We start from the raw sequence: 230,686 nt of genomic DNA, 5'->3' as shown, positions 1-230,686 counted from the left end.
TTGCGGAGTTAATCTTACAGACCAGGTTTTTTCATTAGTTAAATTATTCACTTTTATTCCTGCTCTGAAGTTTTTATGATCATAAAATAACGTGGCATCTAAAGTCGTATATGCGGGAATGATTACCTTTGAAGTTGTTGTATTTGTCTGGAAAGAATGATTTCCTTTATTTCCTCCAAAACCAATTCCCAACCCTTTCAGTTCTCCGCTCATCATCTGATAACTCATCCAAAGATTATATAAGTTGGAGGGCCCTGAAAGTGCAGGACGAAGACCATTGATTTTATCATCTGCCTTGGTCATTTTACTGTCATTATACGCATACCCTGCAATAATATTCAATCCTTTTAATGGGTTGGCAGCGAACTCCAGCTCGAACCCTTTGCTTCGCTGACCTCCATCCTGAATAGAATATAAACTGTTGAAAGGATCCTGACGGACCATATTCTTAACATCAATATCATAATAGCTAATGGTTCCTACGAGTTTGTGGCCGAAAAGGTCTCCTTTTACTCCCAGCTCTTTCTGATTCGCCTGTTCCGGCTTAAAGGTATTACCGGAAATATCGGCGCCACCTTTATTGGTAAAGCCGTTCATATAATTCCCGAAAACTGAAACCTTATCTTTTACCACTTCATACACCAATCCAAATTTCGGAGAAAAATTGGTCTGCCAATAATCTCCCGTAGTTACATTTTGAGCAATATTGGTCACTCCCATATTTTGATAGCGGTCTGCCCTTACACTTACCATGGCCAAAAACCTGTCTGTAATATTAAAAACATCTGATACATAAACAGCATAACTGTTGTCGCCATTTTTCTCAATTCTTGGAGTTCCCGATGCCGCAAGATTATCAATAGCGGCCTGGTTTACGGAGTAAGGGGTAGTTCCAGTAAAATCAAAAGGTGACCCATTGATGGTGACCCTGTCAAAACTATTGGCATTATTATAATAATCCAAACCGACAATCAGCCTGTTCCGGTGCCCTAAAATCTTGAAATCCCCAATAAAGTTCTGCTGAATATTGGTAGCAATGAAGTTGGTATTTCCTTTCATTACCTGCAAGCGGGCAGTGGTATCAGAAGCTCCGTTAATGGCTGTAATATATCCGTCGATGGTAGATTTTGCACGGGATACAAGCGTCTGTGAAGTCCAATTGTCAGAAATTTTATAATTCATCTGGGCAAAAATATTCATCATTTCAGTTTCATAAGGAATGCCGTTGCTTCCAAATAATCTGTTGTAAGGAAATCCCATATCTGCAATAGACTGTACTTTATTACTACCCAGGAAAGGATTAAATCTTACCACCGATGTTGCCTTTTCGTGCCCGTATTCTATATCAAATAAAAGAGAAAGTCTGTCATTGATCTGATATGAAATTGACGGAGCTATCGAAAGTGCGTTGCTAAAACCGAGATCCTGAAAACTCTTTTGAAAAGTAGCTGCACCATTTAATCTGAAAAGAATTGTTTTATCAGTATTCACAGCCGTATTCACATCCACTGCAAAACGATTGTAGTTCCAGCTTCCGGCGGTATAAGATATTTCACCGCCAAAACCGTTAAATGGTTTTTTGGTCACCCTGTTGAATAAACCTCCGTACGTAGAAAGATTAGAACCGAATAATGTGGCAGAAGGTCCTTTTATAGCTTCTATCTTCTCAAGATTGGCAGGATCAATGGTGGTATAAGCAAAACCGGAGATCCCATTTCTCACCATAGGCTCAGTGGTAAATCCACGGGAAAGAAAAGTAACTCGTCCCTGATTGGCCAGCATAGGAATACCAGCACCGGGAATATTTTTGGAAATACTTCCGAGATTAACCGCAATCTGCTCCTGGATCAGTTCTTTAGGAACGCTGATGTAAACCTGTGGTGTTTCTATATTTTTTAAAGGAAGTTTTGATACATAAGGGCTTTCTTTTTTAGAAAACTTATTGACATTGCTCGACAGTGTGATTTCCTGAATGGCAGAAATATTTTCTTTCTCCAGTTGGTAATTGACTACAGCAGGCCCGTTCTGAACTACTTTAACTTCAATGGTCTTCTCTGCCGAACCGATCACCTGGATTTTGATGTGATAATCACCATCAGTAAGATGCTCAAAACTAAATTTTCCGTCCTGGTCGGTAAGCGTATGTTTATTGATCTCTACCAGTTCCACTGTTGCTTTCCGAAGAACTTCTCCGTTATGTTGTTTGAGAACACCAGAAATATTTCCGGAGTTTTGGGCAATGGCCCATCCTAAACCTCCAAAAAGGAAGACTGCAGTAGCTATAAATTTCATTCAGTACAATTTTTCAGGTGCAAATCTATAGCTTTATTTATACTAAGTAAAAATAATAATTCACTTTATTGATTAATATCATATTTAATCCTGACCTGAATAACTCTAAAATTTTGAATTACCGCTCTTGATTACAATTAAAATATAACTCACACACTGTATGAAAATTATCTTTTATTTTCTTATCTTAAATCATAAAAACCTAATCTTTAATTTTTATTTTGATGCTAAGAAATTATGTATTCAGTATTATCAAATGCTTAGTTATTGTGCTTTTTATTTCCGGCTGCAAGGAAAAGAAATTGACGCTGGGTAAGGGCATCAGTTTTGAGAAGGAAGAAAATGTCCGTTATGGAAATAATCCCGAACAGGTCCTGGATCTTTATATACCTCATCAGGAAACATCGGAAAAGAAAGATGTTTTTCTTATCATCCATGGTGGAGGCTGGCGTGGTGGGAATAAAACTGAACTTACTTTTTTCACACTCTCGATGATGCAGAAATTTCCGGATCATATTTTTGCAAATATCAATTACAGGCTTGCAACAGCAACCAGTGCAGGGATACCAAACCAGACAGATGACATCGGGACTGCTATAAAATATTTAGAACAAAAGCTGAAGTACAATCCCAGATTTATCCTTCTTGGTAACAGCGCCGGCGCTCATTTATCAATGCTATATGCTTATCATTTTAATGCTCAAAAAAAGATAAAAGCTGTAGTAAATATTGTAGGACCTTCTGATTTGTCTGATCCCGGTTTTGAAAAATATCAGGATTACTCCTTTGTTAAAAACTATCTTATCGATCCCAAAGCCGTTCCAACAAAAATGTCTAAAACCCTTTTCGCAAGTCCGGTCAGCTGGATAGAATCTGCTTCAGCGCCTACCCTTTCGTATTACGGAAACAGAGATCAGATCATACCTTTATCTCAAAAAAGAATATTGGATTCTGTTTTGATCCGAAATAAAGTCATACACGAAACCTATGAGTTCGACGGCGGGCATCTGGATTGGGACAAAGCTCCTAATGATCTATTTTTAATCGATAAAATTGCTACATTCTTGAGGCAGTTGGACAAAAAATAAACGCTTTGAAAGTTTCAAAGCGCTTATTTATATTTTATTCAGATTTTGAAATCTCCGTTCTCTCTGAAATTCCATTGGCATTGAAAGCTTCAATCTGGAAATAGTAAGCATCCGTTCTATCGGCTCCGGTAAAGAAATATTCATTCTTTCCATACACCATTATGCTTCCGTATAATTTGTCAGGAGATTTCCCCCAGTAAATTACATATCCGTCAGCATCCTGATTCTGCTGCCATTTCACCCAGATACTTCTTCTTTCTCCATATTTTTTAGGATCAGCCCGTAAAGGAACAAATCCTTCCACTTTCTTTGGCTTTTCCCCCGCTCCTTTTCCAAAAACCCTGAAACCGCTCAATGCGAATTTTCCTGTAGGCATTTTCAGGTTTTCCATTTTAAGGAATCTTGCCTTTGCCGGTTTTTCAAGTTCTACATAATCGTGGGGAACATCTTTCGTATTTTTGCTTTTATCTACAACAACGTTCCATTTTTTACCGTCATTCGATCCGTAAATCTTGTACTGATGCATTTTGCCTAAAGTTTTACCCATAAATTCTGCATCCTGATCCGCATAGTTGATCTGAATCGCATTAATGGTAGAAACTTCACCAAGATCGGTCTGAAACCATTCTCCTGAATTCCCTGTTTTTGCACTCCAATACGTCTTGATATCTTCATCTACCGCCAGATTGGGTTGATAGCCTCCTAAAGTTGAGGAAACCTGCACGGGTTTATTGTAATTCAGCAGCATCCAGCCTGCAAAAAGGCCTTTTGAAAAATCTTTGCCCTGTGCATACTGCGGAAGGAAGGTTGGATAATCTCCATAAGCTGTATTGGTATACATCACATCATCTTTGTCAAAACCTGCAGGCCAGATCCCAAGTCTTCTTTCAAAATTATTTTTAGTGGAAATAAAAATGGTCGAAACATGCCACCAGTTCTTAAAATTATCTTCAAAAGTAGCGCCATGACCTGCTCCTCTAGCAAAGCCTCCCGGCTTGTAGGAAAAGGGATTGTGCTGCTGATACTCAAAACCTTCCAGAGGATTTTTGCTTACATATACTCCATCAGAATATCCGCTGAATTCAGTGGCAGGAGCACCGTATTGCATATAATACTTTCCATTGTGTTTGGTCATCCAGGCTCCTTCTACGAAAGGCTGGAGGAAAACATTATCATTATACTCCCCGAATCTTTCCCAACCATGGTCTTCAGGTTTTAATTTTATAATGGGTTTTGTAAAACCTTCAGACTGGAGCGTTTTAACCTTTACTTCGGTTCCAAGCAGTGGCCATTCGTTGCTGGATCCCCAGTACAGATAAAGTTTGTTTTTATCTTCATCATAATGGAACGCCGGATCCCACGCACCAACTTTTAAAGTGTCTACAGCAATTTTCCAGTCATCTTTCGTAGGATTGGTACTTTTCCAAATCGGAAAATCCTGTTCCCAGGTAGATCCGTACACATAGAGAGTATCTTTCATGGCCCAGACTGCCGGAGCATTCAGGTCATGGATATATTTATTGTCTCTCAGAAATTTTCTTTTCACAAATTTCCAGTCCAGCATATCGTCGCTATACCAATAGCCTTCCTGATTAGTGGAAAAAAGAAATAATTTATCTTTAAAATTGACAATTACTGGGTCCGCTGTTGCCCGGTGTTTCCCTTGTCTTGAGAAAACTTCGAACGGTGTATAACCATAATCGATATTAATTGGGTTACAGAATGTTTTCTGCTGGGCACCTACCCATATCCCGAACAGAACAGCGAATGTTAAAAAGTACTTCTGCATCTTCATAATTTTTGCTTAATGAACAAATTTAGGTAACTTTTTTGTCTTTTATCTCAGGTTGAATAAATAGAAACTGATCAAAAAAATTCCGGCTTTAAAACAAAGCCGGAAATAGAGTTTAAAATAGAGTTTTATATCTCTTACTTTTTCGGAAGAAAAACCTCAGCAAGCATACATCTTGCGCTTCCTCCCCCATTCACTTCGATGGTATTCAGATCTGAGTAAATGATCTCACAATATTTTTCTATAGCTGCAATCTGTTCAGGGGCCAGAGACTGATAAGCAGTCTGGCTCATCACCAGGAATTTCTGTCCATCTTTATTCTGAACCTGAAGCATATTTCCTGCAAACTGCTGCATCTGCTCTTCTGAAATTTCTATGATCTGTTTTCCTGAGTTTTTGATAGCTTCTATTACCTTTTCTCTTTCAAGTTCATCATCGATACAGTCCAGACAGATAACCACAAATTGGTCGGCTACACACATCATTACATTGGTATGGTAAATAGGAAGCCTTTCCGTTCCTACTGTTTGATAAGAATGGAAAACCACCGGTGCAAAACCATACTTACTACAAAATTCTCTGAATAATTTTTCATCCAGACGTAAAGAAACTGAACCATAGGCGATTTTATTATCGTGATCGAAAATCATACTTCCGGTTCCCTCCAGGAAATGACCCTGAGTTTCCGGGAAAGACCAGTCATCAATTTCAGATACTTCAAATCCTTGGTTTTTTATAGTTTCCAGGATGTCTTCCCTTCTTTCCACTCTTCTGTTTGAAGCGAACATCGGGTATAATACCACTTTTCCATCTTTATGGAAACTTACCCAGTTGTTTGGGAAAATAGAATCCGGTGTGTGTGGGTCCAATGTATCTTTTATGGTGATCACATTCACTCCTTTACTTCTCAGCTTTCCAACAAAAGTGTTGAATTCTGCCAAAGCTTTAGATTGAATATCAGAACCTTTCTGTTCAACCTGGAAATAATTGTTTTCCGCTGTTTCAGCGTTGTAACCGAATGCAATCGGCTCTATCATTAATACGGTATCTGTTGTTTGCATTGTCTGAGTTTTTTGAGTTGAAGAGTCAGAGAGTATTAGTGTTTATGAGTTTTCTTCACGCTTATTTTCCGGAGAAAATGAACACCAGCTTTCAGACTGATTCATCATATTGACTAACATCCCTATTATTTGATTGTATTGATTATTTAGATTATTAAATTGTTCTTCATTAATATAATTATAAGCTAAGGCAAATTGAAGCCAGGTTTGAGTTTCTCTAGCCTCTCCTTCTGAATCTGTAAGTTTAGCAATAAAAGATTTTTCATATTTTCTTTTTCCCCAGGCTTCACTTATATTAGCTGACACTGATCTTGATGATCTCCTGATTTGATCTGTAAGGGAGTAGAGCTCTTCTTTAGGAAAGGATTTTGAGAGTGTATAAATCTGCATTGCTATCTCAAAAGATTGTTGAAAAACTTTTAAATCCTGGTGAAACTTAACTGTCAGCATAATTATAATTTATTTTAATTAAATGTAAAACAAAAAATACTCCCACACTCCTACTCTAAAACCCTTTTACTCCCTCACGAGTGGCATTGTAGAACATCTCAACAATCCGCCCATTTTTGAAATTTCTCTGTAAGGGATTTCTTCTACAGTCATTCCCCACTCGTTTCTCAGGTGGTTATTCATTCTTGTGAATGTTTTATCTGATACTACGACCTCCGGGGAAATGGAAAAAATATTCGGGAACATTTCAAACATTTCCTCATCATTGATGTGAAAACAGTTCTCTTCACCGAAAATATCAATGATCAGGCGATAATCGCTTTCATCAACAAAACCGTTTTTATAAATAAGACATTTATCTTTTCCTACCGGATTGAATGTGCAATCAAGATGTAATATCCCTTCAAACGGAATTTTATCGTTTTTCTTAAGCTCAAGATCGATGATTCTTTTCTTCGGAAAGTATTCTTTTAAAATTTCAATAGCGTATTCGTTGGTCCTTGCTGTTTTATAGTTTCTGTAGTCTTCGCTGAAGCAGGTTCCTATAAAAAGAAAATCGTCCCAAACGATCACGTCTCCACCTTCGATGTGTGCGGTTTCCGGAAGGTTGATGATTTTTCTCCAGGCTACTTTTTCAAATACTTTTTTGTAAGCCTCCTGCTCGTCTGCTCTGTCTGCGATCACGTTTGAGATGATCATTTTATCATCGATCACAAAGGCTACGTCTCTTGAAAACACCTGGTTGTAATCTTTGATAATGCTTGGGCGAAGTACTTCTACATCATATTTCTTCAGCACTGCTTCAAAGGCGTTCATTTCGTTGATGATATCCTCTTCTACCGGATACATATTGTGTTCGATTGAGTAATATGACTTGGCGTCATAGCTTTCCTCAAGTGTGGGAATGGGTCCCATTGAATTAGGCTGGCCTAAAACTACCGATTTTAGCCTGCCCGTTTCATTTTTAATATTTAGTCTCATAAAGATTTATGCAATACTACAAATATAAGTAAAGGTCTCTATCTGGAAAACTTTTGAATTGTTTTATCTATCAAATTTGCTTTTTATCCGCTTAAACATTCAAGCAATACAATCTATTTTATGCCTAAATTTCATTTTAAATCCAACAACAACATTATATTTTAACTCCAAATCATCTACAACTGACTATTTTTCATCTACATAAGTAATAGAAAATTATAAATCATATAAAATAAATTCCTAACTTAGTGATATAATTCAATGGAATTATACAATTAAAATTTACTTATTAACATCAAAAAATCAAAATCATGAACAAGAAAAATCCAGTGCTGAAAAACGCACAAAAATTAGGAAGAAACGAGCAAAAATTAATCACAGGAGGAGGGATAAACAGACCTAGATACTGCTGTGAATGGAATGACGATGGAAGCTGCAGAATCTGGACCTGTGGAAACTGCGTTTGTCCTTAGCCCAATTAAAAACCTGCTTTTGATAAGCAGGTTTTATTTTTTTTTAACGGGCTCTGTTTTCTTCTTCTGTTTTTTGAAGCTCTTTGGTCTGGTATTTTGAACTTCCAAAGCTATAACCTATTGACAAAATCAGACGACTGCTGTCCCACCAATGAACCAAACGGTTGTCCATGATCTGTTTATGCCTGAATTCTAATTGTTGATTATAAGAATCAAAAATATTGTTATACCCAATCTTTGTATTCAGTGTATTGTCAAACCATGATTTTTGAATTGACAGATCTACAGTGTATCTCGGTTTTATAATGTACAGACTATTTCCGGTTTTAGATTCGTAGTTGGCAAAGATATTAACGGTATATACTTTTGGTAAAGAGAAAACCTGATTTACTCTTACTTCATAATTATAGACCTTTAAAGCAAAAACTTCATCGAGGTACGGTCTATATTCATCATTATAATATCCTGCAAGCTGAGTAGTAACATTCCACCATTTTGTCAACTTTACAGGAAAGCTGGTTTCTATAGAAGCAAATTTCCGGTAAGGAAGATTGGCTCCAAGATATTCCAGTACATTGGTTTCCGGATTGTAAATGGGGTAACGCGTCATGGCATCTTTTTCTTTTCCCGCAGTAAAGCTTGTAACCCAACTCTTATAACGATAAGTAAGTTTGATCTGACTGGTAAAAGATGGCTGCAGATAGGGATTTCCTATCCAATAATTGAGAGGGCTGTAATAAACCCTGAATGGATTAAGCTGCGAAAATACAGGCCTTGTTATTTTTCTGCTGTATGAAAGCGACAGCTCATTAGATTTATTAAAAATATAGGATGTACTGAGAGACGGTAGCCATTCCAGGTAATTTCTTGACACTACGGAATCTTTAGTAACAGCATCTGAAGTGCTGTGGGTATTCTCAAATCTTAATCCGGCATTCACCTGAAGTTTCCCAAAATTTTGCCTGTACGAGAGATAGCCTGCCCATATTTTTTCTTTATATGAAAACATATTGCTTCGCTCGGGATCAACTACAAAATGGTCATTTACAGACAGCGTATCATATCGAATATTATTATTCGTATCAGAACTGCTATACTTTATTCCAGCTTCAATATCTGCGCTCTCTATTTTTTGAGAAACATCAATCTGGGCGGTTTGGATAGCAATATCATTACGCATGTCAGATTTCCAGTAAGATAAAAGCTGAGTCGTGGATCTGTCTCTATTGATAAAATCATCTTTCTGCCTATTTTTAACGGTAAGATAATTTCCTAAAAAATTGAGTTTAAATCCTTTATTTTGAAATGAATAATCAGAGGTAAGACCATAGTTTTCCTGGGAATAATCTATCGGATTTTCACTTTCCGTATTAAAGATCTCTTGCGAACCATATTGATTGGTTGTATAAAGGGAACCTGAGCGGGTTCGTTCACTTCTTCTGAAGTTCCCTCTTACATTCATGCCTACCCTATTTTTATCATTAATCCTGAAATCGGCTCCTAGCTGAATACCGGATACTTTCCCTTCATCTTCCTGATTTGTGCTTGTCCGCATCACATTGGTATTCGCCAGTCTCTGTAATGCATTGTACCGATAGGTTGAAATCCCGTTATTATAATTTGCCTGCAGGCTATACGCTGTTTTTTTAGAATTATAATAAATATTTAAAGCGTTTTCCCGGTAACTAAATTTATTGACATAAGTATTTCCATTGTAATTTCCTTTCCAGCCAAGGTTACCATTCCTTTTCAGTTTAATATCGATAATTCCTTTAAATTCGGCATCATATTTTGAAGATGGATTGCCATTTACTTCAATAGACTCTACCATTTCAGGAGACAGTGACTGAAGATAAGCCTGTAGTTCCTGGGCGCTCATGACAATTGGTTTTCCATCAATAAAAACTGCAGGAGTAATTCTTCCACCAAGAAAAATAGTGCCTTCCTGATCTATAGATACGCCAGGTGTCTTCCTTAAAACTTCCAGAAGATTAGCGGATGTTTTAAAATCTTTATTTCCGGAAACACTCATCACTATATTTCCTTCATTCAGTTTTATGCTTCTGGCTGCTCCCCGAATTACTACTTCGGAAATATTCTGTGATGCAGGTTTCAAATGAATTAATGAAAGTTGCTCTGCCGCTTCAAATTCTTTCGTTTCATAATCTTTTTTCTGAATGATAAAGTAAGAGTTGGGAGCTAAATGATGAAGCTGAAAAGATCCTAAAGAATCTGTATAAACTTTTTGAATGATTCTTTGATCTGATTTATTTAATACTGAAATTTCGGCAAGAAAAATTTCTTTTTTCGTCTCCGAATTCAATATTCTTCCTTTTACCGTTTGCTGAGCTTTGCCTGAAAACGCAAGAAATAACATCAACAGGAAAATCCATAGTTTGATATTCATAAATTTAAAATTTTATGAAACCAAAAGTATCCGGTTGTCAAAAAAATAAGGTTTTGAAGTTTAAATTCCGCAGTGCGAAATTATAATTCTGAACTCTGAAACCTGGTCTCGGAAAGAATTTGAGACTGTTTGTACAAAAGAGGAGTTGTGTTTTTTATTTTTTTGAATGTGGAAAAGAATGTAGATTTGGAGTTAAACCCAACCTCATAACCAATCTCTTCAATCTTCAGGAAAGAACCGTTTTCTATTTTTTCGCAAGCTTCGTTGATCCTGTATTCATTGATATAGGTTGAAAAGCTTTTACCCAGATTGTCATTCAGCAGTTGGGAAAGCTGGTGGGCAGATATATTCATTTTAGTGGCCAGATCACTTAATTTCAGGTTTGGGTTTTTGTATAATTCTTCGGCATTCATCAGTCGTTCAAGTTTTGAAACAAAACTATCTGCCAGTTCTTCTGAAATTCTTTTATTGGTATATTTTGGAGCTTGCTTCACATATTCCCGATCATTCTTTTTACTGAATATAATTAAAAAATTAGCATACAATACAAATGAAAACACAAGACTTCCACCAGCGCAGTAAATTTGGACCCAACCTGTAGAAATTAACTGATATGTCAGGAAAATAATCACATTGCTAGCGAGTACCGGAAGAATAAATTTATTAAAATGGTTAGTCGTCTTCTTTGAAAGAATATAATACTGATATACAGAAAGCAAAACATATACTGACCAAACGGTATAAATAAGGGTTCCGAAATATTTGTCCCAAGAAACCGGAAAGAATAAATACAGTACACCTATCACAGCAAGAAACAGTGTTAACACCCCGAAAGAAATTCTGCATTGTTTTAAATCAAACTCTTCCTGCAAAAATGATGATCTGATGTAATAATATAAAGCGGGACCTGTAAAAAACAGTGCTGCCATTCCGAAATGGGGAATAATTCTCGGCAAGTCCGGATAGAAATAAATACAAACGGAAATCCCAACTCTGATGCTTAACGTCAATAAAATTAAACCTAGGAAGAAATCCGGAAGGTATTTGAGCTTTTTGACAAACAGAAGATAAATCCCGAGCAGCAACCCATTAAAGGCTCCTACCGCGCTGAAGAAAAATAACATCTGCTGTCCGAAAGTCATTGTATTTATTTTTTAATAAAGAATTATTATTGGGTTGTAGCTAAAACTTATTGAAAGGTAACAGCTTATGAGGGTAAATTTAATAAAATTATCAATCCCATTCTCATAAAAATAAAAAAATCCCAAAGTAAGCTTTGGGATTTTAATTATGATAAAAACAGTGATTATCTGTTTGTAATATCGATATAATCTCTTTTCTGAGCACCTTGGTAAACCTGTCTTGGTCTTCCGATAGGGTCTCCTTTTATTCTCATTTCTTTCCACTGAGAAATCCATCCCGGAAGTCTTCCTAGCGCAAACATTACAGTAAACATTTCTGTAGGAATTCCTAACGCTCTGTAGATAATACCTGAATAGAAATCTACGTTTGGATATAGTTTTCTTTCGATGAAGTATTCATCTTCAAGAGCTACTTTTTCTAACTGCATTGCAATATCAAGTGCTTTATCCTGAATTCCCAATGCGGCAAGGATGTCGTCTGCTGCTTTTTTAATGATCTTCGCTCTTGGGTCAAAGTTTTTGTACACTCGGTGTCCAAAGCCCATTAGACGGAAGCTGTCATTTTTATCTTTTGCTTTCGCTACCCATTTATTAACGTCTCCTCCATCTTTATCGATCAATTCAAGCATTTCAATCACCGCCTGGTTAGCACCTCCGTGAAGAGGACCCCAAAGTGCGGAAACACCAGCAGAAATAGAAGCGAAAAGACCTGTGTGAGCAGAACCTACCATTCTTACAGTAGAAGTAGAACAGTTTTGTTCGTGGTCTGCATGAAGGATTAATAGTTTATCAAGAGCATCTACCACTACAGGATTCATTTCAAATTCTTCATTTGGTAGTCTGAATGCCATTTTGTAGAAGTTCTCTACATAGCTCAGGCTGTTGTCACCGTGGTTAAGCGGAAGCCCCTGAGTTTTTCTGTAAGTCCATGCACACAGATGAGAGAATTTAGCAATCATCAGTTCTGCAGCATGATCCATTTCTTCTTTAGAGTTTACATTAACTGCTTTCGGGTTGAAAGCTGTCAAAGCGGAAGTTAAAGAAGATAAAACTCCCATAGGATGAGCAGAACGAGGAAAAACATCAATGATCTTTTTCATTTCGTCTGCTATAAAGTTATATTTTTTAATATTGTTGTTAAAAGAAGTAAACTGATCCTGAGTAGGTAGGTCACCATGAAGTAAAAGGTACATTACTTCTGAAAAGTTAGATTTCTCAGCAATCTGTTCGATTGGATAACCTCTGTAGAATAACTCCCCCTGGTCTCCGTCTAAGTATGTGATGTCGCTAATGGTAGCTCCGGTGTTCTTGTACCCTAAATCCAGAGTGATCAAACCTGTCTGGTCTCTTAATTTTGAAATATCAATCCCTCTGTCTCCGATAGTACTATCCACGATTGGATATTCATATGAATTACCGTCGTAATTCAATATTACTTTGTTGTCTGACATTTATTTATTTTTTTCTAAATATACTACTTATTACAAAATACGGCAAACAAAAATTATCGTTTGCCGTCATTTATAAATTCAATTATCTTTTAATTTTAAATGCTTCTAAGCCTGGGAAAATTGCAGTATCACCTAATGCTTCTTCGATTCTCAAAAGCTGGTTATACTTCGCCATTCTGTCTGATCTTGAAGCAGATCCTGTCTTGATCTGTCCACAGTTCATCGCTACTGCTAAGTCTGCAATCGTTGAATCTTCCGTTTCTCCTGATCTGTGAGACATTACTGAAGTGAATTTGTTATTCTGAGCCATTTGTACCGCATCCATTGTTTCAGAAAGGGAACCGATCTGGTTTACTTTTACAAGGATTGAATTGGCAATTCCTTCTTTTACCCCTCTTGATAATCTTTCTACATTGGTTACGAATAAATCGTCACCTACAAGCTGTACTCTGTCACCGATTTTATCAGTAAGCATTTTCCAACCTTCCCAGTCATTTTCCTGCATACCGTCTTCAATAGAAATGATTGGATATTTAGCAGCCAATTCAGCAAGGTAAGAAACCTGCTCGCTGCTTGTAAACTGAGCTGCATCCGGAGTCTGGAATTTTCTGTAATCGTAAATTCCGTCTTTATAAAATTCTGAAGCTGCACAGTCAAGAGCTAACATGATATCGTCACCAGGCTTATAACCTGCTTTTTCGATAGCCTGAAGCAAGGTATCCAAAGCATCCTCAGTTCCTTTGAAAGTTGGCGCAAAACCTCCTTCGTCACCTACAGCCGTAGAAAGACCTCTTGAATGAAGAATAGCTTTCAGATTGTGGAAAATTTCAGTTCCTTTTCTCAATGAATCAGAGAAAGATTCTGCTTTTACCGGCATTACCATAAATTCCTGGAATGCAATAGGCGCATCAGAGTGAGATCCTCCATTGATTACATTCATCATGGGAACAGGAAGTGTGTTTGCATTTACACCTCCTACATATTTATATAAAGGAATTCTTAATTCAGCAGCAGCAGCTTTTGCCACAGCTAAAGAAACTCCTAAAATTGCATTGGCACCAAGGTTTCCTTTGTTGGCAGTTCCATCAAGATCAATCATGATCTGGTCGATAAAGTTCTGCTCAAAAACCGGCTGCCCGATTAAGTTTTCTGCAATTACTTCTTTTACATTTTCAACAGCTTTCCTAACCCCTTTTCCCATGTATTCTGAACCACCGTCACGTAATTCCACTGCTTCATGTTCACCTGTAGATGCTCCTGAAGGTACAGCAGCACGTCCCATGGCCCCGCTTTCCGTAAATACATCTACTTCAATGGTAGGATTACCTCTGGAATCCAAAATTTGTCTTGCTTCTATGAAAGAAATTGCACTCATATTGTTTAGTTTTAAACCATCCGCAAATGCTTCAGGTTGTTTTATTAATAATTATACTTGAACACAAATTTAATGAAAAAACTCACCTGATGAAAAAAGTGAGCTTTAATATTTGGTAATAATTCAAAAATTCTCCAATCTTATTGATCGGAGAATGGGTATTTAAAATTTGGGGTTAATTTCTTTACTTTATTTATTGCTTTTTTCACTTTTTATCCAAAAGCTTTAGCATTTCCTGAAACTCCTTTTTTTCATCTTCATTAAGGCCACTAAGCTTGTTTACGATTTCTTTTTCATCTTTTGCTTTGGCTGCTTCATTTTTACTTATCTCAGAAATTTGTTGCTGAAGTCTTGTAACGGATATCACAACTTTTCCAATACAAATCTTTAGGACAATGATCAGGAAATTGACACAATGTTCTTCCATTCTATACAAAGCATCTCTAAGCATATTAACAGGAGCGGTTCGTTCTCCGGGTTTAGATAATATTTCTGTAATTTTAGTCCTATTTTTTCCTGAGACACTGTCTCCTGATTTCAGCTTAGCCATTAGTTTGGTGGTAATTTCCCGCTTTGTTGCGATCGCAGCATCGGGCTGAACCTCTTGCATGAAGATCCCAATGAAGTAAATACGATGTAATTGTTTTCATGATTATTAGTTTTTACATTTTGTTACTCAAAGTTATTCTTTAAAGTAAATAAAGTCAGTTACATAAAAGGATGATTAACAAAAAGCACCACTTAAAGTGATGCTATCTATTTATAATTATAGTTAAATAATTGTTTTAAAAAGAATTTCTGTTCCTGGCTTTTCTTTTAAAATATGACATTCACCGTTCTGCTCCTGCATTCTTCTTTTCATATTCCGGAGACCGTTTCCTTCAGTATGTCCCTCCGGTATTCCATCACCATCATCTGAAATTCGCATAGAAAAAACATTCTTTTCCTGTAAGAAAGAAAGCTTTAATGAACTGGCGTGGCTATGCTTATAAGCGTTATTAATAGCTTCTTTTAAACATAGAAACATATTCCGTCTCAATTCGGTTGAAATGGGAGTATCTGAGATGATATCAATACTTTCTGACCATAATTTTATTTTCGTTTTTTTTAGAAAACCGTCTGCATACGGTATGGCATAATCAATAAAACTTCCAAGGGTATCATTTCCAGAATTCAGACTCCACAGCATTTCGCGCATGGAAAGGTTCATTTCTTCTGAGGTTTTTAAAAGCTCATCTATGTCACTTTGCAGATCATCATTTCCAGCCTTTTGTTTGAGAAATTCCGCCTGTAACTTCAGCGCTGAAATACCTGCTCCGAGGTCGTCATGCATATCGTGGGAGATGCGTTGTCGTTCCGTTTCAATGGATTTCTGTTTTTCGAGTTCTTTCTGGAGAAGCTGATTTTGATATTCTGCTTCTTTGAGCTGCTGCTCTTTAATATAAATTAGCTGCTTCCTGTTGTAGGTAATAATTACAAAAATTATAAAAAGAATTATTAAAATTAATATACAAAAAAATATGGCAAAGGTTAATTTAACTTCATAGGGTAGATTTTTCATATTCATCAGGTTTTTTTATTGATTTTAAAAGACTAATGAAAACTAAAATATAGAAAATTATATTTACAATATAGAATATACCACGAAGCATCCTCTGAAATTCCTCATCAACCTTTTCAAAAAGATACATTGGAATCGATCTGAAAATAAAAAAGGAACTCCAAAAAATGAGCCCTACCGATATCCAGAATTTAGGATGATCCGTAATTCTTCTCCTGTCTACATTTATAATTCGATAAGCCATCCAGAAGAGTGGAGCACAGATATAAAATAATGACAGAACAATACCTATTTTATAATCATATTCAAACTTAAAAAAATTCGTAAAAAGAAGGGTGTATGATAACGCCAAACAAAATAGTCCTAAGAAAATATATTTGCTTTTTCCAATAAATGACCCGGCATAAAAGGAGTAAAAAAAGCAGAGACAAAAGAGAGAATAAAAATTATAGATAATCCCATTGGTTGACAAATTAAAATATGATTTTCCCAATAAAGATAACAGCTCTGTAACATTTGTAATTAATAGGTAAATAAAAAGATATTTTTGGACAGCATTTTTACGTATGCCGCCCAAAAATATACTGTACAGAAATAATAATACAATTTCTATCTGATAAATAATTGATAAAGTCTCCATACTTATGGATACAGATGTCCCATATTGAAAAAATAGTTATGATCTTCTACTTTTTCATAAACAGTTATATCTACTCGGTTTTCGTTTATTTTAAGAATCAGGTTCGGCCTTTCTATGTTGTATGCGTAAGGCATTGCTCCTACTAAAATTTCAGTGTCATCATCAAAACTTTTGAAATTCTTATCAACAAGTTCCATAGTAAACATCAAATACTTTGTAAACTTATTGTCTGGGCAACTCTTATTAAAAAAATCTTTAAAATTTTCAACAGCTGTCTCAAATCTTGAATGCTGTGTTTTGTCCTTTATCACTAGCGAGTTTTTTTCAAGTATATAAAGGACTTCATTGTCTTTAATCGTAGAATCATCTCCCTTATAATTATCATTTGTAAACACAAAGGCTATATTAATATTAACTTTTATATCGGTATTTATTCCTTCATACAAAAAATAAACATACATATGTTTCTTTGTCTTTCTATAGAGATCAATAATATCTCCAACTTTCTTAATTATAAAATGGCTAGGAAAGAGTGGAAAAGTTTTTGGGAGTGCATTAATTTGTCCATTCTTGCTATCGGGTGATATTGCGTGGTCTCCAACCGGAGCTCTAAAATACTTTGTATTAAAAAGAGGAATCTCATTTTTTTCAAAAAGAAGTAATTCTTCGCAATCTAGATTTTTAATCTGTTTGATTAATTTTCTTTTAATCTCGTCACAATTCGAATTCTCAATTGATAATTCATTTTCCATAGTTTCTTAGTTTTTAAAATGGTTAAATTTATTGATGGCTTCAACTTTATTGCTGACATGCAGCTTTCTGTAAATGTTTCCTACGTGTTTTTTTACGGTATCAATACTGATGAACTTTCTGTCGGCAATTTCTTTGTACAGAAGGCCTTGAGAAAGGAGTTCCAGAATTTCTTTTTCACGCGAAGTAAGTTCATCAAAGTCTTTAATTTCAGGAAGTTTTTTTTCAAAGTGGCTTAAAACTTTTCGGGCAATAGAAAGGCTCATAGGAGCTCCACCATTGTATACATCACGGATGGAAGAAAGGATCTTGTCCATACTTTCTCCTTTGATGAGATAGCCCATTGCCCCAGCTTTTAAAGAATTAAAAATCTTTTCATCATCTTCAAAACTGGTACACATGATAAATTGTGTCTTTGGCATATCTTTCTTAAGCTTTTCAATAATTTCAATACCCAGCATATCCTGTAACTGTATATCCATCATAACGACATCAGGGGAAATATCGGAAAGATTTTTCAGCGCAGTATTCCCATCAAAAAATTGACCTACGACTTTCATATCATCCTGATAATTGATGATTTTCTTCAACGCATTGTTGTAGTTTTTTTCATCTTCTACTATGGCGATGGAAATGCTCATTGTTTTTTTGTTTAAGACAAATTTCAGCAGAAAACAAGACGGAAACAATTACACTTTTGTGTAATTTAGGGGCTTGAGTTCAGGGTTATTGGTTTGTTTTTTGTTTCTATTAATTTACTTAAATTTCTGTTACAATAAAACAACAATTAATATTCCTATACATTAAAAAATAAATATCATGAGAAAAAGCCTTTTAATCGCAATTTCAGCTGTGTCATTATTATTAACAAGCTGCAAAAAAAGTGAGAGCGGAAACAAAAGCGTAATCAAAACGGACAGTTCAGAAACTGTAATTACTGATAACAACGGAAAAATTGATTCTGTAACCCAAAGTTCTTCAACCACTGAAGTGAATGGCCAGAAGACAGAAAAAACAGATTTTGTATATAAAGCAACAGACGGAACACTAGTAAAAGTAGTATTTAAAAATGATCCTAAGGAAAGTAACGTTGCCATCACCAGCAACAAAAAAACTTTTACATTACCTAAAACGGAGGCAAAAGATGGTGAAACGGTTTATAAAAAAGATGGCATGACCGCAAGGGTAAAAGGCGATAGCCTACACCTTGAGCAGGGGAACAATGTGATTGAACTGAAAAGAACAAAAATATAGCCAGCTTCTGATCTGAGATAACAGAGCTAAAGTTCCTGATTTAGAAAATAAAAAAACCGTTCAGAAATCTGAACGGTTTTTTATGTATATCTGAGAATATATTATTCTGCAGTTTTTTCCTCTGTAGAATCAGTTGCTTCTGCCTTAGGCTCTTCAACTTTTTCTTCTACTTTAGGAGCGTCAGCAACTACAGCTTCTTTTTTAGCAGTTGTAGCTCTTCTACTTCTTCTAGTAGTCTTTTTCTCTTCAGCATTAGGATTGTAAAGTTCGTTGAAATCAACTAGCTCGATAAGAGCCATGTCAGCAGCATCACCTTTTCTGAATCCAGTTTTGATGATTCTTGTATAACCGCCGTTTCTTTCTGCGATTTTAGGCGCTACTGATCTGAAAAGTTCAGTAACCGCTTCTTTACTTTGAAGATATGAAAAAACAATTCTTCTATTGTGTGTAGTATCTTCTTTTGCCTTTGTTAATAGAGGTTCAACATATACTCTTAAAGCTTTAGCTTTAGCTACAGTAGTGTTGATTCTTTTATGCTCAATTAGAGAACAAGCCATATTAGAAAGTAAAGCACTTCTATGAGAAGTTGTTCTTCCTAAGTGATTGAATTTTTTACCGTGTCTCATTATTAATTATTTATCAGCGTCTAACTTATATTTTGCAACGTCGAAACCGAAGTTAAGACCTTTTGAATGCACTAATTCTTCTAGTTCTGTCAAAGATTTTTTACCAAAATTTCTGAATTTCATCAAATCAGACTTACTGTAAGAAACCAATTCTCCAAGAGTTTCTACTTCAGCTGCTTTTAGACAGTTTAGGGCTCTTACAGAAAGATCCATATCTGCTAATTTAGACTTAAGAAGTTGTCTTGTATGAAGTGTTTCTTCATCGTACTGGATAGATGCTTTTACAGCTTCGGTTTCCAATGTGATTCTCTCATCAGAGAACAACATGAAGTGATAAATTAATATCTTAGAAGCTTCTGTTAAAGCATTTTGAGGACTGATGGAACCATCAGTTTCTATATCTAGTACAAGTTTTTCGTAGTCTGTTTTTTGCTCTACACGATAATTTTCAATACTGTATTGTACTTTCTTGATTGGAGTAAAAATAGAGTCAATAGCAATAGTACCTACTGGTGCATTGTTTGACTTATTTTGTTCTGAAGGAACATACCCTCTACCATTTTCAATATTAAAAGTAATTTCGAAAGTTACATCACTGTTTAGGTTGCAGATCACAAGATCCGGGTTTAGCACCTCGAATCCGTTGATAGACTTGCCTAAATCACCAGCAGTAATAACCGTCTGACCTGAAACTTTAGCAACTACCTGCTCGTTGGCCTGGCCTTCTGCTGAAGCTTTTAATCTTACCTGCTTAAGATTAAGAATAATTTCGGTAACGTCTTCGATTACTCCTGGAATAGTTGAAAATTCGTGCTCTACACCTTCTATTTTGATAGATGAAATAGCGTATCCTTCCAGAGAAGAAAGCAACACTCTTCTCAAAGCATTACCGATTGTAAGCCCGAAACCTGGTTCTAATGGTCTGAATTCGAATTGACCTTTAAATTCATCAGAGTTAAGTAAAATTACTTTATCGGGTTTTATGAATTGTAAAATTGCCATATTATTGGGTTGAGCAAAAATTTGATTAAAAAATTATTTAGAGTAAAGTTCGACGATAAGCTGTTCCTTGATGTCTTCCGGAATTTGGATTCTATCAGGAGCAGATATGAAAGTGCCTTCTTTTTTCTCGTCGTTGAATTGTAACCACTCATAGTTTGCTTTAGAAGCTAATGCGTCAGAAACAACTTCAAGAGACTTAGACTTTTCTCTTACAGCGATTACATCACCTGCTTTTACTAAATAAGAAGGGATGTTAAGAATCTCACCATTCACAGTGATGTGTCTGTGAGAAGTTAACTGTCTTGCACCAGATCTTGTTTTAGCAAACCCTAATCTGTATACAACGTTATCCAATCTTGATTCACAAAGCTGTAATAGAACTTCACCTGTTACACCTTTACTTCTGTGTGCTTTTTCGAATAGGTTAGCAAACTGTTTTTCTAAAATACCGTAAGTATATTTAGCTTTTTGTTTTTCAGCTAACTGAACTGCATATTCTGATTTTTTAGCACCTCTTCTTTTGTTAGGACCGTGTTGTCCTGGCGGTTGGTTTTTTCTTCTTTCGAAGTTTTTGTCATCTCCGTAGATTGCAGCACCAAACTTTCTAGCAATCTTAGTTTTAGGTCCAATATATCTTGCCATAATGGGTAAATTCTAAAAATTAAACTCTTCTTCTTTTCGGTGGTCTACATCCATTATGTGGCATAGGAGTCACATCAATGATTTCGCTAACTTCAATACCTGAATTGTGAATTGTTCTGATAGCAGATTCTCTACCTGCACCAGGACCTTTCACATACACCTTTACTCTTCTTAATCCAGCTTCATGAGCTACGTTAGAGCAATTTTCAGCTGCCATTTGAGCAGCAAATGGAGTATTCTTTTTAGAACCTCTGAAACCCATTTTACCGGCAGAAGCCCAAGAGATAACTTCTCCGCTTTTATTTGTTAAAGAAATGATGATGTTATTGAAAGAAGCTTGAATATGCGCTTCACCAATAGCCTCAACTTTTACTTTTCTTTTTTTAACTACTTTACTTTGTTTTGCCATAATTCCTAACGATTATTTACTTGCCTTTTTCTTGTTAGCAACAGTTTTTCTCTTTCCTTTACGGGTTCTAGAGTTGTTTTTCGTTCTCTGGCCTCTTAAAGGTAGTCCTAGTCTGTGACGTATTCCTCGTTGGCATCCTATGTCCATCAATCTCTTGATGTTCAATTGCACTTCAGATCTTAATTCTCCTTCTACTTTTACGTTTTCTAAGATATAAGTTCTGATTGCAGCCAATTCATCGTCATTCCATTCGTTGACTTTCTTGTCTTCGCTGATACCGGCAGCCTTAAGGATTTCAGAAGAAGTACTTCTTCCAACTCCGTAGATGTAAGTTAAACCGATAACACCTCTTTTGTTTTTTGGTAAATCAATACCTGCAATTCTCGCCATAATTTAATGTTAGCCTTGTCTTTGTTTAAATTTTGGGTTCTTCTTGTTGATTACGAATAGCACACCTTTTCTGCGTACAATCTTGCAATCAGCGCTTCTTTTTTTAATTGATGCTCTAACTTTCATTTGAAATATTTATTTTTTTTACTGACCAATGGAATCATACGATTTCATTTTGATAGTATTTATTTTTCAACAAGAGCCAAATGGAACATACATTCCATCTGGCATTTTGTTTTAATATCTAAATGTGATTCTCCCTTTCGTTAAATCATAGGGAGACATTTCTAGTTTTACCTTGTCTCCAGGTAAAAGTTTAATATAATGCATTCTCATTTTACCGGAAATATGAGCTATAAGTATATGCCCATTCTCCAGCTCTACACGGAACTGGGCGTTCGAAAGTGCTTCCGTTATAACGCCGTCTTGTTCAATATGTTTTTGTTTCGCCATAAATTAATATCCAGTCGTTCTTGACAATTTAGACTGCATTAAGCCATCATAATGATGGTTCAGCAGATATGTATTAATCTGTTGAACAGTATCTAAAATTACTCCCACCATAATTAATAGTGATGTTCCCCCGAAAAATAGGGCAAACGCATCTGTCTGAACAAAGCTTCCATGCACTATTGCTGGAAGGACTGCAAAGATAGATAAAAATATTGCACCTGGCAAGGTAATTTTTGATAAAATATCATCTAAATAATCAGCTGTCTCTTTACCGGGTCTTACTTTCGGTACTAAACCTCCATTTCTCTTCAAATCATCAGCCATTTGGTTTACCGGAATTGTAATTGCAGTATAGAAAAATGAGAAGATAATAATTAATAGCGCAAACAATACATTGTACTGCCAGCTAAAAACATTCTTGAAACCTGCAAGAAAAGTATTGGACTCATCGAATTTGGTCAATAATCCTGGTACGAACATCAATGCTTGCGCAAAGATAATCGGCATTACACCAGCAGCATTCACTTTCAATGGGATCCATTGTCTTGCTCCCTGCATAAGATTTCTGTTTACACCTCCTCTTGCTTGAGCTCTGCTTACATACTGAATTGGAATTTTCCTAACAGCAACAGATAATACTACTGCTAAAAGAACTACCAGCATCCAGAATATTACTTCAATAAGGATCATAATAGATCCCATTCCTCCTTTTCCGTTCTGCACGGCCATTTCCTGTACGAATGCTTCCGGTAATCTTGAAAGGATCCCCACCATAATCAGGATAGAGATACCGTTTCCGATACCTTTGTCGGTGATTTTCTCACCTAACCACATTGCGAATACTGAACCGGCAACCAAGATTACAATACTTGGCAACCAGAACATGATGGAATTTGGCTCTACAAAATATGCAGACTGGAACTGAGCATACGGTAAGAATAATTGAGTAATAGATGTTAAATAAGAAGGTGCCTGTACTAAACAAACTCCGATCGTTAACCATCTTGTAATTTGATTCAATGTATTTCTACCTGACTCTCCATCCTTCTGAAGTTTCTGAAGTTGAGGAATAGCCATCCCCATCAACTGAACAATAATAGAAGCAGAAATATAAGGCATGATTCCCAACGCCATTACGGAAGCGTGGCTGAAAGCTCCTCCCGTAAACGACGAAAGCAAGCCAAGGAGACCTGCTCCTTGCTTGTTACCGCCTTGATTTTTATAATGCTCTAAGAGATCTCCCACCTCTGCAAGGTTAATTGCGGGAAGTGAGATATAAGATGCGAATCTATACACAAGGATAATACCTAACGTAAAGAGAATTTTATCTCTTAATTCCTTTAGGCTCCAAATATTTTTAAGTGTTTGTATAAATTCTTTCATTAGTAAGTATTATAAGGTAATTGCTTTTCCACCTGCTTTAGCAATAAGCTCTTCAGCAGATTTAGTGAACTTGTCAGCAGAGATTGAAACCGCAGATTTCAATTCTCCTCTACCCATAATTTTCACTAATTCATTTTTAGAAACTAAACCGTTTTCTACTAAAACTTCTTTCGTGATATCTCCAGTGATGGATTTGTTCTCGATTAAAATTTGGATTGTATCAAGGTTTACTCCTCTAAACTCTTTTCTGTTTACGTTTTTGAAACCGAATTTAGGTAATCTTCTTTGTAAAGGCATCTGTCCACCTTCGAAACCGATTTTCTGAGAATAACCAGCTCTAGCTTTTTGACCTTTGTGACCTTTCGTAGAAGTACCTCCTTTTCCTGTACCTTGTCCTCTACCAATTCTTTTTGAATTGAAAGTAGATCCTGCAGCAGGTTTTATATTATTTAAATTCATTTTAATTTCTTTTTTAAAAATTATTTTTGAACTTCAAGTAAATGACTAACTGCAGCTATCATTCCTAAAATAGAAGGCGTAGCTTCGTGTTCTACAACTTGGTGAAGTTTCTTAAATCCTAATGCTTCAAGCGTTCTCTTTTGGGTTTTTGTTCTTCCAATAGCGCTTCTTACTTGCTTTACTTTGATTGTTGCCATTGTTCTAATATTAACCGTTAAACACTTTACTTAGAGAAACTCCTCTCATTCTTGCAATTTCTTCAGGTCTTCTGATATCCAATAACGCTTTGAAAGTAGCTTTCACCACGTTGTGAGGGTTAGAAGATCCTTTAGATTTTGAAAGGATATCGTGAATACCAGCAGACTCAAGTACCGCTCTTACCGCACCACCGGCGATAAGTCCTGTACCGTGAGAAGCAGGTCTCATGAAGATATCTGCACCACCGTATCTGGCAGTAGTCTGGTGAGGAATAGTGTGGTTCATTACAGGAACTTTCACAAGGTTTTTCTTAGCATCTTCAACTGCTTTAGCAATTGCAGAAGCAACTTCCTTAGATTTTCCTAAACCGTGACCGATGATACCGTCTTCGTTACCTACTACAACAATAGCAGAAAATCCGAAAGCTCTACCTCCTTTGGTTACTTTTGTTACTCTGTTAACAGCTACGAGACGATCTTTTAATTCTAATCCTCCCGGTTTTACTCTTTCTATATTATCTAGTCCTAACATATTTTCCGAAATTTTTATGATTAGAATTTAAGTCCTCCTTCTCTCGCTCCATCAGCAAGAGCTTTCACTCTTCCATGGTAAACGAAACCGTTTCTGTCAAATACAATACTTTCGATTCCTGCAGCGATAGCTTTAGCAGCGATAGCTTTACCAACAGCAGCAGAAACTTCAGTCTTAGTACCATTAGCATCAACCCCTTTCTCTCTTGAAGAAGCCGAAACTAAAGTTGTACCATTTTTATCATCGATTAACTGAGCGTAAATTTCCTTATTACTTTTATATACAGATAATCTTGGCAATTCAGAAGATCCAGAGATTTTCCCTCTTACTCTTCTTTTTATTCTTATTCTTTTTTCTAATTTACTTAATGCCATAATACTTATAATTTATTAAGCAGATTTACCAGCTTTACGTCTAACAATTTCTCCTAGGAATCTTACACCTTTTCCTTTGTATGGCTCAGGCTTTCTGAAAGAACGGATCTTTGCAGCCACCATTCCAAGAAGTTGGTTGTCGTGAGACGTTAAAGTAATAATTGGGTTTTTACCTTTTTCAGTCAATGTATCTACTTTTACTTCACCAGGAAGTTCTAATACGATACCGTGAGAGAATCCTAAAGCTAACTCAAGTTTTTGACCTGTGTGTGAAGCTCTGTATCCTACTCCTACTAGTTCCAGTTTCTTTTCGAAACCTGTATTAACACCAGTGATCATGTTATTGATCAACGCTCTGTAAAGACCGTGAAGTGCTTTGTGTTGTTTAGAATCAGATGGTCTGTTTACATTAAGCTCGCCATCTTTTTGTTCTAAAGTAATTCCTGCTGTAAGCTCCTGAGAAAGTTCTCCTTTAGGACCTTTTACCGTTACAACACCGTTATTTTCAGTGACTGTAATTCCAGCTGGAATTGTTATAATTGCTTTACCAATTCTTGACATTTTCCTCTGATTAAAAATTAATAAACATAGCAGATTACTTCACCGCCTACTTTCTCTTCTCTAGCTTTCTTGTCAGTCATTACTCCTTTAGAAGTAGAGATGATAGAAATACCCAAACCGTTTAGTACTCTTGGAAGTTCAGTAGAACCTTTGTACTGTCTTAGACCTGGTCTTGAAGCTCTTTGAATAGACTTAATTGCAGGTTTGTTGGTTTGCTTGTCGTACTTTAAAGCGATTTTGATCGTACCTTGAACAGCGTTATCTTCAAACTTGAAGTTTAAGATATACCCTTGATCAAATAAGATCTTAGTAATCTCCTTTTTGATTTTCGATGCAGGAATTTCCACCACTTTGTGGCCTGCGCTTTGTGCGTTCCTTACTCTTGTTAGGAAATCTGAAATTGGATCTGTTACCATTTTTCTATTTTAAATTATTGGTTAAAGACAATCAGTTTTGCAAAGACTTGAAGAATAAAATATCAGACTTCAGAAATTCTTGGGTCTGATATTTTTATCTTTAGTATCTGAACAACTTAATTGTCCTGATTAATTAGTAATTATTACCAACTAGCTTTTCTTACACCCGGGATAAGACCGTTGTTTGCCATTTCTCTGAAAGTTACTCTGGAAATACCAAACGTTCTCATGTATCCTCTAGGTCTACCTGTTAGTTTACATCTGTTGTGTAATCTTACAGGAGAAGCGTTTTTAGGAAGTTTTTGAAGTCCTTCGTAATCACCTGCTTCTTTAAGAGCTTTTCTCTTGTCAGCGTATTTAGCAACTAGTGCTTCTCTTTTGCGCTCACGCGCTTTCATTGATTCTTTAGCCATTTCTTAGTTCTTTTTAAATGGTAAACCGAAGTGAGTTAATAATGCTTTCGCTTCTTTATCTGTTTTCGCACTTGTAACGAAAGTGATGTCCATCCCTTGGATTTTTTTCACTTTGTCAATTACGATCTCAGGGAAGATAATCTGCTCAGTAATACCTAAGTTGTAGTTACCTCTACCATCGAACCCGTCTGCTTTGATACCAGAGAAATCTCTGATACGTGGTAAAGCAGAAGCAGTAAGTCTGTCTAAGAATTCATACATTTTATGAGCTCTCAATGTTACTTTAGCACCTACAGGCATACCTTTTCTCAATTTGAAAGCCGCTTCGTCTTTCTTAGAGATAGTACCAACTGCTTTCTGGCCAGTAATCATTGTTAATTCTTCTACAGCATAATCAATGATTTTCTTGTCTGCAGTGGCATCACCTAATCCTTGAGATAGGATGATTTTTTCCAATTTAGGTACCTGCATTACAGATTTGTAACCAAATTCTTCCATCATTGCAGGAACAATTTTCTCTCTGTAAATATTTTTGGGTCTTGCTATAAATTCCATGTGTTAATTCAAATTATAAAGTTTCACCCGTTTTTTTATCGATTCTCACTTTCTTATCTCCGTCGATTTTATAACCAACTTTCACTGCTTTACCGTCTTTACCAACTAAAGCAATGTTTGAGATATGAATAGAAGCTTCTTTTTCAGTGATTCCACCTTGTGGGTTAGAAGCTGAAGGCTTAACGTGTTTTTTAACGATGTTTAGTCCTGCAACGATAACTCTAGGATCTCTTCCTTCTTTTTTGATCACTTCAATAACTTCACCTGTTTTACCTTTGATATCTTTCTTACCAGTAGTAATGATGACGTTATCTCCTCTTTTTATTTTTAACTTTGACATTTTCTTTTAAAAATTTTTAAAATTAAAGTACTTCAGGAGCTAATGAAATGATTTTCATATATTCTTTGTCTCTCAACTCACGAGCAACCGGTCCGAAAACACGTGTTCCTCTCATTTCTCCTGCTGCGTTTAGTAATACACAAGCATTGTCTTCGAATTTGATGTATGAACCATCTTTTCTTCTAACTGCTTTTTTAGTTCTTACTACTACAGCTTTAGATACCTGACCTTTTTTAGCGTTTCCTGATGGTGTAGAATCTTTGATAGTAACAACGATTTTATCACCAACTGAAGCATATCTTCTTCTAGTTCCTCCTAGAACTCTGATTACTAGTACTTCTTTCGCACCAGTGTTATCAGCAACTTTTAGTCTTGATTCTGTTTGTAACATTATTACTTAGCTTTTTCAATGATTCTTACTAATCTCCATCTCTTGCTCTTGCTCAAAGGTCTAGTTTCAGTAATTAAAACTGTATCTCCTTCTGTGCATTCGTTATTCTCGTCATGTGCAGTATATTTTTTCGTTTTTAGAACGAATTTACCGTACATCGGGTGCTTTACTCTCGTAGTCTCACTTACAACAATGGTCTTTTCCATTTTATTGCTGGAAACTATTCCGATTCTTTCTTTTCTTAAGTTTCTTTCCATAATGTATGAAAATCTTATTGTTGTTTAGTGGTTAACTCTGTGTTTAGTCTAGCGATCGATCTTCTCAAATCTCTGATTTGAATCGGGTTTTCAATTGGACTGATCTTGTGAGCCAATTTCAGTTTTGAATATTGAGTTTTCAATTCAGCAAGTTTTGCTTGAATATCACCCGCGCTTAAATTTTTAATATCAGCTTGTTTCATTGTATCAAAGATTATAGAGGTTTAACAAAATCGTTAGCAACTACGAATTTAGTAATTACCGGTAATTTCTGTGCAGCAAGTCTTAAAGCTTCCTTAGCGATTTCGTAAGATACTCCTCCGATTTCGAACATAATTTTACCTGGTTTAACTACAGCTACCCAATATTCCACAGCACCTTTACCTTTACCCATCCTTACTTCGGCTGGTTTCTTAGTAATAGGCTTATCCGGGAAGATTTTGATCCATAGCTGGCCTTCTCTCTTCATATATCTTGTCGCAGCGATACGAGCAGCTTCGATTTGTCTTGCAGTAATCCAAGCACCTTCTATAGCTTTGATTCCAAATGTTCCGTAAGCCAGTTGATTACCTCTTTGAGCAATCCCCTTCATTTTCATCTTGTGAACTCTACGGAATTTGGTTCTTTTTGGTTGTAACATAATTTCTAAATTTTAGATTTTAGATTTTAGATTTTAGATTTTTTATATTTTAAAAAAGTAACGGTAATTTAAAATTCAAAATTTCTAACCTAAAATTTTTAATTATTATTGTTATTATTGTTATTATTCTTTCTAGGTCTTCTGTTATCACGGTCTCCACCTCTGTTTCCACCTCCTGCAGGACCTCCTTTCTTCTGTTGTCCCACTAGTGGAGAAAGTTCTCTTTTACCGTAAACTTCTCCTTTCATGATCCAAACTTTCACTCCTAATCTACCGTAAGTAGTATGAGCTTCAGCCCAGTGATAATCAATATCAGCTCTGAAAGTAGACAAAGGAATTCTTCCGTCTTTGAAAGATTCGCTTCTTGCCATTTCAGCACCGTTCAATCTACCAGAGATTTGAACTTTGATACCTTCAGCACCCATTCTCATTGTACTAGCCATTGCCATCTTCACAGCTCTTCTGTAAGAGATTCTGTTTTCGATTTGCTTAGAGATACTGTCTGCAACTAATACTGCATCAAGTTCAGGTCTTTTGATTTCGAAAATATTGATTTGAATATCCTTACCTGTAAGTTTCTTCAATTCTTCTTTCAATTTATCAACTTCCTGACCTCCTTTACCGATGATAAGTCCCGGTCTAGCAGTAGTGATTGTAACTGTTACTAATTTTAATGTTCTTTCAATATAAATTTTTGAAATCCCACCTTTAGATAATCTTGCTTCAAGGTATCTTCTGATTTTGTAGTCTTCAGCGATTCTGTCTCCATAATCTTTTCCACCAAACCAGTTTGAATCCCATCCTCTGATGATACCTAATCTGTTACCAATTGGATTTGTCTTCTGTCCCATACCTTGATTAATTTTCTTTATTACCTAAGATTAGTGTAATGTGGTTTGATCTCTTTCTGATTCTATACCCTCTACCTTGTGGAGCTGGTCTTAGTCTCTTCAATTGTCTTGCACTGTCTACAAAAATTTCTTTAACGATAAGATTAGCTTCTTCGATATCAGCACCTTCGTTCTTAGCTTGCCAGTTGGCCATTGCTGAAAGTAAGACTTTCTCTAACTTGTTAGATGCGTCTTTCTTTGAATATTTTAGGATGTATAAAGCTTTGTCTACTTCTACCCCTCTGATGATATCAGCTACTAATCTCATCTTTCTTGGAGAAGAAGGGCAATCGTTATGTAATGCTTTTACTACATCTTGATTTGTTAATTTACGTGCTAATGCACTTTCTCTTTTTCTTGATCCCATGATTATCTACTTCCTTTGTTTTTATTACCACCATGACCTCTGAAAGATCTTGTTGGAGAAAATTCGCCTAACTTGTGACCAACCATGTTTTCTGTAACATAAACAGGAATAAAAGATTTCCCATTGTGTACAGCGATAGTTTGTCCTACGAAGTCTGGAGAGATCATAGACGCTCTAGACCAAGTTTTAATAACTGTCTTCTTACCAGACTCTATGTTTGTCTGAACCTTCTTATCTAAAGTATGATGAATGAATGGTCCTTTTTTAAGTGATCTTGCCATAATTATTTACGTTTAGATATGATATGACGGTTAGACGCTTTATTTTTCTTTCTGGTTTTGTAACCTTTAGCAGGCATACCATTTCTAGATCTTGGGTGACCTCCAGAAGAACGACCTTCACCACCTCCCATTGGGTGATCTACAGGGTTCATTACTACTGGTCTAGTTCTAGGTCTTCTACCTAACCATCTGCTTCTACCAGCCTTACCTGAAACAGTTAACTGATGATCAGAGTTAGAAACAGATCCAACCATTGCATAACATTCAGTAAGGATCATTCTAGATTCTCCTGAAGGCAATTTGATGATTGCATATTTTCCGTCTCTTGAAGTTAATTGAGCTGAAGAACCAGCACTTCTTGCTAAAATTGCACCTTGTCCAGGTTTCATTTCAACACAAGAAATAACAGTACCCAATGGAATGTTTTTCAATTTCATTGCGTTACCGATATTCGGTTCTACGCTTTCTCCTGAAACTACTTTTTGATCTACTTTGATACCGTTTGGAGCGATGATATATCTCTTCTCTCCGTCTGCATACTCTAATAAAGCGATAAATGCAGTTCTGTTTGGATCATATTCTACAGTTTTTACCGTTGCTTCAACATCATGCTTGTTTCTTTTGAAGTCGATAATTCTGTATTTCTTTTTGTGTCCACCTCCGGTGTAACGCATGGTCATTTTACCAGTTTGGTTACGTCCACCTGACTTACTAATACCAACTGTTAGAGATTTCTCTGGTTTGTTGGTAGTAATTTCCTCAAAATTGTTTACAATTCTGAATCTCTGTCCTGGGGTGATAGGTTTTAATTTTCTAACAGACATTACTATTATTTATAATTAATAATTAATTTACAGCAAAAATATCGATTACTTCCCCTTCAGAAAGAGTGATAACCGCTTTTTTCAATTTGTTTGTCTTTCCTACTTGAAGACCTTTCTTAGTATGCTTTGAAGAAACTTTAGGCGCATAAATCATGGTTCTAACGTCTGCTACTTTCACACCGTAAGCTTGTTCTACCGCTTTTTTAATCTGGATTTTATTCGCCCTAGGATCAACTAGGAAAGAATAAGCACCTCTTAAATCTGTAAGATAGTTAGCCTTTTCTGAAATAACTGGTTTAATAATAAGTGACATGATTTATTTCTTTAAATTTTCCTGGAATTTTTCAACTGCACCTTCTAAGAATACGATCTCACCTGCATTCATTAAGTCATATGAACTAATTTCGTTGAAGTTCATTACTTTAGTTTTAGGTAAGTTTCTTGAAGATAAATATACATTCTTGTTAGCTTCAGGAAGAACGAATAGAGACTTCTTATCATTCAATGCCAATGCATTCAAGATAGAGATGAAATCTTTAGTTTTAGGAGCGTTTAAGCTCATATCTTCCATTACTCTGATGCTGTTGTCTCTCATTTTCTGAGATAAAACAGATTTTTTAGCTAATCTCTTAAGAGCTTTATTCAATTTGAATCTGTAGTCTCTTGGTTTTGGTCCGAATACTCTACCTCCACCTCTGAAAGTTGGAGATTTGATATCACCATATCTAGCAGAACCAGATCCTTTTTGCTTCTTAAGTTTTTTAGTAGAAGCAGTAATTTCGCTTCTTTCTTTTGATTTATGAGTCCCTTGTCTCTGAGCGGCAAGGTACTGCTTAACTTCTAAGTAAACCGCGTGCTGATTTGGCTCAATTCCGAATACTGTTTCGTCTAGAGTTACTTTTCTTCCGGTCTCTTTTCCTGATGTATTTAATACTACTAGTTCCATTTTCTGATAATTACATAAGAATTTTTAGCTCCCGGAACAGCACCTTTTACTACTAAAAGATTTTGTTCTTGATCCACTTTTAATACTTGAAGGTTTTGTACAGTTACCTGCTTACCTCCCATTCTACCCGCCATTCTCATTCCTTTGAATACTCTTGAAGGATCCGATCCAGCACCGATAGAACCTGGAGCTCTAAGTCTGTTGTGCTGACCATGAGTAGCTTGCATTACACCTCCAAAGCCATGTCTTTTAACAACACCCTGGAAACCTTTACCTTTTGAAGTTCCTGTTACGTCAACAAATTCACCTTCAGCGAATAGATTAACTTTTACTTCTTCTCCTACTTTTACTTCGTCTACGAATTCTCTGTAGAATTCTACCAACTTAGCTTTTGGAGCAGAACCAGCCTTTTTGAAATGGCCAGCTAACGCTTTACCTACGTTCTTTTCACTCTTGTCATCGAAACCTAACTGAACTGACTTGTAGCCGTCCTTTTCTATGGTTCTGACCTGTAAAACCGAGCACGGACCGGCTTGGATAACTGTACAAGGAATATTCTTTCCTTCTTCGTTAAACAAAGACGTCATACCGATTTTTTTACCAATAATACCTGACATTGTTTATGTATAATAAAATTTATCTTTCTAATTTCTACATTTTTAGGAGGTCTGAAGTAATTTCTACTTTTGATATAGGCATACTACGCCCCTAAAATGGAGTGTGCAAATTTATGAATATTTTTATAACTGACAAATATTTAGAGTAAAATATTTTGATTTTTAATCAATTAGCCATTACTGATCAAAAACTATCCGAAATTTTGAAAATGTTCTTTGAAGTTTAAAAGAAAATCATTAATGTACTTTTTTCCGAAATCCGATTTTCTCACTACCAGGTAATGCTTTCTTTTTAAGCCTTGTTTTCCAATTTTTTTAAAACTCAATTCATCTGACAGCTTAAATGATCTCAACGTCCATTTTGGCATACAGGTTATTCCTATGTTAGCCTGCACCATTTCCAAGGCAACTTCCGTTAAAGGAACCGCAGAAATTTTCGCAGGCATTACCCTGTTTGGGTTTAGAAATATTTCATAAACTGAAACCGTTTTTAGTGGAAAAGAATGAATAATCAAATGAAGATCCAGAAAATCATGAACATCCAGATATTCAGAGTCATTTAATGGATTCTCCCGATGAAGCACAGCAAAAATCTCATCTTCAAAGATTTCAATACTTACCAATTCCTTATCAGAAGGTTTTGAAGTAACAATTGCAATATCAATTTCATTGGCCATTACTTTCAAAACAGGGTCATGAGTAGCTTCCAACACCAAATCCACCTCAATTTCCGGATACAGAACACCCAATTTCTGAATAAAGAAAGGCAGCCCCTGATAAAATGAATAACATTCTGTACTTACCTTAATTTTACCTGAAGCTCCTACCCTGATTTGTTGAATAGTACTTAACCCATCCTCTATACTGTCAATGACTGTACATGCAGTTCTGTAAAGCACATTCCCTTCTTCAGTCAATTCCCATTTGTTTCTTGTTCTGTAAAACACCTTAAAACCAAGCTGAATTTCAAGATCCTTAAGCTGATGGCTTAATGCCGATTGCGTTAAAAAGAGTTTTTCAGAAGAATTGGCAATACTTCCCTCTTCTGCAATTGTTTTAATAAGTCTTAAAAACTTGATTTCCATAATGCAAAGTTAGCAATCTAATGAAAACTGATATTTGAAAATATTTCAATTAAAGCTGTAAAGCAATCAATTCCAACTTTAGCAAAAGAAAATCCTTGAGTATAACTTTGCATATAAACAAATTTAAAATTATGCAAGAACAAATTGAATTCTATCAAAGAAAATTAAAGTATGAAATGGACCCGTCAGATCTATATGAGGCATTTCAAAACAGCACAGATTATATCGCAGTAGATACACGGAAAACAATCGGATATGACAAGGAACACATTCCTTCTTCCATTAATCTGCCACACAGAGAAATGACAGAAGCAAGCACTCAACATCTCAATAAATCAAAAATTTATGTCTGCTATTGTGACGGGATTGGCTGTAATGCTTCTACAAAAGGAGCTTTAAAAATGACACAATTAGGCTTTAAAGTAATTGAACTGATGGGAGGAATTGAATGGTGGAAGTTTGACGGCTATGCCACAGAAGGAATCACCCCCACAAAAGGAAACCAATTTGAATGTGCCTGTTAATTCAAAAAAAACATGAAAATAAGATTTGCAGAAAAGAAAGATCTAAGTTCTATTATTGAGCTATGTAAAGCTCATGCCCTCTATGAAAAAAGTAATTTCAATGAAAACAACAAAAAGGAACAACTCTCCAATCATCTTTTTGAATCAGAATCTAATTTAAAGTGCTTGGTTGTTGAATCCGGTATTGAAATTGTTGGTTACGCCACATTTTTCAAACAGTTTTCAACATGGGATGCAGGATATTACATTTATCTCGATTGTCTGTTTCTAAAAGAAAAAGCAAGAGGAAATGGAATTGGCCAGCAAATAATGGAAGTGGTGAAAAAATATTCAAAAGCGGCAGATTGCTCAATTATTCAATGGCAGACACCAGACTTTAATACAAAAGCAATTAAGTTCTACAGTCGTCTCGGAGCAGAAAGAAAAGCCAAAGAAAGATTTTTTTGGAAAATATAGGTTTACTTATCCTTATTTATAGTAGAGGCGTTCTGTTTTCAGAAGGTCTCTATTTTAATAATATCAATTCTTAAACTTCACAACTATCTTACAATTACCGTAACTCCTTTTTCCTCTAAAGCCACTCTATTCTCATCACAAATATCACTATCTGTAATAAGATAATCAACCTTATCTAAAGGAGCAATTTTCCCAAAACCTTTCTTATTCAGCTTAGAAGAATCACCAAGAATAACAACTTTTTCAGAGCATTCTATCATCAGCTGATTCAGATGAGCCTCTGCCGCATTGGACGTACTGATCCCAAAATCAATATCAATTCCATCAACGCCCAGAAAAAGCTTATTACAAGAGAACTGCTTGAGAATTCCTTCAGAAATAGATCCGACAATAGATGTAGAACTCTTCCGGACTTCTCCCCCCAATTGTATAATATTAATATTTGGATTATTACATAACTCTATAGCGACCCTTAAAGAAGAGGTCAAAACAGTAAGCGGACCAAAATTCACAAGCATTCTGGCAAGATAATGCATCGTAGTTCCTGAAGCCAGAATAATACAGTCATTCTCCTGGATAAGCTGCAAAGCTGCCTTGGCAATATTCTGTTTAGCTTCTACATTAATGTTTTCTTTCTCATCTACGTTCCTTTCATATGCATAGCGTACATGCTTGCTTGCCCCTCCATGATTTCTGAAAAGCAGCCCTAAGCTTTCGAGATAGTTCAGATCCTTTCGGACCGTAACTGACGAAACATTTAATTTCTCGCACAGATCCTGTACAAGAACATGCCCCTTTTCGTCCAGTTCCTTTAATATATCGTTATGCCTTGGTATTAACTTTTCCATTCTGATTCTTTCATCAAAAATACCATTTTTTTCCGAGACCAATAAAATTTCATTTATTTTCTTTTTAGTTTCATTTTTAATTTATACATTTGAAAACGAAACATAAACGAAACATTTATGAAACGAAACGAAGAAATAAGTAAATTAGCAGTTATCCAGGAATGGGACTTTATTGTTATTGGTGGTGGTGCCAGTGGTTTAGGATCTGCATTGGATGCAGCCAGCAGAGGATTTAAAACTCTTCTCCTGGAATCACACGATTTCGCAAAAGCAACATCCAGCCGAAGCACAAAACTTGTACACGGCGGTGTAAGATACCTTGCACAAGGGGATGTAGGACTTGTAAAAGAAGCCCTGAAAGAAAGAGGACTGCTGGCTCAGAATGCAGCACATGTAGTCAAAAATCAGTCATTTATTATACCTAACTATACTTGGTGGGGAGGAATTTATTATAAAATAGGATTGTCTATCTATGATTTCCTTGCAGGAAAATTAAGCCTCGGGAAAACAAAATACATCAGCAAAGCTAAAACTGTTGAAAAACTTCCAACGATTGAACAACACAACCTTGCGAGCGGTGTAGTTTATCAGGATGGACAGTTTGACGATGCGAGATTAGCCATCAACCTATCCCAGACTCTTATAGAAAAAGGAGGAAGTGCAATTAATTACATGAAAGTAACCGGACTTCTGAAAAATGATTCCGGAAAAATAAATGGTGTAAAAGCGGAAGATCAATTTTCAAACCAGCAATATGAGCTGCGTGCGAAAGCGGTGATCAACGCAACGGGTGTATTCACAAATGATATTCTGAATATGAACAACCCTAAGCACGGTAAATTTGTCGTTCCAAGCCAGGGTATTCATTTGGTTTTAGATAAATCTTTCCTGAAAAGCGATGACGCTATCATGATTCCAAAAACTTCTGACGGCAGAGTTCTCTTCGTTGTTCCTTGGCATGACAGAGCATTAGTAGGAACTACAGATACTCTTTTGGAAAGTCCTAGTTTTGAACCGCACGCTCTGGAATCTGAAATAAGCTTTGTTTTAAATACAGCCAGACAGTATTTAGCAAAGAAACCGACAAGAGAAGATGTAAAATCTATGTTTGCCGGACTAAGACCGCTTGCTGCTCCAAAAGAGGGAGGCAAAAGCACCAAAGAAGTTTCCCGAAGTCACAAAGTCATTGCTTCTGATACAGGATTGGTTTCCATTATTGGCGGAAAATGGACTACCTATCGTAAAATGGCAGAAGATACTATTGACAAAGCGGTAGATATACTTCATTTAAAGGGAGGTCCTTCACAAACAGAAAACATGTCTATTCATGGAAATATGAAAGCAGAACTGGTTGACCGCAGCAGTCACCTGTATGTTTACGGATCAGATATCCCTGCCATAAAATCATTGCAGAGCAGCGATCCTCAATATGCACAAAAGATTCACCCGGATCATGCTTTCACAATTGCAGAAGCAGTTTGGGCTATAAGACATGAAATGGCCGAAACTATTGAAGACATTCTTGCCAGAAGAGTCCGTCTGTTATTTTTAGATGCAAGAGCCGCCATCGACAGCGCCCACACCATCGCACAGCTTATAGCCAAAGAAAAAGGACATTCCCAGGAATGGGCAAATGAACAGGAAAAAGAATTTATTGAATTAGCAAAAGGATACTTATTGACTCCTTACTCTCCCAAAACTATTACTCCTAACTAAAAATTTGCAGTATGAAGGAAAAATTAATTCTCGCTCTGGACCAGGGTACAACTTCCTCTAGAGCCATCTTATTCAATCACAGCGGAGCTATAGAATATGTCTCCCAGAAAAACTTTGAACAGATCTTTCCTACTCCGGGATGGGTAGAGCATGACCCCAACGAAATATGGTCATCTCAGATATCTGTTGCCGCAGAGGTTATCGCTAAAGCTGGCATTTCCGGATTGGAAGTAGCTGCCATTGGCATCACCAATCAACGTGAAACAACCATTGTTTGGGATAAAGAAACCGGCGAGCCTGTTTATAATGCTATTGTATGGCAGGACAGAAGGACATCTAAATATTGTGATGAACTGAAGGACCAGGGCCATGCTGAAGTTATTAAAGAAAAAACAGGACTTGTTCTGGATGCTTACTTTTCGGCAACCAAATTAAAATGGATTCTCGATAATGTAGAAGGCGCAAGAGAAAAAGCAGCAGAGGGAAAATTATGTTTTGGAACCGTTGATACATGGCTGGTATGGAAGCTTACCCGTGGAAAAATGTTTATCACCGATGTTTCCAATGCCAGCAGAACCATGCTTCTGAACATTCATACGTTAGAATGGGACCAGGAACTTCTGGATTTGTTTGACATTCCAAGATCTGTTCTTCCTGAAGTAAAGCAGAGCAGCGAAATCTACGGAGAAACAGCAACCACTTTATTTTCCACTAAAATTCCAATTGCAGGAATTGCAGGAGATCAGCAAGCAGCATTATTCGGGCAGATGTGCATCACCCCGGGAATGGTAAAAAACACTTACGGAACAGGATGTTTCTTATTGATGAATACAGGAAAAGAAGCTGTTTCATCTAAAAATAATCTGTTGACTACCGTTGCTTGGAAGATTAATGGAGAAGTAAACTATGCATTGGAAGGAAGTGTATTTGTAGGCGGTGCAGCAATACAATGGCTAAGAGACGGACTGAAACTTATCCGTACATCTGAAGAAGTAAATGATCTTGCAGCAAGCGTTGAAGATAATGGAGGGGTTTATTTTGTTCCTGCACTCACAGGATTGGGCGCACCTTATTGGGACCAATACGCCAGAGGAACTATCGTAGGAGTAACCCGCGGAACAACGAACGGTCACATTGCGAGAGCGACTTTAGAAGGTATTGCATTTCAGGTTTATGATATTGTAAAATCTATGGAAGCTGATTCCGGTAGACCAAGTTTGGAACTCAGAGTAGACGGCGGTGCTTCTGCCAGCGATCTTTTGATGCAGATTCAATCTGACCTTTTCAGTGTTAAGATCACCAGACCGAAAACTCTTGAAACAACAGCGTTGGGAGCAGCTTATCTTGCAGGATTAGCAGTAGGATATTGGAAAGACATCAATGAGATTCAGTCTCAATGGGTGGTAGACAAAGATTTTCATCCTCAACTGGATAAAGAAAAAGCAGACCATATGATCCATTTCTGGAATAAAGCTGTGAAGCGTTCCCAAAGCTGGATCGAAGATTAAATCCTAAAAAAACTATTTATGACCCCATTTACCGCAGAACTTATAGGAACAATGCTTCTTATATTATTAGGCAACGGCGTTGTGGCCAATGTTGTCTTGAAGGATACTAAAGGAAATAATTCAGGATGGATCGTCATTACGACCGCCTGGGCACTTGCAGTATTCGTAGGTGTTACAGTTGCCGGCCCGGCAAGTGGTGCCCACCTGAATCCAGCCGTAACATTAGGGCTCGCTGTTGCAGGAAAATTCTCATGGGATCTGGTTCCTACTTATATTGCAGCGCAGATGCTTGGCGGAATGCTGGGAGCTTTCCTTGTATGGCTGTTTAACAAAGACCATTTTGCCATTACGGAAGATGAAGGTGCTAAACTGGCCTGTTTCAGTACAGGGCCCGCAATCAGGAATACTTTTTCCAATCTTATCAGTGAGATTATCGGAACATTTGTACTGGTGTTTGTCATCTTTCATTTCTCTGATCCCAGTATTTCCCTGAATGCTGATCCCACGGCTAAAGTAGGACTAGGTTCTGTAGGAGCACTTCCTGTTACTTTACTCGTGTGGGCTATCGGCTTATCTTTAGGTGGAACGACAGGTTATGCCATTAATCCGGCCAGAGACTTAGCCCCCAGAATTATGCACGCTATCCTTCCCGTAAAAGGAAGCAGTGATTGGGGATATGCCTGGATTCCGGTAGCAGGTCCAATCCTGGGTGCTGTTGTCGCCGCTGTACTTTTTGGAATAATACATTAAAAATACCCGATGAAAATTTTAAAAATTGCATGCCTGATTATTTTAGGCACAGGAAAGCTATTCTCTCAGGAGAATGAAGAACCTAAAGAGAACAACAGGCTGGACTTTACCGTAAACATTCAGAATAACCATTTGTGGAGAGGCTTAATTATTACAGATAAACCTGTAGTGATGGGAAATCTTTCTTATGCTTTAGATTCTGAAAAGAAATGGAAAGTTGGTATCTGGGGGGCTTCGGCATTAGCGGATGATAAAGACGGCACTCATTATAAGGAGATCAATTATTACGTTCAATATTCTCATAACCGTTTTTATATTGGATTGTGGGATCTGTATAATTCAAGAAATATTAATACAGCTGTTGCTGCAGACGATATTTTCAGTTATTCACAGAGAAGAACAGCCCACATCATTGATCTTAGAACCAATTACACTTTCGGACCTTCTTTTCCGCTTAATATTGAAGCTGATATTATGCTGTACGGTGGAGCTAATGCGGGAGAAGTGGTGTTGGAGCCTGATGGAAGTTATAAAAAGAATAAATATTCTACCTATGTTCAGGTAAGTTACCCGGTGATTGCAGGACAGAAAGTGAATTTAGATGCTTTTGTAGGTGCAGGATTTGCCCTCAACGACACTCGCTTTCTTTACGGAAACGGAACAAACAGTTTTGATATTGTCAATGTAGGGGTAAAAGCCGGCAAGACGCTTAAAATTACAGATCACTACAGCCTTCCGGTTGCTATGATGGCCATGTGGAATCCTGCTAATAAATATGCAAGAATTCAGCTGGCGGCTACTGTTTTCTAATGTGAATTTAACTTCACTATATAAAGACCATTCCATCTCGGAGTGGTTTTTCTGTTTCCAGTGATTAAAAATTTAACTACAAAAGCTTTTTCACTTCATTAAGTTGCCACTATTATCCGAAGGCATTACCTCGAAATTGTTCTCATCTAAATAAAAAATTGCAGCAGTTTACCTCCAACAGGCAATCACCGGGTTTTTACGGTTTAATTTTTGCTTAAATATTTTTACTTTTGAAAAAAATTATATGAAAAAGATTTTAACCTTAATTATCTTATGCATCAGTATTTTATCTTTTGCCCAGACCACAGCACCATTTGTGGGGCACAGAAGTTTTGATATTGTTCAGGGATTCAGTGGATCCGGAACCCCTCATTATTATCTGGATGCCAAGAAAAACGGAGATATTTATTTCGGGTTTGTTCAGGTGAACCAGGCAGACGGAAATGAAACCATGGAAGAAGTAAACGCCGGACCATATAATCCAAAAGTAATGAAGGTGGAGTTCAAAAAATGGGGCGAAACTTTCTATGTTAAATTTGACAAGGACAATATTTACCTTACTGATAAAGAAGGTACAGTTCAGAAATCTGAGGATTGCTGTTCTGCAAAGGAAAGCGCTACCAGCAATACCTGTACCTGTGAAAGTAAACTGTATTTCAGGGAATGAGAATACTAAAGTTTCTGCTCGTTTTCCTTCTCGTAATTTCGTGCAGCAGGAAAGAAAATCATCCTTATACTTTTTATTACTGGAAAACACATCTGAAGCTGGATCAGGAAGAGAAAAAAATATTGGATCATGCCCCAGTTCCATATGTATACACAAGATTTTTTGACATAGACAAAGCTGCTGGAAAATTTCAGCCGGTTGGTGTTATCACTAGAGACAAGAGTTTTCAGACAGAGAAGCAGATCGTACCGACAGTTTTTATTACAAACCAGTCGATGTACCGTATCTCGGCAGAAGAAATCCGGTTTCTTGCGAAAAACATTCATGATCTGGTTCAGAAAAAAGCCAAAGAATACCAATTAAAAGTAAACAATGAAATTCAGATCGACTGTGACTGGACAGCAGGAACAAGGAATGATTATTTTAAATTTCTAAAGGAACTGAAAAGGGTTTCCGGAAAAGAGATCACCTGCACGCTCCGCCTCCATCAGGTAAAAGATAAGAGCCAGACAGGAGTTCCGCCTGTGGAGAAAGTATACCTGATGTGCTACTCTACTTCTTCACCTTTGGAGAATTCCAATAAAAATTCTATTCTGGATGTTGTCACTTTAAAAAACTACCTCTCAAAACTGGAAGATTATCCTGTAAAAAAAATGGATGTGGCGCTGCCCATTTATTCCTGGGGAATTGTTACCAATCATCTTGAGAAGCATAAACTGATCAATGCTTTATCGCGAAAAGATCTGGAAAATCCCGGTTTTAAAAAAATCTCAGATAACGAGATTGAAATCATTAAAGACGGTTTTTACTTTGGAAACTTTTTAAGCAAAGGTTTTAAAATAAAGGTGGAAGAAATATCCGATGAGCAGCTTGAAGAGGTAACCCGTTTTCTGGAGAAAAAAATACCACATTTTAATTTAATTTATTATCAATTAGATAGTAAATTTGTAAGTAACCGAAATTTTTAAAGTTTTAAATCACGATAATTGAACATATTATGAGATTGAAATTTTAGAAATATTTAATTATAAATAAAACACCTATCAACTATATGAAAAAGTATATCCTTTCATTGGCGGTTCTATCACTCTTTTACACGAAATCTGACGCCTGTGCGTGGTCGGATCCCGATTATGAGTATTTCAACCTCTTTACACAGAGTATCATCAAGGATAAATCTTATCTCCCTTTCCTGCTTACGTATTCCAATGCGTTCTATGGTAATTATAAAAGCAATGTGATTCCTGATGATAATATCGAGACGTGGAAGAGATTCTTCAACAACCAGCTGAATTATGCAGAAACAGAAAACCTGGTGTACAAAATAAGTATGAACGACCTTAATGCTTTGAAAAACGGAGCTCCCTCCAATCCTCTTTTACAGAAATTGGGCACGGGATTCTACCAAAAGTATAAGGAAGGAATAGATTATTTAATTGAAGCGAAATATCTGGAGCCTTATATGAGCATTAATTATGTGGAAAGCCCGGATTCATTTTATAACAACGGACCGTCAAAGGATGTCAATGCTACTTCGATTGACTATGCAAAAACTGTGAATGCGCTGACTTCTTTATACAACGCTACCAGAAACCCGGAGATTAAGCAGCGTTACGGATATCAGCTGGTACGTTTCAATCACTATACTAGAAATTATGATGCCGCACTGGAGGCCTTCAAAACATATATAGAACCGATCAAGCAAAAAGGAACAGTGTATTTTATGGCACTTGACCAGCTTGCAGGAGCACAGAGGGGAAAAGAGATGAACAGTGATGCGAACTGGAACTTTTTCCAGGTTTTTATGAACAGTAAAGACCGTAAGGAATCTGCTTTTGTATCGATGAAGCTTTCGGATACGGCTTCTTTCAGCAATATCATGAAAAGAGCGGGTACCAATGATGAAAAGAATATGGCCTATTTCCTTTTAGGCTATCAGGGTTTCAACAATCCTATTCCGATCATGGAAAAAATGTATGACATCAATCCGGATTCTGAGATTCTGAAGGTCATGGCAGTGAGGAGCATCAATGAGCTTGAAAGAAGCTATCTTCCGATTTATTATTATAATTCTGATGCCTCAGACAATGTGTATATGCAGAAAGGAAATGCAGATGATCACGACAAAACTTCCAAGGATACAAAATCCGAAACTGTAGAAGTGAAAAAGGAGGAGAAGCTTTCGTTTTGGCAAAAGATCGTCAGGTTTTTTAAAAATCTTTTTGGAGGTTCTAAATCTGACAGTGCGAATGGAGATAAAAATGATCTAAATGATGATGAACTATTGAACAATCCGGACAGAATTCCATTCTATACCAAATCCAGCTATGGCTATGATGAGAAAACGAAAGATTACCTGGACGACCTGGAAAAATTCACAGAGAAAACTAAAAAGGTATCTAAGGATGAATACTGGCAGATTGCAGATGCCTATCTTAAATTCCTGAAGAAGGATTATAAGGCAAGCTCGGAAATTCTGGAAGACATCAAAACGACCAATCCGGAATATCTTGAGGAGATAAAAAGAATGAAGGTGTTAAATGATATCGTTTCTCATCCTAAAATAGATGCAGAATTTGAAGATCATCTGATGAAAGATTATGCTGATTATTTTGTAAAAAAAGAAGTAAAGAAAGACAGTACTGCAGGAAATGACTATGATTATTACGGCGAAGTTCCATCTACAGTAGATTTCCTTAAAGATGTTCTTGCGAACCGGTATTTTCTGCAAGGTGAAGACGGAAAATCTTTCCTGATGAGCAACAAGCTTTCAGACCTTCAGTATAACCCTAATTCAAGTCTGGTCAAAAGTGTTGAAGAGTTCTACAGAAAACCAAATAAGACACAGTTTGAACAGCAGATTATTGCCAAGAATATGGATAATGTAGGAAACATAGATGCGTTCTTCAGTACAATCTATGGAGACCGGGCCATGAAGCTGGCAGATTTTGAAAAGGCCAAATCTTATTATGAAAAAGCGAAAGGCTTTGCGGGAATTCCAAGAATGGATTATGAATGGACGGATAAGGGTGAAAAAATCACTCCAAAACAATATACGCCAGGAGAATATGATGGGTTCAAAGGTATTTCAAATCTTGTTTTCGGGCACAATGTATGGGAAAGTTTCGGAAGTGCAGAAACAGAAAGTATGGAAGCTGAAGACTATTCTGTTTTCCCTTTTATCAAGCCAAGCATGAATAAACTGGAATTGGCAGATGCTCTGATTCAGCTTAAAAAATTGAGTGCCGGAACGGATGAAAAGGCAGCCAAGGCCAGTCAGCTGATTGGAAATTTACTGTACAATACTTCCAGTTTAGGATATTACCGTCAGCTGTTCGTAATGGATATTGACAACAGCAACGGAGGGAAATATGATTTCTGGAATACAGACAGGAAGAATCCTTACAAGTATTATTATAAGAATTTCCTTTATACAACTTATATTGAACCTGATAATTTTGATCTGGCGATCAATTATTACCAGAAAACATTGAAGCTTTCCAAAGACAAGGAACAGAGAGCAAGAGTTCTTTTCCAAATGGCCAGCGCAGAACAGGGGAAATATTATCAGTATGAAGCTAAGAATGCAGCTAAGATTGATTATTCTGATCCTAAATATTCCGAAAAGGAGCAGGCACACCAAGCTGAACTGGATAAAATCAGAAATGAAAAGTACAGAACTTCTTTTGCCCAGCTAAAATCCCAGTATGCAGATACGGAAACAATGAAAAGTCTGGCAGGAAGCTGCAGTTATTTCGGGTATTTTCTGAAGAAATAATTTTTGACATTTAATTAAACAAGAAAAAGGAATCATTACGATTCCTTTTTTTGTTCTTTTTTCTGAAGCCATTCTTCATGTTTATGCTTAAAGAATTCATATTTATAATCCTGATTTCTCTGGGCAGCATCTATAGAATGGGAAGTGTGGATATCTGCATCTTCTTTGGCGAACTTGGCCAGTTCTTCATAATAGCAGTGAAGCTGATCCAGCTCCTTTTCGGTAAGATCTTCAATATCTACAATTCTGTTGCTTGCTTTTTCATGGGCGGCAATCAGCTCGTTCAGTTTGATCTGTATGGCTTTTGAATCTTTGTTCTGTGCTTTCTGAATAAGGAATACCATGAGAAAGGTAATAATAGTTGTTCCCGTATTAATCACAAGCTGCCATGTTTCCGAATAGTTAAAAACAGGTCCGGAAGCTGCCCAGACTACGACTACAAGCACTGCTCCGATAAACGCATATGAACTTCCTGTAAATTTGGTTGCCCAGTCTGAAAATTTTTCAAACAGATTATTGTTTTTATGGCTCATAATTTCAATTCTTTTAATGAATAAATGTATTGAATTAACTTGAATCGGGAAATAAGAAAGTTCAGATTTAAAAGAAGTACAGGAGAATGATCATGAAACTTTTGAATGGATTAAAGAGGTATAGCATCTCTCTCTTAACTTGTCATTTAATATGGATGGAAAAAAACAAAAACATTAAGACAGAAGTACTGCCTTAATGTTTTCTAATTAAAATTTGATATGAATGAATTGTTTTTATCTTTCCTAAATATTAGTCTTTCGGGTTATTGAAAGCTTTGTAAATTGGCTGAAGGAAGATCTTTCCCGAATTGTATCCTTTTTGTGCCATGCATTCCATTATTCCAGGTATTCTGTGGCCAGTTGTTCCATTGGTATGGATTGTGATATTTCATTGCTTCATTGGCTGCTTTTATTTCTTCCTCTGAAAGATCCGTATCGGAAGAACATGAAACCGGCGCTATTGCCAATACCAGAGCGGATGCTATTATTTTTATGTTTTTCATAATGAATAATTTGTGGTTAGAATTTATAGTTTACCTGTACAGCAAAGTTCCTAGGCTGGATCTGGTCTATATAACCGCCTCTGAAGTAAGAGCTGTATCCTACAGAATCAAAAATATTATTCATAAATACTCTTAAGCCCATTCCATTTTTAAGGGTATATCCTACCTGGGCATCTACGGTAGTATATTCCGGCATATCGAAAGGTTTGTCTCCTGCTTTTACGCTGTTAAGGTGACCTGCAGTAAATGTTTTCTGAGTCCATTCGTCAACCGGTCTTTTTCCTACATAATAAATTCCGGCTCCAACATCCAGACCTGTTAAAGCTCCTGTAATAAATTTATAATTCAACCATCCGTTTGCAGTATGCTTGGGAGCATTCATCGGAGCAGAACCGTTGATGTAAGCAGGGCTGTCCTGATATTGAGCATCCAGATACGCCCATCCGGACATTACCTGAAGATTGGGTAAAATTCTTCCGATAAGTTCTACCTCCATCCCCTTTCTTCTGAGATTACCGGCAAGTCCGTAAAGAATATTGTTTTTATTGTCCTTTATCGGCTGATAATTGGCGTCCAGAATCTGGAATGACAGGTTATCTGTATTAATATCAAACAATGTAACATTGAATCTTAAACGTTCATTGAACCAGTCTGATTTAACACCGGCTTCCCATTGTTTTGTATGCGACGCTCCTACCAGTCCGCCTACCTGCAGGACATTATTGGAAGCTCTTAAAGAAGTGGTGGTAGTGTATGATCCGAAAACGTTGATATTCTGAATGGGTGAAACAATCAATCCAAAAGAAGGGTTCCAAGTATCCACCGTTTCATTAGCAGATCCGTTCAGTCTGCTGTATCTTATTCCCAAATGGGCTTTCAAATATTTACCGATAGACATTACATCCTGCGCCATGGCTCCGATGCTTGGTGTAAGTACAGGATTGGAACGGCCAAGGTTTTTATAGATCACATTTCCTGGAATCTGGTTCGGTATTGTTCCGTTTACAACATCAAAAATATCCAAAGGATTGGCATCATAGTTTACACTTCCTATTTTTGTAGGACGTGCAGTAATTAAGTTTTCCGGAGCAATAGAGTTTTTATATGCTTCATAAGTCACAGAAGATGTTTCCGTCTCTCTCCAGTCGAAACCAACCTGAAAAGTATGATTAATGAAACCTGTTTTAATCTGTTCACCGATAAAGTCCAACTGTAAAACTTTATTGATATCTTCTCCCTGAGATTTTCCGATGGTGTGCTGTCTTATATTATAATTCGTTTCTCCGGTTGGTAACGATATTGAAGAAGCCTCACTGTCTGAACTGCTTGTAGAATTAATAAATGCTGCTCTTACCTTTAATTTATCAGTAAGTTTACGAACCACAGTTGTAGCAAAATTAAAGGTTTCTGTTTTTGAGTAATCAGAAGTGTAACCTAAGAATTTACCTTTGGGCATATGATATAATGCTTCTACATCGCCAGGTGCCGTATTAATCGTTCCTCTGTCCGGAGTACGGTTATCATGAAGATAATCCATCTCTACATTGATTTCAGTTTTATCATCAGGACGGTAAGATACGGATGGATTGATGTAAATTCTCTCTCCCTCAACATGCGATCTGAAAGAATTGTTCTTCTGATAAGCTCCATTGAACCTCACGGCTACTTTACCCTGAGAATCAAGAACTCTTTGAAAATCTACTGTTGGTCTGTAAAAGTCCCAGCTCCCATAACGAAATCCTACGTTAGTCTGATCAATAAACTGGGGTCTTTTGGTTACCACGTTGATAACCCCTCCTGCAGAACCTAATCCGTTTCCGATTCCCTGACTTACGGCTGCTGACCCTTTAATCACCTGGATGCTTTCAACACCCTGCATATCCGTGATCATTCCTGCAGTACGGAAATCTGAATCCATCTGAACTCCGTTTTTCAATACAGGTACTCCCCGGTATCCTCTGACAGACATACTTTCACTGCCTCCTCCATAGCTTGAGAATAGGGTTACACCCGGTACGTTTTTAGCAACATCAGTTACGGTAAGCGCTCCCAGCTCTTCAATTGCCTTATGGGAGATCACTGAAATACTCTGAATCTGATCTCTGGTTTTCAAAGGGAGCCTGGTAATAGCTTCCAGACCTACAGGCTGCTTCTTTTTTTCACCAAATAGTTCTACTTCATCAATCTCTTTTGATTTTTTAATAGAATCATTCACTTGCTGTGCGTTTACAAAAGCCCCACCCAATACAAGCAGAGAAAAGGATACTACTTTATTCATCTGATATTTTTTTACAAAATTATTATTTTTATTAATTCTAAATAAATAAACACAGGTGACATATCTCACATTGATGGGGCCAATCATTATCAGATTATAAATGGGTCTGGAGATGTTGTAAAGATCCCTTAATGATACCGGAGCATCATTAAAAGGTAGCCTATAAAGTAGACTTTTCTGTAAAAAAGGCGAAATGAAAAAGAAGAATAAACAGTAACAAGTTTACTTTTAAATATAAGTCCTAAGTTTCAGAAGTTGGAATATCTTTCTTCCTCAAACTTTACACAAAAAAAATCCGTCCCTAAAAAGGAACGGATTCTATAATTATTGCAAGTATGCAATTATCACACTTTAATTTCAACGTCTACACCGCTTGGTAACTCTAACTTCATTAGAGCATCAACAGTTTTAGAAGAAGAAGAGTAGATATCCATCAATCTCTTGTGAGCAGAAAGTTGGAACTGTTCTCTAGCTTTCTTGTTTACGTGAGGAGATCTCAACACAGTGAAGATTCTCTTATTAGTTGGCAATGGAATTGGTCCGTTTACAACAGCACCAGTAGCCTTTACCGTTTTTACGATTTTCTCAGCAGACTTGTCTACCAAGTTGTAATCGTAAGATTTTAGTTTTATTCTGATTCTTTGTGACATTTCTTTAGTTTAAAAAATTAACCTTTTGCTTTAGCAATGATTTCTTCAGCAACGTTTTGTGGAGTAGCCTGGTATTTCTCTAATTCCATAGAAGAAGTAGCTCTTCCTGATGAAAGTGTTCTTAGAGTAGTTACATATCCAAACATTTCAGAAAGTGGAACAGAACCTTTGATTACAACAGCTCCGTTTTTCTCTTCCTGACCACTGATGGTACCTCTTCTCTTGTTAAGGTCACCAATGATATTACCCATATATTCTTCCGGAGTTACAACCTCCAGTTTCATAATAGGCTCCATGATTACTGGCTTAGCAGCACGTCCCGCTTCTTTAAATCCTAATTTAGCAGCCATTTCAAAAGAAAGTGCATCAGAATCCACTGCGTGGAAAGATCCGTCTTTAAGAACTACTTTAATACCTTCAACTTCGAAACCAGCCAAAGGACCGTTTTTCATTGCAGCTTTAAAGCCTTTTTCAATAGCAGGAACAAATTCTCTAGGAACGTTACCACCTTTGATCTCGTTAATAAATTCAAGACCTATTTTACCTTCGTCAGCTGGTCCAAGTTCGAATACGATATCAGCAAATTTACCTTTACCACCAGATTGTTTTTTGTAAACTTCTCTGTGCTGAGCAACTCTTGTAAGATTTTCTTTGTATTCTACCTGAGGCTGTCCCTGGTTAACTTCTACTTTAAATTCTCTTTTCATACGATCTACAAGAATGTCAAGGTGAAGTTCACCCATTCCTGAGATAATCGTTTGACCAGAAGCTTCGTCAGTTTTAACCTGGAAAGTAGGATCTTCTTCAGCTAGTTTAGCTAGAGCGTTACCCATTTTATCCTGGTCTGCCTTAGTTTTAGGCTCAACAGCGATACCAATTACCGGATCAGGGAAAACCATCGATTCAAGAACGATAGGGTGTTTCTCATCACACATTGTATCACCAGTTTTGATAGATTTGAAACCTACCGCTGCACCAATATCTCCTGCTTCAATATATTCTACAGGATTTTGCTTGTTAGCGTGCATCTGATAGATTCTTGAGATTCTTTCTTTATCTCCTGAACGGGTGTTCAAGATATAAGAACCTGCATCTAGTCTTCCAGAGTATGCTCTGAAGAATGCCAGTCTTCCCACGAATGGGTCAGTAGCAATCTTAAATGCCAAAGCCGCGAAAGGCTCGTTTACGTCTGGTTTTCTTGTAATATCAAGATCTGTTCTTGGATCAGTACCTTTGATATCATCTTTATCTAATGGAGAAGGCAAGTATTTACATACTGCATCCAACATAAACTGTACTCCTTTATTCTTGAATGAAGAACCACAAGTCATTGGGATAATAGAAAGATCAATAGTAGCTTTTCTAAGAGCTTCGTTGATTTCGTCTTCTGAGATTGAATCTGGATCTTCGAAGAATTTCTCCATCAAAGTATCATCATAATCAGCAACAGCTTCAACTAATTTCTCTCTGTATTCCAGAACTTCAGCCTTCATATCTTCAGGAATTGGCACTACTTCAAAAGTAGCTCCTTGTCCTGCTTCGTCCCAAACGATAGCTCTGTTTTTAATTAAGTCTACAACACCTTTGAAATCTTCTTCAGCACCGATTGGTAAAACGATTGGAACTGCATTAGATCCTAACATAGTCTTAACCTGGTTTACCACGTTAAGGAAGTCAGCACCTTGTCTGTCCATTTTGTTTACAAATCCCATTCTAGCAACTTTGTAGTTGTCAGCAAGTCTCCAGTTTGTTTCAGACTGAGGCTCTACTCCATCTACTGCAGAGAACAAGAATACCAATCCATCCAATACTCTTAAAGATCTGTTTACTTCTACTGTGAAGTCAACGTGTCCCGGTGTATCGATGATGTTGAAGTGGTAAGATTTACTTTCAGGTAAGATTTTACCCTGGTCAGTTGGGAAGTTCCAGTTACAAGTAGTCGCTGCAGAAGTAATAGTAATACCTCTTTCTGCTTCTTGCTCCATCCAGTCCATTGTAGATGCACCATCGTGAACCTCACCAATTTTATGGTTAACCCCTGTATAGAATAAAATTCTTTCTGTAGTGGTAGTTTTACCGGCATCAATGTGCGCAGCAATACCAATGTTTCTTGTAAATTTAAGATCTCTACTCATTTTCTAATTAGAATTTAAAGTGTGAGAAAGCTTTGTTAGCTTCCGCCATCTTGTGAGTATCAGATTTCTTTTTGTAAGCAGCACCTTCTTCTCTTGAAGCGGCTACTACTTCGTTAGCTAATTTCAAAGCCATAGACTTATCATTTCTCTTTTTAGAGTAGCTAATTAACCATTTCATTGCCATAGAAATTTTTCTATCAGCTCTGATTGGCATAGGGATCTGGAAGTTAGCTCCACCTACTCTTCTAGAACGTACTTCTACGTGAGGCATAACGTTTGTTAATGCATCTTTCCAGATTTCAAGGGCTGTTTTCTCAGTTTCACCTTTTTTAGTTTCTACGATATCTAATGCATCATAGAAAATTTTGAATGCGATTGACTTTTTACCGTCAAGCATTAAGTTGTTTACGAATCTCGTTACCAATTGATCATTAAACTTCGGATCTGGTAACAACGGTCTTTTTTTCGCTTTTGTCTTTCTCATTGCTTCTGTACCTTATTTAATGATTACTTTTTCTTTCCTTTTGCAGGGGCAGCAGCTGCTTGTCCTGGTTTAGGTCTCTTAGCTCCGTACTTCGATCTTCTCTGTGTTCTTCCACTTACACCTGCAGTGTCTAAAGCACCTCTTACGATGTGGTAACGTACTCCCGGTAGGTCTTTCACCCTTCCGCCTCTAACCAATACTATCGAGTGCTCCTGTAGATTATGTCCTTCGCCCGGGATATAGGCATTCACTTCTTTACCGTTAGAAAGTCTTACCCTTGCTACTTTTCTAAGTGCAGAGTTAGGTTTCTTCGGTGTAGTAGTATATACTCTCGTACATACACCACGTCTTTGTGGACAAGAATCAAGGGCAGCCGATTTGCTCTTCTTGGCAAGCGTGGCTCTTCCTTTTCTTACTAATTGTTGAATAGTAGGCATTTAATTGCTTTTTATTTTAGGGTGCAAAAATAGGAATATTTTTCCAATCTACAAAACTTATAGAAAAATTAAAATCAAACACTTAGATGAAAAAGATCTTGTGTCTTAACAGCCAAATATGAGACTGCTGATGTATATTGAGAAAATGCAAAAAAGAAACGACATTTTCTCTTTAAAGACTATCTATTAAATAATTGTAAAATTTTATTCTATTATTTTTACCTGTATGTTTTTGTTCCAGTGAAAGCTCTTTACATTTTGTTTTAAGGAATAATGAATATTGGGGTCTACTGAATAAATAGACAAATGATCCCTCCCTAAAACAGCATTTACATCTTTTATTTTTAAAATAGCGACCTTCTTCCAGTTCTTGGGAACATGGCCATTCAACCATTCATCATATATTATAGCAAGCTGATAATGATTTTGTGCAGAAAACTGCTTCAGGAATTCTTCAAATTGATCATCTAGTCCTTTTCGTTTTACTTTAAAAGGAACCATTTCTTTTGAGCCTAATCCAGCAACATCCAGCAGATGAATATCTGTAAAATAACATATAGCCCCTATATCATTGGCAACAACTTTTGAATTGTTGTAATATTTTTTTAAAAATCTTGTGGACTGAATCTGCTGTTCGTAGATATTCTTGCTTCCTGTTATAATCAGCTTATTGACCAGATTTACTTTAAGAACCAGTGTCATCAATATTAATACGATTAAAATTACAGGAATCCTGTATCGTTGTAATAAAAAGTTTTTCTGAACAAACAAGCTCTTTACTTTTGGAATAATAACCATTGAAAAACCAACCAACAAATAAGCTTCATATCTATAGAAATTAGTAAACTGTCCAAAAACAGCCTGGATAAATAAATTAAAAATTAATACAATCAGAAGAAAGTTATTTAAAACTATATCATGGAAGGTTAATTTATTTTTATAATCCTTAAAAAGCAAAAAAGCAGCAAGACATAGTGGAAAAAAAGCTGCTAGCTGAAAATAAGGTTGTTTTATTAATTTATATAAAATGATATCGGTTATCTGCTGCAGTAAATCTCCGGTTAAATCCAGCTTGGTTCCTTTAACCATCACAGAATTAGGAAGAAGATAGCCAGTTTTCTGATAAGTAAAATAACAAAAAACCAAAACCGGAAGAAAGCCAAAGAATAATAACAGGCCACTTTGCTTAAATTTTCTCAGTAAAAGAAAAACAAAGGCAAGCGATAAAAAATAGAACATACTTTCAAAACGGATCAGCCCCAGTAAAGCAAGTGTACAATAGAACCAGGCTGAATAGGATGATTTTTTGAAATCACATATTCTCCACTTTTCAAAGAAGTAAATATTAATAATAAAAACAAGCACCTGAAGCACATGCTCCATTCCCGAAAAAATAAGCAAATGAATGGAAGCAAATAAAAAGGTGAAAATACTCGTAAAGACAATAGACTTATTCTGCTTAAAAAGATCAGAATAATATCTGTTCAGAAAATAAATAATAAAAAAGGTACACCCAAAGTTAAATATCAATGGTAAGAGCTCATGATTTCCAAAAATAAAAATCAAAGCACTTAAAACAAATGTAAATAAGGGTGATGATGAAGACGAAGAATAAGAATATTCCGTTATACCCCACATACCATGAAAAGCAAAATTTTTAGCCATTGCCAGATGAATATAGGCATCATCTAAAACATAGGTGAAATTGTTTTCAGTTCCGGAAAGCATTAACAGAATATAGATGAAACATATTCCCAAAAAAATTGATGCTGTTATTAAAAAGCTTTTCATAACCTGCAATATTAATACTTCCAAACTGTTTTTAAAAATTTTCTTATAGTTATCTTCTATTAGGATCAGGAGCTCTTTGGCATAAAATTCACTAAATTTGTAATACACATTAATAAACTACTTAGTAATATGAAAAATGCAAGCATTATAGGCCTGAAAGAAGCCGACTGTAAAAACATTTCAGAAAAATTAAATATTCTTTTAGCCAATTATTCCGTATTCTATCAAAACACCAGAGGTTCGCACTGGAACATAAAAGGAGATCAGTTCTTTACTCTTCACCCAAAGTTTGAAGAACTCTATAACAGCCTTGTTCTGAAGATTGATGAAATAGCAGAAAGAATCCTCACATTAGGTGCAACACCAGCTCATAATTACTCCGATTATCTGAAGGTATCTACCATTAAAGAAAGTAAGGAGGTTACCGATGGTACAAAAAGTGTTGAAAATATTTTAAATTCTTTTAAAGTGGTTCTGGATCTTCAAAGAGAGCTTTTAGACATTACGGATGCCGCCGGAGATGAGGGTACCAATTCTCAAATGAGTGATTACATTACAGAACAGGAAAAAGAAGTATGGATGTACAACTCTTATTTAGGGAAGTAACCTGGAAAAATCACCCAAATAATAAAAAATCGTCTTACATTTAGACGATTTTTATTTTAAATCACTATATTTGCGTTAAAATTACACATATTATGTACGACGTTAGATTAAACTCTATTCTGGATAACGATTTCTATAAAATAACCATGCAGAACGCTGTGGTGAAATTATTTCCTAGCTCTATTGTAAAATATGAATTTATCAACAGAGGAAAGCATCAGTTTCCGGAAGGATTTGACGCAGCTTTAAAAGAAGCTGTAAATAAGATGGCAGAGTTAAAGCTTACGAAGGATGAAAAAAAATTCATGGCGAAAACCTGTCCTTATATAGACCTTCCCTATCTTGATTTTCTGGAAGGCTATCACTACGATCCGTCTGAAGTGAAGATCCATCAGGAAGGAAGTGAACTTTCAGTAACCGTGGAAGGACTTTGGTACAGAACAATTCTTTGGGAAGTTCCTTTACTTGCCTTAATCAGTGAGCTGCATTATGAGATGAATCATATGGAAAGAGATTCCAATGATATTGTAATGAGCAGAACACTTGAAAAAGCAGATGCATTGGCAAGGCTTGGGGTGAATTTTGCAGAATTCGGGACCAGAAGAAGGCATTCCTATAAAGTACAGAACCTAGTCATGGAAGCAGTGACACAGAAAAAAGACTCCACCTTCATAGGAAGCTCTAATGTCCATTTTGCCATGAAATATGGTGTAAAGCCAATCGGCACCCATGCCCATGAATGGTTTATGTTCCACGCAGCAGAATACGGTTTCAAAATGGCTAATGAACTGGCACTTGAGCATTGGGTAGATGTATATAGAGGCGATCTGGGAGTCGCATTATCAGACACCTACACTACCGATGTTTTCTTTCAGCAGTTTGACAAGAAATTTGCAAAACTGTTCGATGGTGTTCGTCATGACAGTGGTGATCCACTGGAATTTGCAGACAAAACAATTGCTCATTACATCAACAACGGGATTAATCCTTTATTTAAATATATTATCTTCTCTGATGCTTTAAATCTGGAAAAAGTAGAGGAAATCACCAATTACTGCAAAGGAAAAATAGGTGTTTCATTCGGGATCGGAACTAATCTTACTAATGATGTAGGTTTAAAGCCTATGAATATCGTAATGAAACTCATCGGCGTACAGGCTCCGAACAAAGAATGGATCGCTACGGTAAAACTTTCTGATGAACATGGTAAATATACGGGAGATCCTAAAATGATCGAACTGGCAAAGGAATTTTTGAGGATAAAAAATTGATTGTTTTAAGATATCAGAGGTGAGATTTTAGATACTATCTTTACAATAAAACCATTGCTATGAAACTAAAAATTTATTTGTCCCTAAGTCTTTTAATGGCAATTTTATCTTCCGGCCAGCAAAAGAAAGCAGAAAAAGTGAAATTTAATCAGGAACTGGCCACATCCCTTGGAGCAGATCAGTACGGAATGAAAGCCTACACTATGGTAATGCTTATCACGGGCAGCACAAAAATTGATGACAAGACCAGAATGGACGAACTGATGAAAGGGCACATGACCAATATTAGCAAGCTGGCCGATGAAGGGAAAATTGTAGTATCCGGCCCATTTTTAGAGAAGAATAAAGAAAACTACCGCGGGATGTTTATTTTCAATACAAAATCTAAAGATGAAGCTGAACAGTGGGTAAAAAACAGATCCTGCAGTACAGGCAGGCGTTTTCAGCTATGAGATCTTGCTGTGGTATGGATCTGCTGCCTTGCCTTTATATCTGAAACATCATAAAGAAATATCTAAGGAAAATCCATAGACATGGGTTTTTACCGTAATTTTTCAGAACAAGACCTTATGGACTCCTACACCAATCAAATGGATTATCAGGGTAAGGCAGATCAGGAAATTTTAGACGAAATCTTAAGCAGAAGCTCCCTTGAAAATTTTCAAGCTAAAATCAAGGTACAAAAGCTCCTCATAGATGAACAAAACCGGGTAATAAGAGAAATTCATGGACATTATATGAACAGTAGATCAAAAGAAGAATGCTTAACATTAATCACTTCTGATCTACTGCCCAGTGAAAGCATCAAATTTCTGATTGAAAAAAAATACATTCAAATCCATCAAAATGTTGAAAATCTAAAAGTTGATTCAGATACTTTAATGTACAGCATTTTCGGAACTATAGTAGCTTCCGTTGCCAGCTCAATTATTATACTGGTGGTTATTTACAGTTTTCCATTCTTATCAGTTTTCGCTTTTAACCTTCTTATTCCGGTTTACATCATTAATTATTGGATCATCAGATTATTTATGGGCAAAACACGGGCAAATTTAGCGGTATTTATTGCATCATTTGTGGCTACGGTACTTAATTGCCTTTACTTCTTTTTCTTCATTACATAAGCATAGCTGACTATTGGAGAAAATTAAAAAAAACAAGTCTATCAATACATCACTAATTAAACCCTGATAAGTCATTATACTGTCAACTAACAATTAATCATTATATTAGACAATCCTTTCAGAACAGTCAAATTCATATTAATTAAGATAAATCTAATGAACATAAATAAGCTTGGTTTTTTATTTATTATATGTAATGCCATTCTGTTTTCCTGTTCTGCAATAAGGAGATCCAATGTAGTAAAGAAAGAAGATATCCTACAAAAAAGTTCAGATCCACTGTATCAGGAAATTCAAAAAGTCGGGGTAGAAGCCTCCAAAAGAAATCACGTTCCAGGAGTAGCAGTCGCTGTGATCCAGAATGGAAAAATAGCATGGATACAATGCATAGGCTATGCTGATGCAGCCAGCGGAAAACCCGTAACAGCACAGACTATTTTTAATATAGGCTCTATTTCAAAATTAGTTTCTTCATGGGGCTTTATGCAATTGACAGAAAAAAAACTAATTACATTGGATGAGCCTGTCAATCCTACTTTAACCCGCTGGAAGCTTCCTTCATCTCCATACGATGTATCTAAAGTTACCTTAAGACGGATATTAAGTCATACAGCCGGACTTTCCGTACATGGATATGGAGGATCAGAACAAGGCACTCCTCTCATGGCCCTGGAAGAATCTCTTAACGGAAAAACTAAAAGAAATGGCGAAAGTGTACACCTTATAAACGAGCCGGGAACACAATGGAAATATTCCGGCGGTGGCTATACACTTGCACAGCTACTTCTTGAAGAAAAAACAAAAGAAAGCTTTGCTGGTTATATGAGGGAAAATGTCTTCCAACCCTTAGGACTAGCTCACACCAGTTATGAATGGACTGAGGAGATGAAGGCCAACTCTTCAACAGCTTATGACACCCTGGGAAACCCGGTTAAAAACAGAATATTTACAGAACAAGCTGCTGCAGGGCTACAGACAACAATAGCAGATCTGGCCCATTTTGCAGAATTATCTATTACAACTGATCCCAAGGCATTAAACAACGTTTTAAATCCAGAAACCATCCACCTGATGGAGCTACCCGTCGTCCCCTTGTCTAACGATGGAGAAAGCGGTCTGGGATACAGGTTCATGAATTTTGAAGGACTCCGAACTATAGGCCACACAGGTGAAAATATAGGCTGGAGCGCCGGAATGTTTTTACATTTACCCACCAAAAGCGGTTTGGTAGTACTCACCAATGGCTCTAAAGGTGATAATGTCTGGTACTCTGTCTATATGAGTTGGGCAAAAAACAATAAAGGAGATACAAACCCATCATTAAAATAAACATTATTTTTCACTCCTACATCTGCACGACCTGAAGTTTACTATTCTTATTTCTAAAAAAAGCCACACTGTTAGTGAGAAAAATCTCTCTGCGAAAATATTCTATAATTTAAAAATAAATCACTATATAACCTCATAGTGATTTATTTTTATTATATTAGTCTTTCATTTTCAGAGCAATACAAATTACTAACAAAAAAATTAAACCATGAAAAAAACAAACTTAACAAAGATTTCAAGAACAGAACTGAAAAATGTATTCGGCGGGTATTTATATCCAGCACAATGCCCGGGAGGATGCCCTGGCGAGGCCATGATCAGATGCCCCGATGGCTCCACCACAATGACCAATTTTATATGCATGGGGGGAAGATGTGAAGTCGCTGCAATGTGCAAACCATTGGTTCTCGAACCTTTTCCAGATCCGATTACCATCACTCCATAATCTGATCAACAAAATAAAGTGAGCTTTCCGGCTCACTTTATATCAGGTTAAAATAAACCATTATAATTGCAAAATTCAAAATATAAACAATTGATAATCAAATAAAAAAAATAAATTTTCCTCTTCTATATATACAAATTATTATTATATTCGATAAAACTTTATTATATGAAAAAAATATTACTTTTTAATTTTATGGCACTTGCCACAATGAGCAGTGCCCAGGTTTTAGTTTCGGAAAGCTTTGAAAATGCAACGTATCCAAACTTTGCAATAACCGGTGGTTATACAGCTACAGCCGGAACATATATTGGAAGTACTTGTGATGGCAACGTATTCATAGGAGCCGAGGCTTATGGAACAAGTTTAGCATTCAGGACTATTAATTTAGTCTATACAAAACCCGCTAGTGTAACTGCTAACGGAAAAAAAATTGATGTTTCCTTTTCATTTACAACACAGCCTTATGATGCAGCCAGTAGTATTGGCGGCACTATTACTGCAGCATACTCAACAGACAATGGAACTACTTATACCACAGTAGGTACACCTATTACATTAACCAGTGCTGCACAGACATGCGCAACATTTTCAGGAACAATTCCAGAAAGCGCTAATGTAAACGGAAACTTTATGCTGAGAATCCAGACTTTAGGAACTACGGGTGGAACTTATGATTTTTATAGCTTTATAGATAATGTAAAAATCAAACAGGAAGTAACAGCTATTCCTGGATGTGCGACAATAAGCAGTCCTGTGGCCGGAGCAACCGGCGCTTCAGTGCGTCAGCAAATCACCTGGGCAGCTGTGGCAGGAGCAGAATCTTACAAAGTGAAAATAGGAACAACTCCCGGAGGATCCAATGTATACTCTGGAACCACTACTAATACGTTCTATGCGCCTACATCATCCAGCGTTTTCCCAGAAAGCACAACCCTTTATGCAACAGTCACTCCATCCAATGCTTTAGGAGATGCCACAGGATGTACTGAAATATCTTTCACGACAGGTACCAATCCTTTTACTCCTTATTGTGGACCGCTACTTGCTAAACTAGGAATATATCCTATATCTAATGTTGTGTTTGCTAATATGACCAATGCCTCAAGCGCAACAGCAAATACAGGTGCGGCACAAGAAAACTTTATCAATAAGATTGCTACCGTTACCAGAGGAACTTCCTTCCCAATCTCTCTTACCGGTACCGGGGTAGGCACTAATAGATTTGCATTTACAGTATTCATTGACTGGAATAAAAACGGAAACTTTACAGACGCTGGAGAATCTTACTTTGTCACTTCTGATTTTGCAGGAAGTACAGGTAATACGGTAGTTGTAAATAAAAATATTGCTGTGCCTGCAACTGCAAGCCTTGGGAATACAAGAATGAGAATTAAATATCATTTTAATAGTTCTACAACTTCTGTACGAACAGAGTTATCGGATCCTTGCAGTGACTTAAGCCAAGGACAGGCAGAAGACTATACTATTACCGTACAAGATGTATTAGGAACTTCAGATGTTAATTCTAAAAAAACAGATCTGTCCGTTTATCCTAACCCATTCAAAGACATTGTAAAACTTTCTGATATCAAAGATGTAAAATCAATTATTGTAAGCGATGTTTCTGGCAGACAGGTGAAAACATTAAAAGCCAATACTGAACTTGATCTTTCTGATTTAAATGCTGGTCTTTATCTTATTACCCTTCAAATGGAAGATGGTACTGTAAGAACAGTAAAAGCAATCAAAAAATAATAATTTAAATAGAATTCTATTTAAAATAATGAAGCGGCGGTTTTACTGCCGCTTATTTTTTTCACACTAAAGGCATTCTGGAAAACCTTGTTACCAGTTCTTTAAATTTTGATGGGTTCCCGTAAAAGAAATCAATTTTTCTTTTTGTAATTTTGAAACATGGAGATGACCTATTTAATTATCGGATTTTTTGTCGGCGGACTTTTGGGAGCCGTTATTTTATATTTTATTTTAAAATCGTCTACGATTTCAAGAAGTTCTTATGATGAGCTGAATAATCTGCACATCAAAAACAATTCTGACCTGGAAAACCTTAATCTGAAAGTTCAGGAGCTAAGCCAGAACATCAATAAGGAGAAGGAGCAAAATCAACAGCAGGCCGACCTAATGAGCGATCTGAAAAATGAATATGCAAAGATTTCTGCAGAATACGTTTCCTTAAATTCTCAATTTCTGGAACAGAAACAGCTGAATTCTAAACAGACTGCACAAATAGAGAATCTGATTTCCGAGAAACAGCATATTTTTGCTAAAAATTCTGAGCTTTCCGCTAAAAATGATGGGCTTCAACAGTCTCTTGATAACCAGAAAGAAGAAATTACCAAAATTCAGGAAGAATCCAAACTACAGTTTGAAAACCTGGCCAATAAAATTTTAGAAGAGAAAACAGAAAAATTTACTACTCTAAATCAGAATAATTTAAAAAATATCCTTGAACCCTTCCAGGAAAAAATTACCGACCTTAAAAACAGGGTGAATGAAGCCTATGAAAAGGAAAACAAAGAGCGGTTCTCCCTGGCTGAAAAAGTTAAAGAACTGGCAGAACTGAATCAGCAGATCTCTGAAGATGCAAAAAAACTGACGAGAGCATTGAAAGGAGAAAGCAAAACCCAGGGAAATTGGGGTGAAATGATCCTTGAAAGCATTCTTGAGAAATCCGGATTAGTGAAAGGCAGGGAATATTTTCTCGAACATGAATTGCGTGATGAGGATAATAAAGCGCTATTTTCTGAATTCTCCGGCAAAAAAATGCGTCCCGATGCTGTTATAAAATATCCCGACGAGAGGAATGTAATTATCGATTCTAAAGTATCCCTCACCGCCTTCACAGATCTGGTAGATGAGAACGATCCTGATGTTTATGTAATGAAGCTTAATCAGCATTTAGGTTCCATTAAAAACCACATCCTCCAGCTAAGCCAGAAGGCTTATGATGATTATGGAAAATCTTTGGATTTCGTCATGATGTTCATTCCGAGTGAACCCGCTTATATTGCTGCTATGCAGGCGGACCAGAATCTTTGGAATTTCGCTTATGAAAGAAGAATTCTGCTTCTTAATCCAAGCAACCTTATCACTTCCCTGAAACTTATTGCAGACTTATGGAAGCGTGAATATCAAAACAGAAACTCTATGGAAATTGCAGACCGCGGAGCCAAGTTATATGATAAGTTTGTAGGTTTTGTGGAAAACCTTGAAAAGGTAGGGAAAAATCTTGACCAGGCTAAAAACGTATACAACGATGCTTATAAACAGCTTTCTACCGGAAATGACAACTTGGTCATCCAAACCCAGAAACTGAAGTCTCTCGGCATTAAAAATAAAAAAGACTTACCCCAGAGTCTTATTGACAACAGCAACTTTTTAGAGACGGAAAACTAAGAAACACATTATTTTGCATAATTTTGCAGCATGTTGATAGAAAGTTTTCAAAACGAAAAAATAAAAAACGTCACCAAATTACTGGCTGACAACAGGTTCCGTAAAAAATCAAAAGTTTTTGTTGTTGAAGGACAACAGGAAAATGAAAGAGCCATCCAATATGACTTTGAACCTGTAGAATTTTTCATCTGTGAAAATATCTTTAAAGGGAAACTTCCTGAAAGCAAAATCCACTATGTAAGTGAGAAAGTTTATGAAAAAATAGCCTACAGAGGTAGTTCTGAAGGTATTATCGGAATATATAAAACCAAAGACAATCTTCTTTCATCATTTATTCCAAAAGATAATTCCACTGTCATTATCGTGGAAGGAGTAGAAAAACCCGGTAATCTTGGAGCTATTTTGAGGAGTTGCGAGGCATTTGGAGTTGATGCTCTGATTGTTGCGGCCGGAAAAGCTGACTTTTACAATCCAAATGTAATCAGATCGAGTGTAGGTTGTCTCTTTGGAATGGAAGTGTATGATGCTGAAAATGAAGAAACGCTTGAATTTTTAAAGAAGAACAACTTCAACATTTACACAACATTAATGGATGAGACTGCTGAAGACCTTTATAAAAGAGATTTCACACAGCGCTCTGCCGTATTATTCGGAACTGAACACTCGGGACTAAGTGATTTCTGGTTAGGAAAAGGAAAAAACACTTTAATTCCGATGGCCGGAAGTATTGATTCTTTAAATCTGAGTAATGCAGTAGCGATTACCTGCTACGAATCTTTGAAACAGAAAAAAAGATAATAACTTTTGTAATGGGAAGCTTGAAGTACGAGGCGGTAGTTTTTTAGTTTAGAGATCAATATAAACCGGCTTTGAAACATTAAAGGGTGAATAGTAACACTCATCTTTCTTCCTCAAATCTTCCATCACCTAAAATATAAGGCATAAAAGAACCGTCTCACTAGGTGAAACGGTTCTTTTATTGTTAAGCTTATGCTAGAATTATTTCTTAGCAGCATCTTTAGCAGCATCAGCAGCTCCTTTAGCAGCATCTTTAGCAGCGTCAGCAGCTCCTTTAGCAGCATCAGCAGCTCCTTTAGCAGCGTCTTTAGCAGCATCAGCACCAGCAGCAGTTGTAGCAGCAGCAGCATCTTTAGTAGCGCTTACAGCAGTAGTAGCAGCAGAATCGATTACTTTAGCAGCAGAATCAGAAACTACAGCAGCAGAATCAGCTACGTTAGCAGCAGCAGAATCAGTTGCTCCTTCAGTAGAAGTAGCTTCAGTTTTTTTACAAGCAACTAGAGAGATTGCAGCGATAGCAGCTACGAATAATGACTTTTTCATAATAAATTAAATTTAATTTTGTTAATATTGTTTTATAAATTTCTTTCTGTTCTGTTATTTGAACAAGACAAAGGTAGACCAGATACAAAAGTTGTTTATGAAAAATAATTGTAATACATTTGTAAAATAGTTTTACAAATAAATAAAGCTGATAATCAACAATTTAATTATTTAATAAAAATTGACAGATTTAGATCTATTGCATTTTGAACAGCTGAAAAAAGACGTTCAGGCAGAATATTTAAAAGAATCTACTCCTTCCTATGATGATATTTCAAAATGGAAGGGGATAGATATTATATATTTCCAGGAAGACCTTCGCAAAAAAGCCAAAGGCAACATCAGTGAAAAGTCGTTTTACACCTATTTCAAAACTTCACCGGTTACCAAATTACCCAGAATAGATATGCTCAACTTATTGAGTATTTATGCTGGATACGACTCATGGTATGACTTTAAGAAACAGCATCTTTTTGCAGGTGAATTGCTTCAGGAAAATGAAGATTCTGATACTGAAGAAATCCAGGAACTGGAAAAAACAGTTTCCAATGCACCGGAAATTCAAAAAACTGAAATTCCTGCCAAAAAAATTGAATTTCAGCCTCAGGAAAATATTGATTTACAAAAATCAAATACTGATAATCAACTAAATACGCAAAAATCAATTACAACATACGACAACCAAATACAACCTATTGCAGCTAAGAAAAATTTCTTCAAAAAAAATGCATGGGTAATGGTTACTTCTATATTAATTAATTGCTATTACCGGGGTTCTTGGTTTTAAAGACGAAATTTTTTCCAAAACTTATAAATACTGTTTTACGGATAAGGACCGTGGTGTTTCTGTGATCAATACACTTGAAATAAGGGTGATCAAAGAAAACGAATCTCCCCTCCTCTATAAAATAAAGCCAGGCGAGTGTTTTTATTATTCCACGAAAGATAAAAATATCAAAATGCAGATCAGCGCACCTTTCTACGAGTACCTTGAGGTGAACAGAAACCTGGAGAACGCCCCGGAAGAAGAAATGATAGAACTGAAACCCGATGATTATAAAATGGCAGTCAATTACTTTTCTGTAAAAGATGCCAATGGAAGCCCGGAACTGATCAGGCAGAAGAGAAATCAACTTGAAAATTTAATAAGCAATAGTGCGGTTATTTATCAGGTCTATGACAACAAAACCTACGGCATAGAAAGACTTGATAAACAGAAATACATCACTTTGGTAACAACACCTACCACTTCACTAAAAAACCTGAATGTTATAGAAATGAAGAAAGACATTAAAGGAAAAATCATATCTATCAAATTTAAAATTGCATCTACAGATGAAGAGAATAAATAAGTTTTTAATGTTCACCGTACTTTTTTTAGCATTTGTTTCCTGCAATAATAAAAAGACGGAAATAAGCGATCTGGACACCCTGAGAAACAGCAACAACGTAAGAAGTTATCCTGTTGTTCAGATGGATAGTATGCAGGCCATCAACTCTATTACCAAGCAGAAAGTACAGGAACTTCTGGACCTTTCTACGCTATACCTGTCCGGAAAAAGAAATACGGAGGTCGATACGTTTATTTATTCTCAAATGGAAAGCTATTTCCATAAACCGGATTCTCTGACGTTCAAAAACCTGTTCAGAGAATTAGATAGTCTGAAAGTGAAGTCTGTAAAGGTAAACAGCCTGAATGTTTATAAAGAATTCTATAAAAAGGACACTTTGGATTATGCCAGATTTAATGTAGAATATTTCGATGAAAAAAATAAATCATTGGGAGCCTTTGAGAAAAATGCTCAGTATATTCTAATGTCGACCCCGATGATTAAGAAAGAATTTAAATTCTATTTCCTGGACTTCTACTCTGCTCCTTTGAAAAAAGATACCACTTCTGTAGGCGTTACGAGATAATCTAAAGGAATATCATTTTCCCAGACATCATCGATATTTTCATCAGGACTGAAGTAATTGACGCCAATTTTTTGGCAAGATGCAGATATACTCCGGAAAAATGCATCATAAAACCCTTTTCCGTAACCTATTCTGTTGCCATTGTGGTCACAGTATAACAAAGGAGTGATCACATAATCAAATTGAAGTTCTCCTGAATCTTCATGGGAAACCGGTTCCTCAATTCCCCAGCTGCTGGTTTCAAATACTGAATTTTTATCAATTTGCACTGAGATCAGATCATTTTCAACAACCTTAGGCACAAATACCTGAATGTTTTTGTTTAAAAAAGCATCAATAAAAATCCCGGTATGGATCTCATTAAATTTCCTTATTGGCATAAATAGGTGTATCTTCTGCCCTTTCTCAGGTTTAAAACGGCCCAGAAAGTTGTCCAATATTTTTTCAGATAACAGGAAAGCCTCATCATTGGACAAGGCTTTTCTTTTTTGCATATATTTTTTCCTAAGCTCAGCTTTCAGCATACTTATGATGCGTTTTAAGAAGGTTGGATAATTTTATATAATTTGTCAGACAAACGAACTCTAAATGGAAGTTCAAAAGTAATCTGATCTCCTTTTTTAGCCGTTTCACAGGGTTTTCCATTAGCGAAAATTTCAGTGATCTCAACTTCCTGTTCACCGGTTGTAGGTCCTGAAATCAACACTTTATCACCGACTGAAAGTTCTTTGTTTTCAATTAAAAACTGAGCAATTTGTGATTTTGTATAATAATGTTCTGCCTTTCCAACCAGCACTTTCTTTACCGCTATTTTCTTACGAATATTTTTTGTTTCAACTTTTGCTAAAGGCGCGTCCGGCAATTCTCCTGAATTTTTAAATTTCAGAGCCTCAGATTTTCCTTTTCTAAAAACCTTATTTCCAACCTGCAATCCTTTTCTTAGGCTTAATTGTTCCGCTAAAGGTAAGTGAATCGTTTCTAAACATTCTGTAGAACAACAATTTTCCATTGCTGTTTTACATTCGTCACATTGTATAAACAATAAATGACAGGCATCATTAGCACAGTTGGTATGGTTGTCACAAGGCTTGCCACACTGATGACATTGAGCAATAATATCGTCTGTGATCCGCTCTCCTAACCTGTGATCAAATACAAAGTTTTTACCGATGAATTTACTTTTTATGCCTTCTTCTTTAATCTGGCGGGTGTATTCAATAATTCCGCCTTCCAATTGGTAAACATTTTTAAAACCCTGATGCTTGAAGTAAGCACTGGCTTTTTCACAACGAATTCCACCTGTACAGTACATTAAAAGGTTCTTATCTTCTTTGAAATCCTGTAATTTTTCGTTGATGATAGGTAAACTTTCTCTGAAATTTTCTACATCAGGAGTAATGGCACCTTCAAAATGGCCTACTTCACTTTCATAGTGATTTCTAAAATCTACCACAATGGTATTAGGGTCTTCCAACAGGTTATTGAATTCCTGCGCTTTTAAGTGAATTCCTTTATTGGTAACATCGAAAGATTCATCATTCAAGCCGTCAGCAACAATTTTATGTCTTACTTTTATCGTTAGTTTCAAAAAGGAATAATCGTCCTGATCAACCGCTACATTTAAGCGGATGCCTTTCATAAAGTCGTAAACTTCCAATGTATTTCTAAATGCTTCAAACTGATCCGCAGGAACACTCATCTGAGCATTGATACCTTCATGGGCAACATAAATACGGCCAAGTGCATCCAGTGCATTCCAGGCTATAAATAATTCGTCGCGAAATTTTTTGGGATCTTCAATTTTGGCATACGCATAGAAAGATAATGTAAGGCGTTCCTTACCGGCTTCATCAATAAGCTGAGCTCTTTCTTCTGCGCTTAAGGTGTTATACAGTTGCATGCTATAAACGTTTTAAGTGAGAAAAATATTTCTGCAAAGATACTCATTTTTCAATTGTGCTCATTGATGAGAAAAATCACAATAAAGGAATAGATAAGATAAGTGGCAGACTTAGGATTAATTGTCGTAACTTTTACTTTCTTCAAGTACAAAATGTCACATTTTTAATTTAATTTTTTTTTAAGTTGTGTTAATACAGAGTCCATGATTATGACATAATGTATAAAATGACATAATAGCCGTTAAATTTTAGTTAAAATTGAAACATCACATAATAACTGACTACTTATTTAGCATTAAATTTGCTTAGTATAGAACAATTAATAATAAAATAAAAAGAAAGATATACAATGAAGAATACTTTAAAAAAACTATTACCATTTGCAGTGGTGGGAGTTGTCTCCGGAGCTACTACCGTTGGGACAATACAATATTTCGGTCAGCATTCCAATAATGGGGACCAGTCTTTTTTCACAGCAGCTGCGCCCAATACCTCATTCGTAGGAATGAATACAGGAGTTGTAGGTGATGATTTCGTGAAAGCATCAAAAACTACGGTTCCTGCCGTGGTAACTATTAAAAATTATCAAAGTAGATCAACAAGCAGAGCTTCAGAACAGGATATGTTTGATTTCTTCTTCGGAGATCCTTTTGGAGGAAGAGGACAACAAAGACAGAAGCAGATGCCTGACAATATGCCTTCAGGAATGGGATCTGGTGTAATTATTTCTCCGGACGGATACATTATCTCGAACAACCACGTTGTGGCCGGAGCCAATAAACTGGAAGTTGTACTGAGCAATAAGAAATCTTACATCGCAACGCTTGTAGGAACGGATCCCAATACAGATATTTCCTTATTAAAGATAGAAGAAAAAGGTCTCCCTTATTTAAATTTTGCCAATTCTGATAATATAGAAGTGGGACAATGGGTACTCGCTGTAGGAAATCCACTTGGATTAAACTCTACAGTAACGGCCGGGATTGTTTCTGCTAAAGGTAGAGGAATAGGCATCTTAGGAGGCCAAGGGAAAGCAACCAACCCTATTGAAAGTTTTATTCAAACTGATGCGGCCATCAACCCGGGTAACTCCGGAGGTGCACTGGTCAACGTTAATGGTGATCTTATTGGGATCAACTCTGCGATCCAGTCTACTACAGGATATTATCAGGGTTACGGATTTGCGGTTCCATCTAATTTAGCAAGAAAGATCGTTGAAGATATCAAGAAATTTGGGATTGTACAAAGAGGATTCTTAGGTGTTTCTTCTTTAGATTTATCTAATGATCAGCAGGTTGCAGCATATAATCAGCAATATAAAACCACTATTAAAGCAGGTTCTGGAGTTTATGTAACAGGGTTTGGAGATAAAAGTGGCGCCGAGGATGCAGGTCTGAAAAAAGGTGATATTATTACTAAAATAGATAACTACGAAATTACAGATTTTGCTGATCTTTCTATGTCTATCGGAAGCAAGCGACCTGGTGATAAAGTACAGGTGACTTATACAAGAAACGGCAAGGAAACGACGACGACGGTAACGCTTAAAGATCAGAAAGGCGGAACAACTACAAGAACAAAAGACGACCTGAGCATTACTGAAAAAATCGGGGCAGATTTTGATCCGCTTACCGAGAAATTCAAAACAGAATACGGATTAAACAGTGGTGTTGTTGCTAAAAATGTAAGTGAAGGAAGTGAAATGGCGAAGATCGGGATTGTAGATAATTATATCATTATTGAGATCAACGGTAAGCCGGTGAATTCACAGAAAGATGTAGAAAAGATTCTGGATAAATACCAGGGAAATGTACAGGTGAAATTTGTGGACGACTACGGAAGAATCTATACCAAAGGATTTAAAATGCCTTAATAAACAGAGACAACAGTCTTTTCATATCAACAAAAAACGCTGCAAATTGCAGCGTTTTTTTTATTTTGATTTATTCATTTTCTCAGCGATCCTCTTTTTCTTATTCCGCTCATAAATGACCTCTACGATCTTTCCTCCTATCCATGAAAATGGGAAAAAAGTAAGGAAAATAGAGATTTTATAAAATGTAGGATGATAAGGAAAAACGATAACATCCAGCATGGCAATGAACAGCATGATAAAGCCTATAAGAATAGCATAGGCCACTTTAGCATACTTCACGATGAGAGCAGTAGCAACTCCCCCAATCGTCGTTCCAAGGCCAGAAATAAACAGCAGAAAACCGAAAAATGCATTGTCGCCTCTCATACTGTAAAGAAATCTCTGCCAGTGCTCAAAAGGAGCAAAAGCCTCGAAAGTGATCCATTGCGGAAAAACTCTTATACCAAGAGTAATAATAAGCCCGGCTATACCAAGGCCTACAAGAACCGCAATTGTATTTCTTATAAAATTCATTAATCCTGATGTGCAATCATAGAAATTTCGATGTCAACGTTTTTAGGCAGACAAGAAACCTGTACGGTTTCACGTGCCGGGTAACTTTCTGCATCAAGATAAGAAGCATAAATATCATTCATTACTGCAAAATCGTCCATGCTTTTAAGGAAGATAGTAGCTTTCACAACGTTTTTGAAAGTCATTCCGGCCTCTGTAAGAATTGCTTCCAGGTTTTTCATCACCTGGTGTGTTTCCTTCTCAATTCCTTCTACCAGCTTACCGGTTGCCGGATCTACAGGAATCTGTCCTGATATATATAAAACTCCGTTAGCCATGTTAGCTTGTGAATAAGGTCCGATGGCTGCAGGTGCATTAACTGTGTTAATTATATTTTTCATTAGAATTTATTTTGGTTGCAAATATAAAATTTATATTTACAATTGTCAATCTGATATTAGAAAGGTGCATTAGGCTGCGTAAAACTTCTGTCTTTATACTTCAACGCGTCGCTTAAGATGTTGGCCTTGATCCCGATAAAGAAATCATACACTTTATATTGTCCGAAAGGAACCCAGTTGAAATTGATGGTAAAACTTCGCTGATCTCTTGAGAATCCTATTCTGGTATACGCCAGATCTTTCGTCACAAGGTCAAAGTGGGTACTTCCGTTGATATTCCAGTAAGGAGTAAGCTTGATGCTTCCATCCAGACCTACAGACGCAATTTTGTTTCCAAGTACAGATAAGCCTTTTGAATATGCATAATTGGCATTGATATTTAATGTCCAGGCCTGATCGAAATGAGCATAATTATCATCATCAAAGTAATAGTTCTCATTTCTTACCTCTCCTTTTGCAGGATATTTTTTAGCATAATCTGTTTTTTCGCCGAAGAGCTCGCTGCTCAAAGGATAAGATAACTGTACATTGAATCCCTGTACACTGAAATACCCGAACTGCTCTGTTCTTATCCCCTGGGTAGCTCCCGGTGCAAAAGTAATTTTATAAGGATCCAGGGAAAGACTTGTATTAACACTCAATTTATTATTGAAAAAAGATGACTGTCCGTTGATACTGAATACTGACCATGGGTGGTCTTTAGCTGCGAAGTTATAATTCCCGGAAAGGTTAAGAGATTCAAAGATTTTTATTTTCTTCACTCCCGTAGAGTCACTTTTAGACTTCACCTTCATTTCAATATTATTTCCGATATTAAAACCTAAGGCCCCTACCACACCGCTTGACGGACTTCCAACAATTCCTTTTTCAAAAATAGAATAGGGCGTTATTGCTCCTGCTGCATTATAATAGTTTTTATAGTAACCGAAACCTGGGCTTGAGAAATCAGGAGAATAGGTAAAACTAAGACTTGGCGTCATCATATGTCTTACCGCTTCCACAGCAGATCCCTTTTTAAACTTCAGCATTCCGTAAAGTGTTGTCTGAAGACTGGCTGATGTAGAAAATGTAGAGTATCCCGCAAAATTCTTCTGGATCTCATCTACATCTACATTCTTTACAGGGTCATAATATTTTTTAAGTGTTTTGGTCGTTAAGGCATTATCAATATTTGCACTTAAACTGAATGTAAAATATTTTGCAACCGTTGTATTGGTTCCCAGAGCGATATTATTTTTAAGCCCTGTCTGCATTTTATCCCACATTGCTTTTGTAAAAAGTTCATTTTCCTGAGTGTTTACAAAATTGGTAAGGTTAAAACCTGTATTTACCGTAATATTTTCAAGAAGCCCCTGTCTTACACCTGTTTTTGATTTGAACAGATAAAATTGATTGATCGCCACATTCATTTGAGGAAGACGAAGATCTGCCAGTCCTGTAGCAAAGTTTTGTGCGTATGATGCCGTTCCGGTGATGGTAATAGGCAGCTTCAAAAATCTTTTGGTAAGGGTCACTGTTGAATTCTGCTGGGTGTTCAGCACATTCTGGTTGAAAATATAATTATTGTTAAGATTATTATTATAAAACTTCGTGCTTACCATATCTACTGAAGCACTGAAAGTCAGGAAAGGATTGGATTTGGAATCCTGTGTGTGTGTCCAGGCAATTCTGTAAGTGCTGTTTTTAGTATAATCATCCAGCCCTTTAATTCCTCGTACCATCGTTCCTATATCTGCCGTGAAGGTTCCGGAATAGCGATACTTCTTTAGATAATTCATCTGAGGCCTCAGGTTCCAGCTTCCTTTGGTATAAATATCAGCAAGTACTTTCAGGTCAAAATGTTCGCCGATTGGTTGATAATAACCAAGTCCGTTCAGGAAAAACCCTACGTCCTCCCTTTCTCCGAAGCTAGGAATCAGGATACCGGCAGCTCTTTTGCTCGAAAATGGAAGAATAGCAAACGGCATGATAAGAGGCGTGGGAACCTGTTCTATGTACATCTGGATAGGACCCGTAACAATCTGTGATTTTTCTTTAGTCTTGATCAGCTTAATATTGGATGCACGCATAAAATAATCTGCTGCTGTATCTTTTTTCTTGATATAATATTCGTCAGTCGTATAATCTGCATTCCTCATCGCAAAGACGGAATCGTTATACTTTTTAGTTTTCTGCGCCGTGATCACCCCTTCACTTTCCTCTGTTCTGGCATTAAAAGCGATGGCCTGTTTTGTTTTCGTGTTATAGCTGAACTCGTTGGTTTCGTATTTTTTACCAGCCTGTGTAGTAATTACGGGTTCAATGATCTTTCCTAAGGAATCCTGCTTTCCGCGGGCGTAGATCAGGTTTTTATTGTCATCGATGGAAATATAGTCTGCATCAATCTGCATATCCTGATATTTCACCTGAGCATTTTTGTTCAGGAATGTCATCTTTTTTGGGACGTCTCTTCGCTGGTCATCCGCTTTTGTGCGGAGAACATCATCTAAAGCTTCCTTTTTTACAACAATGGTATCTTTTTTGGAAATAGTATCATTAACCACATTTTTAGGCAATTTTTCAGGAGTTTTCTGTGCTAAAAAATTGTTAAAAATTAGGATAATTAAAATTTGTAATATATTTTTGAGGACGGTTTTGGCCAATTTGTTCTATATAATTAAGGCTCAAAATTAATATAATTTTTAAAACTGTAAGATGCACAAACAAAATTTTAAAATAATTTTATCATTTCTCCTTATTATTTCCAGCAATTTATTTTTCTCGCAAAAGAAATTCACAATCGTTTTAGACGCTGGACATGGGGGAAGTGACCATGGAGCTAACAGATCTTATGCGGATATAGGAAGGGTTGCAGAAAAAGACGTTACGCTTGCCGTTACCTTAAAAGTAGGGGCAATGTTGGAAAAAAACAGAGATTTTAAAGTAATATACACCCGTAAGTTTGACGAATACCCATCTCTTTCCGACAGAACGAACCTTGCGAACAGAAGTAAGGCCGATCTTTTTGTCTCTATTCATTGTAATTCTTCACAAAGACCTACAGCCTACGGAACTGAAACTTATGTACAGGGACCTAACCAGAATGACGAAAATCTTGAAGTTGCCAAAAGGGAGAATGATGTGATCTTTCTGGATGAAAAGGATAAGCAAACCTTCGGTTCTTATAATCCGAGTTCTCCGGAGTCTCTCATTGCACTGAAACTTCAGCAAAGCAAATACCTAGAGTCCAGTTTACTGCTGGGCGGACTGGTGGAAGATAATTTCGTAAATAAAGATAAAAGATTCTCAAGAGGGGTTTTTCAGAAAAACCTTCACGTACTGCGTATGAATGCAATGCCATCTGTACTGATAGAAACAGGCTTCATCAATCATCCTGAGGAAAGTCATTATCTGGCATCAGAAAAGGGACAGAACGAAATTGCTGAGAGTATTTACAATGCAATCATCGATTATAAGAAAGCAATTGACCGTAAAACCGGAGGATCGTCTATCGCCACAAGAAAACCTGAACCGGAAAAACCGGCTGAAGTTCCCCTGAAAAATGATTTCAGGATTCTATTACTGAGCTCACCTATCAAATACAACGACGGAGATCCTGCCCTGAAAGGATTAAATTATATCCTTCCTCTCAAAGATAATGGCCTATATAAATATTATTATGGAGTAACTAATATGGCTTCCATAAAAGATATCAATCTTAAAACAGCTAAAGATGCAGGCTTCCGGAATGCCTATGCGGTAGGATTTATGCCTAACCAAAAACTCCTTACCGGCTACTACACTATAGAAGTCTATACAGGCGAAAAACTGAATGGCAACTCATTCATTCTCCAGACTTTGAAAGATGTGGAAAGAAATAAAGACAATGGGGTTTTCTATTATACTTTTGGAAAAGTTTATACTTTAGAGGATGCCGTGAAGCTTCAAAAAGAGATCGAAGCCAAAGGAATTAAGAATACAATTATTCAAAAAGTTTTCAAATAACGAGAAAAATAATTTTGAAGTTAAAAAGTTAATTACTACTTTTGCAACCTCAAAATTTGGCCTATTCGTCTAGTGGTTAGGACTCAAGGTTTTCATCCTTGCAACAGGAGTTCGATTCTCCTATAGGCTACCAATTTGATATCATGCCGGATTTAAAAATACAAGAAGCAAAACTTCTTTTTAAGAAAATCCACTCTAACCCAAAAAGTTACGATTTACAAATCAATGAAGACGGGATTACAGGCAGGGATGATAAAATAAGTTTCAGACTTTACAGGACTGGAGAGAGGGTCGCCTTTGAAGTAACAATTGATGGACTAATCTTCACCAATACGACTGGAGAATGGAACAATGCGATGATCATGCTAAGCAGCACGATCAAGAAAATAGAACGAGAACAAGAGAATTTAAAAATAGAACAAGCAATAGATAAACTGAGAAAATACCTGTCAGAAGAAAATTGAAAAATTTTAAAAATAAATTTGGCAGATTAAAAAAAAGTTTATAGTTTTGCACTCACATTTGAACGATATGGCAAATCATAAATCAGCATTAAAGAGAATCAGACAAAACGAAGTTAGAAAAGTTCGTAACAGATATTACCACAAGACTGCAAGAACTGCTCTTAAGGTTTTGAGAAATGAAGAAAACAAAGCTGCTGCTACAGAGCAACTGCCTAAAGTTATCGCTTTATTGGATAAATTAGCTAAGAAAAATATTATCCACAAGAACAAAGCGGCTAACTTGAAAAGCAAATTAACAAAGCACGTTAATAAATTAGCGTAAAAGTATAGTAGGCCCGTTCGTCTATCGGTTAGGACCTCAGATTTTCATTCTGGTAAGAGGGGTTCGACTCCCCTACGGGCTACAAATTTAATCATTACTAACCGGGTGGTTAATAAGAGTTGAAACTTATAAAAACAAAAATCTAACCCATTGATTTTATCAGTGCTAGATAGATGGCCCGTTCGTCTATCGGTTAGGACCTCAGATTTTCATTCTGGTAAGAGGGGTTCGACTCCCCTACGGGCTACTTAAAGAGAGATTCTATTTTTTAGAATCTCTCTTTTTTATTTACTGTTTCTGTTCTTTACCTTCATATTATAATCTACCACTAAATTAAGTGAGACTGTCATTAAGTCTCCATGCTATAAATCTGTGAAAATGACAGATCATTGGTAAAATTGATTTAAAAAGCCTATCTTTGCATTCATCAGATGATAAGATGTTATTATGCAAATTCAAAGAAAAACATTAGCACAAGAGGTTGCGGACAGATTAATTGAAGGAATAACCAATGATGAATATGCTATTGGTGAAAAGCTTCCGACTGAACCGGAGCTTATGAAAATCTATGGTGTAGGCCGCTCAAGCATCCGTGAAGCTATAAAAATCTTATCGATAAAAGGAATTCTCAGCGTACAACAAGGTGTAGGCACATTTGTAATTTCAAAAAATATTCAGGAATCATTAGAAGCTCAGATGAACAATGCCGAATTTGATGAAGTATATGAAGTACGTTCACTCTTAGATTCAAAAATTGCAGCAAGAGCAGCAATGTATCGCAGCAAAAAGGAATTAGAAGCTATTAAGGTGTATTTAGACCTCAGACATCAGTTTGCTGAAAGTAATCAGGCACTGGAATGCTACCAGGCAGATATCAATTTTCACATATCTATTGCTGAAGCCTGTGGGAATGCTCTTTTAAAAGAAATTTATAAAATAGCAAGCAAGCATATTCTCAAAACTTTTGAAAGCAGTCATAACAACAATACAGATTCTTTTAAGCTTTCTCAAAAGATACATACTGATCTTTATGAATGTATAGAAAGAAAAGATGCTGATCAGGCAGGAAGAATTGCACAGCTGATTGTTGAAAAAGTATATTAATTACTAAACCTATCATAAAATTCATCAGATGACCTGATGAATTTGAAATTTAAATTTTATGGAAAAAGTACAGACCCAAACCATTGACACGACTAAAATTGTTTATCCTATCCTATTTATGATCAGTTTTTCACATTTTCTGAACGACCTGATCCAATCGACTATTCCTTCACTATACCCAATTCTGAAAGGAGAATTTAGTTTATCATTTGCCCAGATTGGTATTATCACCCTGGTATTTCAGTTGACCGCTTCTATTTTACAGCCGTTCGTTGGAATTTATACAGATAAAAAACCCAAATCCTAGATCTTTAGCGATAGGAATGGGACTATCGATGGCCGGCCTATTGCTTTTGGCAGCGGCTCATCAATATTATATGATCCTGATTTCTGTTGCATTAATTGGAATGGGATCATCCATTTTCCATCCTGAAGCTTCGAGGGTGGCACAATTGGCATCTGGCGGACAAAAAGGACTTGCCCAATCTATTTTCCAGGTAGGGGGAAATTCCGGAAGCGCTATTGGACCTCTGTTGGTTGCATTAATTATTCTTCCTTTAGGACAAGGCTATGTGAGTCTTGTGGCAATCGCCGCTTTTATAGGGATCATTGTATTGTGGAGAATCGGAAACTGGTATGCAGAAAGACTTTCACTAAAGAAATCTGCTAAACACCCGAATGATATTATTGAGATTCAGCTGTCCAGAAAAAAAGTTATATTTTCAATCAGTGTTCTTTTGGCTTTAGTATTCTCGAAATACATTTATCTGGCTTCAATGACGAACTACTTTACGTTCTTCCTCATTGATAAATTCCATATTTCTGTGAAGGATTCCCAGCTCTATTTATTTATGTTTCTTGCAGCGGTTGCGGTAGGAACTATTTTGGGCGGGAAATTAGGAGATAAATACGGCAGAAAAAAGATCATCTGGATTTCTATTTTGGGAGCCGCACCATTTACGCTTTGCCTTCCTTATCTTTCTTTAGTTTGGACGATTGTATTTGCTGTTTTAATTGGTTTAATCATTGCATCAGCCTTTTCAGCGATCCTAGTTTATGCGACGGATCTTATGCCTAATAAAATAGGATTGGTAGCGGGATTATTTTTTGGTTTTATGTTTGGAATGGGCGGAATTGGTTCAGCCGTTTTGGGAGCAGTAGCCGATGACACAAGTATAGAATATGTATTTAAAATCTGTGCGTTTCTACCTCTTATGGGAATCATAACCGCTTTTTTACCTAATATTAAAGGACGGAAGAAATAAGGTCTTTATATAATTCACATTAAATGGAAATAATATTGCTCACCCATACTTTTATGCTTAAATTTGGGTAAAACATTAACCAAAATTATCATAGCATGAAATCTATTTTACTTTCAAAGAGACGTCTGTTCCAGGCGGCATTATTTCTAGGCTTTATCTTCCAGTCAAACGGTTCACAGGCACAAAGCAGAATCTACGCACACGATCAGCTCTCCAACGTATATGGAGTATGTCTGGCATGTGCCGTACAGAATCCTCTGAATGCCGTAGGAGATAATGAAGACAACTATTCTACCATGGTCATGGGTACCGTTTTGCTGGGTGGTGTTGAGCAAACTTTGAGATTTCCTGAAGTGAGAACGAACACTAAATTAGTGATTGGCATCGGTACGAATAATATTCCTCTTACCGTTCAGCTTCTAAGCGGTATATACATCGAAACATTTAGCGGAACAACTGCTAACAATGACAGCCAAATGGTAAGCGGCAGTTTACTGAAGCTCGCAGACAATCCTTCCAGAGCAACTATTGAACTTACTCCTGCCAGCTCTTATAATGCAGTTAAAATAAGACTGAGCGGAGGTGTATTAAGCCTTGGCGGCGGATTCAGAATTTATTATGCTTACCAGGATCCACTGATCAGCATAATGGCTCACAGTGAAAACGGTCAGGTTAGTCTTGGAGGAAATGTTCCGGTAGAAGGTTCAGAAGTAACCTTGTTCAATATCTACGGAAAAGAAGTCTTTCGTTCTACATTAAAATCAAACACTTTTGAACCCAGACAGCCTGAAGGTGTTTATATCATGAATGTACAAACTAAAGAAGGAAAAACATATTCAAGAAAAATTTCAATCAAATAATTAAATCAGCAATACAATAAATACGGCAGATTTTAAGTCTACCGTATTTTTTTTCAGCCATTTTTCAGAGAAATATAAAAAATAAGTGATTAAATTAAAACAATTCATAATCATAAATATAAACAAACTATTAACAATTCACATAAATATGAAATAAATTAAACAACATAATCATTTTATTTATAAATTTATAAAAAACTAAAACCCAAAATTTATACATATGAAAACTTATTTATTACATGCCCAACGCACGATGAAAGCAGCAGTTCTGACATCATTCCTACTTTTAACAAGCACGATGACTTTTGCACAGATTGTGAAGACCTATGCAAGCAGTCAAACCAATCAGGTATTCGGAGTATGCTTAGGCTGCGGAGTATTGAATCCTCAAAATGCAGTAGGAAGTAACGAAACTGACTACTCAACTATCCAGGTTTCAGTAGGCCTTTTGGCGAGAACGGAACAGACATTGATCTTTCCAACGACTAATATTGCAAACAACACCAACAAGCTTGTGATTGGAATTGGTTCAAATGGCACTCCACTATCTGCTCAACTATTGGGAGGAGTATCAATTGAAACATTTAACGGTAATGTTTCCAACAACGATTACCAAAGTCTTAACAATGGACTGATCAACCTTGGAGCCGGAGACCCAAGCAAAGGTGAAATTGAGCTTACCATGAACATTCCTTTTGACCGTGTCAAAATCAATGTGAATTCAGGATTATTGAATGTAGGCGGTGAGCTTAGAGTATATTATGCTTATCAGTACAAAGATCCGTTCATCAATTTCCTAGCTCACAGTGAGAACGGACAGTTTACTCTTAACAAAAATATTATTGCAGCAGGTTCGGAAGTTACTTTAACCAATACTTCAGGAAAAGAGGTATTCCGTTTCAGGCTGACATCAAACACGTTTGAAACAAAACAGCCACAAGGAGTATACATCATGAACCTTACCACAAAAGAAGGAAAAACATATTCTAAAAAGGTAATTATCAAATAATAAAAAGATACATAACAGATTGGTTCCGGCAGGCTTTCAGCCTGCCGGAACCTTTTTCCACTCCTGTTTAAAGAAAAAACCGGCGGCCCAAATGGGCCGCCGGTTCATTGAAATATATAGACTGTGATGGTTATTTCTTGATCAGCTTTTGCTGATATGCTGCTTTATCTGTTACAGCTTTTAGAATATACACTCCGTTCGGAAGCATGCTTACATTGATCTGTCCGTTGTTCAGCTGTGCATTTACTGATTTTCCGGAAGCATCATAAATGGTAACATTCAGGATTTTTTCCTGAGTTTTAAGCGTTAAAATATCTGTCACCGGATTCGGGTAAATACTGAATTCAATTTTCTTCACTTCCGCGGTAGCTAGAGTAGAAGTTGTACTGTTGACAGTAAGCAGTTTTTCTATTACTTTCCCATTTGAATTAAAACTGATCTTAATATCTGCCGTTCCTGAAGCAACCGGAGTTAAAACCAATTCGTCATTCGCATTAATCACTGCAGAAACTGCCACAGGATTAGAATTGGATTTAATTGATTTTACAATCGCAGATGAAAGATTATCTTCGTCAGAAACTACTGTTTTCAGGTCAATTACAGAAGCACTGCTTAGATTAACCTGTGATGGGAAGGTACTGCTCACCGTCGGAAGTGTATTATCCGGGAATACTGCCATAGCCGGGAACCAATAATAATCATCAAGTGTTTTTGTATTGGTAATGGCTCCGTTAACACCAATAGTATGGATCCAGTTTTTCTGGTAGTGTGCCCCAAACCCACTTTCAGTAGTGTTAAGAATTAGCTCATCAGTTGTTGGGTTCACACGAAGTCCGGCTCCGTATGGAATCTGCTTATAAGTTCCTGTCTGGCCGGGAATTGCCGCAAAATTTTCATTGAATGTTTTTGTCGTTACATCAAATTTTACAATCTGTGTTCCTGAAACGAAACTGTTAACTGAATTGATCCAATATAAAACATTCTGCTTGCTGCTCGCTGAAAAGCTTCCTGCATTCCATGCTCCCCAGGAGCCTAAATATTTAGTGGTTGGAATAGTATATGAAGTAGTAACAAAAGTCGTTGGATGAATATTCACCACTTTCTGATCCTGGATCGCCCAGATGCTACCGTCTTTTGCCTGAACAACAGAATGGAAAGATCCCGGAATTGTACTGATCAAAGTATCAGTTGCCGGATCAATTACTAAAATCCCTGCAGACTGCTTCACGGCAAATACATATTTAGAGGAACGGATCATATTTCCGATCTGCCCGGCATATTGGCCGCCACCACCTGTTCCGGTGATGAGACTTCCCACCTGTAAATTGGCAATATCAAATACATAAACACCGTTAGACGCTCCGATATATCCTTTATTTTCATTAACTCCTACGAATGATCTTCCGTCACCGCCGCCGATATTATTAAATCCTGCAATTTTCTGCATCGTTTGCACATTCGCTACGACCAGTCTTCCTCCCGGAGTATATTGTGTATCTCCCCCATCTGCAGCCTGCTTTGAGATAAAATAGAATTTATCTCCGTAGATGGTTCCATACTGCGTTGTAGCACCAAAAGCCTGGTTGTTATTGGCATTGCTGTACACACGGTAATTAACCTGTCCATTATTACCGATGAAATTTACAGACCCGTTGGTATGTCCGAACCATTCTTCATTCACCATAAAAAACCCGTCAGTAAAATTGGTAGAAGCAAAAGAAGCAGAAACAGATACTGGCGTCAGCGTTGAAGAAATAGGAAAAGAAGCCAGTCCTGGGCTAAAATTCCAGACATCCCATGAACCATTCTGAAGCACACGGGAAGAAGCACCTACTCCTGAATATCCGAAATCTGCATCCGTAGGATCTTTTACCCAATAAGACCAGTAGCTGTTGTACCATCCTGATCCCCAATGATCACCGGCATCTGCAGCTGTAAAATCATCGAAATCATACGCCCCGGTATTTACAATACCATTGACAGGGTAAAGAGGATAAGTTGTATTGCCATTTTTGTAAAGTGCATTGGTATTCTGTCCGTTCAGGTCAAATCCCATTCCTCCGATGGCTGTTCCAAACTGTGTGCCCGGATAAAGCAATGTAAAAAACCTGTGATCTGCCTTTGCAATAGCTTTCATCATATCTTCTCCGGTAGCATTGCCGTTCCATCGGAATCCCCATACCAAGGCATCAGGATTTTTACTGTCATTCCACTGTACTGCAAAAGCAGCTTGATTGGTACCGCTTCCTACCCAAAACTGGATGTCAGAGAAATTGATGTTCGTGGTTACAGTCGTATTCAGCTGGTTGCTGTTGCCCTGAATATCATTTCGGGGCACACCCTGCACTTTTACCTGCGCATTCGTAAAGAACGCAAACAGAAAGAGCATGGTAAAAAGGTAAAACTTTTTCATTTTTGAACTTTATTTATTAAATTTTGTTGTCTGTAGTCTTAATTGAGATGTAGGTCATAGGCTCCCGCCACCTCTGTGGAAACTTCTCCAAGCCAGCCGGCCTCCTGATTGATTCCCGTATACACCTTAATAAAATCGATACCCGGAAGTTTTACATACTTCCCGTTTTTGTCCACTGCCCAGGAAATATCGATGTTTGAAGCTTCATCATTATTCGGAGCGTTGTCTGCATATCCGTATTCGTAAGATGTTCCTACCCAATAAGCCCCCGTTCCGCTCTGGTCGTAAAAATTATCCTTTAGTCTGGTTCCCGTCAGGCTGTAAGAAGCATTTGAGAGCCATAAAGGATAATAGCTTTGTGCATGGAAGGTATTTTTAGTTTTAAATCCTGAATTCCCAAAATTATCCTGCCATTTGATGTACTCCACATCAGTCTGCCAAAACTCACTTCCGGGAACGGGGGGCTTGTTTTCATTGGGTTTGAAGTAGGTTATGCTGTAGTTTTTATTGGTTGTATTTTTAAAGTATTCGCTACCGGCAATTTCGTACCATTCATCTTCATCCGGCTTGCCGTTTTTGTTTTTATCGTAGCCGACCATTATAATCCCGGGTTCGCAAGATCCCGATCTGGTGGTGCCGGCATTATTTCCCCAGAATGCATTTCCGAGAATTTTAAAATCCCTTCCCTCAAGATTGGGAATGGTATGATCAAAGCCGAAAGCAACATACCCTCCAAAGCCTCCAAGCGTAATCATGGTGGAATTTCCTCCAACCAGTGATTCTTTTGCTTTTTTGATCATATCCGTCTCTGTATTTCCGTTCGTATATTCCGGGATTTCATTCATGAACTGGCCTACAGCGGGACGAAATTCAAAGACATCTGAAATATATTTGCTGTAAGGCGTAAGCTCTTTATTAACAATGACCGTCGATTTATAAATTTTCTCGGCTCCTTTTACCTCTACCTTTAAGGTCAAAGGATAAGTTTTTGCATAAGAACTCACAAAATCCAACTGCAAATCATTTGAAATGATAGAATCATTGATACTCCATGTCAGCTTTCCTTCAATTTTAGGATCTATACTTAAAAGTTTGAGTCTGTCAACAGTATAGGATTCTTTAAGCGCTTCCGCAGGAAAAGTCACTTCCTCAACAACTTCTTCACTGTCACTTTTACAGGCTGCAGTTCCCAGCATAACTGAAGAGAGAAGTACCGTTTTTAAAATAAGTTTCGTTTTTCTTTCCATTCTTTCTGATCTGATTATTTATATAAAAAAGCAAAATGAGCAGGGATATTTCCGCCTTCGGTTTTCCACTTGAATTTCCCGGTCTTGTCGAAACAGTATACATATCCGGTGGTTACGTAGTTTTTCGCATCCGTTAGATAAATGTCTTCTGTATAAGGATTTACCGCAATTCCGTAAGGTGCTTTGATTTCGTCAACATATTGCTGATCGATAATTTTGTTGGCAATGACCTGCTCTGTTTTTACATCGATGATTCCGAAGGTTTTGACGTATGTATGGGTATTGTAATTAAATTCATTCCCATAATAATACAGCTTGTCATTTACGATTGTCATTCCGCTGACAGCAACATGAAAGTCTTTTTTCACGGTTCCTGTAGCAGCATCCACCAGGAAAAGGCTGGACGGAATATTGTAATAATCACCTCTGGAACTCACATACAGATCTCCGTAATTATCTTTTTTTATACGGTGAAGGTTGATAGCTACATCAATTTTTTTAGTTTGGGTAAAGCTGTTCAGATCAATAACAGAAACAGTTTTATCATAATTCGGAAACATATATCCTCCCGAGTTGGCCACAAAAAGCTGATTTCCTATCACTTCTATTTCTTCCGGTTGATATCCTACTACAACCTGTCTTTCAATGTTCAGTGATGTGGTATCAATTTCCACTACTTTCCCCGGAGGAGAGTTTGGATTCAGCTCAACGGGTCCGGCATAGCTGCTGGCATAGACTTTATTGCCTTTAAAAGCCAGATACCGGCAGTTCTGCAGCTGTATGGTTTTGATTCGTTTGGCTGTTTTCGCTTCCAATACCTCAATTTTATTGGAAACGTTCACCACTACATACATTTTGCTTCCGTAGATCATGATATGATTTCCCACATCACCCAGTTCTTTTACCACATTCGGGTTGATTTCTCCATAAATATTCTTGCGGTACTTTCCTGTCGCATAATCGAAATAATCGAGCGTACATTTGTTGCTGCCCATATTTCCTTCATTCAGAAGATAAAAGCCTTTAATAGGAGTATCTTCTCCGTTGCTTACCTCTTTTGTTTCCGAAGGAACTATATTGTCATCTGTCCTGCATGAGAACAGGAAGAAAAGAGTAAAAGCCAGCAGGCAAAAGTTTAGTTTTTTCATAATGTAAAGCTTACAATAAGTTTAAAATTTCTTCCGGGCATCGGATAATTCCTGACCATATCATAGTATTGATTAAGGACATTATTGACCTCAAAACCGGCTTTAATCTGACGAGAATGCCAGTTGAATTTTTTCTGAACGGATAAATCATGCGTATACCATGGCTGAAGATAATTGGCTTTGATATTATTCAGCTGGGCATCATAGCGCTCTCCGGTGTACATAAAACTGTAATTGAAACTCCAGTCTTTATAATCTGCCATCATGGTAAAGGTCAAGGCATGCCACGGCACATAGGAAATCTGGTCGCCATAATAGTCGTCAGTTTTATCGGTATAATCTCCGGCGCGCTGATAGGTATAGCTTACCAAAGGTTTCAGTTTCACTTTATTAATATCAAATTCAGCCTGAACATTCACGTCCGCCCCGATAATTTTCACTTCACCCAAATTCACCATCATCCATCTGAAAAGATTGGTAGTAGGAACGGCGATAATCTTGTTCTCTACTTCATTATAATAGCCATCCACTTTCACATAGATGCCTTTAAAAAATTGATGGTCATAGAGTTTCTCATAGGTAAAACCTGCGTCGTACTGGTTTGTGTATTCAGGTTTCAGCATCACGTTCCCGATCATGGTGTAATACAGATCATTGAAAGTAGGCATCCTGAACACTCTTTTGTAGAAAGCCCGAACAGTGAATTCTTTTGATTTGAGGGGCTGATAGCTCAGGAAAGCGGAAGGAGTCCATTCGGTTTTATCTGGAGATTTTGAATTCATTTTCACTTCTTCGTGGACAAAAGTTCCGAGAAGGCTTCCCAAAAATTTAAACCGGTTCCACTGGTAGGTCGTAGCAAAAGCAACGAGTGAAGTATATCGTGTAGGATATGAAAAATCCCTTAAACTGGCATCGAGATTATTATACTGAAAGTCAAAGCTTGCACTTACATCCCAATTTTGAGTAATAGAATAGATATTGGAATTGGAAAAATAGAGCTCTCTCTGAACATACGAATTATCTATCGGCAGAACAGTTGTTGCCACATTCACCGTATCTAAAAACCGGGTATAGTCATAGGCAAATTTAGCTTTGACCTGCGTTTCGAATTTTGGAAATAATTTTTTACGGAAACTGGCCTGAACAAAATAGTTCTCATCCAGCATCTGCTGACCTTTAGGCGTGAAATTATTATTAACAATGGCTGTGGGAACTCCACGATCGGAAATATAGCCATAACCACGTACGCTCCAGCTTCCGTCATTAATGGTCCCGTTTAAGGCCCCTTCAAAACGCTTCGCACGGATATAGGAATCATATCTTCTCGCAATGGTATCGTTGGCAACGGAGCCGTCAGAATTTTTCTTTTCGTATTTAAACTTATACAATCCATCACTCTGTACAAATTCTGAACTGAAACTTGCAGAAACTCTATCTGAAAGCTTCTGTTCCACACGGAAGGAAGGATTAAATAAACTGATGGAGCCTAATTTCAGCTTCACCGCTAAGTTGGTCTTCTTATCTCCTTTAAAAATAGGTGTTTTAGGCTGAAGATAAATAGATCCGGAAGATCCGAAATCCTTTGCAGGCTGGAAAATTTCACTTTTCTGACCGTTGTATAAAGAAATGGCTTCAAGATCATCCAATGAAAACTTTCCAAGATCCACGATTCCGTTCTGAACATTTCCCAGCTGGATACCATCATAGAAAACACCCACATGCTGGCTTCCCATACTTCGGATATTCACTGTTTTCAAGCCGCCCATCCCGCCATAATCTTTGATCTGAACTCCTGAAAAATACCTTAATGCATCAGCTACCGACTGGCTGTTCAGCCTTTCAAGCTGTTCTCCGGAAAGTACCTGTGCGGGAAGAATTTCTTTAAAATCTTTTTTGTAAAGCTGAATAGGAAGAATGGTTTTCTCTCTTATGGTGTCCCCGGATTGGGACAATAGAAATTGAGATGCTGCCACAAATAATGTGATAACACTTTTTTTAAACTGTGAAGCAGCAAATTTTCTGACCATTAGCTCATTTAGAATAATGTAGACGCTAATGGATATAAGATAGCAAAGACAAAGCACAGTTCTCACTGCACAAAATCATTGTTGTCCTAAGCTTTATTCCACGAAAGCATCAAACGTTCATCCTCCGGCAGGTCTTCTGACTTACTCCGTTTTTGAAATCCTTCCCATTAAAAAACAGTGGATATACTCTTCAAAAACTTTGATGTGGAGCTTACAGCAGCGGGTCTGTTCCGGATTTTCACCGGATTCCCTTTTAAGTGCTTTTTACAGCGCACCAGATTGCGGCAAAGATAGAAAATAACTTAATATATGCAACAATGGCATAATAAATTAATTCTCAATACTTTGAGAAATAACAGGTAGTTAAGAATATATGAAGAAGGTGGCTTCGAACCTCAGCCACCTTTTTTTGAAATATTATGAAGTGTACAAATTTCTATTGCAATAAATTAAATAAGCTGCATTTGGTGGCTGAGACTCCCGAAGCCACCATGATATTAAATTCCAAAATTGATAAAAATACTGAATCTGGATTTTGCTTCAATGTCGCCTCCCGCCAGATTGGAATACGCAGGCAGCATGACTTCCCCTCCCAAACTGAATTTTTTATAGGAAGCTTCAAAACCCAGTTTTCCATACAAGGCACTTCCAGCGGTATTGGGCAACTCTTCATCAAACTGTTTATTTTTATCGTAGACTTCGCCCTGAAGTCCGGCTTTGGCAGAGAAAATGGTGTTTTCATTGGCCGCAAGCTGGTAAAAACCTGTCGCTGCATAATTCCATTGGTTTCCGAAACGGTAATTCTTTTTATTTTCGGTTTTTACCGTATAATCTGTATTGACCAGCACAGCAAGCTTATTTTTTTGAAATTTATAATTCAAAGCGGCCTGATAATCCCAGCTTCCTGTTCCGAGCTGAAAACTTGGATTGACGCCGGAAGCTCCTTTTTCATCAAATTTCCCTAAAGGAATTTTCACACCCAAACCACCGTTAAGCTGATGAAAATTATCTTTGGAACTGATGATCCGGTAAATTCCCATCAGGTTCATATCTCCTATTCCATTAATGTTGATATCGCCCTGCATTGTTTTCTTCTCATGAAAATGAAATGGAAGGCTGGCGTATACACTCAGTTTTTCTGACAATGGAATCTTCCCCCAAACCTGCAGTGTATTGAAATACTGATCCTGAGTGAGATCTTTTACAAAAAGATTTTCTTTGGCTTTATAATGCTGGGCAAAATATTTGATTCCGATAAACTGAGGGTTCAGCAAAGATTCAAACCCGGAAGACCCGTTTCCTGCTGCGCAACCGCACGCATCGCAATCTTCCAGTACGATTCTATTAATTTCGTCTGCAATATAAATACTGTCATTGATTGTTTTAGCCTGACAGACTAATGAAAAAGTCAGGCTTAATAGTAAAATTATTCTGTTCATGGTCATTCTGCAAATTTTGGATTGGAAATAAAGGTTTTATCGGACAGGGTTTTCAAAAAGGCGATGATGAACTGCTTTTCCTGGGTATTCATGGGAATTCCGAGGTGTTCGTCCTGCTTCAGCTGTGGATCAAGATTCGGATTGTCTTCTACATTATCCGAATAGAAATTCAGAACTGCTTCCAACGTGTAAAATCTTCCATCATGCATGTAGGGTGCAGTATATTCTACATTTCTCAGACTTGGCACACGGAATTTCATCCAGTCTACCTGATCAAGGGTAACCCGGTAACGCCCGGCATCTTTGAACTGGGTATTGTAGTACATTCCTGTATTCCTAAAACTCTCGTCGGTAAATAATTCTCCGCTGTGGCAGGAGGAACATTTCTTCTGAAACAGTGTCATTCCCTGGATTTCTTCATTGCTAAGAACTGTATTCCCTTTTTTGTACCGGTCATATTTGGAATCCGCAGAAACCATTGTTGCCATAAACTGTGACAATGCTTTCAGAATTCTGTCGCCTGTAATATTTTCGTCTCCAAAGGCGGCTGCGAACATTTTTTTATATTTTGCATCAGCATTAAGCTTTCCTGCTGCTTCCGGCAGAGAACTGTCCATTTCAAAATCGGTTGTAATGGGTACCAGTGATCTTTCATCCAGATGGTGGCTTACTCCGTCCCAGGTATAATTTCTAAGAAAGGCCATGTTCTGAATGGGTGGCGCATTTCTGATTCCCAGTTTATCATCAATTCCATGACTTACAGGATGTCCGTGATGGGTAAAAGCGTATTCCTGGATATGACAGAATCCACAGGAAATGGTATTGTTTCTTGATAATCTTCCTTCATAAAATAGTTTTTTTCCTAGCGCTACTCCGTTTACCGTGATGGGATTTCCCGTAATATCAAATGTTATTTCAGGAAAACCAGAAGGCATTTCCATATTGTACGCTTTATCTTTTTCCAAAGGCTCAATAACCTCATCGGAACAAGATGAAAATGTCAGTACGATAAAAATAAAGGAGATCCAAAGAGGACGGAACTGCCCCCTTTTGGATATTGCTGCTGCATTAATCATTATGAACATGATCTACTTTGAACATTCTTGAAATATTATTGGTCACATTAACCAAATGCTGGTTAGATCCCATGACCATATCATTGGTGCCATTTAATGTTAATGCAGTGGTCCCGCTTAAATACTGATTAAGATCTGCCAGAATATGAATGGAAGGTGTAATGTCTTTGGTCACTCTTGCCGTTGTTGGCAAATCAAGGGTGATTTCACGATAGAGATCTGCGGTATTGTTAGCCGCTGTATTCCCCATATTTCCACAGTGATTCATAAATTCAGTGGACGGAGAAGAGCTTCCATATTTACCTTCCAACTTGGTAAATATATAACCTGCAGCCCATGACCAGGCCATTCCTGCAGTTTTAGCCTTTTGCCAGAATACCCCCCCCTGACCGTCCTGACCGATAAGGTAAGCTGTCTGACTGATTCCCAAGCCTATCCTGATTTTCCTGTAATTGTTTTTAGGAATCTCCGTAAGGTTGATGTAGTTGATTCCGGCCACAGCTTCTGCCTGATCTACGATGAAAGCCCCTTTATCCGGATCATTATAGTGGTATTTGAACTCACCCCCGTTTTCATCAATTAATGTGATATTGCTGACCACATATTTCAGGGTAGAAAACTGATGCTTCTGCCCGCCTGAAGAGTTCTGGGTGGTTTGATTGAGAACGATATCTCCTAAATTATTAAAGCCGTTTTCAAATTTTACCTGGAGCTTTCCCGGAGTGACATCTGATACCGTATCATCGTCGTCATTATTACTACATGATAAAACAGTGAAAAAGGTAAAGGCAATAAAGAATAATGATAAAAATTTATAAATTTTCATTTTGATTTTTTAAGTTGATTTTTTTAAATAGAAATACTTTTGAATGGGTAAACATTCATTTTTCAACCACAAAAGGCACAAAAGTTTTTTGACACTGTAGTTGTTTAAAGTGTATTGAAAAACCATAAAGGACACTGGATTCCAGAGAACTTGATATGCCTTCTGTAGTTTTGTAATGATAAAAGTTGAACTTAAAAAACCGGTGGTTTGAAAATGTGTTTGAGAAACAGAAAAGAATAGGCTGTTTCGTAGAGAAAATTGGAGTTTAAAGAAAGAAGATTCTCTGCTTTTTGGATGGATGTAATTTCAGGAAGTGTACAGATATCAAGAATTTTCTGTCCTGAGTTTTTGGTTTTATTTAAAGGCGAAGAATCGGAATCATTCGTCTTTGCTAATTCTTTGCTTACGTAGCATTTTCCGTTACAGTGAAGTTCCGGTTTGCTTTTGTTGATGCAGAGAACGGTGGAAATATAATCATAATTTACAGCATACTCCACCAGTGGGATCAGAGGTCTGAACACCATATAAAGCGTGAGGAATATGCTGCAAATTAAATTCATCTGTTATTTCTTGCTTAGAGCTTCATCGTATCTTCTGCTCACTTCTTTCCAGTTAAGCACATTCCAGATGGCATTAAGGTAGTCTGCTCTTTTATTCTGGTATTTCAAATAATAAGCGTGTTCCCAAACATCAATTCCTAAGATCGGTGTTCCTTTTTCTTCTACAACATCCATCAGAGGATTATCCTGGTTAGCTGTAGAAGAAACGAATAATTTCCCGCTCTTATCCACAGAAAGCCATGCCCATCCTGAACCGAAACGATCTGCACCAGCCTTGCTGATCTTTTCTTTGAATGCATCCATACTTCCGAAAGTTTCCGTAATCGCCTTAGCCAGCTTTTCAGAAGGCTGCGTGTTTTTTACGGGTGTAAGAACCGTCCAGAAAAGCTCGTGGTTGTAATGTCCACCAGCATTGTTTCTTACTGCTGGCGTCAGTTTAGAAACTCCGGAAAGGATCTGGAAAAGCGTTTGTTTTTCCTGTGGTGTTCCTGCAATCGCTTTATTCAAATTGGCCACATACGCTGCAGCATGTTTTGAATAGTGAATTTCCATCGTCTGTGCATCTACCGAACCTTCCAGTGCATTGTATGCATACGGAAGCGGTGTCTGCTTAAACTGCGCAAAAGCAAACTGTGCAGCAAATACGGCACTTAAAGCTGCTACTTTCAAAATCTTCATAACGTTTTGTTTTTATGGTTTAACAATATTTTTATACTTATAGAAGGGAAGCAGGATGACGGAAGCACGAAGACATTTCTGCCTGAAGATGACTCTCCTTCATTGATACTTCTTCATCTCATCTTTTTAACCATCTGCATTCATGAGTTCCGTCAATCATTATCCCCGTCATTATCTTCTGCATGAAGACTCCTCTACTCCATGATCTCAATTTCATTGGTCTTTTAATCATTTACATTAATGACCATCATTCATCATCATCATTAACTTCCAGCTCCATTCTTCCATCTTCATTTCCCAACTCTATTTCAATAATTTCTTAATATCCTCGATCAATATTTCCCTGTCGGGATGGTATTTCCCGTTGAGTTTCGGGGTCTTTGCTTCCGGATCTTCGTAATTCAATCCTGAATAATACAGGATCGGCATATTGTCCTTATTGTATCTGCATCGGATATTTCCTTCTTTATCCACCAAAGCGATCATTCCGCTGTGGTTAAGACTTTCACTGTCGTCCTCTTTATCTCCTACATAGATATTGAATTGGTCTGCTAGTTTTCCGATATAATCTCTGTCTCCGGTAAGAAAATGCCAGTCAGGAGATTTTGCACCTACACTTTTAGCATGTTCTTTCAATGCGGCAGGTGTATCATTTTCCGGATCTATACTTATTGAAATGATCCCGAATTCAGGACTGTTCACCTCATCTTCAATAAATCTCATATTCCGGTTCATCACAGGACAAATCGTAGGACATCTGCTAAAGAAAAACTCTACCAGATACACCTTTCCCAGCATATCTTTATTGGTGATTTTTTTATTATTCTGGTCGGTGAGTTCAAAATCGGGAACCTTCATTACGGTGTACAGGTTCTTCTTGAAATATCCCATTCCAACACCTATTCCCAGAAACAGCAGGGCAAAAATCGCAATCGGAATGATCACCTTTCTCTTTGCTCCGTTTTTGGCCTTATTATTTTTGGACATATTTCTCAGGATTTTTTTTGAACTCGTCCTTGCATAGGCTACTGCAAAAACCGTACGTTTTATTTTTATAGACTGCCGTATCTTTCATATCATCTTCTGTTTTCATGTGACAGATAGGATCTTCCGCGTTGGCAAATTTTACTTTCGCAGCAGTCGATTTTGAAGATGTGGCGCTTTTTTTATGCTTTACTTTAGGGGTTTCCTGACCACAGGCTAATAATGAAACTGACAATAGTGCAGTTAAAATAATTTTTGATTTCATTTTAATTATAAATTGAAATTGATAGTATGATGAATGTGTACATTAATTTTTAACACAAAGATAAGCATCGTTTTTACCATCTATTGCTTAAAACAACATCAGGCCACATAAAACGAAGGTGCTTTGATAAAAACTAAAAGAATAGTTGAAACTAAGCTAAAGGAGGATGGAATATTCTGGAAAAGTATTCTGAAGTATGATCAATTCTATAATCTGAATGGATAGCCTCATCTTCAGAATCGGATTCTTTCTGACCTAAAAATGAAAGGGTATCGTGAGAAACAAAAACATCCAGAACGGATATTTTGATGACCTGGGAATTATTGGACTGCTTTTCTGTTTTTGCCAGTTCTTTGCTGACGTAGCACTTTCCCTTACACGTTGACTGAGGAATATTTCTGTTTTCACAGAGGTTTTTCACAATATAATCATAGTTCACGGCATAGTTAACCAATGGCAAAACAGGGCGTAGTGCAATGGTAAAAATGATGAATATGGATATAAAAAGTCTCAATGTTCAGTTCTGTTGTACAAATATACTACTCAAATTGATTTTATAGCTTAGTATATGATGAATGTCATTGATTATTTTTAGATTAGGGAAAATAAGGTTTCTTGTAGTTGTAATAGTTTTCCTCTCGCGGATTATGGGGATTTTGCAGATTTTTTATTATTATAAAAAAACCTTATAGGTTTTGGAAACCTATAAGGTTTGGTGTTTCATATTTTTTTAACGGATAATGTATTGTTTTTAATCGCAAAGGCGCGAAGAATATTACAAAAGGATGCTGTAAGGCGCAAGGATTTTATCTCCGATAAACTTTTATAATGCTAATAATTGTCGTTTTATCTTACAGCCTAAAACCTATTATTTGACACCTGCTAACTGCAACCTAAAACCTACCATCTGCTACCTTACCCCTGCTACCTAACTAAATTTCATCCTCTGAATCCTCACCGCATTTAATATGGCTAGCATCGCTACTCCTACATCAGCAAATACAGCTTCCCACATCGTTGCCAGACCTCCGGCTCCGAGCGCTAAGACTACAGCTTTTACGGCAAAGGCTAAGACAATATTTTGCCAAACGATCTTTTTGGTTTGTTTACCAATATTGATGGCCATTGGGATTTTGCTTGGCTTATCGTCCTGGATAACGACATCTGCAGTTTCAATCGTGGCATCGCTTCCGAGTCCTCCCATAGCAACTCCTACATCGCTGAGTGCCACTACCGGAGCATCATTCACGCCATCACCAACAAAGGCTACGGTTTGATTTTTCGCTTTGATCTCTTTTACTTTATTGACTTTGTCTTCCGGTAATAGATCTCCAAAAGCTCTGTCGATACCCAATTGGTCTGCCACATATTTGACAACGGTACTTTTATCACCGCTGAGCATAGTGGCTTTTACGCCCATTCTGTGCAGGTTGTCAACGGTTTCTTTGGCATCACTTTTTATACTGTCTGCAATGGTGATGTAGCCTGCAAACTTTTGATCATAAGCTATGGCAATAAGCGTGTACACCATATTGGCGTGATTGGTATCGTAGCTGATATTGAATTTATCCATCAGCTTAAAATTACCGACCAGCAATTCTTTTCCATTGACTGAAGTTTTTAAGCCATGCCCTGCAATTTCTTCCACATTTTCCATGGGAATAGTATGATCAATATCGCCTACATAATTATGGATCGCTGTGGCTACCGGGTGGGTACTTTTGCTTTCCAAAGCGTTGACCAGTTTCAGGATTTCTTCTTTACTGAATTCAGGTTTGATGTTTACTTCCTGTACTTTGAATACGCCTTCCGTCATCGTTCCGGTTTTATCCATCACCACATTCTGGATTTCCGCAATGCTGTCTAAGAAATTACTTCCTTTAAATAAGATCCCGTTTCTGCTTGCCGCTCCAATTCCTCCGAAATATCCCAGCGGAATGGAAATTACCAATGCACAAGGACATGAGATCACCAGGAAGATCAAAGCTCTGTACAGCCAGTCTCTGAACTGATAATCATTCACAAAGAAAAAAGGCAGAAGACAGATTCCTATGGCTAGAAATACGACAATCGGCGTGTATACTTTTGCGAATTTTCTGATGAATAATTCGGTCGGGGCCTTCTGCGCGGTAGCGTTTTGAACCAGTTCCAGAATTTTACTCAGCTTGCTGTCTTCATAAGCGGTATTTACTTTTACGAGAGCAATGCTGTTCATATTGATCATCCCTGCCAATACTGCTTCTCCTTTTGTTTTAGTGTCCGGTTTGCTTTCACCTGTGAGCGCTGCGGTATTGAATGAAGCCGATTCAGTCATCAGTTCACCGTCAAGAGCTAGTTTTTCTCCGGGTTTCAATTGGATGATGTCTCCTATTTTGGTTTCTTTGGCTTTAATGGTTTTTGGTTTGCTGTCTTCAATGATGGTTACCTCATCAGGACGTTGATCCAATAAGGCTTTGATATTTCCTTTGGCTCTTGAAACAGCCATTCCCTGGAATACTTCCCCTACGGAATAAAACAGCATTACAGCAACTCCTTCGGGATATTCCCCGATTGCAAATGCTCCTACTGTGGCAATTCCCATCAGGAAAAATTCAGAAAAGACATCTCCATGAACGATACTTTCGTAGGCTTCCTTTAATACGGGAAATCCTACAGGAATATAGGCTGCCAGATACCAGACCAAACGCACCCAACCTGTAAACCATTCCGTTTTTATATAATTGTCCAATGCTATTCCTATCAGCAACAGCACGAAAGAGATAATGGCAGGAAGGAACATCTGAAAAGGTGTTTTGTCTCCTGTATCGTGAGAGTGATCATGTCCGTCTCCTTCGGAATGATCATGTGTATGCTGTTCTTTCTTTTTGGGTTTTGTACTGCAACATTCTTCCATAAATACTATTTTGATGTAAAATTAAGGTTATACTCAATGCAATACTATTGCAAACTTTCAAGACAGTTTTCGCAGATTCCTTTGGCAAAAAGTCTTATTTCATCAATTCTGAAATGGGTCTGAATATCTTCCGGGAAGGAAATATCTTCTCGGCAGGTGGTCTGCTTGCATATTTTACAGTAAAAATGCAGATGCCAGTCTTTGTGGGTTTTCTCATCGCAGCCGTCATCGCATAATTTGTATTTTGTAGTGGCATTTTCCTGTATACTGTGGACAATTCCTTTTTCTTCAAACGTTTTCAGCGTCCGGTAAATGGTCGTCCTGTCTGCATTATCAAAATGATTTTCCACTTCCGAAAGGGACAGCGCCGCTTCCTGGGTACTCAAAAAATCATACACCAGAATCCTCATGCTGGTGGGCTTGGTATTTTTATCGATGAGCTTGGTTTCTATATCTTTTTTCATTTGTAAATTAATTTTTAAAGATTTCACTACCCTTAAAACTACCATAAACACCTCTAATTTAGGCATAAAAATCGGTAATTCTCCGGCCTGTTTCTATAAATAAATGATCATTTCCTTTAATGCTCATCGCCGGAATTGGAAAGTTTAGCATTAACGAAAAAAGCTCCTTTCACTACAATTCTGGCATCAGCAGGAATTCCCTTTACAGCTGTAATGGCTGTATAGCCCATATCTGAGGTACCTTTTATCACTTCTACCTTTTCAAAATTCAAAGTTTTTTGCTGTTGTGCAGGCTTTCCTTTTTCTTCTTTTTGACCGTTGCCAGGTTCTTCTTCATATTCCTCCGGCTTTTTATCGGTACGGATAAAAATATAATATTTTCCGTCTGCTTCCACAATGGCTTCGTTAGGAACGGCAGGGGTTGTATTTTTATCAAGACTGACAATTCCAGTGATATTCATCCCGTCGATGAGGCCTGCTTTATTACCCGTCACTGTGCCATGTACTGAAACCGTCTTGCTTTCGTTTTCAAAGGAAGATCCTACACTGTACACCATAGCATCATATTCGATTTCAGGATTATTGGTCAGTTTGAAATGGACGATCTGCCCTACTCTCATTTTAGGAAGGTCTTTTTCAAAAACCTGCAGATCAAGATGGATAGAATTATTGTCGATAACCTCCGCCACAGGCGACGAAACATCTACATAACTTCCGATCTGTGCTGAAATACTGCTTACAGTTCCGCTAATGGGTGCTGTAATCACCAATCCTGATCTCATATTGCCATTATTTACTTTCCCCGGACTGATTCCCATCATCTGAAGCTGTCTCAAAAGGGAAGCTTTTTTTGTTCTCAGGGTTTTAAGCTCTGCATCTGAGCTCTGCAGGTTTTTCTTGGCGCCTGCATCGTTATCAAAAAGCTCACGCTGTCTTCTGTATTCCTGCTCTGCATAGGTAATTCTGCTGTTTGTGGTCAGGTATTCTTCCTGTAACCGGATAAATTCAGGATTGGCAATGGTTGCGATCACCTGTCCTTTTTTCACAATGCTTCCTACCTGTACATTCAGGGTTTTGATTACTCCGCCGTATAGAGAGGTGATAGTAGCTTTATTGTTATTGGGAACTCTCAGAAGACCGTTCGCTTTGACAGTGGACGTCAGCTCCTTCATTTCTATGGAGCCTAAAGATATTCCGACCGATTTGATCTGATCTTCCGTTAATGAAGCAATAGTCTGTGGTGCTTCTTCATGGCCGGCCACAGCTTTTTCAGTCATTACTTCCTGTTTTTCGGCCCGTGCTTCTTTTTTTCCGCAGCTTACAAGTAAAAGTGCTGTGACGGTCAGATATATGATATTGTGTTTTATTTTCATGTTATTTATTGATGATTGAATTAATGGTAACTACAGATTGATTGACCTGCTGAATGGATTCTAAATACTTCAACTGAATATTGGTGGCGGTCTGCAGGGCAAAAAGATATTCTACATACGAGATTTCTCCTGTTTTATAGCCTAACTGGGCTGCTTTTACAATTTTTTCCGCGTTCGGGATGGCCTGACTTACATAATATTCATACTGCTGTAGATCCTGCTCATACTGTGCAAAAGCATTTTCGAGTTGTGCCGAAAGCTGATTCTGCTTCATCTTTGCATTGGTTTCAGCGGCCAGTTTTTCATACTCCAGAGACTGCATTCTTGCTTTTGTCGCTCCAAACGTCAACGGAATAGCAACACCCACAGAGAAAGAGTTGAAACGGTCTCCTGCATTATAAAATTTCTCCTGTCCGTTTTTGGTATGAAAACCTATGAGCGACTGGCTCGTCAGACCAAGACTGAATTCGGGAAGTCCCTGTGATTTTTCTACATTTTTATTCTTTTCAGCGATTTCCATTTCGTTATAGAAAGCTTTAACCATAGGATTATTAGCGACAGATGAACTGTCAAGGATATTTTCTGTTCTCAAAGGCCCGTAATCACTTTTGAGCGGCACTTCAAAATCTTCGGAAGTATTCAATAATGTCTTTAAATTTTTATAAGCATTGTTTAAATACACCTCATTCTGGTTCAGCAGCAGACCGATCTCTCCTTTCTGCGTTTCTGCTGTATTAATTTCAATCTTCTTGATATCTCCCGCTTTAAATCTTACTGTTGCAATCCTGATAAAATCCTGATAAAGGCTGTCAAGATCTTTCAGTTTAAATTTATTGTACTGAAGATATTCGATCTGATAATAATAGGTTCTCACTTGCCTGGTCAGTTCATTCGCCGAAACTTCTTTATCAATCTGTCTGGTTTTTATATTTTCAGTGATCAATTCTCTCCTTGCTTTGAACAGCGTAGGAAAAGGAATGCTCTGCGAAATGGCAAATGATTGGTCGAATTTCGGACTGTTGTATTGTCCAAGCTGTGCTTCAAAGTTTAATTTGGGAAGTTCTTTTGCCGTTCCTTTCAAAGCTTCTGCTGATTTTATATTCAGATCTTTTGATTTCAAAACCAAATTGTTTTCGGCAGCCATTTCTACTGCCTGATCTACGGAAATCTGTCTGGTCTGCGTATTGAACGTCTGTCCGAACATCAGAAATCCAAGAACAATAACTGTAGTGATGGGCTTAATTCTATTCATCTTTCGTGGAATCTTTGAATTAAAAATAATATAGAGCATCGGCAGAACAAATAAGGTAAGGAATGTAGCGGTTACCAATCCTCCGATGACTACAGTTGCCAATGGTTTCTGTACCTCTGCTCCTGCTCCTGTAGAAATTGCCATCGGTAAGAATCCTAATGAAGCTACCGTTGCGGTCATGAGAACGGGTCTTAATCTGGTTTTCGTTCCTTCATATACTCTCTTCAATACATCCGTCTCGCCGTCTTTTTCAAGTTGATTAAAGGTTCCGATTAAAACAATCCCGTTAAGAACCGCGACTCCAAAAAGAGCGATAAACCCGATTCCGGCACTGATACTGAAAGGCATGTCTCTTAAAAGTAGAGCAAAAACCCCTCCGATGGCACTCATCGGAATCGCTGTAAAGATCAATGCAGCCTGCTTAAACGAGTGAAAGGTGAAATAGAGCAGCATAAAAATCAGAAACAGGGAAACCGGAACTGCGATCATCAGACGCTTACTGGCTTCCTGTAGATTTTCAAACTGTCCGCCATAGGTAAAGTAATATCCGGAAGGTAACTTGATCTCTTGATCCAGTTTCGCCTGAATATCTTTCACCACACTTTGTACATCACGACCTTTTACATTAAACCCGATCACGATTCTTCTTTTTCCTTCTTCACGGCTGATCTGTGCCGGCCCCAGTTTATAGCTGACATTAGCCACTTGGGAAAGTGGAATCTGAGCTCCTGTTCCGGTCGATATCATTAAATTATTCACATCATCGATATTCGTCCTGTGAAGGCTATCGAGACGCACGACAAGATCAAAACGTCTTTCGTTTTCAAAAACCTGACCTGCTGCTTTTCCGGCAAAGGCTGTACTTACGGCATTGTTTACGTCTTCTATATTTAAACCATAATTGGCCATTCTCGTTCTGTCATATTCTACATTGATTTGAGGAAGTCCGCTTATCCTTTCAATCTGAGGAGGAGTGGCACCATCCACGGTCTGGATGATCTTTCCTACTTTATCTGCATAAATAGACAGTGAATCCAGGTTTTCACCGAAGATTTTAACGGCAACATCCTGTCTGATCCCCGTCATCAGCTCATTGAAACGCATCTGAATAGGCTGGTTCTTTTCAAAGAACACCCCAGGAATGGTTTCTAATTTTTCACTGATCTCATCGGCCAATTCTGTGTATGATTTTTTGGATTTCCATTCTTTTTGTGGTTTTAAAACGACGATCAGGTCGGTGGCTTCCGGAGGCATAGGATCGGTAGGAACCTCAGCAGAACCAGTTTTTCCTACAACCATTTTCACCTCATCAAACTGTTTGATAATTCTTGAAGCCTGCATGGAGGTTTCGATACTCTGACTTAACGAACTTCCTTGTGGCAGGATACAGTGGAATGCATAATCACCTTCCTGTAACTGCGGAATAAATTCGCCACCCATATTTTTGAAAATAAAAGCACTGATGACGAAAATAAAAATCGTGGCCGACACAATGATATATTTTACTTTAATTGCTTTGTGCAACATCGGCTGATAGATCTTCTGCAGGAAGTTCATCATCTTATCTGAAAAAGTTTCTTTATGCGAAATCTTTTTGGACAGGAACAAGGCGCTCATCATCGGAATATAGGTCAGTGAAAGGATTAATGCTCCTAAAATGGCAAATCCCACTGTTTTAGCCATTGGCGTAAACATTTTCCCTTCTACTCCGGCCAGTGTAAGGATCGGAATATAAACGATAAGGATAATAATTTCACCAAAAGCTGCACTGCTCCTGATTTTTGAGGCAGAAAGGAAAACTTCCTCGTCCATTTCAATTTGGGTAAGATTCCGCACGGATTTCCTTACGCCTAAATGATGTAAAGTGGCTTCAACAATGATCACGGCACCATCTACGATTAATCCGAAATCTATCGCTCCCAGGCTCATTAAATTGGCACTGACACCAAAAACATTCATCATTCCCAAAGCAAAAAGAAGGGATAATGGAATGGCTGAAGCTACGATAAGTCCGGCTCTCAGGTTTCCAAGGAAAACCACCAGAACGAAAATAACGATCAGCGCACCTTCAATAAGGTTTTTTTCTACGGTATTGATTGCTCTTCCAACGAGGTCTGTTCTGTCTAAGAAGGGCTCTATCACCACATCATCGGGAAGGGACTTCTGAATGGTTGGAATTTTAGCTTTAATCAGACTCACAACATCGTTACTGTTGGCTCCTTTCAGCATCATGACGACACCGCCTACGGCATCTACTTTTCCGTTGTAGGTCAGTGCTCCGTAACGCACAGCGCTTCCGAGACGTACATCTGCAACGTCTTTTATAAAAATGGGAACGCTTCCTGTCTCGTTTTTAACGGAAATATTTTTAATATCTTCCAATGAGGTGACAAAGCCAATTCCACGGATGAAATAGGCATTCGGTTTTTTGTCTATATAAGCTCCACCCGTGTTCTGGTTGTTTTTTTCTAAGGCTGTAAAGATGTCGGAAATGCTTACGCCCATTGCTTTAAGGCGGTCTGGATTTACTCCTACTTCATACTGTTTCAATTCCCCTCCGAAACTGTTGATTTCTGCTACACCCGGCGTTCCGTTCAGCTGTCTGCGGACAATCCAGTCCTGCATGGTGCGGAGTTCTTTAGCGGAATATTTCTTTTCACTTCCTTTTTTCGGGTGGAGAATATATTGGTACACTTCCCCAAGACCTGTACTTACAGGGGCAAGTTCGGGAGTTCCCACTCCTTTGGGGATTTCTTCCACGGCCAGCTTCAACTGTTCATTAATCAGCTGTCTGGCGAAATAAACGTCTACATTTTCTTTGAATACCACAGTGATCACGGAAAGTCCGAATCTTGAAATACTTCTGGTTTCCTGGATATCCGGAACATTGGCAATACTCTGCTCTATGGGAAAGGTAACCAGCTGCTCTACTTCCTGACCTGCGAGTGTAGGACATGCTGTGATGATCTGCACCTGATTGTTGGTAATATCAGGAACCGCATCTATAGGAAGTTTTGTAGCACTCCATACGCCCCAGATGATGAGAAGCAGGGTCATGATACCAACCACAACCTTGTTTTTGATACTGAATTTTATGATTTTATCTAACACGATCTGTATTTAATTTTTTATTGGTAATAACTGCATACGGCAGTAATGCCGTTGCAAAAATATCACGAAGACCTCTGCAATGGTATTGCAAAGCTCAAGAGATAGAAAGCCTAACTTTCTAATAATCAACAAAAATTAAATCTTAGGAGGTTGCCAGATATGGTCATACATCTGGTAAGCGAAATTATTTTTCTGAAAAAGAATTTTTTTTGAGAAATAAGCCTGAACCTGGCTCTGAACTTCAAACAAAGGATCCATTTTGAAAGAAGACACCGTTATCTGACAGCAGCTGCAAGTACATAATGGTGAACAAATATCACCTTTGTCCCTTGAATGAGATTCCTGAATATTGAAGGACAATTTAGTCTCTGCCTTTCCTGAACTACTGTGTACATCTTCGCAGGGCATCAGAGACAGTGCCATGAAATAGAATGCAAGTATCCATCTTAACAGGTTCATATGGGCAAAGGTAAAGTTTTTTTCTAAAATGGGAAGCTTATATAAGTATTAATATATTCCTGACATTATATTTAAAAATTATTTTAAGGACTGGAATAAAAATGAGAAAGTTGTTTGTGCAGGAATAATTTAATTCAATACCTAAGCTATTCATCTTTAATAATTTTAGCACAATAAAGAGTTTGTTTCTTATTACCCTCTATTTTCCAACTTTCTTACTCATTCGATGTCATTAAAAATGAATTGAATAGCAGAACTACCGGAGGAGACTTTAATATTGTAGAATCATTCGATTATGATGATAATAACACATTGATAAATTGGACAAATCCTGTAACTGGAATTAAGCCACAAGTAGCAGAAACGTTTATGATGTAAAAGGAAGAATCACCCATAACGATCAGGTAGAACCATCAAGTTTGAAAATTCTGCGAAGATTTACCAGCCAACTGGAATGACCCTCATTGCCTATAATGAAAACAATGACCCGGTATTCATTGATGGAGAAAAAGGAGATGTTGCTTTCCAATATGGGTTAACAAGCATGAGACAGCGAGTAACTTACGAAGGTAACTTTAGTGTTGATGGATATGGAAAATTCACCAAATTCTACAGTGAAGACGGAAGTTATGAAATTGTAAAAGACAATACAACCGGAAAGGAAAAGCATATTTTATACATCGGAGGAACAGCTTATGAAAGTAATATAGTATATTTAAAGAACTTTACAGAGGACAGTGGTTCTTATAAATTTCTGCACAAGGATTATTTAGGAAGTATTCTGGCCATTAGCGATGAAGCTGGAAACAAACTTGAGCAGAGACATTTTGATGCGTGGGGGAATTTTACCCATCTCCAAATAGGAAACGGTGCTATTATCACTGATAAAAATGTTATTGCCAAAAGTTTGTTACTAATAGAACGAGGATATACCAGCCATGAGCATTTTATGGAAGTTGGCATTATCCACATGAACGGAAGATTGTATGATCCGTTACTAAGAAGATTCTTAAATGCAGATGAAAATATTCAGGATCCTTACAATACCCAGAATTACAATAAGTATGGGTATGTGATGAATAATCCGTTGATGTTCAATGATACAAGTGGAGAATTCTGGCAGTTTTTAGCGATTCCTATTGTTAAAGCGTTACTTTTTGCTGTTGTCAGTTATGCTGCTACAGTTTTGATTACCGGTGCAAAGTTTAATATTCTGAACTTATATTCTTCCATCGTAATGGGACTGATAAGTGCGGGGATAACAACTGTTATAGGAGATGTCTTTTCTACTGCTACAGCAAGTATAGGTAATGAGGCTTTAAGAAGTCTCGTCCACGCAGGAGTACAGGGAACACTGAGCTTTATGCAGGGAGGTAATTTCTTTACTGCGGCAGCGAGTGCATTTTTATCAAGTGCGGTATCTTTTGGGTATGGGCAGGCTGTTGGAGCTGCAGCGTACAACGGTGCAAGCCAGGTAGCATTGGGGATGCTTTCCGGGGGTGTAGGTCATGCTCTTGCAGGAGGCAACTTTTGGGAAGGTGTGAAGATTGGAGGTATTGTTGCGTTGTTTAATCATACGATGCATAAAGTTTCTACCTCTATTGAATATAAAGAAAAACTTACACAGTTTTTAAAAGATAATGGTGTTAATCCAAATGATAAAGCAAATCAAACAAACCTTAGATACATATAAAATTATATTTAAAGAATATTGGGAAAATAGTGCACAATGGATAGAATTTGCGAATGCGAAAACAATAAAAGAATGGGAAGATAGCACTAATAAGGTTAGCTTAAATAAAGATGATACATTCAGTACAGCAAAAGGGCCCGCTGTTGGTATAACAAATGACAGATCTGGAAAAGTACTGCTTTCAACAAAATTATTTAAAAAAACCAATTGGTATTTAGCAGACCGCTTTATACACGAACAAGTACATTCAATTGATATTATTTCTGGTTTCTCTAAAAATCTTTAGGGATATCCAATAGAAAATGATATAACTGAGTTCAGAGCCTATGATAAAGTTAGAAAATGGACAGGTACTTTAGATCTACTAGGGGTAAGACATCTTTTAAATATTACAACTTTTTTCACAAATAATTTTAAATAATATGAGAATCAATATATCTAGCATTTTTTTTATCCTTTTGATAGCTAGTTCATGTCATTCACAAAATAAAATAGATAAGAATGAAATAGAAATAGTATTTCCAGAATCAGTGGATATGAATATGGTAAGAGTTGGGCAAGAAGCAGTAATAATTAATAAGTCAGATCACACCTATATTATTGATCCCTATTCTTTTACTGTAAATGTAAAAGTAATTGAAAATAACAATGAAATACAACCTTATCGGCAAAAATTATATGGTTCCTACTTAAGAGATGTGGATGATTGTAAAGAAGAAATATTAATAATAAAACCTAAAGGAAAAATTACAGTTAAAGTATTTTTCTTCCCTCTTAATTATTATAATTTTTCTGCAGATAAAAAGTATGTATTAAAATCTATGGTTTCATTTAACAGAAATTCATTAATTGGCTGTACAGAATATATTGACCAATTAGTAAGAAAAGGATATAAAATTCCTGATATACAGTTGAATATTACCTCTAAATTAATTTTAGATAACTAATTGGAATAGAAAAATAAAGCCGTAATGTTTAAATATTACGGCTTTTTAAAAAATCAAATCTAATAATTTTTTATACCTCAGTTTCGATTAGATAAAATGTTTTAAAACTCTTAGATTTTGTCAGACAAAACTTAATAGAAACATCTTATAAGAAGCTTATGCCAGTTTTTCAATGTTTAATGAAATAATTATCTTATGAAAAATTATATATACTTAATAATTTTATTTATTGTTTTCCAAGCTTGTACAGTTCAGAACAAAGCAAACACAGAGTTTATATATCATACCTCAGATTATGACTTGGGAACTATCTATGATGAACGTATTTATAACAGTTCAACCGGAATATATGAATACAAGAAATACTCTAAAAATAATTTAGAGAAAAATATAAAATTATATATAAGATTTACACAAGAAGATTTAAAAACCATTTATGAATTATATCCTTCTTCAAAGTCAGGAATGAGTGATTGTTATTTTAAGAATTATGTAATTGTACGTAAATCAACGTTAACATTCAATTCAGAGAAAGATAATTTCAATGAGATAGAATGCAATAATAATGGTAATTCTATTTTTACTAAAATTGAAAATAAGATTGAAAGTCATATTACTTCCTCTGAAACCTATAAAACGAATTTTTACTGGGAGTTTTATAAAAAATAAAAAATCATGATAAAACTTAGATGGAAAGATTACACAACATTAGAGTTGAGGTATCTGCTATTAGCCATTATTAGCTTCTTTTTAGGTTGTAAAAACCCAAAACATAGCAGCATAAATAGACAGCAATCAAATACATCTGTTGAAAAAAAATTCATTCCAAAGTATGGAAAAGTATACTTTGATTATGATGCGATAGATCATTATCATATCAATATGGATGAAAATTCCATAATGGCTTTAGATACTATTCCGAATCGCTCAAAAAAAGATCAGTTAAAACTCGACATACTTATTAACAAAACTCCCAAGGATATAAATGATACGCAATTTATAAAAAGTCTGGATAAACTTGGTTTCAAACAAACAGTAATAAGATCTCACAACTTTAAAAAGATCAATGAGATATTTATTGAGAAGACTGTAAGTGAGAATATTGAATATGCCTGTATTCCTATTTATCGGGATATTTTGATTTTCAAAAGACAAAAAAAAGTTATTGGAATAGCAAAAATATGCTTTGAATGTAATCAAAAGCATATAGTCGGAACGAATGCAAATACAGAAAATTTTGGGCAGGACGGTGACTATCCGAAACTCCTTCAAATTCTTAATACCAATTAGTTTAATATAAAAGCCGTAATATTCAAACATTACGGCTTTTAAAAAAAATCAAATCTAAATAAACTATAAATTCGGATTATTCTCAATCTCCTTCTGCGGAATACTAAACAGATAATACTTACTGTTTGGTGCAAAAGCAGACTGGTCAGGGAAATTAAAGACCGAGTGTCCTCTTCCGTTCACTGTTTTTACTGTTCCGTCCGGAGTGGTAATCTGTACTTTTATCGGCTGGCCATTAGCATCTACAAATGGTTTTCTTACCACTGTCCCCTGCGTTCTTATGATATCTGAAAGAGAGAAACCTTCTCCAAAAAGTTCTTTTCTTCTTTCAATCAGGATTTCTTTGATAACATCATCCTGAGCTAGAGATCCGGTGTAAGGATTGGCATTTCTCGCTGTTTTCAATTGATTTAAAGCTATAACCGCATTGGTAACATTTCCGTTTCTGGCTTCTGCCTCAGCTTCGATCAGGTACATTTCTGCGGCTCTCATTAACACAATATCTGCGATAAGTCCGGTTTTAAATTTAAACTTGGAATATCTTAACAGTCCTTCCCTACCTGGGAGTCCATCCCACTGAAATAGCTGGGATCTGATATCATTGGCATCAAATAAACTTTTGAAAAAAGGATCCGCCATAAAGCTGTAGTAATAACTTCCTGAAGAAGATACATCAAGAAAATGGAAAGCATAGCTTGCCCCCGACTGCTCCTGAGTCTGTCCGTGTCCCCAGATCCATTCTCCATTATTGATATCATTGAAACCTTCTTTGTATTTTTCAGAGGTCATTAAAGCGTAACCTGTTCTGGCTGCTTTTGCCGCTGCTGCTGCTTTGCTCCATTCACCGGTATTCAGATAAGCTCTTGCTAGAAGTCCGTTGACTACTGCTTTGTTGATCTTATCCTTATTATTTCTGGTATAATTGGTCAGTAGATTATCCGCTTCTGTCAGATCGCTTTTAATCAAAGTATAAATTTCTTCCAGGCTTGCTCTTTTCTTTGGCACAGAACTGATTGTTGATGGTTCCGTATAAATTGGGGCTGTAAGCGCCGTTTTGTCTTTCAGATAACTAAACTGGTAAAAGCTTGCCAGGTTTAGATAGCAGAATGCACGCAATGCTTTAGCCTGTCCCTTTACCTGATCCTTCTTCGCCTGGCTTCCTTCTGTCTGGTCAATACGGGTGATTACATTATTCATATTATTGATCGTAGAATATAGGGCTGACCATATAAACTGCGGTCGGGAAACTGTATTATTGATCATCTCTGTGAAAGCGTAGGTAGAAGCGTAGCCGTATTTATTCGTCAGAACAGCAACATCACTTCCCATCGCATCACTCGCTCTAAGCACTGTTGAATAACCGAGATTCGCATAGGTAGGTCCATCATCATTCAATTTTGCCCAGGCACCATTGATGACTGTTTCAGCACTTTCCGCTGTTTTGAAAACCTCTTCCCCACTAGCCTGATCTGTAGGAGCCGTTTCCAGCTCGTTTTCACAGCTTGTCAGCGACCATAGGGCAATCAAAGCAAAAGATATATATTTTAATTTTTTCATTATTCCAATTTTAAAAGTTTAAAGAGTTGCCTGAAGACCGAAAGTTATCGTTCTCATCGCAGGATATCTGTAATAAGTGGTCCCATCCAGAGCCTGTTCCGGATCCATTCCTTTATGCTTATAGAAGGTCAGAAGGTTTTCGGCCTGAACATAAATCCTGAACTTTTTTAGACCCAGTTTCTCAAAATAATCCGAAGGAAGTGTATACCCCAGACTCACATTTTTAAGTCTTGCATAGGTTCCTGAATATAAAAACCTTGAAGAAGAAGAATTCCAGTTATTTGTTGTTGTGCTTAACGCAGGAACATCTGTGTTCGGGTTTTCCGGAGTCCATCTGTTTAGCATTTCTGCACTCCAGGCACGTCCGCCAGCGCTTCCGTTAGACATTAACGAGGTGTAATCAGTATCAAGAATCTTTCCGCCAATGCTGAATGTCAGCAATCCTGAAAGATCAAAGTTTTTATAAGATACACTTGTGGTAACTCCACCCGTTACTTTAGGTAATGCGGATCCCTGCAGGGTCCGTGTCGCTTTTGCATATTCAGAAGTGGTCCCGTCTACCGTATTTCCGTTGGCATCCTGGTAAATGTATCTCCAGAGAGGTTTTCCGTTGGAAGGATCTACTCCTTTCCATTCCTGAAGATAAAAATCATAGATAGAACCTCCTACTTCTAGGCGCTTAGTGCCGGATATGACAGCTCCCTTTGGCAGCTTTGTAATCTTATTATGTAAAGTACTCAGGTTGACATCCACATTCCACTGGAAATTATCATTTCTGATGGGTGTTGTGAATAATGAGAATTCAAAACCTGTATTCTGTATGGTCCCGACATTAAAAGGAAAATCACTGATTCCAAGAGATGGTGCAACCGGCATATTAAAAAGAAGATCCTGGCTCTTTCTTTTAAAATATTCTACATTCCCTTTAATCCTGTTATTAAGAATAGCAAACTCTAAACCTACATTTAAATTAAGATTGGTTTCCCATTTCACATCATTGGTCTGTATTTTTTCAAGAACCGTTCCCGGCTCGCCAAGGTTATTATAAAATTTATACAGTTCCTGGTAAGCGTAATAAAGCGAAGATCCGTTAGGTCTACGTAATTTATCATTCCCTTGACCTCCGTAACTCGCACGAAGCGTCAGTTGATTAAAGAAATTCAGATCCTTGATAAAACTTTCATTTGAAACTTTCCATGAACCTCCTACTGACCAAAATTTTCCCCATCTGTTATCTGTATAAAATCTTGAAGAACCATCTGCTCTTCCGGATACGGATAAGAAATAAGTATTGTTAAAATCATATTCTGCTCTTCCCAGGAAACTCAACAAAGAGAATTTATCACTATTTCCACTGAAGCTCCCTAACAGGGCAGCCGCATCAGGTTCGTAATAGTAAGGCAGCGAAAACTGGCTTCTGGAACCGGAAATCGTTTGATAATCATATTTATAAAACTCCTGACCTCCTAAAATATTGATATGGTGTTTTCCGAATTTTTTGTCATACGTCAGAATATTACTGGTGGTATAAGAAAGTGTCCTGGTATTTGATCTCGTAACAGATCCTCCAGTCTCACTTCCCTCTCCGATAAGCGGATTGGAGTAATAATGTCCATTGTAATTCACTAAATCAATTGAAAAGCTGGTTTTAAATTTCAGTTCCGGAAGGAAAGTAAACTCCAAAAATCCTTTTCCTGAGAAGTTATCCTCTTTGTTTTCATTTTTGTCTAAAGGAAGCGTTGCTGCAGCATTCTGATTCTGCAGTGCACTTGTAGGTCTGTATTTTCCGAAATCGTAAATTCTGTTTCCCTGTGCATCCAGTCGGTAGCTTCCATCTTCATTTCTCTCATAATAAGGATAAAAAGACGGAATTACCCTTGCTGCATTGATGATATTGTCTGTTCTTGAATCCGATGATGGCGGTGCATTCTGGATACTGTTGGTATAGCTTAAATTCACTCCTGCATTCAACCATTTTTTAACTTCAGTATTAACCTTCAATCTGGTTGCGAATTTTTGAAAACCAGACTCAATGGCAATTCCTTTATCATCCAAATACCCTAATGAAAAAAAATAATTACTTTTTTCGCTGCCCCCGCTGATATCAAAATCAACCTGACTTCTGGATGCTGTTCTTTGAAGAATATCTCGCCAGTCGTCATTCCATAAAGGTTTTGCTCCAGGAAGAAGTTTTCCGTCTGCTCCCACAGGATTTGGAAATCCGGCTCCGTAAGGATTGATCCCAAGTGCATTGACAAGATTATCACTTGCCATCTGTCCTGCCTGTTGTGAAGAGATCTGAGGAGACTTGTAACCATTTCTCAATGCTTCCCAATACAGCTGGAAATACTGATCCGTACTCACCTGCTTATAATCTTTGACCGCTCTGCTGGAAAATCCCTGACTGAGATTAAAATTCACTCTGGATTCTCCTTTCTTGCCGGATTTTGTGGTAATGATGATAATTCCGTTAGCTCCTCTTGAGCCGTATAATGAACTTGCTGTAGCATCTTTCAGAACACTGATGGATTCAATATCATTGGGGCTGATGGAATTGATGTTTCCATCAAAAGGAATTCCATCCACAACATATAAAGGATCACTGGAAGCACTTATAGAGCCCACTCCTCGAATCCTGATAGATGCCGTAGAACCCGGCTGTCCTGAAGCACTTACTGCCTGAACACCCGGAACCTGCCCTTCCAGAGCCTTTGTAATATTGGTAACAGGCCGGTTATTGATCTTATCACTTGAGATAGTGGCTACTGAACCTGTGTAGCTTGTTCTTTTGGCTTTACCATAAGCAATTACTACCACCTCATCAATTTCTTTTTCGGTGATTGTATCTTTTTTTGGCTTAATTTCCTGTGCCTGTACACTGATAATACCTAAGAAAAATACAGCGACTGGTGGAATCCAGATCTTAGAATTAAATAAACTTTTACTAATCATAATCAATTTTATTTATCATATATTAAAAATTAACCCCTTGCAGAAAAGTCAACAAAGGGCATCGATAAATACGATTAACCAAATGCTTATTTTTCCTTTAAGGCTGAATGTAACACCTTGCGCAGAGGCAGGTTGTTAAGATTTCACAGGGTCAGTTCCCTCCATCTTTCTTTATAAGCCGATCGAAATATGTTTGCAAATCTAAAAACAATTAGTCTACAAAACAAGTAGACTTTAAAATTTATTATTAATTTTTATCAAAATTTAAGTTAATTTTTAATTAAAGAATGTTATAACAGCTATTTATAGAATTATGAAAATATTAAACATGACAAATATCATTATCAATAACACAATAACATTCAAGTACAATTAAATTCAAAAAAAGTTCTATAATCAAACTAAACTTTTTAAATTTATACAATGAAAGTTTTAATTGTAAACGGCCCCAACCTGAATCTTTTAGGCAAAAGAGAACCTGAGATCTATGGTAGTATAACCATGGAAACCTGTTTGGAAGAACTGAAATCTGAATTCACTTCTCATGATCTGGAATATTATCAATCCAATATTGAAGGAGAAATTATTAACAGGCTTCAGGCAGATGATTTTGACGCAGTCGTAATTAATCCCGGTGCTTATACGCATTATTCGTATGCTATTGCAGACTGTTTAAAGAATATCAGTAAACCAAAGATTGAAGTTCACATCAGTAATATTTACAAAAGGGAAGAATTCCGTCAGAAATCTGTGACCGCTGCCAGTACAGATGCGGTGTTGTCCGGGTTTGGAATGGACGGATACAGATTAGCAATTTTAAGTTTGAAATAATAACAGAATTTCAGTGCTTTAACAAACGTGACATCCATTACTAGAATAGTACAAAACAGGCACTACAGAAAATATTGCATCGAACAAAAACCAAGTTAAGAAATAAAAAAGCCTCATCGTTGATGAGGCTTTTGTTGTATTAAGTAGTCTGCTGCTGAAGCTGAGGTCCTGAAGCAATTAACTTCTTCCCTTCTTCAGTATTACAGTACTGCTCAAAGTTTTTGATATATCTTGCAGCAAGATCTTTTGCTTTTTCTTCCCATTCTGTAGCATTGCTGTACGTTTCCCTAGGATCAAGGATACCTTCAGAAACATTTGGAAGCTGTGTAGGAATTTCAAGGTTCATGATTGGAACCTGAGTTTTAGGAGCATTTTCGATAGAACCGTCGATGATTGCATCGATGATTGCTCTTGTATCTTTCAGAGAAATTCTCTTTCCAGTTCCGTTCCATCCTGTATTTACCAAATAAGCTTTAGCTCCGTGCTCCTTCATTTTTCCGATCAATGTTTTAGAATACATTGTTGGGTGAAGAGTGAGGAAAGCTTCTCCAAATGCAGGAGAAAAAGACGGTTCCGGTTCAGTAATTCCTCTTTCGGTACCTGCCAGTTTGGAAGTATATCCACAAAGGAAGTGGTACTGAGCCTGGTTTTCATCCAAAATAGAAACCGGAGGCAATACCCCGAATGCATCAGCAGAAAGGTAAACGATCTTTTTAGCATGTCCTGCCTTTGATGGAAGAACAATCTTGTTGATATGGTAAATTGGGTAAGATACTCTTGTATTTTCTGTAATAGATCCGTCTTTATAGTCAGCTACACCATTGTGTACCACTACGTTTTCAAGAAGCGCATCTCTTTTGATTGCTCTGAAAATATCCGGTTCTTTTTCAGCTGAAAGATCAATTACTTTCGCATAGCATCCACCTTCGTAGTTGAATACACCATTGTTGTCCCAACCGTGCTCGTCATCACCAATCAGGAATCTTTTCGGATCTGCAGATAAAGTTGTTTTTCCAGTTCCGGAAAGACCGAAGAAAAGAGCAACATCTCCTTCTTCTCCTACGTTTGCAGAACAGTGCATAGAAGCCATTCCTTTCAGTGGAAGGTAATAGTTCATCATGGCAAACATCCCTTTTTTCATTTCACCTCCGTACCATGTACCTCCAATGATCTGTAGTTTTTCAGTAAGGTTGAACATGATGAAGTTTTCAGAATTCAATCCTTGAGATTCCCAGTTCGGGTTGGTAGTTTTAGAACCATTAATTACTGTAAAATCCGGTTCTCCAAAGTTTTCAAGCTCATAATGAGAAGGACGGATAAACATATTCGTAACGAAATGCGCCTGCCATGCTACTTCAACAATGAATCTTACTTTTAGTCTTGTATCTGTATTGGTCCCACAAAAGGCATCCACTACATAAATTTTCTTAGCCTCAGAAAGCTGGTTCAGCACTAATCCTTTACAAGAATCAAAATTTTCCGCTGTGGTAGGAAGGTTTACTTTACCATCCCAGAAAATCGTGTCTCTTGTAACATCATCCTGAACTATATATCTGTCTTTAGGTGAACGACCTGTGAAAATTCCTGTCTGCACTGATACTGCACCGGATTCTGTAAGTTCAGCTTTCTCAAAGCCTTGATTTTCAGGAGAAATTTCAGCCTGATATAATTCCTCGTAAGAAGGATTATAGACTAATTCATAACTTCCTTTAATCCCTAATTTTTCTAAATCCTGGATGATTTTAGCGTGTTTCATTTTACTTATATTTTCTATTTCTTTATTGGGCTCAACAAAATTAATATTAATTATTTGTTAAAGGTGGTTTAAATATAATGATATAAGTCAGAATGACAAATAAAAAAAAGGGATTGTAAATTACTGATTACAAATTAATTATATCAGACCATTGAAAAACGGCATTAAAACCTTTTCCCCAAAAATAGTCCTCATAGCCGTGAAATTTAGCACTCATCACAAAATCTCCACCCCATGCCCCCAGACTTTTTACAAAAACGGGACAGTCTGCGAAAAACTTCTCTTTAACTGTAGGAATTTCAAGGAATTTTGAAATTTTTTGTTCATGAATCATCATCAGTTCCGAAAAACTTTCCAATTCGTTGCATAACAAAACTTTCTTTGTGATATCCGAAAATTCATCAACAAGTATTTGGGACTTCTCTTTTGACTTGTAAAAAGTGATTCCTTCTCTACTGTCCTGCTTCTGATTTAAATGAATAAAAATCAGCTCATTTTTGAACGGTGGATTGAAATTTACCTTTTCATAAATAATCTCAGGTTTACTTCTGAAAAGGACCGCTGATTTTTCTTTTGCAACAGCAATATCATAACCGCTTCCGCCCAGACTGATGCTGTTCAGATAGAAAGGATCAATCTCTGCCCATTCTGCAAGGTTGTTCATTAAAGTGGAGCTGCTGCCAAGTCCGTAATCTGCGGGAAACTGGAGATTGGTTTTAAGATGATAAGTACAATCGTTTTTGAACTTGGTTTTAGAAAGCTGCTGAACATTCTTTAAGGTTTTAAGAATAAACTCAGCGCCTGAAGGAAGATTGGTCTCAAGAATCTGCCAGTTTTTATAATTGATGACAGCCTTCAGCCATACTTTTTTCTGATGATGGGCTTCCCAAAAAATCAATGATTTTTCATCATCTTTTTCATCAAAAAAAAACTCTTGTCCAAGCTTGGTAGGTACCGCCAGGACAAGAGCTCCGTCTATTGCGAAATATTCTGAAGTAAGCATAAGCTTTCCCGGTGAAAATATTCCGCTCATATTTTTTTTAATTAGATTGCAGAAGCAACATCTACAGAACCGTCAATTTTTTTGATCAGCCCCTGAAGTGTTTTTCCAGGACCGACTTCAACAAAGTTTGATGCGCCATCTTTGATCATATTCTGAACAGACTGCGTCCATTTTACAGGACCTGTAAGCTGAGCGATCAGGTTTTGTTTGATCTCCTCAGGATTGGTCACTGCTGTAGTTGTGATATTCTGGTATACCGGAATTGTTGCTTTTCTGAATTTCGTTGTTTCAATAGCGGCTGCTAGTCTTTTCTGTGCCGGCTGCATCAGTGGGGAGTGAAATGCCCCATTCACAGGAAGCAATAATGCTCTTTTTGCACCAGCTTCTTTAAGTTTTATGCAAGCTTCTTCTACTGCAGGAGTTTCTCCAGAAATAACAAGCTGTCCGGGACAGTTGTAATTGGCTGGCACCACAATACCACTGATCTGTGCACAGATCTCTTCTACTTTAGCATCATCAATACCTAAAATAGCAGCCATAGAACTTGGATTGGCATCGCAGGCTTCCTGCATTGCTTTTGCTCTTTCGGAAACCAATTTTAAGCCGTCATCAAAAGATAAAACTCCGTTGGCCACTAAAGCTGAAAATTCTCCTAAAGAATGTCCTGCAACCATTTCGGCCCCAAGACCGTTTACTGCTTTTAAAGCAGCAACTGAATGTATAAAGATGGAAGGCTGGGTAACCTCTGTTTTCTTAAGATCCTCATCCGTCCCGTTGAACATCAACGAAAGAATATCGAAACCTAAAATTTCATTGGCAGATTCCATTAAGTCCTTAATGTCTTTTCTAGAATCGTACAATTCTTTTCCCATTCCAACGAACTGAGAACCCTGCCCAGGAAATACAAGTGCTTTCATGTAATGAATTAAATATTATGCAAATATAAAGATAATGTTAAAAATACTCCTTTAAAAAGGCATAAATCGGTTAAGGAACTAATCTAATTACACGGTATCCTGTGTTTACATAAGCTCCGTTTGCTTTGGATTTTACAAACTCAAACTTGGTAGCAAGCTGAGTCTGAACTTTATTCATCTGCTTAAATATCTCTCCTTTTCTGTTTTCTCTGGTCAACATGTCATTTACAACATCAAAACCTACGATGGCATATTTGGGAGGAGTTTTGCAGTATTTACTTTTATAGGCAGCCAAAATCTCTTTTTCAAAATTTCCGTCTGTATTGATTTTTCTATCCATCACATAGACCAGACTTGCCTGGCTAAGCTCATCTACTTTTTTCTCGAAAACCGGAGAATAATACATACTGAATGCTTTTACTCCCTGCACTTCTTTTGAAAGAGCTACTACTTTATTGGCAAAAGCTTCACCGGCAGCATCATTATCACTGGCCAGGATAGCAATAACGGGAGCAGACTGTCCTGTCATCATATTCTGATCCAGCTGGATTTCTGCAGGAGCGTTCACAACAATTATATTAGGGTTTTTAACAGCTTTTTCAAGACCCCCTTTAATATAGCTGGCAATTTCTTTTTTGCTGTCTGCCACTATGTATATTTTCTGATCTGAATAGACCGTTTTTACTTCCTCAATGATCTTATCTGCATAAGTTTGGTCATTGGTTTCCACAATGATCAAATTGCTGTAATTGTACAGTTCCGGGGAGTTGGCAAACGGTGCAACTACCGGAATTTTCTGATTTTTAGTAAAATCAAGGACATCAATAACATTGGATTTAAAGAATGGACCAATGATAAGATCTGTATTATCCGGATTGATCTGGGTCATTGAGTTTTTAAATGAAGCCTCGTTTCCTGAATCTACAATTTTGACATCAAGTTTCTGACCTCCTCTGGCATTTCTTTCAATAGCCAGTTTTGCCCCGGTAAGGAAATCCAGTGCCATCCCTCTGTATTGGGTTTCGTTGGTACTATACCCGAAAGGAAGCATTAAAACAACACTTAATGCATCTCCGCTTTTCTTTATGTAAGCCGGATCCTGCTTTTTGATCTTTAAAACCATTCCTGTTTTCAGTCCTTTGGAAAGATCAGGATTCAGTGCGATCAGTTCGTCTATTGAAATTCCAAATTTGTTGACAATAGAGAAAACGGTGTCTCCCTGCTGCACAGTATAGGTCACAAAATCATCAGCCGTTGCAGTTGTAGCAGTTTCGGTTGTGGATTTATCGTTTCCTGAGTCTATTTTTGTTTTCGGATTTACCGGCTCAGCGACTGAATTGGTATCCGTTTTGACATTTTTTACAATAATGGTTTCGCCCGGCTTCAATCCTTTTTCTTCCAATCCAGGATTTAAGGCATATAATTCCTGCTGGCTGATTCCAAACTGTTTTGTTATTCTGTAGTAATTATCTTTGGCCTGAATGACATACGTGGCTCCGTCTACAGATGCTGTTGCAGGGGTTGCGCTATGCGGTTCTGCCGGTTTAGCATCTACCGTTACCTGAGCAACCTGCTGGTCTCCGCCATATTTTTTAATGCTGTCGAGTGGTAAAGTGATCTCATCACCAATTTTTCTATGGTTATCAAGATCAGGATTCAGTTTTCTAAGATCTGTTTCGGAGATACGGTATTGCTTTGTAATTCCGTAAACGGTCTGTTTAGGCTGTAAAATAATTTTTCCAACTTTCTGGCCTGCAAGATTGGGCTTCACGCTTTCAACTGCTGCAGGTTTGGAAACTACAACTGTTTGTTTTTCCCCTTTTACGGTAAGAACGTCACCAATTGCCAGCTTACCGTCTTTGAATTTAGGATTCAGCTTTAACAATTCATCTACAGTTATCCCGTATTTTTTTGCAATATTATAAGGATTATCTCCTTTTACAACGGTGTGTGAGCTCTGGGCAGATACACCCAAAACCATACATAAACTGGACAAAATAAAAAACCTCTTTATCATACTCGGTAATTATAATTTACAAAAATACTTCTTTAAAATTAAATGGCAACAATTATTAATTTGGATTCTTGAACCACCATTTCTTCCCAACAATTTTCAAGCCATGAATAGCCATAATCTGAAAAGAGCACACTGAAATTGTAGACTCTTTCCTGCCAGGTTTTTGACGGATGTACATCTAAAAACAGTTTCTCCAATCGCTCAAGCAATTCATTCTGTTTTATTTTTTCTGCATGAAGCAGGCGTTTTTTCATTCTTTTAAATGATTTCAGCTGTCTTACCTCTTCTGCCTTCACCATATTTCCGAAGGAGTGCTCCGTGGTTTCAGCTATAGTTTTCAGTTCGGAAAAACCTTTTTCCAAAAGCCTTTCTTTCTCTTCCAGCAATTCCAGGACGGAACTGTCTTTTAAAATTTTCTGATTGGTAATGGCTGTAAAATTCCCAAAGAAGTCTTCAATATTCAGATCTAACTTTCCAATTTTACCCACTGTTTTTTCTTTAATGAAAAGCATAGAATTTCTTGGGATCAAAACAGGAAAAGGAATCTGGACAGCTGTAAAGTAATCTTTGAGCTCGAGCCAGTACATGATCTCCGCATTTCCTCCAATATAGGCTAAATTTGGAAGTATTTTTTCCTGATAAACAGGGCGCATCAACGCATTGGGACTAAATTTTTCAGGATGGTTTTCCAGCTCATGGAGTATTTCTTCCTTAGTAAATTTTTTATCTGTGTCTACAACAATATAATTTTTACCGTCAAAATCAATTCTGTCTCTGGTTTCGGAAAGATAGAAAAGATTAATATCACGTGGGTTTACCTGTACTTTTCCATATTTCTCTGTGAGAAAATCAACTTTTTCTTTTGAATTTTTCTGAAGGCTAAAGTTAACCAGCTCATCTTTGAAAATATCTTTGATCTGGTTTTTAAGTTCTTTGGAATCACCATCTACGATCAATAACCCAAACTCAGAGAAAAGACGATTGACCAAAATTTTAATAGCCTCCGTCAATGTATTTCCTACTTTATAAGCTTCTTTCATCATAAGAATCAGCTCAGTCCCAAACACGGAATCTTTAAATTCTTTTTCAAATTCCGAGATGAAAAAGGTATCACTGATGGTAATTCTTCCTACCGGACCTCCTGACTTTTCATTGATCTCATAGTAATTGCTTTCGGTCTTAAAATGATTGATCTCTGCAAAATCGTGGTCTTCTGAAGCCATCCAATATACGGGAACAAAATTAAAATCCGGAAAATTCTCTTTAAGATAGGTACAAGTTTTAATGGTCTGTAAAATTTTATAGACAAAAAAAACAGGACCTGAGAATAGATTCAACTGGTGTCCTGTGGTAATGGTAAATGTATTCTGTTGCTTCAGATTGACAAGATTTTCTTTCTGCTTTGATGAAAGGGTAAGCCCTGAAAGCTGTTTTTCCAAAACATCAGTTAAGATCTGCCTTTGATCTGGTACGAAAGAATTCTGTTTGAGGTGGATCTGATCTTTAAAGTGATCTAAAGAAAAGGTATTATTTTCAAATCCTTCAATTTTTTGGTTCAGAAAATCTTTTACCAATTGAGGAATGCTTTCTATATCGTTAAATGAGATTTTATTTATTGTTTTCAACTTTGTTTGGCTTTTAGTTGAACAAATACCACACAATTCCGATGTTCAGTCTAAAATCGTAAACCGGATAATGTGGAAATGCGTATGCTTTATTGTTGGAAAGGAAGGTCCCTATCTGCTGTCCCTCTACATAAAAGAACATTTTTTTGACTTTCATGTTAATATAAAGATCTGCAATAGGCTGTCCCCCGATTGAGAATGAATCTGCACTAGGAAGAATATATTCGTTCAGGATCGGAAAGTAATCTCTTGATGCAAATTTTGAAAAGTAATACACCTTCACACCCATCTGAACTTCTGCCGCTTTTTTGAAAGCTTTGCTCTGAAAGAAAAAGTTTGCTCTTCCGATAAAACTTGGCATTGGAAGGAGTTCTTTATTTGTTAACGCATTCTGGAAATGCAGTCTTGTATTAAGGTGGAATTTTCCGAAGCTGAAGGTAGCATCTCCCCCGATCTGGGAAATGTTCAGTGAATTGCTGCTTTGTGCCGGAGCTCCATCCGCATTGAAATAAGTATAGTTATCTATTCTGAAATAATTGGCGAAAATTTCGGTTTTGAACCATTTCAGGTTGACACTACCTCCTATTTCTGTTACAGTTTGGTTTTTGGCATTTTCCAGGTAATAATTGTACTTATTGTAAACAGAAGTATTCAAAAGGTAATTAAATGATGGGTAAGCACTCTGGAAGTTGACTTTCGCATTCACAAAATAATCTTTTATTGGTTCAAACTTTATATTATTGGCCGTTCTTAGGTAGCTTCCAAATTGACTTCCGTTTGAAAATTCTAAAAAGGACTTCAGTTGGAATTTGTCCCAAAGCTTTACCTGTAAGTTTCCAACCGCTCCAATTCTGTTTTCTTTAAGTTCTCCCGGAAAAGCGGTTCCGTTCACTGTAGCAAGATCTCTCACTCCGAATTTCAGCATCTGATAACGTACACCGCCATCCAGCTTGAATTTTTCATTATTAAAGACAAGGCTTACCGTATTGCTAAAATTTTCTGAATATTTTTTTGTGGTTAGCGGAAAACCGTTCGTCAGTTCAGTAGCAGCATCATCAAACCAGTAAGGCTCTACTACTCCCTGATTATAAAAATATTTATTTCCCTGGTGTGATAAAGTATGTCTTATACTGAACGGAAATTTTTCTGAATTGAATGGAGTAAACTGATGGGTCAGATAATATCTTCTGTAAGAATATTGGGAACTTGACGAAGCCAGATTAACCTGAGCATTTTGTCTGTTCTTATAATTGCTGTCACCACTCTGGAAAAGATCGTCTTCTACAATACCCCCACTTTCCTGATTGTTTACATTCTGGTGAAGGTAGTGGGCAAACAATTCATAATTTCCACTCTTGGAAACATAATGTCCGGAGAATAGAGTGTTATTATTGGATGCTAATGAATTCCTATAAAATCCCTGGGAACGAAGTCCCATATACTCAATAGCAAAATTGAATCTTTTCCCGATATTCTGTGTGTAAGTGGAGTTCAATGCAGCTCCATTTTTCATGGCGGTATGATAAATGAAAGTTGCCGTTGGTGTTTTTACATCGTAATATTTTACATCATCAGCACTAATAATCATATAGGATTTGTTGGAGGGCAGTAAAGACAAGTTCTGCTCCGGATTCACTTCATACACCAAAGGATTGAATCCTGCCCCTATATTAGCAACCTGAGCCTTTCCAAAATTATCCCTATTGTTGTACTGTGAATAGATATTAGTTTTATCAAAAGTCATCACGGTATCAAAAATCTTCTTTTCAGAAAACTGGGTCTGATACTGATAATCATTGATGGTAGGTTTAAAAATTTTCAAGGAATCTTTCTTCCCATTGTCTATGACAAGAGTGTCTTCCTCTTTCTGTGGACTCTTGATATCTGTTTTATTGACAACTTGAGCCTTTGAGACAAAACCGAAGAAAATTATTATAAAAAGGATGTGCTTCATTTTCTGCTATTGTGAAGCAAAAATACATGTTTTTTTTATAATTATTATTTATTAATAAAGTCAACTAATTTTATAAGATCTGCTTCCTTATTAAAATTAATTTTATTGGATTTAACAAAACTCTGTATTTCCTTTTTATCTAATGATAACTGTTCTGCAAGTTCATCAGCATCTTTAGGAACTTTATAAAACTGATCTCCTTTTGAAATTAAATAAATATCCTTTTCTTTTGCAAAGTAATCATTTGCATCTTTCCCATATGCATTAGGGCTTTTTTCACCAGGAATTAACTCAACTTTTTCTCTTTTAAACAACCCATATTTTGCATCTTTTTTATTCAAAAGCACTAAGTAACCTAATTTCTGATTTCCTAAATATGTATAGTTTTTAACTATATAGGTTTTATTTAATGTTGGAAAATAAATCATTAGTCCATCAACTTTATTTACAAAATAATTTTCATTATTCTGAGAAAACTCCATTTCATCGTCATATGCATTATATCTGAGATCCTGAATATTTTTTGAATATCCTTCGATAGAAACTTTTTCGAATTTCTTACCATTTGCATATGGATTCCCATCTATTTTATACTCTCCACTTTTGACTCTTTTACCAAGGGTGAAAATTTTATCACTGGACATAAAAACATTATCATTACCTGATTGAGCAAAGGCAGTTGTGATCATTAAAAATAAACCTACAACTAAAAATATCTTTTTCATATTAATTTAAACATTTATGTAAATATAATATTTTTTTCATTTGTATTTTAACAAAAAAACCGCCAATGGCGGTTTTTTTGTTATTTAAAATAAATTTATTAAATTCTAGTTATCATAACCTGGATTAGATTGTACTGCACCAACGTTAGTTTCTGATAAAGGAATAGGGAAAGCATTTAATAATGGACTTGTGCTTGCCGTAGTAGGTCTAGGAACAGCATCTCCCCATCTTCTAAGATCCCACTGTCTTAAACCTTCTCCTAGAAGTTCTCTAGTTCTTTCTTTTTTCAGCTCTACCATATCAACAGTTGTCGCAGCTGGTAGATTTCTATTAACTTGTATTTGATTAAAATAAGACAATGCTTGAACAGCACTACCCCCATTAAGCTCAGCCTCAACACCATCTAATAAAATCTCTTCATAACGAAGCATTTTGATATTATCAGCACCTGAAGCATTTAAATATTTCCCTTTTACTCCATTAGCATTAGACAAATAATTTGTAGCTCCTGTAGTAATAAGAGATCTTCTAATATCTGCAGTAGAGTATAAGGCTACAGTAGCTGGCCTTATGACAACATTTGCATATCCTCCATTACTTAATTTATGTCTATAAGAAGCCGTTCCAAGAGCAGATGCATTTCCTACAGCTAACTCAAACATGGAGTTTGCAGCAGATCCATTCATTGCGAAACTGTATGAAGACTGTAAGTTAGCAGCTCCAACAACTTGGTATCCTCCATCAGCAACAATATTGTTTACTAGCTGTCTAACCTTAGCATAATCACCTTTATAAAGATAAAATCTTGCCATTAATCCTCTTACAGCTGAAAGTGACAGTTCAGTTCTGTTAGAAGGCCCTGAATCCCAATCAGCATGCTCGTCCATTAGTTCCTCTGCTTTGGCAAAATCAGCAGCAATTTGTGCTTCTGTTTCTGCAATAGTACTTCTAGCCTGCTTAGCTAGCGGATCATACTTAAGCGGTAAAACTATACCTAAGCTTGTTGGTGATCCAGTATATTTTTGTCCGTATAAACGAAGTAAATCAAAGAAGCCTAACGCTCTCATGGCATATGCTTGCCCCTGCAAAAATCCGGCATAATCTTTATCATCAGAATTAAATGAGCTAAAATCTGTATTAATTACAACATTTGCTAATCCAACTGTTTTATAAATATGATTCCAAGTATCTTTTGCATATGCATCAGCAGACGTCTGAGTATAGTTCATCACATTGACATAGTAACCGCTTGCTCCATTGCTAAGCATCTCATCAGATCTCACTTCACCATAGGCTAAGAAATCACATCCATAATAATACTGGCTTCTCATTGCGGCATAACCACCTCTTACAAAAGATTCTACTTCTTGAACAGATTTCAAAGGAGCCTGCTCTACTTCCTGATAGAATTCTCTATCAACAAAATCATCACTACAAGAGACACTTAATGTCAAAAGCCCTATAGATAATAATGCTACTTTTAATATTTTATTTTTCATTTCTTCTTTTTTTAAAAACTTAAATTAACACCAAATAAGAATGACTTCAATACTGGTAAACTTAGATCTGTATAACCCGAGATATTCGTTTCAGGGTCAAATTTAAGATTCTTATCGAATCTGTATGTATAAGCATTATTAGCCATTACATATACTTGTAATGAACCAAAACCAGATCCTTTAAGGAAATCACTGCTAAACGTATATCCAAATCTAGCATTACTTAGACGAATATAGTCAGAATCATATAAGAATCTTGTTGAAGCACTGTTTGATAATTTATTTCCTCCAATCACCGGTCTTGGATTTGACGCAGTCGTGTTAGTTGGTGTCCAATAATCTCCCATTACATCACCATATCCTGGATAGTTAACTGAATATTGTCCATCTGAATAAAGATAATTTGCCCAGTTATCATAAATCTTACCTCCAAATCCATAAGTGAACTGTAAATCAAGAGAGAATCCTTTATAAGAAAGGGTTGTATTAGCACCACCAAAAACATTACTTAGGAAAGATCCCTGTACAGCTTGTTTAGCTAAGTTATAGTTATTTGTTGTTTCGCCATCCACACCATTAATATACCAAAGCGGATCACCATTATTTGCGTCTACACCAGCCCATTTTCTCAAATAAAATGTTCTTACTCCTTCACCAACTCTAACTGTGGTAGTAGATGTATTAACGTCTGAACCATACAATTCAGTCACTTCATTCTTTAGAGTAGATAAGTTAGCTCCAACTGACCAGTTCAATTGATCTCTGTCTCCTTTAAAGATATCGCCATTTACAGCAAATTCAAATCCTTTATTTACTAATGTACCAATATTATCAACGTAATATGCATTTCTAGGATCATCAGGGTTATTAACACCTTGTGCTCCAGATAATGGAATATTATAGATCAGATCTTTAGTTTTCTTGTTATAGTATTCTGCAGTAACTGTTAATCTATTCTTGAAGAATCCAAAATCAAATCCGACATTTAAAGGATTTACAGTTTCCCAAGACAAATTAGGGTTAAAAACTCTATTCATAGTTGCCGCTGCGAAATCGTTATAGTTTGTTGTATAAGAATAGGTAGCATATGGGTTAGCAGTTACCTGGTTTCCTAATTTACCATAAGATGCTCTAAACTTCAACATAGAGATCGCATCGATATTTTTAATCGTTTCAAAACGAGCTAAATCTAATCCAACCCCAACAGACCAGAAATTACCCGCTTTTTTACCCGGAGTAAACTGAGAAAGTATGTCACGTCTGTAAGATCCATCTATTAAAATTAACTTGTCATAATCATAATGTGCAGTAACTGCGTAACCATAACGAGACGTAAGCACTCTATCTCCAGCATATCCAAACGGCACTACAAAATTTGTAAGAGTCTGAAGTGTTGGAGTACCCACAGTAATACCAGTTGCAGTTAAGTATTTATTATCTCTTTTATAAGCTTCCTGAATTAATGAAGCTCCAAAATTATGACGATCAAGTCTATAAGAATAATCTAAGATGTTCTGAACGTTAAAATTAAAATAACGGTTCACACTTGTCTGCTGATATCCTCCATAACCTGCTCCATCTCCGTGTATTGGGTTCCAGTATGTATCTTCTTCTAGATTAATATATTCTGGAGAGAAAACAAATCTATAAGTAAGATTATTTAATATCTTATACTCAGCATTTAAATTAGCGAAAGCTCTGAAGTTACCTCCTCGTACATAATTCATATCCTGAAGAGCTGCAGAGTTAAAGTTACCATTACTTAGTCTACCTCCACTTCCATAATTCCAGCTTCCATCCGGATTTGTTACAGCGTCGGTAGGTCTGTTAAAATATTGTGTAAGAATTGGGTTTGAAAAAGCCCCTGCATCACTTAGTGTACTAATTTTACCATAAGAAAATTGAAAATCTGTATTAATTTTCAACTTATCAGTGGCTTGGTAACCTATTTTATTAGTAAACGCAAGTCTATTAAAATAAGATCCTCTAACAACACTCTCCTGATTATAATAATTTATGGATGAATAATATGTAAATTTCTCATTACCTCCAGAAACATTAAAATCTATATTTTGCTGATAACCAAATTTTTGTGTTGCCTTCTGCCAGTCAGTATTATTTGTCGATTGAAAAACACCTGCAGCATTTCCCCCTACAGCTCCATTTGCAATTTGTTCAGCAGTATAAGCTTTATTATCACGGTTTGAATATGCTTGAACTAAATATGTCTGCCAGTCAGGAGTTGAAAAAGATGCATGTGGTTTTACTGCTCTGTCATTAAATCCGCTGTTGAAACCAAAATTAAATCTAGGCTTCCCTCTTTTACCTGATTTTGTTGTAATTACAATTACACCAGCTCCAGCATCAGCACCATATACTGCTGTAGAAACAGCGTCTTTTAACACAGTAACATTTTCAATATCGTCTGGATTCAATCCAGCCAAAGCATTCGCTGTTGTGGTTTGTCTAGACAAGTCACCAGAGGAAATTCTTACACCATCAACAATATAAATTGGTGAAGAAACTCCATTAATTGATGAAATACCACGGACACGGACATTAGTCATACCTCCAGGCTGCCCTGAAGCGCTACCAGTTTGTACCCCAGCAACTCTACCTTGTAGCATCTTATCTACAGAAGCTACAGGAACATCTGCAATAGCTTTTGCCGTCATTGTACTTACTGACCCAGTCATTTCCTGGATTGTCTTCTTTTGTCCGAATCCAACCATTACCACTTCTTCAATCTCCGTAGGAGTAGTAGTAGTGTCTTTTTTCGTCGTTTGTGCAAAAGCCACCTGTCCTAAGAAAAACAGAGCCCCAGCACTTAATACACGTAGTTTAACATTCATATTAACAAATTTTAATATATTTAATTCGCAAATATGTTAATAAATTTTAACACTCGCAAGTATTATAGTTATACAAGAAAGAGCTTTTTTTAATATGATCTTTTTAATTATTCTATGAAATAACAAAGATTAAACAATTATATACGGTTTATTTGTATAAATATATTATTTCTACGCATATTATTTTTTTTAACAAATTATTAGCAGTGTTAAAAATGTTATTTAGAATTAATACAAATTATATTTTTGAATAATAAACCAAAAAAACCACTTTATAAAAAAGTGGTTTTCATGTATTTATAATAATAAAAACTATTATTTTAGCTTCTTCTTAACAGCTACTTGTTCGTAGACTTCAAGAATGTCTCCGATTTCAATATCGTTATATCCTTTCAAATTCAGACCACATTCGTAACCTTTTGTTACTTCTCTTACGTCGTCTTTGAAACGCTTCAAGCTTTCCAACTCTCCATCAAATTTAACAATACCGTCTCTAAGTACTCTTACTTTAGAACTTCTGGTTACTTTTCCTGAAAGAACCATACATCCTGCAATTGTTCCTACTTTAGAAATTTTGAATACTTCTCTGATCTCAACATTACCAATCACCTGTTCTTTGATCTCTGGAGAAAGCATGCCTTCCATAGCTTCTTTCACTTCATCAATAGCAGCATAAATTACAGAATATGTTCTGATTTCGATTTCTTCTTTATCAGCTAGCTCTTTTGCATTAGCACCAGCTCTTACGTTGAATCCGATAATGATTGCATCAGAAGCTGTTGCTAAGTTAACGTCAGATTCAGTGATCTGTCCAACTCCTTTATGAAGGATATTAACATTGATCTCTGCCGTAGAAAGTCTCTGTAACTGATCAGATAATGCTTCTACAGAACCATCCACGTCACCTTTTAAGATAATGTTCAATTCCTTGAACTCACCTAAGGCAATTCTTCTTCCAAGTTCTTCAAGAGTAGTATGTTTCTTGGTTCTGATTGAAAGTTCTCTTTGCAGCTGTTCTCTCTTATTGGCAATCGTTTTAGCTTCACCTTCGTCTGCATAAACTTTAAATTTATCACCAGCGGTAGGTGCACCATCTAATCCAAGAATAGTAACCGGAATTGAAGGACCTGCTTCTTTTAGGTTTCTACCTCTTTCGTCAAGCATCGCTTTAACTTTACCGTGGTTTTTACCTGCAACTACATAATCTCCAACTCTAAGAGTACCTGTCTGTACTAACATGGTTGCCACATATCCTCTTCCTTTATCTAATGAAGCTTCAATAACAACACCTTGTGCACCTCTATCAGGATTAGCTTTAAGATCAAGCATTTCTGCCTGAAGCAACACTTTCTCCAATAGAACATCCATATTATTACCAAACTTTGCAGAAATTTCCTGTGCCTGAACATTTCCCCCCCATTCTTCTACTAAGATGTTCATTCCGGAAAGCTGCTGACGGATATTATCCGGGTTAGCACTTGGTCTGTCTACTTTGTTCAATGCAATAATCATTGGTACTCCTGCTGCCTGAGCGTGAGAAATTGCTTCTCTCGTTTGTGGCATTACATCATCATCCGCTGCAATCACAATAATTGCAATATCGGTAATCTGAGCACCTCTGGCTCTCATCGCTGTAAACGCTTCGTGACCTGGTGTATCTAAGAATGTTATTCTTTGTCCGTTTTCTAGTTTTACATTGTATGCTCCAATATGCTGGGTAATACCTCCTGACTCACCGGCAATAACGTTGGTCTTTCTGATGTAGTCAAGTAAAGACGTTTTACCGTGGTCAACGTGTCCCATTACTGTTACAATTGGTGCTCTAGGAAGAAGATCCTCTTCTGCATCAATTTCCTCTTCAGAATCAGCTTCTTCAAGATCTGCATCTGAGAATTCAATTTTATAGCCAAATTCATCAGCAACCAACAATAAGGTATCTGCTTCCAGTCTTTGGTTCATGGTAACCATTACTCCAAGAGAGAAACAAGCAGAAATAACTTCTGTAGGAGAAACATTCATTAAGCTGGCCAATTCACCTACTGTGATGAATTCGGTAACTTTTAACGTTCTGTCCTGAGCATCAATTTCTTGTTGACGTTCATCCTGTTCTCTACGGTATGTTCTCTTATCTTTTCTATGTTTTGCAGATTTAGACTTACCTCCTTTATTGGTAAGCTTCTCAAGGGTTTCCTTAATCTGGTTTTTAACCTGCTCATCAGTAAGCTCAACAGGCATAGTTCTTTGACCTGGTCTGTTATTTCCAGCACCTGGACCTTTTTTGAACCCGCCACCCTGACCTGGAGGACGATTTCCTTGATTATTTCCAAAACGGTTTCCACCCTGACCACCTTGTCCCGGTGGACGGTTTCCACCTGGGCCACCTTGACCTGGAGGACGGTTTCCACCTGGGCCACCCTGACCTGGCGGACGGTTTCCTTGCCCCCCTTGGTTATTGTTGTTATTATTTCCAGAGTTTTGATTATTTCCTTGCCCTTGTTGATTTGGGCCTCCTGGTTTCTCAATTCTCTTTCTTTTCTTTTTAGCTCCAGCCCCAGGCTTTGGTGCAAACTGTGTTAGGTCAATCTTTTCACCTACGATCTTAGGACCGTCAAGTTTCTGATAAACAGTTTCAATTTTCTGAGGTTCCTGAGATTCAGGTTCAGCTGGTTTTTGCGGTTCTACCGCCTTTGTTTCAGCAGGCTCTGGCTGCTTTGGAGTTTCTTTCACAGGTTCTGCCGGTTTTTCCTCTTCTTTTTTCTCCTCCATTTTGGGTTTATCTTTTTTTACAGGTCTATTTCTAGACTCTATCTGGGACAGATCAATTTTATCCAGAACTTTGAATTCCTGCTTATCAGGAGCTGCTTTAATTTCCGGTTCAGCTGCTACTTCTTTTTTCTCCTCTACCGGTGCTTTCACAGGTTCCGGAGTTGGAATTGGATCAGGAACAGATACTGGCGCCGGTACTACAGGTGTTTCTTCAACTTCAGGAGCTTTAGACTCAAGATCTATTTTACCTAAAATTTTAGTTTCTGGTTTGTTTGCTTTAGCTCTTATTACTTCAGGGGTTTTCTTTTCTTCAATTTCCAGTTTTTCTTCCGGAACTTTAGTGATCACCACCTCATGGGATGCTTTTCGCTGTTCGCCGTCTTTGGCAAACTCAGCCTCCAATGCAGAATATGCCGCTTCTTCTAATTGAGCGTTAGGATTGCTCTCAACTTCGAAATCCTTTGACTGTAAAAACTCTACTAATCTGGACATCGAAATATTGAATTCCTTAACCGCTTTATTTAATCTTATTTTTGGCATCTATATTATTTACTATTTTTTTTAATTCTTAAAATTAAAGTATTTCTTTTTTACTGTTTATTAAAATTTATTTAAAAATCTTAATCTTCAAATTCTTCTCTCAGAATACGTTTTACATCTTCAATGGTTTCCTCTTCCAGGTCAACCATTTTTATAAGACTTTCAGTATCCTTATCCAATACAGATTTCGCAGTAGTAAGCCCTACTTTCTTAAATTCATCCAAAATCCACTGTTCGATATCGTCATTAAATTCTCTCAAATCAACGTCGTCATCCTCACTAGCTTCTCTATATACATCAATTTCATAACCAGACAGCCAAGAAGCCAGTCTGATGTTCTGTCCCTGCTTCCCGATTACTTTGGAAATCTCTTCAACCGGTGTATAAACTAATGCATAGTTTGAATCCTCGTTGATGTCAATTTTATTGACCGTCACATTTCCTAAAGCTCTCTTCACCATAATTTCAGGGTTTTTAGACCACTGAATCACATCGATGTTTTCATTTCTCAACTCTCTTACAACGCCATGAATTCTGGATCCTTTCACACCCACACATGCTCCTACCGGATCTATTCTGTCATCATAAGCATCTACTGCAATTTTCGCCTTCTCACCAGGAATTCTCACTACTTTTTTAAGCATGATGGTACCATCCTGGATCTCAGGAATTTCCAGCTCCAATAATTTTTCTAAGAATTTAGGTGCAGTTCTGGAAATAATAATCTGTGGTTTTGAACCTTTAAAATCTACTGTTTCAACAATAGCTCTGATATTTTCGCCCTTTTTAAAGAAGTCGGACGGGATCTGGTTTTCTTTCGGTAAAATGAATTCGTTCCCTTCATCATCCAATAAGATCACATGTTTGTGTCGGATGTGGTGGATCTCTCCAATTACAATTTCCCCGATCTTGTCTCTGAACTGTTCATAAAGCATTGCATTATTATGTTCCTGAAGTTTTGTAGCCAGGATCTGCTTTAAGGTAAGGATATTTCTTCTTCCCAGCTGGGCAACAGGAATTTCCATTGTAAAATCTTCACCTACTTCAAAGGTAGGATCTATTTTCTTAGCTTCAGAGATTTCAATTTCCAGATCATCATCTTCAGACATTTCGTCTTCTACAATCGTTTTATTTAAAAATATCTGAAAATCTCCTTTATCAGGGTTCACAATTACATCAAAATGATCATCTGAATCAAATCTCTTTCTTAAAAGAGTCTTCAGTGAATCTTCAATAATTGCCATAAGATCAATCTTACTGATCCCTTTTTCGTCTTTAAAATCACCAAAGGATTCAATCAACGCTATATTATCCATCTATTCTTTTTTCTTTTAAAATTTAATTACTACTAACGCCTTTTTTATCTCAGAGTAAGGAATTTCTTTTTCCTCCTCTACATCCACTTTCCCTTTTCCGATATCTTTCGGCTTCCGGTAGCGTAAAATAAGTGTGATCTTTTCATCATCCACTTTTGCCAATTCGCCTTCAACTTTGGAAGAATCATTCAGCAATACTTCAATTTCTCTTCCGAAATTTTTCTTGAACTGTCTGGGAGCCGAAAGTGGCTCACTTAATCCTGCAGACATCACTTGAAGACTGAAGTCATGCTCTTCACGGTCCATATTGAATTCTATGGCTCTGCTTGCATCAAGGCAGTCCTGAAGAGTCACGCCATTATCACCGTCAAGAATTACCGTAATATCATCTCCTGCAGAAATCTTCAGATCAACAAGAAACAAATCCTCTCTGGTATCAAGGAATTCGTTTAATAATTCTTCAATTTTCTTTCTAAACTCCATACATTAATTATCTTGATTTACCAGTACGAAAAAAGGCTTTCTTCCGAAGCCTTCCCATTTTTTCCTGTAAATCCAGTGCAAATATACATATTTTTTCTGAAAAAGCAAAACCTACTTCGTTATCAGATAAATAAGATAAAATTTTCATTAAAGTAAATTAAAGAAGCGGGTGAAGGTATTTTTATTATTTTTGTCTTTAAATTTAAAAACAGACATTTTGAATATAACAATTGTAGGAACAGGTTATGTAGGGCTGGTTACAGGCACTACCCTAGCAGAACTTGGCAATTCAGTATACTGTGTTGATATTGATGAAAAGAAAGTAGAAGGTTTGAAAAACGGCATTGTTCCCATCTATGAGCCGAACCTTGAAGAAATGTTTCTTAGAAACATACAATCCGAAAGATTATTTTTCACCACCAATCTAAAAGAAGCTTTAGACAAAAGTGAGGTTGTCTATCTGGCACTGCCTACTCCTCCCGGGGAAGATGGTTCTGCAGATCTTTCGTACGTCATTCAGGTTGCCAATAATATTGGGGAAATGATGACTGAATATAAAGTGGTAGTCAATAAAAGCACAGTTCCCGTAGGAACAGCAGATAAAGTAAGAGAAGTAATTGCTTCTAAAACAAACCTCCCTTTTGATGTGGTTTCCAACCCTGAGTTTTTAAGAGAAGGCTTTGCTGTGGAAGACTCAATGAATCCGTCAAGAGTTGTTGTAGGGAGCAAGTTCTGAAAAGGCAAAAAATATCATGGCTCAAATTTATCAGCCATTTACGAATACCGGGATTCCTATCATCTTTATGGATGAAAAATCATCCGAACTTACGAAATATGCTGCCAATTCATTCCTGGCTGTTAAAATCACATTCATGAATGAGATTGCCAATTACTGTGAGAAAGTAGGGGCAGATGTAGATAAAGTAAGACTTGGGATGGGAAGCGATGATAGAATCGGTCACCGGTTTTTATTTCCAGGAATCGGATATGGAGGAAGCTGTTTTCCAAAGGATGTAAAAGCTCTTATAAAATCGGGCATACAGGAAGATTTTAATTTCCAGATCCTTGAAGCTACAGAAAGAGTAAATACAACTCAAAAAGTGATTTTAGTATCAGAAATCGAGAAATATTTCGGTGGTGATATCAAAGGAAAGAAAATCGCCATGTGGGGTCTTGCTTTTAAAGCGAATACAGATGACATCCGGGAAGCATCTTCCTTGGACAATATTGATCTTTTATTGGAAAAAGGCGCACAGATTGTGGCTTATGATGCAGTGGCAGAAAATAACGTACAAAAACTTCTGGGAGACAAAATACAGTATGCAAAAGGAATGTATGATGCCCTAGAAGATGCAGATGCTTTATTTATTGCTACAGAATGGCCAGAATTTAAAAATCCTAACTTTGAACTGATGTCCAGAAAAATGAAGAATAAGGTCATTTTTGATGGAAGAAATATGTATCCACTGGAAATTCCGCAGCAGAATGGATTCCACTATAAAAGCATAGGAAGAAAAACCATAGAAAATAAATAGATGAAAAATATAATTATTACCGGGGGAGCCGGGTTCATTGGTTCTCATGTTGTAAGAGAATTTGTAAAAAACAATCCAGATACTAAGATTATTAATCTCGATGCTCTTACGTATGCCGGAAATTTAGAAAACCTTAAGGACATTGAAAATGAGCCTAATTATGTTTTCGAAAAAGCAGATATTACAAAACCGGAAGAACTGAGAAAAGTCTTCGAAAAATATAACCCGGATGCAGTAGTACACCTGGCAGCAGAAAGTCATGTAGACAGAAGCATTACAGATCCTATGGCATTCATCAATACGAATGTAAACGGAACCGCCAATCTTCTTAACTTATGTAAAGAATTCTGGACACTGAATCCCGATCATACGCACGGAAGATTTCCTGACGAAAAAAGAAACAACCTATTCTATCACGTTTCTACAGACGAAGTATATGGAAGTCTTGGTGAAACAGGATTCTTCCTGGAAACAACCGCTTACGATCCACAATCTCCATATTCAGCTTCCAAAGCAGCTTCTGACCACTTGGTAAGAGCTTATGGAAACACTTACGGAATGCCTTTTATCGTATCCAACTGTTCAAACAACTATGGGCCGAATCATTTTCCTGAAAAGTTGATCCCGCTTTGTATTTCAAATATCATTAATGAAAAGCCATTACCCATTTACGGTGACGGAAAATATACAAGAGACTGGCTGTATGTGATAGACCACGCTAAAGCCATTCATCAGATATTCAATGAAGCAAAAACCGGGGAAACTTACAATATCGGAGGTTTCAACGAATGGCAGAATATTGATCTTGTCAAGGAATTAATTAAGCAAATGGATGAAAAATTAGGCAAGCCGAAAGGTTATTCTGAAAAACTGATCACATTTGTTAAAGACAGACCCGGACATGACAAACGTTATGCTATTGATGCAGACAAGCTGAATAAAAACCTAGGATGGAAACCATCTGTTACTTTCGAGGAAGGTTTAGGAAAAACGATTGACTGGTATCTGGAAAATAAGGAGTGGCTGGAAAATGTAACAAGCGGAGACTATCAGAAATATTACGAAAATCAATATTCATAAATAAATGAAAAAGGTTCTTCTGATTTTTTATTGTTTCACTTCAATTTTGATTTTTTCTCAGGACACCTTACCTCCTCCCATGGCGACACCAAATAGTCAACAGGAAAAACTAATTGACGAGCTTATTACTGTAAGCCATTACAAAGAAGCACTTATCAACTATTCCAGAGTTTATTTTTGGGGAGAACAATACAAAGGTGGAAAAAGAAGATATGAAAACACTCACATTGATCAAGTATTGAAAAATTTTGATTTTGAAAGATTCAAGAAAGGTACAATCTATAATAGTTTTTCATTTATTTCTGAGAAGAAACTGAAGAATTTAATTGAATTTTATAAAGATAATGAAGGTAAAATAAATGCTGAAAATGATATGATTTTAATTACAGCTTCTGTTTCACACAATCTTCAATCTCAATTAAATTCAGAGATGAACGAGATCTTAAAAAATTAAAAGTTAACACAAATGGATAATTAAAATCCAATTATTCGCCTAATTATAAAAGTATGAAAGGAATAATATTAGCCGGAGGTTCCGGTACCCGACTTTATCCTCTTACCATCGCCGTAAGCAAACAACTAATGCCTGTTTATGACAAACCGATGATCTATTATCCCCTGTCAACACTATTACTGGCAGGAATTAAGGATATTTTAATTATCACTACTCCGCATGACCAGCCAGGATTCATTAAACTTTTGGGTGACGGATCTCAGATTGGCTGCAATATAGAATATGTGGTACAACCAAGCCCGGACGGATTGGCACAGGCTTTTATTTTAGGTGATGCATTCATAGGCAACGATCCTGTTGCTTTAGTTTTGGGAGATAATATTTTCTATGGTTCTGAAATGGGCACTTTACTGAAAAACAAAACCAATCCTGATGGTGGTGTAGTATTCGCATATCATGTTTCTGATCCGGAAAGATACGGTGTTGTAGAATTTGATGCTGATTTTAAAGCAGTCTCCATTGAGGAAAAGCCTTTAAAACCAAAATCAAACTATGCTGTACCCGGCCTTTACTTTTATGATAATGAAGTCGTGGAAATTGCAAAAAACATTAAGCCCTCTCCAAGAGGAGAATTGGAAATCACTGATGTAAACAATGTTTATTTAAGTAAAGGAAAACTTGAAGTAGGTGTTCTGGACAGAGGTACCGCATGGCTTGATACCGGAACTTTTGATTCCCTGAATGATGCTTCTGAATTTGTAAGCGTCATTGAAAAAAGACAGGGCTTCAAGATCGGATGTATTGAGGAAATTGCGTTCAGGAATAAATTCATTAATGAAGAAAAACTTCTTGAAACTGCAACAAAATATGGCAAAAGTGGTTACGGCGAATACCTTAAACAACTCGTCATCAAATAACATTATTGTATTATAAATTCCAACGACTATTGGCTTTATAGCTGATAGTCTTTTAATATAGAAGCTTTTGCAACCTTACCATCTAAGTAGATTTTGATATAAAATTTTTTAGAGATCCATTATATAATAATAACCGCTTCTTTCCAATAGTAATTTTATAATTAACTTTGGGGACTTTAAAGAACTATTTAGAAACATTAATGGAATACAATAAACCACAAATCATTACATTCGATAAAATAGGATCATCACAGCTGGGCTATATCACCATAGCGGAAACCCAAAAGAATGTTCCTTTTGAGATACAGCGTGTCTACTGGACCTACTATACGCCTCACGATGTAACCAGAGGAGGACATGCCCACAGGGAGCTGCAGCAGATTATATTTGCAGTATCCGGAACCATTACGTTCAATACCGAGGATAAAGATGGCAATGAAGAAACCTTTATTTTAGACCATCCTACGAAGGGTTTATATATTCCAAAACTGGTATGGAGAGACATTCAGTTTTCACACAATGCAGTATTACTGTGTCTGGCTTCGGAAATTTATGATGAAGCAGATTACTTCAGGGATTATGAAGATTTCAAAAAGGCAACTAAAAATAACTAGATCACAAACCACAATAAGTACAAAAATAGATGAAGTTCAATAATAGAAATGTATATATCAGTGAGAAAGCTGTCATTGGTAAAAATGTCAGGATAGGAGACAACACCGTTATATATGACAATGTTACCATAGGAGACAATTCTATCATCTGTAATGACTGTGTTATAGGAGAACCCGCCAATGACTATTATTTCAAAGACACATACGAGAATCCTAAAACAGTTCTGGAAGAAGGCGCATTTATCAGAAGCCACAGTATTATTTATGCAGGCTCTACTTTTGGAAAGAATTTTTCAACAGGACACCGTGTAACGATCAGAGAACATTCCAAGTTTGGAAACAACTGCAGGATCGGAACCGTTTCTGATATCCAGGGGTATGTAGAGTTTGGAGACAACTGTTGGCTGCACAGCAATGTTCATATCGGGCAGCAGTCCAAGATTGGAAATTATGTATTCATCTACCCTTATGTAGTATTTACCAATGATCCTACTCCTCCATCCAATACCTGCATCGGACCTACGGTAGGAGATTTTTCTCAGATTGCGGTTGGAACGGTTCTTCTGCCGGCTTCAGTTATTGGAAAACACAGCCTTGTAGGAGCTCAGTCTCTGGTAGGAGGAAAAATATGATGACTACTCCCTGATCATTGGAAATCCAGCAAAGAAAATTAAAGATGTCCGCGAAATGATATCAAGAGGCGCAGATAAATCTCACTATCCATGGCCTTACAACTTCTCCAGAAATATGCCTTGGGAAGAGGAAGGTTTTGACAATTGGAAATTAAAAAACGGCTACGAAAATGATTAACTTTTTAGACTTAAAGAAAATAAACCTTACTTATCAGGAGGAAATTGAAAACAAACTTTTAAGCGTTTTCAGAAGTGGCTGGTATCTTATGGGCAGCGAACTCAAAAACTTTGAGGCCAATCTCGCATCCTACATCGGTTCACAATATGCTTTAGGCGTAGCGAACGGCCTGGATGCACTCCGTCTTATTTTCCGTGCTTATATTGAATTAGGAATAATGAAGGCAGGGGATGAAGTTATTGTTCCCGCCAACACCTATATCGCTTCAGTACTGGCTTTATCGGATAATGGACTGGTCCCTGTTTTTGTAGAGCCCGATGCCGATACTTTTAATATCGACATTTCAAAAATTGAAGAAAGTATCACTCCAAAGACAAAAGCCATCCTGATAGTTCACCTTCAGGGAAGAATTGTGTTTTCTGAAGAGCTTAAAAATATGGCTCAAAAGCACAATTTAAAGATTGTAGAAGATAATGCACAGGCTATCGGAGCAGAATGGAATGGCATTAAATCAGGAAATCTGGGCGATGCAGCTGGTTTCAGCTTCTATCCCGGAAAAAATCTTGGGGCTTTAGGTGATGCAGGGGCTGTAACTACAAATGATAAAGACGTATTTGAAGCAATTCGCGCTATTGCTAATTACGGTTCAAACCAGAAATATGTAAACATCTATAAAGGATTAAACTCCAGGCTGGACGAAATTCAGGCTGCCGTTTTAGATGTAAAACTCAAATACATCGGCCACGAAAACGGAACCCGAAGAGAAATCGCAAAACGATTCATTTCTGAGATCAATAATCCAAAAATCACTCTTCCGGAAAACCCGGTTGATGAAAACGAACATGTATGGCATGTTTTTGTGGTAAGAACAGAAAAAAGAGATGAGCTACAGGCCTATTTAACGGAAAAAGGTATTCATACCATTATCCATTATCCAATCCCGCCCCATAAGCAGGAAGCCTACAAAGAATACGCCGATCTTTCATTCCCGATCACCGAAAAAATGCATAACGAAGTGCTGAGTCTTCCTATTTCTTCCGTTTTAGAAGAAGAAGAAATTCAGACTATCATCAAAGCTGTCAACGAATTTTAGTTGCAAAATGAAAACAAACTGATAACATCCCATTTTTGCTAGCTGAATAGCTATGTCTAATATGAACAACTACCTATCATTAAATAATGAATTTATTATAAACTTTAAAAACTATTAGCTTTATTACTAGTAGTTTTTTGCTCATAATAACAAATAGTAATACATTAGTTGTTGTTTTATATTTTATATGATAATTATTCACTAATCAATAAAGTTGGATAAGAATTAAATATTTTAAATTTGCAAAAACTTACACAAATGAATGAACCACAGCAAAAGTGGACAGAAACAATAGATGACACCCATTCCCTGTTCGATTTGAAATTGAAGGAAGTCTGGAAATACAAAGATCTTGTTTACATGTTTGTAAAAAGAGATTTTGTATCAAGTTTTAAACAAACAATATTAGGACCTATTTGGTTTTTTATCAATCCTATATTTACCACAATTACCTATCTAATTATTTTTGGAAAATTTGCGAAGCTTCCTACAGATGGTGCGCCTGGTATATTGTTTTATCTGGCAGGAGTAACCTTATGGAACTATTTTTCAGGAGCACTTCTAGGTACTACCAATACCTTCACAGGTAACGCCAGTATTTTTGGGAAAGTATATTTCCCAAGGCTTGTTACTCCTGTTTCAATTGTTATCTCTAACCTAATGCGGTTAATTGTACAGTTTCTTTTATTTATAGCTGTTTGGCTTTACTATCTTATCAATAAGGAAATTCATCCTAACTGGTGGATGTTGGCAACACCTTTTCTCATCATTATTATGGCTTTGTTTGCATTAGGAGTCGGAATGATATTTTCCTCACTTACAACAAAATATAAAGATCTTACGATGCTACTAGCATTTGGTGTAAGTTTACTCATGTATGCAACGCCTGTCATTTATCCAATATCAATGCTTCCCGGATATTTCAGAAGCTTGGCAAAATACAATCCACTAACTGGTATTTTTGAATGCTTCAAGTATGGTTGGCTGGGGGTCGGAGATTTTTCACCTTCAATGCTTATCATAAGCACGATTATTACTATTGTTCTTTTATTTATTGGAATTATTACATTCAATAAAGTGGAAAGAACCTTCATGGATACCGTATAAACATGTATAAAAACACTTTTGATTAATTTAAAAATTTAAAAAATGCTAGCTTTAAAAGCAGAAAATATATCAAAACAATACCGTTTGGGCCAAGTGGGAACAGGAACACTCTCTCATGACCTCAATAGGTTCTGGCACAAAATAAGAGGAAACGAAGATCCTTATCTAAAAATAGGAGAAACCAATGACAGAACCACTAAAGGAACTTCCGATTATGTATGGTCTTTACGCGACATCAACTTTGAAGTAAAGCAAGGTGATGCTGTAGGAATTGTAGGAAGAAACGGTGCAGGGAAATCTACCTTATTAAAATTACTAAGTAAGGTAACAAAGCCAACCACAGGAACAATTCGAACCAATGGAAGAATTGCTTCTTTATTGGAGGTAGGAACAGGTTTCCACCCTGAGATGACAGGCCGCGAAAATGTATTTTTAAATGGCGCTATTTTAGGAATGACCCGTAAAGAAATCACCAGAAAATTTGATGAAATTGTAGATTTTTCAGGTGTTGAAAGATATATTGATACTCCGGTAAAAAGATATTCTTCAGGAATGTATGTACGTCTGGCGTTTGCTGTAGCAGCTCATTTAGAATCTGAAATTTTAATTGTGGACGAAGTTTTAGCTGTAGGAGATGCTGATTTTCAGAAAAAATGCTTGGGAAAAATGGGTGATGTAACGAAAGGTGAAGGAAGAACTATTTTGTTCGTAAGTCATAATATGACAGCCATTAAAGAACTTTGTAATACCGGGATATTGCTAAACCAAGGACAGTTAGCTTACAGTGGCAATATACTTGATACTATTGTAGAATACCAAAAAAGCTCCGAAGCTCAAAGCAAATATCTGCACGAAGGACCTGTTGAAACGGCATTAGGCAATGAAAATATAAAAGTTCTTGAATTTTCTGCAGAGCCAGCCCAAGGTGAATTAATAGATATAGAATCCGGAATTTTGGTAAAATTAAGATTCCTTAGCTTAAAAGCTGGAATAAATCTAGATGTCACATTTGAGCTTAGAACTTATGAAGAAGTTCCCGTTTTTCATACAGGAGCTTTAGTCACAACAAGTAATGATTCGGAAGTAAAAGAATACAGCATAGAATTTATTCTTCCAAAAAATCTATTAAATGCAGGAAACTATTATTTCAAATTAATTTTTGGTGAAGATCAAAGAATTCCGTTATTTATTGCTCCAAGCACAATCGGTTTTGAAGTTGAAAACATAAAACTTGAAAAAAACATTGCGCTTCTTCCTGGAATTATCAGACCTCAATTTGAATTTAAAATACTTTAAATTGAATTTAAAAAGCAAATAGATATAAAAAAAGATTAATTAACTACAAAATATATCAGTTCCCGGCACAAGATATTTAAGACTGAAGATAAAATACTTTTTTTGAATCATCTAAAAAAAATCAAATTATAAAACAATTATGATAAAACTACTCGATTTATAAAAGGTCAATTTGGGGGACATCAACAAGAAATTGAACAAGTATTAAGCGCTTTTACTTTCTCCGGTAATAGAAGTTTTAAATCAATATCAATAGGTTTCAAAAAACACAAGAACTTGGTAAAAAAAAACATACATATTGATCCAGAAAAGTTATTATATTCAAATAAGATATATTTCGAATCATGTATTCGGACTGCACAGAAATTATTTGAAGAAAAACTCTATGAAGACTGTATAAATTATATTGAAAAAACCGCCTCTTTCGGGTGGTTCAATTTTTCGGGATATTATAAGAGCAAGTCTCTGGAACTCCTTTTAACTGAAATTCAACAAAAGATTTTACCAATAGCTTACCATCAGCAAAAACAAAAAAAAACAAAAAAAATACTTCATATCTGCTCAGAAGTTTATACCTCGGGCGGACATTCCAAATTACTTTATAATTGGATTAAAAATGACTCTTCAAAAAAGCATACAATTCTAAGTACCCGGCTTTCTCTGGAAGAAATAACAGATATCAGTAATTTCTATCTCACAGATAGTATTAGCGTGGGACATATCAGTGTAAAATCACCATCTAAGATAGAGTCGATCAATCTTTTAAACCAGCAGCCTCTAAACGACTATGACGTGATCGTGCTTCATATTCATCCGGATGAAACGATTACAAGCATCGTTTTATCTCAAAAAGACATCACAACACCTATCTGTTTTATCAATCATGCAGACCATGTATTTTGGTTGGGAACGTCTATTGCAGATATTGTTCTCCAAATTAGAGAATCCAGCATATCGATTGATGAGGAAAGGCGTGATATTTTAAAGGAAAGACAGTTTTTTTTACCAATTCCAATAGAAACAGCTCAAAATACAGAAGATGAAAACAGCAACAGCGAAACTAATTTCATTAAAATATTAAGTACAGGAACAGCTTACAAATACAATCCCAACGAGCACTACAATTTTTTGAAAGAGGCTTATAAAATTGTAGAAGAAAATTCCAATGTCCTATTTAATATTGTAGGAATCAATGCCGATTCTGACTATGCTAAAGAATATCAGCATGAAAGGATTTTTTTACACGGAATTGTATCTTCACAGAGATTGGCTGAAATTGAAGAAACAACTGACATTTATATCGAAGGTTTCCCCATGCCCTCTTTTACAGCTCTTCTTCAGGTTGCTTTACGTAAGATACCTTTTGCTCTTCACTACAATCCACTGCCTTTGTTTAAACTCTTCAGTGACAATAACGAATATAATATAGTTTATCCCAAAAATCTGGATGAATGGCATTCCAACATTAGAAAACTAATTCGGAATTCGGAATACAGAACAGAAACCTCACAAAAACAAAACAAATATATCCTTAACAATTACAGTATAGAAGTATGGAAATCACGTGTTCAGGAACTTTATCAATTAATAGATAAAAAAAAGCATGCTTACTGGAGGCCTAATCAGGACAGATATTATAACGGGGATAATGAAAAACTTCTTGTAACTGCTGATAAAAGAAAGTTTCCACATTACAGTTTCACAGAAAAAATGTCATTAAACGGAAAATATTTTGTTTATAAAATGACAAATCCTAAAAATTCTAACATTAGTTATTTTCATAAGAAACAATTAATAAAATATTTTCTTAAAAAATAATGAATATAGCTACACAAATTAACAGAAGTAATAATTTTGACTTTCTTCGCCTGCTATTTGCTAGTTTAGTAATAGTTTCACATTCTTATCCCTTAACAGGAAAAGCAGAGATAATAGGAACTCTAACGAATGGACAATTAAGTCTTGGGTCACTATCTGTAGATTGTTTTTTTATCATGAGTGGCTACCTCATTATGATGAGTCTACAGCGCAGCAAAAGTCCTCAGGAATATATGTGGAAACGTTTGTTAAGACTGTACCCTGCTTATATTGTGCTATTAATATTTACAATATTATTCTTGCCTGTTGTGTATATAGGCATTAACATATTTTCTGAAAAAACATTCTGGAGCTACTTTCCAAACTCTCTGTCATTGTATAAAATACAATATGAAGTAAAGGGGGTTTTTGAGAACAATCCTTATCCACGGGCAATTAATGGCAGTCTATGGTCTTTGTCTTATGAGTTTACAATGTATATTGTTTTACTATTATTGTTTCCACTTCGTCAATATAAACATCTCAATATTATAATTATTAGTATTTTTCTTTCAGCTTTTTACTTTACTATTACTGAAAGTCATTTTTTAGAAAGTACAATGAAAAGGATATTCCTATACCCTATTGAATTTTACAGGCTTTGTACTTACTTCATGGCAGGAAGCTTATTAGTATTTATCAATTTTAAGAAAATCAATTCATTTTGGATAAGATGTCTGCTTTTTTTGGCATTAACAACATCTTTATATTTTGAATGTTATAAATATACAAGCCCTATTCTTTTACCTCTACTAATTTTACTCATCGGCGTTAATAAGAATCGGTATATAAGCAGCATAGGCTCAAAGATAGGAGACATTTCTTATGGAGTTTATATTTATGCATTCATTATACAGCAAACATTGATGCATTATTTTGGGTTAGGAACTTTAAGACTTATGTTGATAAGCACCATTATTACTTATATTTTTGCATATGGCTCATGGCACCTGGTCGAAAAAAGAATGTTAACATATAAAAATTTGATAAAATGACACCTCAAAACTATCAAATCAAGCTCGCCATAGTTATTCCTTACTATAAAATAGATTTTTTTGAGGAAACAATAAAATCTGTTGCCTCACAAACCAACAAAAATTTTGTTTTATACATTGGTGATGATGCCAGCCCAAATGATCCTGTCAATATAATTGAAAAATACCTTCAACCTGAAAGTTACTTTTATTATAAATATAAAGACAACTTAGGCGGTAAAAATCTAGCTCTGCAATGGGAGAGAGTGTTAGAAAATGTAAAAGAAGAATGGTTCCAAGTATTGGGTGATGATGATGTAATCTCAGCAAACTTTGTGGAAGAATTCTATAATAATCTTAAAACCGCAGAATCTAAGAATATATCTGTAATGAAGTTTTCTCATCAGTGGATCGATGAAGAAAATAGTGTTATCCAAAATTTCGTTTATAATTTTTCAGAACTGAAACCTTCAGAATTTTTTATTAAAAAATATAATCACGAAATACAAAGCAGTCTTTCCGAAAATATTTTTAAACTTGATATATATAAAAGAGTTAAGTTTGAAAAAATAACATTAGCCTGGGGAAGTGATGATTTGGCAATACTTCTATTTGCCGCCGGAAATGTTATTTTATATATCAAAAATAGTATTGTAAAGGTCCGAATTTCCGGATCAAGCATATCCGGATCAATGCATTTGTCTGGCCAAAAACAAAAAGCTTATTTTGAATTAAGGGAAATACTGATAGTAAAATATTCTTCATTGTTTGATTACCAGTTTATATCAGAAGTCGTGGAAGAATATTTAGACTTTAGTAATTACAAAAAATATAATGCTCATTATACAGTAATTTTCTTTTACCTTAAGCATCTTAAAATTAAAGCTTTTTTAAAAGCACTAAAAAAAATTTATTATATCAAAAAGAAATGTCTCCAAAAATATCCATCATAGTACCTTGCTATAATCAAGCATCTTATCTTGATGAATGTCTGCAGTCCATTATGGATCAGACTTTCACAGATTGGGAATGCATAATTGTCAATGACGGCTCCACAGACCATACGGAAGAAACGGTAGAAAGATGGACAGAAAAAGACAGTCGCTTTCAGTATATCAGCAAAGAAAATGGAGGAATATCCTCCGCAAGAAATGCTGGACTTGAAAGGGCTTCGGGAAAGTATATCCAGTTTTTAGATTCTGATGACCTGTTGAATAAGAAAAAAATTGAAAAAAGTCTTTCCGGAAGTAAAGAATATCCGTTGATTATAAGCCAATTTACCATTTATACCAACAACATTCATCATCCTGGTTATAACCATATTGAAAAGGACTATGCAACATTTGAAGGTATTGTATTCGGATGGAATCTTAAATTCACGATTCCTATACACTGTGCTTTGATTTCCCGTCAACTTCTTGAAGGGTTTACGTTTGAGAAGGGTCTAAACATCAATGAAGACTGGCTGATGTGGATGCATATCACCAGAAACAACCCAGAAGTTCTCATTTTGGATGAGCCCTTGGCGCACTACCGCAAAGAAGAAGACAAAAAAAGTTTGTCATCTGACCCTTACAAAGTTTTTCGCGAAAGAGTTAAAGTACTTCCAATTATAAAAAGAATATATGGTGATACTCTTCACGACAGGCTTGCCTATCATATGATTGAATTCCATACAAACCAGCTTGTGCAACTGAAACATGAATTCAATAAAGCAACAGGCGGTAAAGTCGTTTCCAGCTATCTCGCTCTTAAAAAATATTATTACAGCCTTTTTCAGAAAAAGAACTGAGAAATCATTACCCTATGACCTCATCCGTAGCACTTTGTACCTATAACGGTGAAACTTATATAGCCGAACAGCTGGACAGTATTCTGAGCCAGACTTTGCCGGTATCTGAGATCGTTATTTGTGATGACGGCTCCACGGATGGCACTATAAAAATTCTTTCCGATTATGCTATACGTTATCCGGAGATGATTAAAGTATATCAGAACCCTGAAAATCTGGGATATGTTGGTAATTTTGAAAAAGCGATGAGCCTTTGTTCGGGTGATATTGTACTGTTATGTGATCAGGACGACTGCTGGTATGAAAATAAAACGCAGACCATTACTGACATTTTTAAGAACCATCAAAATATCAATGTAATATGTCACAATATCCGGCTTTTTGGAGAGTCTTTAAAAAGCTCTGAAGATATGGTTTACTGGCAAATGGAATCTTTTAATCCCGATAACTTTACAAAACCAGGAGATATTATCAACCGCCTTTTATACCAGGGAAATGTATTTCCTGGAATGAGCATGGCTGTCCGGAATGCATTTCTAAAAAAGAATCTCCCTTTAAAAAGAGTGAATAAGGTAATCATCCATGATTATGAACTTCTCCTTCTTGCTGCAGACCAAAATGCATTATGGATTGAGAAAACCATATTGGGAGGCTACCGGATCCACCCTAAACAGAATATAGGATACAAAGCCTTTTCTGAATTTAACCCTTCAGAAACAAAAACGCTAACCCGGGATGAACTTTTCAAAGTATTTCAAAGATATCCTTTTGTAAAGAAGGCTGTCTCCGGGCTGAATTTGAATAAAAACCTCGAGGCAGGTTATAAAAAATATTGCCATCAACAATACCAGGACTATCTTAAAAAGCTCCCTCTTTTGGATCGTCTTGTCAATCAAATTAAAATGAAATACTATTTTCATATATTTGATTACCTGAAATAAATAAAAACTGCTGATTTTTAAACATCCTCGAGATGCAGCAGCTTTATAAGACACAATAAATGAAAACACTAAGCACATGATTATTGGAAACGGTATTATAGCCAACGCTGTAAAATCTTATGACACAGACAATATGGTCTTCTTTGCTTCAGGAGTCTCCAATTCACTGGAAACGAGAACTTCAGAATTTGAAAGAGAATTTTCTCTTCTGAAAATCACTATTGAAGAAAACAAGGAAAAAAAACTCATCTATTTTTCTACCTTAAGCATTCACGATCAGTCTAAACAGGACAGCCCTTACGTCCTGCATAAAAAAGCAATTGAAGAGCATATCAATACCTCTTCCGAGCATTTTCTTATTCTGAGAATAGGCAATATCGTAGGTAAAGGCGGAAATCCGAATACCCTTTTCAATTTCCTGACTTCCCAGATCAATAATGACAATGAATTTACACTCCATTTAAAGGCCAGAAGGCTGCTTTTGGACATTGAAGATATCTCTAAATTTCTCGGCTCCCACTGCCTAGATCTTGAAAATAAAACCATCAACCTCGCTTTTCCGTATTACTACGATCTGAAACAGATCATCAGTGCCATAGAGAAAAAGACTGGTAAAAAAGCGCGCTTTTGTGAAACGGATGAAGGCGATTTTTACAAAGTGGATTTTGATAAAGATATAGAAACCTATTTCTCCGGAATACAGCCGGAAGATTATCTGGAAACTTTAACTCAAAAGTATATTTAGGATTAAATGGTTAATATTCATATAATTATAGTCACATATAACGCCATGAAATGGGCAGAAAGATGTTTTACCAGCTTAAGACAGTCTTCTGTTGCTGTAAAATGCATTGTTATCGATAACGGATCTGTAGACGGAACTCAGGAATATATTAAAAATCACTTCCCTGAAATTGATCTTATCCAGTCTCCCGAAAATTTAGGTTTTGGAAAAGCAAATAATTTAGGAATAGAAAAAGCCTATAAAGAAGGTGCAGATTTTTTCTATCTGATGAATCAGGATGCGTGGATCTTTCCGGACAGTTTTCAGCAAATGCTGGATGTGTACAACAGCGTTCCGGATAAAAGCAAAATCGGGATCTTAAGCCCAATGCATTTGGATGGCAGTGAGAAAAAATTTGATATTCATTTTGAGAATTATCTGGCTAAAGATGTAAGAAACAACAGAATGTTTTCCGATGTTTATTTTGGTGAGGCAAAGTCATTTTATGAAATAAGCTTTGTGAATGCTGCCCATTGGTTCATCCCAAAAAATGTCATTGAAAAAATAGGTGGATTCAATCCTTACTTTTTTTACGGTGCCGAAGATTATGAATATGTCAACAGGCTTACCTATTTCGGATTAAAAATTATGGTATGCACAAAAAGCAAAGTTGTGCATGATGCCGTACAGTCTTTCCACAAAAAGCAGCCGCAGGATAAAGCAGAATTGCTGGCAAACACCAGACTTTCTATGAGGATGCAGCGGGAAACGAAATATCTCGATCCCAACTATGATTATAATGTCAAAAGAGAAAGAACTGCCATTCTCTCTTATATTTTAAAATTAAGCGCAAAAGGAAATATCAATGAATCTAAATTTTATCTGGACCAATACAGATATTTCTCAAAAAAATTCAAAGAGATTGAAGCGGCAAGAAAAACATCAATGACAGGCAGGCATCCTTTCCTCAATCTTTAATCTATTTCTATGGAAAAATTACCGGTAAGCATCTGTATTCTCTCTTGGAAAACCCGGAGAAACCTTGAAAAACACTCTGAAATCCTACAAAAAATACGGTCTTCTTGAAATGACCGATGATATAGTCATTCTTTTTCAGGAAATAAGTGAGCAGGATAAAAAAACAGCTGAAAAGTATGGCGTCAGATATATTGGATTAACTGAAAATATAGGCATTGGAAAAGGCATGAAATTACTAGCTGAACATGCAGCTTATGAAAACATTCTTTTTCTGGAGCACGACTGGCAGCTTATTGAAGATCAGCAAACAACCCTTTCACAGCTAAAAAAAGGCCTGACATTTCTTGATCAGGGATTTGATGTAGTACGATACCGAAGCAGGAGAAATCCGGGATATCCTTTGATCTCGATCAGACATAAAGGTAATGAGCTGGATTACTATGACGACTGGCACGAATGTACTTCGCCCCATCTTCTGGAATCCCTCCACTGGCTTGATCCTGCAAAAGAATTCCCGGATAAAATACAGACGCAGGACGAATTCTTCATAACGACTTCCCGCTGGGCCAACTGGACAAATAATCCTTACCTCGTCCGACAAAATTTTTTGCTGAATACCATCCTTCCTTTTTCAGGGGAAACGGCATCGCTTGAAAGAAATATTGCCGCCTGGTGGGTAAAGCAGGATTTCAAAATTGCACAGGGCGAAGGACTTTTCAAACACAATGATCTTACCAAGTATCCGAAGAAAAATATCATTCAGAAAATACTCGGCAGATTGAAAAATAAATTTAAATAAATTGTACGGAATGAAAATTCTTTTCCACGAGAACGAACTCAATTACAGAGGGACTTCCATCGCATTATATGATTATGCAGATTTCAATGAAAGATATCTGGGAAATGAGTCATTGATTGTATATAATAAAAATCTGCCTACCAATCATGAATTAGGCATCGAAAAATTTTCCAAACGCTTTAAAGTATTTGGCTATTCTGATTTTAAAGAGGTAGATCAACTCATCAACCAAAATAATATAGATCTTTTTTACGCCATCAAAAACGGAGATATTGATAACATAGAGACGAAAGAATGCAAAACTGTGATCCACAGCGTTTTTAAACATTTTGAGCCCCATGGAGATGTCTACGCTTATGTTTCCCAATGGCTGAGCCAGGAAATGACAGGCTCAAAATATCCTTTTGTTCCTCACATGGTAAATTTTGAGAACGGTACAGATCAGGATCTCAGAAAAGAATTGAATATTCCTGTCAATGCAAAAGTATTCGGATATTATGGAGGTCATGCAAGCTTTAATATTATTTTTGCGCAACAGACCATTGAAAAGATAGCATCAAAATACAAAGACATCTATTTTATTTTTATGGGAGTAGACTCATTTGTAAAGAAAAAATGGTGGAAATCAGCTCTTCCCAATATTATTTTCCTACCGCCGAGTTCTGATATCATCATGAAACAAAAATTCATTAATACCTGCAGTGCACTTCTTCACGCCCGTGAAAGAGGGGAAACTTTTGGGATTACTGTGGCTGAATTTGCTATTAAAGGAAAGCCGGTGATTGCTTTTGCTAATCCTCCTGAAAAAGCACATATCAGCCATCTTGAGGATAAAGCTTATTATTACCGCGATCATAAGGAACTCAGGGATATTATTCTGGATGCAGACCTTAGTATCTCTGCAGAAGAATTATTCCAAAAATTTCTGCCGCATCCTGTGATGGATACTTTTAAGAAGATATTTATAGATTAATCATTATTTTTTTATAAAAAATGCAAATAAAAAAAATTTTAAAACTTGACTTTGATCATCACAGAATATTTGGGCTAGACCTTCTACGTGCATTGGCAATTTTAATAGTTCTTTTAGTACATAGCTCAACATTGGTTCCATCATATATTAGTAACTTTTATCACTACATTAATATTGATGGTGTTTGTATATTTTTTGTATTAAGTGGTTTTTTAATTGGAAATGTATTAATTAAAACTGCCGAAAAATTTGGTTTCAATTATAAAGAATTAGTTAACTTTTGGGTTAGAAGATGGGCTCGAACTTTACCTAATTTTTATCTATTCTTAGTGCTGCTTACAATTTTGAATTATTTTTTCACTAAAGGATTTCCATTAAAAGTTGTCCCACAATATCTTATTTTCTCTCAGAATCTCGTCAAAGGATCACCAGGTTTTTTTGGTGAAGCATGGAGTTTAAGCGTAGAAGAATGGTTCTATATAATCATTCCTATCTGTTTATTCCTAATCATCAAATTATTAAAAACAAGTGTCAAAACATCCATTTTAATAATCTCTGTAACAATTATTTTATTTTCTATTTTATTACGAATTATATTAAACTCAAATCCCATATTATTGGAAATGGGAGATTATGATAGAATTGTTATTATGAGAATGGACAGCATAATGTACGGTGTATTTGGCGCATATATAAGTTTCTATTTTCAAAATATCTGGAAAAAATATAAAAAAATCGCCTTTGTATTAGGATTACTCATCACTATAATTATTAAACTTATTTCATTGAAATTTGTTTATACCGAACGTTGGTTTTTTACTAATTATTTTTATCCTATATTATGTATTGGAATATTATTACTCCTTCCTTTATTAAGTGAATATAAAATTAAAAAACACACTCATTTCACTAAAATCATTACAACCATCAGTTTAATTTCCTATTCATTATATTTAAGTCATAATTCATTAATTAGGAAAATGTTTCTAGAGAACATATTTCAAAATTTCTTTGAAAGTAATGAATTAGTTATCGTTTTATTAAAGAATATTATTTACTGGGGTGGATCTATATTTTTATCAATTTTGATTTATAAATATTATGAATCACCACTCATGAAACTGAGAGATAAAATTAAATTTAAATAGAATGGCCGAGATCCACATCATAATCGTTACCTACAACGCCATGAAATGGGCAGAACGTTGCTTTACAAGTTTAAGAAAATCTTCTGTTCCTGTAAAATGCTTTGTGATAGACAATGGTTCTGTGGACGGCACCCAGGACTATATAAAAAATAATTTCCCCGAAGTAGATTTCACCCAGTCGCAGACCAATCTGGGTTTTGGAAAAGCAAATAACATCGGAATTGAAAAAGCTTACAAAAACGGTGCTGATTTCTTTTACCTCATGAATCAGGATGCATGGCTCTACGAAGACAGTATGGCAAAAATGCTTGAAGCTTACGACAGCCATCCCAATCAGCAGGAAATAGGAATTATAAGTCCAATCCATATCGATGGTACAGAGCAATACCTTGACATCTTTTTAGACCAGTATATTGCTAAAAATTATGAAAAGACCAGGATGATCTCAGACCTTTATTTTCAGACTTTGAAACCCTGGTATGAAATTAATTTTGTGAATGCAGCCCATTGGCTTTTACCAAGAAAAACAATAGAAACGGTAGGCGGTTTCAATCCCTATTTTTTCCATTACGGCGAAGATGATGAGTATGTAAACCGGGTTCATTTTCACCAGATGAAAGTGATTTTGGTTTCCCGGAAGCCGGGTCGTTCATGATGGAGTACAGCTTCTCCATAAAATAGATTACACAAAGTATGAAGATGTTCGTATCGAGATCAATGCCATGAATCCTAACCTGCCCGATTCTTTGCAGCTTGAAAAAAAAGCATTGAAACAGAGCATGCTAAAAAACCTCATCACCGGCAATATCACCAATTATAAAAAGCTGTCCGAAAAGTACAGGAAAATCTCTTCTGACAGCAAGAAATTAACCAGTTTCAGAAATCAGGTAATGCAGAAAGGCACTACTTTTCTTAATCTGTCGTAAATTAGCACAGGCATAAACGAAAAATTAATGATGAAAAATACAATATTATGTGCGGAATAGCAGGAATCATAAGCAATAATGCAAGAGACTATCAGGACCATATCCAAAGAATGACGGATTCTATGATACACCGCGGCCCGGATTCATCGCATCATGAATTTTATGACCATGCAGCTCTCGGTCACCGCAGGCTTTCGATCATCGATCTTTCTGAAAATGGAAAGCAGCCCATGTTCTCCAATACCAAAAACGAATGTATCGTCCTTAATGGTGAAATTTATGGATATCTGGACATTAAGAAAAATTATGGAGAATATCCTTTCCACGGAGGTTCAGATACAGAGGTTATTCTTGCTATGTATCAGAGAAAGCAGGAAAACCTTATCCATGACCTTCCGGGGATGTTTGCTTTTGCGATCTGGGATGATCAGAAGCAGCAACTTTTCTGTGCAAGAGACCGGTTTGGAGAAAAACCCTTTTATTATGCTGTAGGAAGTAACAACGAATTTATCTTCGCATCAGAGATCAAAGCTATTCTTGCGTCTGGATTAATTCAGCCCAAAGTAAGCTCTGCAGCCCTTTCACACTATCTTCAGTACGGATATGTAAGCTCGCAACAGAGCATTTACAGTAATATCTTCACTCTGCCGCCTGCACACCAGCTGATCTGGAAAGACGGAAAAATTACAGTTTCAAGATACTATAGCCTTCCCGCAAAAGACAGAAAATTAAGCCTGTCCGATGCTAAAGAAGAATTTATTTATCTGCTGAAAAATGCAGTCAAAAAACAGCTTATTGCCGATGTGGAAGTCGGAAGTTTCCTGAGCGGAGGTTTAGATTCTTCATCCGTAGTGGCTTTGGTAGACGAATTTCTTCCTCATCAGACCACCATCAGTTTTGGGTATGACCATAAAGATAATGAGCTGAAATATGCCAAAGAAATTGCTGATAAATACAACACCAATCATATAGAAGTTCACGAAAAAAAACAGGATCTTGTGACCTCTTTACTGAAGATCTCCCCGTTTTTTGATGAACCTTTTGCCGATGCTTCCTTCATTCCTCATTACGAGATCTGCAGAGCTGCCAAACAAAACCTCACGGTGGTGCTTTCCGGAGATGTAGGAGACGAGCTTTTCGGTGGATATCATTTTTATACCGTTGAAAATAAATTGAAAAACCATTTCAGCTATAAAAATAGGGTGGCTCAGTTTGGACTTCAATTGTACCAAAAATTAAGACCAACCTCTTTCCTCACCCAGAATAATCTGGAATATTCATCCATAATGGACTTCCATCTTAATTCTGTGAGAAATGCATTTAATAAAAAAGAACGTGATCAGCTGGGAATAAATGCTGATTACCTGCAGGATTACAGCTTTACGCCTGACCCTGATTCCCTGAACGATATTATGAGAGTGGATCTGGAAAATTATGTTCCGGCCAATATGATGGTAAAATCAGACCGGATGGCTATGGCCAATTCATTGGAGGTACGTACACCGTTCCTTGATCTGGATTTTGCAGAATTCTGTATTCAGTTGCCGGATCAGCTTAAACTGGATGAGAAGAATGACAAGATCATCCTTCGTGAAGCTATGGGATCATATTGGACAGAAACGATCAGAAAACGTCATAAACAGGGCTTTGGCTTAGGTGTAAAGAGCTGGTTTAAAGAAGAGAATCTTATGACTCTTTCCAATGATCTTTTAAAAAACCCTCACCACAAAGTTTTTGATTTTATTGATTTCAAGGCCTCTCAAAATTTTCTGAATAAAGATGAGAAACACTGGAACTTGCTACAACTTGCACTTTGGGCAGATAATAACGTCTCTGTATTATAAAAATTTACGATGATTGAAATTTCCGTTATTATTCCCGTCTACAATGCTGCCGAGTTTCTGGAAAAGGCCGTTAATTCTGCTACATATTTTGATGAAGTTAAAGAGGTTATCCTGGCTGAAGACCAATCTACCGATCATTCTTTGGAAATCTGCAAAAAACTGGCATTTGAAAATTCCAAAGTAAGAGTATTCCAACATCCCAATGGAGAGAACCGGGGCGCAGGAGCTTCAAGAAACCTGGGAATAGACCATGCTACTTGTGATTTTATTGCATTTCTTGATGCAGACGACTATTACCTTCCCAACCGCTTTGATGCTGAGAAAAAGCTGTTTAGCGATTCAAATGTTGAAGGAATTTTCGGAGCGATAGGTACGGAATACTTGACAGAAAAAGGAAAACAGGAATTTGAGTCTAAATTTAAAGAAATCTCCCTGAGTACAGTCAATTATCCCGCAGAGGGAGAAGAAGTCTTCCGGGGACTTTTAAGTTTAACACCTAAAACTTTCGGTACTTCATTTCACTTAAATTCTCTTACCATAAGAAGAAATTCTCTGAAACAATATAATATCCGTTTCAATGAAACTCTGCGTGTTCACCAGGATTCGGAACTGATTCTCAGACTTGCTTATCACTGTCATTTAAAAACGGGAATTATAGATAAAGCCATTGCAATAAGAGGAATTCATGATGATAACAGGATTACAAAAATTATAAAATATACCCCGCAGTATAACCAGAGACAGTTTCTTTTGTGGAGGTCTATGAATGACTGGGCTGTTCTGAACCGGATTTCTCCGGAATATAAAAAAAGGATTTATCTGATTTATAAATCATTTGATCTTTCACTAAAAACAGGATTGCCCAAATACGGAAATATCCTTTTAGAAGTAATAAAGAACCCGGAAATCTTAAAGACGAAATACCGTTTTACCTATTATAACAGATAAGCATGAAGATATCAGTGATCATTCCCGTATACAATGCAGAAAAATATGTTACAAAGGCTGTAAATTCTGTGCTTCAGTTTGATGAAGTGGATGAAGTAATCCTGATTGAAGACGGATCACCTGACCACGCGCTTACGGTATGTCTGGAACTTGCCCAAAAGCATGAACGGGTTCAGCTTTTTCAACATTCTGATAAAAAAAATCATGGTGCCGGAGCCAGCAGAAACCTTGGAATAGAAAAAGCTTCCGGAGATTTCATTGCATTCCTGGATGCTGACGATTATTTTCTATCTAATAGATTTGATGCAGAAAAAGAGCATTTTAAGAATTCCGATATAGAAGGTGTTTTTAATGCGATCGGCACTGAATTTCTGACAGAAAAAGGCCGGGAGGATTTTTTATCTAATATTAATTGACAATCATCTCCTTACCGTTAATTATCCGGCAGAAGGACATGAAGTATTCAGGGGCCTTTTAGGAAAAACACCAACTGCATTCGGCAGTTTTTTCACTTTGGATGCGCTTACCATAAGAAATTCGGCTCTTGAGAAATACAACTTGAAGTTTAACGAAGAACTCCGTGTACATCAGGATTCTGATTTTATCATTAAACTGGCTTTTCACTGTCATTTAAAATCCGGAATTATAGATCAACCTGTAGCTATGAGAGGGATTCATGATGATAACAGAATTACAAAAATCGTTAAGTATTCTCCGCAGTATAATCAAAGACAGTTTCTTTTTTGGAATTCCCTGTATCAATGGTCACAAGAAAACCGACTGGATCGGGATATTTCAGAACATATTTATCTTAAGAAAAAGGCTTTTGAGCTATCTCAAAAAAAAGGTTTTTCTAAAATGATAACTCTTTTTACAGCTATTCTTAAAAACCCCAAAATTTTAAAAACACAATACCGGTTCACTTATACCCATTCGTGAAACTTATAAACTATAGACTCTGAGGAAAGGTTTGTTTATAAAAAACTAAAGCAGACAGATATTTTATATTTCCTCTTTAATAAAATTTATTGTTGTAATTGGCATATTTTATATTATTTTGTAATGAGAAAACAACATTTAGAGCCACAAAAAAAAGATTTCGTATAGAACATATATATTATTTTAATTGTTAAAATGAAGATATCAGTAATTATTCCTGTTTATAATGCAGAAAAATTTGTTTCTCATGCTGTAGAATCTGCTCTTCAGTTTGACGAGGTTTATGAGGTTATTCTGGTTGAGGATAAATCTCCGGATGATGCTCTTCTGATATGCAGAAATCTTTCCGAAAAATATGAAAAGGTAAAATTGTATCAACATCCGGACAAGGAGAATCATGGTGCCGGAGCGAGCAGGAATCTGGGAATAGAAAAAGCAACGGGGGATTTTTTGGCATTTTTAGATGCTGATGATTATTATCTCCCCAACCGTTTTGACAGTGAAAAAGAACTTTTCCAAAATCCTGCAGTAGAAGGCGTCTACGGAGCTCTGGGTGTACAGTACTATTCTGAAAAAGCTAAAGAACAGTATTATCGGGTATTTGGGGACAGACTGACTACTGTTTACAAAGTACATCCTCCCACAGATGTTTTTTTCGGACAGATCCATATGCTGGGTGCTTTTGGGCTTTTTAGTATTGATACGCTTACTATCCGAAGAGATACGCTATTCAAAAAAATGAATATGCTGTTCAAACCCCATTTAAAACTTCATGAGGATACAGAATTTTTGTTTCGCCTTTCTTATTACCTTGACCTCTACCCTGGAAGTTTAGATAAAGCCGTAGCCATAAGAGGGGTACATGAGCACAACAGGATTACCAAAGTAGATACCCGCATCGTAGATCCGGCGATCTCCAGAACAATCCTATGGACCGAGGTTTATAGATGGGCAAACCAGGAAACGACTGTTCCGGAAGATGCCATGCTCCACATCAAAAGGATGCTCCGCAGCTTTGAAATTGCTAAAGCTCCCAAATTAAAAAAATGGGGAATGGTAATAAAATATCTGTTCACAGACTACAAAAGCATGAGGTCTGGTTTGTATAATATTAACTTCAAGCATACCCTAATTTTATAACACAAAAAATAATCTGTAGCGCAATGATTATAAACTGATTACTTTGCTATATTTGTTCCTAAAACCGTTAATAGATAAATGAAAATCTCAGTAATAATTCCCGTTTACAATGCTGAAAAATTTGTTTCTCAGGCTGTAGAATCTGCCCTTCAGTTTGATGAAGTGCACGAAATCATTCTGGTGGAAGACCAATCTCCTGACAACGCTTTGCAGGTATGTTTACAACTTGCTGAAAAATATGACAGGGTAAAACTATATCAGCATCCTGATAAAGGAAATCATGGGGCAGGTCCAAGCAGAAACCTGGGAATAGAAAAATCTACCGGAGATTTTATTGCTTTTCTGGATGCAGATGATTATTATCTTCCCAACAGATTTGATGCAGAAAAAGAGCTTTTCCAAAAACCTGAGATCGAAGGGGTTTATGGAGCTTTGGGTGTTCATTATTATTCTGAAAAAGCAAAAGAGCAGTACTATTCTTTATTTGAAGACAAATTAACTACCGTTTATAAAAGACACAGTCCCAGGGAAGTTTTTCTTGGACAGATTTATATGCTGGGAAGCTTTGGCCTTTTCAGTATTGATGCGCTTACCATACGGAAGGAGCCTTTAATGAGAAAAATGGAAAATATGTTCCTGACCAATTTAAGACTTCATCAGGACAGTGAATTTCTTTACCGGCTCTCCTACTATCTTGACCTGTATCCGGGAATTTTAGACAAAGCGGTGGCAGTAAGAGGAGTGCATGAGAACAACAGGATCACTCAGATAGATTCTAAAAAAATAAAACCATCAACTACCAGAATTCTTTTTTGGAAGGAGGTAGATAGCTGGGCTGCTCAGGAGCCTACTATGCCGGATGATGTAAAGCAGCATATCAACAGAATGTACCGCAGTTTTCAGATTGCCAATGCGCCTTTTATGGAAAAATGGGGCATGATCTTGAAATATCTGGTTACAGATTTCATAAGTATACGTTCCGGTCTTTATAATATTAATTTCAGAGACAGCTTATTTTAATTTTCTCTGGTCTGCCTTCACTGAATCCGCTATTTGTGCCGTAAAAACTTTTCCGGACTCTTTGTACATATGGTTTCCGTCTATATAGGTAAAATCATTGGCGTGGCCTGAAAAATCATAGAATTTTATGTTCTTTTCCTTTGAAAGGTTTTGCATCATTCTGCTGAATTCCGGGAATTTTTTGTTCTCCAAAGCTATGATATTTTCTGAAACAGGAATCCGTACGAGGTATATCTTCCCTTTAGGTTTCAGATAATCTATCATTTCGTTGAGTGCCTTCAGACGTTCTTTAGAAAGAGAAAAATTTCCCAGCAGTAACTTATAATACTCTGTTTTTATAGCAGTTCTGGCAGCTACTGAATCTTTACTCATATTTATATTCACTTCCATCCAACCGTCTTTATGAAGATAGGTATTGGATCTCCCCACCGCTTCCCTGTCAAGATATATCCTAAACCAGCTTTTATCAAAATTTTTGAGCAGGTATTCATAATTGGGCGACATATTATAAAAATACATATTCTTAAACGGAGAATTTTCTTCCGGAAAGTCTTCTGTCCTCTTTACAATATTGTTCAGTGCCAGATTCCAGGGACTTACGGCCAGGATGAAAGTTCCATTTTGGGTCTCCGGATCCAGTTTTCTTTTCAATGCTTTTAAATAGATTTGCCCGTAAGGAGACTGTACAATATTTAGCGAAAAATTATCAAAAGGAACAGACAGTTTTTCTTTCAAAACTTCCGGAACGACTCCCTGCACACTTCTGGAATCTCCTAAAATGATATTTTGAGGTTTTTCTACAGCAAAGTGCCTGTAATTATCGTCTGTATTGCCATCTGCATAGGTTCCAAGGAATAGCATAACGGCAAGGATTCCAATAATATAAAACGATATTTTAAATAAAAATTTTTTCATATTAAAACTGTTCGTAGATAAAGCTTCCGTTAGAAAACACACCGTAATACATAATCATGAAGATCAGAAAAACATAAAAACCTCTTCTCATCCATGGATTAAACCTTTTAATATCAAGCCCGTGTTCCTGATCTTTATTCATCCAATCGATTAAAATTAAAATTCCAATCAATCCCAATATTTTAATCTTGATAAACTGAGGAATGGAAAACAGGGAGAAGCTGAAAATTCTTCCATACATGCCCAAAGCAGCCTTCAGGTCAGGTGCGGCAAAAAGTACCAGAGCAAAACAGACCATCATCATTGTCAACAGTATATTTCCCAGCTCTTTCAAGGTAGGGAAACTCCCTGAGAATTTTTTCTTCTTGTTCAGTTTATCCCTTACGATCAGAGGAATATAATAAATCCCATGAAGCAATCCGAATATGATGAATGTAAATCTAGGACCGTGCCACGCCCCTATTAAAATAAAATTCAGAATAATAGCGGCGATAAGCCCTCTTTTCCCATGATCCCTGAACTGAATAACCAAAGGAGTAAAAACATACTCAGTAAGCCATGAAGTAAGCGATATGTGCCACTTTCGCCAGTATTCTGCAATATTCTGTGCAAAAAGCGGAAAGGCAAAGTTTTTGGTAATTTTAAATCCCAGAAGTCTTGCAAATCCTATTGCCATATCAGAATATCCCGAAAAGTCTGCATACAGTTCAAAAAGGAAAAGAATGGCACCCAATGCCACCGTACTTCCGGAAAGGGTCTCGTAATTCTGAAAAATATTTTGTGTGATGGGTGTAATGCTGTTGGCAATCACCAGCTTTTTGAAGGCTCCGTAAAGGATCTGTCTTGCTGCATCAGCAGCCATTTCTTCCGTAAAAACTCTTTCTTTTTTCAATTGTGGAAGCAGCAAACTTCCTTTATCAATCGGTCCGGAGGTCATACTCGGGAAGAAAGCAATATAATTGAAGAAGGCCAGAACATCTGTTTCCGGCTTCAGCTTATTGTTTTTCAGATCCAGGAAATAACTGATGATTCTGAAGGTATAAAAACTGATTCCCAAAGGTAAAATAATATTAAGGGTCAGTGTATTTTTAATATGAAACAGATTCGCAAATGAGTCAATAAAAAATCCGAAATATTTAAAATAAAAAAGGGTTCCAATCGCCAGGATCAACCCTAAATTGATGTATATTTTTTTAGTTTTCCCTTCGCTTCCGCCAATTTTAAGACCCAGGTAATAAGCGATAGCAGAACTTCCGGCCAGAAGTGCCAGAAATCTCCAGTCCCAAAAGCCATAAAAGACATAGCTGGAAATCAGGAGCAGGATATTTTGTAGTTTCAGGTTCTTTCGGCATATAAACCAGTAAAGCCCGAAAACAAAAGTAAAAAAAAGGGTAAAAGCGATAGAAGTAAACTGCATTGATCTGTGTTTAAAGTCTCATTAATAGTGGGAAGCATCCACAAAAAGGTGGTTTCCGTTAAAATGTTTTCCACCGTTGATGCACAGCTCAATGATATTGGCGACATCACTACCTTCCAGCTTATCTTTCAGGGGATATCCGGAAATGATCATATCTTTCATCCTGTCATCCATATTCTTGTGAAAATCTGTCGGGATAAAAGATGGAGAAACAGAATTGCATGTAATCCCGAACTTCACATTCTCCACTGCCCAGCTTTTGCTCATCTGAAGCAGATAAGCTTTATTGGAATTATAAACGGAAGTTCCCATCGCAGGGGAAATCATTGATGAAGAAAGGATATTGATAATTCTTCCCAGTTTTTTCTTCCTGAAAATAGGAATGCATTTTTGGGTCACCTCAAGAGCCGGCATTACATTATGCTTAAACTCTTCAAGGATCTTTTCCGCCTCTGTTTTATGGAAATAGGTGTTGATGAATGTACCGCTGTAATAATTATTGATCAGAATATCCGGATCAAAAGCTTCTATTTCAGACAAAAAACCAGCCATTTGGCCTTCCAGAGTAAAGTCAATCTTAAATGCCTTTGCACCGGGAAACTTGTCTTCTATTTCCTTTGCAGGCTGTTCAGAATGACAATAAGTAAATAATACTTCGTAACCCTTTTCCAAAAGAAAAAGATTGATCTCTTTACCAATTCCGGATGAACCTCCGGTCAACACCACTTTTTTCACTAGAATTCTTTGATTTGGATTTTACCTGATGCTACCGTTTTAAGATCTGCATTGATGAATTTAAAAGCGAATGTATTCACCCGCACGGCTTCCGACTGATCGGTCACCACCGCTTCAAAATTTAAAACATCATCCAGATACACCGGATTTTTAAAATTAATTGTCTGTGAAAGGATCATCACATCCTCTGTAGGAAGCAGTTCACCGATAAAATACGAAAGAAAACCATTCAGAATATTACCGTGCATCACTTTAGACCGAAAGCCTTTATTCTTTGCAAATTCCTCATCGGTATGCAGAGAATTCCGATCTTCAAAAACAGAGATGAAACCGCTGTAAACCTGTTCATCTACTTTAAACTGATGCCTAAAAGCCTGGTTTTCCTGAAGTATCATTATTTCGCAAGTATACAGTCTATCATTTCTCCAACATTATTCCAGCTCTGGATCTCTGACGAAGTGAAACGTACGCCAAAAGCTTTTTCTACCGCTACAATCAGCTGAATATGGGAAAGAGAGTCCCACTCTTCTACATCTTCTGCTGTAGTTTCAAAACTTAATACAATGTCATCATTATCCAGTTCATCATGGAAAATACCTGTCAGTTTCGCTAAAATTTCATCTTTGTTCATGTAGGTGTAATTTATTTATTGTTGATATATACTTGTTTAGATTCGTAATGGTCTACGTCCAGGATCCATTTTTCATCCTGTTCTGTAAATCCCAGTCTTTCATAATGGTCTTTTACCATCTGGTTTTTGGCGGTGGAAAGATATTCTCCAACCACATATTTGTAACCGTTTTTTCTGGCGGTTGCCACGATCGTGTTCAGTGTAAAATCTTCCATTCCTCTTTTCAGGACACGGCAGCTCATCAGCCAGGTGTTGATGAAAAGAGTTTCCGGATTTTCTTTTTCCAGAACGATCACACAGATCAGTCCGTTATCGCCATATTTATCTTCCAATGTGAAAGAAAAGGTATAATGTTTTTCAGAATTCATCAGGCTTTCAATATCCTGTTCTGAATACCGTACTGTTCTCAGATTAAACTGATTGGAACGCTGCGTCAGTTGGGAAACCCGGGGTTTTGAAAAACTGTCGAACGGCTTTACATCAGAAATCATTGCCATACTTTTCAGGAAGTCTTCCACGTTGGTAAAACTGTCCAGATCAACGGCTCGCTGCGCTTCCACCTGGTATTGTTTCGTTCTTTCTGCGTCATTTTCTGAAAAACTGGCGGACTCAAACAGATTTAAGCCATATAAATATTCCAGATATTCTGCAGGATCTTCAGGAAGTTCAGGAACGCATACCTCAGGAAGATTTTCACGAACAATATTTCTTTCAAAAGGATTATCATCCAGAAATACCATGGAATCAAATCCGATATTCAGAATGCTCTGGATCTTCCTGATATTATCTGCTTTATTATCCCAATTGGCCACGAAAACAGCAATATCGTCCAGCTTAAGGACCATATCCGGATGTTTTTCAAAAGGCTCTTTGGCTTTATCTTCGTCATTTTTACTGCATATTGCAAGGATTATCCCTCTTTTTTGCAATGCTTTTACCCAGTATTGAAACTCTGTAAATGCTTTCCCTATTCCAAGACTTCCTATCTGGATTTTTTCAAGACCGTCATCACCAATAATCCCACCCCAGGTTGTATTATCAAGATCCAAAATCAGGCATTTTTTAAACTTGCCTTCCAGAGAAGAGATAATTCCGGTGATGTGATGAGCTACGATCGGCAGGGCATCCAGTGAAAGCACCATTTCCGTATTGACATAAATGCTTGGGGAGAACATAAAATCTCTTCCCCATTTATTCTGGATCGAAAGAAGATCTGCAATGAAGAAATTATCATTTTTAATAGCAATTTCCGCTGACAGCAGATAATTAAGTTTATTCAGCTGAAAGACAAAGGAAGACTCTACCTTATTGGAAAAATTCCCGAAAACCTGATTATTAATCACTGGAAAATTACAGTAGATCACCCTGCTTTTAGTTCTGCTCTGAATGTTCCGGTAAAGGTCTTCAATGTAGAATATCTTGTTTTCAGCAAAAGAAACCTGCGTATTGTAAGATTTATAATATTGGCTTAAAAGCTTGTGTGACGATTCAAAAATGATGGTATAATCTGCCTTGAACTCATAATATTCTGAGGAAGGATCTAAAATCTGTCGTGAAATCTGTCCAAAATCTGCCTCGAAAATCTCAAATTCAAAACCTTCGTTACGGGCAGTTCCCTTCAAAGCAATATTGAGAAACTGTGTAGCGGTATCACCCAGTAGGGCAACCCTGATCTTTTTAAGTTGAGGAATGTCTTTGCGGAGTTCTTTTTTCAGTTCTGAAAACGTTTTGTACATGAATTCTTTATTTTATTAAAATATGAATGTACCGGCTCCCAATTCTGTAAGTCCCTCTCTGTTGTTTTTAAAAGTCTCCGGCTCTACGGAATCGTGACTGTAAATGTATGATTGATACGTATTGGGAACGTTTTTCTTTTTTTTCATTGTGTTTGCTTTGATACAAAAATAAAGATTTTATCTGATATTTACTTTTTTAAGATAGTCCCGCAGCGGTTTTTCAATAAATTGGTAAAACAATATAGACGTCAGGACAAGAACAATCAGATAGATCCAGAATACAGTATTGATATCCAGCCGGTTATTTTGTCTCTTTAAAATCTCTCTCAGAATATACAAAACGGGAATATGAGTAATATAAACGGCATAACTTGCCTCACCCAGATATTCCAGCGGTTTGAGCGAAAAAAGCTTGGTCACCAGTCCATTATTCCGGGAAATCAAGATAATAAGAGGAATAAAAAGCACTGCCATCAGTCCGTTATGATAGAAAAGCGGAACAAAGATCAGCGCAAGCATAATGGCCGAAAAGATCAGGATCACAGGAATATCATAATTTTTCTGCTTAAAATTCTTTACAAAAAACAGTCCGGCAAGATTTCCAACCAGGAATTCACTTACATGCATCAGTGGAAAATAATACAGGAATTCATGGCTTTCCGTATGCGGACCTTTATAAGACGGGGAAACAAAATAAAGATGGGAAAATACCTGCGTAACGATCCATAAAACAATTCCGGCCACCCAAATGCTTTTATTTTTTTTGGAATAAAAATAGTTGTAAAGCACCGGAAAAATCAGATAGAATAGAAATTCTACGGAAATAGACCATCCCGGAAAATTCAGAATCATAGCCTTGCCGGGAATCCAGCTCTGCAGCCCAAAGAGATACAGAAACACATTCCCGATATTGAAATTGGAATAGCGGGTTACCAGATAAAGAAGCAGTCCCAGTACGTACAGCGGATAGATCCTTGCAAAACGGTTCTTGTAATACTCGAAATATTGAATCTTTTCCTTTTTATGGTAAGCCACGATCATAATAAAACCCGAAAGGATAAAGAAATAGCTCACTCCTACATTGGCTTTTAAAAAGACATCTGCTATATAATCTGTTTTATAAACAAACATATCTTTATTAAAATGAGAAATAACTATGGCTAAAGCCGCAAGGAAACGGGTAAAGGTGATCTGACTTATCTTCATTCATGAAAGCTGATCCAACAGCCTGAGATGGTTTAATTAAATGCTTAAAAATAATAATTTATCTTTATTTTTTTTCTAATATATTATTCAGGAGGGGAACGAGCTTGAGGGAAAGGATTTTCGAACCTTTTTCATTCAAATGCCCGTAATCCCAACGGTTTTCGTAAAGATAAAATTCCGGATACTCATCAGGATTGACAAGACTGATTACAGGAACATTCAATGCGCTTTGATAGACCTGAAGTTTTTTTGCATCAGGCTCTGCCGGTCCGGGAATAAACATGATGAGCTGTATATTTTTCTTTTCGCATTTTTCTGCAAGCTGATTAATTTTTTCCGCCAATACGTTATTCACAGTATGCTGTGCATGATCTGCATGGTAACGATTCTGCCTGTCTTTAATGACCTCATCTAGTTTATTTTTTTCCGTTCTGGGAACTACACTGTATTCCAGAGCTGAAAAACCCTGATCTTCAACCACAAAACGGTTATAATTATGCTGGATGTCTTTTTCGTCACAATGCTTATTAAAATGAAAAACATTTAAAACAAATGAAACCCAGGAGAGCACAATCTGCTTATAATTACCGTTCTCTTTCTGAAATCGGCTGGTAAAAACGGTATTTTCAAAATTAAAAGCTCCAAAACTTCTTTCTGATTTCACATTCAGCTTGGTAATATTGATTTTATCCTGAAGTTCAAGAACGATATATTTGGGCTTGAAAGAAGAATTTCCAAGCACATATTCCAAAGTTTGGAAATTTTCTAAGTTGAAGCTTGCATTTGCACCTAAATTGTATGATTTTAAACCGTTGATATTTTCATCAATTAATTTACAGTCAATCTGATTATTGATTTTTGAGCTGCCAATGAAGTAAAGATTATATTCCGGATGCTTTTTTAAATAGTCCAGTTTTGCGTTTAAAAGAGGATAAGAATAATTGCTGTTCGGGCTTAAAGCAAGCTTTATCAAACCAATGATAAACATGATGGCTATAAACAAAGATAATATGGAAAGAAATCTTTTCATTTAAAACTGGAAATATATAAATTCATTACTTCCGAAATTAGCAAAATTCAGGATCAGATAGGCGACTAAAATGTAAATAACAGCCTGAAATGCTGGTTTTCTTTCCTGAATTTTCAGTCCGTAATCATGCGTTCTGTTCATCCATTCCATTCCAAGCATGAAAATAATCAGTCCAAACAGAACAGGTCTGAATGCAGTAGGAAATGAAATTAAAGTCGCGCTGAAAATTCCTTTAATGTATCCCATCGCATCAGAAACGCTTGCGGCACGAAAGAAAATCCATGCAAAACAAGTCAGGACAAAAGTCATCAGAATGCTGAAAACCTCTCTGAATGAAGGAATGATCTTCCCCATTGCCACAACTTCGAGGTTATGGCGGTTTTTCTCTGCGATGAGTAACGGAAGAAAAAATACAGCATTTAATCCACCCCAGATAATGAAGGTCCAGTTCGCTCCATGCCAGAAACCACTTACCAGAAAAATGATAAAGGTGTTCCTGATCTTCATCCACAATCCGCCCTTACTACCACCTAAAGGTATATAGAGATAATCTCTGAACCACGAGGAAAGTGAAATATGCCACCTTCTCCAGAATTCTGCAATATCCCTTGAAAAATATGGGTAAGAGAAGTTTTTCAGAAGCTCAATTCCAAATAATCTGGATGTTCCCAGCGCAATATCAGAATAACCCGAGAAATCTCCATAGATCTGGAAAGCAAAAAGGATGGCTCCTAAAACAAGGTTACTGGCACTTTCTGTATGGTAATTATTGAATATTTCATTGACTATAGGGGCACAGTTATCTGCGATCACCATTTTTTTAAAAAATCCCCAAAGAATCTGTGCCATCCCGTCCTTGGCCTTCTCGTAATTAAATGATCTGTTCCGCTGGATCTGGGGAAGAAGGTGAGTTGCCCTTTCGATAGGACCAGCCACCAATAACGGGAAGTAGCTTACAAAAACAGCATAATCCACATAGTTTCTCTCGGCGGGAATTCTTTTTTTATAAACATCGATTACGTAAGAAAGGCCATGGAAAGTATAGAATGAAATACCAACAGGCAAGATCACTTTTAACAACCATATGTTGACTCCAAACCCAAATGTTTTCAATAATTCAGCAAAGTTCTCAATGAAAAAATTATAGTATTTAAAGAAGCCTAAAAAGCCGAGATTGATAGCAATGCTTAAAACGAGCCAGAAGGTAGCCCGCTTTTTGGTTTTACTGTTTTCAATCTGAATTCCGGAAAAATAGTCCAGCCCGATTGAAAACATAAGAAGAAACAGAAAACGCCAGTCCCAGCAGCCGTAGAAATAAAAACTGGCCGCCAGCAAAAGCATATTCTGAAACTTATAATTTTTATTAAATACGCACCAGTATAAAATAAAAATGATAGACAGAAAAATGAGAAAGGCAATAGAATTAAAGAGCATAGGGGTTTCTTTAATGTAATAAATTAAAAAATTACTTTATAAAAACGCCAATATACTTTCCTTCATATTCTACAACGGTTGTTTCTATATTATTTTTTTCGCAGAAATCCTGGTAAGCAGAATTGTCACCAATGTCATCACTGATGAAAACGCCTCCTTTTTTCAGGTGTTTGTAAAGCTCATCGTATGCCCACATTCTTCCGTTATAGCTTTTATCCGAGTCATAATGAAGGACATCAAAAACAGGATTTTCAGCAAATATCTTCGGAAGTGATTCTTTATCTGCAAAACGAAACAGTTTCCAGCCTTTTTTAAGGTTTTCAGGTACTACATAACCTACATACTGATCTCCGTCCTGTGCCAGATAAGGCATATCTGAGCTGTAGAGCGTACCGTTTCTTTTGTTCAGGGAAAGAAGTGAGGCCAGGGAAGACCATCCATAAGCCACGCCTGTTTCTACTACATGCTGTGCATTGGTAAATTCACAGGCATAATAAATCAGCTCCAAAGCTCCGGGACCTCCCATTTTTACGGGACAAGCTTTTTCCCGCTGTTCTGCAGCTCTTAGAACATCAGCATAATCAGTACGGAAAGCATCTATTTCAAGTCCGAAAAGTTTGGATACAGCCTCCTTTTGGGAAATTGCTTTTCCTGCAGCCCAGGAATTCGTTTTCTCCTTTCCTTTGAATGCATTGCCTCTGTTTACGGTGTTCTTAATGATTTTCCGGCCTAATTCCGGATAAAGATCGGGTCTTTTCAGATATCCTATAAATGTTTTGAGAACTCTTGTTATTTCACTCACTGTGTTGTCTTTAATACGGCAAAAATAAATATTTTATTTAACTTAGATCACTTTAGACTTTAAATATGTGCTGTTCTAAAGGTTTTTATTAAAATTTAACAGCAATTGCAATTATTTTATTAGAGCAAAACCTTAAAAAAATACTATTTTAAAGTGATTTTGCGCTTTTAAGATTGTGTTGTGATTTTCATATGATTATAATTAAGATATTTGCACTTTAAAACACTCAAATGATATTTTCAATTCTTGTTGCCAATTACAACAACGGAAAGTTTTTTAAAGATTGCTATGACAGTATTATTTCTCAAAAATATGATAACTGGGAAGTGATTATTCTTGACGACTGTTCCACTGACAATTCATTACAACTCATTAATGACCTTATTAAGGGAGACACCAGATTCAAGATTTTTGAAAACGAAGTGAATTCAGGAGTTGGAGTCACTAAAGCTAAACTTATTGAACTGGCCAACGGCGAGATATGCGGCTTTCTGGATCCTGATGACGGGCTATCGCCTGACGCGCTTCTTTCAAGCATTAATGTATTCAGGAAAGATCAGAATGTAGTGCTTACGTACTCTAAATTTGTGAAATGTGATGAGAATCTTAAGCCGGTAACTGTTCCCAAAGTATCTGCACAGGTTCTTAACAATGATCCTTATTTTTTCAACTGTCCGGTAAGTATTGTTCATTTTGTTTCATTCCGAAAAAACATTTATACCCAAACAGAAAAAATAGATACTTCCATGCGGATTGCAGAAGATCAGGACCTGTATCTGAAAATGTATGAAAAAGGAGATGTCCGGTTTATCGATGAAAACAATTATTTTTACAGGGCACATTCCGGCGGAATTTCTCAAAATGAAAATAAGCCAAAGTCTAAAGAATATTTTGCTCAGGTGATCTTCAATGCGATGAAGCGAAGGAATCTGAAAACAATCAATGGAAAAGCGATTCCGGAACGCTATACGGATTCTAAAGAAATTTATAGTTTATTAGAATATCAAAACTCGATCTCTTACAGACTGAAAAAGAAATTAAAGATATTTGTACAACAATTTTTTACCCGAGAATGAATAACAGAAAAATAAAAGTCCTTTTCAGACACCGTTCTATGGAAATGGGTGGTGTGGAAAAAGTGATTCTCAGCATTCTTCATAATCTTAATCCGGAAAAATTTGATATTACCGTATGTTTGAATCTGAACCAGGGCGAGCTCAGAAATGAATTCCCGGAACATGTTAAAAAAATATACCTCACGGACGGAAAGGAAGACTTCTCTACCAATCCTCTGATTCATAAATTGCAGCTGGTCCGCAGAAGGCTTAAACTTTCCCGCGCCCTGAAAGACCATACATTGTCCGACCGTATTTTAGGCAATAAAAAATTCGATATTGAAATTGCTCCTACCTATTCAGCATTTTCATCCGTGATCAATTCCAGCAATACAGCTTCAAAAAAAATAGGCTGGTTTCATTCTGAGATTAATGTACCTACTTTGCAGCCTTTAGTCCCTGATATCCTTACGAATTTCCCTCAGTTTGACCACATGATCTACTGCTCCCAAAAGATTAAGGATCTCATGCACAAATACTATCCGGAATTACAATATCCTGAAGAGAGTGTAGTGATTAATGCCATTCCTATTGAGGAGATTAAAAAGAAGGCCGAAGAAAAGATTGAAGCTCTTCCTGAAGGACCTGTTTTTGTTTCTGTAGGACGACTTCATAACAGGAAAGGCTATCACAAGCTTATTGATGCCCACAAAAGATTGATTGATGAAGGTTTTCATCACAGTATTATTGTTATTGGAAACGGTGAAGAAATGAAAAACCTTACGGAACAGATCCGTATGAATAATGTGCAGGACACTTTTATTTTAAACGGTAATAAGATGAATCCTTATCCTTATGTCAAGAATGCAGATTATTTCATTCTTCCGTCAGAATCTGAAGCCTGGCCGTTGGTAATTGCTGAAGCATTGATTCTTCAGAAACCGATTATTGCAACAGATACAGGAGATGTAGGCGTGATGATTAAAGACAGGGAAACCGGTTACCTCATCAATTATGATACTGATGAAATGTATACTGCTATGAAAACTTTCCTCACGGACCCCGAGTTAATTTCAAGGATCAGAAAAAACCTGGAAACCATAGAGGATCAGTTTGACAATCAGAAAATTTTCGATGCTGTAGAAGGAATTCTTGAGGATCTTTACCAGAAAAATTAGTGGGCAGAATAACCTCCGTCTACGACTAAATTGGATCCAGTGATCCATTTTGAAGCATCTGAAAGCAGGAAAATACAGGCATTGGCCACATCTTCCGGCTGCCCGATTCCAAGCGGATGCTTTTTAAGGATCTCTTCGGCAGCGGCTTCACCAATGTTTTCAAACATTTTTTCCAGTATTGGGGTATTCACCATTGCCGGGCTGATACTATTCACCCTTACGCCGCTTCTGGAAAGTTCCATGGCCAGAGAACGAGCGCCTGAAATCACAGCTCCTTTACTTGCTGAATAAGCAGCTTTTCCTATTTCACCCACCATTCCTGCTACTGAGGAGATGAAGACAAAACTGGATGTTTCGTTTTTGTATTTTTTCAGGGATAAAATTTTAGCAATTTCAAAACCTGAAATGACATTGACTGCAAAAATATCAGTGTAAAGCTGGGGTGTATGCTTTTTAAGCGGAAGTGTTTTTTCTATCCCTGCACAATGGATAAACCCTGAGATTTTCCCCAGAACGGACATTTTTTCAGCAATCAATTCTTCCAGATTTTCAGCATTGGTAATATCAGCGATGATTATTTCAGCTTTGGAACCGGGAGCAAGCAGAGATACTGTCTTTTGCAGTTCCTCCTCATTTCTTGCTACAAGAATAAGATCTGCCCCACTTCTGCTGCATTCTACAGAACAGCTTCTCCCGATACCGGAAGAAGCGCCTGTAATAAGAATTGTTTTATCTTTTAAAGAAAACGGATTCATTAATCTTCGAAGTTTTCTTTGCCTATCACATTCATAAGATCAGAAACAGTTTCTACATCTTTAAAATGCTTTGTATCGATCTTTTTATCGAAATTCTCATCTACAAATGCAATCACAGAAAGCAGACTTATGGAGTCATAACTTTCTAATGCCTTCAAATTTGTATCAAGCGTCAGCGTTTGGTCTTCTTCTAATTCTTCCTGTAATTTCTCTAAAAAAACGGATGTCTTCATATTTTTTTTATTTATGTTTTATATTACTATTTTAAATTTCCAGTACAGTTGCGCCCCAGGAATATCCTACTCCAAAACCGGCTATCAATACACGGTCTCCTTCTTTCAGCGTCCCTTTGTCCAGCATATTTTTCAGGGCGATTGGAATGGTTGCTGAAACCGTATTTCCAGTATTTTCCATGTCAATATAGAACTTTTCTGCCGGAATTTTGGTCTTTTTTCTTAAATAATTCAGCATAAAAGAATTGGCCTGGTGAAAAACAAAGTGGTCAATATCATCCATGGTCAAACGGTTTGTCTCCAAGGTTTCTCTTACCAGTCCCGGGATATTTTCTATGGTAAAATTAAAAATTTCAGGACCGTTCATATATAGATTCTCTGGATCAAATTCATTTTCAGGATTAAGCTCAAAATTAGTTTTGAAAGCGCCTTTTTTCACAATAAGGTTTTCAGCACCGCTTCCGTCTGTTCCCAGGCAAAACTGATAATCCTTGGCATTTTCATCTTTTTCTACGATAACTGATGCCGATGCATCTCCAAAAATACTTCTGTTGGCTTTATCTTTGGGGTTGATATGTTTTGTATAAGTTTCGGAAGTGATCAATAAAATACTTTTTGCAATACCTGCTGTTATTAATCCTTTAGCAAAAGCCAGTCCATAAACAAATCCTGAACATCCCAAATTAAAATCTATTGCTCCTATATTTCTTCTCAGACCCAATCTGTCCTGAAGGATACAGGCTGTAGTGGGAAGGAAATAATCGGGGCTTTGGGTACAGAAGAGGACAAAGTCTACTTTATTCCTGTCATAAGTCTCAAAAATTTTTTCTGAAGATTTTACGGCAAGCTCCAGTACAGTCTCGCTGTCTGAAGAAATATGACGCTGTCTGATGCCTATTTTTTCATGGATTCTCTCGGAGCTCCACTCAGGAAATTCTTTCTCAAGATCCTCATTTGTAAGAATCTGTTCGGGCAAATAATATTCTATTTTGGAAACTTTTATCATATAAATTCTTTTTCTTTGCAAAAGTAAAAAACAAATTTACAACAATGATTTTTATATACAGAATCGTTTTGAAATTACATTCCCTTTATCATGCTTTTCTTAACAGGGCTAGCCTTGAGGCTGCAAAAAACCGGGGCATGAAGGTTGGGAAAAACTTCAATATGCCGGATAAAATCTATTTTGGAACGGAACCTTACCTGATAGAAATAGGTGACGATGTCAATATTGCCGCAGGAGTAAGATTTGTGAACCACGGCGGCACCACTACCCTTCTGAGAAAGCTTCCGGGCTATGAAAATGCAAGGATTTTTGGAAGAATAAAGATCGGGAACAATTCTACCATCGGAATCAACTGTGTGATCACTCATGAAGTACAGATCGGAAACAACTGTATTCTGGGTGCGAATTCCGTTTTGTCACAATCTATGCCGGACAATACAGTATTCATAGGGAATCCCGCACAGTTTCTCTGCACGATAGAAGATTATGGAGACATTGTTTTAAAAAGCAGCCCGGACTATCCCCGGGAACTGGAAAAAGACAGAAAAAAACTGGATGAATATATTAAGGCCAACCTCCCTTATAAATTCAAAAAAGCCAGAAGAATAAGATAACACAAGCTGAAAAATTTATTAGCGTTACTAACTAACATTCTATGCCCCAAAAGAAAAAAATCCTCATAAGAATTGGTTCCCTCCGTCACGGAGGTGCAGAAAAAGTTCTGATCAACTTTCTCAAAAACCTTCCTGAAGATAAATATGAAGTTGATTTACTGATTAACCTGTATACCGGAATGTACATTAAAGAGGTGCCGTCATGGGTGAATCTTCATTATTTGCTGAAAGGTGAGATGATCACCACAAACAGGCCTCATGAAATTCCTGTAAAGGCATTCAGGGTGCTGTACCAAAAGATGTTTCTCTGGTTTCCATTTCTTCTCTATAAATTCATTTTAAAAGATAAAAAATACGACGTTGAAATAGGAGCTATCCACGGGATGTACCGGGAACTGCTTTCCAGCCCGCAAAAGAATTCAAAAAAAATAATATGGATCCAAAATGACATTTTTAATCTTAAAGAATATACTCCGGATGTCATCAGGCAACTTTTCAGGTTCGACAGAATACTGGTAATTTCCAATAAGCTGAAGGAGGAAATGCAAAAGCTTGCTCAAAATGACAGGGAGAAACAAGCCGTTGTTAAAATTTTCAACCCTATCGACAAAGAGGACACTTTAAAAAAGGCAAATACAGTCATTAACGATTATCCTTTTACCCAGGACCTTCCTACCTTTATTACCATTGGAACGGTATATCCGCAGAAAGGCTACGACAGGCTGATGGATGTTCATAAGAAACTGATGGATGAAGGATTAAAACATCAGATCATCATCATTGGTGATGGTTTTGATTTTGAAAATATCCACTCAAAACTTAATCAGCTGGGACTTCAGGAAACGGTAAAAATGCTGGGCTTCAGGAGCAACCCGTATCCTTATCTGAAAAAGGCTGATTTTTATGTAATGTCTTCCAGGCATGAAGGTTTTCCTACCATTATTGCAGAAGCATTGATTTTGAATAAACCTGTTGTATCTACAGATGTTTCAGGAATAAAAGATCTTCTCCAGGAAGGAAAATTAGGATTTATTACACCTAATTCGGAGGACGGAATCTATGAAGGAATGAAGAAGTTTCTTACAAATAAAGAACTTGCAGGACATTATGAGAAAGAGATCGCATCAGCAGATCTGCCTTTTGTACTTGAGAAATCCGTAGCACAGCTTCAGGAAATCATTGATGGATTATAAATAAATTTTAAAATGGGTTATACAGTTATACAAAAAGATTTTTATAGAGAAAGCGGAAAATGGCTTTCCACATTTGGGATCTGGAAAAAGTGTATCAATCCTAATCTGCATTTTATTTATGTTTTCAGAAAAGCTCAGCAGCATCTGAAAACGCCGCTTGTAAGCATATTCTGGAGGATTGTTCTCAGACATTACCAGATCAAGTATGGCTATCAGATCTATCCCGAGACTGAAATTGGGGAAGGTTTTTATTTGGGACACTGGGGAAGCCTGGTTATTAATCCTAAAGCTAAAATCGGGAAAAACTGTAATATGGCCCAGGGAGTAACCATCGGGCAGCAAAACCGTGGTAAGCTTCAGGGGTTTCCTATCATCGGTGATGAAGTCTGGATTGGAGCCAACGCTGTCATCGTAGGCGGAATTACTGTTGGCAACAATGTTTTAATTGCTCCAAATTCTTATGTGAATTTTGATGTTCCCTCCAATTCTGTTGTTGTAGGAAATCCCGGAACAATTTACTCAACAGAAAGTGCTACAGAAGCTTATATTAATAACAAAGTATAAAAGACAACTCATAGACTTATATCTATATTATGCTAACTGATCTTTCATCTTTAATATCCGGTGTCTATTTAGTAAGAATAAACAACTCTGATACAATAGTTAAGATTATTAAGAATAAATATCCTTGTAAAATTTGAACCGTCTCAGTTTTGAGGTGGTTTTTTTGTAGAATTAAGAATATTTTAATCTTCCGTTCTCATTTTATCATTTATAGTTTGTAATTTTATATTGAATTTTTAAGTTTGAATTGTAAACATTTTGATCAGATTCATCCAGAAACAATAGCTATCATTGACTTTAAACATGATTTTAAGCATATTTTAATATTAAATATTGTTAAAAGTGATTGCATTTTCCGCAAAAATTATATTTTTGCATAGTTATTGATTTAATCTATTGAATTTGAAAATAATTTAAACGAAATAAATAATTATAAAAACCTTTTTAATTTTAAATTATGTCACAATCGTACGAAGTTATTTTCGAAAACAACAGAAAATGGGTAGAATCTAAAATTTCGCAAGATCCAGATTTCTTCAGCGAGCTTGCTAAAACTCAGCATCCTGATTATCTATATATCGGATGCTCAGACAGTAGAGCTACAGCAGAAGAACTGATGGGGGCAAAACCTGGAGAGGTTTTTGTTCACAGAAACATCGCTAATGTAGTCAACACTTTAGACATGAGTTCAACGGCAGTTATTCAATATGCAGTTGAACATCTTAAAGTAAAACATATTATTGTTTGCGGGCATTATAACTGCGGAGGTGTAAAAGCAGCGATGACTCCTCAGGACCTGGGACTGTTGAATCCGTGGCTGAGAAACATCCGTGATGTTTACAGATTGCACCAGGCCGAGTTAGATTCTATTGAAGATGAAGGAAAGCGCTATGACAAGCTTGTAGAACTTAATGTTCAGGAGCAGTGCATCAACGTGATCAAAATGGCCTGTGTACAGGAAAGATATATTTTGGAAGAGTTTCCTATTGTACACGGCTGGGTATTTGACCTTAGAACAGGTAAGATTATTGATTTGGAGATCGATTTCGAGAAAATCCTAAAAGACATCCAAAAAATCTACAACCTTACAAGTTCTGATTGGGTAATGAGCAGAAAAACGACGTAGTTTTTCTAAAAATGAATGTAAGATGAAATTCTGGAGTATTATTGTATTAACCTTCTTTCTCAATTTCACAGCACTGCCAGGCATTGCTGCAATTGCCAATTGGGATATCGCAAGGACTAATGTAATAATCAATGAAGAAGAACCGCATTCTCACCCATCCTCTTTTATTGTTTACGAAAAAACACTTCCGAAAACTTTGGACGTATTCGATTACGTTAAATTTTCAGAACCTGATCTTCAGGGTGTTTCTTTTATACTGATAGATGATTCCTTTCATCTGTCTCCTTTACTCACCATATTTTCTCCGCCTCCGGAAGCTTAACTTTAAGTACAGCCAGATTTTTTAATCGTATTCATATCAAATTGGATATCGGGTACGTGTGCTTTAAAATTAAATTTCCAATCTTTTATAGTTGATTATCTACGTATAGATCAATCGGTTATAGTATTTTTCAAAAACATCATGAAAAAAACATCATTTATAGGAGGAATCAAGGAGAATTTCCCTTCAGGACTCGTTGTATTCTTAGTAGCGCTTCCATTATGTCTCGGAATCGCTTTAGCATCAGGGGCACCGCCTTTGTCAGGAATAATCTCCGGTATAGTAGGAGGATTAGTAGTAGGATTTCTAAGTAACTCAAACATATCAGTATCAGGTCCGGCAGCCGGGCTTACAGCCATTGTTTTAACGGCTATTACAGACCTGGGGGCTTTCGAGCTTTTCCTTTGTGCCGGAATTATTGCCGGTTTTATCCAGTTAGTTTTAGGATTTATCAAAGCAGGAAGTATATCCAATTATTTTCCGAACAATGTCATCGAGGGAATGCTTGCTGCCATCGGTATCATTATTATTTTAAAACAAATCCCTCATGCCATGGGATTCGATAATGATTATGAAGGGCACGAATCTATTTTTGACAATGGACTTAACTTCGGATATTTCACAGAATTATTCGGAGCCGTACATACCGGTGCCATTTTAGTAACGCTGGTTTCTGTAGGCATTCTTATTCTCTGGGATAAAATTCCTGCTTTAAAAAGAATGAAAATGCTTCCCGGAGCATTGGTAGCAGTAGTGGCAGGAATACTTCTTAACGAATTATTCAAACTGTCCGGAAGCTCATTGGCGATTGGTACGCAACACCTGGTTTCACTACCCGTTCCAAAATCATTGGATGATTTCAAAAATCTTGTTACGATGCCTGATTTTAATGGATTCACCAATCCTAAGGTATGGATAGTAGGGGCAACCATTGCCATTGTAGCTTCTATTGAAACACTGCTTTGTATTGAAGCTTCAGACAGATTAGATAAGCAGAGAAGAATTACCGATACGAACCTTGAACTTAAAGCGCAGGGAATCGGGAATCTGATCAGTTCATTTATCGGAGGTCTGCCAATGACTTCCGTAGTGGTAAGAAGCTCTGCCAATGCTAATGCAGGAGCTACTTCAAAGTCATCTGCAATGATCCACGGTATATTACTATTGGTCTGTGTACTTAGCATTCCTTTTATCTTAAACCTTATACCGCTGGCAACGCTTGCCGCTGTACTGATCCTGGTTGGATATAAACTGGCTAAGCCTGTAACCTTCAAACATTTCTGGCATTTGGGTAAATTCCAGTTTATACCATTCGTAGCGACCGTAGTGGCTGTAGTGGCGACCGACCTTCTGAAAGGGGTTGGTATTGGTCTGGCTATTTCCGTATTCTATATCCTTCAGGGAAATATGAAGCGTGCTTATTATCTGAGCAGAGAAAAGCTGGATGATGCAGATGGTATCAACATTAAGCTTGCTGAAGAAGTTTCTTTCTTAAATAAGGCTGCCATCAAAAAGACACTAAAAAACATTAAGCCCAACTCTACTGTGACCATTGATGCAAGAGGAACGTCATATATCGCTACAGACGTACTGGAAATGATCCAGGATTTTGCTAATATCAGGGCAAAAGAAGAAGACATTAATGTGGAACTTTTAGGTTTCAAAACTTCATACAAAGATTACGAAAGAGATGAAGATTCTCACATCCTCATCACCCACAGAAGAGCTATGTAAGCTCATTACAATAATTTTAATTTTAAAAAGAATAAATATCATATGAAAGCACATACATACGAAACTCAATCTACAATTACGCCTGAAAAAGCATTAGATTTTTTAAAAGACGGAAACCAAAGATTCGTAAATAATCTAAAGGCAAACAGAGATCTTTTAGAACAAGTAAATGCAACCCGCGAAGGGCAGTGGCCTTTTGCCGTAGTATTGAGCTGTATAGACAGCCGTACCTCTGCAGAACTTATCTTTGACCAGGGGTTAGGAGACGTTTTCAGTATCAGAATTGCCGGTAATTTCATCAATCAGGATATCCTAGGGTCAATGGAATTTGGCTGTAACGTGGCCGGCTCCAAGCTTGTAGTCGTTTTAGGACACACCAAATGCGGTGCATTAAAAGGAGGCTTAGATGCAGCGCAGATTCAAGGAATGGGAATGGATAATCTAAACCATCTGATTAATCACTTTGACCCAATTATCAATGAAATCATTGAAGAAGGCGAAGAACGTTCATCAAAAAACGGGTCGCTTTTGGAAAGACTGAACCAGCAAAACGTAAAAAACGCAATCGAAGATATCCGTAGCCAAAGCTCTACCCTTAAAAAGCTTGAAGACGAAGGTAAGATCAAAATAGTTGGAGCCAACTATGACGTTGAAACAGGAGTTGTAACCTGGCTTTAACAAAAATCATGTAATAGTTAGATTGGAAATTGATTTTTTAAAGTATAACAGAAGACCATCGGAAAATCCGATGGTCTTTATTTTTATTTATCCGTTTATGATGATGGGAACCGCTTCTATTACTGATTTTACTTCCCGTTAAATGCTGACATGGTATTATTGATCCCTGCAAAAACAAAGGATAAGCTGGCTTTAGAAAACATTTCAATTCTTTCGGCAAGCTTACCGGATTCTTCTTCGTTCCATGTTCCTAAAACATAGTCTACCTGACGCCCTTCAGAAAAGTCCGCAGAAATCCCGAAACGCAGTCTTGCATAATTTTGGGTCTGAAGCTTTTCATTGATACTTTTTAACCCGTTGTGGCCAGCGTCAGAACCTTTCATTTTCATTCTTAAAGTTCCGAACGGAAGCGCTAGATCATCTGTCACGATAAGTACATTCTCCAAAGGGATGTTTTCTTTCTGCATCCAGAATTTCACAGCATTTCCGGAGAGGTTCATATAAGTATCCGGTTTTAGAATGAACACTTTTCTTCCTTTATGTTTCCCTTCTGCCATCCATCCAAAATTGGTGGTATTAAATGAAACCTCAAGCGTTTCTGCTATTTTTTCTGCAACTTTGAATCCTATATTGTGACGGGTATTTTCATATTCAGGACCTTTATTTCCAAGGCCGACTATTAAGTATTTCATTGAGAAATTTTTTGCAAAATTAAGGGATAAAAAATAAAAAAGCCCAATCTTGAAAGATCGGGCCTGTATATTTTAAATATTATTTTTTAGAAAGGCTTATAAATGTAGTTTACACCATACCCTTTTGTCATATACGTCTGTGGATCATAGTTGTAATTTGTAGTTCTTATGATCGGAGTAGGAATAGGAGGAAGAAGATCGGTTACCGACATTTTCTTAGGATTGTTTGGAGATAGAATATGACTTTCCTGATCCTTAAATTCAGTTGACATCAATCTCGAAATCTTATACGCTGATGGAAGCAATGTAAATGGACTGATCACGGTATCATAATCATAGAAATCAAATGCATATTTGCTGGTAGGTCTTCCGAATACAGGTGCGTTCATAGTTCCTGTCATAGGTCCGTAATGTTTTACCACTTTGGATACATTATCACCTAAGTAAGAATATGCTGTTTTAGTATAACTGATAGGCATTAACGGCTGTCCCGGAACATCTGGTCCGTTTTTCATGATAATAGTATCAATCTTTGCAGTAGAAGCATTGTATATTAAATCATAAAGAGATTTTGTCTTTGCTAAAAGAGTCTGCGGTCCTGGTGTAGTTGCCGGAGGCACCGGTGCTGGTCTTCTGAAGACCGAACGGCTTTCAGAAACTTTATCCAGTCTGTCATTGGGTCCATAGGTAAATAACTGGGTATAAGAAACACTGTCTTTATCCAGCTTTCCATTACCATCAAGATCTAAAAATCCATTAAAGGTAATCTGGCTTATTTTGTCACCACTATAGGCAATATCTGTAATTGAAGCACTATCTGTGATTACTTTCGTTACCAAAAGCCCACTGTAATGATATTCTGCTAATGTATCTTTGTCTGTGATTTCTCTGTATAATGCTCTTGGGCCGTTTAAGCCTCCCGTATTGTTCAGATCCAATAACGGATCTCCATTTTCATCCAGCATATCTTTACATGAGTGTACTGATGAGAATCCTGCGAGTAATAAAATAAAGTAGAAAAGCTGTTTCATTTCCAGGTAATTGTTTATTTTTTGACAAATATAACTTTTTTTTATACAAAAGTTAGGTTTTTATTTATATTCCAGTAAAACTGATAATCAAATAAGACTATAAAGTTCTGTATACATATTTAAGGGTCTGATCCTTATCTGACACCGGATAATTGTAACCATCATACTGATAAGTCATAGGTGTATTCACACCCGGTGCAGGAGAAGGAGGCATCACATACACAGAGGTTGGGTTGTTCGGAGAGATCCTGTAAAAAGTTTCAGGACGGATGAGACTCCATGCGGTAAAGAATGATTTAGGAAGCGTAGAGAACGGACTTACTTTGGAGTCATAGTTCTGGAAGCTGTATACCGTAAGCTTCGCAGTAGCCATATTGGGAGCTCCCGTGCTTGTAAGCACTCCCTTGGCACATTCTGCCTTAAAGATATTGTCTCCGTTGTAAGTAAAAGTACTTTCCACGAAAACACTGTAAGCTGTATTTCCGGCTACTTTTCTTTTTTCAAGGATCTTGGCAAGCTTTTTTCCGGAAGCATCATAAGTAAATGTATAATCACTCACAAAAGAATCCAGCGCTGTAGCAGCTGTAGCGATACATGTAGCACTGTAAACATTTCCTTTGCTGTCTTCACTTACGCTAAAATCATAAGCCACACTGCCAGTAATACTTCCCAGGAATTTTATTTTAGCAATTTTATTATTAACATAGGTAGCGGTACCGGTATAGTAATTATTGGTCACTCCATCTCTCAGCATACCTTTATTAAAAAGGCTTCCATTGAAAGAATATTCTTCCTGAACATTATTGTTTAAAGTGATCTTTTCCAGGACTCTGGCTGGCGGAGGTGTATTTCCATTATTTCCGCCATTATTGGCACTCGGTTCAAAGTCATCCGAAGAAGAGTTGTTACATGAGATCATAAGACCAAACAAAACTCCTGCACAGATTTTAAAAAGATAGTTTTTTCCCATGAAAAAATATTTTAGTGAGTTCACAAATATAACTCATTTTTTTTATGAAAACATCTGTTTTCACAACAAATCGATAGCAATACACATTTTTTCATCAAAAAAACCTAAAAACACAAGGCTTTTAGGTTTATATTTATACAATCTGTTATGAAATTTAATAAGGCTGCAGTACAGATGTTGTTAAAACCGACTGAGACATCTCATTATTCAGATAAGTTGTATTAACAGCTGTTCCGATTCCTAGAGTTCCTGAATTCAGGTTTCTTTTGGTACAGGCTATTTTTACAACGTAATTATTTTTTGGGGTTAGATTGGCAAGTGTCGCATTCAGATTAAAGATTTTATAACTTCCGTCCGAACCTATTAAAACGTCTGTGCGAACTGCCCTGAGAAGATTATCTACAAAAACACCACAGGCAAAACCGGCAGAAGCATTACCATTTCCCGTTTTCTGAGCAGTGGTCTGGAAGGTAAAAGCTACTTTATTTACAGCATTGGTAATAGAAAAAGTATCAGTAGTCCCCGGTAGAACCGTCCATGTACTATTAATTGTTGTCCCTTCCGTATATGGGCTTGTAGATCCGTTAGTTGAAGAAAATACAGCACCCGTCTTATCTGCTACCGTATTTAATGAAAACACAGACATACTTCCTTGGCCATCAGCAATTTTTACACTTTTCCAGTCATTTACATTCAGTTCTGAATTATTATGAAAAATAGTTCCCGCTGATCCTGCAGATCCTTTCAAAAGATTGGTTCCTCCAGTTCTAAGCTCTTTCCTTACATTAATATCCCCGTTTACATCCAGCATATTAACAGGATTGGGAGTATTGATACCCACCTGCGCATTTGCCAATACCGCAAACACTAAAGATTTTATAATAATAATTTTTTTCATGCCTAGATTAGTTTATAATTGGGTTAAATATCTGAGGAATCTCATATACGTCAACCTTCAGGGAAGACTGAGCAATAAAGTCATTAATGTTTGAGTCTGCATTTATTCCTATAGTCAGTGTCACACTGCTTGCCGTATTGTAAGACGCAATTCTTGAACAGGCAACGCTTACATTATGCTGTCCCTTAGTAAGATTGGATACAACCCCGATCTGGTTGTGGGTAATGAAAGTACTGCTTGCACTACTTGCTTTTAGATTTCTCTGTCTAAGATTCACCAGCTTGTCATCCACAAAAATACCACATGCATAGTCTATTGAAATATCAGGTGTTCCGTTGGCAGGAAGATTGGCCTGTACCACCGTTTCAAACTGAAAATAAGTTTTGCTGTCTGTACTGAACACACTGATAGGCTGTGACAAACCTGCAATTTTCTTAAATCCTGGCAGACTGGCAATATCCGTTCCTTTAGCAAAAGCTGTATTCTTAGCCGTTATAGTGGACTGCTCATTACTGGCAAATCTCACTCCGGTTCTATCAGAAAAAGAGTTATTGAATATTAAATAGAATTTATTCGGTTCATATTCCGGAATACGCAGCGACTTCCAGATCGGAGGATAGCCTTCACCCTGCGAAACCAGAAGCTGGTCATTATTTCCCTGGGAAAGACTGTTGTCTGTAACATTCAAAACAACGATCTTATTTCTTAAATTGATATCACCATTGACATCCAGTTTTGCTTTTGGAGAATCCGTATTGATTCCCACCTGGGCAGAAAGAGACAGTCCTGTTACAAAAAACAGGATTGATATAATATTTTTCATCAATTAATTGCTTTTATAAGTTACGTATTCAATAACATCTATTTTCATAATAGATTCTAGAGTAAATGCATTGGAAACAGTATTTGTATTGGATACATTTCGCCCTATTGCAAACTCTGAGTTCAGATTGGATGTATTGATCTTTCGGCAAGCCACTTCAAGTGTCTGTGCACCTATAGGAACATTCTGCTCCGTATAATTAAGGGTAAAAATATAATCCTGGATTCCTGCCTTTTCTGTGTTGTTATTGGAAACCACTTTGTCAGGACGCACTGCTACCAGTTTTCCATTCCTGAAAACACCACAGGTAAAAGTAATCGACTGAGAGGTACCTGCACTTGGAGCCTTCATCTCAATACCTGTCTGAAACTGGTAAGTCAATCTGTTTTTTCCGTTTTTAATGATGAAATCATTTTTAAGACCTTCAATTTTGAGCCACTTTCCTTTTGAAGTATCGGTAATATCATCTCCGACATTGTTCTTATAGATATTATCTGCTGCAATACCACTGGAAAGCTCTATAATACCTGCCTGATCTGATGACAAATACGAATTGATCAGTTTATACTGACCTTCTTCCATAAAGGATACATTTAAAGATTTCCAGATGGGAGGCAAACCTTCGCCCTGAGAAACCAAAACCTGGCCGTTCAGTCCGGCATCTCCAATCTGGGCAGATGTACCGCCTACTCTAAGTTCTTTTCTTAAGGTGGTCTTCCCGTTGACATCGAGAGTAGATTTAGGAGAAGTAGTTCCAATTCCCACCTGAGCGTTGACAGAAAGTGATACCATCACAGCTGTGCAACATAAAATATTTTTTTTCATAATAAGGGTTGCAAAGGTAATGATTTCATTCAAAAAAAATCCCTTAACCACCTTTAAACCCGTAGTAATAAAACGATTATGTTGTAGAATTAATCGTACGAAAAAGTAGAATTATTACTACATTTTATTATTTTTTTTATTGACTTTCGAGATCAAAATCGCTAAAACCTCCTAAGAGAAGCCCATACCGGAACATTTTTTCTCATTACATCGTGATTTTCAAGAGCTTTACGTTCGGTAGATTATTCTTATTTAAAAATAAAAACATGATATTAATCAATAAAAAAAGATCTGAAAAGCATGTTTTCAGATCTTCTATTACACTTTTAAAGAAAAAAATACCGGGTATTTTTTATCTGTGTCCAATAATCGTTTTCAGCAATATATTAACCTCATCTACATTTTTTACTTTCTCCTTTCTCATCATGAGCTGATTTCCTTCCTTCCCAATTTTCTCTTTCAGCTGAGCTTCAGCAGGATTTTGAGTTAAGTAACTGATAATATGCCTGAAACCATCTGTCTGATAAAACTTATCCTGTGGATTTCCAGGAAAATACCCTAAAAATATCCCATTCTTCATGACAATCTTTTCAAATCCTATTTCTGAAGCGAGCCATTTCAACGCAACGCTCTTCAACAAATTGACGGCTTCCTTTGGTAAGGCACCAAAACGGTCGATTAATTCCAGCTCAAACTGATGAAGATCTTTTTTCATTATCAATCTCCGCAATTTTCTGATACAGCAGCAACCTTTCTTCCGTGCTCGAAATATAGAAATCCGGAAGCATCAGCTCAAGATCCGTATCAATATTCACATCTTTCACAGATTTAAAAAGCTTCTGCCTGTCTTCTTCATTATCAAATAAATTCTCAAAGTCAGCATCATCTTTTAATTCTTCCAAAGCTTCCTGCATTAGTTTCTGATAGGTTTCAAACCCCATTTCATTGATAAATCCGCTCTGCTCACCACCCAGAAGATCTCCAGCACCACGGATCTCCAGATCTTTCATTGCAATCTGGAAACCGCTTCCAAGATCAGAGAACTGTTCAATAGCTTCAAGACGTTTTCTGGCATCGGAGGTCATCATATCATAAGGAGGCGTAATCAGATAACAGAATGCCTTTCTGTTGCTCCGTCCTACCCTTCCTCTCATCTGGTGCAGATCTGCCATCCCGAATTTATGAGCATCATTGATAAAGATCGTATTCGCATTAGGAACATCCACTCCACTTTCTACAATGGTTGTAGAAACAAGAACGTCATATTTACCTTCCATAAAATCCAATACATTCTTCTCCAGCTGCTTTCCTTCCATCTGGCCATGTCCTGTGATCACTCTTGCATCAGGAACCAGTCTTTGGATAAGTCCGGCTATATCTTTTAAGTTTTCTATCCTGTTATTAATAAAATAAACCTGTCCGTCCCGCTGAAGTTCATAAGAAACTGCATCCCTTAGAATCTCTTCACTAAAACCTATCAACTGCGTATCAACCGGCTGCCTGTTGGGCGGTGGAGTTTTGATAACTGAAAGGTCTCTTGCCGCCATCAGTGAAAACTGAAGCGTTCTCGGAATCGGAGTAGCAGTCAGTGTAAGGGTATCTACATTATTTTTCAGAGTTTTCAGTTTATCCTTTACGGAAACTCCGAACTTATGTTCCTCATCAATAATCAGCAAGCCAAGATCTTTGAACTTAACAGAGTTGCCTACCAACTGATGAGTTCCTATAATAATATCTACTTTCCCGTTTTTAAGCCCGTCTAAAGCTTCAGATTTCTGCTTGGCCGTCCTGAACCTGTTCACATAAGAAACAGTCACCGGAAAATCTTTCAGTCTTTCTTTAAAACTTCTGTAATGCTGAAAAGCCAGAATGGTGGTAGGAACCAGCACAGCAACCTGCTTACCATCCGTTGCCGCTTTAAATGCAGCACGGATCGCCACTTCTGTTTTCCCGAAACCTACATCTCCACAAACCAGTCTGTCCATCACTGTATCTGCTTCCATATCCTTTTTTACATCAATGGTCGCTTTTTCCTGATCCGGAGTATCTTCATAAATAAAACTGGCTTCAAGCTCATTTTGCAGATAAGAATCCGGGGTGTAGGAAAATCCTTTTGCCGTTTTTCTTTCAGCATATAACCTGATAAGATCAAAAGCGATCTGTTTTACTTTTGCTTTTGTTTTTTGTTTCAGAGACTTCCACGCCGGAGAACCTAATTTACTCAGAACGATCTCCTTTCCATCAGGGCCGTTGTATTTTGAAATTTTATGGAGGGAATGGATACTTACATATAATAAGTCCCCATTTTTATAAGTCAGCTTGAAACATTCCTGGATCTTTCCATTATTGTTTACTTTCACGAGCCCCATAAACTTCCCTATTCCATGATCGATGTGGGCAATATAATCACCTACTTTTAGGGACATCAGATCTTTCAGGGTAAGCTGTTCAGATTTGGCAAAAGTATTTTTCGCTTTATAACGCTGATAACGGTCGAAAATCTGATGATCTGTATAAACCAGGAGCTTGTGTGCGTTATCTACAAATCCTTCATGTAACTCAGACTTGAAGCTTTTAAAAGGAAGTTCATGTTCTAATTCCTCAAATATAGATTCCAGTCTCTCCCGCTGCTTCTCCGTTGAAAAAGAAATCCAGGTATCAAAACCTTCGTTTTGCTTTTCTTCCAGGTCTTCTATTAGCAGTTCAAAGTTTTTATGAAAAGATGGCTGTGGTAGCTGTTCAATTTTTATTTCAGTAATTTCTTTAAGTCCTTCAATTGAAATTCCTGCAAAATCAATGGTTTTGAATTTTTTTAAATCAAACAGAAATTCCTGATCGGAAATGAAAAGTTCCTGTGGGGTTCGGTGAGCTATATCTTTGTTTAAAGTCACATACTTTTCCAGTGATTTTTCATAAAATGTTTTGATCTTCTGCATACCAACCGCTCCATTCCTGGAAACAACAAAACTTTCCACAGGCAAAAGCTGCAAAAGCGAGACTCTGGTTCCCGTTACCGAAAAATTCATATTGGAAACCAGCTGAAAGTCTTTGACTTTGTCTATCGAAAGCTGTGTTTCTATATCAAAAGTTTTGATGCTTTCCACTTCATTCCCAAAGAAGGTGAGGCGGTAAGGTTTTTCATAAGAATAAGAAAACACGTCAACAATTCCTCCTCTTACGGAAAATTCTCCGGGTTCAGAAACGAAGTCCGACTGCTGGAAATTATAATGATTCAATAATTCATCTACAAAATCAAAATTCAGATGATCGCCTACTTTTATATGATGCGAAATCGCCTTAAAGTCTTCCTTCTTCAAAACCTTTTCAGATAAGGCTCCTGCGTAAGCCACAATCACTTTTGGTGATCTTCCGGAAGTAATTTTATTAAGAACTTCTGTTCTGAGTACGAGATTGGCATTCTGCGTTCTCTCTATCTGATAAGGCTCCAGATGGGTTGCCGGGAAATACAGAACTTTGTCTTTTCCAAGCAGGTCTTCCATTTCTGTATTGGCATATAATGCATCTTCTTTGTCATCTACCAGATAAAGAACGGTTTTCTTCCTGGTCAGGAAAAGTTCGGCAACAAAAATAGATACCGACGAACCGGCACTTCCTTTTACGGAAATATGCTGGCTGCTTTCTAACTGAGTGAAAATCTCTTTTCCAAATTCTTTTTGAAGCAAATCGGGAAGAAACTTTTCTTGTATAGGTTTTAGCTGCATAATATAATAGTGGTATAAACGACAAAATCGATTTCGGGAGTGTTCCGAAACCGTTTATATATAACAAAGGTAAGGATATTTTTTTCTTTAAACATGAATGAAGGATTATCTAACATTCATATAAACAGGCTAAAAAACTGATTAATCATAATTTTTGCTAATTTATCTAATTAAAAGTTAAAATAACTACAGCATTCCTGCGTGGCATAGTGTTTGAAAATTATACCTAGTAAACTTAAAGAAATAAAATTATGAAAAAAGCAATCAAAATCTTAGGCCTTTTTATGCTGGTATTTTTTACCGCATTATCTTTCACGTCGTGCAGTGACGATGATGATCCCGTAAACAACGATTTCTTCGCAGGAACCTATAAAGGAAAAATTTCCTATAATGACGGATCTACAAACAACAGCACAGATAACGGAAGTGTATTTGTGACTAAAATCGCCAGCGGAACAAAATATAATTTTGCATTCTCCAATGGTATTCCAGATCTTAACGGAGTAGAATTTCAGCAGCAGGGTGACCACACACTGGTAATGGTAGGTGGAACTGCTACATCTTATATAAGAATTGACAATAACGAATTGAAAATCTTATATTTGAAGGATGGTAAAACCTGGACAGCCAACTGTACCCGATAATCAACTATTCATACTTATATCAGAGCCTGCTTTTATTTACTAAGCAGGCTTTTTTATGTCTAAAGCCTTGCTTTTAAGATTTTTTTAAGCTGTAATAAACTTTAGTTAAGTTTAGAAATTCAACTTTTTCAGCTCGCTTTTTGTATACCTTTACTCAAGAAAAAATAAACAATACCCTCATGAAAAAATTTTTAACAGCAATGTCACTAGCATTAGGACTAGGATTTGCAACTGCCCAACAGACTGCTCCGGCTACCACCGCAGCTCCTCATCCAACTACAAAAATGATAAAGGCTCCTGCAGCTAAAACTGCAAAACCTGCAGCTAAAATGAAGAAGGACGGAACGCCAGACAAAAGGTATAAAGAAAACAAAAACCTAAAAAAAGATGGTACTCCTGACAAAAGGTACAAAGCAAACAAGTAAACTTTAACATATAGTTGTTATTTTCATAATCAAATTTCGAAGAACCGGTGACTCATTCGCCGGTTTTTTATGGTTTTATCCAAAGGAAAATGGTTTCATATTCTATACTTATTTATAAATTTGAACCATGTTAAATTTCTTCAAGAAAAACACAGCACTGGTTTGGGCAAAAAAACATGTCCGAAAAGCCGGGGAATTCAAAAAAAATTCGGAAAAGAATCAGGAAGCTCTTTTGCTGTCTCTTGTAAAGACGGCTCAGAAAACTCTTTTCGGGAGGGAGCATGGTTTTGAAAATATTCATTCTGTAAAAGAATTCCAAGAAAAGGTACCTGTTGCTGATTACGAAGACCTGAAACCTTATATTGAAAGGGTAAAAAAAGGACAGGCTAATATCCTCTGGCCGGAAACACCTGAGTATTTTGCAAAAACTTCAGGAACTACTTCGGGCTCTAAATACATTCCTATTTCTAAAGAGGGAATGCCATATCAGATTGCAGCTGCACAAAGTGCGCTTTTCCATTATATCGCACAGAAAAACAATGCAGATTTTGTGAATGGGAAAATGATATTTCTTCAGGGCAGCCCTGAACTGGAAGAGGTTTTTGGGATAAAAACAGGGAGACTTTCCGGAATTGTCGCCCATCATATTCCGAATTATCTTCAGAAAAACCGTCTTCCAAGCTGGGAAACCAATATGATGGAAGACTGGGAAGCTAAAGTAGACAAGATCGTTGAGGAAACAGAACATGAAAATATGACACTGATCTCCGGCATCCCACCATGGCTGATCATGTATTTTGAAAAGCTGACTGAAAGGCATGGCAAAAAAATCAAATCCCTTTTCCCTAATCTTCAGTTGATCGTGACCGGAGGTGTTAATTATGAACCATACCGTGATAAAATGGAGGATCTTTTGGGCGGAAAGGTTGATATTGTTCAGACATTTCCAGCCTCTGAAGGATTTTTTGCATTTCAGGACGATTATACCAAAGAAGGCCTACTTCTCTTGACCGATCATGGAATTTTCTATGAATTTATTCCTTTAGAAGAATATGGAAAGCCGGAAGCACGAAGATTAACTTTAAAAGATGTGGAGCTTAATAAAGATTATGCGCTGATTCTTACTACAAATTCTGGTTTGTGGGCTTATTCAATTGGAGATGTGGTAAGGTTTATTGATAAAGATCCGTATAGAATCCTGGTAAGCGGAAGAACAAAACATTTTACTTCAGCATTTGGAGAGCACGTAATTGCCTTTGAGGTAGAGGAGGCAATAAAGGCTACATTAGAAAAGTATCCTGCCCAGATCACCGAGTTTCATTTGGCACCACAGGTAAACCCTGCAGAAGGACTTCCGCATCATGAATGGCTGATAGAATTTGAAAAGGAACCTGAAAACCTTGAATTCTTCAGAAATGAATTAGATCTTCAGCTTCAAAACAGAAATACGTATTATAAGGATTTGATCACAGGAAATATTCTGCAGAAGCTCCAGATCACAACACTGAAAAAGAATGCTTTTCACGAGTATGCAAAATCACAGGGCAAACTGGGAGGTCAGAACAAAACGCCAAGACTAGCCAATGACAGAAAAATTGCAGATCTATTAGAAACTTACAAACTTTAAAAGATATTTTTTCAATTCAAAAAACATATATTGGAAAAAAATTATAAATTTGAAAAACTAAAAAATAATAATGAGAGCATCTGTACTTTTAAAATCATCTTTACTAACCTCTTTATTTGTGATCTCTTCATGTGCTACTACAAAATACAGTGAGGATATTTCTAAAAACAATTATTCTAATTTACAAGCTGGAAAATTTTATGTAGTTACCATGAAAGATGGCTCTCCAAAGCAGAAAATGCTGTTCAGAAACGTTGACGGAGACAATCTTATTGGTACCGCAGGTAAAAAGGACAGTACAGAAGTAATTATCCCTAAATCTAATGTTGCAGCGGTAAAAGACAGATCGAAAGCGAGAGTAACAGCAGGCGCCACCGTAATAGGAGCTGCAGGTGTTGCTGCTATCGTGATCAGTTCACTGAGGGCAGACTAAAATAGATTTTATCTTTCAAAACCTATTTGATTTATCATTTAAAAAAACAAGATACAAACAGCCTTAAATGAATATTTAGGGCTATTTTTGTGCATGATTTCCTTTACACCGTTAAAAACATTGCAAAATGTTGAATTCAGGAATCTTCTTACGGGAAGATTTTTTATTGTTTTAGCCTTCAGAATGCTTGCTACTTTATTGGGATGGTGGGTATATCAATTAACAAAAGATCCTTTTTCAATTGGCCTTATCGGACTTTCGGAAGTAATTCCTGCGGTAAGCTGTGCTTTATATGCGGGTCATGTGATTGATATGAATGAAAAAAAGAGGCTGCTTCTGATCTGTAATTACACTTATATTTTTCTGATCGGGCTTCTGCTGATCCCGGCTTTCTTAAATGTAGAACTGCATTTCAGCGGGCACGAGATCACTTACTATATCTATGGTGTCATATTTTTTACAGGCATTGCAAGAGCTTTCATCGGACCTATTGTTCCGTCTATGATTCCTAAAATTGTAAAGAAAGAGAATCTTCCAAATGCGGTAACTCTAAACCAGGCTACATTCCTGATCTCTTCTGTCTGCGGGCATGCTGCAGGTGGGCTTCTTATCGGATTCTTCGGAGTAAAATGGACATTGATCGTCATTATTTCTTTGATATTTATCGCTTCTCTATTCTTCTGGCAACTCAAACAACAGCATTCAGAATACAAAAAAGAGAATGTAAATGTTGTAGAAAGTATGCGTGAGGGGATTTCTTATATTTTCAAGACGAAAGAGATTTTAGGCGCTTTATGCCTTGATATGTTTGCGGTACTTTTCGGAGGTGCTGTTGCGATGATTCCGGTTTTTGCCACCGACATTCTGGATGCAGGAGCGGAAGGTTTCGGGCTTCTGAATGCAGCTTCCGATATCGGTTCCATGTGTATTATTACACTTTTGGCAGTTGTTCCCTTAAGAAAAAATCAAGGAAAAATTCTTCTGGCCGTTGTTGCCGGGTTTGGGTTCTGCATCATTGGTTTTGGATTATCCAAAATGTATTGGCTTTCATTTATGTTCCTTGTGATGAGCGGGATGCTTGATGGAATCTCAGTAGTGATCAGGGGAACCATTGTTCAGCTTAAAACTCCGGATCACATCCGGGGACGTGTACTGAGTGTGAATTCTATTTTTATCATGTCCAGCAATGAAATGGGACAGTTTGAAAGCGGTCTAATGGCAAAACTATTAGGCGTAGTGCGGTCTGTGGTGTTTGGAGGGAGCATGACGGTACTCATTGCACTGCTTGTAGGAAGTACAAATCCCAAGCTGAGAAAAATGAAATATTAAACAACAATATGCTGATTCTATTAAATATATCACAAAATCTTTAAATTAACTTTAATAATTTTTTATATTTGTCTTTTTTAAATCCCCCTTTATGAAAAAAGCATTACTCATTTTTCTAATCTTCTGTTCGCATATATTTTATGCCCAATCAGATTGTATTAGTGCAATATCAATCTGCGGAAACTCAGATATTTCTTATACCCCCTCCGGACCAGGAAATGTACTGGAAGGAATTGGTGCTAATTCTTGTCTGAATGATATAGACAATGAGCACTTTTCTGTATGGTATAGCTTTACAGCAGCGACTTCCGGAACACTAGCATTCGTTATTAATCCCAATATTGACACAGATGATTATGACTTTGCTGTTTACGGTCCAACAACAAATGGCTGTACTTCTTTGAACAATAACAATGTTTTTGTAACTCCTTTGAGATGTAACTACAATGGAACAGGGAGTTCACAGGGAAATACAGGTCTGCTACTTACAATTCCGCCTCCGCCTCCGCCAAATACCAACGGTAGTGCCGGAAACCAGGCTGAATGGAGCCCACATATGGTGGTACAGGCTGGAGAAACTTATTATCTTGTTGTAGACAACTTTAGAAGTTCTCCGGATGGATTCTCACTAACATGGACAGGGACTGCAAGTTTAAGCTCTGCATTCAACGATCCTTCTCTGGCGCCGTTTCCATTTTTAACTCCAGGACTTCCTGCAGCTAACCCGAATGACCCGAATGAAGTAATGATATGTTCATTGGCTACTCCATTCAACTTTAGTTCATTAAGTGCAGCAGTTATTAACGGTAACAGTCCAAATTTCAAGGTAAGCTATCATAAAAATACGAATGATGCTATTACGGGAGGAAATCCTGTAACCTCAGAAGTTGTGAGTCTAACATTACCTTACTATTATAGAATTGTATATCAGGACCCGGTTAATCCGACAAACCCTATGAATGGCTGTTTTATTACAGGAAAATTCAAATTTAAAGATGCAAGCTTTACCTTAACCAATGCTACGCTTACCAGCTGTAGTAATAACAGTTCAGGAACAGCAATGTATGACCTTACCACAGCTAATGTTGGAGCCGGTCCTACCCATGTGCTGCAATATTATCCTACAATGTTCGATCTTAATGCAGGCACTAATGAAATTACAAGCCCTGCTATCTATCAGTTTGTTTCAGCTGAAGGAAAAATATTTGTAAAAGCAACGAATGAATTCGGATGTACTGCCACGGCAGAGATCACTCTGAAATTTCATCCGCTGGTAGCAGTAACTCCTGCTTCTTTAAGATCATGTTCTCTAGAAAACAATCCTTCACTGGGCACTTTCAATCTAAGTAATGCCCCGGTAGTTACGGGTACAGCACCTAAAAAATATTACCCTTCCCTTTCGGATGCTCAAAACGGGACTAACGAGATTTTAAATTTCTTAACCTATACAGCACCGTCAGGAGTGATCTATGTAAAAGTATTTAACGCACAGGGATGTTATTCAATTGCAAAAGTAACGCTTACAGTAATTTTCTCCGGTTTACTCAAATGTACTTCAGGACAAAATTATCTGTATTGAAGATAAAACTACACTGGATGCAGGTCCTGGATTCTCAGGTTACGAATGGAGTACGGGAGCAACCACACAGTCTATCACTAATGTAGGTGTAGGAACTTACTGGGTAAGATTGAAAACCGGTGACTGTATCGCTACACAAAAGGTAAAAGTATATGCTTCTGAGCAGCCAGTTGTTTCTAATATTGACATTACAAACACTACCATCACTGTGAATGTAATTGCAGGAACTCCTGAGTATAAATATTCTCTGGATAATATCAACTGGCAGGATTCTAATGTATTCACCAACATTTCAAGAGGAGATCACAAGGTATATGTAAAAGATGCATACGACTGTGAACCGATCGAAATAACTGTGGTAGTACCAAACCTGATCAACGTTATTACTCCAAACGGAGATGGGATCAATGACGTTATTGATTATTCTGCCTTATCCGGCAAGAACGGTCTTGTCTTAAGTATTTTCGACAGATACGGAACTAAAATCCACCAGGCTGATAAAACAAACGGCTATAAGTGGGACGGAACCGTAGCCGGCAAAAAAATTCCAACAGGAACCTACTGGTATTCTGTAACATGGAATGAAAATGACAAAAAGAACACCCCATTCAAATTCTCAGGATGGGTAATGGTAAAAAACAGAGAGTAATTCATTATAAAATAAAACCGCTCCAGGGAGCGGTTTTTTTAACATAGATGCTGATAACTTTATTTTGCTCAAAATCTTGTTTCACAAAAATCATTTTAAACATGAAAAAAACATTACTTCTTTTAATTTTATTTATAACACAGGTGTTTTACGCACAGTCCGACTGTATTACGGCAATTCCACTCTGCGGGAACTCAGATATCTCTTATACTCCCTCAGGACATGGAAACATTCAAGAAGAACTGTCACAAAGCGGATGTCTGGGCAGAGATGAAAATTACTCAGTATGGTATACTTTTACAATCGCAACATCCGGAACCTTATCATTTACCATTGATCCTAATGTTAATACAGATGATTACGATTTTGCAGTATACGGCCCTGCAACTAATGGTTGTGCATCTCTGAACACCAACAACGTTTTTGTTACACCAATCAGATGTAATTATGCCGGTAGAGTTCCTAATGGTGACACCGGACTTAGCCTGACCATACCGCCACCCGGAGCACCTAATGGTACCGGAACTGCAGGAAACCAGGGAGAATGGAGTCCTTATATGGATGTAATAGCCGGACAAACCTACTATCTTATTGTAGATAACTTCGAGAGCTCTCCAGATGGATTTAAGCTGGTATGGGGTGGTACTGCTACCTTGAGCTCTGCATTCAACGATCCGGTTCTTGCTCCGAATCCTTTTATTCCGCCTGGTATCCCGGGCGCTGCTCCAACCGACCCTACCAAGATCATGGTATGCGGACTTCCTTCGCAGTTTAACTTTAACACTCTTACTGCCGGTATTATTAACGGTAACAACCCTAACTTCCAGGTTACCTACCATGATAATACCAACGATGTAGTGACAGGCGAAGACCCTTTAACGATTGCTACAGTAAATGCAACCACAGACTATTACTACAGAATCCGATATCTGGATCCGGCTAACCCGGACAATGTTATCAACAAATGTTTCATAAGCGGTAAGTTTAAATTTGTAGACGCCAGTATTACCGGTAGAAATGCTACCATTTTTGCCTGTAACAATGATGGCGAAGGAACTGGAAAGTTTGATCTTACCACAGCAGATATATTCACGGGAACAGTTACGAAAAAATATTACCCTACGCTTGCAGATCTGAACGCTGATACGAACGAGATCACAAATCCTACAGCATATATCTCAGGCGAGAAGACAATTTATGCAAAAATAATTTCTGCATTCGGATGTACTGCTACCGTTACGATACAGCTATCATTCCATCCGGTAGTTACTTTAAGAGATGTACTGGTAGAAGAATGTTATATAGAAAATGATATCACCCATGCTATGTTTGACCTTACAAAGGTAAATGTAGGCGGTGTTGCCGGTCAAATATCCAAATTCTATAAAACTCTTACTGATGCCCAGAACGAGACCAATCCTATTTCAGCACCGGCAACGTATCTTGCAGAAAGCTCTGAAGTATATGTAAGAATTACCAGTGCCAATCAGTGTTATGATATCGCCAAGATTACATTAAAAGTGCTTCCTCCGGTAAAATCACTAGTCCTGAAAGACAAAACAATATGTGCGGAGGAAAAAACCACACTGGACGCGGGGCCAGGATTTGACGGATACGAATGGAGCACAGGTGATACCACACAATCTATCAACAATGCAGGAATAGGCATTTATTGGGTAAAACTGAAAACAGGTAAATGTTTCACACTTCAGACAGTAACCGTTTTTGCTTCCAAGCAGCCGGTGATCTCAAGTGTAGAAATCAGCAACAACACAATCACAGTGAATGCGTCAGGTGGAATTCCTCCTTACAAGTACTCAATAGATGGTGTTAACTGGCAGGATTCTAATGTTTTCAGTGGACTTCCAAGAGGAGAAAACAAAATATTCCTGAAAGATTCTTACGACTGTACTCCTATTCAGATCACCGTTACTGTACCCAATCTGATTAATGCGATTACTCCAAATGGAGATAAAATAAATGACGACATTGATTATTCTGCTTTATCTTACAAGAAAAACCTTGTGTTTATTGTCTATGACAGATATGGCAACAAGCTATATGAAGCTAATAAAATCAGAAACTATAAGTGGGACGGAACGGCTTCCGGCAAGAAGCTTCCAACAGGAACTTACTGGTATACGATCTCATGGAACGAAAATGATAAAAACAGTACCGAAACGAAATATTCAGGATGGATACTACTAAAGAATAAAGAATAACCATTTCTTTTTGATCATAACAAAAGACTGTCTTCCGAGGCAGTCTTTTTTATTTTACCAATTTGTCTCGTCCTACCATATCGTTACACATAAAAAAGAAAAATTCATTGACTTTTTTTCTTCAGATAAAATTATTGATTGAATTTTTTTATTTTTGACACCCGAATTTTTTATCAACAATCTTTTATCTTTTGCCCATTACAAACCAGACGGGATTGCTGATAAGTTGTTGGTTACTATTTATAAATTATTTTTCCCAAATAAACTATCTTTGCAGTATGGCGCAGAAAGAAACATTATCATCCCTTACCCATGGAAACTTTGCAAAAGAGCTCTCAATTGCGGATGGGAAAATGCCTCCCAATGCAGTAGATTTTGAAAGACTGGTTATCGGAACTTTTTTGATTGACAAAAAGGGACTTGACCATTCTATTGACCTTCTTACTCCGGAAGTATTTTATGACCCAAGACATCAGGTTATTTTTTCCACGATCCTGAAGCTTTATGAAGGCAACCACCCTGTGGATCTGATGACGATTATCCAGGAGCTGAAAAAAGAGGATAAATTAAATATGGCCGGAGGTGATCATTACATCATCGATCTTACCATGGGAGTAAGTTCATCTGCTCATATTGAATACCATGTACGTGTCATTCTTGAAAAATATATTTTACGAAGCCTGATCAATGTTTCTGCCAACGTGATCGATTCTTCTTACAAAGAATCTACCGATGTATTTGAACTTTTGGATAAAGCGGAACAATCTTTCTTTGAGATCACCAACGGAACCATCAAAAAAGGATTTGACACAGCCAATTCATTGGTAAAGCAGGCTATTGACACTATTAAATCCTTAAAAGACAAAGAAGGACTTTCAGGAGTTCCTTCAGGATTCAGAGATATTGACAAAGAAACCGGAGGCTGGCAGAATTCTGACCTTATCATTATTGCTGCACGTCCCGCAATGGGGAAAACAGCGTTTCTTCTGTCCATGGCAAGAAATATTGCTGTAGGGCATAAGATCCCAATGGTTTTGTTCTCTCTCGAGATGGCATCTGTACAGCTGATCACCAGGATGATTGCTTCCGAAACAAAAATTTCTTCCGAAAAACTGCGAAAAGGAACCCTGGATGATGAAGAATGGCAGAGACTGTTCTCCAATGTATCCGAACTTGAAAATGCACCGCTGTTTATTGATGAAACCCCTTCCCTTTCTATATTTGACTTCCGTGCAAAATGCCGAAGACTGGTGATGCAGCACGGTGTAAGACTGATCATGGTCGACTACCTTCAGCTGATGACTGCAGGAGGCGGAGGAAAAGGAGTTGGAAACCGTGAACAGGAAATCTCCATGATCTCCCGTTCACTGAAAGCTATTGCCAAAGAATTGAATGTTCCGGTAATTGCCCTTTCCCAGCTATCAAGAAGTGTGGAAGCCCGTCCCGGAAAAAGACCTCAGCTTTCTGACCTAAGGGAATCCGGAGCGATTGAGCAGGATGCGGATATTGTATCTTTCATCTTCAGACCGGAATATTATAAAATTGCCGTTTGGGATAATGACGAAGAAGGCCAGGAGACACCAACAGAAAATCAGGCCGAATTAATTATTGCCAAACACAGGAATGGTGCCACCGCTGATGTAAGATTATCCTTCTTAAAACATTTTGCAAAATTCGGTGATATTGAAGCTGCATTAGATGGAGGCTTAGGAGGATATCCTTCCAATTTCGGATCTTCCGAACCGAGTGGTTTTGATAAAATTAAGACTACCATTCAGCCAGGTGCCGCATTTGATCTTCCGGACAGCTCAAAGTTATCAGGGTCTTCCATGAATGATTTTGATGATGATGATGATTTTCCTTTTTAATTTTAAAAGGATAGAAAGGCTTTACTATTTATAATTTTACATACAGCAATCCAACTTGAGAATCGAAATATATACTGACGGTGCATGCAGCGGAAATCCCGGAAAAGGAGGCTATGGAATCCTGATGCGGGTTCCTGAAAAAAACTACCAGAAAACATTCTCAAAAGGTTTCAGAAAAACCACCAATAACAGGATGGAACTCCTCGCTGTTATTACAGCTCTTGAAAAACTAAAATCTTCGGAGAACGATATTCATATTTATACCGACAGCAAATATGTCGCTGATGCAGTCAATCAAAACTGGATTGCCGGATGGATCAAGAGAGGATGGAAAAATGTGAAAAACCCGGATCTCTGGAAAAGATTTATTGAAATGTATAATAAACACACTCCAAAAATGCACTGGGTAAAAGGGCATGCAGGTCATTTTGAAAATGAGCTCTGTGACAAACTTGCCGTAGCGGCTGCCAGCTCACCCAATCTGGAAATTGACACCTATTTTGAAGGCCTGGAAAACAACTCTCTTTTTTAAAAAATCTAAATTTTAAACTAAGGCATTCATTATTCCCTTATCTATTTTATCATTCATTGAAAAATCATTATCATATTCAGTAAAATTAACATTAAATACATATTATTAATTTGGGATTTAATATATTTACAGAATCTAATAAAAGTAATCCCAATTCAATGAATAAATTTTTACTGTCTTATATATCCCTCTTTCTGCTCTTTCTGTCAGGAGGGCTATTTTCCCAAACTTATCAATTGACAGGAAACCCTGTATCTACAACAGGATGGACCATGGTTTCTCCTACCCAGGTGAATGGAGATTTTGTTCAGCTTACTCCGGATACCAACAATCAATCCGGATCCATCCGGCTTAATGATCCTATTAATTTAAAATACTGTGACAAATGGAGAGTAGAGTTTGATTTCAGAATGGACTCGAACCAAACGTCAAACGGAGACGGGATTGCATTTTGGTATCTTGCCAATCCCCCTGTCGCCAGTGTATTAGGCTCAGGCCTTGGAGTTTCTCAAAATGCAGTTGGTTTTATTGCAGGATTTGATACTTATAACAACACCACCACCGCTACGATGAGTAAGGTACACGTTGCCTACGGACAGGTTGCGAATACTTCAGATACCAATAACGTTGAATTTTTCAATACTGCCGGAAGTTCTTTTCACTCACCGGATCTGAATACCACCCTGCCTTTTCAGGGAACAACCTTTAAGCACGTTGAGGTAACAGCTCAGGTGGATCCGGCGGCACCTGCCAACTGGATTGTAAAAATCACCATTGACGGAACTATAATCTGTAATCAGTCTTTTGCCCCTGCAGGTACAGCAGCAGCAATGACCGTTGGATATTTTGGATTTTCAGCTTCTACAGGAGGAGCAAGATCCAGACATTCTATTAAAAATGTAAAAATCTATACCGATAAAGTTCCTATTTTACAAAATACAGCGACACAGTCTTTCTGCCCAAATCCTAGTACAGGATTCGGAACAGTTAATTTAACATCCTTTAATTCTCAGTTTGTAAGCGCGCCTTCCAATTATACATTCACTTATCTGCAAGGCTCCACTGTAATAACGAATCCTACTAATTTTCAGTTTAATACCAATACTACAGTCACAGTTATTGTGAGAGACAATGCAGGAATATTGTGCGACAACCCAGACGGGAAAATACTTCTCGTTCTTGCTCCTCTTACCCTTACGGATAAGACACTGCTGGCGTGCAACAACAATAAAGAAGGGAAAGGAATTTTCAACCTCAACGCAGCAGATGTGGCCGGCGGACTCCCTGCAGTAAAAAAATATTACAAAACTCTGGCTGATCTGAATGCCGGAACCAACGAAATTCCAAATCCCGCCACTTACACTTCTGTAGCAGGAACAGTATATGTAAAAGTAACTACCCCGTTGGGATGTACTGGCACTGCAAAAATAACACTCGCATTTTATCCGGAAACACCAGTAACAGAAGCGACATTAAGGTCATGTTTTCTGCAGAATAATATAACAAATGCAGTCTTTGACTTAACCACAGCTAACGTAACAACATTGACGAGTGATTTCACAAAAAAATATTATGCTTCTATAGCAGATGCCCTTGCTGGAACCAACGAGATTGTAAATCCGTCTCAGTATATGTCGGTAAGCACTGCAGTATATGTAAAAGTAACAGATGTCAATGCATGTTTCGCTCTTGCAAAAGTGAATCTCATTGTATTGCCTCCGATAACATCTGCTGTTTTAAAAGACAAAATAATCTGTGTGGATGCAATAACAGATCTGGATGCAGGCCCAGGCTTTGACGGCTATGAATGGAGTACCGGAGCAACAACTCCTTCTATTCATGGAGTAGGTGTAGGTCTTTATTGGGTACAATTAAAGACAGGAAACTGCATCACAATACAGACAGTGAAGGTCATTGCTTCCGCCAACCCTGTCGTGACAAGCATCGACATCAATAATACAACAGTGACCGTGAATGTTTCAGGTGGTACTCCGCCGTATAAATATTCCTTAAATGGTATTGACTGGCAGGATTCCAATACTTTCACAGGCCTTCACAGAGGTGAAGCTAAGGTTTTTGTTAAAGATTTTTATAATTGTGAACCTGTTGAAGTGCAGATTACAGTTCCGAATCTTATCAATGCCATCACACCGAACGGCGACAATGTGAATGATGTTATTGATTATTCTGCATTGGCTTACAAGAAAAACCTGGTTTTCATTGTGTATGACAGATATGGCAACAAGCTTTATGAGGCAGGAAAAACAAGAAACTACACCTGGGACGGAACGGCTTCCGGTAAAAAGATTCTTACAGGAACTTACTGGTACTCTATATCCTGGAATGAAAATGATAAGAATAGCACGCCTACAAAATATTCAGGTTGGATATTGGTAAAAAACAGAGAATAAGTAATCTATATAAAAATCACTCCTCATCGGGAGTGATTTTTTAATATATGAGGCTTGATTCCATGGTTCTCTCTTAATTTTAGTTCATGTCTATTCTTTTTTTAATTATTTCTTATCTATCCCTGTTATTAGTTATATAATTGACAATTTTTGTTAAACAATTGACAATTATACATTATATACGGAAGATTAAAACGAATATATTTACAAGAATAACCTCAAACTACTCGCGTCACATGAAAAGAAAACTACTCATTTATTTTTTAACCATCTTTTTAAGTTTTTCAGGAAAGCTGTTTGCCCAAACTTATCAGCTTGCCGGAAATCCTGTTAACACAACCGGCTGGGACCTTGTTTCCAATGCAGCGGTTGACACCGATTTTATCCGGCTTACCACAGACAATACCAGCTTATACGGAGCTATAAAATTAGCTACCCCTATCACATTAAGCTATTGTGACAAATGGAAGGTGGAATTTGATTTTAGAATTGACGGAAACGGAACCGCACAGTTCGGGAGAGGAGACGGATTTACATTCTGGTATCTGGTAAATCCTCCGACAGGATTTGTATCCGGCGGCGGACTGGGAATTCCAGGAAATGCATCAGGGCTTATGGTAGGATTTGATATTTTCAACAATACCACCGAAGGCCAGATGAGTAAAATACATTTACTGTATGGCACTAACGACACTGCCGGAAACAATATTGAATACAACAACACGCCCAACAGCACATTTCATTCTCCAGACCTTATCGCTACCCAGCCATTTGTAGGCCCAACTTATAAACATGTAGAAGTAAATGGAGAAACTGACCTTACGAACCCAACCAACTGGATTATAAAAATTAAACTAGACGGCGTTCTTATTGTAGATCAATCTTTTGCACCATCAGGGGGAGCCATTGGAATGTCTCAGGGGTATTTCGGTTTTTCAGCAGCCACCGGGGGAGCTTCAGCAAGGCACTCTATCAAAAATGTAAAAGTTTTCGTAGACAAAGTCCCAATACTGAATGCTACAGTGACCCCATTTGTATGCACTAATCCTTCTACAGGAACCGGAACAGTAAATCTAACTTCATTCAATTCGCAGTTTGTGAACAATCCTGGAAATTATTTATTTACTTATTATGTATTAGGAAGTTCCACACCTATCACCAATCCGACAAGTTTTCAGTATTCCGGAAATACAACCATTAAAGTAGTTATCAAAGACCCTACGTCTACACTCTGTGACAACGGAGACGGAGTAATTCAGCTAAATCCTACCCCATTTGAAGCAACCAATGCATCACTTAGCGGATGTAACAATAACAATGCAGGAACAGCCACCTTTGATCTAACAACAGCAAACGTAACCACCGTACCTGGCTGTACCTTGCAATTTTATGATACAATGGCTGACCTGAATGCAGGAACCAACCAGATCCCGAATCCTACAGCATATGCTTCACCAGCGGCAGTCCTGTTTGTAAAAGTGACCACTCCTCAGGGATGCGTAAGTACTGCAAAGGTTACTTTGAGCCTCAATCCTGTGGTGGTAGTCACTGATGCATCCTTAAGAACCTGCTTCCTTGAAACCAATCCATCATTGGGAACATTCAATCTAAGCAGCGCTCCTGTAGTAATTGGAACAGCACCAAAAAAATATTACCCATCCCTGGCTGATGCCGTAAGCGGAACAAATGAAATTTTAAATTTCTTAGCCTATACAGCACCATCGGGAGTAATTTATGTAAAGGTATTTAATGCACAAGGATGTTATTCTATTGCAAAAGTTACACTGACAGTTATATCACCAGTAAAATCTAGCATTTTACAGGACAAGATCATTTGTATTGAAGACAAAACCACATTGGATGCAGGACCTGGATTCAACAGCTATGAATGGAGCACAGGGGCAACTACACAAGCTATTACCAATGTCGGAGTAGGCACCTATTGGGTAAAACTAAAAACCGGAGAATGTAAAGTACTGCAGACAGTAAAAGTATATGCTTCTGAACAGCCGGTGGTTACAAGCATCGACATCTCAGGAAACACAGTTACTGTTTTTGTAAACGGGGGCACTCCTCCTTACCAATATTCAAGGGATAATTTACAGTGGCAGGATTCCAATATATTCACCAATGTTCCCAGAGGCGAGACTAAAATCTATGTAAAAGACAGCTATGATTGTGAACCTATTGAGATCAACATTACAGTACCGAACCTTATCAATGTGATCACACCAAACGGCGATGGAGTGAATGATGCCATTGATTATTCTGCACTGGCTAATAAAAGAAACCTGGAGATCGGAATCTTCGACAGATATGGCTATAAGCTTTTCCAGGCCGATAAATCCAACAGATATGTATGGGACGGAACTACCAACGGAAGCAAAAAAGTTCCTACCGGAAATTACTGGTATTCTATTACATGGAATGAAAACAACAGCAAGAGTACACCTATCAAATTTTCGGGCTGGATTATGGTAAAAAACAGAGAATAAATTTAAATTGATTATTTTTAAATATGCAGGATCACTCCAAATTTGGGGTGATCTTTTTGCTCTTTTCAAGGTATATATTTTAATTTAAAGACGCTTTATTCATATTCAATCCCTAAATTTGTCCTATGAATTATTTGGAAGCTTTAAGCAGAAGATATTCTGTGAAAAAATTTAATAACGAAATCATTCCTCAAGAGACCCTGCACAATATTCTTGAGTCAGGAAAGCTGTCCGCCAGCTCTCTTGGACTTCAGCCCTATAAAATTTTAGTGGTTGAAAGTGAGGCAATGAAACAGAAATTGATTCCCGCCTTCTATAATCCATCACAAATTTCCACCTGCTCACACCTCATTGTCATTATTTCAAAGAAAACGATTGAGGAAAGCTATATTCACGGATATTTTAATCACATTTCCGAGGTAAGGGAAACTCCTGTTGAGAAACTTGACCTTTTCAGAAAAAGCATCAATCAGCATATTACCCAAAAAACACAGGATGAAATTTTCAACTGGGCAGAAAAGCAGTCTTATATAGTACTTGCAAACTTAATGTATACCGCCGCTATTGAAAATATAGATTCCTGTCCTATGGAAGGCTTCCGACAGGATATGATAGAGGAGATCCTCAACATCAATCCTGAAACAGAAAAAGTAACTGTCACCCTGGCTTTAGGCTACCGTTCTGAGGAAGATCATTTCCAGCACATGAAAAAAGTAAGAAAACCAAACGAAAAATTGTTTAAATTTATTTAATATTTAAATGATCGTACCTAAAGCAAGCCTATGATAAAAGCGGATGTATTAGTAATTGGTTCCGGCATCTCGGGACTTTCCTATGCCATAAAAGTTTCTGAACAGTTTCCTGATGCCAAAATCATCATCGTAACAAAATCTGACGAAGACGAAAGCAATACCAAATATGCGCAGGGCGGGCTGGCTGTAGTCACCGACTTTAAAAATGATAATTTCCAGAAACATATTGACGATACCATGCGTGCCGGAGACGGAGAAAACAAGCGTGATGTTGTGGAGATGGTTGTAAAGGAAGCTCCTGCAAGATTTAATGAAATTGTAGAATGGGGCGCCAATTTTGATATGAAAAATGGAGAATTCGCATTGGGAAGAGAAGGCGGCCACACCGAAAACCGAATCGTCCATCATAAAGACATCACAGGATTCGAGATTGAAAGAGCTCTGCTGGAAACAGCAAAAAACAGCCCGAATATTGAAATCCTTGATCATCATTACGTCATTGATATTATTACCCAGCATCATGTTCCGGGAAAAGAGGTCAATGAAGGAGAAATCAACTGTTATGGTGCCTATATCCTGGATGAAAAATCAAAAACGATAAAAAAAATCACTTCAAAAATAACATTAGCGGCGACAGGCGGCGCAGGACATGTTTATAAGAACACCACTAATCCAACTATTGCTACAGGAGACGGAATTGCCTTCGTAGCCCGTGCAAAAGGGAATGTTTCCAATATGCAGTATTACCAGTTTCACCCAACAGCATTGTACAGCAAAATCAACGGAATGCTTTTCCTTATCTCGGAAGCAGTACGGGGAGACGGCGCTAAATTAAGAACTAAAAAAGGTGAAAAATTCATGCACAAATATGATGAGCGTGAAGAATTAGCCTCAAGGGATATTGTTGCCCGGGCGATCGACAACGAAATGAAGATCTCCGGAGACGAATACGCGGGACTTGACTGCCGTGAAATGGATCACGAAAAATTCCTGGAACATTTCCCCAATATTTATAAAAAATGCAGAGAAGAGGGAATTGATCCCTTTACTCAACTGATTCCGATAGTCCCCGCATGCCATTACCTGATGGGCGGCATTGAAGTTGACAGAGACGGACAGTCTTCAATCAGAAATCTTTTTGCTGTGGGAGAATGTACCAACTCAGGACTTCATGGAGCTAACAGACTAGCTTCCAACTCCTTACTGGAAGGTTTGGTTTTTGGACATAATGCCGCCATAAAAACTATTGCATTGCTCAAGGAAAACAATTTCAATTTTGACGACCTGAAAGCCGTTCCGGAATGGAATGAGGAAGGAATGAAGATCATGGATGAGATGGTCATCGTAAGCTATCTGAGAAAGCAGCTTCAGGAAATGATGAGTGACCTGGTAGGTATTGTTAGAAGCAACAGACGTTTGAATATGGCATTGCAAAAGCATCAGGAAATAGCAGCAGCAGTTGATGAGATCTACCACTACTCTATTCTATCTCCACAATTATCCGAATTAAGAAACCTGACAACCGTTGCTCACCTCATCATTACCCAGTCTATGGAAATGACTGAAAATAAAGGAGCATTTTATAATAAAGATCTAGCCTAAAAGCATTTATAATGAAAAGACCAAGCTACGCTACAGATAAAGTATTAAAAACTTTTATCAAAAACGCCTTAGAAGAAGATATTCAGGACGGAGATCATTCTACGCTTTCCACAATTCCGAAAGATCTGAAGCAGAGCGCTAAACTTCTGGTAAAACAGGACTGTATTTTAGCAGGTGTTGAACTGGCTGAAATTATCTTTAAGACTTTTGATAAAGATTTAAAAATTGAAAGATTTATCAAAGACGGAAATGCAGCTAAAGTAGGAGATGTCGCTTTTATCATTACCGGAAGTGCAAGATCCATCCTTTCCACTGAAAGACTTGTCCTTAATTGTATGCAGAGAATGAGCGGAATTGCAACTCTTACCTATGATTGGGATTCAAGATTGATTGGTACAAAAACAAAGCTTTTAGATACCAGAAAAAACAACCCCAAATTTCAGAGTATGTGAGAAATGGGCCGTTGCAATAGGTGGCGGAACCAATCACAGATACGGACTTTATGATATGATCATGCTAAAAGATAATCATATTGATTACAACGGAAGCATTACGAATGCCGTAAAAATGGCAAAGGATTATATCAAAAAGAATAAGAAAAAATTAAAAATAGAGGTAGAAACAAGAAACCTTGAAGAAGTACAGGAAGCCATCAAAGCAAAAGTGGACAGGATTATGCTAGACAATATGGATGTTGCTATGATGAAACAGGCCGTGGAAATGATTAATGGCTCATGCGAATCTGAAGCTTCAGGTGGAATTACCCGTGAAATGTTAAAAGAAATTGCATCTACAGGAGTCACCTATATCTCTGCTGGAGCCCTTACTCACTCGGCTGAAAATATTGATTTGAGTCTCAAAGCCGTGAAATAGCGTTATATTTTTAATAAAAACACCCACTATTTATTAAAAACTCAATAATAATGATTTTCTTCATGTAAAAATTCATTTTTTATACATTGCATTGATTATCAACGAATTGATTCTTATTAAGATTAAGTAAAAATTAACATACAGTTAATATTAGTTAAATTTTATTTCCCCAATTTTGCAGAAAATTAAATCTAACTATTACTAACGATTATGAAATTAATCAACAAATCGATACTTACTGTAGCTATTACATTATCTACAGCTAGTGTTTATTACGCTCAGCAAGTTCAAGACACTGTAACGAAGTCGAAAGATATTGATGAGGTAATTTTAAGAGGTGTTACGGATATCGCTAAAGATAGAAAAACACCAGTAGCAGTTTCTACAGTAAAAGCAGCACAAATTCTTGAAAGACAAGGAAACCAGGAACTTGTTGAACTTTTAAACACAACACCATCTGTATATGCGACAAAAGGCGGCGGTGGTTTTGGAGACTCTCAGATTGTTATGCGTGGGTTTGAATCAAGAAACATTGCAGTAATGGTAAACGGTATGCCTGTTAATGACATGGAAGGTGGTACTGTTTATTTCTCAAACTGGACTGGGTTATCTGACGTAACAAGTTTTATGCAGGTACAAAGAGGGCTTGGATCTTCTAAACTGGCTATCGCTTCTGTTGGAGGAACAATGAACTTCATCACGAAGTCAGCAGATATGAAAAAGGGAGGTATTGTAAGATTAGGCGTTGGTAACAATGACTTTTTAAAAACATCATTCGCTTACAATACAGGAAAATCTGACAAAGGATGGTCTACTTCATTCTTAATGAGCAGACAAAGCGGGTCTACCTATATTCAAAATACAGACTACGAATCTTACGCTTACTATTTTGCATTAGGTTGGGAACTAAACAAAAAACACAATTTCCAATTTACAATCACCGGAGCTCCACAATGGCATGATCAAAGATCTTACGCTCCTTCTATTAGTGATTATGTAAGATATAATCCAGATAATGACGGAACTCCTGACAGAACTTATAATTCAGACTGGGGATATTACACCAATGCTGAAGGAAGAAGAGTCGCTCTTTCTAACAGATCAAACTATTATAACAAACCAGTTATCATGTTAAACTGGGACTGGACTATCAATGATAAGTCTAAGTTGAGCACAGTAGCATACATGTCTAATGGTAGAGGTGGTGGAACTGCTGATCTTGGAAGAGTTAACGGTAGAGGTCTGACAACTTTAGTTAATGGACAACCATACTTTAGAGATGCTCAGGGACTTTACAATTATGACAAACTTTTTGCAGAAAATGCTGCGGTAAATGCAAGTACTGCAAATGCTGGATCAACATTAGTACGTAGAGCAAGTATTAATTCTCACAACTGGTATGGTATATTAGCCAATTTCCAGCACAAGATTAATGATAACTGGAATTTCTCAGTAGGTACTGATGACAGATACTATTATGGATACCATTATCAGGTTATTTCAGATCTATATGGTGCACAAGGATATAAAGATGCTAATAATAAAAACATCGCTCCAAATCTTGTTACTCAAACTTCTGACTATAAAAAATTATCATGGAATCCTTTTGGAGGAAGCCAAGTTCCTTTGAACGAAAGAGTTGGCTTTAGTAATGATGGTGAAGTAATCTGGTATAGCGGATTTGGTCAAATAGAATATACCAAAGATAAATTATCTGCATTTTTACAAGGATCAGTTTCTAATCAAGGATACCAAAGAATTGATGAGTTCGTTCAAGATGGTATTACCGTACAAAGAAACCAAACTGTAAATAGAAAAACAGGTTTCAAAAACATCTTTGGATACAACATTAAGGGAGGTGCCAACTATAATATCAATGAAAATAATAATGTTTTTGCAAATATTGGTTATTATAGTAAGCAGCCATTCATGAACACAGTATATCCAAGTAACCAGCAAGTTGTTAACCCTCAGTTAACCAATGAGAAAATTTTCTCTGCTGAAGTTGGGTATGGATTCAGATCTGCAAACTTCAATGCAAATGTTAACATTTACAGAACGCAGTGGAAAGACAGAGCTTTAAGAAGAAATATTCAGGTTCCTGACGTAACAGATGCTTACGCAGAGATGAATGGTATTACAGAAATTCACCAAGGAGTTGAATTTGATGCAACTTACAAACTGAATAAGTTCTTAGAAATTAATGGTATGTTCTCTTGGGGAGACTATTATTATAAAGGAAACGCAACAGGTTCAACATTTGACGGAAACAACAATCCTCTAACTGTAGCTGGAGATTCAAACACAACTACGCTTTACCTTGATAAAGTAAAAGTAGGAGGAACAAGCAGCAATAGTATTCCACAAATGACAGCATCATTAGGAGCTACTGTTAAGCCGGTAAAAGACTTAAGCATCTATGCAGGCTGGAGATTTGTAGGTAAGCTTTATTCTTCTATTGACATTGCTACTTTCTCAAATATTGCTAATCAAGACAGAGGAGTATTAAAATTACCGGATTACAACCTAACAGATCTTGGTGTATCATATAAAATCAGATTGAGAGATGCTAATCAATATTTCACTGTTGGAGCTAACGTTTACAATTTATTTGACACTACTTACATCCAAGATGGTGCAACAAATAATTTCGTTAAAGGATTAGGAGACTTTAAAGATATACCAAGTGGCGCAACAGCTCAACAACAGTATAGCACTTATATCAACAATCCAAATAACTTCTATAAAGGAATTGATACAACTAACAGAGTATTCTTCGGATTCGGAAGAACATGGGCTGCAACATTGTCATTCAACTTCTAATAAGATCATAATATTAGATTTTATAAATATCATCCCGGCTTTTCGCCGGGATTTTTGTTATATTTGTGTACAAAAAATTGAATATGGATTTTTACAAGATTTTTCTTAGTGCACACAAAGGATTCGGGTATCTTGAACTTCTTTTGGTGTCATTATTTATTATTGCCCTTTTAGCCACAATGTTTGGTTTCAGTGGTAAAGTGAACAAATTTTTAAAGAAGACAACCCTCTTCACCATGATTTTCTTTCATGTTCAGTTTCTGATAGGAATATGTTTATTATTCATATTTTCTCCGGGTTTCAAAGCGGCATTGGACGCTGGAACATTAATGAAAGACCCTTATAGCAGACAGACATTTGTGGAACATCCATTTTCTATGTTGGTCGCTGCCGTATTGATGACGATCATCAATAAAAAAGTAAAATCTAATGACACTATTTCTTTAGGAATTGTGATAATGGGTCTTATCGCAGCAGGTTTATTTGCATTCGCATTCCCTTGGATGAGAGTCTTTGGGGCATAAAATATAAATACAAAGTTGTCAATGTTATAGCTTTGTAATAGTTTAACTTAAATTTTTAATTAAATCAATGAAAGTAGCTGTAGTAGGTTCAACAGGAATGGTTGGACAAGTCATGCTTAAAGTTTTGGAGGAGAGAAACTTCCCTGTAACAGAATTAATTCCCGTAGCATCTGAAAGATCTGTAGGAAAGAAGGTGAAGTATAAACAGGAGGAATTTACGATTGTAAGCATGAAAGACGCTATAGCTGCCAAACCGGATATCGCTATTTTCTCTGCCGGAGGAGACACTTCTCTTGAATTTGCCCCTCTGTTTGCAGAAGCTGGTACTACCGTGATTGATAATTCTTCTGCTTGGAGAATGGATCCTACCAAAAAACTGGTTGTCCCTGAGATCAATGCAGATGTTTTAACCAAAGAAGATAAGATCATTGCCAATCCAAACTGTTCTACCATTCAGTTAGTAATGGTTTTAGGACCACTGAATAAGAAATATGATCTGAAAAGAGTGATTGTTTCTACGTATCAGTCTGTAACAGGAACAGGAAAAAATGCCGTTGATCAGCTTAATGCCGAAATAAGCGGAGATGATAGCGTTGCTAAAGTATATCCTTATCAGATCTTTAAAAATGCTCTTCCTCATTGTGACGTGTTCAGCGATGATGATTATACTAAAGAAGAGATCAAATTAATGAAGGAGCCTAAGAAGATTTTAGGTGATGACACTTTCAACCTTACCGCAACAGCAGTGAGAGTTCCTGTTCAGGGAGGTCACTCAGAAAGCGTAAATATTGAATTTGAAAACGAATTTGACCTTGACCAAGTAAGAAAAATTTTATCTGAAACTCCCGGTGTAGTCGTAATGGATAACGTGAAAAACAATGAATATCCCATGCCGCTGTACTCCGAAGGAAAAGACGAAGTTTTCGTCGGCAGGATAAGACGGGATCTCTCGCAGCCCAAAACGCTCAACCTCTGGATCGTAGCAGACAATCTGCGAAAAGGAGCAGCAACAAACGCTGTACAGATTGCAGAATACTTAGTAGCCCACAACTTAGTTTAAACTAACAAAATAAAAAAGAGTCTCAAAATTGAGATTCTTTTTTTTATCAAACTATGGAAAATAAAAAGACCATTACCCACAAAGACAAAATAGGATTCCAAAAAATTATTGCGGTTTTTGGAGTCATCTTATTCATTGGAAAAATTATCGCTTGGAAACTTACCAATTCCGATGCCGTATTTTCTGATGCCATGGAAAGTGTTGTGAATGTTATCAGTGCATTTATGGGACTCTACTCTCTTCATCTTGCAGCCAAGCCAAAGGATGATGACCACCCTTACGGCCACGGAAAAGTAGAATTTGTAACATCCGGTATTGAAGGTGCTTTAATAGCCATTGCCGGGATTATGATTATCTATGAAGGCATCAACAGTCTCATCGTAGGAAAAACGCTCAATAAGCTGGACCTTGGAATATGGATCATTGCTGCCACCGCTATTGTCAATTACCTTCTGGGTTATATTTCCATTAAAAAAGGGAAGGCAGAAAATTCCCTGGTTCTTATTGCATCCGGAAAACATCTACAGTCCGACACCATCACAACGCTTGGTGTTGTCATTAGCTTAATTGTGGTTTATTTCACAAAGATTTACTGGCTGGATTCTGCTGTAGCTCTGACTTTTGGAGCTTATATTATCTTTGTTGGTTATAAGATTGTCAGAAAATCTTTAAGTGGTATTATGGATGAACAGGATCCTGAATTATTAAACCAGATCATCCGAGTACTTGAAGACAACAGAAGAATAGAATGGATTGATGTTCACAATATGAAGATCCAGCAGTTCGGAGCCAATCTCCACATCGATGCTCACATTACCCTTCCTTGGTATTACAGCCTTCGGGAAGCTCATAACGAAATGGAAAAAATGATCATTTTATTGGCTAAAAACACCAACAGAAGCGTAGAATTCAACTTCCATATGGATGACTGCAAGCCTGTATCATGTTCTGTATGCCAGATCAAAGACTGTCCTGTCCGAGAAAAAGATTTTGTAAAAAGAGTTCAATGGACTCCGGAAAATGTGACAAGTGTTGATAAGCATACTGCAGACTAACTTACTTAACTGCTTTGCTTTCTATAGTAAAACATCGGAACAATTAAAAGCAGTGCTAAAGGCTGAATGACAAACCTTCTCATATAAAAGGAAAAAAGATAGCCTATTTCAAACCGGTCATAGATGCAGTAAAGATAAATAGGGAACGTAATCATAAAAATAATGCTGATCAGCAATGCTCCCTGTACTGTCCATTGCCTGTTTTTAAAAAGACACTGGATAATCAGACAGGAAAAAATAAGATTAAGGATAAACCTGAAAAGATGTCCTACAATTAATTTTGCCCATTCAAACTGCGGGAATGTAATATTTTTATTCGCTTCATGAAAATATTCCAGGAAAGGATCGTAAAAGATTTTATCTTCCAGCAACCGCACGCCTACAAGACCACAGACTCCCGCTATTATTAAAAGCCAGTTAAGAATTTTCATTTTTTAAAGCAAAGAATTTAATCCATATCAGCCAAAGAATGATCACCGTTCCGTAAATAACCGCCGGAAAAATAAAGTCATGGAATATTTTTCCATATTCTTTATGATCCGTTACTACAATATTCAGACCCGCAATCCTTATAATATTCATGACATAAAGCAATACAAGGCCCACAAGTACAAAAATAAATGTTTTTGAGCCCTTATAAAAAGCAAATACAAAAGAGGTGAACAGGATCATGACAGAAATAGCATTGCAACCTTCCACCATTCTTGTTGCATAATTTTTCTTCACATAAAACCAAACCTGCTCGTTTTTCACATCATTATAAAGCAGTGTAGGAAATCCCATCACATTCTGGATAGAAGTAACCTGCCTGGCAACTATCTGCGAAAAAGGATCCAGTCCGTCGGCCTTAAAACTATTAAGGTAAAACTGATACGCAAAAAGCAGCACCAAATAGATGACAATAAATCTCAGCAAAATGCTTAAAACCGGTTTAAAATCCTTTAGCATAGTACAAATATAAAAAATAGACTGAAATTCAAGCTAATAAATGTTTTGATTTCAAATATCAGACATTGGACTTTAAATGATAAAATAATAATTAACCAGTCTCAAGTCTCAATTAATATCTGCAACTTCCAAGCTCTTCAGCCTGAGATAACTCAACTTGAGTCCCAAAACTCAAACCCAAAACCCTCAAACTCATAAACTCCCATTAAATTAGTATATTTGTTTCCATATTATGACTTCCAAAAACGCAAAACTATTTTTTGAAAACTATCTGGGGGAACCATCGTCTGAGTTCATTACGCTCGCTCAAAGCGGTTCTGCCAGGGTAAATTTCCTGGCATCATCCAGCACCGGAAAATATATTGTTACGAGCAATGAAAATATCCCGGAAAATGAAAGTTTCCTGTATTATTCAGAAATTTTTTCAGGTTTAAAATTGAATACTCCCACTATTTTCGCGGTCTCAGACAACAGAAAGATGTATATACAGGAATTTCTTGGTGGACAGACACTTTCAGAGATTATTACCAAAGAAGGACTTTCTGCTCATGTAAAAAGCTTAGTAGAACAGACCTTAGAAAAACTTTTTCAGCTTCAGATCCAAACCCAAGGGAAAATTGACTTTTCTAAAACGTTTGAATACGAAAAGTATGATGAGCTTCCTATAATCCACGATTTGTACTATTTCAAAAATTTTGTAGCGGATGTCCTGGAACTGGAATATCAAAAATCTTCACTGCTGAAAGAATTTAAACAGATTGCCAATCTTATTGAAAATCTTGAGCCTAAAGGAATTATGATCCGTGATTTTCAGGCCAGAAACATTATGGTTAACAAAGAAAGTAAAGTTTCGTTCATCGACTATCAGTCTGCTATGGAAGGGCCGCTGATGTATGATGTCATCTCTTTTCTTTTCCAGGCTAAAGCTGATTTTCCGGAAGATTTTAAACATGAAATGCTCAATTATTACATAGAACAATTTGATAGTGAGACTACTAAAAATCAACTAAAGAATTCGGTAAAGCCCATTCAGATGATGAGATTCTTACAGGTTCTTGGAGCTTATGGTTTTAGAGGACTGATTCAACGGAAGCAGCATTTCTTAGCCAGTTTTGAAAAAGGAATTCAGAATATCACAGAGTTTGCGTCATCCTGGGAGCAGATGAAAGAATACCCGGAGCTGAAAAAGGTAATAGAACAGCTTTCTGCGGAAGATTTAAAATTAAAAATCAATACTATTTTGAATCATTAATATCAATTAAAAGACATGTCAACCCGAGCCAAATCGAAGGTTAAAATCAATATAAAACGAAAAGAGCCTTAATGGTTTAATAAAAATAAAGAACAATGCTACACATCGACATACACAGTTTTTCATACAAAAAAGGAGGAATTCCCAAGGACAATTCAGGAAATGGCGGAGGTTTTACCTTCGACTGCAGAGGAATTTTGAATCCCGGAAGAATTGAAGAATATAAAATCCAGACAGGAAACGATATCGGAGTTCAGGAATATCTTGAAACAAAAACTGAAATGCCTAAATTCCTGGAGCTGGTAAAAGCTATTATATCAATTAATATTGATAATTACCTGGCACGAGGCTTTGAAGACCTGCAGATCAGTTTCGGATGTACGGGAGGACAGCACAGATCAGTTTATTCAGCAATCAAAATTGCTGAATTTATCAAAGAAAAATATCCGGAAGGAACAGAGATAAGCCTTCACCATGACGAACAGCACCACCTGAATGTGAGTAATGGATAATGAGCAATAAGTACTATTTATTATACTTATTATCGAATCCTTAAATCACTCATTACCCATCACTCATTACCTATACTATATGAAAGCTTTAATTTTCGCTGCCGGGAAAGGCACAAGGCTGAAACCTTTTACGGATCATCATCCAAAAGCCCTTGCTAAGGTAAACGGCATACCGCTTCTGGAAAGAAATATAAATTATCTTAAAAGCTTCGGAATAAAAGATTTTGTGATCAATATCCATCATTTTGGAAATCAGATTGTTGAATTTTTAAATAAAAACAGTAATTTCGGATGCAGCATTGAAATCTCGGATGAGAGGAATGAGCTGCTGGAAACCGGTGGCGGCTTGATTTTTGCTAGAAAATTCCTCGATCACGGGGAAGATTTTCTGATCATGAACGCTGATATTTTAACAGAGATCAATATCAATGCTCTTGTTGAGTATCACAAAAAGATAAAAGATTTTGCTACTTTAGCGGTTTCAGATAGAGATAGTTCGAGAAAATTACTTTTCAACGACGATATGGTTTTGAGAGGCTGGCTTAATGTACAGTCGGGAGAACAGAGGCTTGCGGAATTCAACAAAGGTTTTAAAGCTCTTGCCTTCAGTGGCGTTCACTGTATCAATCCCGCTATCTTTGAAAAAATAAAAAGAACCGGCAAGTTTTCTGTTATGGAGGAGTATCTGGATCTGATGCAGACTGAACATATCCACGGATTTGTACATGACAGCATTCTGATAGATGTGGGAAGACCGGAATCGGTAATAGAAGCCGAAAAACATTTTAAATAATTTCGCATGGAAATGGAGGGAACGAGGGATGAAAGTTTGATAAATCCTGAATTAGATATAAACGAAACAAAGCTTCACAACAGTCTCAGACAAAAAACCTGGGACGAAACCATTACGAAGGACAGCTGGATGGTGTTTAAAGTAATGGCTGAATTTGTGGATGGTTACGAAAAGCTGGCCAAGATCGGCCCGTGTGTTTCTATATTTGGGTCTGCAAGGCTGAAGCCAGAAAGTAAGTACTACGAAATGGCTGTAGAAATTGCCGAAAAAATCACTAAACTAGGCTTCGGAATCATTACCGGAGGTGGCCCGGGCATTATGGAAGCGGGCAATAAAGGTGCATTCAATGGCCAGGGAAGATCTATCGGGCTTAATATTGATCTGCCTTTTGAGCAGCATTTTAATCCTTATATTAATAAATCTTATTCTATGAACTTCGATTACTTTTTTGTAAGAAAAGTAATGTTCGTAAAATATTCCCAGGGATTTGTGGTAATGCCTGGAGGCTTTGGAACTCTTGATGAGCTTACGGAAGCTATAACACTGATCCAGACTAATAAAATAGGTAAATTCCCGATCGTTCTTGTAGGAAGTGAATTCTGGGGTGGCTTGTTGGAATGGTTCAAAGCAACACTGTTAAAAGAAGGAATGATCGCAGAAGATGATCTGGATTTATACAGGGTGGTAGATACGGCGGATGAAGCGGTGGCCCACATTAAAGCATTTTATGACAAATATTCTGTGAATGTAAATTTTTAATTGGCATATTATTTGTGACCTATAACTAGCAAGTATGATTTGTAAATCTATTAATTAAGATGAAAAAACTTTTATATATATCAGGAATTTTAACATTTTTTGTGTTAATGAGTTTTATGTATGTAGACTTTTTCTCTTCAATGACCAAAGTGGATTATATAGATGGAAGTAAAACATTGAAGTTTACCACAAAAATGAATACCAACCATATTTCTGATGCTATAAAAATCAATCCTAATACAGCAGGATTTGAGGCAGAGGTTAAAAAATATGTGAATAATAATTTTGATGTGTACATCAATGGCTCTCCGAAAACTATAACCTTCACTGGAAGTCAGGTAAGCGGAGAAACTGTATGGGTATATTTCGAGACCAGCGGAGTGTCGGATATCAATACCTTGAAGATTAAAAATACCATTCTTTTAAGTTCTTTTCCTAAGCAATTCAACGTTGTGAGTATTGCTTACAAAGGAAGCCAGAAAGTAATGAATTTCCAGCGAGGAAAAGAAGTGAATGAAGTTTCTTTCTAAACAGGAATAATTTTAAAAATAGTAACCACTGCTGAGATGCGGTGGTTTTTTTGTGTAAAGTTTTCCTTAAATTATTTATTATTTTTTCACAAGTCAATGGAAAAACTGTAAATTTATAAAAATAATTATACTAATATACCAATGCGAACTGTACATTAGTGCACTATTTCTGTTATATTTTTGAGTATGTCAGCTCAGGAAGTAGTCTGTGACACAAAAACTCAAGATTTTCTAAGCTAATTATCTTCAGCATCTCCATCCACTGGAGATGGAGTTTTTCTGTTAGTCAGAACTTATTATTCAGGCAGATTTTGCACAGGAAAATAATTTTGACATAGAAATACTATAGATGATCCATTGTTCGGATTAGGAATAATTACATAAACAGTTGCGAACGGAGCAGGGAATGTTGTTAATCAGGAAGTAAAATAATTTTTTATTCAATGAAGAGAGAGAATAAGGTTTTATTAATAATAATAATCTGTGGTATAGGCTGGATCATATATTTTTTAAAGTATAAGTCTATAAGCCCGCCAGCAGCAATAATACTTAAAAATGCCAAATATACTATAGGAGAAATTACTTCTGTTTATTATGGAGACAGAGCACGTAAAAAGGGGAATGATTTTACATTTAGTTATAAGGAAGGAGTTATTAGAAATGCTCATGAAGAAGGAGAATTCATTTGGGCGAAAATATCTTGTTGTTTATGATTCTGTGAATATTAGAAATGGATATTTGATATTAGATAAATTCGATATTACTAAATAAATATCATATCTATAAAAATTATGATTATTATGATGTTGGATGGTCATTACCTCAAATACCATTTAAATACGATAAAAGTGATATTGACTATGAAGTAAAAATGAACCTCAGAAGCGAATAAGTTCGTCTTTGAAGAAATCAAAACGATTTGTCATAAATATAAGAAGTCGACTCATATGAGCCGACTTCTTTATCTCAAATTGTATATTACTTTAGTATTATTCAATTTTAATATTATCGATTTGAATATCGTAAGTACCTGCATTCCCTGTTTTGATGGCAAACATATCTTTTCCAGCTAATAGATTAAGATCTGCCAAACCGGTAAGGTTAAGTTCAACCAGCCTCCATTGACCGTTGGTATTAATTGAACCTGTGTAAGAATTGGCATTGCCAGAATCTGGATCTAAAATTGCACCAGTACTGAATGTTCCCAGGTTGAAGGTATAGAAAATAGGAGTACCACTGGTTTTATATACATTGAAAGAAAGCGATTTTCCAGTCGAAGTACCTTTGATATAGAACGTAATTCTTTTTGGAATAGCTGGTAAACCTGAAGCTGCGGTAGCTGTAAATACATAATCATTTGTTGTAGGTGTTCCTTTAATCTGAAGCGAATTGGTTCCGTTATATCCTAAACCAACACCTTGGGTTGCATATGGTTTAAGGCCGAAACCGTTTACACTTGATAAGAAGGTTGTCCAGTTCTCAAAATCAGAACCGTTGAAAAGATTTACAGCAGAAGCTGCTGGATTCTCTGGTGCTCCCGGAGAAAATCTTTCATTATTAAAGACCATATCATCAAGATTTCTGATATAGGCCTGTTCTGTAAAGATGGTAGTGGTAGGATTACTCGGGCTTGTGTAACGGCTCAAAAGAAGTACAATATCACCGCTTTTTGCATATTTAGGAGAAATAGGAGATTTAGCAAACGTTGCATAATTACTAAAACGAAGGTCTAATCTCGCTGCCTTTTTATCTGTTATATAACGGTCTCCTGTTGCAGCATCATCAGCAAAGGTTTTTGTCAGTTCGGCATCTTCATACTGAACATTTTTAATTTTTACAAGCTGGTTGATGTGAGCACCGTTTTTAAGAGCATCAGCGATAGAATTAAATTCCAATGGCTTCATTACAGCAACAATAGGTTTTTGTCCGTCACAAACTCTTGCCATATAATTAGCAAGTTTATTAGGATTAATTCTGCCCACTGAATAATTGGGATCATAAGAACCTATTTTAATATTTCCATTGGAAGCCTGAACAATAAGTCCTTTTAAATTAATTCTAACCAAAGCACCTGTAGGAAAATCTAAATATTGATTTCCTCCATCAATATCTACCTCTATTCCCTGGGTAGGGTTTTCAGGCTTATCCTGCAGGAACATCATTTTATAAATATTTCCCGATTCATCACTTGAACCCACATAAGCTTCAACGATATAGTCTTCTTTAACAATATCCGCATCGGTAGGTTTAGGTTTTGCGATACCAGCAAGATCTGACAGCTTGTGATTAGCTGCAGGAAATCTATTGGTACACTGAATTTCCGGAACATCATAATCATCGGATTTTACACAAGACGATAACGTCAACATTGAAATGGCACTAAATACAGCTGCCTTAAAATATATATTTTTCATTGTTTTCGATTTTTAAAATTATTGATTAGAATCTAAGTTGAAGATTTACAAAATAAGACCTTCCCTGGGAATACCAGTATTTAGGAGCAAATACCATATTTCCGCTGTCATAATCATTCGCATAATCAGTATAGTTCACATTTCTGGTCTGCTCGAATCCTCCTGTAATGTAATTTTTATTATTAAGAATATTATTTACAGAAGCAGAAATCAGTACATAATATTTACCAAACATCCACGATTTTCCTGCATTGGCATTAAGGAAAAACTCACTAGGAAGTTTCGTAGGCGTAAGAACTCTAGCCAACTCTTCAGGATTTACATTATCATAAGGCACTCCAGGCGTATTGGGATTGGTATAGAACCTTGCCGTTCTGGTTACCGGAGACGGATCCAAGTAAGAGTGTCCGAAATAATTCCAGCTTGCCCCTACCCACCAGTATTTTGGGCTGTTGTAGCGAAGACCTAAATTATAGGCTTCCTGTGGAGTTCCTCCCTGTTTGTAGTTTTTCAAAGTAGCCTCTCCCATATTGGTATAGGATCTTGATATGATGTTTCCACTGTTATCAAGTTCTCTGAATGTTCCTACAGCGTCAGAAGCAAAATAAACAGTAGGATTATTAGTATACGTATATTGCCCGATACTTAATAGTCCATTAGCCGTTAGTGTAGGAGTGATCTTTACCTGTGCACCAAGCTCAACTCCCATATTTCTCTTGTTAGCACCCGCAAGTACCTGAGTAATAAAAGCACCGTCCTGAACAGGTGCCTGATCTCCGCTTTCAGTTAATGTCGTTAATTTAACTCCCTGTGCAAAATATCTCTGAACACTGGTTTCATTCTGAGTGTTAACTAAATAACCTGTCAATCTTACCTTAACAATAGGAGTAGATATTACGTAGCTTAAATCATTGGCATCAATAACAACATTCTTGATATTTGGTGTAGTAACGCCACTTACTCTTGTATTAAAATAGATATCATTCAGGAAAGGAGACTGTGAAAAATAAGCTCCGTTATAAACCAGGAAGTTTCTACCATTAATTCTATAGGTTACCTGCCCTTTTACACCCACATTCCAAAAGTTTTTGTCCTCTCCTTTTCCGTAAGATGACTGATAAAGGTAATGCTGGAATAATCCTTCTCTGCTATTGTTGGTATATCCGAATAATCCGGACACAAAAACATCAAATTTACCTGTTGAGAATTTAAAAGCTGGATTTATTTTTATTTCCTGTCTTCTGAAGATATAATCATATCCTATTTTATCGCCTTCTTTTTTCGCAACGGAAGCATCATCTTCTTTAAGGTTGTATTTCCCCCAAACTCTGCTTGCATCAGTATTCGATGCGAATGGATCCATATTCAGGGCAAAATCTGCACCCAGAAGATCATTAACTTCTCTGTATTGTCCAGATTTATAATTCTGATAAGAGACATTCAGAATGAAACGGGAGGTATCTGTAAAATTATAAGTATAATGTGTTGCTGCATTGAAAATCTTATCATCCTTCACATCATCCACAAGGAAATAGGCAGCTCTTCTTCCGCCAAACTGTGACATATAAAGATCTCCGTTTCTGTTTATATTATAAAGATTATCCCAGTTGATCTGTGTATGAGACTGATCATCATTGGTCCACCAATCTCTAGTAATTCCTATATTAGCTGCCTGCTCGGGTGCAGGATTATTAAAATTCAACCAATAGCTTGGCAGATTACGGTAATAAGTAGGGGAAGGATTATTTGCCCTGTACCAATCCAGTCTTGAACTGTAATCTTTACCGAACTGATAGGAAACGCTAGTCCACAATTGAGAATTTTTATTAATTTTCCAGAAGTCCTGCAACTGAAATAATGGCTGAAATCCTCTTCTGACCCTCTCATTCCTTTTTTCTCCTCCTTGCCAACCCCAATACGAGTTGTAGTGAATTCCTCTAAAATCATAAACTTCCTGGGTATTCGGGCTGGAAGTGCTTCTTGCATATTTGGAACCAATGGCATTAAATGTCATAGTATGGTTGTCACTGAATTTCTTTTCAATCCCAAGATAGCCGCTGTAGGCATCATAGGAAGTTCCGTCCTGTATTCCTTCCTGAGCCCATCTTCTGGCAATCATTCCGGTAAAAGCCCATCCGTTCTTGTTCATTCCGGAAGAATACCTGTAAGATAATCTGTTGGTATAATTCCGGTTTGTAAGGGAATACGTTAATTGACTTCCTTTTCTATAGTCACTGGCTTTTGTATTTTTATAAATAACAGAACTGTTTCCACCGAATGCATATTCGGATGGCGCATGATTTGCGGAAATTTCCGGGTACCTGGTGATCTCGTTAAGCCCACCCCAGGTTCCAAAATCTACATTACCATTATCAGATTCAAGCATAGAAACACCATTCAGCATAGATTCTACAGATCTTCCATCAATCCCTCTTGGACGGAACCAATAAAATCCTAAATCAAATGCTGCAATTCTACTGAAAACATCCTGAGACGACTGGAGTAAACCTACTGTAGAGGCCTGTCCGCTGTTACTGTCTTCGCTATCACCGCTATTGTCAATAATAGCTAATCCTTGATCTGCGTTCGTAAGATTGGAATATAGGGTAATAGTCCCTAGATCCTTTCTTTTCTCATCGGTTACGTCAAACTCCATCATTTTGGTTTCGAAGTTTGGTTTCGTAATCATAATTTGATAATGGCCCGTCTGCAGATCTACAAACTGGAAATATCCAATTTTGTCAGCCGTTACATCATTTTCACTCCCCTTAAGGTCTACTTCTGCCCTTTCAACAGGCTTTCCATCTGCATCCTTAAGATACGCAAATACAGTAGTCTGCGCAAAATAGAATGAAGCCGGAAGTAGAGTAAATAAGGAGACTAATGATAATTTTTTAATCATGAGTTTATTATTTTTTTTTATGCTTTCCTATTAATTTACACCCCTTTAAAAGTTGGGGGGCACTAATTTAGGTAAAATTTATAATTACCAATTTTTTTAACATTATTTTTTCTTAACATGGCAAACTTTTATGAATCATTATGTAAGAGAATAATGGTTAACTGTTTTAAATTTACAAATATTTAAATGGGTTAAATTAAAAAAAGTAAATTTGTTTTTTAAATAATTTTAAATACTCCACAGGATGAAAAGATTTATAAGTTTTATGGCCATCATTTTTTCGGTAATGGCTTTTTCACAGCAAGGAAAACTTAGAAAAGTGGCTGCCGTTGGTTTTTTGAATGTTGAAAACCTTTGGGACACAATTCGTTCAGCAGATTATATTGACGGAACTAAAGATATTTCTAATCCTGCTTTCCATAGAAGCATTCCGCTCGACTCTATTAAGTTTTTAGAAGTGGAAAAGCATGACGGACCTTGGAGTGATGGCGCCTTAAAGGGTAAAAAAGCAGTAAGATACCAAAGCGGATCTGAAGAATTTACCCCAAACAGTCCAAAAAACTATACTACTAAAGTTTATAAAGCAAAGCTTGCCAACGAAGCAAAAGTAATTTCTGAAATGGGAGCGCAGTACACAAAAACTGCCCCGGCTGTAGTTGGACTTATCGAAGTAGAAAACAGACAGGTCATTGAAGATCTTGTCAAGCAGCCTGCTCTTGCTAAATATGATTACGGAATTATCCATTACAACTCTTATGATTACCGAGGAATAGATGTCGCTTTGATTTATCAGAAAAGAAGATTCACGCCAACGAATTCATTGAAAAAAGAATTAAAAGTCTTCGGTGATGACGGCAAAAGAGAATATACAAGAGATATTTTGGTGGTAACAGGTTTCCTGGATAATGAAAAAGTAGCATTCTTTATGAATCACTGGCCTTCAAGAAGAGGAGGTGAAGCTATTTCGCTGCCTAAGAGAAACGCAGCAGCAGCGTTGCTGAAACAGCAGATGGACAGTATAAGAACTGCAGATCCCACTACAAAGGTTTTTGCAATGGGTGACTTTAATGATGATCCTGTAAGTGCTAGTTTGAAAAATTATTTAAAAGCTGTAGCCAGTCCTAAAGATTTAAGCGAAACGACACCCTATCTGAATTTAATGTATCCTCTATATAAGAAAGGGATTGCTTCGCTGGCTTATCAGGACGCTCCTAACCTTTTTGACCAGATTATTGTTTCTAAAAACTTAATAACTGATCAGGTAACAAAAGAATATTCTGTATATAAAGCAGAAATTTTCGCGCCTGCTTATCTTGTGAATAAAGAAGGAAATTATAAAGGTTATCCTTTCAGATCATGGGACGGAGATCGGTTTACAGGAGGTTACAGTGACCACTTCCCGGCGTTTGTAATTCTTCAGAAAGAACCCTGAACAAATACTTAGGCACTCATTTTGAGTGCTTATTTTTTATAACAAAGTTTTTATTATGAAAAATCTGATCGTACTATTTCTCTTTGCCCTGATTCCTTACAGTTGTTTTTCTCAAAACAGCCCTAAGAAAGAGGAAGAGAAATCTGAAATGAAGCCTTCTAAAAATGAAGACGGCGAGTGGGATCTTACGGTGATCGATACCCAATTCGATTACTTTTTAAATGCAGTGGCTAAACCAATAAGCCAGTACTCTGAATCATACCTGAAAACAAAAAATACTTTTCTGGTCAATGAATGGAACTCCTATTACAGCTCAGGAAGGTACCGTAATATTATAGAATCAGGGATAGATTACGACCCGAGGGAAAATTACGGGATCAAATTTGAATATAAGCTGTATCAGGTTTTTGCCTATGTAAGCTGGAAGTACGGACTGAAAATGAATGGCCTTTCCGGAAGTGATGCCGTGAGATAAATATTAAGAAATAAGGTATTACTTAAGAATAAAAAAGGTTCAGAATTTCTTCTGAACCTTTTACTTTTATAATAGCTGAAAATTATTTGTTGAATAATTCTTCTACTTTATCCCAGTTTACTACGCTGAAGAAAGCGGCAACATAGTCAGGTCTTCTGTTTTGGTAGTTTAAGTAATAAGCGTGCTCCCAAACGTCCAATCCTAAAACAGGAGTTCCTTTAACGTCTGCAACAGGCATTAATGGGTTGTCCTGGTTTGGAGTAGAAGAAACAGACACAGATCCATCTCCATTTTTCACCAACCAAGCCCATCCTGAACCGAATCTTGTTTTAGCAGCTTCAGAAAAATCAGTTTTGAATTTTTCAAGACCACCGTAAGCTTCAATAGCAGCTTTTACGTTTCCTACAGGCTCATTGCTTCCACCAGGAGTTAGAATTTCCCAGAATAGAGAGTGGTTGAAATGTCCTCCTCCGTTATTTCTTACTGCTGGTTTGTCCGTTCCTGTCTGACAGATCTCCTCGATCGTTTTACCTGCCAGTTCAGTTCCTTCAATTGCTTTATTTAAATTGTCAATATAAGCCTGGTGATGTTTTGTATGGTGGATTTCCATAGTTTTAGCATCAATCGTAGGCTCCAATGCATCGTATGCATATCCTAATTTAGGTAATTCAAATGACATAATTTTTATTTTTAATGTTATATCCAAATTTAGCCAATATTTAAGCGATAATCAAAAACTGGGCATTACTTTAATAAATCTTTAACATTGATATATTGATTTAGAATGAATTAATTTTTATAAGATGGAATCTGGAAGCCTGAAGATGGAGGTTATTCTATCTTGGAATACATTTTCCGGTCTTATTTAGTTTTAAAAAAAACAAGTAAAAATCGTACGCCTCACTCTCCAGCCTTCAAATATTCATACTCTCAAACCCGATCATACTCAAACACAAAAAAGCACGAAGATCCGCTGATCACCGTGCTTTTTTTTAACAACAATTAAATTAATCTATTTATTCATAGACATCAGGAATTCTTCATTATTTAAAGTTCCTCTGATGTTTTTATTTACAAATTCCATTGCTTCTACAGGATTCATTTCAGAAAGATATTTTCTGAAGATCCACATTCTCTGGGAAGTCACCTCATCCAATAGAAGGTCATCTCTACGTGTGCTTGAAGAGACAAGATCAATTGCAGGATAAATTCTTCTGTTGGCAATTTTTCTGTCTAACTGAAGTTCCATGTTACCTGTACCTTTGAATTCTTCAAAGATCACTTCGTCCATTTTAGAACCTGTATCAATTAGGGCTGTAGCAATAATAGTTAATGAACCGCCACCTTCAATTTTTCTGGCCGCTCCGAAGAATCTTTTTGGCTTGTGAAGAGCATTGGCATCCACACCTCCCGATAAAACTTTACCTGAAGCAGGCGTAACCGTATTATAAGCTCTTGCTAATCTGGTAATTGAATCTAATAAAATCACTACATCATGACCACATTCCACCATTCTCTGAGCTTTTGCTAAAACAAGGTTGGCCACTTTTACGTGTTTATCTGCAGCTTCGTCAAATGTAGAGGCTATAACTTCTGCATTTACACTTCTTTCCATATCGGTAACTTCTTCCGGACGTTCGTCGATCAGAAGAACCATCATATAGACTTCAGGGTGATTGGCAGCGATAGAATTGGCGATATCTTTAAGCAACATTGTTTTACCTGTTTTAGGCTGTGCAACGATCATTGCTCTCTGCCCTTTCCCGATTGGCGCAAATAAATCAACAATTCTTGTGGACATTGTAGAATTATCTCCGGCGAGGTTAAATTTCTCTTCAGGGAAAAGCGGTGTTAAATATTCAAAAGCGACACGGTCTTTAATAAAAGCAAGATCACGTCCGTTGACTTCGATTGGTTTTAGTAATGAAAAATATTTCTCGCCTTCTTTTGGAAGTCTTACAATACCTTTCACTGTATCTCCGGTTTTAAGACCGAAATTTCTGATCTGTGCAGTAGAAACATACACGTCATCAGGAGAAGAAATATAACTGAAATCAGATGAACGAAGGAATCCATAATTATCCGGAAGGATCTCTAAAACCCCTTCAATACTTACCATTCCATCAAAACTGAATTCTTTTCTATGCTCAGAATGGTGCTCCTCCTGCCTGTCAGCATTTTGTCTGTGCTGATTTTGGTTTTGGTTGGGATTCTGGCCCTGGTGTTGATTTGGGTTTTGGTTTTGGTGCTGATTTTGATTTTTATGCTGGTTTCCGCTGTTCTGCGGATTGTTGTGTCCTCTTTGTTGGGATCTGGCCTGAGGTTGAGAAGTATTAGACCTTTCTTCTGATGGTGCAGATTCTTGAGCTTCTGCATTTTTAGGAGCTTCCGCTCTTTCCTGGGGAGCTTCTGTATTACCTGTGTTGGCAACTACTCTCTTCCTTTTTTTCTTGGCTTGTGCTGAATTGTTGTCTTCAGGAGCTGCTGTTGTTTCAGCTTTAGGTTCTTCCTGTTTCTTTTCTGCAGGAGCGGAAACTTTTTCCTCTGTTTTCTCTTCAGCTATTGGAATTGTTTCTGCTGGGGTTTTTACCTCTGCTTTAGGTTTGGCAGGTTGTCTTTTAGGCGCTGCTTTTTTCACAGGGGCCTTAGCAGGTTTGTCTGCCGGTTTTTCTTCAGTATCCATGCTGGTTTCTGTGGCGTTGAAATAATCTTTTGCAACTTTAGGGTTAGAAGCCTGAAAGTCAAGAACGGCAAAGATTTTATCATTATCATTGCTGTTTCTAGCAACTTTAACGCCTAAATCTTTTAAGATTTTAGTCAGTTCCGTTACGGATTTTGACCTTAACGTTTCTATGTTAAACATACTTAATGTAAAAATGTAATTAATTGTGAGTAAGAAAAGTAAGTCCGGTGACTTTTGTTTTCAAGTACATATGTATAATGCAAATCTACACTTATTTTTGAATTGTGCAAAATTTATGTTATTTTTGCCAGGTATTTAAGAATCAATGTTACAGAGAATACAGACTATATGGACTCTTTTGGCGGTTTTGGCTGCTGTTTCCCTTTTCGTTACAGGACAGGATGTTGACGTTTTTGGCAATATTCCGGTGATTGATATTAGTTGTATTGCCCTTGTTTTGGCAGGAGCATTGAGTATTTTTAGTTTTAAAAACAGAAAAAGACAAATTTTGCTGAATACATTCAGCATCATTATAAACGTTTTGTTGATTGGTGTATTGGCGTACTGGTTACTAAACTTATCCGGAGGAATTCAGATTCCTGAGAAGGGTATTGAGCCGGTTTTCCCATTGATCGCGGTGATCTGTCTGCTTATTGCAAACGTACTGATCCGCAGAGATGAGAGGCTCGTAAAATCTGTAGACCGACTTCGATAACCTTACAATGATTTTTTGAGTGAGAACAGCTTCCTTTATTGGAAGCTGTTTTTTTGTGTTTAGAAATTGTAAAAATAGTTTAGCCATGTCAAGATTTAAATCTTGACATGGCTAAATTTTAAAGAAATAAGAATTTAAATGCAACTTTTCCGTTTAAACTACGACAGATTATTCATAACTTATTTAAAAATGAAAAAACTAACCTATCTTACTTTATCTCTTTTTTCGGCATTTACTTTCGCTCAGGAAGTTTCAAAAGAAAGAATTAACACTGTTATTTCAACATTGGCATCTGATGAAATGAAGGGCCGCGAAATAGGAACTCAAGAAAATGAAAACGCAGCAAATTATATTGCAAAACTTTTCAAGGAAAACAATCTTGAATACTGTACCGGAAATTCTTACCTGGTTCCTTTTGATTATAAAGGAAAAACAGTTTATAACGTGTGTGGTGTTAAAAAAGGAAAAACCGATAAATATTTAGGATTTTCTGGACATTTCGATCATATCGGAACAAACAATAACGCTGGTGACAATATTTTTAACGGTGCTGATGATGATGCCAGCGGAATCACCACTTTAGTAGGAATTTCAGATTATTTTAAAAATAAGAAGCCTGAATTCTCAATGGTCTTCATGGCATTTAACGGCGAAGAAAAGGGAATGTTAAGGATCAACAGCTATTTCTGAAGATAAAAACCTGGATAAGATTTATAATAATCTAACAGCTCTGTTCAATTTTGAGATGGTAGCCACCGAGTCTGAGTTTGGAAAAAATGCAGTTTTCATGACGGGTGATGAATTTTCTGACCTTGACGAGCTTTTCAATAAAAATGCAGTAAACGGACTTAAGATAAATCCTGACCCGTACGCTTCAGAACAATTATTTTACAGATCGGACAACGTGAATTTTGTGAAAAAGAAAATCATTGCCCATTCTATTTCTACCGCAGACATGAGTAAAATAAAACATTACCACCAGGTGAATGACGATGTAAATATTGTAGATTTTGATAATATGACACAGCTTATTAATAATTTTGGGAAGACTTTAGAAAAATTAAGCCCTAAAAACTTTACCCCGAAGTATAATGATAAAGTACAATATTAATTGATTCTATATAATAATGAAACCGTCGAAAGGGCGGTTTTCTTCATAACTGTATGCCGCTTGCATGGTATAATCCTAAACAAGTGTTTGTAACAAAACAAGCCTTACTGAAACATATTAGTTAAAGTAAAAAAGGATTAAGAACGTCTTTTCCTTTATTTTACGTAATTTTGCTATCCAATTTTTCATTGAATGAAACCATTACAAAGAATACTCTATTTCGCGAAACCGCATCAAAAATACCTTTTCGGAAGTATGTTTTTCAACATCCTGTACTCTTTACTGAATATCTTATCTGTAGGAACTATGCTTCCTATTTTAGGATTAATGTTCGGTACCATAGAGAAACAGGCAAAAGAACCGGTATGGAGCGGAGCTTTTGGCGACTATTTCAATTATATTAAAGATAAAGCTTACTATTTTGTACAGACACAGATTGATCAGCATGGTGCCGTTTATGTACTTGCTGTTCTGTGTGCAATCACAGGTCTTTCATTTTTATTAAGAAATATTTTCAGATATATAGGTTCTTTCCTTTTGGTCAATTACCGTGTAGGTATTACCAAAGATCTCCGAACTGCAATGTATAATAAATTCCTGCAGCTTCCGGTTTCATTCTTTACAGAGCAGAGAAAAGGAGATATGATGTCCAGGATTTCCAATGATATTGGAGGTGTAGAAGGTGGAATCATGGGGGTACTGGTAGATATTATCAATGCTCCGTTCATGATTATCTCTTCTTTGATCGCATTATTTTTACTTTCCCCTCAGCTGACCCTGTTTTCACTGATTGTTTTCCCTGTGATGGGTTTGCTGATCTCATGGACAGGAAAAAGCTTGAAAAAACAGGCACATTATGCCCAGGCTGAGCTTGGAAATCTTTTCTCACTGGTAGATGAGACTTTAAAATCTTCTAAAGTAATTAAGATATTCAATGCGGATAAGATCCTTAAGAACAGATTTAACGAAACGACTACCAACTGGCAGAATTTTGCCATAGATATGAGCCGAAAAAGAGAACTTGCCTCTCCAATGAGTGAATTTCTGGGTTCTATCACCCATCCTGATTATTACATGGTATGCCGGAACGCAGATTTTAGAGGAGCAGACGATGAAGCCTCAGGCTTTCCTTGTTTTCATCGGAATGTTCTTCCAGATTCTTGATCCTGCAAAAAAACTTTCGAGCGCAATATCTTCTATTCAGGGAGGTATGGCAAGTTTAGAAAGAGTAGCAGAAGTTCTAGACTATGATTTAAAAGTGGAGGAAATTGCAGAGCCAATTTCTATTTCTACGTTAAATAACCAGATTGAATTCAAAAACATTGGATTCTATTATGATAAAGACAATGTTATCCTTAAAAACTTCTCACTGATCATTCCGAAAGGAAAAACAATAGCTCTTGTGGGCCAGAGTGGAAGCGGAAAAACAACAATTGCTAATCTTTTAGCAAGGTTCTATGATGTGAATGAAGGTCAGATTTTAATTGACGGAATTGATATTAAGCATTTAAAATTAAAGGAATACCGTCAGCTTCTGGGAATGGTAACCCAGGAATCTGTACTTTTCAATGATTCGGTTTACAATAACATCCTGATGGGTAAACCTGAAGCAACCAAAGAACAAGTAGTAGAAGCTGCAAAAATTGCGAACGCAGACAACTTTATTTCAAATCTTCCTGAAGGTTATGATTCTAATATTGGTGATGACGGAAATAAGCTTTCCGGTGGTCAGAAGCAGAGAGTTTCTATCGCCAGAGCTGTATTGAAAAATCCACCGGTGATGATTCTTGATGAGGCAACTTCTGCCCTGGATACGGAATCTGAAAGATTTGTTCAGGATGCCCTTGATAAAATGATGGAAAACAGAACTTCCCTTGTTATTGCCCACAGGCTATCAACCATTCAGAAGGCAGACTGGATCGTGGTAATGGAGAAAGGAATTGTTGTAGAACAGGGAACCCACCATGACCTTATTGCTAAAAAAGGGATGTACCACAAGCTTGTGGAACTTCAGAATTTTGATTAATCAATTATTTTTTTGAATTAAAGTCAGTAAAATGAATCCTATACAAGAGTACTTCTACAGAATCGATGAGCCTGAAAGAAGTACTCTTTTGTTTTTAAGGAAAAAGATCCTCGAATCTGATTCTGAGCATATCACTGAAACCTTAAGTTTTGGGCTTCCTTTTTTTAAGTATAAGAAAAAAATGTTGTGCTATCTTTACTACAGTAAAAAGCACAAACAACATTATGTAAGTTTCTATCACGGAGACAGGCTCAATCATCCTCTCCTACTTCAGGAGGGCAGGAAGAAGTTTAAAATACTTCTGATCAACATGGAAGAAGATTTGCCTGTTGAGATTATTCTAAACCTTGCAGAAGAGGTTAAGAAGTATATAAAATAAAAGCTGCGGCATGGTTTCACCATGCCGCAGCTTTTATTTAAGAACTTTTTTATTATTGTGTATTAATTCCGCTGAATTCTGCCTGTTTAACCGCCCATGCAATCATATTGGCAAACAGTATAGAGTTTTGCACCTGCATTCCTCCGGCCGAATATCCGTTTCCTGCGTAACCGTAAGAGGCTTTCTGAACAGGAAAATAGGCTCCTGTGCTTGGCGCTACAAATGGTTCTATAGTAGTACTTGCATAAGGGCTTCCGTTTGCATTTTCATTGCTTAAGAAACCTCCGTCTCCGAACCATATGAAATTCAGGCTACTGCTTCTCAGTCCGGAAATACCTGTTCTTGCAGTTGCACTGTTAATCGGCTGTGCATAGCTGTAAGGGACAAATCCACTTGTCAGACCTGAAATTCCAATTGTTGTGGAAGCATCTTCACCCCAGTTTTTCCCTCTTACGTCCCCGAAAGGACCATTCAATATAGGATCATCCGTATTAGAAAGAGCGTACACCGATCCTGCTCCCGCTCCATTGGAAGCTGAAATAGTAGGATCTGAAAAAATTCCTCTGAATAAATTCTGTGCTGTTCCTGTATCATCAGTTAAAGCAATCACAATTCCTTTTTTATTAAGATAGGAAGCAATATATCCTGCATCTGTAGCATTTGGCGTGTAAGAATAACCGATAATTACAATATCCGGCTTATTATTCAGGGCTGCCTGAAGTGCTGCAGAAGATGGCGAATTCCCCAGCGATGTATGGGTAAAGCCTTCATATTTTACAATACTTGAAGCCGTTGTTCCAAAATTAGAAGGAGAATCCATCAGGCTTCTGGAAGGTCCCGTAAAAGCGCTATATCCGTAAGCCGTTTCCAGACCTATGTGTAAAACTGTTTTTTTAGGAATCACTACAATAATATTGACATTACATGTCGTTGAAACTCCTCCCTGACTGTCAGAAGTAATGGTCATTGTTTTTACAGCGGTAGAAGATGGTGTTCCCGTACCGTTTAAGGTCACGTTTTGGGTTCCTGTAGCAGTAAATGTTCCGGAACCTCTGAATGAAATTCCATCTACCGTATTTGTCGTAATGGTATAACTTCCTAATGCAGAAACATTCACAGGTAAGGTAATGGTATTGGAAGCTGTAAGAGCTGTTCCTACTTTATAAACTCCATTGACAACAGCACTTCCACAACTCATGGTATAAGTTCCGGCAGGACTGAGAACGTTTATGGATACAGCCGGTGTACAGGTCACATCGTTTCCGTTGGCAGTCAGTGATACATCATCTGTCTGAATATTCAGAGGGCTGCCCTGTCCTGCAATCTGAATAGTCTGCACGCCGGTATTGAGGAAAGTTCCCGTTCCATAGAAGTTATATCCGTTGGGAGTAGTCCCCGAAATGGTGTAGTTTCCTATTTTAGTGACATTAACAGAAATACTCAGATAATTTGATGGGGTTAATTCCCTGCCCTTCACATAGGTCCCCATTGCTTTTGTATTGGAGCAGTCCACTGTAAATACAGCCTTTCCCAGCTGCCCGCAGACACTTTTCCATTCATCATCGGCGAGACTCCAGTAATTAAAGCAGCCCTCTGTTGTATTGTAGATGGTAAGGCCATCATCCTTAAGCTTATTAATGGTTATTGCATCTCTTTGGGTTTCGGTAAGACGGGGAATGAGTATTCCTTTATTGTTTCCGCCAGAAACCACATCCAAAACCGAATTTACATTAGGTATAGATGTGTTGATCCCTACTGCACCGTTCTGAGAGTAGAACTGTCCAAAAACCAAAAGCATAGCCAGAAGCAGAACTTTGATTTTCGCTGTTGTAGAATTTTTTTTCATCATTTTGAAATAATTATGTTTGTTATTTTTTAAACTGACATTTCAGCCAATACAAAAGTATCATCCA

Annotated in this window: 219 protein-coding genes, 3 tRNA genes, 5 pseudogenes and 2 riboswitches (1 of these 229 running past the window's edge); of the genes and pseudogenes, 110 read left to right on the top strand and 117 right to left on the bottom strand. The window is 37.0% G+C overall.

Annotated features, from left to right (window positions below):
* Positions 1–2,292 carry the 5' portion of a TonB-dependent receptor gene (locus QF044_RS20715; RefSeq protein WP_307271507.1) on the bottom strand. 42 nt of this gene lie to the left of the window's left edge, so the window shows 2,292 of its 2,334 coding nt (coding positions 1–2,292); it begins with the start codon at positions 2,290–2,292; its stop codon lies beyond the left edge, outside the window.
* A 224-nt stretch (positions 2,293–2,516) separates the two neighbouring features.
* Here QF044_RS20715 and QF044_RS20710 point away from each other — a divergent pair, with 224 nt between their 5' ends.
* Positions 2,517–3,380, top strand: a complete 864-nt coding sequence (locus QF044_RS20710; RefSeq protein ID WP_307271504.1) for an alpha/beta hydrolase — start codon at positions 2,517–2,519, stop codon at positions 3,378–3,380.
* 34 nt (positions 3,381–3,414) lie between these two features.
* Here QF044_RS20710 and QF044_RS20705 read toward each other — a convergent pair whose 3' ends face one another.
* The 4 genes from QF044_RS20705 to QF044_RS20690 all read right to left on the bottom strand — a co-directional run bounded on the left by QF044_RS20705 (position 3,415) and on the right by QF044_RS20690 (position 7,664).
* Positions 3,415–5,169 (bottom strand): discoidin domain-containing protein, encoded by a 1,755-nt coding sequence (locus QF044_RS20705; RefSeq protein ID WP_307271501.1) that lies wholly within the window; start codon positions 5,167–5,169, stop codon positions 3,415–3,417.
* Between the two features lie 140 nt (positions 5,170–5,309).
* Positions 5,310–6,233: a citrulline utilization hydrolase CtlX gene (ctlX, locus tag QF044_RS20700; protein WP_307271499.1), complete on the bottom strand. Its 924-nt coding sequence runs from the start codon at positions 6,231–6,233 to the stop codon at positions 5,310–5,312.
* Positions 6,234–6,275: 42 nt separating this feature from the next.
* Complete coding sequence (locus QF044_RS20695; protein WP_307271495.1) at positions 6,276–6,683, bottom strand: four helix bundle protein; 408 nt, start codon at positions 6,681–6,683, stop codon at positions 6,276–6,278.
* A 66-nt stretch (positions 6,684–6,749) separates the two neighbouring features.
* Complete coding sequence (locus QF044_RS20690) at positions 6,750–7,664, bottom strand: dimethylarginine dimethylaminohydrolase family protein (protein ID WP_307271490.1); 915 nt, start codon at positions 7,662–7,664, stop codon at positions 6,750–6,752.
* 311 nt (positions 7,665–7,975) lie between these two features.
* Here QF044_RS20690 and QF044_RS20685 point away from each other — a divergent pair, with 311 nt between their 5' ends.
* On the top strand, positions 7,976–8,137 hold the full coding sequence (locus QF044_RS20685) for a hypothetical protein (RefSeq protein WP_157859407.1): 162 nt from the start codon (positions 7,976–7,978) through the stop codon (positions 8,135–8,137).
* Positions 8,138–8,180: 43 nt separating this feature from the next.
* Here the strand turns inward: QF044_RS20685 and QF044_RS20680 are convergent, their stop codons facing one another.
* The 8 genes from QF044_RS20680 to QF044_RS20645 form a co-directional block, all read right to left on the bottom strand.
* On the bottom strand, positions 8,181–10,544 hold the full coding sequence (locus tag QF044_RS20680) for a TonB-dependent receptor domain-containing protein (protein ID WP_307271485.1): 2,364 nt from the start codon (positions 10,542–10,544) through the stop codon (positions 8,181–8,183).
* A gap of 80 nt (positions 10,545–10,624) precedes the next feature.
* Positions 10,625–11,686, bottom strand: coding sequence for an AraC family transcriptional regulator (locus QF044_RS20675; protein WP_307271482.1), 1,062 nt, complete (start codon positions 11,684–11,686; stop codon positions 10,625–10,627).
* Between the two features lie 164 nt (positions 11,687–11,850).
* A complete protein-coding gene (locus tag QF044_RS20670; protein WP_307271479.1) occupies positions 11,851–13,137 on the bottom strand; it encodes a citrate synthase in 1,287 nt (428 codons plus the stop codon).
* A gap of 82 nt (positions 13,138–13,219) precedes the next feature.
* Positions 13,220–14,512, bottom strand: a complete 1,293-nt coding sequence (gene eno / locus QF044_RS20665) for a phosphopyruvate hydratase (RefSeq protein ID WP_307271476.1) — start codon at positions 14,510–14,512, stop codon at positions 13,220–13,222.
* A gap of 205 nt (positions 14,513–14,717) precedes the next feature.
* Positions 14,718–15,122 (bottom strand): hypothetical protein, encoded by a 405-nt coding sequence (locus tag QF044_RS20660; protein WP_307271475.1) that lies wholly within the window; start codon positions 15,120–15,122, stop codon positions 14,718–14,720.
* Between the two features lie 162 nt (positions 15,123–15,284).
* Positions 15,285–16,073 carry a sensor histidine kinase gene (locus QF044_RS20655; RefSeq protein ID WP_307271474.1) on the bottom strand — a complete coding sequence of 263 codons (789 nt, stop codon included), beginning with the start codon at positions 16,071–16,073 and terminating at the stop codon, positions 15,285–15,287.
* Positions 16,074–16,715: 642 nt separating this feature from the next.
* Complete coding sequence (locus QF044_RS20650) at positions 16,716–17,465, bottom strand: hypothetical protein (RefSeq protein WP_307271471.1); 750 nt, start codon at positions 17,463–17,465, stop codon at positions 16,716–16,718.
* 6 nt (positions 17,466–17,471) lie between these two features.
* Positions 17,472–18,104 carry a response regulator transcription factor gene (locus QF044_RS20645; protein WP_307271468.1) on the bottom strand — a complete coding sequence of 211 codons (633 nt, stop codon included), beginning with the start codon at positions 18,102–18,104 and terminating at the stop codon, positions 17,472–17,474.
* A 178-nt stretch (positions 18,105–18,282) separates the two neighbouring features.
* On the opposite strand from QF044_RS20645, the gene QF044_RS20640 reads away from it, so the two are divergent.
* Positions 18,283–18,717 carry a hypothetical protein gene (locus QF044_RS20640; protein ID WP_307271465.1) on the top strand — a complete coding sequence of 145 codons (435 nt, stop codon included), beginning with the start codon at positions 18,283–18,285 and terminating at the stop codon, positions 18,715–18,717.
* Positions 18,718–18,818: 101 nt separating this feature from the next.
* Here the strand turns inward: QF044_RS20640 and rplQ are convergent, their stop codons facing one another.
* The 29 genes from rplQ to QF044_RS20495 form a co-directional block, all read right to left on the bottom strand.
* Positions 18,819–19,343 carry a 50S ribosomal protein L17 gene (rplQ, locus tag QF044_RS20635; RefSeq protein ID WP_307271462.1) on the bottom strand — a complete coding sequence of 175 codons (525 nt, stop codon included), beginning with the start codon at positions 19,341–19,343 and terminating at the stop codon, positions 18,819–18,821.
* Positions 19,344–19,349: 6 nt separating this feature from the next.
* A complete protein-coding gene (locus tag QF044_RS20630; protein ID WP_307271459.1) occupies positions 19,350–20,345 on the bottom strand; it encodes a DNA-directed RNA polymerase subunit alpha in 996 nt (331 codons plus the stop codon).
* A 33-nt stretch (positions 20,346–20,378) separates the two neighbouring features.
* Positions 20,379–20,987, bottom strand: a complete 609-nt coding sequence (gene rpsD / locus QF044_RS20625) for a 30S ribosomal protein S4 (RefSeq protein ID WP_307271455.1) — start codon at positions 20,985–20,987, stop codon at positions 20,379–20,381.
* A gap of 19 nt (positions 20,988–21,006) precedes the next feature.
* Positions 21,007–21,396 carry a 30S ribosomal protein S11 gene (rpsK, locus tag QF044_RS20620; RefSeq protein WP_034702879.1) on the bottom strand — a complete coding sequence of 130 codons (390 nt, stop codon included), beginning with the start codon at positions 21,394–21,396 and terminating at the stop codon, positions 21,007–21,009.
* 12 nt (positions 21,397–21,408) lie between these two features.
* Positions 21,409–21,786, bottom strand: a complete 378-nt coding sequence (gene rpsM, locus QF044_RS20615; protein ID WP_034694696.1) for a 30S ribosomal protein S13 — start codon at positions 21,784–21,786, stop codon at positions 21,409–21,411.
* A 9-nt stretch (positions 21,787–21,795) separates the two neighbouring features.
* A complete protein-coding gene (gene rpmJ / locus QF044_RS20610; protein WP_007839480.1) occupies positions 21,796–21,912 on the bottom strand; it encodes a 50S ribosomal protein L36 in 117 nt (38 codons plus the stop codon).
* Between the two features lie 111 nt (positions 21,913–22,023).
* The gene (gene infA / locus QF044_RS20605; RefSeq protein WP_034684855.1) at positions 22,024–22,239 is read right to left on the bottom strand and encodes a translation initiation factor IF-1; all 216 of its coding nucleotides are present in this window, start codon (positions 22,237–22,239) and stop codon (positions 22,024–22,026) included.
* A gap of 3 nt (positions 22,240–22,242) precedes the next feature.
* Positions 22,243–23,622, bottom strand: coding sequence for a preprotein translocase subunit SecY (gene secY, locus QF044_RS20600; RefSeq protein ID WP_307271447.1), 1,380 nt, complete (start codon positions 23,620–23,622; stop codon positions 22,243–22,245).
* A 9-nt stretch (positions 23,623–23,631) separates the two neighbouring features.
* Entirely contained in the window at positions 23,632–24,081 is a 450-nt protein-coding gene (rplO, locus tag QF044_RS20595; RefSeq protein ID WP_307271444.1) for a 50S ribosomal protein L15, read from the bottom strand.
* A 20-nt stretch (positions 24,082–24,101) separates the two neighbouring features.
* Positions 24,102–24,278 carry a 50S ribosomal protein L30 gene (gene rpmD / locus QF044_RS20590; protein WP_007839493.1) on the bottom strand — a complete coding sequence of 59 codons (177 nt, stop codon included), beginning with the start codon at positions 24,276–24,278 and terminating at the stop codon, positions 24,102–24,104.
* Between the two features lie 10 nt (positions 24,279–24,288).
* A complete protein-coding gene (rpsE, locus tag QF044_RS20585; RefSeq protein ID WP_073330039.1) occupies positions 24,289–24,810 on the bottom strand; it encodes a 30S ribosomal protein S5 in 522 nt (173 codons plus the stop codon).
* A gap of 20 nt (positions 24,811–24,830) precedes the next feature.
* Positions 24,831–25,184: a 50S ribosomal protein L18 gene (gene rplR / locus QF044_RS20580; RefSeq protein WP_034725976.1), complete on the bottom strand. Its 354-nt coding sequence runs from the start codon at positions 25,182–25,184 to the stop codon at positions 24,831–24,833.
* A 15-nt stretch (positions 25,185–25,199) separates the two neighbouring features.
* A complete protein-coding gene (rplF, locus tag QF044_RS20575) occupies positions 25,200–25,745 on the bottom strand; it encodes a 50S ribosomal protein L6 (RefSeq protein ID WP_307271440.1) in 546 nt (181 codons plus the stop codon).
* A gap of 17 nt (positions 25,746–25,762) precedes the next feature.
* The gene (rpsH, locus tag QF044_RS20570; protein WP_162031527.1) at positions 25,763–26,161 is read right to left on the bottom strand and encodes a 30S ribosomal protein S8; all 399 of its coding nucleotides are present in this window, start codon (positions 26,159–26,161) and stop codon (positions 25,763–25,765) included.
* A 143-nt stretch (positions 26,162–26,304) separates the two neighbouring features.
* Positions 26,305–26,574 (bottom strand): 30S ribosomal protein S14, encoded by a 270-nt coding sequence (rpsN, locus tag QF044_RS20565; RefSeq protein WP_047376574.1) that lies wholly within the window; start codon positions 26,572–26,574, stop codon positions 26,305–26,307.
* A gap of 3 nt (positions 26,575–26,577) precedes the next feature.
* Positions 26,578–27,129, bottom strand: a complete 552-nt coding sequence (rplE, locus tag QF044_RS20560; protein ID WP_047454303.1) for a 50S ribosomal protein L5 — start codon at positions 27,127–27,129, stop codon at positions 26,578–26,580.
* 13 nt (positions 27,130–27,142) lie between these two features.
* Positions 27,143–27,469 (bottom strand): 50S ribosomal protein L24, encoded by a 327-nt coding sequence (rplX, locus tag QF044_RS20555; protein ID WP_307271431.1) that lies wholly within the window; start codon positions 27,467–27,469, stop codon positions 27,143–27,145.
* 22 nt (positions 27,470–27,491) lie between these two features.
* Positions 27,492–27,860 (bottom strand): 50S ribosomal protein L14, encoded by a 369-nt coding sequence (rplN, locus tag QF044_RS20550; RefSeq protein ID WP_007839504.1) that lies wholly within the window; start codon positions 27,858–27,860, stop codon positions 27,492–27,494.
* Between the two features lie 2 nt (positions 27,861–27,862).
* Positions 27,863–28,120, bottom strand: coding sequence for a 30S ribosomal protein S17 (rpsQ, locus tag QF044_RS20545; protein WP_307272090.1), 258 nt, complete (start codon positions 28,118–28,120; stop codon positions 27,863–27,865).
* 11 nt (positions 28,121–28,131) lie between these two features.
* Positions 28,132–28,320, bottom strand: coding sequence for a 50S ribosomal protein L29 (gene rpmC / locus QF044_RS20540; protein ID WP_034725985.1), 189 nt, complete (start codon positions 28,318–28,320; stop codon positions 28,132–28,134).
* Between the two features lie 11 nt (positions 28,321–28,331).
* Positions 28,332–28,757, bottom strand: coding sequence for a 50S ribosomal protein L16 (gene rplP, locus QF044_RS20535; protein WP_047454300.1), 426 nt, complete (start codon positions 28,755–28,757; stop codon positions 28,332–28,334).
* 98 nt (positions 28,758–28,855) lie between these two features.
* The gene (gene rpsC, locus QF044_RS20530; RefSeq protein WP_307271425.1) at positions 28,856–29,608 is read right to left on the bottom strand and encodes a 30S ribosomal protein S3; all 753 of its coding nucleotides are present in this window, start codon (positions 29,606–29,608) and stop codon (positions 28,856–28,858) included.
* 7 nt (positions 29,609–29,615) lie between these two features.
* Positions 29,616–30,014, bottom strand: a complete 399-nt coding sequence (gene rplV, locus QF044_RS20525; RefSeq protein ID WP_034702853.1) for a 50S ribosomal protein L22 — start codon at positions 30,012–30,014, stop codon at positions 29,616–29,618.
* A 2-nt stretch (positions 30,015–30,016) separates the two neighbouring features.
* The gene (rpsS, locus tag QF044_RS20520) at positions 30,017–30,295 is read right to left on the bottom strand and encodes a 30S ribosomal protein S19 (protein ID WP_034702850.1); all 279 of its coding nucleotides are present in this window, start codon (positions 30,293–30,295) and stop codon (positions 30,017–30,019) included.
* 2 nt (positions 30,296–30,297) lie between these two features.
* Positions 30,298–31,119, bottom strand: coding sequence for a 50S ribosomal protein L2 (rplB, locus tag QF044_RS20515; protein ID WP_307271420.1), 822 nt, complete (start codon positions 31,117–31,119; stop codon positions 30,298–30,300).
* Between the two features lie 22 nt (positions 31,120–31,141).
* On the bottom strand, positions 31,142–31,432 hold the full coding sequence (gene rplW / locus QF044_RS20510) for a 50S ribosomal protein L23 (protein ID WP_307271418.1): 291 nt from the start codon (positions 31,430–31,432) through the stop codon (positions 31,142–31,144).
* A gap of 3 nt (positions 31,433–31,435) precedes the next feature.
* Complete coding sequence (rplD, locus tag QF044_RS20505) at positions 31,436–32,065, bottom strand: 50S ribosomal protein L4 (RefSeq protein ID WP_307271416.1); 630 nt, start codon at positions 32,063–32,065, stop codon at positions 31,436–31,438.
* Entirely contained in the window at positions 32,056–32,682 is a 627-nt protein-coding gene (gene rplC / locus QF044_RS20500; RefSeq protein WP_034725991.1) for a 50S ribosomal protein L3, read from the bottom strand. Before rplC ends, rplD begins: the two co-directional genes overlap by 10 nt.
* A 191-nt stretch (positions 32,683–32,873) precedes the next feature.
* Positions 32,874–33,767: a LysR family transcriptional regulator gene (locus tag QF044_RS20495; RefSeq protein ID WP_307271411.1), complete on the bottom strand. Its 894-nt coding sequence runs from the start codon at positions 33,765–33,767 to the stop codon at positions 32,874–32,876.
* A gap of 131 nt (positions 33,768–33,898) precedes the next feature.
* Here QF044_RS20495 and QF044_RS20490 point away from each other — a divergent pair, with 131 nt between their 5' ends.
* Positions 33,899–34,291, top strand: coding sequence for a rhodanese-like domain-containing protein (locus QF044_RS20490; RefSeq protein WP_307271407.1), 393 nt, complete (start codon positions 33,899–33,901; stop codon positions 34,289–34,291).
* Positions 34,292–34,303: 12 nt separating this feature from the next.
* Positions 34,304–34,747, top strand: a complete 444-nt coding sequence (locus tag QF044_RS20485) for a GNAT family N-acetyltransferase (protein WP_307271404.1) — start codon at positions 34,304–34,306, stop codon at positions 34,745–34,747.
* An 83-nt stretch (positions 34,748–34,830) separates the two neighbouring features.
* Here the strand turns inward: QF044_RS20485 and QF044_RS20480 are convergent, their stop codons facing one another.
* A complete protein-coding gene (locus tag QF044_RS20480; RefSeq protein WP_307271401.1) occupies positions 34,831–35,595 on the bottom strand; it encodes a DeoR/GlpR family DNA-binding transcription regulator in 765 nt (254 codons plus the stop codon).
* A 117-nt stretch (positions 35,596–35,712) separates the two neighbouring features.
* Here QF044_RS20480 and QF044_RS20475 point away from each other — a divergent pair, with 117 nt between their 5' ends.
* The 7 genes from QF044_RS20475 to QF044_RS20445 all read left to right on the top strand — a co-directional run bounded on the left by QF044_RS20475 (position 35,713) and on the right by QF044_RS20445 (position 44,824).
* Positions 35,713–37,311 carry a glycerol-3-phosphate dehydrogenase/oxidase gene (locus QF044_RS20475; RefSeq protein ID WP_307271397.1) on the top strand — a complete coding sequence of 533 codons (1,599 nt, stop codon included), beginning with the start codon at positions 35,713–35,715 and terminating at the stop codon, positions 37,309–37,311.
* An 11-nt stretch (positions 37,312–37,322) separates the two neighbouring features.
* Entirely contained in the window at positions 37,323–38,819 is a 1,497-nt protein-coding gene (gene glpK, locus QF044_RS20470; RefSeq protein WP_307271394.1) for a glycerol kinase GlpK, read from the top strand.
* Between the two features lie 18 nt (positions 38,820–38,837).
* On the top strand, positions 38,838–39,569 hold the full coding sequence (locus QF044_RS20465; RefSeq protein WP_307271391.1) for an MIP/aquaporin family protein: 732 nt from the start codon (positions 38,838–38,840) through the stop codon (positions 39,567–39,569).
* 9 nt (positions 39,570–39,578) lie between these two features.
* Positions 39,579–40,379 (top strand): hypothetical protein, encoded by an 801-nt coding sequence (locus tag QF044_RS20460; protein WP_307271388.1) that lies wholly within the window; start codon positions 39,579–39,581, stop codon positions 40,377–40,379.
* A gap of 244 nt (positions 40,380–40,623) precedes the next feature.
* The gene (locus tag QF044_RS20455) at positions 40,624–41,046 is read left to right on the top strand and encodes a hypothetical protein (protein WP_307271386.1); all 423 of its coding nucleotides are present in this window, start codon (positions 40,624–40,626) and stop codon (positions 41,044–41,046) included.
* Entirely contained in the window at positions 41,043–42,014 is a 972-nt protein-coding gene (locus QF044_RS20450; protein WP_307271383.1) for a hypothetical protein, read from the top strand. The genes QF044_RS20455 and QF044_RS20450 overlap by 4 nt, the downstream gene beginning before the upstream one ends.
* 83 nt (positions 42,015–42,097) lie before the next feature.
* The gene (locus tag QF044_RS20445; protein ID WP_307271379.1) at positions 42,098–44,824 is read left to right on the top strand and encodes a hypothetical protein; all 2,727 of its coding nucleotides are present in this window, start codon (positions 42,098–42,100) and stop codon (positions 44,822–44,824) included.
* Positions 44,825–44,859: 35 nt separating this feature from the next.
* On the opposite strand, the gene QF044_RS20440 is transcribed toward QF044_RS20445, so the two are convergent.
* The 8 genes from QF044_RS20440 to QF044_RS20405 form a co-directional block, all read right to left on the bottom strand.
* Positions 44,860–45,357, bottom strand: a complete 498-nt coding sequence (locus tag QF044_RS20440; RefSeq protein ID WP_307271378.1) for a low affinity iron permease family protein — start codon at positions 45,355–45,357, stop codon at positions 44,860–44,862.
* 263 nt (positions 45,358–45,620) lie between these two features.
* Positions 45,621–45,860, bottom strand: coding sequence for a hypothetical protein (locus QF044_RS20435; protein WP_307271375.1), 240 nt, complete (start codon positions 45,858–45,860; stop codon positions 45,621–45,623).
* Between the two features lie 16 nt (positions 45,861–45,876).
* Entirely contained in the window at positions 45,877–48,138 is a 2,262-nt protein-coding gene (locus QF044_RS20430) for a TonB-dependent siderophore receptor (RefSeq protein WP_307271372.1), read from the bottom strand.
* A gap of 344 nt (positions 48,139–48,482) precedes the next feature.
* The gene (gene rpsJ, locus QF044_RS20425; protein ID WP_002661363.1) at positions 48,483–48,788 is read right to left on the bottom strand and encodes a 30S ribosomal protein S10; all 306 of its coding nucleotides are present in this window, start codon (positions 48,786–48,788) and stop codon (positions 48,483–48,485) included.
* A 17-nt stretch (positions 48,789–48,805) separates the two neighbouring features.
* Complete coding sequence (gene fusA / locus QF044_RS20420) at positions 48,806–50,923, bottom strand: elongation factor G (RefSeq protein ID WP_307271370.1); 2,118 nt, start codon at positions 50,921–50,923, stop codon at positions 48,806–48,808.
* Positions 50,924–50,930: 7 nt separating this feature from the next.
* Positions 50,931–51,407 carry a 30S ribosomal protein S7 gene (gene rpsG / locus QF044_RS20415; RefSeq protein WP_027387226.1) on the bottom strand — a complete coding sequence of 159 codons (477 nt, stop codon included), beginning with the start codon at positions 51,405–51,407 and terminating at the stop codon, positions 50,931–50,933.
* 23 nt (positions 51,408–51,430) lie between these two features.
* Positions 51,431–51,844, bottom strand: coding sequence for a 30S ribosomal protein S12 (rpsL, locus tag QF044_RS20410; protein ID WP_259128204.1), 414 nt, complete (start codon positions 51,842–51,844; stop codon positions 51,431–51,433).
* A 204-nt stretch (positions 51,845–52,048) separates the two neighbouring features.
* Positions 52,049–53,635 (bottom strand): hypothetical protein, encoded by a 1,587-nt coding sequence (locus QF044_RS20405; protein ID WP_307271365.1) that lies wholly within the window; start codon positions 53,633–53,635, stop codon positions 52,049–52,051.
* A 129-nt stretch (positions 53,636–53,764) separates the two neighbouring features.
* Between QF044_RS20405 and QF044_RS20400 the strand changes: the two genes are divergently transcribed.
* The 9 genes from QF044_RS20400 to QF044_RS20360 all read left to right on the top strand — a co-directional run bounded on the left by QF044_RS20400 (position 53,765) and on the right by QF044_RS20360 (position 62,628).
* On the top strand, positions 53,765–54,241 hold the full coding sequence (locus QF044_RS20400) for a Dps family protein (protein ID WP_307271362.1): 477 nt from the start codon (positions 53,765–53,767) through the stop codon (positions 54,239–54,241).
* Positions 54,242–54,333: 92 nt separating this feature from the next.
* Complete coding sequence (pncB, locus tag QF044_RS20395) at positions 54,334–55,512, top strand: nicotinate phosphoribosyltransferase (protein WP_307271360.1); 1,179 nt, start codon at positions 54,334–54,336, stop codon at positions 55,510–55,512.
* Between the two features lie 59 nt (positions 55,513–55,571).
* Positions 55,572–55,964, top strand: a complete 393-nt coding sequence (locus tag QF044_RS20390) for a YciI family protein (RefSeq protein WP_307271359.1) — start codon at positions 55,572–55,574, stop codon at positions 55,962–55,964.
* Positions 55,965–56,081: 117 nt separating this feature from the next.
* Positions 56,082–56,636, top strand: a complete 555-nt coding sequence (locus QF044_RS20385) for a hypothetical protein (protein ID WP_307271356.1) — start codon at positions 56,082–56,084, stop codon at positions 56,634–56,636.
* Positions 56,637–56,792: 156 nt separating this feature from the next.
* Complete coding sequence (locus QF044_RS20380) at positions 56,793–57,965, top strand: serine hydrolase (RefSeq protein ID WP_307271354.1); 1,173 nt, start codon at positions 56,793–56,795, stop codon at positions 57,963–57,965.
* Positions 57,966–58,173: 208 nt separating this feature from the next.
* Positions 58,174–58,410, top strand: coding sequence for a hypothetical protein (locus QF044_RS20375; protein ID WP_307271351.1), 237 nt, complete (start codon positions 58,174–58,176; stop codon positions 58,408–58,410).
* A gap of 168 nt (positions 58,411–58,578) precedes the next feature.
* Positions 58,579–60,168: a GEVED domain-containing protein gene (locus QF044_RS20370; protein WP_307271349.1), complete on the top strand. Its 1,590-nt coding sequence runs from the start codon at positions 58,579–58,581 to the stop codon at positions 60,166–60,168.
* Positions 60,169–60,327: 159 nt separating this feature from the next.
* Positions 60,328–61,830, top strand: coding sequence for a DNA recombination protein RmuC (gene rmuC, locus QF044_RS20365; protein WP_373462667.1), 1,503 nt, complete (start codon positions 60,328–60,330; stop codon positions 61,828–61,830).
* 30 nt (positions 61,831–61,860) lie between these two features.
* Positions 61,861–62,628, top strand: coding sequence for an RNA methyltransferase (locus QF044_RS20360; protein ID WP_307271343.1), 768 nt, complete (start codon positions 61,861–61,863; stop codon positions 62,626–62,628).
* Between the two features lie 201 nt (positions 62,629–62,829).
* Here QF044_RS20360 and QF044_RS20355 read toward each other — a convergent pair whose 3' ends face one another.
* Positions 62,830–63,171, bottom strand: a complete 342-nt coding sequence (locus QF044_RS20355) for a hypothetical protein (protein WP_307271342.1) — start codon at positions 63,169–63,171, stop codon at positions 62,830–62,832.
* Positions 63,172–63,352: 181 nt separating this feature from the next.
* Between QF044_RS20355 and QF044_RS21625 the strand changes: the two are divergent.
* Both QF044_RS21625 and QF044_RS20340 read left to right on the top strand, forming a co-directional pair.
* A pseudogene (locus tag QF044_RS21625) lies at positions 63,353–64,523 on the top strand (hypothetical protein).
* A complete protein-coding gene (locus QF044_RS20340; protein WP_307271334.1) occupies positions 64,507–65,088 on the top strand; it encodes a hypothetical protein in 582 nt (193 codons plus the stop codon). Before QF044_RS21625 ends, QF044_RS20340 begins: the two are co-directional and overlap by 17 nt.
* Here the strand turns inward: QF044_RS20340 and QF044_RS20335 are convergent.
* Together QF044_RS20335 and QF044_RS20330 are read right to left on the bottom strand one after the other, a co-directional pair.
* Complete coding sequence (locus QF044_RS20335; RefSeq protein WP_373462666.1) at positions 65,037–65,612, bottom strand: 5-formyltetrahydrofolate cyclo-ligase; 576 nt, start codon at positions 65,610–65,612, stop codon at positions 65,037–65,039. The two genes, QF044_RS20340 and QF044_RS20335, sit on opposite strands and share 52 nt — an antisense overlap.
* Positions 65,613–65,626: 14 nt before the next feature.
* Complete coding sequence (locus QF044_RS20330; protein ID WP_307271330.1) at positions 65,627–66,988, bottom strand: rhodanese-related sulfurtransferase; 1,362 nt, start codon at positions 66,986–66,988, stop codon at positions 65,627–65,629.
* Positions 66,989–67,338: 350 nt separating this feature from the next.
* Between QF044_RS20330 and QF044_RS20325 the strand changes: the two genes are divergently transcribed.
* Complete coding sequence (locus tag QF044_RS20325) at positions 67,339–68,862, top strand: trypsin-like peptidase domain-containing protein (protein WP_307271327.1); 1,524 nt, start codon at positions 67,339–67,341, stop codon at positions 68,860–68,862.
* A 60-nt stretch (positions 68,863–68,922) separates the two neighbouring features.
* Here the strand turns inward: QF044_RS20325 and QF044_RS20320 are convergent, their stop codons facing one another.
* Genes QF044_RS20320 through QF044_RS20310 form a run of 3 tightly spaced genes read right to left on the bottom strand, consistent with a single transcriptional unit; the run spans position 68,923 to position 72,400 of the window.
* A complete protein-coding gene (locus QF044_RS20320; RefSeq protein ID WP_307271325.1) occupies positions 68,923–69,378 on the bottom strand; it encodes a hypothetical protein in 456 nt (151 codons plus the stop codon).
* Positions 69,378–69,758 carry a RidA family protein gene (locus QF044_RS20315; protein WP_307271322.1) on the bottom strand — a complete coding sequence of 127 codons (381 nt, stop codon included), beginning with the start codon at positions 69,756–69,758 and terminating at the stop codon, positions 69,378–69,380. The genes QF044_RS20320 and QF044_RS20315 overlap by 1 nt, the downstream gene beginning before the upstream one ends.
* A gap of 56 nt (positions 69,759–69,814) precedes the next feature.
* Positions 69,815–72,400, bottom strand: coding sequence for a putative LPS assembly protein LptD (locus tag QF044_RS20310; protein ID WP_307271319.1), 2,586 nt, complete (start codon positions 72,398–72,400; stop codon positions 69,815–69,817).
* A 52-nt stretch (positions 72,401–72,452) separates the two neighbouring features.
* On the opposite strand from QF044_RS20310, the gene QF044_RS20305 reads away from it, so the two are divergent.
* The 11 genes from QF044_RS20305 to QF044_RS20255 all read left to right on the top strand — a co-directional run bounded on the left by QF044_RS20305 (position 72,453) and on the right by QF044_RS20255 (position 78,766).
* Positions 72,453–73,742: an N-acetylmuramoyl-L-alanine amidase gene (locus QF044_RS20305; RefSeq protein WP_307271317.1), complete on the top strand. Its 1,290-nt coding sequence runs from the start codon at positions 72,453–72,455 to the stop codon at positions 73,740–73,742.
* Between the two features lie 58 nt (positions 73,743–73,800).
* Positions 73,801–73,875: transfer RNA gene (locus tag QF044_RS20300), tRNA-Glu, on the top strand.
* A 10-nt stretch (positions 73,876–73,885) separates the two neighbouring features.
* Positions 73,886–74,206 (top strand): hypothetical protein, encoded by a 321-nt coding sequence (locus tag QF044_RS20295; RefSeq protein ID WP_307271314.1) that lies wholly within the window; start codon positions 73,886–73,888, stop codon positions 74,204–74,206.
* Positions 74,207–74,273: 67 nt separating this feature from the next.
* A complete protein-coding gene (gene rpsT / locus QF044_RS20290) occupies positions 74,274–74,528 on the top strand; it encodes a 30S ribosomal protein S20 (RefSeq protein WP_048501176.1) in 255 nt (84 codons plus the stop codon).
* A gap of 10 nt (positions 74,529–74,538) precedes the next feature.
* Positions 74,539–74,610 (top strand) — tRNA-Glu (locus tag QF044_RS20285).
* A 93-nt stretch (positions 74,611–74,703) separates the two neighbouring features.
* Positions 74,704–74,775, top strand: a tRNA-Glu gene (locus QF044_RS20280).
* A gap of 200 nt (positions 74,776–74,975) precedes the next feature.
* Positions 74,976–75,632 (top strand): FadR/GntR family transcriptional regulator, encoded by a 657-nt coding sequence (locus QF044_RS20275; protein WP_307271304.1) that lies wholly within the window; start codon positions 74,976–74,978, stop codon positions 75,630–75,632.
* A gap of 58 nt (positions 75,633–75,690) precedes the next feature.
* Complete coding sequence (locus tag QF044_RS20270) at positions 75,691–75,939, top strand: hypothetical protein (protein WP_307271301.1); 249 nt, start codon at positions 75,691–75,693, stop codon at positions 75,937–75,939.
* On the top strand, positions 75,905–76,897 hold the full coding sequence (locus QF044_RS20265) for an MFS transporter (RefSeq protein WP_307271299.1): 993 nt from the start codon (positions 75,905–75,907) through the stop codon (positions 76,895–76,897). The genes QF044_RS20270 and QF044_RS20265 overlap by 35 nt, the downstream gene beginning before the upstream one ends.
* A gap of 95 nt (positions 76,898–76,992) precedes the next feature.
* Positions 76,993–77,757 carry a T9SS type A sorting domain-containing protein gene (locus QF044_RS20260; protein WP_307271297.1) on the top strand — a complete coding sequence of 255 codons (765 nt, stop codon included), beginning with the start codon at positions 76,993–76,995 and terminating at the stop codon, positions 77,755–77,757.
* A 220-nt stretch (positions 77,758–77,977) separates the two neighbouring features.
* Positions 77,978–78,766, top strand: a complete 789-nt coding sequence (locus QF044_RS20255) for a T9SS type A sorting domain-containing protein (protein ID WP_307271294.1) — start codon at positions 77,978–77,980, stop codon at positions 78,764–78,766.
* Positions 78,767–78,896: 130 nt separating this feature from the next.
* Here the strand turns inward: QF044_RS20255 and QF044_RS20250 are convergent, their stop codons facing one another.
* The 17 genes from QF044_RS20250 to QF044_RS20170 all read right to left on the bottom strand — a co-directional run bounded on the left by QF044_RS20250 (position 78,897) and on the right by QF044_RS20170 (position 100,981).
* Positions 78,897–81,179, bottom strand: a complete 2,283-nt coding sequence (locus QF044_RS20250) for a DUF5074 domain-containing protein (RefSeq protein ID WP_307271292.1) — start codon at positions 81,177–81,179, stop codon at positions 78,897–78,899.
* 38 nt (positions 81,180–81,217) lie between these two features.
* Complete coding sequence (locus QF044_RS20245) at positions 81,218–82,426, bottom strand: cell surface protein (RefSeq protein WP_307271290.1); 1,209 nt, start codon at positions 82,424–82,426, stop codon at positions 81,218–81,220.
* A 14-nt stretch (positions 82,427–82,440) separates the two neighbouring features.
* On the bottom strand, positions 82,441–83,574 hold the full coding sequence (locus QF044_RS20240; protein WP_307271288.1) for a YncE family protein: 1,134 nt from the start codon (positions 83,572–83,574) through the stop codon (positions 82,441–82,443).
* Complete coding sequence (locus QF044_RS20235) at positions 83,571–85,601, bottom strand: TonB-dependent siderophore receptor (protein ID WP_307271286.1); 2,031 nt, start codon at positions 85,599–85,601, stop codon at positions 83,571–83,573. Before QF044_RS20235 ends, QF044_RS20240 begins: the two co-directional genes overlap by 4 nt.
* 108 nt (positions 85,602–85,709) lie before the next feature.
* A riboswitch (cobalamin riboswitch) is annotated at positions 85,710–85,895 on the bottom strand.
* 203 nt (positions 85,896–86,098) lie between these two features.
* Positions 86,099–87,040 (bottom strand): transporter, encoded by a 942-nt coding sequence (locus tag QF044_RS20230; protein ID WP_307271282.1) that lies wholly within the window; start codon positions 87,038–87,040, stop codon positions 86,099–86,101.
* A 2-nt stretch (positions 87,041–87,042) separates the two neighbouring features.
* Positions 87,043–88,125, bottom strand: coding sequence for a cytochrome-c peroxidase (locus QF044_RS20225; RefSeq protein ID WP_307271279.1), 1,083 nt, complete (start codon positions 88,123–88,125; stop codon positions 87,043–87,045).
* The gene (locus QF044_RS20220) at positions 88,109–88,942 is read right to left on the bottom strand and encodes an MbnP family protein (protein ID WP_307271277.1); all 834 of its coding nucleotides are present in this window, start codon (positions 88,940–88,942) and stop codon (positions 88,109–88,111) included. The genes QF044_RS20225 and QF044_RS20220 overlap by 17 nt, the downstream gene beginning before the upstream one ends.
* Positions 88,943–89,133: 191 nt before the next feature.
* Positions 89,134–89,502 carry a hypothetical protein gene (locus QF044_RS20215; protein WP_307271274.1) on the bottom strand — a complete coding sequence of 123 codons (369 nt, stop codon included), beginning with the start codon at positions 89,500–89,502 and terminating at the stop codon, positions 89,134–89,136.
* Positions 89,503–89,505: 3 nt separating this feature from the next.
* Complete coding sequence (locus QF044_RS20210; RefSeq protein ID WP_307271271.1) at positions 89,506–90,180, bottom strand: superoxide dismutase; 675 nt, start codon at positions 90,178–90,180, stop codon at positions 89,506–89,508.
* 303 nt (positions 90,181–90,483) lie between these two features.
* A complete protein-coding gene (locus QF044_RS20205; RefSeq protein WP_307271269.1) occupies positions 90,484–91,167 on the bottom strand; it encodes an SCO family protein in 684 nt (227 codons plus the stop codon).
* On the bottom strand, positions 91,154–91,429 hold the full coding sequence (locus QF044_RS20200; protein WP_307271268.1) for a YHS domain-containing protein: 276 nt from the start codon (positions 91,427–91,429) through the stop codon (positions 91,154–91,156). The genes QF044_RS20205 and QF044_RS20200 overlap by 14 nt, the downstream gene beginning before the upstream one ends.
* A 151-nt stretch (positions 91,430–91,580) precedes the next feature.
* Complete coding sequence (locus tag QF044_RS20195; protein ID WP_307271266.1) at positions 91,581–91,943, bottom strand: hypothetical protein; 363 nt, start codon at positions 91,941–91,943, stop codon at positions 91,581–91,583.
* 414 nt (positions 91,944–92,357) lie between these two features.
* Positions 92,358–94,010, bottom strand: a complete 1,653-nt coding sequence (locus QF044_RS20190) for a heavy metal translocating P-type ATPase (protein WP_373462687.1) — start codon at positions 94,008–94,010, stop codon at positions 92,358–92,360.
* Positions 94,011–94,366: 356 nt separating this feature from the next.
* Entirely contained in the window at positions 94,367–94,786 is a 420-nt protein-coding gene (locus QF044_RS20185) for a Fur family transcriptional regulator (protein ID WP_307271261.1), read from the bottom strand.
* Positions 94,787–94,902: 116 nt separating this feature from the next.
* On the bottom strand, positions 94,903–96,159 hold the full coding sequence (locus tag QF044_RS20180; protein WP_307271259.1) for an efflux RND transporter periplasmic adaptor subunit: 1,257 nt from the start codon (positions 96,157–96,159) through the stop codon (positions 94,903–94,905).
* A gap of 1 nt (position 96,160) precedes the next feature.
* Positions 96,161–100,522: a CusA/CzcA family heavy metal efflux RND transporter gene (locus tag QF044_RS20175; RefSeq protein WP_307271257.1), complete on the bottom strand. Its 4,362-nt coding sequence runs from the start codon at positions 100,520–100,522 to the stop codon at positions 96,161–96,163.
* Positions 100,523–100,657: 135 nt separating this feature from the next.
* A complete protein-coding gene (locus QF044_RS20170; protein WP_307271255.1) occupies positions 100,658–100,981 on the bottom strand; it encodes a DUF6660 family protein in 324 nt (107 codons plus the stop codon).
* 454 nt (positions 100,982–101,435) lie between these two features.
* On the opposite strand from QF044_RS20170, the gene QF044_RS20165 reads away from it, so the two are divergent.
* From QF044_RS20165 to QF044_RS20145, 5 genes are all read left to right on the top strand, one after another.
* The gene (locus QF044_RS20165; RefSeq protein ID WP_307271252.1) at positions 101,436–102,674 is read left to right on the top strand and encodes an RHS repeat domain-containing protein; all 1,239 of its coding nucleotides are present in this window, start codon (positions 101,436–101,438) and stop codon (positions 102,672–102,674) included.
* Positions 102,637–102,960, top strand: a complete 324-nt coding sequence (locus QF044_RS20160; protein WP_307271249.1) for a hypothetical protein — start codon at positions 102,637–102,639, stop codon at positions 102,958–102,960. Before QF044_RS20165 ends, QF044_RS20160 begins: the two co-directional genes overlap by 38 nt.
* A gap of 136 nt (positions 102,961–103,096) precedes the next feature.
* Complete coding sequence (locus QF044_RS20155; RefSeq protein ID WP_307271247.1) at positions 103,097–103,621, top strand: hypothetical protein; 525 nt, start codon at positions 103,097–103,099, stop codon at positions 103,619–103,621.
* 195 nt (positions 103,622–103,816) lie between these two features.
* On the top strand, positions 103,817–104,290 hold the full coding sequence (locus QF044_RS20150; RefSeq protein WP_307271244.1) for a hypothetical protein: 474 nt from the start codon (positions 103,817–103,819) through the stop codon (positions 104,288–104,290).
* Positions 104,291–104,296: 6 nt separating this feature from the next.
* The gene (locus QF044_RS20145) at positions 104,297–104,911 is read left to right on the top strand and encodes a hypothetical protein (protein ID WP_307271242.1); all 615 of its coding nucleotides are present in this window, start codon (positions 104,297–104,299) and stop codon (positions 104,909–104,911) included.
* Positions 104,912–104,974: 63 nt separating this feature from the next.
* Here QF044_RS20145 and QF044_RS20140 read toward each other — a convergent pair whose 3' ends face one another.
* Together QF044_RS20140 and QF044_RS20135 are read right to left on the bottom strand one after the other, a co-directional pair.
* On the bottom strand, positions 104,975–106,468 hold the full coding sequence (locus QF044_RS20140; RefSeq protein WP_307271238.1) for a RagB/SusD family nutrient uptake outer membrane protein: 1,494 nt from the start codon (positions 106,466–106,468) through the stop codon (positions 104,975–104,977).
* Between the two features lie 18 nt (positions 106,469–106,486).
* Positions 106,487–109,420 (bottom strand): TonB-dependent receptor, encoded by a 2,934-nt coding sequence (locus QF044_RS20135; protein WP_307271236.1) that lies wholly within the window; start codon positions 109,418–109,420, stop codon positions 106,487–106,489.
* 83 nt (positions 109,421–109,503) lie between these two features.
* Positions 109,504–109,600, bottom strand: a riboswitch (SAM riboswitch).
* Positions 109,601–109,843: 243 nt separating this feature from the next.
* On the opposite strand from QF044_RS20135, the gene QF044_RS20130 reads away from it, so the two are divergent.
* Positions 109,844–110,251, top strand: a complete 408-nt coding sequence (locus QF044_RS20130) for a type II 3-dehydroquinate dehydratase (RefSeq protein ID WP_307271233.1) — start codon at positions 109,844–109,846, stop codon at positions 110,249–110,251.
* A 139-nt stretch (positions 110,252–110,390) separates the two neighbouring features.
* On the opposite strand, the gene pckA is transcribed toward QF044_RS20130, so the two are convergent.
* The 13 genes from pckA to QF044_RS20065 all read right to left on the bottom strand — a co-directional run bounded on the left by pckA (position 110,391) and on the right by QF044_RS20065 (position 129,853).
* Positions 110,391–112,007 (bottom strand): phosphoenolpyruvate carboxykinase (ATP), encoded by a 1,617-nt coding sequence (gene pckA, locus QF044_RS20125; RefSeq protein ID WP_307271230.1) that lies wholly within the window; start codon positions 112,005–112,007, stop codon positions 110,391–110,393.
* A gap of 127 nt (positions 112,008–112,134) precedes the next feature.
* Positions 112,135–113,040 (bottom strand): GYDIA family GHMP kinase, encoded by a 906-nt coding sequence (locus QF044_RS20120; RefSeq protein WP_307271225.1) that lies wholly within the window; start codon positions 113,038–113,040, stop codon positions 112,135–112,137.
* A gap of 11 nt (positions 113,041–113,051) precedes the next feature.
* Positions 113,052–113,927: an ACP S-malonyltransferase gene (gene fabD, locus QF044_RS20115; RefSeq protein WP_307271222.1), complete on the bottom strand. Its 876-nt coding sequence runs from the start codon at positions 113,925–113,927 to the stop codon at positions 113,052–113,054.
* Positions 113,928–113,997: 70 nt separating this feature from the next.
* On the bottom strand, positions 113,998–115,944 hold the full coding sequence (locus tag QF044_RS20110; RefSeq protein ID WP_307271219.1) for a LysM peptidoglycan-binding domain-containing protein: 1,947 nt from the start codon (positions 115,942–115,944) through the stop codon (positions 113,998–114,000).
* A gap of 38 nt (positions 115,945–115,982) precedes the next feature.
* The gene (gene bshC / locus QF044_RS20105) at positions 115,983–117,569 is read right to left on the bottom strand and encodes a bacillithiol biosynthesis cysteine-adding enzyme BshC (RefSeq protein ID WP_307271216.1); all 1,587 of its coding nucleotides are present in this window, start codon (positions 117,567–117,569) and stop codon (positions 115,983–115,985) included.
* Between the two features lie 13 nt (positions 117,570–117,582).
* Entirely contained in the window at positions 117,583–119,523 is a 1,941-nt protein-coding gene (locus tag QF044_RS20100) for a putative porin (RefSeq protein ID WP_307271214.1), read from the bottom strand.
* Positions 119,524–119,567: 44 nt separating this feature from the next.
* Positions 119,568–120,248 (bottom strand): hypothetical protein, encoded by a 681-nt coding sequence (locus tag QF044_RS20095; RefSeq protein ID WP_307271212.1) that lies wholly within the window; start codon positions 120,246–120,248, stop codon positions 119,568–119,570.
* A 105-nt stretch (positions 120,249–120,353) separates the two neighbouring features.
* Positions 120,354–121,748: a RagB/SusD family nutrient uptake outer membrane protein gene (locus QF044_RS20090; protein WP_307271209.1), complete on the bottom strand. Its 1,395-nt coding sequence runs from the start codon at positions 121,746–121,748 to the stop codon at positions 120,354–120,356.
* A gap of 11 nt (positions 121,749–121,759) precedes the next feature.
* Positions 121,760–124,600 carry a SusC/RagA family TonB-linked outer membrane protein gene (locus tag QF044_RS20085; protein ID WP_307271206.1) on the bottom strand — a complete coding sequence of 947 codons (2,841 nt, stop codon included), beginning with the start codon at positions 124,598–124,600 and terminating at the stop codon, positions 121,760–121,762.
* 315 nt (positions 124,601–124,915) lie between these two features.
* Complete coding sequence (gene infB / locus QF044_RS20080; protein ID WP_307271204.1) at positions 124,916–127,906, bottom strand: translation initiation factor IF-2; 2,991 nt, start codon at positions 127,904–127,906, stop codon at positions 124,916–124,918.
* 80 nt (positions 127,907–127,986) lie between these two features.
* On the bottom strand, positions 127,987–129,222 hold the full coding sequence (gene nusA / locus QF044_RS20075) for a transcription termination factor NusA (protein WP_307271202.1): 1,236 nt from the start codon (positions 129,220–129,222) through the stop codon (positions 127,987–127,989).
* A 15-nt stretch (positions 129,223–129,237) separates the two neighbouring features.
* Positions 129,238–129,705 (bottom strand): ribosome assembly cofactor RimP, encoded by a 468-nt coding sequence (gene rimP / locus QF044_RS20070; protein ID WP_307271200.1) that lies wholly within the window; start codon positions 129,703–129,705, stop codon positions 129,238–129,240.
* Positions 129,706–129,712: 7 nt separating this feature from the next.
* On the bottom strand, positions 129,713–129,853 hold the full coding sequence (locus QF044_RS20065) for a hypothetical protein (protein WP_307271198.1): 141 nt from the start codon (positions 129,851–129,853) through the stop codon (positions 129,713–129,715).
* Positions 129,854–129,922: 69 nt separating this feature from the next.
* Here QF044_RS20065 and QF044_RS20060 point away from each other — a divergent pair.
* The 28 genes and pseudogenes from QF044_RS20060 (at position 129,923) to QF044_RS19925 (ending at position 155,614) form a co-directional block, all read left to right on the top strand.
* Positions 129,923–131,240: pseudogene (locus tag QF044_RS20060) on the top strand (UDP-glucose/GDP-mannose dehydrogenase family protein).
* Positions 131,241–132,320 carry a dTDP-glucose 4,6-dehydratase gene (rfbB, locus tag QF044_RS20055; RefSeq protein WP_307271196.1) on the top strand — a complete coding sequence of 360 codons (1,080 nt, stop codon included), beginning with the start codon at positions 131,241–131,243 and terminating at the stop codon, positions 132,318–132,320.
* 79 nt (positions 132,321–132,399) lie between these two features.
* On the top strand, positions 132,400–132,774 hold the full coding sequence (locus tag QF044_RS20050) for a hypothetical protein (protein ID WP_307271195.1): 375 nt from the start codon (positions 132,400–132,402) through the stop codon (positions 132,772–132,774).
* Between the two features lie 53 nt (positions 132,775–132,827).
* Positions 132,828–133,691: a glucose-1-phosphate thymidylyltransferase RfbA gene (gene rfbA / locus QF044_RS20045; RefSeq protein ID WP_307271193.1), complete on the top strand. Its 864-nt coding sequence runs from the start codon at positions 132,828–132,830 to the stop codon at positions 133,689–133,691.
* Between the two features lie 200 nt (positions 133,692–133,891).
* The gene (locus QF044_RS20040) at positions 133,892–134,305 is read left to right on the top strand and encodes an FdtA/QdtA family cupin domain-containing protein (protein ID WP_307271191.1); all 414 of its coding nucleotides are present in this window, start codon (positions 133,892–133,894) and stop codon (positions 134,303–134,305) included.
* A 29-nt stretch (positions 134,306–134,334) separates the two neighbouring features.
* Entirely contained in the window at positions 134,335–134,937 is a 603-nt protein-coding gene (locus tag QF044_RS20035) for a DapH/DapD/GlmU-related protein (protein WP_307271190.1), read from the top strand.
* Between the two features lie 55 nt (positions 134,938–134,992).
* Positions 134,993–135,115, top strand: coding sequence for a hypothetical protein (locus QF044_RS20030; protein ID WP_307271187.1), 123 nt, complete (start codon positions 134,993–134,995; stop codon positions 135,113–135,115).
* Positions 135,108–136,208 carry a DegT/DnrJ/EryC1/StrS aminotransferase family protein gene (locus QF044_RS20025; protein ID WP_307271185.1) on the top strand — a complete coding sequence of 367 codons (1,101 nt, stop codon included), beginning with the start codon at positions 135,108–135,110 and terminating at the stop codon, positions 136,206–136,208. Before QF044_RS20030 ends, QF044_RS20025 begins: the two co-directional genes overlap by 8 nt.
* Before the next feature lie 258 nt (positions 136,209–136,466).
* Positions 136,467–137,315, top strand: a complete 849-nt coding sequence (locus QF044_RS20020; protein WP_307271182.1) for an ABC transporter permease — start codon at positions 136,467–136,469, stop codon at positions 137,313–137,315.
* Positions 137,316–137,357: 42 nt separating this feature from the next.
* Positions 137,358–138,611, top strand: a complete 1,254-nt coding sequence (locus QF044_RS20015; protein WP_307271180.1) for an ABC transporter ATP-binding protein — start codon at positions 137,358–137,360, stop codon at positions 138,609–138,611.
* 711 nt (positions 138,612–139,322) lie between these two features.
* Positions 139,323–140,429, top strand: a complete 1,107-nt coding sequence (locus QF044_RS20010) for a hypothetical protein (protein ID WP_307271177.1) — start codon at positions 139,323–139,325, stop codon at positions 140,427–140,429.
* Positions 140,429–141,463, top strand: a complete 1,035-nt coding sequence (locus QF044_RS20005) for an acyltransferase (protein WP_307271175.1) — start codon at positions 140,429–140,431, stop codon at positions 141,461–141,463. Before QF044_RS20010 ends, QF044_RS20005 begins: the two co-directional genes overlap by 1 nt.
* The gene (locus QF044_RS20000) at positions 141,460–142,395 is read left to right on the top strand and encodes a glycosyltransferase family A protein (protein ID WP_307271173.1); all 936 of its coding nucleotides are present in this window, start codon (positions 141,460–141,462) and stop codon (positions 142,393–142,395) included. Before QF044_RS20005 ends, QF044_RS20000 begins: the two co-directional genes overlap by 4 nt.
* A complete protein-coding gene (locus QF044_RS19995; protein WP_307271170.1) occupies positions 142,371–143,234 on the top strand; it encodes a glycosyltransferase family 2 protein in 864 nt (287 codons plus the stop codon). Before QF044_RS20000 ends, QF044_RS19995 begins: the two co-directional genes overlap by 25 nt.
* A gap of 14 nt (positions 143,235–143,248) precedes the next feature.
* Complete coding sequence (locus QF044_RS19990; RefSeq protein ID WP_307271167.1) at positions 143,249–144,175, top strand: glycosyltransferase; 927 nt, start codon at positions 143,249–143,251, stop codon at positions 144,173–144,175.
* A gap of 76 nt (positions 144,176–144,251) precedes the next feature.
* Positions 144,252–144,920: a hypothetical protein gene (locus QF044_RS19985; RefSeq protein ID WP_307271165.1), complete on the top strand. Its 669-nt coding sequence runs from the start codon at positions 144,252–144,254 to the stop codon at positions 144,918–144,920.
* A gap of 6 nt (positions 144,921–144,926) precedes the next feature.
* Positions 144,927–145,877, top strand: a complete 951-nt coding sequence (locus tag QF044_RS19980; RefSeq protein WP_307271163.1) for a glycosyltransferase family 2 protein — start codon at positions 144,927–144,929, stop codon at positions 145,875–145,877.
* Between the two features lie 64 nt (positions 145,878–145,941).
* On the top strand, positions 145,942–146,676 hold the full coding sequence (locus tag QF044_RS19975) for a hypothetical protein (RefSeq protein WP_307271161.1): 735 nt from the start codon (positions 145,942–145,944) through the stop codon (positions 146,674–146,676).
* 10 nt (positions 146,677–146,686) lie between these two features.
* On the top strand, positions 146,687–147,649 hold the full coding sequence (locus QF044_RS19970; protein WP_307271159.1) for a hypothetical protein: 963 nt from the start codon (positions 146,687–146,689) through the stop codon (positions 147,647–147,649).
* Between the two features lie 20 nt (positions 147,650–147,669).
* Positions 147,670–148,797 carry an acyltransferase gene (locus QF044_RS19965; RefSeq protein ID WP_307271156.1) on the top strand — a complete coding sequence of 376 codons (1,128 nt, stop codon included), beginning with the start codon at positions 147,670–147,672 and terminating at the stop codon, positions 148,795–148,797.
* Between the two features lies 1 nt (position 148,798).
* Complete coding sequence (locus tag QF044_RS19960) at positions 148,799–149,452, top strand: glycosyltransferase family 2 protein (protein ID WP_307271152.1); 654 nt, start codon at positions 148,799–148,801, stop codon at positions 149,450–149,452.
* A gap of 67 nt (positions 149,453–149,519) precedes the next feature.
* Positions 149,520–149,723 carry a hypothetical protein gene (locus QF044_RS19955; protein WP_307271149.1) on the top strand — a complete coding sequence of 68 codons (204 nt, stop codon included), beginning with the start codon at positions 149,520–149,522 and terminating at the stop codon, positions 149,721–149,723.
* A 47-nt stretch (positions 149,724–149,770) separates the two neighbouring features.
* The gene (gene asnB, locus QF044_RS19950; protein WP_307271147.1) at positions 149,771–151,567 is read left to right on the top strand and encodes an asparagine synthase (glutamine-hydrolyzing); all 1,797 of its coding nucleotides are present in this window, start codon (positions 149,771–149,773) and stop codon (positions 151,565–151,567) included.
* A 9-nt stretch (positions 151,568–151,576) separates the two neighbouring features.
* Positions 151,577–152,515, top strand: coding sequence for a glycosyltransferase family 2 protein (locus tag QF044_RS19945; RefSeq protein WP_307271141.1), 939 nt, complete (start codon positions 151,577–151,579; stop codon positions 152,513–152,515).
* Between the two features lie 2 nt (positions 152,516–152,517).
* Positions 152,518–152,931, top strand: a complete 414-nt coding sequence (locus QF044_RS19940) for a glycosyltransferase family 2 protein (RefSeq protein WP_307271138.1) — start codon at positions 152,518–152,520, stop codon at positions 152,929–152,931.
* A 142-nt stretch (positions 152,932–153,073) separates the two neighbouring features.
* Positions 153,074–153,454: a hypothetical protein gene (locus QF044_RS19935; protein WP_307271135.1), complete on the top strand. Its 381-nt coding sequence runs from the start codon at positions 153,074–153,076 to the stop codon at positions 153,452–153,454.
* Positions 153,455–153,649: 195 nt separating this feature from the next.
* Complete coding sequence (locus QF044_RS19930) at positions 153,650–154,594, top strand: glycosyltransferase family 2 protein (RefSeq protein WP_307271132.1); 945 nt, start codon at positions 153,650–153,652, stop codon at positions 154,592–154,594.
* Positions 154,595–154,672: 78 nt separating this feature from the next.
* Positions 154,673–155,614: a glycosyltransferase family 2 protein gene (locus tag QF044_RS19925; protein WP_307271130.1), complete on the top strand. Its 942-nt coding sequence runs from the start codon at positions 154,673–154,675 to the stop codon at positions 155,612–155,614.
* On the opposite strand, the gene QF044_RS19920 is transcribed toward QF044_RS19925, so the two are convergent.
* The 11 genes from QF044_RS19920 to QF044_RS19870 all read right to left on the bottom strand — a co-directional run bounded on the left by QF044_RS19920 (position 155,606) and on the right by QF044_RS19870 (position 165,520).
* Positions 155,606–156,529, bottom strand: a complete 924-nt coding sequence (locus QF044_RS19920) for a hypothetical protein (RefSeq protein WP_307271127.1) — start codon at positions 156,527–156,529, stop codon at positions 155,606–155,608. The two genes, QF044_RS19925 and QF044_RS19920, sit on opposite strands and share 9 nt — an antisense overlap.
* Position 156,530: 1 nt before the next feature.
* Positions 156,531–157,946, bottom strand: coding sequence for an MBOAT family protein (locus QF044_RS19915; protein WP_307271125.1), 1,416 nt, complete (start codon positions 157,944–157,946; stop codon positions 156,531–156,533).
* A 21-nt stretch (positions 157,947–157,967) separates the two neighbouring features.
* On the bottom strand, positions 157,968–158,681 hold the full coding sequence (locus QF044_RS19910; protein WP_307271122.1) for an SDR family oxidoreductase: 714 nt from the start codon (positions 158,679–158,681) through the stop codon (positions 157,968–157,970).
* Entirely contained in the window at positions 158,681–159,076 is a 396-nt protein-coding gene (locus QF044_RS19905) for a MaoC/PaaZ C-terminal domain-containing protein (RefSeq protein ID WP_307271120.1), read from the bottom strand. Before QF044_RS19905 ends, QF044_RS19910 begins: the two co-directional genes overlap by 1 nt.
* The gene (locus QF044_RS19900; RefSeq protein WP_307271118.1) at positions 159,076–159,312 is read right to left on the bottom strand and encodes an acyl carrier protein; all 237 of its coding nucleotides are present in this window, start codon (positions 159,310–159,312) and stop codon (positions 159,076–159,078) included. The genes QF044_RS19905 and QF044_RS19900 overlap by 1 nt, the downstream gene beginning before the upstream one ends.
* Positions 159,313–159,323: 11 nt before the next feature.
* Entirely contained in the window at positions 159,324–161,048 is a 1,725-nt protein-coding gene (locus QF044_RS19895) for an HAD family hydrolase (RefSeq protein ID WP_307271116.1), read from the bottom strand.
* Between the two features lie 15 nt (positions 161,049–161,063).
* Complete coding sequence (locus tag QF044_RS19890) at positions 161,064–161,195, bottom strand: hypothetical protein (RefSeq protein ID WP_307271114.1); 132 nt, start codon at positions 161,193–161,195, stop codon at positions 161,064–161,066.
* 30 nt (positions 161,196–161,225) lie between these two features.
* A complete protein-coding gene (locus QF044_RS19885; protein ID WP_307271111.1) occupies positions 161,226–162,254 on the bottom strand; it encodes an acyltransferase in 1,029 nt (342 codons plus the stop codon).
* A 64-nt stretch (positions 162,255–162,318) separates the two neighbouring features.
* Complete coding sequence (locus QF044_RS19880) at positions 162,319–163,284, bottom strand: hypothetical protein (protein WP_307271109.1); 966 nt, start codon at positions 163,282–163,284, stop codon at positions 162,319–162,321.
* Positions 163,285–164,718, bottom strand: coding sequence for an MBOAT family protein (locus tag QF044_RS19875; protein WP_307271106.1), 1,434 nt, complete (start codon positions 164,716–164,718; stop codon positions 163,285–163,287).
* A gap of 31 nt (positions 164,719–164,749) precedes the next feature.
* The gene (locus tag QF044_RS19870; RefSeq protein WP_307271103.1) at positions 164,750–165,520 is read right to left on the bottom strand and encodes a class I SAM-dependent methyltransferase; all 771 of its coding nucleotides are present in this window, start codon (positions 165,518–165,520) and stop codon (positions 164,750–164,752) included.
* 230 nt (positions 165,521–165,750) lie between these two features.
* On the opposite strand from QF044_RS19870, the gene QF044_RS19865 reads away from it, so the two are divergent.
* A complete protein-coding gene (locus QF044_RS19865; RefSeq protein WP_307271100.1) occupies positions 165,751–166,596 on the top strand; it encodes a glycosyltransferase in 846 nt (281 codons plus the stop codon).
* Positions 166,593–167,753: a glycosyltransferase gene (locus tag QF044_RS19860; RefSeq protein WP_307271097.1), complete on the top strand. Its 1,161-nt coding sequence runs from the start codon at positions 166,593–166,595 to the stop codon at positions 167,751–167,753. Before QF044_RS19865 ends, QF044_RS19860 begins: the two co-directional genes overlap by 4 nt.
* Here QF044_RS19860 and QF044_RS19855 read toward each other — a convergent pair.
* Genes QF044_RS19855 through QF044_RS19845 form a run of 3 tightly spaced genes read right to left on the bottom strand, consistent with a single transcriptional unit; the run spans position 167,750 to position 169,747 of the window.
* The gene (locus QF044_RS19855; RefSeq protein WP_307271095.1) at positions 167,750–168,508 is read right to left on the bottom strand and encodes an SDR family NAD(P)-dependent oxidoreductase; all 759 of its coding nucleotides are present in this window, start codon (positions 168,506–168,508) and stop codon (positions 167,750–167,752) included. The two genes, QF044_RS19860 and QF044_RS19855, sit on opposite strands and share 4 nt — an antisense overlap.
* Positions 168,508–168,741, bottom strand: a complete 234-nt coding sequence (locus QF044_RS19850; protein ID WP_307271093.1) for a phosphopantetheine-binding protein — start codon at positions 168,739–168,741, stop codon at positions 168,508–168,510. Before QF044_RS19850 ends, QF044_RS19855 begins: the two co-directional genes overlap by 1 nt.
* Positions 168,742–168,772: 31 nt before the next feature.
* Complete coding sequence (locus QF044_RS19845) at positions 168,773–169,747, bottom strand: ketoacyl-ACP synthase III (RefSeq protein ID WP_307271091.1); 975 nt, start codon at positions 169,745–169,747, stop codon at positions 168,773–168,775.
* A 44-nt stretch (positions 169,748–169,791) separates the two neighbouring features.
* Between QF044_RS19845 and QF044_RS19840 the strand changes: the two genes are divergently transcribed.
* The 7 genes from QF044_RS19840 (at position 169,792) to QF044_RS19810 (ending at position 175,978) form a co-directional block, all read left to right on the top strand.
* Entirely contained in the window at positions 169,792–170,361 is a 570-nt protein-coding gene (locus QF044_RS19840) for a DapH/DapD/GlmU-related protein (RefSeq protein WP_307271089.1), read from the top strand.
* Between the two features lie 41 nt (positions 170,362–170,402).
* Entirely contained in the window at positions 170,403–171,554 is a 1,152-nt protein-coding gene (locus QF044_RS19835; protein ID WP_307271086.1) for a glycosyltransferase, read from the top strand.
* Positions 171,555–171,566: 12 nt separating this feature from the next.
* On the top strand, positions 171,567–172,118 hold the full coding sequence (locus QF044_RS19830; RefSeq protein ID WP_307271083.1) for a serine acetyltransferase: 552 nt from the start codon (positions 171,567–171,569) through the stop codon (positions 172,116–172,118).
* 457 nt (positions 172,119–172,575) lie between these two features.
* Positions 172,576–173,244 carry a carbonic anhydrase gene (locus QF044_RS19825; protein WP_307271080.1) on the top strand — a complete coding sequence of 223 codons (669 nt, stop codon included), beginning with the start codon at positions 172,576–172,578 and terminating at the stop codon, positions 173,242–173,244.
* A 22-nt stretch (positions 173,245–173,266) separates the two neighbouring features.
* A complete protein-coding gene (locus tag QF044_RS19820) occupies positions 173,267–173,566 on the top strand; it encodes a hypothetical protein (RefSeq protein WP_307271078.1) in 300 nt (99 codons plus the stop codon).
* Between the two features lie 141 nt (positions 173,567–173,707).
* The gene (locus tag QF044_RS19815; protein WP_307271073.1) at positions 173,708–175,300 is read left to right on the top strand and encodes a SulP family inorganic anion transporter; all 1,593 of its coding nucleotides are present in this window, start codon (positions 173,708–173,710) and stop codon (positions 175,298–175,300) included.
* 42 nt (positions 175,301–175,342) lie between these two features.
* Positions 175,343–175,978, top strand: a complete 636-nt coding sequence (locus tag QF044_RS19810; protein ID WP_307271070.1) for a carbonic anhydrase — start codon at positions 175,343–175,345, stop codon at positions 175,976–175,978.
* Positions 175,979–176,106: 128 nt separating this feature from the next.
* On the opposite strand, the gene pth is transcribed toward QF044_RS19810, so the two are convergent.
* The 7 genes and pseudogenes from pth to mfd form a co-directional block, all read right to left on the bottom strand.
* On the bottom strand, positions 176,107–176,670 hold the full coding sequence (gene pth / locus QF044_RS19805) for an aminoacyl-tRNA hydrolase (RefSeq protein ID WP_307271067.1): 564 nt from the start codon (positions 176,668–176,670) through the stop codon (positions 176,107–176,109).
* 86 nt (positions 176,671–176,756) lie between these two features.
* Positions 176,757–177,701 (bottom strand): hypothetical protein, encoded by a 945-nt coding sequence (locus QF044_RS19800; RefSeq protein WP_307271064.1) that lies wholly within the window; start codon positions 177,699–177,701, stop codon positions 176,757–176,759.
* A gap of 97 nt (positions 177,702–177,798) precedes the next feature.
* Positions 177,799–178,671 carry a hypothetical protein gene (locus QF044_RS19795; protein ID WP_307271061.1) on the bottom strand — a complete coding sequence of 291 codons (873 nt, stop codon included), beginning with the start codon at positions 178,669–178,671 and terminating at the stop codon, positions 177,799–177,801.
* A 154-nt stretch (positions 178,672–178,825) separates the two neighbouring features.
* A complete protein-coding gene (locus QF044_RS19790) occupies positions 178,826–179,569 on the bottom strand; it encodes a hypothetical protein (protein ID WP_307271058.1) in 744 nt (247 codons plus the stop codon).
* A gap of 7 nt (positions 179,570–179,576) precedes the next feature.
* Complete coding sequence (locus QF044_RS19785; RefSeq protein ID WP_307271056.1) at positions 179,577–180,392, bottom strand: hypothetical protein; 816 nt, start codon at positions 180,390–180,392, stop codon at positions 179,577–179,579.
* Positions 180,393–180,395: 3 nt separating this feature from the next.
* On the bottom strand, positions 180,396–181,217 hold the full coding sequence (locus tag QF044_RS19780; protein ID WP_307271053.1) for a hypothetical protein: 822 nt from the start codon (positions 181,215–181,217) through the stop codon (positions 180,396–180,398).
* Between the two features lie 352 nt (positions 181,218–181,569).
* Positions 181,570–184,939: pseudogene (gene mfd / locus QF044_RS19775) on the bottom strand (transcription-repair coupling factor).
* A gap of 251 nt (positions 184,940–185,190) precedes the next feature.
* Here mfd and QF044_RS19770 point away from each other — a divergent pair.
* From QF044_RS19770 to QF044_RS19680, 19 genes and pseudogenes are all read left to right on the top strand, one after another.
* On the top strand, positions 185,191–185,583 hold the full coding sequence (locus tag QF044_RS19770) for a hypothetical protein (protein ID WP_307271051.1): 393 nt from the start codon (positions 185,191–185,193) through the stop codon (positions 185,581–185,583).
* A 179-nt stretch (positions 185,584–185,762) separates the two neighbouring features.
* The gene (locus QF044_RS19765) at positions 185,763–186,008 is read left to right on the top strand and encodes a hypothetical protein (RefSeq protein ID WP_307271048.1); all 246 of its coding nucleotides are present in this window, start codon (positions 185,763–185,765) and stop codon (positions 186,006–186,008) included.
* A gap of 127 nt (positions 186,009–186,135) precedes the next feature.
* A complete protein-coding gene (locus QF044_RS19760) occupies positions 186,136–187,635 on the top strand; it encodes a GH3 auxin-responsive promoter family protein (protein WP_307271045.1) in 1,500 nt (499 codons plus the stop codon).
* A gap of 70 nt (positions 187,636–187,705) precedes the next feature.
* Positions 187,706–188,068, top strand: a complete 363-nt coding sequence (locus QF044_RS19755) for a hypothetical protein (RefSeq protein WP_307271041.1) — start codon at positions 187,706–187,708, stop codon at positions 188,066–188,068.
* 93 nt (positions 188,069–188,161) lie between these two features.
* A complete protein-coding gene (locus tag QF044_RS19750; RefSeq protein ID WP_307271038.1) occupies positions 188,162–189,397 on the top strand; it encodes an MFS transporter in 1,236 nt (411 codons plus the stop codon).
* Between the two features lie 91 nt (positions 189,398–189,488).
* Positions 189,489–190,976, top strand: a complete 1,488-nt coding sequence (locus QF044_RS19745) for a hypothetical protein (RefSeq protein WP_307271036.1) — start codon at positions 189,489–189,491, stop codon at positions 190,974–190,976.
* A gap of 109 nt (positions 190,977–191,085) precedes the next feature.
* On the top strand, positions 191,086–191,625 hold the full coding sequence (locus tag QF044_RS19740) for a T9SS type B sorting domain-containing protein (RefSeq protein WP_307271034.1): 540 nt from the start codon (positions 191,086–191,088) through the stop codon (positions 191,623–191,625).
* Positions 191,626–191,726: 101 nt separating this feature from the next.
* Positions 191,727–193,847, top strand: coding sequence for a T9SS type B sorting domain-containing protein (locus QF044_RS19735; protein ID WP_307271032.1), 2,121 nt, complete (start codon positions 191,727–191,729; stop codon positions 193,845–193,847).
* 278 nt (positions 193,848–194,125) lie between these two features.
* Positions 194,126–195,715, top strand: coding sequence for a replicative DNA helicase (dnaB, locus tag QF044_RS19730; RefSeq protein WP_307271030.1), 1,590 nt, complete (start codon positions 194,126–194,128; stop codon positions 195,713–195,715).
* Positions 195,716–195,770: 55 nt separating this feature from the next.
* Entirely contained in the window at positions 195,771–196,247 is a 477-nt protein-coding gene (gene rnhA, locus QF044_RS19725; protein ID WP_307271027.1) for a ribonuclease HI, read from the top strand.
* A 158-nt stretch (positions 196,248–196,405) separates the two neighbouring features.
* Positions 196,406–198,658: a T9SS type B sorting domain-containing protein gene (locus QF044_RS19720; RefSeq protein WP_307271024.1), complete on the top strand. Its 2,253-nt coding sequence runs from the start codon at positions 196,406–196,408 to the stop codon at positions 198,656–198,658.
* 236 nt (positions 198,659–198,894) lie between these two features.
* A complete protein-coding gene (locus tag QF044_RS19715) occupies positions 198,895–201,153 on the top strand; it encodes a T9SS type B sorting domain-containing protein (protein ID WP_307271021.1) in 2,259 nt (752 codons plus the stop codon).
* Positions 201,154–201,278: 125 nt separating this feature from the next.
* Positions 201,279–201,905: an NAD(P)H-dependent oxidoreductase gene (locus QF044_RS19710; RefSeq protein WP_307271018.1), complete on the top strand. Its 627-nt coding sequence runs from the start codon at positions 201,279–201,281 to the stop codon at positions 201,903–201,905.
* A gap of 30 nt (positions 201,906–201,935) precedes the next feature.
* The gene (gene nadB / locus QF044_RS19705; protein ID WP_307271015.1) at positions 201,936–203,507 is read left to right on the top strand and encodes an L-aspartate oxidase; all 1,572 of its coding nucleotides are present in this window, start codon (positions 201,936–201,938) and stop codon (positions 203,505–203,507) included.
* Positions 203,508–203,518: 11 nt separating this feature from the next.
* Positions 203,519–204,380, top strand: a pseudogene (nadC, locus tag QF044_RS19700) (carboxylating nicotinate-nucleotide diphosphorylase).
* A gap of 210 nt (positions 204,381–204,590) precedes the next feature.
* Entirely contained in the window at positions 204,591–207,203 is a 2,613-nt protein-coding gene (locus QF044_RS19695) for a TonB-dependent receptor (protein ID WP_307271011.1), read from the top strand.
* An 83-nt stretch (positions 207,204–207,286) separates the two neighbouring features.
* Positions 207,287–207,727 (top strand): hypothetical protein, encoded by a 441-nt coding sequence (locus QF044_RS19690; RefSeq protein WP_259828975.1) that lies wholly within the window; start codon positions 207,287–207,289, stop codon positions 207,725–207,727.
* A 67-nt stretch (positions 207,728–207,794) separates the two neighbouring features.
* A complete protein-coding gene (locus QF044_RS19685) occupies positions 207,795–208,787 on the top strand; it encodes an aspartate-semialdehyde dehydrogenase (protein WP_307271006.1) in 993 nt (330 codons plus the stop codon).
* Between the two features lie 53 nt (positions 208,788–208,840).
* Positions 208,841–209,842: a cation diffusion facilitator family transporter gene (locus QF044_RS19680; RefSeq protein WP_307271002.1), complete on the top strand. Its 1,002-nt coding sequence runs from the start codon at positions 208,841–208,843 to the stop codon at positions 209,840–209,842.
* 5 nt (positions 209,843–209,847) lie between these two features.
* Here QF044_RS19680 and QF044_RS19675 read toward each other — a convergent pair whose 3' ends face one another.
* Both QF044_RS19675 and xrtF read right to left on the bottom strand, forming a co-directional pair.
* A complete protein-coding gene (locus QF044_RS19675; protein ID WP_307271000.1) occupies positions 209,848–210,273 on the bottom strand; it encodes an exosortase F system-associated protein in 426 nt (141 codons plus the stop codon).
* Positions 210,260–210,790: an exosortase family protein XrtF gene (xrtF, locus tag QF044_RS19670; protein ID WP_307270997.1), complete on the bottom strand. Its 531-nt coding sequence runs from the start codon at positions 210,788–210,790 to the stop codon at positions 210,260–210,262. Before xrtF ends, QF044_RS19675 begins: the two co-directional genes overlap by 14 nt.
* 232 nt (positions 210,791–211,022) lie before the next feature.
* On the opposite strand from xrtF, the gene QF044_RS19665 reads away from it, so the two are divergent.
* From QF044_RS19665 to QF044_RS19640, 6 genes are all read left to right on the top strand, one after another.
* Positions 211,023–212,042 (top strand): aminoglycoside phosphotransferase family protein, encoded by a 1,020-nt coding sequence (locus QF044_RS19665; RefSeq protein ID WP_307270994.1) that lies wholly within the window; start codon positions 211,023–211,025, stop codon positions 212,040–212,042.
* 95 nt (positions 212,043–212,137) lie between these two features.
* Positions 212,138–212,554, top strand: coding sequence for an RNase adapter RapZ (locus QF044_RS19660; RefSeq protein ID WP_307270992.1), 417 nt, complete (start codon positions 212,138–212,140; stop codon positions 212,552–212,554).
* 79 nt (positions 212,555–212,633) lie between these two features.
* Positions 212,634–213,347, top strand: coding sequence for a nucleotidyltransferase family protein (locus tag QF044_RS19655; RefSeq protein WP_307270991.1), 714 nt, complete (start codon positions 212,634–212,636; stop codon positions 213,345–213,347).
* Positions 213,348–213,353: 6 nt separating this feature from the next.
* Positions 213,354–214,106 (top strand): TIGR00730 family Rossman fold protein, encoded by a 753-nt coding sequence (locus tag QF044_RS19650; RefSeq protein ID WP_307270989.1) that lies wholly within the window; start codon positions 213,354–213,356, stop codon positions 214,104–214,106.
* A 59-nt stretch (positions 214,107–214,165) separates the two neighbouring features.
* Entirely contained in the window at positions 214,166–214,636 is a 471-nt protein-coding gene (locus QF044_RS19645) for a DUF6702 family protein (protein ID WP_307270987.1), read from the top strand.
* 443 nt (positions 214,637–215,079) lie between these two features.
* Complete coding sequence (locus QF044_RS19640; RefSeq protein WP_307270985.1) at positions 215,080–215,349, top strand: hypothetical protein; 270 nt, start codon at positions 215,080–215,082, stop codon at positions 215,347–215,349.
* A 276-nt stretch (positions 215,350–215,625) separates the two neighbouring features.
* Here QF044_RS19640 and QF044_RS19635 read toward each other — a convergent pair whose 3' ends face one another.
* Together QF044_RS19635 and QF044_RS19630 are read right to left on the bottom strand one after the other, a co-directional pair.
* Entirely contained in the window at positions 215,626–217,050 is a 1,425-nt protein-coding gene (locus QF044_RS19635) for a DUF5689 domain-containing protein (RefSeq protein ID WP_307270984.1), read from the bottom strand.
* A 25-nt stretch (positions 217,051–217,075) separates the two neighbouring features.
* Positions 217,076–219,952: a carboxypeptidase-like regulatory domain-containing protein gene (locus QF044_RS19630; RefSeq protein ID WP_307270982.1), complete on the bottom strand. Its 2,877-nt coding sequence runs from the start codon at positions 219,950–219,952 to the stop codon at positions 217,076–217,078.
* A 244-nt stretch (positions 219,953–220,196) separates the two neighbouring features.
* Between QF044_RS19630 and QF044_RS19625 the strand changes: the two genes are divergently transcribed.
* Together QF044_RS19625 and QF044_RS19620 are read left to right on the top strand one after the other, a co-directional pair.
* Complete coding sequence (locus QF044_RS19625) at positions 220,197–221,384, top strand: endonuclease (RefSeq protein ID WP_307270981.1); 1,188 nt, start codon at positions 220,197–220,199, stop codon at positions 221,382–221,384.
* 55 nt (positions 221,385–221,439) lie between these two features.
* Positions 221,440–221,859 (top strand): DUF6146 family protein, encoded by a 420-nt coding sequence (locus QF044_RS19620; RefSeq protein WP_307270979.1) that lies wholly within the window; start codon positions 221,440–221,442, stop codon positions 221,857–221,859.
* Positions 221,860–221,941: 82 nt separating this feature from the next.
* Here QF044_RS19620 and QF044_RS19615 read toward each other — a convergent pair whose 3' ends face one another.
* Together QF044_RS19615 and rho are read right to left on the bottom strand one after the other, a co-directional pair.
* Entirely contained in the window at positions 221,942–222,538 is a 597-nt protein-coding gene (locus tag QF044_RS19615) for a superoxide dismutase (RefSeq protein ID WP_307270977.1), read from the bottom strand.
* 333 nt (positions 222,539–222,871) lie between these two features.
* Positions 222,872–224,722: a transcription termination factor Rho gene (gene rho / locus QF044_RS19610; protein ID WP_307270976.1), complete on the bottom strand. Its 1,851-nt coding sequence runs from the start codon at positions 224,720–224,722 to the stop codon at positions 222,872–222,874.
* A gap of 145 nt (positions 224,723–224,867) precedes the next feature.
* On the opposite strand from rho, the gene QF044_RS19605 reads away from it, so the two are divergent.
* The 5 genes and pseudogenes from QF044_RS19605 (at position 224,868) to QF044_RS19585 (ending at position 228,773) form a co-directional block, all read left to right on the top strand.
* Entirely contained in the window at positions 224,868–225,257 is a 390-nt protein-coding gene (locus QF044_RS19605) for a DUF4293 domain-containing protein (RefSeq protein WP_073171317.1), read from the top strand.
* A gap of 189 nt (positions 225,258–225,446) precedes the next feature.
* Positions 225,447–225,947: a M28 family peptidase gene (locus QF044_RS19600; protein ID WP_307270970.1), complete on the top strand. Its 501-nt coding sequence runs from the start codon at positions 225,447–225,449 to the stop codon at positions 225,945–225,947.
* On the top strand, positions 225,940–226,368 hold the full coding sequence (locus QF044_RS19595; RefSeq protein WP_307272087.1) for a M28 family peptidase: 429 nt from the start codon (positions 225,940–225,942) through the stop codon (positions 226,366–226,368). Before QF044_RS19600 ends, QF044_RS19595 begins: the two co-directional genes overlap by 8 nt.
* 192 nt (positions 226,369–226,560) lie before the next feature.
* Positions 226,561–228,394 (top strand): annotated as a pseudogene (locus QF044_RS19590) (ABC transporter ATP-binding protein).
* A gap of 31 nt (positions 228,395–228,425) precedes the next feature.
* A complete protein-coding gene (locus QF044_RS19585; protein ID WP_307270968.1) occupies positions 228,426–228,773 on the top strand; it encodes a DUF1801 domain-containing protein in 348 nt (115 codons plus the stop codon).
* A 52-nt stretch (positions 228,774–228,825) separates the two neighbouring features.
* Here the strand turns inward: QF044_RS19585 and QF044_RS19580 are convergent, their stop codons facing one another.
* Positions 228,826–230,622: a hypothetical protein gene (locus QF044_RS19580; RefSeq protein WP_307270967.1), complete on the bottom strand. Its 1,797-nt coding sequence runs from the start codon at positions 230,620–230,622 to the stop codon at positions 228,826–228,828.
* Positions 230,623–230,686 lie beyond the last annotated feature (64 nt).

It is taken from the genome of Chryseobacterium sp. W4I1 (genome assembly GCF_030816115.1).
Classification (GTDB): Bacteria; Bacteroidota; Bacteroidia; order Flavobacteriales; family Weeksellaceae; genus Chryseobacterium.
The sequence above is the reverse complement of the archived record's forward strand: the minus strand, read 5'-3'. Positions and strand labels throughout refer to the sequence as shown.

Excerpts from the sequence above, each read along its gene's own strand:
- QF044_RS20165 (WP_307271252.1), top strand. The coding sequence starts at position 101,436 with ATGACCCTCATTGCCTATAATGAAAACAATGACCCGGTATTCATTGAT.
- QF044_RS19945 (WP_307271141.1), top strand. The coding sequence starts at position 151,577 with ATGATTGAAATTTCCGTTATTATTCCCGTCTACAATGCTGCCGAGTTT.
- QF044_RS20210 (WP_307271271.1), bottom strand. The coding sequence starts at position 90,180 with ATGAAGATTTTGAAAGTAGCAGCTTTAAGTGCCGTATTTGCTGCACAG.
- pth (WP_307271067.1), bottom strand. The coding sequence starts at position 176,670 with ATGAAATACTTAATAGTCGGCCTTGGAAATAAAGGTCCTGAATATGAA.
- QF044_RS20335 (WP_373462666.1), bottom strand. The coding sequence starts at position 65,612 with ATGCTGAAAGCTGAGCTTAGGAAAAAATATATGCAAAAAAGAAAAGCC.
- QF044_RS19875 (WP_307271106.1), bottom strand. The coding sequence starts at position 164,718 with ATGCTCTTTAATTCTATTGCCTTTCTCATTTTTCTGTCTATCATTTTT.
- QF044_RS19815 (WP_307271073.1), top strand. The coding sequence starts at position 173,708 with ATGAAAAAAACATCATTTATAGGAGGAATCAAGGAGAATTTCCCTTCA.
- rpsG (WP_027387226.1), bottom strand. The coding sequence starts at position 51,407 with ATGAGAAAGACAAAAGCGAAAAAAAGACCGTTGTTACCAGATCCGAAG.
- QF044_RS20305 (WP_307271317.1), top strand. The coding sequence starts at position 72,453 with ATGCACAAACAAAATTTTAAAATAATTTTATCATTTCTCCTTATTATT.
- QF044_RS19665 (WP_307270994.1), top strand. The coding sequence starts at position 211,023 with ATGACTTCCAAAAACGCAAAACTATTTTTTGAAAACTATCTGGGGGAA.
- QF044_RS19630 (WP_307270982.1), bottom strand. The coding sequence starts at position 219,952 with ATGATTAAAAAATTATCATTAGTCTCCTTATTTACTCTACTTCCGGCT.
- QF044_RS20040 (WP_307271191.1), top strand. The coding sequence starts at position 133,892 with ATGGAATACAATAAACCACAAATCATTACATTCGATAAAATAGGATCA.
- QF044_RS19585 (WP_307270968.1), top strand. The coding sequence starts at position 228,426 with ATGAATCCTATACAAGAGTACTTCTACAGAATCGATGAGCCTGAAAGA.
- QF044_RS19765 (WP_307271048.1), top strand. The coding sequence starts at position 185,763 with ATGAAAAAATTTTTAACAGCAATGTCACTAGCATTAGGACTAGGATTT.
- QF044_RS20230 (WP_307271282.1), bottom strand. The coding sequence starts at position 87,040 with ATGAACAGAATAATTTTACTATTAAGCCTGACTTTTTCATTAGTCTGT.
- QF044_RS20090 (WP_307271209.1), bottom strand. The coding sequence starts at position 121,748 with ATGAAAAATAAAATATTAAAAGTAGCATTATTATCTATAGGGCTTTTG.
- QF044_RS20710 (WP_307271504.1), top strand. The coding sequence starts at position 2,517 with ATGCTAAGAAATTATGTATTCAGTATTATCAAATGCTTAGTTATTGTG.
- QF044_RS20370 (WP_307271349.1), top strand. The coding sequence starts at position 58,579 with ATGAAAAAAATATTACTTTTTAATTTTATGGCACTTGCCACAATGAGC.
- QF044_RS20660 (WP_307271475.1), bottom strand. The coding sequence starts at position 15,122 with ATGCAAGAGGTTCAGCCCGATGCTGCGATCGCAACAAAGCGGGAAATT.
- QF044_RS19840 (WP_307271089.1), top strand. The coding sequence starts at position 169,792 with ATGATTTTTATATACAGAATCGTTTTGAAATTACATTCCCTTTATCAT.
- QF044_RS20315 (WP_307271322.1), bottom strand. The coding sequence starts at position 69,758 with ATGAAAAATATAATTAACACAGTTAATGCACCTGCAGCCATCGGACCT.
- QF044_RS20355 (WP_307271342.1), bottom strand. The coding sequence starts at position 63,171 with ATGAAAAAGTCATTATTCGTAGCTGCTATCGCTGCAATCTCTCTAGTT.
- QF044_RS19890 (WP_307271114.1), bottom strand. The coding sequence starts at position 161,195 with ATGAAAAAAAAGAAAAACGTTCCCAATACGTATCAATCATACATTTAC.
- QF044_RS20255 (WP_307271294.1), top strand. The coding sequence starts at position 77,978 with ATGAAAACTTATTTATTACATGCCCAACGCACGATGAAAGCAGCAGTT.
- QF044_RS20460 (WP_307271388.1), top strand. The coding sequence starts at position 39,579 with ATGAAAATTTTAAAAATTGCATGCCTGATTATTTTAGGCACAGGAAAG.
- QF044_RS20490 (WP_307271407.1), top strand. The coding sequence starts at position 33,899 with ATGCAAGAACAAATTGAATTCTATCAAAGAAAATTAAAGTATGAAATG.
- QF044_RS19605 (WP_073171317.1), top strand. The coding sequence starts at position 224,868 with ATGTTACAGAGAATACAGACTATATGGACTCTTTTGGCGGTTTTGGCT.
- rpsE (WP_073330039.1), bottom strand. The coding sequence starts at position 24,810 with ATGTTAGGACTAGATAATATAGAAAGAGTAAAACCGGGAGGATTAGAA.
- QF044_RS20390 (WP_307271359.1), top strand. The coding sequence starts at position 55,572 with ATGAAACTAAAAATTTATTTGTCCCTAAGTCTTTTAATGGCAATTTTA.
- QF044_RS20225 (WP_307271279.1), bottom strand. The coding sequence starts at position 88,125 with ATGTTCATAATGATTAATGCAGCAGCAATATCCAAAAGGGGGCAGTTC.
- QF044_RS19960 (WP_307271152.1), top strand. The coding sequence starts at position 148,799 with ATGGCCGAGATCCACATCATAATCGTTACCTACAACGCCATGAAATGG.
- QF044_RS20240 (WP_307271288.1), bottom strand. The coding sequence starts at position 83,574 with ATGAAAAAACTAAACTTTTGCCTGCTGGCTTTTACTCTTTTCTTCCTG.
- QF044_RS19970 (WP_307271159.1), top strand. The coding sequence starts at position 146,687 with ATGAAAATTCTTTTCCACGAGAACGAACTCAATTACAGAGGGACTTCC.
- rpmD (WP_007839493.1), bottom strand. The coding sequence starts at position 24,278 with ATGGCAACAATCAAAGTAAAGCAAGTAAGAAGCGCTATTGGAAGAACA.
- rplO (WP_307271444.1), bottom strand. The coding sequence starts at position 24,081 with ATGAATTTAAATAATATAAAACCTGCTGCAGGATCTACTTTCAATTCA.
- QF044_RS19955 (WP_307271149.1), top strand. The coding sequence starts at position 149,520 with ATGAATCCTAACCTGCCCGATTCTTTGCAGCTTGAAAAAAAAGCATTG.
- QF044_RS20235 (WP_307271286.1), bottom strand. The coding sequence starts at position 85,601 with ATGGTCAGAAAATTTGCTGCTTCACAGTTTAAAAAAAGTGTTATCACA.
- secY (WP_307271447.1), bottom strand. The coding sequence starts at position 23,622 with ATGAAAGAATTTATACAAACACTTAAAAATATTTGGAGCCTAAAGGAA.
- QF044_RS20650 (WP_307271471.1), bottom strand. The coding sequence starts at position 17,465 with ATGGAAAATGAATTATCAATTGAGAATTCGAATTGTGACGAGATTAAA.
- QF044_RS20065 (WP_307271198.1), bottom strand. The coding sequence starts at position 129,853 with ATGAAAATTTTATCTTATTTATCTGATAACGAAGTAGGTTTTGCTTTT.
- rplE (WP_047454303.1), bottom strand. The coding sequence starts at position 27,129 with ATGGAATTTATAGCAAGACCCAAAAATATTTACAGAGAGAAAATTGTT.
- QF044_RS20140 (WP_307271238.1), bottom strand. The coding sequence starts at position 106,468 with ATGAAAAAATTAAAATATATATCTTTTGCTTTGATTGCCCTATGGTCG.
- rpsN (WP_047376574.1), bottom strand. The coding sequence starts at position 26,574 with ATGGCTAAAGAATCAATGAAAGCGCGTGAGCGCAAAAGAGAAGCACTA.
- QF044_RS19600 (WP_307270970.1), top strand. The coding sequence starts at position 225,447 with ATGAAAAAACTAACCTATCTTACTTTATCTCTTTTTTCGGCATTTACT.
- rpsC (WP_307271425.1), bottom strand. The coding sequence starts at position 29,608 with ATGGGACAGAAGACAAATCCAATTGGTAACAGATTAGGTATCATCAGA.
- QF044_RS19895 (WP_307271116.1), bottom strand. The coding sequence starts at position 161,048 with ATGTACAAAACGTTTTCAGAACTGAAAAAAGAACTCCGCAAAGACATT.
- QF044_RS19820 (WP_307271078.1), top strand. The coding sequence starts at position 173,267 with ATGAAATTCTGGAGTATTATTGTATTAACCTTCTTTCTCAATTTCACA.
- rplP (WP_047454300.1), bottom strand. The coding sequence starts at position 28,757 with ATGTTACAACCAAAAAGAACCAAATTCCGTAGAGTTCACAAGATGAAA.
- rho (WP_307270976.1), bottom strand. The coding sequence starts at position 224,722 with ATGTTTAACATAGAAACGTTAAGGTCAAAATCCGTAACGGAACTGACT.
- QF044_RS20100 (WP_307271214.1), bottom strand. The coding sequence starts at position 119,523 with ATGAAGCACATCCTTTTTATAATAATTTTCTTCGGTTTTGTCTCAAAG.
- QF044_RS20185 (WP_307271261.1), bottom strand. The coding sequence starts at position 94,786 with ATGAAAAAAGATATAGAAACCAAGCTCATCGATAAAAATACCAAGCCC.
- QF044_RS19745 (WP_307271036.1), top strand. The coding sequence starts at position 189,489 with ATGAAAAAAGCATTACTCATTTTTCTAATCTTCTGTTCGCATATATTT.
- fabD (WP_307271222.1), bottom strand. The coding sequence starts at position 113,927 with ATGAAAGCACTTGTATTTCCTGGGCAGGGTTCTCAGTTCGTTGGAATG.
- QF044_RS19660 (WP_307270992.1), top strand. The coding sequence starts at position 212,138 with ATGCTACACATCGACATACACAGTTTTTCATACAAAAAAGGAGGAATT.
- QF044_RS19930 (WP_307271132.1), top strand. The coding sequence starts at position 153,650 with ATGAAGATATCAGTAATTATTCCTGTTTATAATGCAGAAAAATTTGTT.
- QF044_RS19920 (WP_307271127.1), bottom strand. The coding sequence starts at position 156,529 with ATGAAAAAATTTTTATTTAAAATATCGTTTTATATTATTGGAATCCTT.
- QF044_RS19855 (WP_307271095.1), bottom strand. The coding sequence starts at position 168,508 with ATGAATCCGTTTTCTTTAAAAGATAAAACAATTCTTATTACAGGCGCT.
- QF044_RS19750 (WP_307271038.1), top strand. The coding sequence starts at position 188,162 with ATGATTTCCTTTACACCGTTAAAAACATTGCAAAATGTTGAATTCAGG.
- rplC (WP_034725991.1), bottom strand. The coding sequence starts at position 32,682 with ATGTCAGGTATTATTGGTAAAAAAATCGGTATGACGTCTTTGTTTAAC.
- QF044_RS20000 (WP_307271173.1), top strand. The coding sequence starts at position 141,460 with ATGACACCTCAAAACTATCAAATCAAGCTCGCCATAGTTATTCCTTAC.
- QF044_RS20445 (WP_307271379.1), top strand. The coding sequence starts at position 42,098 with ATGAAAAAGTATATCCTTTCATTGGCGGTTCTATCACTCTTTTACACG.
- QF044_RS20020 (WP_307271182.1), top strand. The coding sequence starts at position 136,467 with ATGAATGAACCACAGCAAAAGTGGACAGAAACAATAGATGACACCCAT.
- QF044_RS20455 (WP_307271386.1), top strand. The coding sequence starts at position 40,624 with ATGAAAAAGATTTTAACCTTAATTATCTTATGCATCAGTATTTTATCT.
- QF044_RS20015 (WP_307271180.1), top strand. The coding sequence starts at position 137,358 with ATGCTAGCTTTAAAAGCAGAAAATATATCAAAACAATACCGTTTGGGC.
- QF044_RS20480 (WP_307271401.1), bottom strand. The coding sequence starts at position 35,595 with ATGGAAAAGTTAATACCAAGGCATAACGATATATTAAAGGAACTGGAC.
- QF044_RS20200 (WP_307271268.1), bottom strand. The coding sequence starts at position 91,429 with ATGAAATCAAAAATTATTTTAACTGCACTATTGTCAGTTTCATTATTA.
- QF044_RS19800 (WP_307271064.1), bottom strand. The coding sequence starts at position 177,701 with ATGAAACAGCTTTTCTACTTTATTTTATTACTCGCAGGATTCTCATCA.
- QF044_RS20340 (WP_307271334.1), top strand. The coding sequence starts at position 64,507 with ATGAAGAGAATAAATAAGTTTTTAATGTTCACCGTACTTTTTTTAGCA.
- QF044_RS20375 (WP_307271351.1), top strand. The coding sequence starts at position 58,174 with ATGAAAAAAACAAACTTAACAAAGATTTCAAGAACAGAACTGAAAAAT.
- QF044_RS20025 (WP_307271185.1), top strand. The coding sequence starts at position 135,108 with ATGATTAACTTTTTAGACTTAAAGAAAATAAACCTTACTTATCAGGAG.
- infA (WP_034684855.1), bottom strand. The coding sequence starts at position 22,239 with ATGGCGAAACAAAAACATATTGAACAAGACGGCGTTATAACGGAAGCA.
- QF044_RS19795 (WP_307271061.1), bottom strand. The coding sequence starts at position 178,671 with ATGGGAAAAAACTATCTTTTTAAAATCTGTGCAGGAGTTTTGTTTGGT.
- QF044_RS19980 (WP_307271163.1), top strand. The coding sequence starts at position 144,927 with ATGGTTAATATTCATATAATTATAGTCACATATAACGCCATGAAATGG.
- QF044_RS19650 (WP_307270989.1), top strand. The coding sequence starts at position 213,354 with ATGGAAATGGAGGGAACGAGGGATGAAAGTTTGATAAATCCTGAATTA.
- QF044_RS20475 (WP_307271397.1), top strand. The coding sequence starts at position 35,713 with ATGAAACGAAACGAAGAAATAAGTAAATTAGCAGTTATCCAGGAATGG.
- QF044_RS20250 (WP_307271292.1), bottom strand. The coding sequence starts at position 81,179 with ATGAAAAAGTTTTACCTTTTTACCATGCTCTTTCTGTTTGCGTTCTTT.
- rpsH (WP_162031527.1), bottom strand. The coding sequence starts at position 26,161 with ATGGTAACAGATCCAATTTCAGATTTCCTAACAAGAGTAAGGAACGCA.
- QF044_RS19755 (WP_307271041.1), top strand. The coding sequence starts at position 187,706 with ATGAGAGCATCTGTACTTTTAAAATCATCTTTACTAACCTCTTTATTT.
- rplN (WP_007839504.1), bottom strand. The coding sequence starts at position 27,860 with ATGTTACAAACAGAATCAAGACTAAAAGTTGCTGATAACACTGGTGCG.
- rplF (WP_307271440.1), bottom strand. The coding sequence starts at position 25,745 with ATGTCAAGAATTGGTAAAGCAATTATAACAATTCCAGCTGGAATTACA.
- QF044_RS20450 (WP_307271383.1), top strand. The coding sequence starts at position 41,043 with ATGAGAATACTAAAGTTTCTGCTCGTTTTCCTTCTCGTAATTTCGTGC.
- QF044_RS19785 (WP_307271056.1), bottom strand. The coding sequence starts at position 180,392 with ATGAAAAATATTATATCAATCCTGTTTTTTGTAACAGGACTGTCTCTT.
- eno (WP_307271476.1), bottom strand. The coding sequence starts at position 14,512 with ATGAGTGCAATTTCTTTCATAGAAGCAAGACAAATTTTGGATTCCAGA.
- QF044_RS19965 (WP_307271156.1), top strand. The coding sequence starts at position 147,670 with ATGCAAATAAAAAAAATTTTAAAACTTGACTTTGATCATCACAGAATA.
- QF044_RS20110 (WP_307271219.1), bottom strand. The coding sequence starts at position 115,944 with ATGATAAAGAGGTTTTTTATTTTGTCCAGTTTATGTATGGTTTTGGGT.
- QF044_RS20150 (WP_307271244.1), top strand. The coding sequence starts at position 103,817 with ATGAAAAATTATATATACTTAATAATTTTATTTATTGTTTTCCAAGCT.
- rpsT (WP_048501176.1), top strand. The coding sequence starts at position 74,274 with ATGGCAAATCATAAATCAGCATTAAAGAGAATCAGACAAAACGAAGTT.
- QF044_RS19680 (WP_307271002.1), top strand. The coding sequence starts at position 208,841 with ATGGAAAATAAAAAGACCATTACCCACAAAGACAAAATAGGATTCCAA.
- QF044_RS20690 (WP_307271490.1), bottom strand. The coding sequence starts at position 7,664 with ATGAGACTAAATATTAAAAATGAAACGGGCAGGCTAAAATCGGTAGTT.
- QF044_RS19880 (WP_307271109.1), bottom strand. The coding sequence starts at position 163,284 with ATGAAAAGATTTCTTTCCATATTATCTTTGTTTATAGCCATCATGTTT.
- QF044_RS20440 (WP_307271378.1), bottom strand. The coding sequence starts at position 45,357 with ATGAGCCATAAAAACAATAATCTGTTTGAAAAATTTTCAGACTGGGCA.
- QF044_RS19990 (WP_307271167.1), top strand. The coding sequence starts at position 143,249 with ATGACCTCATCCGTAGCACTTTGTACCTATAACGGTGAAACTTATATA.
- QF044_RS19865 (WP_307271100.1), top strand. The coding sequence starts at position 165,751 with ATGATATTTTCAATTCTTGTTGCCAATTACAACAACGGAAAGTTTTTT.
- QF044_RS19845 (WP_307271091.1), bottom strand. The coding sequence starts at position 169,747 with ATGATAAAAGTTTCCAAAATAGAATATTATTTGCCCGAACAGATTCTT.
- rpmJ (WP_007839480.1), bottom strand. The coding sequence starts at position 21,912 with ATGAAAGTTAGAGCATCAATTAAAAAAAGAAGCGCTGATTGCAAGATT.
- QF044_RS20035 (WP_307271190.1), top strand. The coding sequence starts at position 134,335 with ATGAAGTTCAATAATAGAAATGTATATATCAGTGAGAAAGCTGTCATT.
- rpsJ (WP_002661363.1), bottom strand. The coding sequence starts at position 48,788 with ATGTCACAAAGAATCAGAATAAAACTAAAATCTTACGATTACAACTTG.
- QF044_RS20630 (WP_307271459.1), bottom strand. The coding sequence starts at position 20,345 with ATGGCAATTTTACAATTCATAAAACCCGATAAAGTAATTTTACTTAAC.
- QF044_RS20645 (WP_307271468.1), bottom strand. The coding sequence starts at position 18,104 with ATGAGCATTTCCATCGCCATAGTAGAAGATGAAAAAAACTACAACAAT.
- QF044_RS19685 (WP_307271006.1), top strand. The coding sequence starts at position 207,795 with ATGAAAGTAGCTGTAGTAGGTTCAACAGGAATGGTTGGACAAGTCATG.
- QF044_RS20385 (WP_307271356.1), top strand. The coding sequence starts at position 56,082 with ATGGACTCCTACACCAATCAAATGGATTATCAGGGTAAGGCAGATCAG.
- QF044_RS20430 (WP_307271372.1), bottom strand. The coding sequence starts at position 48,138 with ATGAATAAAGTAGTATCCTTTTCTCTGCTTGTATTGGGTGGGGCTTTT.
- QF044_RS19735 (WP_307271032.1), top strand. The coding sequence starts at position 191,727 with ATGAAAAAAACATTACTTCTTTTAATTTTATTTATAACACAGGTGTTT.
- QF044_RS19860 (WP_307271097.1), top strand. The coding sequence starts at position 166,593 with ATGAATAACAGAAAAATAAAAGTCCTTTTCAGACACCGTTCTATGGAA.
- QF044_RS20295 (WP_307271314.1), top strand. The coding sequence starts at position 73,886 with ATGCCGGATTTAAAAATACAAGAAGCAAAACTTCTTTTTAAGAAAATC.
- rplW (WP_307271418.1), bottom strand. The coding sequence starts at position 31,432 with ATGTCACTTATTATTAAACCAGTTATTTCAGAAAAGGCTAACTATCTT.
- QF044_RS20330 (WP_307271330.1), bottom strand. The coding sequence starts at position 66,988 with ATGCAACTGTATAACACCTTAAGCGCAGAAGAAAGAGCTCAGCTTATT.
- rpsK (WP_034702879.1), bottom strand. The coding sequence starts at position 21,396 with ATGGCAAAACAAAGTAAAGTAGTTAAAAAAAGAAAAGTAAAAGTTGAG.
- QF044_RS20220 (WP_307271277.1), bottom strand. The coding sequence starts at position 88,942 with ATGAAAATTTATAAATTTTTATCATTATTCTTTATTGCCTTTACCTTT.
- nusA (WP_307271202.1), bottom strand. The coding sequence starts at position 129,222 with ATGGATAATATAGCGTTGATTGAATCCTTTGGTGATTTTAAAGACGAA.
- QF044_RS20005 (WP_307271175.1), top strand. The coding sequence starts at position 140,429 with ATGAATATAGCTACACAAATTAACAGAAGTAATAATTTTGACTTTCTT.
- QF044_RS20405 (WP_307271365.1), bottom strand. The coding sequence starts at position 53,635 with ATGAAAAGCTTTTTAATAACAGCATCAATTTTTTTGGGAATATGTTTC.
- QF044_RS19690 (WP_259828975.1), top strand. The coding sequence starts at position 207,287 with ATGGATTTTTACAAGATTTTTCTTAGTGCACACAAAGGATTCGGGTAT.
- QF044_RS19985 (WP_307271165.1), top strand. The coding sequence starts at position 144,252 with ATGATTATTGGAAACGGTATTATAGCCAACGCTGTAAAATCTTATGAC.
- QF044_RS19625 (WP_307270981.1), top strand. The coding sequence starts at position 220,197 with ATGAAAAGATTTATAAGTTTTATGGCCATCATTTTTTCGGTAATGGCT.
- QF044_RS19995 (WP_307271170.1), top strand. The coding sequence starts at position 142,371 with ATGTCTCCAAAAATATCCATCATAGTACCTTGCTATAATCAAGCATCT.
- QF044_RS20135 (WP_307271236.1), bottom strand. The coding sequence starts at position 109,420 with ATGATTAGTAAAAGTTTATTTAATTCTAAGATCTGGATTCCACCAGTC.
- QF044_RS19645 (WP_307270987.1), top strand. The coding sequence starts at position 214,166 with ATGAAAAAACTTTTATATATATCAGGAATTTTAACATTTTTTGTGTTA.
- asnB (WP_307271147.1), top strand. The coding sequence starts at position 149,771 with ATGTGCGGAATAGCAGGAATCATAAGCAATAATGCAAGAGACTATCAG.
- QF044_RS20685 (WP_157859407.1), top strand. The coding sequence starts at position 7,976 with ATGAACAAGAAAAATCCAGTGCTGAAAAACGCACAAAAATTAGGAAGA.
- QF044_RS20245 (WP_307271290.1), bottom strand. The coding sequence starts at position 82,426 with ATGGAAAGAAAAACGAAACTTATTTTAAAAACGGTACTTCTCTCTTCA.
- QF044_RS19830 (WP_307271083.1), top strand. The coding sequence starts at position 171,567 with ATGGGTTATACAGTTATACAAAAAGATTTTTATAGAGAAAGCGGAAAA.
- rpsS (WP_034702850.1), bottom strand. The coding sequence starts at position 30,295 with ATGGCAAGATCACTTAAAAAAGGACCATTCATTCATCATACTTTAGAT.
- rplR (WP_034725976.1), bottom strand. The coding sequence starts at position 25,184 with ATGGCATTAAGTAAATTAGAAAAAAGAATAAGAATAAAAAGAAGAGTA.
- QF044_RS19635 (WP_307270984.1), bottom strand. The coding sequence starts at position 217,050 with ATGAAAAATATATATTTTAAGGCAGCTGTATTTAGTGCCATTTCAATG.
- QF044_RS20670 (WP_307271479.1), bottom strand. The coding sequence starts at position 13,137 with ATGTCAGACAACAAAGTAATATTGAATTACGACGGTAATTCATATGAA.
- rpsD (WP_307271455.1), bottom strand. The coding sequence starts at position 20,987 with ATGGCAAGATATATTGGACCTAAAACTAAGATTGCTAGAAAGTTTGGT.
- QF044_RS20085 (WP_307271206.1), bottom strand. The coding sequence starts at position 124,600 with ATGAATGTTAAACTACGTGTATTAAGTGCTGGGGCTCTGTTTTTCTTA.
- QF044_RS20640 (WP_307271465.1), top strand. The coding sequence starts at position 18,283 with ATGAGAAAAAGCCTTTTAATCGCAATTTCAGCTGTGTCATTATTATTA.
- rplX (WP_307271431.1), bottom strand. The coding sequence starts at position 27,469 with ATGTCAAAGTTAAAAATAAAAAGAGGAGATAACGTCATCATTACTACT.
- QF044_RS19615 (WP_307270977.1), bottom strand. The coding sequence starts at position 222,538 with ATGTCATTTGAATTACCTAAATTAGGATATGCATACGATGCATTGGAG.
- QF044_RS19770 (WP_307271051.1), top strand. The coding sequence starts at position 185,191 with ATGAAAAAAGCAATCAAAATCTTAGGCCTTTTTATGCTGGTATTTTTT.
- QF044_RS20320 (WP_307271325.1), bottom strand. The coding sequence starts at position 69,378 with ATGAATTTTATAAGAAATACAATTGCGGTTCTTGTAGGCCTTGGTATA.
- QF044_RS19620 (WP_307270979.1), top strand. The coding sequence starts at position 221,440 with ATGAAAAATCTGATCGTACTATTTCTCTTTGCCCTGATTCCTTACAGT.
- rpsM (WP_034694696.1), bottom strand. The coding sequence starts at position 21,786 with ATGGCGAGAATTGCAGGTATTGATTTACCAAAAAACAAAAGAGGTGTT.
- QF044_RS19825 (WP_307271080.1), top strand. The coding sequence starts at position 172,576 with ATGTCACAATCGTACGAAGTTATTTTCGAAAACAACAGAAAATGGGTA.
- pncB (WP_307271360.1), top strand. The coding sequence starts at position 54,334 with ATGTACGACGTTAGATTAAACTCTATTCTGGATAACGATTTCTATAAA.
- QF044_RS20155 (WP_307271247.1), top strand. The coding sequence starts at position 103,097 with ATGAGAATCAATATATCTAGCATTTTTTTTATCCTTTTGATAGCTAGT.
- QF044_RS19780 (WP_307271053.1), bottom strand. The coding sequence starts at position 181,217 with ATGAAAAAAAATATTTTATGTTGCACAGCTGTGATGGTATCACTTTCT.
- QF044_RS20270 (WP_307271301.1), top strand. The coding sequence starts at position 75,691 with ATGGAAAAAGTACAGACCCAAACCATTGACACGACTAAAATTGTTTAT.
- rpsL (WP_259128204.1), bottom strand. The coding sequence starts at position 51,844 with ATGCCTACTATTCAACAATTAGTAAGAAAAGGAAGAGCCACGCTTGCC.
- QF044_RS19580 (WP_307270967.1), bottom strand. The coding sequence starts at position 230,622 with ATGATGAAAAAAAATTCTACAACAGCGAAAATCAAAGTTCTGCTTCTG.
- QF044_RS20130 (WP_307271233.1), top strand. The coding sequence starts at position 109,844 with ATGAAAGTTTTAATTGTAAACGGCCCCAACCTGAATCTTTTAGGCAAA.
- glpK (WP_307271394.1), top strand. The coding sequence starts at position 37,323 with ATGAAGGAAAAATTAATTCTCGCTCTGGACCAGGGTACAACTTCCTCT.
- QF044_RS20360 (WP_307271343.1), top strand. The coding sequence starts at position 61,861 with ATGTTGATAGAAAGTTTTCAAAACGAAAAAATAAAAAACGTCACCAAA.
- QF044_RS20435 (WP_307271375.1), bottom strand. The coding sequence starts at position 45,860 with ATGAAAAACATAAAAATAATAGCATCCGCTCTGGTATTGGCAATAGCG.
- QF044_RS20655 (WP_307271474.1), bottom strand. The coding sequence starts at position 16,073 with ATGAAAAATCTACCCTATGAAGTTAAATTAACCTTTGCCATATTTTTT.
- QF044_RS20205 (WP_307271269.1), bottom strand. The coding sequence starts at position 91,167 with ATGTCCAAAAATAATAAGGCCAAAAACGGAGCAAAGAGAAAGGTGATC.
- nadB (WP_307271015.1), top strand. The coding sequence starts at position 201,936 with ATGATAAAAGCGGATGTATTAGTAATTGGTTCCGGCATCTCGGGACTT.
- QF044_RS19940 (WP_307271138.1), top strand. The coding sequence starts at position 152,518 with ATGAAGATATCAGTGATCATTCCCGTATACAATGCAGAAAAATATGTT.
- QF044_RS19810 (WP_307271070.1), top strand. The coding sequence starts at position 175,343 with ATGAAAGCACATACATACGAAACTCAATCTACAATTACGCCTGAAAAA.
- rplB (WP_307271420.1), bottom strand. The coding sequence starts at position 31,119 with ATGTCTGTTAGAAAATTAAAACCTATCACCCCAGGACAGAGATTCAGA.
- pckA (WP_307271230.1), bottom strand. The coding sequence starts at position 112,007 with ATGAAACACGCTAAAATCATCCAGGATTTAGAAAAATTAGGGATTAAA.
- fusA (WP_307271370.1), bottom strand. The coding sequence starts at position 50,923 with ATGAGTAGAGATCTTAAATTTACAAGAAACATTGGTATTGCTGCGCAC.
- QF044_RS20485 (WP_307271404.1), top strand. The coding sequence starts at position 34,304 with ATGAAAATAAGATTTGCAGAAAAGAAAGATCTAAGTTCTATTATTGAG.
- QF044_RS20275 (WP_307271304.1), top strand. The coding sequence starts at position 74,976 with ATGCAAATTCAAAGAAAAACATTAGCACAAGAGGTTGCGGACAGATTA.
- QF044_RS20095 (WP_307271212.1), bottom strand. The coding sequence starts at position 120,248 with ATGAAAAAGATATTTTTAGTTGTAGGTTTATTTTTAATGATCACAACT.
- QF044_RS19905 (WP_307271120.1), bottom strand. The coding sequence starts at position 159,076 with ATGATACTTCAGGAAAACCAGGCTTTTAGGCATCAGTTTAAAGTAGAT.
- QF044_RS20495 (WP_307271411.1), bottom strand. The coding sequence starts at position 33,767 with ATGGAAATCAAGTTTTTAAGACTTATTAAAACAATTGCAGAAGAGGGA.
- QF044_RS19695 (WP_307271011.1), top strand. The coding sequence starts at position 204,591 with ATGAAATTAATCAACAAATCGATACTTACTGTAGCTATTACATTATCT.
- QF044_RS19900 (WP_307271118.1), bottom strand. The coding sequence starts at position 159,312 with ATGAACAAAGATGAAATTTTAGCGAAACTGACAGGTATTTTCCATGAT.
- QF044_RS20325 (WP_307271327.1), top strand. The coding sequence starts at position 67,339 with ATGAAGAATACTTTAAAAAAACTATTACCATTTGCAGTGGTGGGAGTT.
- QF044_RS20695 (WP_307271495.1), bottom strand. The coding sequence starts at position 6,683 with ATGCTGACAGTTAAGTTTCACCAGGATTTAAAAGTTTTTCAACAATCT.
- QF044_RS20160 (WP_307271249.1), top strand. The coding sequence starts at position 102,637 with ATGATAAAGCAAATCAAACAAACCTTAGATACATATAAAATTATATTT.
- QF044_RS20680 (WP_307271485.1), bottom strand. The coding sequence starts at position 10,544 with ATGAATATCAAACTATGGATTTTCCTGTTGATGTTATTTCTTGCGTTT.
- QF044_RS20705 (WP_307271501.1), bottom strand. The coding sequence starts at position 5,169 with ATGCAGAAGTACTTTTTAACATTCGCTGTTCTGTTCGGGATATGGGTA.
- QF044_RS19915 (WP_307271125.1), bottom strand. The coding sequence starts at position 157,946 with ATGCAGTTTACTTCTATCGCTTTTACCCTTTTTTTTACTTTTGTTTTC.
- rplV (WP_034702853.1), bottom strand. The coding sequence starts at position 30,014 with ATGGGATCAAGAAAAAGAGAAAGTGCATTAGCACGTAAATTAACAAAT.
- QF044_RS20050 (WP_307271195.1), top strand. The coding sequence starts at position 132,400 with ATGGCGACACCAAATAGTCAACAGGAAAAACTAATTGACGAGCTTATT.
- QF044_RS19850 (WP_307271093.1), bottom strand. The coding sequence starts at position 168,741 with ATGAAGACATCCGTTTTTTTAGAGAAATTACAGGAAGAATTAGAAGAA.
- rpmC (WP_034725985.1), bottom strand. The coding sequence starts at position 28,320 with ATGAAACAAGCTGATATTAAAAATTTAAGCGCGGGTGATATTCAAGCA.
- QF044_RS20260 (WP_307271297.1), top strand. The coding sequence starts at position 76,993 with ATGAAATCTATTTTACTTTCAAAGAGACGTCTGTTCCAGGCGGCATTA.
- QF044_RS20215 (WP_307271274.1), bottom strand. The coding sequence starts at position 89,502 with ATGAATTTAATTTGCAGCATATTCCTCACGCTTTATATGGTGTTCAGA.
- QF044_RS19885 (WP_307271111.1), bottom strand. The coding sequence starts at position 162,254 with ATGAAGATAAGTCAGATCACCTTTACCCGTTTCCTTGCGGCTTTAGCC.
- QF044_RS20170 (WP_307271255.1), bottom strand. The coding sequence starts at position 100,981 with ATGAACCTGTTAAGATGGATACTTGCATTCTATTTCATGGCACTGTCT.
- QF044_RS19640 (WP_307270985.1), top strand. The coding sequence starts at position 215,080 with ATGAAGAGAGAGAATAAGGTTTTATTAATAATAATAATCTGTGGTATA.
- QF044_RS20675 (WP_307271482.1), bottom strand. The coding sequence starts at position 11,686 with ATGACTTTCGGACAGCAGATGTTATTTTTCTTCAGCGCGGTAGGAGCC.
- QF044_RS19790 (WP_307271058.1), bottom strand. The coding sequence starts at position 179,569 with ATGAAAAAAATTATTATTATAAAATCTTTAGTGTTTGCGGTATTGGCA.
- QF044_RS20030 (WP_307271187.1), top strand. The coding sequence starts at position 134,993 with ATGATATCAAGAGGCGCAGATAAATCTCACTATCCATGGCCTTACAAC.
- QF044_RS20120 (WP_307271225.1), bottom strand. The coding sequence starts at position 113,040 with ATGAGCGGAATATTTTCACCGGGAAAGCTTATGCTTACTTCAGAATAT.
- QF044_RS19675 (WP_307271000.1), bottom strand. The coding sequence starts at position 210,273 with ATGAAAATTCTTAACTGGCTTTTAATAATAGCGGGAGTCTGTGGTCTT.
- rplD (WP_307271416.1), bottom strand. The coding sequence starts at position 32,065 with ATGGAACTAGTAGTATTAAATACATCAGGAAAAGAGACCGGAAGAAAA.
- dnaB (WP_307271030.1), top strand. The coding sequence starts at position 194,126 with ATGGCGCAGAAAGAAACATTATCATCCCTTACCCATGGAAACTTTGCA.
- rfbA (WP_307271193.1), top strand. The coding sequence starts at position 132,828 with ATGAAAGGAATAATATTAGCCGGAGGTTCCGGTACCCGACTTTATCCT.
- infB (WP_307271204.1), bottom strand. The coding sequence starts at position 127,906 with ATGCCAAAAATAAGATTAAATAAAGCGGTTAAGGAATTCAATATTTCG.
- QF044_RS19760 (WP_307271045.1), top strand. The coding sequence starts at position 186,136 with ATGTTAAATTTCTTCAAGAAAAACACAGCACTGGTTTGGGCAAAAAAA.
- QF044_RS19655 (WP_307270991.1), top strand. The coding sequence starts at position 212,634 with ATGAAAGCTTTAATTTTCGCTGCCGGGAAAGGCACAAGGCTGAAACCT.
- QF044_RS20180 (WP_307271259.1), bottom strand. The coding sequence starts at position 96,159 with ATGAAAATAAAACACAATATCATATATCTGACCGTCACAGCACTTTTA.
- ctlX (WP_307271499.1), bottom strand. The coding sequence starts at position 6,233 with ATGCAAACAACAGATACCGTATTAATGATAGAGCCGATTGCATTCGGT.
- rimP (WP_307271200.1), bottom strand. The coding sequence starts at position 129,705 with ATGGAGTTTAGAAAGAAAATTGAAGAATTATTAAACGAATTCCTTGAT.
- QF044_RS20400 (WP_307271362.1), top strand. The coding sequence starts at position 53,765 with ATGAAAAATGCAAGCATTATAGGCCTGAAAGAAGCCGACTGTAAAAAC.
- rfbB (WP_307271196.1), top strand. The coding sequence starts at position 131,241 with ATGAAAAATATAATTATTACCGGGGGAGCCGGGTTCATTGGTTCTCAT.
- QF044_RS19710 (WP_307271018.1), top strand. The coding sequence starts at position 201,279 with ATGAATTATTTGGAAGCTTTAAGCAGAAGATATTCTGTGAAAAAATTT.
- QF044_RS19720 (WP_307271024.1), top strand. The coding sequence starts at position 196,406 with ATGAATAAATTTTTACTGTCTTATATATCCCTCTTTCTGCTCTTTCTG.
- QF044_RS20145 (WP_307271242.1), top strand. The coding sequence starts at position 104,297 with ATGATAAAACTTAGATGGAAAGATTACACAACATTAGAGTTGAGGTAT.
- QF044_RS19715 (WP_307271021.1), top strand. The coding sequence starts at position 198,895 with ATGAAAAGAAAACTACTCATTTATTTTTTAACCATCTTTTTAAGTTTT.
- QF044_RS19925 (WP_307271130.1), top strand. The coding sequence starts at position 154,673 with ATGAAAATCTCAGTAATAATTCCCGTTTACAATGCTGAAAAATTTGTT.
- QF044_RS20380 (WP_307271354.1), top strand. The coding sequence starts at position 56,793 with ATGAACATAAATAAGCTTGGTTTTTTATTTATTATATGTAATGCCATT.
- xrtF (WP_307270997.1), bottom strand. The coding sequence starts at position 210,790 with ATGCTAAAGGATTTTAAACCGGTTTTAAGCATTTTGCTGAGATTTATT.
- QF044_RS20465 (WP_307271391.1), top strand. The coding sequence starts at position 38,838 with ATGACCCCATTTACCGCAGAACTTATAGGAACAATGCTTCTTATATTA.
- rplQ (WP_307271462.1), bottom strand. The coding sequence starts at position 19,343 with ATGAGACACGGTAAAAAATTCAATCACTTAGGAAGAACAACTTCTCAT.
- QF044_RS20190 (WP_373462687.1), bottom strand. The coding sequence starts at position 94,010 with ATGGGAATTGCCACAGTAGGAGCATTTGCAATCGGGGAATATCCCGAA.
- QF044_RS19835 (WP_307271086.1), top strand. The coding sequence starts at position 170,403 with ATGCCCCAAAAGAAAAAAATCCTCATAAGAATTGGTTCCCTCCGTCAC.
- rmuC (WP_373462667.1), top strand. The coding sequence starts at position 60,328 with ATGGAGATGACCTATTTAATTATCGGATTTTTTGTCGGCGGACTTTTG.